Source organism: Streptomyces sp. NPDC090088 (assembly GCF_044747345.1).
Classification (GTDB): domain Bacteria; phylum Actinomycetota; class Actinomycetes; order Streptomycetales; family Streptomycetaceae; genus Streptomyces.
The window spans coordinates 1,456,611-1,682,618 of sequence record NZ_JBIVDZ010000001.1 but is presented as its reverse complement, the minus strand read 5'-3'; the positions used below and the strand labels follow the sequence as shown (position 1 = coordinate 1,682,618).

Genomic DNA, 226,008 nt, shown 5'->3' with positions numbered 1-226,008 from the left:
GTCGTGCGGCTTGCGGCCGATGAAGAAGTCGACCGCGACGAGGGCGGCCAACCCCACGATGGTGAGGACCCACAGGGTCACGGATACATCCACTACTGCCTCCGGTTAGTGAACGGCAAAGTTTCGGCGTTGCGCTACCGGAGGTCTCTTCCACCCGAGATGGGCCGACGCCCCGGGATCCGGTCGGATCCGTATTGACGGGGTCGCCGCAGCAGACAGGGAGTACTCCCCTCCGTGAGGAAAACAGTACCCCAATCACCAAGGAAAGGTAAAGTGATTGGCAAAGAAAGGATCAAAACACCTGGTCAAGAGACTTTACATGCGCTTGGTACGGGCGGCCGCGACCTGGGTGAGCACCTGCTGGAGCACCTGGCTGCCCCCCGGCACGAGGCAGGGCTCGTACGTCCAGGCGTGCCCCACCCACGGATCGGCCAGATGATCGTCCGGCACCGGCGTGAGTCGCATCAGTGAACGCCAGAGCGGGTCGAGCAAGGGGCCGTAGGCGGCGGCGTCCTCCAGGTCGGCGACCAGCAGGAGATGGACGCCGACGCCCGGGCCCTCGTCCGCGAGATAGCGCAGCTGGGTGACGGCACGGTCGTCGAAGCCGTGCGGGAAGTCATTGACGATCAGCAGCTGCCGTGAGGTGTCCAGACCGGGCGGCAGGGCGTCGGGCGCGCCGCCCCGCACCGCCATCTGCACCAGATCGACGCGCTCGGTCAGCCGCCCCAGCACGTCCGCCACACCGGCCGCGCCCGCCGCCGGCGGCCCGGCCAGCACACCGGTGCCCGTCAGCGGGGCCAGCGCGGAGGCGGCGGCACCGGCGGGATCGATGACCTGTACGCCGAACTCGTCCACCGGATGAGCGGCGAGCAGCCGGGCCGCGAGCTCCACCGCCGTCCGCAGGGCGAGGTGCCGCAGCTCGCCGGAGTCGGAGAAGTCGTCGTCCAAGGTCGCGGTGCGGCCGCTGTCGATCCACAGGCCTCGCTCCAGGGGCAGCCGGACCAGCATCGGGATGCGCAGCGGGACGCTCTCGGGTAGGTGGAGGTCGCCCAGTCGTACGGCCATCGGCGGCTCGGTCGGCACCTGGTAGCCGTGCCAGACGGGGTTGTCCCAGCGGGCGTACGCCGGTGGCAGGGCGGGCTCGACCACCTCGGACTCGGCGGTGAGCTGGGCGAGGTCACGGTCGAGGACCGCCCGGGCCTGGTCGACGAGCTGGGCCTGCCGGGCATGGGCGGCCTCGCGCGCGGTGTCGCCCACGGAGCCCAGACGGCTGCGCGGGTCGGAGAGGACCTGGTCGAGTTCCTTCTCCATGCGCGACTCGGCGAAGTCGACGGCGCTGCGGTAGGCGGCGGTGGTGCGGGCCAGGTCCTCGAACATGCCCCAGACCTGGTTGTACAGCCGCTCGTCCAGGGACCAGCCGACCGCGTCCCCCGCGACGGGCGGGGCGGGCCCGTCGGCCGGAGCGGAGGCCGCCTGGGCCGGCGGAGCCGGGGGCGGCGATGTCCGGCGGCGCTTCGGGTGTGTGTAGTCGACGGGGCCGCCGGTAGGTGTGGCGGCCCCGGTGGCGGCGGGCGCGTCGGGGGCCGGGGGCCGGACACCGCCGGGTGCCGGCGTCGCTTCGCCGAGTCCGTCGGAGGAACCCGACCGGGCGCTGCCGGTGTCGGGTGCCTGCAGGTCGTACGGGGACCCGGCAGCGGTGCCGGGGTGCTCGCCGGCGACGGACGCTGCCGCACGGCGGGAGCGGTCGGTGTCCGTCGTACGCGCCGGGACCGAGCGGGCCATTCCGCGGGCCACCGCGTCCTCGATCGCGCGGGCGAGTTCGGCGGCCTGGGGCAGCCCCTGGTCGGTGAGGAGCGCGGTGAGGCCCGCAGCGTAGCCCTGGCCGACCGCGCGCATCTTCCAGGCGCCTTGGCGCCGGTAGAGCTCCAGGGCGACGACCGCCGACTCGGCGTCCAGGCCGGCGAGGGTGTAGCCGGCGACCTCGGTGCCGTCGAGGCCGGTGACGGCGGCGCGAGGGGCGGCGACGGCGCCGAAGCGGGACGGGCCGCCGGGCGCGGCGGGCAGGGCGATCAGAACGCTGACCCGGTGCACGGTGTCGGGCAGGGCGTCGAGGTCGACGGCGAGGCGGTGTTCGGCGGCCGCCTGCCGGGAGACCTCGATCCCGGGCAGGGTGGGCGCACCCGGGTGGGCCACCCGGTCGGCGCCGTCCACCCGGCCGTTCTCGTCGGCGAGGGTGGCCCCGGCGACGACCGGCGCCTGGGCCGAGATCCGGATCTCGATCCGGTTCCGCGGGAGCGGATGGTTCTGCCCGCGCACCAACTCGGCCGCCATAGCCCATGTCCCCCTGTGTGTCGTGCTCGTCGTACCCCGCGAGGCCCTCTGAAGGGCCGTCAGGCTAGAGGACCGGCAGGATGGTGGGCACCAGGTCCTGGAAGGTGCGGCCCCTGGCGGGAACGCCCAGGGCCGTCAGCGTCCAGCCCGGGCCCGAGCGGTGCACCTTCGCCATGATCTGGGCGGTGTACTCGCCGCCGCCGTCGAGCGTGTAGCGGGCGAGTTCCTGGCCGTTGGTCTCGTCGACCAGCCGGCAGAAGGCGTTCTGCACCTCCTGGAAGGTCTGGCCGGTGAAGGAGTTGACCGTGAAGACGATCTGGTCGATGTGGACCGGGACGCGCGCGAGGTCGACGAGGATGGCCTCGTCGTCACCGCCCTGGCCCGCGCCGCCGACGAGGTTGTCGCCCGTGTGGCGGACGGAGCCGTCGTCGCTCACCAGGTGGCGGAAGAACACGACGTCGACGGGCTGCTTGTCGGCGAAGAGCACCGCCGAGGCGTCCAGGTCGATCTCACGGGTGCGCGAGCCGAACAGCCCGCGCCGGGGCGCCGCCTTCCAACCAAGACCCATCCGGACGGCGCTGAGGGAGCCTCCGTCCTTCTTCTCCAGGCTGATGGCCTGACCCTTGGTCATGTTGACGGTCACGGCTGCTTCCCCTCGTCGGATGTCCCCGGTTGCCGCGCAGTGCGCGGTTGACCGAAACCCTATGCAGCGCCACTGACAGTGCCGAACCCCGGCCCGCGCTTTGTGTCGGTCTTGCAACACTTCGCGCCGTTGCCGGGGTCCGGCCGCGGCCCAGGGGTCAGGCCAGGCCCGCTTCCCTCATCTGGCGCAGTTCCTTCTTCATCTCGGAGACCTCGTCCCGCAGCCGGGCCGCGATCTCGAACTGCAGGTCGGCGGCGGCGGCACGCATCCGCTCCGTCATCTCCTCGATCTGCTCGGCGAGTTCGGCGGCGGGGCGGTCGGTGGGCACCGTTTCCCTGGCCTTGCCCTTGGCGGCCTTGCCGGCCTTCGCGCCCTTGGCCGCCTTGTCACCCAGGGACGGAACGGGTGCCTTGGCGCCCTTGCCGTCCTTGAGGTTGCGGTAGCCCGAGCCGAGCAGTTGTTCGGTGTCGACCTCTTCGCGGGCGATCTGCGCGACGATGTCGTTGATCTTCTTGCGCAGCGGCTGCGGGTCGATGCCCCTGGCCTTGTTGTAGGCGACCTGCTTCTCCCGGCGCCGGTTGGTCTCGTCGATGGCCTTCTCCATCGCCGGGGTGATCTTGTCTGCGTACATGTGGACCTGGCCGGAGACGTTGCGCGCCGCGCGGCCGATGGTCTGGATCAGCGAGGTCCCGGAGCGCAGGAAGCCCTCCTTGTCGGCGTCCAGGATCGCCACCAGGGACACCTCGGGCAGGTCGAGGCCCTCACGGAGGAGGTTGATGCCGACCAGGACGTCGTACTCGCCGGCGCGCAGCTCGCGCAGCAGCTCCACACGGCGCAGGGTGTCGACGTCGCTGTGCAGATAGCGCACCTGGATGCCGAGTTCCAGGAAGTAATCGGTGAGGTCCTCGGCCATCTTCTTGGTGAGCGTGGTGACCAGGACCCGCTCGTCCTTCTCGGTGCGCTTGCGGATCTCGTGCACCAGGTCGTCGATCTGGCCCTCGGTGGGCTTGACGACGACCTCGGGGTCGACGAGGCCGGTGGGGCGGATGATCTGCTCGACGACGCCGTCCCCGCGGGACAGCTCGTACGCGCCGGGGGTCGCCGACAGGTACACGGCCTGCCCGATCCGCTCCTGGAACTCCTCCCACTTCAGGGGGCGGTTGTCCAGGGCTGAGGGCAGCCGGAAGCCGTGGTCCACGAGGGTGCGCTTGCGGGAGGCGTCGCCCTCGTACATGGCGCCGATCTGCGGCACGGTGACATGCGACTCGTCGATGACGAGGAGGAAGTCGTCCGGGAAGTAGTCGAGCAGGGTGTTGGGCGGGGAGCCGGGCAGGCGGCCGTCGAAGTGCATCGAGTAGTTCTCCACGCCGGAGCAGGTGCCGATCTGGCGGAGCATCTCCAGGTCGTACGTGGTGCGCATGCGCAGGCGCTGGGCCTCCAGCAGCTTGCCCTGCTTCTCCAGCTCGGCCAGGCGCTCCCCCAGCTCCTTCTCGATGTCGTTGGCAGCCCGCTCCAGGCGCTCGGGGCCCGCGACGTAGTGGGAGGCCGGGAAGACGTACAGCTGCTGGTCGTCGCTAATGATCTCGCCGGTGAGCGGGTGCAGCGTGGACAGCGCCTCGATCTCGTCGCCGAACATCTCGATGCGGACCGCGAGCTCCTCGTAGACCGGGAAGATCTCGATGGTGTCGCCGCGGACGCGGAAGGTGCCGCGGGTGAAGGCCAGGTCGTTGCGCGTGTACTGGATGTCGACGAAGCGGCGCAGCAGGTCGTCGCGGTCGATCTCGTCGCCGACCCGCAGCGGGACCATGCGGTCGACGTACTCCTGGGGCGTGCCGAGGCCGTAGATGCAGGAGACCGAGGCGACCACGATGACGTCGCGGCGGGTGAGGAGGGAGTTGGTGGCGGAGTGGCGCAGCCGCTCGACCTCCTCGTTGATCGAGGAGTCCTTCTCGATGTAGGTGTCCGACTGCGGGACGTACGCCTCGGGCTGGTAGTAGTCGTAGTACGAGACGAAGTACTCGACCGCGTTGTTCGGGAGGAGCTCGCGGAACTCGTTGGCCAGCTGGGCGGCCAGCGTCTTGTTCGGCGCCATCACCAGGGTGGGGCGCTGGAGCTTCTCGATCATCCACGCGGTGGTGGCGGACTTGCCGGTGCCGGTCGCGCCGAGGAGGACGACGTCCTTCTCGCCGCCTTCGATGCGCTTGGCCAGGTCGGCGATGGCCGTCGGCTGGTCGCCGCTGGGCTGGTACGGGCTGACGACCTCGAAGGGCGCCACCGTGCGTTCGATGTGGGAAACGGGCCGCATGGACTCCACCGTACGACCCCGCACTGACAACCGGTTCTGATCAGCGGTTCTGCGGGGTGCGCGAGCTGTGGTGGCTCTGCTGGCGGCCGACGCGCGGCGACGGGCGGCGGCTCGGGTGGTGGGTGACATCGGCGGCCGGGACGCCCGCCTTGTGCTCCACGCGGAGCCGGTCGGGCTTGCCCGTGACCATCAGCGGATCGAAGATCACGACGACGGCGGCGAGGCAGAGGAAGGCCAGCGGGCCGATCAGCATGGGGGCGAGCAGGGAGGCGGGCGAGTCGCCGGGGCCCGTCACGTCGGAGCCGTGGAGGTGGACGCTGAGGGCGGCCATCCCGGTGTAGTGCATACCGCTGACGGCGAGTCCCATGACGAGGCTCGCGCCGACGCTCCACAGGAAGCCGCGGATCTGCCCGGCCGCCCACAGGGCCGAGGTGGCGGCCACGACCCCTATCACGACCGACGCGGCCACGGTGAGCGTGTTGTACTCCAGCGTCCCGTTGAGGCGCAGGCCGGCCATGCCGAGGTAGTGCATCGAGGCGATGCCGAGGCCGGTGATCGTGCCGCCGGTGAAGAGTGCGGTTCCGGTAGCGCCCCGGTAGCCGACTATGAAGATCCCGACGCCCACCATGACGATGGCGAGGCCGAGACTCGCGTACGTGAGCGGCTTGTCGTAGTGGATCGGTGTCTCCTTGACGCTGAACCCCATCATGGCGACGAAGTGCATGGTCCAGATGCCGGAGCCGATCGCCGCCGAGCCGAGGGCCAGCCAGGCGGGCCGCCAGGAGTGCGCCACGAGCATCGCTCTGGTCGTGCAGCGCAGCCCGAGAGCACCGCCGAGGCAGGCCATCAGATAGGCCACCAGCGGGGTGACCACCCCATAGCTGAATCCGTCGACCGTGCCCTGCATACGCGGCTGCCCTTCACCCTTTGCGTCCCGGAATATTGGAATTGCGCCCCCGTCCCAGGACCGCCCGAGCGGTCAGGGTTGACGCAGAGAGTATGACCCGCACCGGAATGGTCGAACGATTTTCCGGCAAAGAAACACGGCCTTGCCGCAGTTGTGCGGCACCAGTGAGTGGACTTGGGCAACTCCATTCAATCTGTGGCCATCCCGTACCCAGCCGCTGTTGACTCCCTGCTGTCACTCTTGTGCTGTCCGTATTCGTTCGACGTGAGGACGACGCATGCACGCGCGCGCCGTTGCCGCCGTGACCGCCGCGCTCCTGGGCACGGCGGCCCTGCTGAGCCCGGGCCCCACCGCCCGGGCCGGCGATGCCGCCGAGCCCACCGTGCTCGCTCATCGGGGGGCCTCCGCCTACGCGCCCGAGAACACGCTGGCCGCCATCGACAAGGCGGCCGCGCTCGGCTTCACCTGGGTCGAGAACGACGTCCAGCGCACCAAGGACGGCCGTCTGGTGGTGATCCATGACGACAGCCTCCGGCGCACCACCGACGCCGCGCGGGTCTTCCCCGGCCGGGCCCCCTGGAAGGTGAAGGACTTCACCGCCGCCGAGATCGCCCGGCTGGACGCGGGCAGCTGGTTCTCCCCCTCGTGCGCGGGCACGCGCGTGCCGACACTGGCGCAGTACATGCGCCGGGTCGAGCACAATCACGAGAAGCTGCTCCTGGAGATCAAGAACCCGGAGCTGTACCCGGGGATCGAGCGGCAGATCCTCAAGCAGCTGGGCGACGAGCACTGGCTGGACCGGGGGCACCTCGACCGGATCATCGTGCAGAGCTTCAGCGCGGACAGCCTGCGCATCGTGCACGATCTCCGGCCGGCCGTGACGACCGGCTACCTCGGCACACCGTCCGTGTCGTCCCTGCGCCGGTACGCGGGCTTCACGGATCTGATCAACCCCTCGGTGGACTCGATCTCCGCCGATTATGTGAATACCGTTCATTCGTTCGATGGTCCGCACGGCAGGCCGCTGCGTGTCTTCACCTGGACGGTGAACGACGCGCTCACCACGTGGAAGGCCGTGGGCTACGGCGTGGACGGGATCATCACCAACAAGCCGGACGTGGTGCGGGCCGCGCTGCGCGCGAGCTGAGCCCGGCCGGACGGCGGGCGTTGTCAGTGGCGGGCCGTACGGTGGGGCGCATGGACAGCGAAGGGCAGTACGAGCAGCGGGTGGTGTGGGCCGTCATCGGCACCGACATCGGCCCGCTGCTGCTGGCGGCGACCCGCGACGGCCTGGTCAACGTGGTGTTCCACGCCACCGACGCGGTGCGGGAGCGGGCTCTGGAGCGACTGGGTGCCCGGCTGGGCACCGAGCCCGTCGAGGATCCCGCGGCCCCGGTCCTGGCCGAGGCGATACGCCAGCTGCGGGCGTACTTCGCGGGCGAGCGGCAGGACTTCGACCTGCCGCTGGACTGGTCACTGATCTCCGGCTTCAACCGCCAGGTCCTGCGTGAACTGGCCGCCGGTGTTCCGTACGGCGCGGTGGTCGGGTACGGCGATCTGGCCGGGCGGGTCGGGCAGCCCGGCGGGGCGCAGGCGGTCGGCGCGGCGATGGGCGCCAATCCGCTGCCGGTCGTGGTGCCCTGTCACCGGGTGGTGGAGAGCGACGGCGGCCTGGGCGGGTTCGGGGGCGGTCTGGAGACCAAGCGGAAGCTGCTCGCCCTGGAGGGGGTCCTGCCCGAGCCGCTGTTCTGAGCCGCCCAGGCGGCGGGAGCGGCGGTCAGCCGTAGTGCCGGGCCTCGACGATGTTGCCGTCGGGGTCCCGGAAGTAGAAGTTGCGCGGCGCCTTCCCGCGGGCGCCGAAGGAGTCGTGGCCGATGTCGGTCATGGGGACCGTGTGGTCGGCGAGGCGGGCGCGCAGGGCGTCGAAGGCGTCGGGCGGCAGGGCCAGACAGATGTGGTTGACGGGGTGGCCCGCGCTGCCCGTGGCGCCGGGAAGCGCGGGCATGCGCTCGGCGAGGGTGTGCGGCGCCAGGTCGATGATGGTCCCCTCGTCGACCCGTACGGAGGGGAAGGGCACCTCTCCGGCCACGAACTCGGCGACCCGCAGCGGCTCCAGGCCGAGCATCCGCCCGTAGAAGCCGGCCGCCGCGACCGGGTCGGTGACCCAGAGGACGACATGGTCCAGACGTACCGTGGGATTCGTCATGCGGCCCAGGCTGGTGGCGTCCCCCACAGGCCGCAAGCGTTTGGGCGGGTGTGCCACCCGCCAGAGATGAGGGAAGACCGACAGACAGGAGGCGGGCGCGTGGTGCTGGTGGTGTCGGAAGAGGTACGGGAAGCGTTCGACGCGGGTCGCGCGGTGGTCGCCCTGGAGTCCACGATCATCGCGCACGGGCTGCCGCGCCCGCGCAACCTTCAGGTGGCGGTGGAGCTGGAGGACGCGGTACGGCGGGAGGGCGCCGTGCCCGCGACCATCGCGGTGCTGGACGGCCGGCCCCATGTCGGCCTGGACAAGGACCAGTTGGAGCGGGTCGCCAACGAGGACGGGATCCGCAAGCTGGGCCACCGCGACCTGCCGCTCGCCGTGGCGGCAGGGGCGAGCGGGGCCACCACCGTGTCGGCGACGGCGCAGCTGGCCGCGCTGGCCGGCATCCGGGTGTTCGCGACGGGCGGTCTCGGCGGGGTGCACCGGGAGTGGACGGTGGTCCAGGACGAGTCAGCCGACCTGGGTCTGCTGGCCCGCACGCGGATCACGGTGGTGTGCGCGGGCGTGAAGTCGATCCTGGACGTGCCGGCGACCCTTCAGCGCCTGGAGACCCTGGGTGTGGCCGTGGCCGGATTCGGCACGGATCGTTTCCCCGGCTTCTACCTGTCCGACTCGGGACATCCGGTCGACTGGACGCTGGAGACCCCCGAGCGGGTCGCGGACGTCATGCGGGCGCAGGACGCGCTCGACGCGGCGGACACGGCACTGATCGTCGCCAACCCCGTCCCGGAGGCGGAGCAGCTCGATCCCGAACTGCACGCGCGCGTGCTCGCCGACGCGCTGCAGGCGTGCGACGCGGAAGGGATCACCGGTCAGGCGGTCACCCCGTTCCTGCTCTCCTATCTGGTGCGGCACACGGACGGCGCCTCGCTGGAGGCCAATCTGGCGGCCGTGCGGGGCAACGTCCGGCTCGCGGCGCGGATCGCGTCGGCGTGGGCGACGGGGTGACGGCGGGCCGCGCGGCGGCGCCGGGCGGGAAGGCGGCACTGTCGGGCGGAACGGGGGCGTCGTCGGGCGAGGAGGGGGCGTCGGGCCCGGGCGGGGCGTTGCTGGTCGTCGGTGACGTCGTCACCGACGTCGTCGCGCGGCATCGGGAGCCGCTCGCGGCCGGTACCGACACCGCCGCCGTCATCCGGACCCTGCCTGGCGGGGCCGGCGCCAACGTGGCCTGCTGGGCCGCCCGCACGGGCTGCGCGGACGTCCGGCTGCTGGGGCGGGTCGGCGCGGACGCGGCCCAGTGGCACGAGCGGGAGCTGGCCGCCGCCGGGGTGCGGCCACGGCTCGTGGTGGATCCCGAGGCCGCGACGGGGACGGTGATCTGCCTGGTCGACGGCGGCGCCGCGGCCGAGCGCACCTTCCTCACGGACAGCGGGGCGGCCCTGCGGCTGGAACCCGACGACTGGTCGGACGCGCTGCTCGACGGGGTGGCCCGGCTGCACCTCTCCGGCTATCTGCTGTTCTCCGGGCCGAGCCGGGCGCTGGCGGCGGTGGCGGTGGCGTCGGCCCGCGCGCGGGGCGTTCCGGTGAGCCTGGATCCGGCGTCGGCCGGGTTCCTGGCGGCGCTGGGCGTGGACCGCTTCCTCGCGCTCGTCGAGGGCGTGGACGTCCTGCTGCCGAGCCGGGACGAGGCCTGTCTGCTGACGGGACTGCCCGACCCGGCGGACGCGGCGGCCAAGCTGAGCCTCCAGGTGCCGCTGGTGGTGGCCAAGGCGGGGGCGGACGGTGCGCTGATCGCCAGGGCGGGCGAGATCCTCGCCCGGATCCCCGCCGTGCCGGCGACGCCACGGGACACCACGGGTGCGGGTGACGCCTTCACCGGGGCGTTCCTCGCCGCGTCGGTCGCCGGCGCGACTCCCGAGGAGGCGGCGGCGCGGGGCTGCCGAGCAGGCGCACGAGCGGTGGAACAGGTGGGCGCAAGACCGCCCACGCGCGCCTGACACGACGCCGTGACCGGACGCGACGGAACGGTGGCGGGCCAACGCCCGCCCGGCGGGTCCAGGTCCGCGGCGGTTCTGCATCCGCCCGGCGGGCCAACGTCCGCCCGGGGGGTCCACGCCCGCCCGGCGGGTCCACGTCAGACCGGCGGGTCCACGTCAGACCGGCGGGTCCACGTCGGACCAGACAGGGCCGTGTCGGACCCGGCAGGGCTACGCCTTGTGTCCCCATGCCGAGATCATCGGGGCCGTGGCCAGGTCCATGCTGCCTGCCGCCACGTTGGCCAGGTGCTGGTCGATGTCCGCGTCGGTGGCCAGGCCGGCCGTGACGAGCCGGTCGCGGATCTGCCGGACCGTGGCCGACTCCAGGGCGGTGCAGGCGGGCGAGGCGACGGGGAAGTAGGCGTCGGCCTCCACGCTGTGCAGCCCGGACTCGCGGAGCAGCCGCGGAAGCTTGCGGCCGTACGACAGGTCGGCGCCACGTTCGGCGAGGAGCTTGCGGAAGCCCTGGCGCAGGCGGTTGGCGAGCTGCTGCTCGGAACCGTACTCGTAGGGGCAGGTGAGCGGCTGGAGGGCGGGGTCGGCGTCCTCGATCAGCAGCCGTCCGCCCGGGCGCAGCGCCTTGATCATGGACCGCAACGCCCGCTCCCGGTCCGGTACATGGACCAGCACGAGCCGCGCGTGCACCAGGTCGAAGTCCTCCCCCGGCGGTTCCTCGGCGCCGACGTCGTGGGTACGGACCTCGACGGGTGCGTGGGCGACCGCGGCGAGCAGCGAGGTGTCGATGTCGGTGGCGACGACCTGTCCGGCCGGCCCCACCTTCTCGGCCAGCCAGGACACCACGGAGGTACCGCCCGCGCCGACCTCCCAGCAGCGCCCGCCGGGGCCGAGACCGAGCGCCTCCAAGTGCCGGAAGGTGGTGGGGTCGAACAGGGTGGCGAAGGCGTCGAAGCGCTGTCCGGCCTCGCTCTGCCGGTTGTCGAGGAGGTAGCCGTCGGCTTGTGTCATGAAGCGATGATCCCAGTTGCCCTGCTTGTCCGGGACGGCCGACGCTCCGGTTGTCCACAGGGCGGAACCAACCGGAATCCTCCGCTCCCACAGGCTTACCCGCGTCTCACACCGGGCTGGCAGACTTGCCCAGCAGGGCGCGGAAGCGTTGCGCGAGGGGATGCACGCAAGGAGATCCGGATGACGATGGCAGGGAATCTGCGGAAGGTCACGGGGCTGGGCAGGGCCGGCGGCCTGCGCAAGGTGGCGCGGCTGGCCCGGCGGCGGCCCCGCGTCGACCTGAACCATCACGCGCGGTCCCCGCTGGGCTCCTCGGTGGTCAACTGCGTGACGTACGAGGACGGGGTGCGGGTGCCGGAGTGCGCCGACCTGTTCTCCGCCGTGGAGCGGGTGCGCAAGAAGGGCGAGGGGTTCGTCTGGCTGGGGCTGCACGAGCCCACGGACAGCGAGTTCGCGGGCATCGCCGAGTTGTTCGACCTGCATCCGCTGGCCGTGGAGGACGCGGTCGAGGCCCATCAGCGCCCGAAGGTGGAGCGGTACGGCGAGACGCTGTTCGCGGTGTTCAAGACAGTCTGCTACGTCGAGCACGAGAAGCTGACGGCGACCAGCGAGGTGGTGAACACCGGCGAGATCATGGTGTTCGTCGGCGAGGAGTTCGTGATCACGGTGCGGCACGGCCGGCACGGCTCGCTGGGGCCGCTGCGCGAGGAGTTGGAGGCCACGCCGAGCCAGCTCGCCAAGGGACCGGCGGCGGTGCTGCACGCGATCGCGGACCATGTGGTGGACGACTATCTGAACGTCACGGACTCGGTGCAGGCCGACATCGACCAGGTCGAGGCGGACGTGTTCGCGGAGAACGGCGCGCGGGCCGACCCGGGGCGGATCTACCAGATGAAGCGGGAACTCCTGGAGCTGAAGCGGGCTGTGGTCCCGCTCGGCAGGCCGATGGAGGAGCTGACCGCCCGTCCGATACGGGTGATCCCCCCGGAGATACAGACGTACTTCCGGGATGTGCTCGACCATCTGATGCGGGCCAAGGAGCAGATCGCGGCCTTCGACGAACTGCTCAACTCCATCCTCCAGGCACATCTGGCCCAGGTGACGGTCGCGCAGAACGAGGACATGCGGAAGATCACGGCCTGGGCCGCGGTGATCGCCGTGCCGACGATGGTGTGCGGGGTCTACGGCATGAACTTCGATCACATGCCGGAGCTGCACTGGCGGTTCGGCTATCCGCTGGTCATCGGCGTCATATCCGTGGCGTGCCTGACGCTGTACCGGGGCTTCCGGCGCAACGGCTGGCTCTGAGCCCGACGTCGGATCCCCGGGTCGCCTCAGGCCGAGAAGGTGACGACCCTCCGCGGGACGATCCTGATGATCACGCGGGTCTCGTCGTCCTTCTCCGCGGGCGGGTCGATGCCGAGGTACTTGTGGGAGAGCTCGTACGGGAGCCGCTTGGAGTCGTCCGGGAGGATCTCGGCGGTGCCGCGGATCTCGGCCGAGTGGTAGGGGTTGGCCAGGTCGAAGACCGTGAGGCTGACCCGGGGGTCACGGCGGAGGTTGCGCACCTTCTGACGGCCGTCGGTGGAGGAGAACAGCACGGTGTCGCCCTCGCGCCGGAACCAGACCACCGAGTTCTGCGGGGAGCCGTCGGGGCCGAGGGTGGCGACGCTGGCGAAGTTCTTGCCGTCGAGAAGGGCCAGGACCGAGTCGTCGAAGGTGACGGGAGCGTTCGAGGAGGTCGTCATACGGTCAGACTAGTTACATGCATACGCATATAAAAAAGGTTCGGTGGATCAGCCTCCGAGGACGGTCCCACCGGCCGGTCACTGACGCTCAGCCGCTCCACGCCGGATGCCGCGGGTCGTCGGCGCGGACCAGGACATCGGCCGTGCCGGCGGGGTCGGTCTCGGCCGCGTAGCGCTCGAAGGCGGGCAGGGTCCAGTGGTCGCCCTCGGGGGTACGGCGGCGCAGAGCGCCGGGAGTCAGCAGGAGGTGGACGGTCAGATCGAACGGGAACCAGTGCCGCAGCAGAAGCGGTCCGTGCAGCAACAGCAGTCCACCGGGCGGTAGTTGGACATAGGGGCTGCGGGTGGCGCGGTCGGTGGCCGGGTCCCACAGGTCGGGCAGGACACGGCCGGTCCCGCCGGGGTCGAGAGGGCCGAAGACCTCTCGCCACAGGGCGTTGGTGTCGAACCAGCCGCCGTAGTACGACTCCGCGTCCCGGTGGCCGTGCTCCAGGCGCAGCGAGGCGGGGCGCAGGAAGCCCTCGGTGCCCGCGACGAGCGAGGGCCGGCCCCGTACGCGCAGCGCCTCCGCGACGCGCTCCGCGAGGTCCCCGGGCCTGGCGGCCGGGGCGCCGTCGAAGGCGACGCGTGGCCAGGCGCCCCCGTCGGCGGGCTTCAGTTCGGCCAGCCGCTCGGCGAGACGCTCGGCGAGCCGGTCCCAGGTGATCGCTTCGAGTCGCACGGGATCATGATGCCGGGTCGACCGCCCGCACACGTCCGGGTGGTTCCGGTGCCGCCGGGCGGGCCGGTCCAACACCGCACGCGGGGCTCGGCGCCGGTCTCGGAGTCGGTGTCGGTGCAGATGCCGGTGTCGGTGTCGGTGTCGGTCTCAGAGTCAATGGCGATGTCGATGGCCGCCTTCCGCAAGGAGGCGGGGACGGCGTGGGATCAGTGCGGGTAAAGGGGAAGGAACCACCTATGACGCGTCTCGCAACTCCCCGTCACCACAGTGGACTTCTGGTTGTGCAGCCCGTTCGGCGCGACAAGCGGTGTGCGGCCTGCCGGCGGGGGCCGTTGTCGTTGCTGGTGCTGGAGGACGGGGCGCCGCGGTGTCTGGAGTGTGCCGATCTCGCGCATCTGGTGTTCCTGCCGCGTGGGGACACGGCGCTGACCAGGCGGTCGCGGGAGGAGAGCGCGCTGTCGGCGGTGGTGGTGCGGTTCAACCGGCGCAAGGCCCGGTACGAGCGGCAGGGCGTGCTGGTCGAGGAGGCCGCGCTGGCCCGGGCCGAGGCGCGGTGTCTGGCGGACGCCGAGGCGCGGCGGCGCCGCAGAGCGCGGGACGCGAAGCGGCGGGCGGCCGCGGACGTCCGGTTCACGGAGGCGTTCGCGGCGGAGATCCGGCGGCTGTTTCCGGGGTGTCCGGCGGAGCGGGCCCGGGCGATAGCGGCCCATGCGTCGGTGCGGGGCAGCGGGCGGGTGGGGCGGACCGCGGCCGGGCGGGCGTTGACGGAGGGGGCGGTGATCTCGGCGGTGGTGGCAGGGGTGCGGCATGTGGACACGCCGTACGACCAGCTGCTGATGAGCGGGGTGCCACGGTACGAGGCGCGGCGGCGGATCGCGGGGACGGTGGAGGCGGTGCTGCGGGAGTGGGAGGCCGGGGCGGCGGTCCGCTTGACCGGGTGACGCCGGGCGCCGCCGGGTGACGCCGGGCGATGCGACCGAGGCATCGATGGCGTGGGGGGTGTTTTTGGACGGATGCGTATGTGGACGCGCTTCACAGCCATGGGACGGGGGCGCGGATGGGCATTGACTTCAGTGGCGGAGGTGTCCAGGGCGAGAGTGGGTGTGGTGGTCGTGATCGACGGGCCGTATTACGTATTGGTGCTGATGGGAGTGGTGGGGACCGGGCTGGTGGCAGGGGTCTTCTGCGGGTTCTCGACCTTTGTGATGCGCGGTCTGGCCTCGTTGCCGGCGGCGCAGGGGGTCGCCGCGATGAACGCGGTCAACCGGGCCGCCCTGACGCCGGCGTTCATGCTGGTGTTCGCCGGGTCGGCGGTGGTGTGCGCGATGATCGCGGTGGTGACGTTCGTGGTGTGGCCGGACGAGGGGAAGGCGGAGCTGCTGCTGGGCAGCGTGCTGTATCTGTTCGGCTCGTTCGGGCTCACTCTGGTGGCCAACGTGCCCAGGAACGAGGCACTGGCCAGGCTGGAGCCGGGCACCGCGGAGGCCGCGACCTACTGGCCGGTGTACGTGCGGGAGTGGACCCAGTGGAACCACGTGCGCACCCTCCTGTCGGCCGTGGCGGCCGTCGTGTACGTACTCGCGCTGTCCTGAGGGGGACGTGGGAGAAAACTGGCTGCCTACTGACCGGCCACTGGCCGCCGGCTGGCCTGTGACTGGCTTCCGGCTGAGGAAGCCCCGGTGGAAAGGGCGGTCAGCCACTCTGCGGGCGTCACCGAGGCGACGTATCGTGGCCGAAAGAGTGCCGCCCGATGGCGCACGGCCTGTGGTAATCGCACGCGAGGAAGACGACCATGGCCGATCCCAAGGGTTTCATGACCACGCCGCGCCAGGAGTGGCCGCGGCGGCCGGTCGAGGAGCGGGTGCGGGACTGGGACGAGGTGTACGTCCCCGGGGCGCTGCTGCCCATCATCAGCAAGCAGGCCGACCGCTGCATGGACTGCGGGGTGCCGTTCTGCCATGACGCGTGTCCGCTGGGCAACCTGATCCCCGAGTGGAACGACCTGGTCTCCCGGGAGGACTGGCGGGCGGCGAGCGACCGGCTGCACGCGACGAACAACTTCCCCGAGTTCACCGGACGGTTGTGTCCGGCGCCGTGCGAGGCGGGGTGTGTGCTCGCGATCAACCAGCCGGCCGTCACGATCAAGAACGTGGAGTGTGCCATCGCCGACCGGGCCTGGGCGGAGGGGTTCGCTCCGCCGATGCCGCCGGAGCGGCTGTCCGGGCGGACCGTGGCGGTGATCGGTTCGGGGCCGACCGGGCTCGCGGCGGCACAGCAGCTGACCCGGGCCGGTCACACGGTCGCCGTGTACGAGCGGGACGACCGGCTCGGCGGGCTGATGCGGTACGGCATCCCCGAGTTCAAGATGGAGAAGGCGCATCTGGAGCGGCGGCTGCGGCAGATGCGGGCCGAGGGGACGAAGTTCCGTACGTCGGTGGTGGTCGGGCGGGACGTCCGGGCGGCGGAGCTGCGGGCGCGGTACGACGCGGTGGTGATCGCGACCGGGGCGACGGCGTGGCGGGAACTTCCGGTGACGGGTCGGGAGTTGGACGGGATACACCAGGCGATGGAGTACCTGCCGCTGGCCAACCGGGTGTGCGAGGGGGATCTGGCGCAGTCGCCGATGTCGGCGGCGGGGAAGCACGTGGTGATCGTGGGCGGGGGTGACACGGGGGCGGACTGCCTGGGGACGGCGCTGCGGGAGCGGGCCGCGTCGGTGACCCAGCTGGACATCTACGCGCAGCCGGGAGAGGAGCGGGACGAGGACCTCGAGCCGTGGCCGACGTATCCGAAGCTCTATCGGCTGTCCGCGGCGCACGAGGAGGCGCGGGACCTGGAGACGGCGCCCGCGGCGGACGCGGACGCCCGGTTGTTCGCGGCGTCGACGCTCCGCTTCGAGGGCGACGGCAGCGGGCATGTGCGGTCGCTGCACCTGGTGGCGGTGGACGCGGCACGGCAGCCGATGCCGGGGACCGGGCGGACACTGCCCGCCGACATGGTGCTGCTGGCGCTGGGCTTCTCCGGGCCCGACCGGGAGGACGGGCTCATCGACCAGCTGGGGCTCGCGATGCAGCCGCGCGGGACGATCAGCAGGGACCCCGGCTTCGCGACCAACGTGCCCGGGGTGTTCGCGGCCGGGGACGCCGCACGCGGGCAGTCGCTGATCGTGTGGGCGATCGCGGAGGGACGGGCGGTGGCGGCGGCCGTCGACCGCTATCTGACGGGGAGTTCGCGGCTGCCGTCGCCGATAGCGCCGCACGACCGGCCGATGACCGTGTAGGAGGCCGTGCAGTAGGGCGGGTGCGGGGTCGCGGGGTGCAACGGCGGTGGATGCCGGGCGTAGGAGGCGTGTCCCGGTCGGCCCGGAACGGCCGCCGCGTGGGTCAGCACGATCGGGTCGTTGTCGCCGTGCACGACCGGGGAGCAGGAACTGCCGTACGCCCTGCTCCGCCGGTCACCGGCACCCGGGGTCAGTCGTAGATCCGCGCCGGGTGCGGCTTGCCGGTGTCGGTCACGGGGCACTCCGTAAGCGTCGGACTCGGCCGATGATCAATTCAGCACCATTATCAAGAAGTTGAATAAGAGGAAAGAAAAGGGGACAAAGCAGTTTCAGGAGAGCAGGAAGTCGGCCTCCCCCGCCTTGGCGCCCTCGATGAAGGCGGTCATCTCGTCCGTGGTGTAGATCAGCGCCGGCCCGTCGGGGTCGGTCGACTGACGGACGGCTATCCGGCCGTCGGCCAGCTTCATGGCCTCCAGGCAGTTGCCCCCGTTGCCGCCGCTCCACGGCTTGTGCCAGCCCTCGCTGCCCAGTTCCCTGGCGGGCATGCCGTTGTAGATCCGCTCGGTGCGGTTGCGCGGCCCGGACTGGGGCTTGATGCGATCCATTCACAGCTCCTTGCGGAGATCCCGGAGGATCTCCTTCGTGCGTTGTGCCGTAGCGGCCTGCGCCGCCATGCGGTCCATGACCTCCAGGTGGGTCGCCACCTCGGTGCGCGCGTCCAGGTAGACGGCGCCGGTCAGGTACTCGCTGTAGACCATGTCCGGCAGTTCGGGCATGGCGAATCGGAACAGCACGAAGGGCCCGTACGTCCCCGGGTGCGGCCCGCTGGAGAACGGGGCGACCTGGAGCGTCACATTGGGCAGCTTCGTGACCTCTAGCAGTCGGTCGATCTGCGCGCGCATCACCTCCGGACCCCCGACCGGGCGGCGCAGGGCGGTCTCGTCCATCACCGCCCAGAACCGGGGGGCGTCGGTACGGGTGAGCAGTTGCTGGCGTTCCATGCGCAGGTCGACATGGCGCTCGATCTCCTCCGGCTCGGTCTGGCCGATGGCGCCCGACCTCAGCACCCCGCGCGCGTAGTCCTCGGTCTGCAGCAGCCCGGGCACGAAGTGCGGCTCGTAGGAGCGGATCAGGGCCGCCGCGCCCTCCAGGCTGACGTACATGGAGAACCAGCTCGGCAGGATGTCGTGGAACCGCTGCCACCAGCCGGGCCTGTTGGCCTCTTCGGCGAGCCGGACGAAGAGGTCGGCCTCGTCGTCGCTCACCCCGTAGGCCTTCAGCAGCAGTTGGAGGTAGGGGATCTTGAGGGCGACCTCGGCCATCTCCATACGACGGACGGTGGCGGGTGCCACGCGGAGCACCCGGGCGGCCTCCTCGCGCTTGAGGCCGGCGCGTTCCCGCAGGTCAAGGAGGCGCCGACCGAGGACCACCTGGCCCACCGTCGGCGCGGACCGCGGCTCGCTCACGCTCCACCTCCACGAAAGTTCCCCGGCCGCGCCACCACTTGGGCTCGCCGGCGTCACGGCCGTCCGCACATACAGGTGTCACCCGGCATGCTGACAGCCCAGCGGCGCCGTTCGAAGACTCATTCGAAGATCTGACGGAACGACCGGGCCGGCCAAGGCAACCGAGCGCGCCCGGAACGACCGTTCATCGGACGGTTCGGCCACTTCGGTCACTTTGGTCGGATCGGCCCGCCGGATCCTCACTGATCCCAACTGGCGCCGCTCGACATGCTGTTGCGAGCAGTGTGCCACGGCCCTTCACCGCGTCACACAGCACTCTGCATTTTTCAGAGTGACACTTGCCAAGTGTTCACGGCGGGGCGATAGTGGCAAGCGTGATTCCGTCCGCGCCCTTAGGAACAGACGCCGCCGCAGACCGTCTCGGTCTCGGTGCCGCCACGGGAGTTGCCCCAGGTGAGGGCACTGCCGAGCGCCGGTTCCGGTTCGAGCTGGCCGCTCATCCGGGTTCCCCCGCCCAGGCGAGACGCCTGGTGCGTGCCCGGCTGACCGGCTGGTCGGTCTGCGCGGACACCTGTGACACCGCCGTGCTCGTCATATCCGAACTGGTCACCAACGCGATCGTGCACACCGCGAGCAGTCGCGTCGTGTGCGAGCTGCACGACCACGACGACACGGTGCGCATCGCCGTGCACGACGAGGGCTGCACCCCCGACGAGCCCCACCCGTCCCCGCAGCGGCCGGAGGAGGAGCACGGGAGGGGATTGCTCCTCGTCGACGCGCTGTGCCAGGCCTGGGGGGCTCAGGAGCACGGGCCGGGGCTGCTGGTCTGGGCGGAGCTGCCGCGCCAGACCGACGCCGCCCGGGACACCGCGGAACCCCGCAACGACCTGGGCTGGGGCGCTCGCCCCGAACCAGGGCCGCCGCACGGGCCCGCGCACCGCCCGGTACACCGTCCCTCTCCCGGTTCCGGGGAGGAGGGGCAGTCGGAGGCGGCGCTGCGCCAGGTGCCCCGGCGGAGGCAGGCGTGAACGGCGTCCGCGGCCCCGGCCGGTCGCTGGGGCTCGAAACACTGGTCCGGCTCAAGCGCGGCCACCGGTCCATGGCGGGCGAGGGTGGCACGGCTGCCCGCGGGCTGCCGCTGCCCGAGGGCATGACGGCACCGCTGGGCTGCGACGCCGTCGCCGTACCGGCGCGTCTGGGACCGCTGGTCGTGCCCCGGCTGCCGCGCGTGGGATGCGTGTACGCCGATGGCACGCACTGGTGGTGGATCGTCCCGTCGGACTCCGACTACGCCCTGCCCTGGCCCGCGCCGGCCCACTACAGCCCGGGCGCCCCGCTCCCCGGCACCGCCCGCCTGATCCACCGCCCCGACGGGACGGTGCCGTACACCCCGCCGATACCGCTGTACCTCGCACTGTGCCGGGTCACGGGGACGACGCCGGAATGGAGCCGTCCGCTGTCCGCCTGATCGCCGTGCGATCGCTGCCTGATCACCGCGCAACAGCCGCCCGATCGGCGTGTGATCGCCGCGCGGCCGGGCGGACGCTCGGCGGACAGAGCCACCTCTCCCCCTCCTCCTCGGCCCGCACCCCCGGCGCACTCCCCCGCGCCCCGCGAGCCCCGTCACGCGCCCTGCCCGGGGACCGTCGTACCCCGCGATAGTGGCCGTTCGTCGACGGCCCCGGGGAGGAACGCGGTGACGAAGAGGCGGGATGCGGCAGCGCCCGAGGTGTCGGAGTCGGAACGGCTGCTGTTCGGGGGGCCGCTCCGCTACGACATGGGGTGGAACCAGCACCGGAACGCCTTCCTGGAGCTCGACTTCCGCGCCATGATGACCCGCCTGCCCGGCATGCTCGCGTCGAGTCTGCGGCTGGCCCGGCAGGCGGACGCCCGGGCGGCGCGGACCGTACTGGCCGCCCAGGTGGGCGTCGGTGTGGCCCAGGCCGTGAGCCTGCTGGCGGTGAACAGCGTGCTGGGCCGGCTGATCGGTACCGGCACCATCGAGGAGCGGCTGCGCAGCGCCGCCCCCGCCCTGGTGATCATGGCCGCCGTGATGTTCGTGGCGGCCCTGCTGCGGGCCGCGTCGACGTATGCCACGGGCCGCCTGGAACCGAAGGTCGAGCGGGTGGCGACCGAGCAGTACCTGGAGCGGGCGGCGGCCGTCGAGCTGTCCGCGATCGAGGACCACGCCTTCCACAAACTGCTGGACACCGCGCAGTACGGCGCCTCCTCCGCCCGCCGCATGATCAGCTACGGCACCCGCGTGGTGAACGCGCTGATCTCGCTGGCCGCGGCGGCCGGTGTGCTGACCGTGCTGCACCCGGCGCTGCTCCCGCTGCTGATCACGATGACGATCCCGAGCGCGTGGGGCGCGCTGACCAACGCCCGGCGCCACTACGAGTCGTTCCACATCTGGGTGCAGCACGCGCGCGCGGGGCGGCTGATCGGCAACCTGCTCACCGAGCCGGAGGCGGCGCCCGAGATCCGGGTGCACGGGGTCGGCCCGTTCCTGCTGCGGCACTTCCGTTCGATGGCGGAGACGGCGGAGGAGGAGCAGGCCCGGTTGGCCCGGCTGGCCGCCCGCACCGGCCTGATCGCGGCGGCCTGGACCGGCCTCGCGACGGTCGCCACGTACGCGACGCTCGGCGCGCTGCTGCTGAGCGGGGCGATGGCCCTCTCGGTGGCCGGTACGGCGGTGATCGCGATCCGCACCGGTTCGTCGAGCCTGAACACGCTCGTGCTGGAGATCAACGCGTTGCACGAGGAGGCGCTGTTCGTGGGCGATCTGGAGCGGCTGTACGTCGAGGCCGCCGAGCGGGAGATCCCGCTGGGCGGCGACCCGCTCCCGGACGACCCCCGGGAGATCCGGTTCGAGAACGTCACGTTCACCTATCCGGGTGACAGCACCCGTCCCGCCCTCGACGACGTGAGCCTCACCCTCCCGCTCGGCCGGATCGTCGCCCTGGTCGGCGAGAACGGCTCCGGCAAGACCACCCTGGTCAAACTGCTGGCCGGGCTGTACCAGCCGGACCGGGGCCACATCCGGTGGGACGGGGTCGACGCGGCGAAGGCCGACCGGCACCGGCTCGCCGAGCGCATCGCGATGGTCGCCCAGGACTTCAAGCGCTGGCCGTTCACCGCCAAGGTCAACGTGGCCGTCGGCCGCTCGTCGGCGCCGCTCACCGAGGAGCGGCTGGAGAAGTCGGTCGCGGAGGCGGGCGCGCAGGAGGTGGTCGAGGATCTGCCGCGCGGTCTGGACACCCTGCTGGCCCGCAACTTCAGCGGCGGGCACGAGCTGTCCGGCGGCCAGTGGCAGCGGCTCGGCATCGCGCGGGCCGCCTACCGGCGCGGGCACATCCTCATCGTGGACGAGCCGACGGCCGCCCTGGACGCGCGGGCCGAGCTGGAGGTCTTCGAGAAGATCCGCGCCCTCGCGGGCAGCGGCCAGACCGTCGTACTGATCACCCACCGCCTGGCGTCGGTCCGCCACGCCGATCTGGTGCATGTCCTCGACCAGGGCCGGGTCGTGGAGTCGGGAACCCCCGACGAACTCATTGCCAGCGGCGGCGTCTACGCCGAGCTGTACGCGCTCCAGGCCGACCAGTTCACGGCCAAGGTGCCCGCCCGGAAGGCCGCCGGGCAGGTGGGCTAGCTCTCGGCCCCGTCGCGCACGATCACCAGGAACGTGTCCGTGGTCAGGTCCATCACGACCTCCGCGGGCAGGCCCTCGAGTCGCCGCGCGTGCGCGAACTCCTCCGCCGGCCATGATCCTCGCGGTCCGCCTGCGGAAAAGCGTTCGAGCACGGTTCGCCCGTTCACCATCCTGCACCTCCAGAAAGCGTCTTACTTGTAGGAGTTAACGCTCTGGAGAACACCGATGGCTCGCCCGGTGACGGTACTGAGACATAGCCGACACGCCACCGGCGCGGAGGGTGAGGATCCGTTGACTTTCGGCCACTTCTGTGACCGTCCGCGTCAGTCCTCGTACTCGTCGTGATAACGGACCCGGTCGCTGCCCTCGGGCACCCGGCCCAGTGCCGTCAGGTCGAGCAGGGAGGTGGTCGAACCGAGTCCGTCGAGGCCGCGGTCGTAGGCGGAGTAGGTGTGGAAGACCCGGTCGTGCTCCCGCAGGAAGCAGCTGATGCCCGGCCGTTCGACCGGTTCGTCGTCCACCACCAGGGTCGCCTCGAAGTCGCGGTTGAAGTCGCTGTGGTACGACGAGTACCAGGGCAGGGTCCAGCCCATCCGCGCCTTGAACGGCAGGATCCTGGTGAACGGCGCCCGGGAGACCGCCGCGAACGAGGTGCCGCGTGCCCGCAGATGGGCGAGGTGGCCGATCTGGTCCAGGAACGCGGAGCAGTTGGGGCAGCCGCTCTCCCACTCCGGCGCGAACATGAAGTGGTGGACGATCAGTTGGGCCCGCCCGTCGAAGAGGTCCCGCAGGGTCGCCTTGCCGTCCCCGCCCTCGAAGACGTACTCGGCGTCCACCTCGACCATGGGCAGCCGGCGCCGCTCGGCACCCAGCGCGTTCCGCGCACGCGTGAGCGCCTCCTCCTTGAGCAGTAACTCCGCGCGCGCGGCATGCCACCGCTCACGCGAGACGATCTCCGGAAGCGACATGGGCCCTCCTGTCCGACGGTCGGTTCCGGGTGGTGACCGCCGGAGGAGAGAGAACTCATCGGCGCGACCGAAGTTTTTTTCCGCGTCTTCCCTTCCCGCCTCTTCGTCAGGTGTCGTACCGCTGGACGCGCCGTCCGTGCCCCCGGTCGACGAGGCCCGGCAGGCGCTCCCCCAGCTCCCGTACGACGGCGGGCACATCGAGGGTGAGCAGCTCGCGGTCGCGCATCAGGACGCGGCCGTCGACGATCGTCGTGCGGACGTCGGCGGAACGGGCGCTGTGCACGAGCGTGGCGGCGAGGTCGTGGACGGGCTGGGTGTGCGGCCCGGTGAGGTCGACGAGGACGATGTCGGCGCGGCGGCCCGGGGCGAGGCTGCCGACGCTCGCGCCGAGGCCGACGGCCCGCGCGCTCTGGAGCGTGGCGTGGTGCAGGGCCTGCCGCGCGGTCAGCCAACGCGGGTCGCCCTCGGTGGACTTCTGGACGAGCGCGGTGAGCGCCATCGACTCCCAGACGTCGAGGGAGTTGTTGGAGGCGGCGCCGTCGGTGGCGAGGCCGACCGGGACGCCGGCCGCGCGCAGGGCCCGTACCGGAGTGGTGGTGGGCCAGCCGAACTTGAGGTAGCCGCGGGGCGCGGTCGCCACGGCGGTACGGCCGCCGGTCCGCTCCAGCAGGGGCAGGTCGCGGTCGAGGATGCCGGTGCCGTGGGCGATGAGCAGGTCGGTGTCGAGCAGCCCGGCGCGGTCCAGGATCTCGATGGGGGTGGCGCCGTGCCGGGCGAGGCTGGTGTCGGTCTGGTCGCGGTTCTCGGCGGCGTGCAGATGCACGGGCAGGCCGTGGGCGCGGGCCAGTTCGGCGGTGGCGGCGAGGTCCGCGTCGGTGACGGTGTAGGGGGCGTGCGGGGCGAGGGCTGTGGTGATACGGCCGTCCGCGCCGCCCCGCTGCCGTAGCGCGAACTCCAGTGACCGCTCGCGGCCTTCGGGCCCCTGCGAGGAGAAGTAGGCCTCCCCCAGATGGGCCCGCAGTCCGCACTCGGCGACGACGGCGGCGACCGTGTCCATGTGGAAGTAGTGGTCGGCGAAACAGGTCACGCCGCCCCGGATCAGCTCGGCGCAGGCGAGCCGCGCCCCCAACTCCACGTCCTTCTCGGTGAGGTTGGACTCGACGGGCCAGACGACGTCGTTGAACCACGCCTCGGTCGGCAGGTCCTCGGCGAGGCCGCGCAGCGCGACCATGGGCGCGTGCGTATGGCAGTTGATCAGCCCGGGCATCGCGACCTGCCCCCGCCCGTCGATCCGCTCGACGGCGTCGACATCGGGGTCGGCGTCGGCGTCGCCCCGTACCTCGACGGCCTCGATGACCCCTTCCCGTACGACGATCGAGGCGTCCGCCAGGAACCCGATCCCTTCCCGTTCGTCGTGGGTGAGCACGGTGCAGCCGGTGATGACGAGGTCGGCGGGAGCGGAGCCACGGCCGGCGGGAGCGGAGCTCATCGCCCCAACGTAGGGCACGGTCCTCGGCCCGCGTGAGCCGAACCGCGCATCCTGCCCCGGCCCTGTCGCCCGGCGCCTGGGGCGAGCACGCTGGCCGCACCACCTCCTGGAAGGAGCCGGGCATGCTCCTCGGCACCTGGAACCTCGAGAACCTCTACCGACCCGGCAGCCCCTACGGCCCCAAGGACAAGTCCGCGTACGAGGCGAAGCTCGCCGCCCTCTCGACCGTGATCACCGGACTCGACCCGACCCTGCTCGGCGTCCAGGAGGTCGGCGACCCCGACGCCCTGGCGGACCTCACCGAACTGCTCGGCGCGAACTGGCGGTTCACGCTCTCCGGGCACCCCGACGGCCGGGGCATCCGGGTCGGTTTCCTGGCCCGCGCCGAGCTGACGACGGTGTCCGACACGGCGGCACTGCCGGCCCGGCTGCGCCCGGTGCAGACCGACGATGCCGGGGAGACCACCGTCGAGGCCGGCCGCGGCTTCCTGGCGGTGACGGTCGTGACCCCGGGCGGGCCGCTCACGGCGGCGGTGGCCCACCTCAAGTCCAAGCTGCTCAGCTATCCCGGCGACCGCTTCTACCCGCACGACGAGGGGGAACGGGCGCGCTACGGGGCGTACGCCCTGTACCGGCGGGCCGCCGAGGCGACGGCCCTGCGGGCGCTGGCCGACCGACTGCTCGCCGGACAGGGCACGACCAAGGACGTGGCGGTCCTCGGCGACCTCAACGACGAGGTGCGGGCGGCCACCACCCAGATCCTCCTCGGCCCGCCCGGCTCCGAACTGGGCACCACCGGCTACGACCATGCCGACAAGGGCGACGCCGTACGGCTGTGGGACATCGCCCCGCGCATCCCGGCCGACCAGCGTTACTCCCGCATCGACTCCGGCCGCCGTGAACTCATCGACCACCTCCTCCTCAGCCACCACCTCGTCCACCGCCTGACGGAGGCCGGCACCGGCCTGCCCGGCACCACCGCGCCACCGAAGCTGCCGTCGGTGGGCACGGACCCAGCGGCGCGACGCGGGGCCGCGGCCTCGGACCACGCCCCGGTATGGGCCCGCTTCACCGACTGAGAAGCCCGACGGAGACCACCACCCTCAGCCACCACCCACAGCCACCACCCGCAGCAGCCACCGGCGCCGGGCACCGGCGCCCGACCGGCGGAGCTACGCGGCGACCGGCATCCGTGGTACCGCGAGCCCGAGCCGCTGCCCGCCTTGCTCCAATTCGGCGGCGAGGGCTTCGAGTTGGCGGGTGTGGCGGGGGGTGAGCCGTCCGGTCTCGTCGAGGTGGACGGCACATGCCGTGGTCGTGTCCACGAGCCGTTCGAGTACGGCGGCCACCGCGTCCGTGCCCTCGGTGTGCCGGGCGAGGGCGGGAAGTTCGGCGGCGGCGAGGGCGATGGCGGTGCGGGCCTCGGCGAGGGTGCGGTAGGCCTCCCGGCGCAGAGCCCAGCGTTCGCCCCGGTCGCCGGACTCGCTCAGCACGTGGTCCAGATAGAGGTGCGCGGCCCGCCCGGCGGCGGCGAGCCGGGCCCGCACTCCACCGCCCCGCCTCCCCGCCATCGGCAGATGCCCGACGAGCAGGACGATCGCGCAGGCCAGCAAGGTCTCGCCGATCCGGCTGACGGAGGCCTGCGGTTCGCCGCCGACCATGACCAGGGCCAGCACCAGGACGGTGACGACGGCGGTCTGGGCGCCGAAGTGCCGGGTGGACACCGGGATGACCGCCCCGCAGACGGCCACCAGCACGATGAGCCCCTCGGGCCGGGGCAGCACGGCCGCGAGGCCCGCGAAGACGAGGGCGCCGAGCACCGTGCCCGCGGCCCGGCACAGCACCCGGGAGGCGAGCGGCCCGAGGTCGGGCTTGACGAGGAAGACGGCGGTGGCGGGCAGCCAGTACCAGTGCTGGTGCTCGCCGTACCAGCGGGCGTGGTGCAGGGCCTGCGCGATGCCGGCGCTGGCGCCGAAGCAGAGGGCGACCCGCAGCCCGTACTCCCGTCCGCCGCTGCCGAGCGCGGCCCGCAGCACCTCCTTCGGGCTGCGCCGCCGGGCGGGCGGCCGGTGCTCCCGGCCCGCGCCGCGGTCGAAGGCCTCGGCGGCGCGCAGCAGCGCATCGTCGAGTGCGCGCAGCGCGGGCGCCGACCGGGACGGGGCGGGCAGCGGCCCGGTGCCGTCGTTGCCCCGGACCGCGACGGCGAGCCGCCGGGGCCCCTCGGCCGCCCGCGCGGAGACCGGTTCCCCGGCCCAGGCCAGGGCGGTGGCCGCCTCGGCGAGGGGCAGGGCGGCGGCGTACTGCGTGTGCAGCCGGCGCTCGGCGGCGGAGCTGGCGTACCGCCGCAGCCGGGGACCGGTGAGGGCGTCCTGGGCGTGGTCGAGGGCGGCGGTCAGGGCGGCCCGCCTGCGGGAGGCGGCCTCGGTCCCGACGGCGTCCAGCAGGCCGGCGACCGCGTCGTACACGGCGGCGACGGCGTCCCGTTCCCCGTCGAAGCGGTAGTCGCCGGCGAGGGCGCCCGGGGTGGGCAGGGCGAGCCGCAGCACCACCAGCCATCCGGCCCCGGCCAGGAACGCGAGGGCCCGCTGCCAGCCTGCCTCGGCGACCGGCATCCCGGCGCCGATGGCGGCGGCGACCAGCAGCTGCGTCCCGGCGCCGGACGCCACGGGCCCGACGGCGCTCATGCCGCCGGCGACCAGGCCGAGCGCGGTGAGCAGCAGGGTGAGGGGTACGGCGGTGAGGTGCTCCCCGCCGTACGTCCCGACGAGCAGCCCGACCGCGCCGGCCGCCGCGGGCACCCCGAGCCGCCGTACGGCCGACCGCCTGCTGCCGGGCCGGTCGTTGATCCCGGCGAGCATGGCGGCGATGGCGGCGACGACCCCGAGGGAGGTGTGCCGCGCCAGGACCGCGGCGAGCAGCAGCGGCCCGGCGGCCAGCGCCCCTCGTGTCACCGCGCTCCAGGACACGGGTCCGCGCTGGGCGCGCAGGGCGTGGGCGAGCCAGGGCGGCAGGGCGATACGACGGGACACGGGGCTCCTGTCCGGACGAGGGCGGGGTGTGCCTTCGGGCGACGGTGGCCGGGCTGTTGGCTTCGTCGTCCACGGTAGATCGCGTTCCCGTACGGAAAGGTCCGTTCGCATTTCGCGGATGTGACAAGTGTCCCGAATGACCGCGTTCTTTATGAACGCAATTCTCCGCACCCCCTGTTCGGGGCCGGAAACGGGAGCGGGCCCGAGGGCGTAGCCTGCCCCCGGGCCCTGGAAAGCCGCCCATCGTCACACGCCGGCACACTTGAGAACCCGGGTCAGTCGTGAGGTCGCCGCGTCCTTCCTTTGGACCACCACGCATCGAGCTGCGCGGGCAGGACTTGAACCTGCATTTCGACGTGCTGGGGCCCGGGCCCGTTCGATCCGGCGATCGGCGGCGAATGCTGAGTCTGGAGCGAGAGTCTGAGATTCAACGCGGCCCGCCCCGTGTTCTGTGGGGTACGGCCGCTCGTCACGACAAGCCTCAGCTTCAGCTTGCGCTCCTCGCGCACCCCGGCCTCAAGGGACCGGGGGTCCTTGGAGGCTACCCGAACAGGTAGCCGAACACCGCGTCCCCGACCCGCTGGTCGACGACGTCGGCACCGTTCGCCTCCTCACGGGCGAACTTGACGGCCTGCTGCAACTTCTCGACCCGGTCGAGGAGTTCGTTGACCCGCCGGGCCGGGAGGGCTCCCGAGAACTTCACGGTGGTCCAGTACCCCACCGGAATGTCCTCGTAGTAGACCTCGACCTGGGCCGGATGCTTCTCGGTCGCCTCGGCCTTCACATGGTTGCGGGGCACCTTCTTGGTCCGCAGGGTCCGCACCGGTTCGGTCTTCCAGGCGTCGGTGGACGGGTCCTGCACCCACGACTCGGAGGCGTCGAGCACGGGCAGCTTGCGCACGAAGGTATTGAGGTCGACGAGCTGCTTCTCCAGGAACAGCAGATAGGACACGGGCACACCGGCGACCAGCACCCGCCCGTCCACCTGCACATCGGCTCTGGCCTCGCAGTTCGCCCAGTCCTTGGTGGCGGTCACGTCGAAGAGCCGTGTCAGCGTCGCCGAGGTCTCCCGCAGCACGTCCTCGGCCTTGACCTGGACCCGCGTGGACTCGGGCGGCAACTGCTCGCCCTCCTCGTCCTTCGGCTGGTACGTCCGCGAGATACCGGCCAGCAACGCGGGCTTCTGCAGCCCGTGATGCGCCGACGTCAGGTCCTGATGAGCCTTGGACTTGATGCCCTTCTCGACCGCGATGATCTGATTGAGTTTCGCCACGTGAAGGACGGTAGCAGCGCCAACTGACGCATTCCCAAGCATTTTTCGCGCGGGACGAGGAACAGGGGAACCGGAAAATTCAGATGCGGACCACCGGTGCGAGGGCGGACGATCGGTCGGTTGTCCGTCGTTGAATTCAGGAGCCCTTGTGATACAGCGCGTCACCGCCCCGGCTCTCTTTCCACCGCCCGGTTACTCCCACGCCTCCGTCGTCGAGGCCGGCACGAGGCTCGCGTTTCTGGCGGGGGCCGTTCCGTTGGACGGCGAGGGGAAGCTCGTCGGTGAGGGGGATCCGCCGCGCCAGGCCGAGCAGGTGATCGCCAATCTGCGGGAGCAACTGCGGGCGGTCGGGAGCGACCTGGAGCATGTGCTGTCGACCGATGTGTACGTCGTGAGCGGTGAGCCCGCGGTGCTCTCCGGGGTGTGGGAGGTCGTCGAGGCCTCCGGGCTCAGCGCCGGGCCGCACTCGTCGACGCTGATCGGGGTCGCCTGCCTCGGGTACACCGGGCAGCTGGTGGAGATCACGGCCACGGCCGTCGTACCCGACGAGGGGGCGGGGGCGTGAGCGCCGGCGTCGTGCTGCGCCGGGCCGGCGGGCCGGACGCCGACGCGGTCGCCGAGGTCTGGCTGCGGTCGTACTCCGCGGCCCTGCCCACCGTCGTGCGGGCGCACTCGGACGACGAGGTGCGCGCCTACTTCCGGGATGTCGTGGTGCCGTCGCGGGAGACCTGGCTCGCGGAGGCGGGCGGGCGCGTGGTGGGGATGATGGTGCTCGCGGACCGGCTGGTGTCGCAGTTGTATCTGGACCCCGAATGGCGGGGACGGGGGGTCGGGGACCTGTTCGTCGCGCTGGCCAAGGAGCGCTTCCCGCAGGGGCTCACGCTCTGGACGTTCCAGGTGAACACGCCCGCCCACCGGTTCTACGAGCGGCACGGCTTCGTCGCCGTCGAGTACACGGACGGCAGCGCCAACGAGGAGCGCGAGCCCGATGTGCGCTACGTGTGGCGGCCGCTGCCGTAGGTCACGCGTGCACCCCGGCGACCGGGCCGCGTTTCAGGCACTCCCGGCACGACCCCCTACTCCTGGCCCGCCCCCCACACCCGCCGCTTCGCCAGCGGTTTGCCGTAGCTCCCCGCCCGGCTGGTCGTGAGCCCCAGGGCCACCAGCGACTCCGCCAGCTTCACCGCCGCGCCGACCCCGTCGACCACGGGAACGCCGAGCTTCTCCCCCACCGCCCGCTGCAGTCCCGTCATCCCGGCGCAGCCGAGGACCAGGACCTCGGCGCCGGCGTCCCGGACCCGTTCGGCCGCCGCGAGGAACGCCGCCTCCGTGCGCCCCGGGTCCTCGGCGAGGTCGAGGACGCCCAGTCCCGTGCCCGCCACCGCCACGCAGTTGCGGGCCACCCCCGCGGTCTCCAGGCTGTCCTCGATCTGCCCGCGCGAGCGGTCCAGCGTGGTGACGACGCCGTAGCGGCGGCCCAGCAGGCAGGCGAGATGGGCGGCGGCCTCGGTGATGTCGACGACGGGTACGTCCACCAACTCCCGTACGCCCTCCCGCCCGTGCTCGCCGAAACCGGCCATGACCACCGCGTCGTACGGCGGACCGTCGTATGTCCGCAGCGCGTCGAGGACCGCCGCGGCCGAGAGGTAGCTGTCCAGCCAGCCCTCCGCCGACTCGGGCCCCCAGGCCGGGGTCAGTCCGGTCACGGCGGTGCCCGGGCCTGCGGCGGCCCGGGCACCTCGTACGATTTCCTCGGTCATCTCCTGCGTGGTGTTGCAGTTGGTGACGACGATCCGCACGTCCGTCAGACCTCCTCGGTCACGGGGGCTCGGTCGCGGCGGCACAGCGCCAGGTACAGGCCCGCGGCCAGCGCCGTGCCGATGAACCAGGAGTACGGCGCCACGTCGCTGAACGTCTTCACCAGCGCGAGCACGGCCGCGACCGCCGCCGAGGGCAGGAATGCCCACAGGGCCTTGGGGTTGACGCCCTTGCGGTAGTGGTACGGCGAGCCGGGCGCCGCGTTGAAGAGCTGCTGGACGTCCACCCGGCCGCGTTTGATCGCGTAGTAGTCGACCATGATCACGCCGAACAACGGTCCCAGGAAGGCGCCGAGGCCGCCGAGGAAGTAGTTGACGACGGTCGGGTTGGAGAAGAGGTTCCAGGGCGTGACGACCAGGGCCGCGACCGTGCTGATCATCCCGCCGACCTTGAAACTGATCTTCTGCGGCCAGACGTTGGCCAGGTCGTACGCCGGTGAGACGAAGTTGGCGACGATGTTGACGCCCATGGTGGCGACCGCGAAGGTCAGCGCGGCCACGACCAGGACCCAGGTGTTGCCGACCTTGGCGACCAGTTCGGCCGGGTCGGTGATGGCCTCGCCGAAGACCTCCAGGGAGCCGGCCGTGACGATCACCGAGACGACCACGAACGCCGTGGAGTTGATGGGCAGGCCCCAGAAGTTGCCGCGGCGCACGGTGCGGTAATCGGGCGCGAAGCGGGAGAAGTCGCAGAAGTTGAGCATCAGCGTGCCGTAGGTGGCGAGGATCAGGCCGATCGCGCCGAACCACTGCCGCCACTGCTCGCCGGTGGAGACCGGGTGCGGGGTGGAGGTGAGCGAGATGGTCCAGTGGGCCTTGGCGAGGATCCAGACGGCGAGGGCGATCATGACCAGCCAGATCGCGGGCCCGCAGAAGTCCTGGAACTTGCGGATCGTCTCCATGCCGCGGCTGATGATCGCCGCCTGGACCAGCCAGAGCGAGACGAAGGAGATCCAGCCCAGCGCGTCCAGGCCCAGGAAGGAGCTCTCGGTGAGGGACTTCAGGTCCGGCCAGGCCGCCAGCAGCATCACGTTGACGGCGACGGAGGCCAGATAGGTCTGGATGCCGTACCACATGATGGCGATCACGGCCCTGATCAGCGCCGGGATGTTGGCGCCCCAGACGCCGAAGCTGATCCGGCTGACCACCGGGAACGGCACGCCGTGGCGCTGGCCGATCTTCCCCATCCAGTTCATGCCGACGTAGATGAGCACGAAGCCGACGAGGAGGGAGGTGAAGACCTGCCAGACGTTCATGCCGAGGACCAGCAGGCCCGCGGCGAAGGTGTAGTTGCCGAGGTTGTGGACGTCGGACATCCACATGGCGAAGAGGTCGAAGACCTTCCAGTTCCGCTTCTCGGCGGGGGCGAGGTCTTCATTGGTGAGCCGGGGATCGGGGACGAACGCGGCTGCGCCGATGACGTCGGCGCGGTCGGCCAGGGACACGGGGCCTCCAGGGAACCAACCGGTGTACCAACTTTTGGTATACCAAACTCCCGTCATGGTGCTCCCGTCAAGCGTTCCGACCGATGTCCGTCCCGTTACGGCTCCGTAAAAGGCCCCCGGGTCGGCGAAAATGACCTCATGGGCTCCCCCACCACGAAGATCGAACCCCTGGGCGCGGTGCGCGAACGCGTCCTGGCGACACTGCGGCAGGACATCATCGAGGGCCGCCTCGGCCCGGGCGACCGGCTGGTCGAACGCGAGCTGGCCGAGCGGTTCGGGGTGTCCCGGGTACCGGTCAGAGAGGCGATCCGGGCCCTGGTCGCCGAGGGCTTCGTCCTCTTCGAATCGGCCCGCCGCACGGTCGTGCGCCGGCTGACCCCGACCGACGTCAAGGAACTCTTCGAGCTGCGCGAGGCGTTGGAGGTGTACGCGGCCGGGCTTGCGGCGGCCCGGGCGACCCCCGAGGCACTGGCGGAGCTGCGGGAGCTGCTCGACCGGGCGGCCACCGCCACCGAGGCGGACGACGCCGAGACGATCACCGACATCAACACCCGCTTCCACGACCGGATCCTGGCCCTGGCCGGCAACAGCCTGCTCATCTCGGTGATGGAACCGGTCGACGGGCGACTGCGCTGGCTCACCCGGCGCAACGAGGAGTGGCCCCAACTCCTCACCGAACACCGCGAGCTGTACGACGCGATCGCCTCCGGCGACCCGGACCGGGCCCGCGCCCGCTCCCTGGGCCACGTCCAGGCCAACTACCGGTCGACCGTGCGGCACCTCTTCGGGGACTTCGAGGAATTCGGCGACTCCGGAGGCTCCAGGGGCTCCAGGGGCTCCAGGGGCTCCAGGGGCTCCGGGGACCAGGAGGCCGGCCGCTAGCCAAGGGTCCGGCCGGCCAGGGGAACGCCTGTTCCCACAGGAATCTCCTAGAGTTCTCGTCGCCGGTGAAGACCGGATCACCGGCGAGGATCGGAACGGGGAGGGCATGACCATGGTGAGCAGACGGGGGCTGTTGAGCGGAGCCGCACTCGTGGGGGTGGGCGCGATGGCGGGGATGGCGGCCGGCACCGGGACCGCCGCGGCCGACACCCCGCTGGACACGCCGTTCACCCCGGTCGCCGCGCCGCATCTGGCCGAGGCCGAGCGGATGGTGCAGTACCAGCGGATGCTGGCCGCCGGCCACCTGCCGACCGGGCTCGCCGGACACTGGCCGCTGGACGGCTCCGGCACCGACCGCTCCGGCCTGGACCACCCCGTCACCCTGGGCTCCGGGGCGAGCTGGACCGGTCTGCGGGCGGGCGGCGAACTGAGCCTCGACGGCACCTCCGGGGCCTACGCCGCCACCGCCTCCGTCCTGGACACCACGGCCCCCTTCACGGTCTCGGCCTGGGTCCGGCTGGCCGACGACGCCGCCCTGACGAACATGTACACGGCCGTCAGCCAGGACGGCGGCAGCGCCAGCCGCTTCCTGCTCCAGTACGACGACACGGCCGGGACCTGGGCCTTCAAGGTGCGCAGCGAGGACCAGACCACCAAGGTCTCGGCGCTCGCGACCACGCCGGTGACCAAGACAGGCGTGTGGACCCATCTGGCGGGCGTCTGGGACGGCACCAGCCTCAAGCTGTACGTGAACGGCGTACAGGAGGGCAGCGCCGACACCACCCTCTCCTGGGCCGCCACCCAGGGCTTCAACATCGGCCGGGCCCGCTGGGACGGCGGTTACGTGAACCGCTTCAAGGGCGCGGTCGACGACGTCCGCGCCTACGGCCGCGCCCTCACCGCCGATGAGATCGCCCTGGTCAGCGGGCGTACGGCACGCGCCAACAACGTCTACCTGATGAACACCGCGGCGACCGTGACCTGGGGCCGGCCGGACGACCTCGCCAGCTGGGTGGCCCGGGCCCGCTGCTCGTCCTTCGTCACGGCGGTGCTCAGGCACACCTACGGCTGGGCGACCGACGACTACTTCCTCCAGTACTTCCAGGAGAAGGGCCCGGAGGCCGCCGACTACTGCTCGGCCTTCCTCGGCGGCACGGCGGGCCCGCGTTTCCGCCGCATCCGCAAGGTCACCGACCTGCGTCCCGGAGACCTCGTCGCCGTCGACTACAGCGGGCAGGACGCCGACAACACCGGGCACATCGTGATGGTCCGCGAGGTCAAGGGCGTCTTCAGCGGCGTCGCCGACTTCACCGGCGAGACCCAGTACGCCGTCGAGATCGTCGACTGCACCTCCGACCCGCACGGCGTGTACGGCCTCTCCCGCTACCCGCAGTACCCCGACACCCGCATGATCGGCAGCGTGGACGGCGAGAACCTCCAGGGCGTCGGCATCGGCCACATGATGTTCTACGCCTCCGACGCCACCGGCGAGTTCTCCCGCTACCGCTGGAGCGTCAACTCGTCCGCGTCCACCGGCACCCACACGGTCGCCGACCGCCCGGTGGCGGCGGCCCGACTCGTCTGACCCCGCCCCCCCTCAGGGCAGCCCCGCCACATCCGCCGCCGTCCGCAGCACCTCGCGGAGCATCCCCGGGGTGAGGCGGCCGGTGAAGGTGTTGCGCTGGCTGACGTGGAAGCAGCCGAAGACGTCCAGGCCACCCAGGTCGACGCGGGCCCCGTGGGCGAAGGCCGGGCGGGGCCGGGGCACGGTCCAGCCCGCCTGGGCGAACGCCGGCAGCGCGGCCTGCCAGCCGAAGGCACCGAGCACGACGGCGGCACGCACCGTCGGCCGCAGCAGCGCCAGCTCCTCGACCAGCCAGGATCGGCAGGTGTCACGCTCCTCGGGGGTCGGCTTGTTGGCGGGCGGAGCACAGTGCACGGGCGCGGTGATCCGCACGCCGTACAGTTCCAGCCCGTCGTCGGCGCTCACCGACGTCGGCTGCGAGGCGAGCCCGACGTCGTACAGCGCCTGGTACAGGACGTCACCGGAGCGATCGCCGGTGAACATCCGGCCCGTGCGGTTGCCGCCGTGCGCGGCCGGGGCGAGGCCGATGATCAGCAACCGGGCGTCGGCCGGCCCGAAGCCGGGTACGGGCCGGCCCCAGTACGTCCAGTCGGCGAACGCCGCCCGCTTGCTACGGGCCACGTCCTCCCGCCAGGCGACCAGCCGGGGACAGGCCCGGCAGGCGCTGACGCGCTGGTCGAGACGGGCGAGGGGGCTGCTGGTCATGGCTCCACGGTAGGCCCAGGAAATCGGCTCCGTTTCTCTCGGCCCTGGGGGCTAAGGTCAGGGCATGGCTTCTGAGGACGCGGTCGAGCGCGACGAGAGCGGGGAGCGGGCGAGCGGTGGGACCGGAACCCCCACTCCGGCCGAGCCCGCCGAAGGCACCGAGGCCGCCGCCGCCCAGGCACCCGATCCCGCCGCCCAGGTCCTCGACCCCGCCGCCCTGGCCGCGGCCGTCGCCGCCGCCGAGGCCGCCGGGCCCGCCCCCGGTGAGAACGTGCGGATCGACAGCTGGATCTGGGCCGTGCGCCTGATCAAGACCCGCTCCATGGGGGCCACCGCCTGCCGGGGCGGGCATGTCCAGGTGAACGGCGAGCGGGTCAAGCCCGCCCACTCCGTGCGCGTCGGTGACGAGGTGCGGCTGCGTCACGAGGGGCGGGAACGGGTCGTCATCGTGAAGCGGCTGATCCGCAAGCGGGTCGGCGCCCCCGTGGCCGCCCAGTGCTTCATCGACAACTCCCCGCCGCCCCCGCCCCGCGAGGCCGTCGCCCCCATCGGCATCCGCGACCGCGGCACGGGCCGCCCCACCAAGCGCGACCGCCGCGAGCTGGAACGACTGCGCGGATTCGGCGGGATGGGCGGAACGGGAGGCTTGGGCGGAGCCGGAGGCATGGGCGGAGCCGGAGGCATGGGCGGAGCCGGAGGCATGGGCGGAGCCGGAGGCATGGGCGGAGCCGGAGGCATGGGAGGCGGGGGCACGGGAGGCGGGGGCACGGGAGGCGGAACGGGTCGGCCGCGCGGTGGGCGCCCCGGCGGTCGGTGATCGGACCTCGGACGACCGCGTCCGGATGACTGCCTTCGGGCGAACGCCACCGAACAACTGCCGCGGAACAACCGCCCAGGACAAACGCCCAGGACGAACGCCACCGAACGGCCGCCTCTGGACGACCAGCCCCGGACGACCGGCCCCGGCTACGCCGTCGGTACCGCCCTCACCCATATCCCGTCCTCGGTCAGATACTCGGCCACCTCCAGTCCTCCTTCCGCGAGTGCGTCCTCGAACTGTTCCCGGGTGAGCGGTCGGGCCAGGAACGTCTGGGTCCAGGCCGCGTCCGGGAACTCGTACTCCGCGCGCACCGAGTTCACCCCGTCCCCGACCGGTTCGACCGACGCGATCCGCACGGTGTAGCCGCTGGGATCGACCCGTTCTCGTGGCACGTTGGTGTGGTAGTCCGCGCCCTCGCGCTGGATGAGCACACAGCCGCCGCTCCCCACGTGCGCCGCGCAGGTCCGCAGCATGCCCCGGCGTATCTCCGTGTCCCCGGTGTTCACCAGGAACGACGCGAGCATCACCACGTCGAACTTCTCGCGCAGGTCGAGCCCTTCGATGGTGCTGCGTATCGTGCGTGCCCCGCGCACCTTCGCCAGCATCTCCGCCGACTCGTCCACCGCCGTGACCCGGAAACCACGCTCCAGCAGCGGGTGCGTCATCCGCCCCACACCGCAGCCCAGTTCCAGGATGTGGGCGCCGGCCGGGACCGCCGCCTCGATGATGTCCGGTTCGCCGCCCGCGGCCAGGCGGGTGTAGAGCTCCACCGCGCAGCCGTCCGGGGTGATCGCACCGGGCCCTGTTCCCTCGTGCCCCTCACGCATTTCAACCGTCATGCCCGAACAACGGTCCGCCGCCGCACGGCCGTTCCCGTCCCTCGATGGTTCACTCGTTCGAGTAGTTCGAGGGCCGACGGGAACTTCGATCACCTCACCGCGGCCACGGGACCCAGCCGTGGCCGACGTACCAGTGGCCGCCCGCCCTCAGATGGTCGCCGACCGTCCGCTCCAGCGAGGTACGCCGGGGCAGGTCCGCCACCGGAAGGTCCGGGTCGCCGAAGACGAAGCCGACCGGTGTGGTGTCGGCCGGTTCCGGGTCCTCCCACCCGGGCCGGAACCGCTCCTGGAAACGGACGATGTTGGAGTGCGCCGGGAGGAGGCGGCGCAGCTGCGGATCGAGCAGCCAGGAGTGGCAGGTCGCGACGGCCGGGGACTCCTCGGGGAAGTACCGGGTGAAGAAGTCCCTGGCGCGCGCCAGGGAGTGGTCGCAGGCGGCCGGGGTGAGCGGTCCGAGGAAGTCGGGGATGTGCAGGTCCAGGCAGGGCTCGCCCGCGGTCACGCCGGTGCCGGCCGCAGTGACGGCCCGTGCCGTGCGCTCGCCGAGTCCCGTCCGCTCGTACTGCAGTCGTCCCAGCTGGTAGAGGCGGCCGCCGAAGTGGCGGGTGAGCCAGTGCGCCTGGCGGGTGCCCAGCCCTCCGCCGCCGTACCGCCTGCGGTGCAGTGCCATGCCGCGGCCGAGGTCGGCGAGCGTGTGCCGGGAGATGTCGTCGGGGATGCCGAGTGCCCGGTGCCGGGCGCGGGTGTCCGGCACCGCGGCGAGGAAGACGTACACGAGGAAGTAGTCGCCCAGCGCGGCCGGGGCCTGGGCGGCCCGGGCGCCGAGACCGTCGGGGTCGTCGACCTCCCGTACGGCACCGGCCGCGTCCTCGGCGCACTCCGCCAGCAGCCGCCGCAGGCCGGGGTCGGCGGTCACGGCGCGCCGCAGCGCCACCACCTCGTTGATGTCCTCGTGCGGAACGGCCAGGTCGAGCAGCAGGCCGGGCAGGTCGTCGGCGTCGGGCAGCACGGTGGGTCCCCCCTCGGTGGACGTCCTGCTGAACGTCCTGCTTGGTGAACGTCCTGGTCGAAGAGTACGTTGCAAGGAGGAGCGGTGATCCGGGATGCGTACGGGCAGTGAGCCGGCGACCGCCCGCAGTGCGCTGCGGGCGCGGCTGTGGCTGAGCCTGTGGGGTCTGTTCTGGGCGATCTTCGGCACGGCGGCGTTCGCGCTGGTGGGGCGTCCCGGCTGGGCGGCCGCCTGCGGGGTGCTGTGGCTGGTGGCCACCGTCGACCTGATGATGATCCTCCGGCACATCAGGCAGGGCCCGCACTACCAGCCGGGCCGCGATGTGCCGCCGTACCCGCCGGCCGACGGCGGCCCGCCGCCGTTCAGACGGCCGCCCCGGCACGGGCACCCGTGAGCGAGCGGCCGCTCACGCACCGCTCTCGAAGCGGGCCGCCTTCAGGTACTCCGGGTTCGGGTCCAGGGCGGCCGCCAGCCGGAAGTGGCGTATCGCGAGGTCGGCACGGCCCTGGCGCTCATAGGTGCGGGCGAGCGCGAAGTGGGCGAAGGCGTTGTCCGGTTCGCGCTCCAGGACGATGGTGAACTCCAGTTCGGCGGGGCGTAGTTGCGCGGCCGCGAAGAAGGCACGCGCGCGCAGCAGCCGGGCGGCGGTGTTCTCGGGGTGCGCGGCGATCACTCCGTCGAGCAGTTTCACCGCGCCTCGCGGGTCCCGTGCGTTGAGCAGTTGCTCGGCGGCACGGAAATCGATCACATGCGTCTCCGGAGTACGTCCGGTCGAACCGCTGGTCTCGGGCACGGCAAAGTCCTTCCCTCACTGAAGCGGTTCAACGCCCGGACGGCTGCCCGCTATTTCGAAGACGGCTTCCCGCTAGTTCGAGCCCGACTCCCGCGCCCGGCGCACGAGGTCGGCCCACACCTCCGCGACCCGCTGTTCGAGCACGTCGAGGGGTACGTCGTTGTCGATGACGATGTCGGCGATCTCCCGGCGCTTCTCGCGCGTCGCCTGCGCGGCCATGCGCGCGCGTGCGTCCTCCTCCGTCATCCCGCGCAGCCGGGTCAGCCGGTCGAGCTGGGTCTCGGGGGCGGCGTCCACGACGACCACGACGTCGTAGAGCGCGGCGAGGCCGTTCTCCGCGAGCAGCGGGACGTCGTTGACCACCACGGCGTCGGCGGCCGCCGCGCTCTCCAGTTCGCGGGATCGGGTGCCGACCAGGGGGTGCACGATCGAGTTCAGCACGGCCAGTTTCGCGGGGTCGGCGAAGACGATCGAGCCCAGCTTCGGCCGGTCCAGGCCGCCGTCGGCGGCGAGCACCTCCGGGCCGAAGGCCTCGACGACCGCCGCGAGGCCCGGGGTGCCGGGCGCGACGACCTCCCGTGCGATCCGGTCCGCGTCGATCAGCACGGCGCCGTGCCCGACGAGCAGCCGTGACACCGCGCTCTTGCCGGCGCCGATCCCGCCGGTGAGGCCCACTTTCAGCATGCCCCGAAGCTTAGGGCCTGGGACCGACACCGGCCCGGACGGGGCTCGTTCTCCCCGTCCGGGCCGGTACCCGCCGCTCGCGCGGACCTCTGCGGTCGTTCTCGCGGACCCCTGCCGTCGCTCGCGCGGCCTTCCGACGTCGCTCGCGCGAACCTCTGCCGTCGCCCGCGCGGCCTTCCGACGTCGCTCGCGCGAACCTCTGCCGTCGCCCGCGCGGCCTTCCGACGTCGCTCGCGCGGCCTTCCGGCGTCGGCTGTGCGGACCCGTCGTCGCCCGCGCGGGCCTCAGTTGTCGCCCTCGCGCTCGGCGAGGAAGCGTTCGAACTCCAGGCCGATCTCGTCCGCCGACGGGATCTCCACCGGCTCGGCGAGCATGTTGCCCCGGGTCTCGGCGCCCGCGGCCGCGTCGTACTGGTGCTCAAGACCCTGGACGAGGGCGGTGAGCTCCTCGTCGCCCTCCTGGATCTGGCTGTCGATCTCCGTCTGGGTGCGGTGGGCGTCCGTGCGCAGGGCGTGCGCGATACCGGGGAGCACCAGGCCGGTGGCGCCCGTGATGGCCTCCAGGACGGTCAGGGCGGCGTCCGGGTAGGGCGAGCGGGCGATGTAGTGCGGGACGTGCGCGGCGACGCCCAGGACGTCGTGGCCGGCCTCCATGAGGCGGTATTCCAGCAGCGACTCGGCGCTGCCGGGCACCTGGGCCTCGTCGAAGGGGCTGCGGTGGCCCGGGACGAGGTCGGTGCGGTTTCCGTGCGGGGTGAGGCCGACGGGCCGGGTGTGCGGGACGCCCATGGGGATGCCGTGGAAGTTCACGGACAGGCGGACGCCGAGCCGCTCCACGACCTGCTGGACGGCCGCGGCGAAGCGCTCCCACTCGACGTCCGGCTCGGGGCCGGACAGCAGCAGGAAGGGCGCGCCCGTGGCGTCCTGGACCAGCCGGACCTCGATGCTGGGCTCCTCGTACTCGGTCCAGCGGTCCCGCTTGAAGGTGAGCAGCGGGCGGCGGGCCCGGTAGTCCACGAGCCGGTCGTGGTCGAAGCGGGCCACGACCTGGTGGGGCAGCGAGTCGAGGAGCCGGTCGACGATCTGGTCGCCGGTCTCACCCGCGTCGATGTATCCGTCGAAGTGGTAGAGCATGACAAGACCGGCCGACTCCTGGGCGAGCGCCATGTCCACCACGGCGAGGCCCTTCGGCTCCCATGCGTACAAACCCTGCGGATCAAGCACTGTGACCGCTCCTCCTCGTGTTCGTACGGCTCAACGCGGCACAGTCCACAGGCATTCCCGCCGGAGGCCCTGAACAGGCGGGCTCTCACCGCCTTCTCATGCCGGGAGGGCGGCACGCGCGCGTGCGTCCGCGACGGACCCGCCCACGCGCGCGTGCGGCACTCAGAGGATCAGGGGCTCAGGACGACAGCACGCGCGCGTGCAGCGCCGTGACCGCCTTGCGCGCGGAGCTGAACGCGCCGTGCTGCCAGGCGTCCGTGTAGCTGAGCCAGTCACCGGCGAAGTAGACCCGGCCGGTGGGCTGGTTCAGGGGCTTGTAGCGCACGTCGTCCGGGCCGCCGGGGGTGTCGTGCCAGGCGGCCTCCAGGTGGGGTGTCTGGCGCCAGTGGTGGGAGAAGGAGGAGACCAGCTCGGTGCGGTACTTGTCACCGTAGATCTTCACTCCGGCGGCCACCGCGCGCTGTTCCCGCGCGGCGGGGCTCAGCTCGGCGTACGAGTCCGCGTCGTCGCCGTAGTTGTAGTAGCCGATGAGGACGCCCCGTTCGCCGTGGAAGCCGTACGAGGGGTGCCAGATGTGGGTGACGTCCTGGTCGGTCTCGGTGATGCCGCCGTAGATGCGGTGGTCCAGCTCCCACCAGCGGGAGCGGTACTCGAGGCCGATCTTGGCCGCGGACGACGGCGTGACGGCCTCCAGGGCGCTCTGTACGCCGGAGCCGAGGTTGTGCGGCACCTTGGCGAGGATGTTGGGCGGCATGGCGGCCACGCAGTAGTCGGCGTCGACGGTCCTGGTACGGCCGCCCTGGGTGTACGTCACGGTGACGCCGTTCCCGGTGTCGGTGATCTTGGAGACGGCGGCTCCGGTGCGGACGCGGTGGGCTCCGATCGCCCGGGTGAGCGCGCGCGGTATCTGATCCATGCCGCCGACCGGCTGGAACATCAGCATGGCCTGGTCGAAGCCGAACTCGAAGGAGAAGTAGCGCCCGACACCGCTCGCGAACACCTCGGAGGCGGTCGGAACGTCGCCGAGCAGCACCCCGGGGGTGCCGGCGGCGGCCGGTACGGTCGTGTATCCGCGCCGCTCGCCTCCCTCGTAGGTCAGCTTGTCGCCGAGTTCGCCCCAGTCCTTGAGGAACTCGACGAGCCGCTCCCGGTCGGTGGCCGTCAGCGCCTCGTCCAGCGCGCCCTTGTCGCTCGCCTTGGCGAGCAGCTCCGAGACATGGCCGTACACGTCCGCCTTGGCGGTGCGGTAGCGCTCGGGCTTCGTCATGCTGGCCGACTCGTTGTAGAGGTACGCGTCGGCGTTGACGTTCGTGAAGACCTGGATGGGAACGCCGAGTTCGCGACAGTAGTCGAGGGTGATCATCCACTGCGGAATCCGGGCGGGCCCGGCGTTCATGTAGTGGCCGTCGGCGAACCGCGCGGTCTGCGTGTTGCCGTAGAGGTCGGTGGTCGTGTCGCCGCCGCGCACGGTGAAGTTGCGTCCGCCGGTACGGTCCCGGGCCTCCAGGATCGTACAGTCGTAGCCGGCCTTGCCCAGTTCGTACGCGGTCGCCAGGCCGGCGATTCCGCCGCCGAGGACGACCACCCGGGCCGCGGCGCGTCCGGTGAGGGTGAAGTCGCCGGTGCGGGGAGCCTGGAAGGGCTCCGCCCGGGCGGTGGGAGCGAGGCCGAGGGCCCCCATGGTGGCGAACATGGCGCCGGCGCCGCCGGTGACACCGACGTTCCGCAGGAACGCCCGCCGACTCGTCCCTGACCTGTCCTGAGGCTGTGCCATGACGGGACTCCCCTTCCGATCTTGAACGAAGACCGGGGAAGCGTCCCAGCGCCGCGTTACGGCGCCACGGTGACTCGTGTATCCCACACATTTCCGCGAACGCGAAGGGGAGCAACTCCCCACAAGGCGCTCGGAGCCGCCGGGCCGACGGCGGCGAGGACTCCCCGAGGGGCGCGGGGAACTGCGCGCTCGGCCCCCACCAGCCGTCGGCCGAAGGAGAGCCCAGGACGGACGCACAGCACTGAGGGCCCGCACCTCGAAAGGTGCGGGCCCTCAGTCATCGGCTAAGCCGAGTGGCGAGCGGTCAGCTCTGGCCACCCGCGAGCTTCTCGCGAAGCGCGGCCAGCGCCTCGTCCGAAGCCAGCGCACCGGAGGTGTCGGCACCCTCGGAGGAGTACGAACCGCCACCGGCGGCCGGAGCGGCACCCGCGGCGTCGCCACCCTCCTCGGCAGCGGCAGCGTCGGCCTCGCGGCTCTTGATGACCTGCTGCTGGTGCTGCTCGAAGCGCTGCTGCGCCTCGGCGTACTGGTGCTCCCACGCCTCGCGCTGGGTCTCGTAGCCCTCGAGCCAGTCGTTGGTCTCGGGGTCGAAGCCCTCGGGGTAGATGTAGTTGCCCTGGTCGTCGTAGGACGCGGCCATGCCGTACAGGGTCGGGTCGAACTCGACCGTGGCCGGGTCGGCACCGAAGGCCTCGTTGGCCTGCTTCAGCGAGAGGCTGATGCGGCGGCGCTCGAGGTCGATGTCGATGACCTTGACGAAGATCTCGTCGTTGACCTGGACGACCTGCTCCGGGATCTCCACGTGGCGCTCGGCCAGCTCGGAGATGTGGACCAGACCCTCGATGCCCTCGTCCACGCGGACGAACGCACCGAACGGAACGAGCTTGGTGACCTTACCCGGGACGACCTGACCGATCTGGTGCGTACGGGCGAACTGCTGCCACGGGTCTTCCTGGGTCGCCTTCAGCGACAGGGAGACACGCTCGCGGTCCATGTCGACGTCGAGGACCTCGACGGTGACTTCCTGGCCGACCTCGACAACCTCGGACGGGTGGTCGATGTGCTTCCAGGACAGCTCGGAGACGTGGACCAGACCGTCGACGCCACCCAGGTCCACGAAGGCACCGAAGTTGACGATCGAGGAGACCACACCGGAGCGGACCTGACCCTTCTGGAGGGTCGTGAGGAACGTCTGGCGGACCTCGGACTGGGTCTGCTCCAGCCAGGCACGGCGGGACAGGACCACGTTGTTGCGGTTCTTGTCCAGCTCGATGATCTTCGCCTCGAGCTCCTTGCCCACGTAGGGCTGGAGGTCGCGGACGCGGCGCATCTCGACCAGGGAGGCCGGGAGGAAGCCGCGGAGGCCGATGTCGAGGATGAGACCACCCTTGACGACCTCGATGACGGTACCGGTGACGATGCCGTCCTCTTCCTTGATCTTCTCGATGGTGCCCCAGGCACGCTCGTACTGGGCGCGCTTCTTCGAGAGGATCAGGCGGCCTTCCTTGTCCTCCTTCTGGAGAACAAGGGCTTCGATCTCGTCACCGACGGCGACGACCTCGTTGGGGTCGACGTCGTGCTTGATCGAGAGCTCGCGGCTCGGGATGACACCTTCGGTCTTGTAACCGATGTCGAGCAGGACCTCGTCCCGGTCGACCTTCACGATGACGCCGTCGACGATGTCGCCGTCGTTGAAGTACTTGATCGTCTCGTCGATCGCGGCGAGGAAGGCTTCCTCGTTACCGATGTCGTTGACCGCTACCTGCGGGGTGGTGGCGGTGGTCTCGGTGCTGCTCGTCATGTGAGAAAGGGCTCCGGTACGGACATTGAAGTCGTAGGTACTGCTTACGCCGGGAGCCTGTTTCGCTCTGCAGAAGCCGGACAGCCTGGGAAGCGTCACCCGAACCACTGGTGACGCCTCGACAACCGAGGGGACATACATACAGATGCGAGCGCAGCCTGCTACGTCTGAGGTGCGCAGGCCCGCAGCGCAACTTGTAGCATACGGGGGCAGCCGGGCAGGGTCAATGCGCGAAGGCGCACACCCGGGGCGGATCGCCGCATACCCGGCACAAGAACCGTCCCACGAGGCCACGTAAGCCTGAAAGACCTCGTCCGTGACCCCCCTCCGAACGGGTTGCACGGAAGAGTACGACGAGGGAGCCGATCATCCAAGAGCCCGTTTCGTTCGACCTCGCAGAGGCCGGGACAGCCACCGGAGCCGAGGCCGAACCGGAAGCCACCCGGCGTGACGCCGGTACCACCGAGAGCAGCCGGGCCAACCGGGGCTGGTGGGACCGCAACGCCGACGAGTACCAGATCGAACACGGCACCTTCCTCGGCGACGACCGTTTCGTGTGGGGCCCCGAGGGGCTCGACGAGGTGGAGGCGGAGCTGCTGGGCCCGGCGGAGGAGCTCAAGGGCAGGGACGTCCTGGAGATCGGCGCGGGCGCGGCCCAGTGCTCGCGCTGGCTGGCCGCCCAGGGGGCCCGTCCGGTCGCCCTGGACCTCTCGCACCGCCAGCTCCAGCACGCGCTGCGCATCGGCGGATCGTTTCCCCTGATCTGTGCGGACGCCGGCGCGCTGCCCTTCGCCGACGCCTCCTTCGACCTGGTGTGCTCGGCGTACGGCGCGCTGCCCTTCGTGGCCGACCCGCGTCTGGTGCTGCGCGAGGCGCGCCGCGTCCTGCGCCCCGGCGGCCGTCTCGTCTTCTCCGTCACGCATCCCGTGCGCTGGGCGTTCCCCGACGAGCCCGGCCCCGAGGGCCTCACGGTCTCGGCCTCCTACTTCGACCGCACGCCGTACGTCGAGCAGGGCGAGGACGGCCACGCGGTGTACGTGGAGCACCACCGCACGATCGGCGACCGGGTCCGCGACATCGTCTCGTCCGGCTTCCGCCTGGTCGACCTGGTGGAGCCGGAGTGGCCGGCCTGGAACACCGCCGAGTGGGGCGGCTGGTCCCCGCTGCGGGGCAGCCTCCTGCCGGGCACGGCGATCTTCGTGTGCGAGAGGGACTGCGAGAGGGACTGAGCGCGCGCGTGACGGGCGCTCGCCGGTCCATACGACACTGAGAGCGTGATCCGCTACGACGCCCTGGAGGCGCTGCCCGTACGGCAGGCCCTGCCCGGTCTGGACGACGCCCTGGAGGGGCACGGCACCGCCGTCCTGGTGGCACCGCCCGGCACCGGCAAGACGACTTTGGTGCCGCTGGTGCTGGCCGGGCTGGTGGGCGAGGGTCCCGCGCGGCGGGTGGTGGTGGCGGAGCCGCGCCGGATCGCCGCCCGCGCGGCGGCCCGCCGGATGGCCTGGCTGCTGGGCGAGCAGGTCGGGCGGAGCGTCGGCTACACGGTGCGCGGCGAGCGGGTCGTGGGGCCACGCGCGCGCGTGGAGGTCGTCACGACCGGTGTGCTGCTGCAGCGCCTGCAACGCGACCAGGAGCTGTCCGGTGTCGACGTCGTCGTCCTCGACGAGTGCCACGAGCGCCATCTCGACGCCGACACCGTGGCGGCGTTCCTCTGGGACGTGCGCGAGACCCTGCGGCCGGAGCTGCGGCTGGTGGCCGCGTCGGCGACCACGGACGCGCAGGGCTGGGCACGGCTGCTGGGCGGGGCTCCGGTGGTCGAGGCGGACGGCGTCTCGTACCCCGTCGAGGTGGTGTGGGCGCCGCCCGCGCGGCCGGTGCGGCCGCCGCACGGGATGCGCGTCGATCCGGCGCTGCTGACGCATGTGGCGTCGCTGGTGCGGCGGGCGCTGGCCGAGCGGCCGGGGGACGTGCTGTGCTTCCTGCCGGGCGTGGGCGAGATCGCGCGCGTGGCGGGGCAGCTGGGCGGCCTGGGGGACGTGGAGGTGCTCCAGGTGCACGGCAGGGCGCCGGCGACGGTCCAGGACGCGGTGCTGGCACCCGGGGCGCGGCGCCGGGTGGTGCTGGCGACGGCGGTCGCCGAGTCGTCGCTCACCGTTCCCGGGGTGCGGGTGGTCGTCGACTCGGGGCTGGCCCGGGAGCCGCGGGTCGACCACGCGCGCGGGCTGAGCGCGCTGACGACGGTACGGGCGTCCCGCGCGGCCGGCCGGCAGCGGTCGGGGCGGGCCGGGCGGGAGGCGCCGGGGGCGGTGTACCGATGCTGGTCCGAGGCGGAGGACGCCCGCCTCACGGCGTTTCCGGCACCGGAGATCAAAGTGGCCGACCTGACCGCGTTCGCCCTCCAGGCAGCCTGTTGGGGCGATCCCGGGGCGACGGGGCTGGCGCTGCTGGATCCGCCGCCGGGCGGGGCGATGGCGGCGGCCCGGGAGGTGCTGACGGCGATCGGAGCGGTCGACTCCGCCGGGCGGGCGACGGAACGCGGGCTGCGGCTGGCCCGGCTGGGGGTGCATCCGCGGCTGGGGCGGGCGCTGCTGGACACCCCCGGCGGGGGTGCCGAGGTGGTCGCGCTGCTGAGCGAGGAGGCTCCGCGCGAGTACGGCGACGATCTGGCGGCCGCCCTGCGCACGGTCCGGCGCGGCGGTGACGCCTACGCCGGGCGGTGGCTCGCGGAGGTACGGAGGCTGCGGACGGGCGGCGAGGGCGGGTCGGCACCCGGCGTGGACGACCGCACCGTGGGACGCGTCGCCGCCCTCGCCTTCCCCGAGCGCGTCGCCAAGGCCGACGGAGGGTCGTACCTCATGGCCTCCGGCACCCGGGCCGAGCTCCGTGAGGGCAGCCCGCTGCGGGGTGCCCCGTGGCTCGCCGTGGCCGTCGCGGACCGTCCCGTCGGCAAGGGCCACGCGCGCGTGCAGCTCGCGGCGGCGGTGGACGAGGACATGGCCAGGTCTGCGGCGGCTTCCCTGTACACCGAGGGCCAGGAGGTGCACTGGGCCGACGGGGACGTCGTCGCGCGGCGGGTGGAACGGCTCGGGGCGATCGAGCTGGCGGTGCGGCCGTTGCGGGACGCCGACCCGGCCCTCGTACGCGAGGCGCTCCTGGACGGGCTGCGCCGCGAGGGGCTCGGTCTGCTGCGGTGGACTCCCGACGCGGCCGGGCTGCGGCAGCGGCTCGCCTTTCTGCGGCTGCGTCTCGGGGAACCCTGGCCGGACGTCTGCGACGACGCGCTGCACGCGCGCGTGGACGACTGGCTGGAGCCGGAGCTCGGCAGGGCGCGGCGGCGGGCCGATCTCGGGCGGATCGACGCCGGGGAGGGGCTGCGGCGGCTGCTGCCGTGGGCGGGCGGGGAGGCGGGGAGGCTGGACGAGCTGGCGCCCGAGCGGATCGTCGTGCCCAGCGGGTCGCGGATCCGGGTCGACTACGGGAATCCCGAACAGCCGGTCCTCGCCGTGAAGCTGCAGGAGATGTTCGGGCTGCAGGAGTCGCCCGCGGTGGCGGGGGTGCCGGTGCTCGTGCATCTGCTGTCGCCGGCCGGGCGGCCCGCCGCGGTCACCGCCGACCTCGCCTCGTTCTGGCGGGACGGGTACAAGGGCGTGCGGGCCGAACTGCGCGGGCGCTATCCGAAGCATCCCTGGCCCGAGGACCCGGCCGGCGCCGAGCCCACCCGGCACACCACCGCACGCCTCAGGCGCTGACCGGTTCCCGGACCGCGCGGCTCAGGCGCTGACCGGTTCCGGGACCTCGGACCGTGCGGGCTCCGGGTCGGCGGGGCGGCGGGCGCGCGCCTCCAGCCAGAGGGAGAGGGCGAGCAGCACGATGCCGAGCGAGAGGAAGCCCCAGGGGAGGTAGGAGGTCAGCAGCAGGACGATGGTGCGGTTGTGCTTGACCAGGGCGACCGTGTGCTCGATGTAGTCCTCGCGCATCTTCACGTCGCCGGCGAAGGCCGTCACCTTGGCCCGGCCGCCCAGCAGGGTGCCGCCGCGCAGCTCCTCCTTGTGGATCTCCTCGCCGTAGACGGGCGCCCCGGTGACCGGCTCGACCCAGAACTTGCGGACCGTGGTGTACCAGCGGGTGGTGCCGGTCTTGGCGACGGTCTCCGGGGTGATGCCCTGCACCGGCATCTTCTTGGGCATGGAGACCTTGGTCCACGGGATGGTCTGCTCGAAGTAGTAGACCTTGACACCCCGGAAGGTCTGCGTCCCCTTGTAATGGATGGGGTTGGTGGTGCGGGTCTGCGCGTCGAAGTACTCGTAGTCGCGCTTCTCGGTCAGGAACGGCCACTTGAACTCGATGCCGTCCCGTTTCACCGGGTCGCCGTCGACCATCTCGCCGGTGGCGTGGACGGGTTCCTGGCTGTGGGCGTCGAAGATGTAGCGCTCGGGGATCTCGGAGACCATCTTGCCGTCGGGGCCCTGGACGTACGACAGGCCGTCCCAGACGACGACGTCCCGGCCCGCCGTCTTCTCGACCTTCTTCGCCGCCTCCACGTTCCCCTTGAGGGTCTGCACGATGGTGACCTGGGGGACCTTCTTGGCCCGCATGGTGCCGTAGTCGAGGAGGGTGGCGTTCTTCGCGACCAGGACCATGTCCTGGTACTGGTCGGCCGGGATCTTGGCGAGGCGCGGGAAGGCGTACCAGCGCAGCAGCGGGGACAGGGCCGCGAAGAACACGGCGCAGGCGAGCAGGACCAGACTGGCCTTGCGGCGCATCTCGGCCTCCCGGGGCGGCGGTTACGGGTGTGAGGGCACCGTCGTGAGCAGCGGCTTCGGGGACGTCTTCCCGTTCGGCGACCCCAGGGCGCTGATGGTCACGACCAGGACGAGCGCGAGGGCGAGACCGGTCGCGGCGGCGATCAGGGCACGCATGCGGGGCCTCCCTGCGGACGATTTCCTGATGGATCGTCAGGTCGGGGCACCGTAGCAACGGGAGGGTGAGATGAGAACAGCTCTCACACACGAGGGCGCCCTCCCGCTGTCGCGGAAGGGCGCCCCGGTGGCCGTACGGCCGTGGATCAGGAGGAGGCGGAGGCGGACGGGCTCTCCGAAGCCGACGCCGAAGGGGAGGCGGAAGCGGACTCGGAGGCGGTCGGCGACGGGCTCGGTGAGCTGTCCGCGGTGACCGTCAGCTCGACGGTGAGCGTGGCGCCGCCGGTGGTCGTGATGCGGAGCAGGAACGTGCCGGTGGTGTCGTCCGCGTACAGCTTGGGCAGCGTCAGCAGGCCGTCCGCGTCCGTCTGGAGGTCCGTGAGGGTGCGCACGGCGTTGCCGTTCGCGTCCTTGAAGTACGGGCCCTTGTCGTTCTCGCTCGTGTCGTCCGCCGACTTGACGAGCGTGGCGGTGGCGGCGACCTTGTCGGCGACGGCGCCCTGGTAGGTGGCCTTCGCCTGCACCTGGTCGGCGAACTCGCCGCCCGCCACGCAGGTCGGCGCCGTGGTGTTGACGAGGGCGAGGGTGTCGGCGGCACGCGCGGTGACCGTCGCGTCGTAGTCGACGCCCTTCGCCGTACGGCCGACCACGCTGGCGTGGATCGTGAAGTCGCCGGTCTTCTCGCCCGCCTGGAGCGTGGGGGCGACGGCGACGCCCTTGCTGTCGGTGGCGACCGTGGCGACGCTCTCGCCGCCGGTGAAGGTCGTGTCCGTGTCCCCGACGATGGTGAAGCGGACGCGGACCTTGGCGACGGTCCGGCCGGCCTTGGTCTCCGCGCGCGTGCTGATCCTCTTGGCGAACGCGTCGCCGGCCGTCGCCGTGAGCTTGGCGGTGCCCGCGTCCTCCAGGTGGTCCACGGTGTCGGTGGCCGTGGGCGGCAGGGTCGGGTCCGTGCTCGGGGTGCTCGGCGTGGGCTCGGTCGGCTTCGGCGTGCTCGTGGTGGGCTTGCCCGTGGAGCCGTCGGAGCCGGAACCGGATCCGGTCTTGCCGTCGCTGCGGTGCGTGGGCAGGGTGCCGGTGCCGTTCGGGACCGAGTGCGTGCCCTTGCGGTAGAACTCGTACCAGGACAGGACCAGGTTCAGGTAGTCCTGCGAGTTGTTGTAGCTGAGGATCGCGCTGTTCATGTCGGCCTGGACGGACAGGTCCCAGCCGTAGCGGCACAGGTAGTGGCCGGCCGCGAGCGCCGCGTCGTAGACGTTGTTGGGGTCCTTGACGCCGTCGCCGTTGCCGTCGCGGCCCGCCCACGCCCAGGTCGACGGGATGAACTGCATGGGGCCCACGGCCTGGTCGTACTGGCTGTTGCCGTCGTACTTGCCGCCGTCGGTGTCCTTGATGAGCGCGAAGCCGTTGCCGTCGAGCTCGGGGCCGAGGATGCGGTGCAGGGTGTTGCCCTCGGCGTCGACGTCACCGCCGCGGGCCTGGCCGGACTCCACCTTGCCGATGGCGGCGAGCAGTTGCCAGGGCAGGTTGCAGCCGGGCTTGGAGCCGCGCAGTTCCGCCTCCGCCTTCTTGTAGGCGTCGAGGACGGTGGCCGGTATGCCGGCCTCGGCCGCGCCCCGGGAGACGGCGGTGCCGATGCTGGACGAGGAGGCGGTGGGGCTGGAACTGGGGTTCGGGCTGTTGAGCGGCGGCAGGTCCGTGTAGTACGGCGAGTTGCCGGTGGCGCCGTCGGCCGCACCGCCCCCGTCGGGCACGGAGGTGCTGGCGCCGGCGTTGGCCTGCCGGCCCGCGTCGCCGGCCGTTCCGCCGGGTGCCTGGGACGCGGACAGAGCCGCTACCGCCAACGCGGCGGCGGCGGTCGTCGCCGCTCCCTTGCGCAGCCGCTTGCCGATGTGCGCCGCCATAAGGTGAACCCCTCCCATGGGCGCCTTCTGAGCGCCCGTCTCCGTCTGTCTGCTCGCCCTGGTGGACGGTTGACCCGGTGCTGTGGTTGCCCCCTGTTGCCTCTGTTATCTCTTTCGAGTGGTGAGGTGGTGCATCCCGCGGTGCACGCCGGGGCGGCGACCCAGGCGACCCTACGACAACTTCCCTTCCACGGACACCCGGCGGTGCCCGATTTTCACCAGTTGGCCATCCCCCGTTGAACGATGGTGGCGTCCCGGATACTTGCCGTACGCGATCACTTGTTCGGCGCTTCGGCCGACGACCGTTCCAGGGGGAGCCCGAGTGCCGTTCACTCTCAGCCATGCCGCCGCCGTGCTGCCCGCCGTACGCGGTGACGGGACCGGGCGCGGACGGCTGGTGCCGGCGGTGCTCGTGGCCGGGTCCTTCGCGCCCGACCTCACCTACTACGCGGCGAGCGCGGAGCCGGACGCGATGGAGTTCGGCGGGTTCACGCACTCCTTCACCGGTGTCCTCACGGTCGATGTGCTGTTCGCCTGGGCGCTGGTGGCGTTGTGGGTGCTGGTGCGCGAACCCCTGGTGGCGCTCGCGCCGCGGGCCCGGCAGGGGCGGCTGTCCGCGCTGCTGCGCTGCGGGACGCCCCGCGCGCGTGCCGGTCTCTCCCTGACGGGCCGCTGGTACGTCTCCGCCGTGCTCGGCGGGCTCACGCATGTCGTCTGGGACGCGTTCACGCACCACGACCGCTGGGGGACGCGGCTGGTCCCGGCGATCGGCCGGAGCCTCGCGGGCGTGCCGCTGTACACCCTGCTCCAGTACGGCAGTTCGGCGGTGGCCGCGGCCGTGCTCGCCGTGTTCCTGGTCCGCGCGGTACGGCGGGCGCCGGCCGGGGAGCCACTGGGGGTGCCGGCGCTGTCGGTACGGGACCGGTGGTGGGCCGGGGCCGGGATCGGCGGCTGCGCGCTGGCCCTGGCGGTGCGGCGGGCGACCCGGTGGTGGGAGTACTGGGGGGCTGTGGCGAAGCCGTGGGAGCTGCTGCCCACGGTGCTCTTCGGGGCGGGCGCCGGGCTGCTGCTCGGGGTGCTGGGGTACGCCGTCGCCGTCAGGGTGTGGCGTCCGGCTCCGGTGGCCGACGACGTGCGGCCGAGCCCTTCGGCCGTTCGGTGAGGCTCGCCACGAACACGGTCATGGTGCGGGGGCGGCGGGGGCCGGGGAGCGCGGTGAGGAGCAGCGCGAGGTAGCTGCGGGCGAGGTCGAGCCACTGGCGCAGGCCGGGCCGGGCGCGCAGTCGCCATCGGAGGCGGGTGACCGCCCGGCGCACGGCGACGGTGAGGTCGGAGGGGATGCGGGCGGAACTGGCGTCGGCCGCCACGGCCGGTCCCGACGAGTCCGTCGTGACCTGGGCGGAGGCGGAACGGGCCTTGGCCGGGGGCCTGCTCTGGGGCGTCCGGCGGTGAACCATGCGTATACCCATGGCCGCATCCTTGCCGGTGGCGGGGGCGGGGGCGTTCTGGCGGGGTCCAGGTGAGTGATGCGGCCGGAAGGGGCCGGAAGCGCTGCTCCCCTGGGCCGGAGGCGCGCCGTACCGCCTGGGCCGCAGGGCACCCCTCCACCAGGGCCGGAGGGCGTCGCCCCACCGAGGTCGGGGAGCGGCGCCCTCTGCCGGTCTCTCCGGCACGTGCCCTCTGCCACGTGCCCTCTGCCGGCCCGCGCCGCGGGCTAGTGCGCCGCCGACTCCCAGTCCGGGCCCACACCCACCGAGACGTCCAGCGGGGCCCGGAGCCGGACCGCGTCGGACATCTGCTCGCGCAGGACGGACTCGACCCGGTCGCGCTCGCCGGGGGCGATCTCCAGGACGATTTCGTCGTGGACCTGGAGCAGCATGCGGGACTTCAGCTCCGCCTCGCGCAGCGCGCCGTCCACCCGCAGCATGGCGATCTTCACGATGTCCGCCGCCGTGCCCTGGATGGGCGCGTTGAGCGCCATCCGCTCGGCCGCCTCGCGGCGCTGGCGGTTGTCGCTGTTGAGGTCCGGGAGGTAGCGGCGGCGGCCGAAGAGCGTCGCCGTGTAGCCCGTGGCGCGGGCCTCGTCGACGACCCGGCGCAGATAGTCGCGGACCCCGCCGAAGCGCTCGAAGTACGTGTCCATCAGCGCCCGGGCCTCGCCCGCGTCGATGTTCAGCTGCTGGGACAGGCCGAAGGCCGACAGCCCGTAGGCGAGGCCGTACGACATCGCCTTGATCTTGCGGCGCATCTCCGGCTCGACGGCCGAGCGGTCGACGTCGAACACCTGGGAGGCGACCGTGTTGTGCAGGTCCTCGCCGGAGGTGAACGCCTCGATGAGGCCCTCGTCCTCGGAGAGGTGGGCCATCACGCGCAGTTCGATCTGGCTGTAGTCGGCCGTCATCAGCGACTCGAAACCCTCGCCGACGACGAAGCCCCGGCGGATCGCCCGGCCCTCGTCCGTGCGGACCGGGATGTTCTGCAGGTTCGGGTCGGTGGAGGAGAGCCGGCCGGTCGCGGCGACGGTCTGGTTGAACGTGGTGTGGATGCGGCTGTCGGCGGCGACGGTCTTGATCAGGCCCTCGACCGTCACCCGCAGCTTGGCCTGCTCGCGGTGGCGGAGCATGATCACCGGCAGTTCGTTCTCGGTCTGGCCCGCGAGCCAGGCGAGTGCGTCGGCGTCGGTGGTGTAACCGGTCTTCGTCTTCTTGGTCTTGGGGAGGGCCAGCTCGCCGAAGAGGACCTCCTGGAGCTGCTTGGGCGAGCCCAGGTTGAACTCGTGGCCGGCGGCCGCGTGCGCCTCCTTCACGGCCTGCTGCACCGCGCCCGCGAACATCTGCTCCATCGCCTCCAGGTGGGCGTGGTCGGCCGCGATGCCGTGCCGCTCCATCCGGGCGAGCAGGGCCGAGGTGGGCAGCTCCATGTCGCGGAGCAGCTCGGCCGCGCCGACCTCCTCGAGGCGGCTCTCGAAGGCCTGCCCGAGGTCGAGGATCGCGCGGGCCTGGATCATCAGGGCCTCGGCCTCGGCGCCGTCGTCCGCGCCGAAGGCCAGCTGCCCGTCGGCCGCCGCCGCGGGGGCCAGCTCGCGGCCCAGGTACTCCAGGGACAGCGCGTCCAGGTCGAAGGAGCGGCGGCCGGGCTTGACCAGGTAGGCGGCGAGCGCGGTGTCCATGCCGACGCCCTCGATGCGCCAGCCGTGCTCGGCGAAGACCCGCATGGCGCCCTTGGCGTTGTGGAAGACCTTGGGCCGCGCGGTGTCGGCGAGCCAGGCCGACCACGCGTTCTCGTCGGCCTCGTCGAGCTCCGCGGGGTCGAACCAGGCCGCCGCTCCCCCGGCCGCGGCCAGCGCGACCTCGGCGACCGAGCCGGTGCCGAGCGCCCAGGTGTCGACGGTGGCGACGCCCAGCGGCTCCGTGCCGTGCCCGGCGAGCCAGCCGGCCAGCTCGCCGGTGCCGAGGACGGTGCCGTCGACCTCCACGCCCGCCTCGGCGACCGGGGTGGACTCGGCCTCCTCGGCGCCGGGGTCGACGGCGTAGAGACGCTCGCGCAGTGACGGGTTGCGGATCTCCAGGGCGTCCAGGATCATCGCGACGTTCTTGCGGTCGTACGGGGCGCGCTCCAGGTCGGTGACCGTCTTGGGCAGCTCCACGGCCCGCTCCAGCTCGGTGAGCCGGCGGTTGAGCTTGACGGACTCCAGGTGGTCGCGGAGGTTCTGGCCGGCCTTGCCCTTCACCTCGTCGACGCGCTCCACCAGTTCGGCGAAGGAACCGAACTGGTTGATCCACTTCGCGGCGGTCTTCTCGCCGACGCCGGGGATGCCGGGGAGGTTGTCGGACGGGTCGCCGCGCAGGGCCGCGAAGTCGGGGTACTGGGCGGGCGTCAATCCGTACTTCTCGAAAACCTTCTCCGGGGTGAACCGGGTCAGCTCGGAGACGCCCTTGGTGGGATAGAGGACCGTGGTGTGGTCGGTGACCAGCTGGAAGGAGTCGCGGTCGCCGGTGACGATCAGGACCTCGAAGCCCTCGGCCTCGGCCTGGGTGGCGAGGGTGGCGATGATGTCGTCGGCCTCGAAGCCTTCGACGGCGAAGCGCTGCGCGTGCATCGCGTCGAGCAGCTCGCCGATCAGCTCGACCTGGCCCTTGAACTCGTCCGGGGTCTTGGAGCGGTTCGCCTTGTACTCGGTGAACTCCTCCGAGCGCCAGGTCTTGCGGGAGACGTCGAACGCCACCGCGAAGTGCGTGGGCGCCTCGTCACGCAGGGTGTTGGCCAGCATCGACGCGAAGCCGTAGATCGCGTTCGTCGGCTGCCCCGTCGCGGTCGTGAAGTTCTCCGCGGGCAGCGCGAAGAACGCGCGGTACGCCAGCGAGTGCCCGTCCATGAGCATCAGCCGGGGACGGGGGCCGCCGGGGGTCTTGTCGGTCTGCTTCGCTGCTGTCTCTGCCACGCCCCCGATCCTGCCACGCCGCACTGACAGTCAGGGCCGACGGTTCGCGGACGCAGCCGTGGCAGGCATGGACGCGGGCACCGGTGCGGGCATCGCCACAGGCACCGAGGCGGGCATTGTTTCCGTTCTGTCCGGGAACCCGGCCTCGTTCGCTGTCGGTGGCGCGTGCGAGGATCGGTGGCTCAGGGCAGTGGTGTTGGCGTAGAGGGAGATCGTGCGATGGCGACTAAGCCGCCCAAGGGCGACCCGGTCCAGGACGCGCCGCGGGTCGCGGAGCCCAAGCACGCGGCGGCGGGACTGCCGGCCATCGGGCACACGCTGCGCATCGCCCAGCAGCAGATGGGCGTGAAGCGCACCGCGCTGACGCTGCTGCGGGTCAACCAGAAGGACGGCTTCGACTGCCCCGGCTGCGCCTGGCCGGAGCCGGACCACCGGCACGCGGCCGAGTTCTGCGAGAACGGCGCCAAGGCGGTGGCCGAGGAGGCCACCCTGCGCCGGGTGACCCCCGAGTTCTTCGCCGCGCACTCCGTCGCCGATCTGCACCACCGCAGCGGTTACTGGCTCGGCCAGCAGGGGCGGCTCACCCACCCCATGTACCTCGCCGAGGGCGCCGAGCACTACGAGCCGGTCGACTGGGAGCGCGCCTTCGACATCATCGGCGAGGAGATCGCCGCCCTCGCCTCCCCCGACGAGGCCGTCTTCTACACCTCGGGCCGCACCAGCAACGAGGCCGCGTTCCTGTACCAGCTGTTCGCGCGCGAGCTGGGCACCAACAACCTGCCGGACTGCTCCAACATGTGCCACGAGTCCTCGGGCTCGGCGCTCAGCGAGACGATCGGCATCGGCAAGGGCAGCGTCCACCTGGAGGACCTCTACCAGGCCGACCTGATCGTCGTCGCCGGCCAGAACCCGGGGACCAACCACCCCCGGATGCTCTCCGCGCTGGAGAAGGCCAAGGCCAACGGCGCGAGGATCATCAGTGTCAACCCGCTCCCCGAGGCCGGTCTGGAGCGGTTCAAGAACCCGCAGACCCCCCAGGGCATGCTCAAGGGCGCCGCCCTCACCGACCTGTTCCTGCAGATCCGCATCGGCGGCGACCAGGCCCTGTTCCGGCTCCTCAACAAGCTGGTCCTGGAGACCGAGGGAGCCGTCGACGAGGAGTTCGTGCGCGAGCACACCCACGGCTACGAGGAGTTCGCGGCGGCCGCCCGGGCCGCCGACTGGGACGAGACGCTCGCGGCGACCGGTCTCACCCGCGCGGAGATAGAGGAAGCCCTCGGCATGGTGCTCGCCTCGGAGCGGACCATCGTCTGCTGGGCGATGGGCCTCACCCAGCACAAGCACTCGGTGCCGACGATCCGGGAGGTGGTCAACTTCCTGCTGCTGCGCGGCAACATCGGCCGCACCGGCGCCGGCGTGTGCCCGGTCCGCGGCCACTCGAACGTACAGGGCGACCGCACGATGGGCATTTTCGAGCGCCCGGCCCCGGCCTTCCTGAACGCCCTGGAGAAGGAGTTCGGCTTCGCGCCCCCGCGCGAGCACGGCTTCGACGTGGTCCGGGCGATCCGCGCGCTGCGCGACGGCGAGGCGAAGGTCTTCTTCGCGATGGGCGGCAACTTCGTCTCCGCCACCCCCGACACGGAGGTCACCGAGGCGGCCGTGCGGCGGGCGCGGCTGACCGTGCACGTGTCGACGAAGCTCAACCGGTCGCATGTCGTCACGGGCGCGCGGGCGCTGATCCTGCCGACGCTCGGCCGGACCGAGCGCGATCTCCAGGTCGGCCCGAACGGGAAAAGCACAGAGCAGTTCGTCACCGTCGAGGACTCCATGGGCATGGTGCACGCCTCGCGCGGCCGGCTGCGGCCGGCGAGCGCGCACCTGCTGTCGGAGCCCGCGATCGTGTGCCGGCTGGCCCGCCGGGTGCTGGGCTCGGGGTCCCGGACGCCGTGGGAGGAGTTCGAGAAGGACTACGCGACCGTCCGGGACCGGATCGCCCGCGTGATCCCGGGCTTCGAGGACTTCAACACGCGCGTGGCGCACCCGGGCGGGTTCGCGCTCCCGCACGCCCCGCGCGACGAGCGCCGCTTCCCGACCGCCACCGGCAAGGCGAACTTCACGGCGGCCCCGGTGGAGTTCCCCGAGCTGCCCGAGGGCCGGCTGCTGCTGCAGACGCTGCGCTCGCACGACCAGTACAACACCACGATCTACGGCCTGGACGACCGCTACCGGGGTATCACCAACGGCCGCCGGGTGGTCCTGGTGAACCCGGAGGACGCGCGGCGGCTGGGGGTCGGCGACGGGTCGTACGTCGACCTGGTGAGCGAGTGGAAGGACGGCGTGGAGCGCCGGGCCCCCGGTTTCCGGGTGGTGCACTACCCGACGGCGCTGGGCTGCGCGGCGGCCTACTACCCGGAGACCAATGTACTGGTCCCGCTCGACCACACCGCGGACACCAGCAACACCCCGGCCAGCAAGTCCGTCGTGGTCCGGCTGGAGAGCGCGGTGCCGCACCCGAGGAGCGCGGTCTGAGCGCCCGCTCAGCGCATCTGGAAGAATCGGCAGCCGACTGAGCGTTTGCTCAGGGAGAGACAGCTGTACGACGAACGGAGTCGGCCCATGGGCGAGCAGCAGCACGTGAAGTTCCCGCAGGAGGTCATCGACGAGTACGCCTCGCTCGGCGTCGACCTGCCGGCCCTGTTCTCGGCGGGCCACCTCGGCACCCGGATGGGCGTGCAGATCCTGGAGGCCTCGGCGGACCGGGTCGTCGGCACCATGCCGGTGGAGGGCAACACCCAGCCGTACGGGCTGCTGCACGGCGGGGCCAGCGCGGTGCTGGCGGAGACCCTGGGGTCGGTCGGGTCGATGCTGCACGGCGGCAGCTCGAAGATCGCGGTCGGCGTCGACCTGAACTGCACGCACCACCGCGGGGCCCGCTCCGGCCTGGTCACCGGCGTGGCCACGCCCGTGCACCGGGGCCGCTCGACCGCGACGTACGAGATCGTGATCAGCGACGAGGAGGGCCGCCGGGTGTGCACGGCCCGCCTCACCTGCCTGCTGCGGGACGTGACCAAGGCCGACGAGGCCCGCGTCCGGGGCTGACACCCGGCGTGACGCGTCCATTGCCCCACGCCGTCCGCGCCCGTAGCTTCGGCGCATGGGACGGCGAGGAGGCCCCCGGCCGGGGACGACCGCACTGGGGCTGGGGCTGGGGCTCGGACTCGCCCTGCTGACCGCCTGCGCAGGCCCGGACGGCCCCGGCCGCCCCGATCCCGCCCCCGCGAGCCCCGCGCCCTCAGCGGCCCCGTCGGCCTCGCCCTCAGCCTCCCGGGCGGTCCCCTCGACCGTCTCCGACGCCGAGCTGTGCGCCACGATCGTCGCGCACTGGTCGCGCGAGGTGCTCGACAGCGGCACCTACGGCGACTACCAGTCGATGGGGCTGTCCAACGGGCAGTACGAGATCCTGCGGGACGTCGTGGACGCCGCGCGGGCCGTGCGGCGCGACCAAGGGGCCGCTGCCGCCGACGAGTTGATCGACCGTCGGGCGCGGATCGCCTGCGCCGAGCGGTACCGCGACGGCACACCGACAGGAGGCCCCTGGCAGTGAGCGGCACGAGCGGCATCGGCCCCGTCGAGGCGGGCGAGGGCACCAGCGCGTGGGACGTCCCGGAGACGGTCGCCCCCGCTCCCCCGCGCTCCGCCCGCCACCGCGCCGCCGTGGCCCTCGCCGCGTCGGCCGCGCTGCTCGCGGGTGGCGGCTACCTCGTCGCGACCCGCCCGCACAGCCCGCCGCCGCCCGAAGCGCCGTACCCCGCGCAGACGGTGGCGTTCGCGTTCCTCGGCGGCCGCGCCACCTCCCCCTGGGCGGAGCCCCGCAGTTTCAGCTTCGCGGTGCGCATGACCGTCATGGACGGGCCGCCGGTCACCGTGCCCCGGATGACCCAGCCCTATGCCGGCCTCGCCCTGACCGTGTCGCCACGCGCACCGTTCCGGACAAAATCGGGCTCACCCCGCGAGATCACGATCACGATGCATGTGACCGATTGTGGGGCAGTTCCGAAGGATGCCGGACTTCCTTTCCTGGACGTAACTCTGCGTAATGCCCGTGCAATACAAGTACAGAGTTTCATCCTGGGATCCCGCTACGCACAGCACCTCTCTCACGCCCTGAAAGTCGCCTGTAGCAACAGTTAGCGACCATCCCGAGTAATCACCAAAACGTCCGAGACACCTGATCCGACGACGGCGGGTCCTGCGGGTTCTCAGCATGCGGACGGGGCGAATCGGCCGGAATTCCGCTCTTCTCCGCACGGTGTACCGCTCTGCATTACCTCGTGTCATAACAAGAGCGTCACAGCATGGGTCAGACCCTCCTCCGCGTTCCCCACACCCGCCTAGAGTCACGGCCAGTCACGGCACCGTCGGAATCTCTCTTCGACCGGGGGGCGCGACTCGACCGTTTCCACGGGGATGCGGTTGTTCAGGGGAAAGGACTGATCGTGCGTCAACGTTCGCTCATCGCCATCACCGCCGCGCTGGCAGCGGGAGCACTCACCCTCACCGCCTGCGGTTCGCGAGACAGCGGCGACAAGGGCTCCGACTCCGGCAGCGGTGGCACCACCGTCACCATCGGCGTCGACGCCCCGCTGACCGGCGACCTGTCCGCGCTCGGCCTGGGTATCAAGAACTCGGTGGACCTGGCGGTCAAGCAGGCCAACAAGAAGAAGTACGTCGACGGCGTCACCTTCAAGATCGAGGCCAAGGACGACCAGGCCCAGCCCTCCTCCGGCCAGGCCAACGCGTCCGCCTTCGTCAGCGACAACAGCGTCTACGGCGTGGTCGGCCCGCTGAACTCCTCCGTCGCGCAGTCGATGCAGAAGGTGTTCGACGACGCGAAGCTGGTCGAGGTCTCCCCGGCCAACACCAACCCGGCGCTGACCCAGGGCGACAACTGGCAGACGACGAAGGCCCGCCCGTACAAGTCGTACTTCCGTACCGCGACCACGGACGCCATCCAGGGCCCGTACGCCGCGCAGTACGTGTACAACACGGCGAAGCTGACCAAGGCCTTCATCATCGACGACAAGAAGACCTACGGCGCCGGTCTCGCCGCGACCTTCACCGAGGAGTTCAAGAAGCTCGGCGGCAAGGTGGTCGGCACCGAGCACATCAACCCGGACTCCAAGGACTACTCCGCGGTCGTCACCAAGGTGAAGAACTCGGGCGCCACCGTGGTCTACTACGGCGGCGAGTACCCGCAGGCCGGTCCGCTGAGCAAGCAGCTCAAGGCCGCCGGCGCCAAGATCCCGCTGGTCGGCGGTGACGGCATCTACGCCGACGACTTCATCAAGCTGGCGGGCACCGCCGCGACCGGCGACATGGCCACCTCGGTCGGCGCCCCGGTCGAGACCCTCGACTCCGCCAAGGAGTTCGTCGCCAACTACAAGGCGGGCGGCTACAGCGAGGCGTACGGCGCCTACGGCGGTTACTCCTACGACTCGGCCTGGGCGATCATCGAGGCCGTGAAGAAGGTCGTCGACGACAACGGCGGCAAGCTGCCGTCCGACGCCCGCGCGAAGATCACCGCCGCGGTGCAGAACGTCTCCTTCGACGGTGTGACCGGCAAGGTCTCCTTCGACGAGTACGGTGACGCGACCAACAAGCAGCTCACCGTCTACAAGGTCGACGGCGGTGCGTGGAAGGCGGCCACCTCGGGCACGTACACGCCGAGCAGCTGACCCACACCCGCACGCATCACCGAGCCGCGCGGGGCGCTGTTCCACTGGCGCCCCGCGCGGACTCGCATCCGGCCTCATCCGTCGAACATTCCGAACGTCTCGGAGGACATGCGGTGAACGAACTGCCGCAGCAGCTGGTCAACGGCCTGCTACTGGGATCCATGTACGGGCTGGTCGCCATTGGCTACACGATGGTCTATGGCATCGTCCAGCTCATCAACTTCGCCCACGGCGAGATCTTCATGACCGGCGCCTTCGGCGCGCTCACGGTCTACGCGTACGTACTGCCCGACGGCACCTCGATCTGGATAGCGCTCCCGCTGATGCTGGTGGGCGCGATCATCGTCGCCGTCCTGGTCGCCGTCGGGGCGGAACGCTTCGCCTACCGCCCCCTGCGCACCGCGCCGCGTCTCGCCCCCCTCATCACCGCCATCGGCCTCTCGCTGGCCCTGCAGCAGGCGGTGTGGGCCTGGTACCCCGAGGCCAAGTCCGCCCGTACCTTCCCCACCATCCCGGGCGGCCCCTTCAACATCGGCAACGTCACGATCCAGACCGGTGACATCTTCCTGGTGATCGTGGCCCCGCTCAGCATGGCCTTCCTCGCCTACTTCGTGATGCGCACCCGCACCGGGCGCGGCATGCAGGCCACCGCCCAGGATCCGGACACCGCGAAGCTGATGGGCGTCAACACCGACCGCATCATCGTGATCGCGTTCGCCCTCGGTGCCGCCTTCGCCGCAGTCGGCGGTGTCGCCTACGGCCTCAAGTACGGCCAGATCGACTTCAAGATGGGCTTCCTGCTCGGTCTGAAGGCCTTCACCGCGGCCGTCCTCGGCGGTATCGGCAACATCTACGGCGCCATGCTCGGCGGCCTCGTCCTCGGCGTCGCCGAGGCCCTGTCAACCGCATACATCTCGGACATCCCCGGCATGAGCCAGTTCGGCAGCCAGTCCTGGGCCGACGTCTGGGCGTTCGTACTCCTCATCCTCGTACTGCTGTTCAGGCCCCAGGGTCTGCTCGGCGAACGCGTCGCGGACAGGGCGTGACACCGATGACCACACAGACCACCGCATCCGAGACCCCCGAGTCCCCGGAGACCCCGGCCGCTCCCGCGGCCCCGCAGAGCGGCCTGATCGGCCTGCCGGCCCCGCTCGGCCGCGCCCTCGCCACCGGCGGCGGCGTCCTTGCCGTCATCTCCACGTTCATGTCGTGGACCTGGACCTCCGAGTTCCCCGGTGACCTCACCGTCTACGGCTACCCGGGCGGCCTGCAGGTCCTGGTGCTGATCGGCGGCATCCTCACCACCCTGTTCGGTCTGGCCTCCTACGGCGTGAAGGGGCTGTCCTGGCTGACCCCGGGCAGCGCCGACAGCGCACTGAAGATGGCCGCGCTCGGCACCTTCGCCACCGCCTGGTACACGGTGATCGCCATCAGCGTGAAGCTCGGTGGCGTGGTGAACCTGGACCCCGGCGGCTTCGTCGTCGCGATCGCCACCCTGCTCGCCGTGGTCGGCGCGCTGGCCCTGCCGTTCGAGCGGCCGGAGCCCGACCCGATCGACCCGGACGACACCGGCTGGGAGCTGTTCCGGCACAACACCCGCCACAAGTGGAACGTCTTCAGGTCGGCCTTCGCCGGCAAGACCCCGGCCCCGGCGGCCCCGCTGCTCCCCTGGGTCGAGATCCTCGTCATCGTCGCGGCCATGGCCGTGGGCCTGATCGTCTTCAGCTACGGCATCGGCACCTCGTACGACCAGCTGTTCATCGGCTTCCTGATCACCGCCGGCTTCGGTTTCGCCTCGCTCTCCAAGGCCGGGATCGTGGCCCGCGTCTCGGCGATCACCGCGAAGCACCGGAACATCACCATGACCGGCGCCTTCCTGGCCGCCGCGGCGTTCCCGTTCACGCAGTCCAACGACCAGTACGCGACGATCGGCGTCTACATCCTGATCTTCGCGACCGTCGCCCTCGGCCTGAACATCGTCGTCGGCCTCGCCGGTCTCCTCGACCTCGGTTACGTCGCCTTCCTCGGTGTCGGCGCCTACACCGCGGCCCTGGTCTCCGGCTCGCCGTCCTCGCCGCTGCACGTGCAGTGGCCGTTCTGGGCGTCGGCGCTGCTCGGCGCGGTCGTCGCGATGATCTTCGGTGTCGTCATCGGCGCCCCGACCCTGCGACTGCGCGGCGACTACCTGGCCATCGTCACGCTCGGCTTCGGTGAGATCTTCCGGATCACCGTCCTCAACCTGGACGGCACCTCGGGCCCGGACGTCACCAACGGCTCCAACGGCATCTCCTCGATCCCGAACCTGGACATCCTCGGCTTCGACTTCGGTGCCGAGCACCAGATCCTCGGTTCCACCATCGGACGGTTCGCCAACTACCTGCTGCTGATGCTGATCATCACGTTCATCGTGGTCATCGTCTTCCGCCGCAGCAGCGACTCCCGTATCGGCCGCGCCTGGGTCGCCATCCGCGAGGACGAGACCGCCGCGCTCGCCATGGGCATCAACGGCTTCCGGGTCAAGCTGATCGCGTTCGCCCTGGGTGCCTGCCTGGCCGGTCTGTCCGGCTCGGTCCAGGCGCACGTCACCTACACGGTGACCCCGGAGCAGTACCAGTTCGCCTACGTGGTGCCGCCCAACTCGGCGTTCCTGCTGGCCGCGGTGGTCCTCGGCGGCATGGGCACCATCTCCGGCCCGCTGGTCGGCGCGTCCCTGCTGTACCTGATCCCGGCCAAGCTGCAGTTCCTCGGCGACTACCAGCTCTTCGCCTTCGGCGTCACGCTCATCCTGCTGATGCGCTTCCGCCCGGAGGGCCTCATCCCCAACCGGCGCCGCCAGCTCGAGTTCCACGAAGAGGCCGAAGCGCCCGCCGTCCTCACCAAGGCAGGGGCCTGACCACGATGACCACGGAAACAACCGTCAAGGACGCCGCGGCCGGCGAAGTCGTACTCGACGCGCGCGGTGTGACCATGCGCTTCGGCGGCCTCACCGCCGTCCGCAATGTCGACTTCACCGTCAAGAGCGGCGAGATCGTCGGTCTGATCGGCCCCAACGGCGCCGGCAAGACCACCTTCTTCAACTGCCTCACCGGCCTCTACATCCCCACCGAGGGCGAGGTCCGGTACAAGGGCGAGGTCCTGCCGCCGAAGTCCTTCAAGGTGACGGCGGCCGGCATCGCCCGGACCTTCCAGAACATCCGGCTGTTCGCCAACATGACGGTCCTGGAGAACGTGCTGGTCGGCCGCCACACCCGCACCAAGGAGGGCCTCTGGTCCGCCCTGCTGCGGGGCCCCGGCTTCCACCGCGCCGAGTCGGCCTCCCGCGCCCGGGCCATGGAACTCCTGGAGTTCGTGGGCCTGGAGAAGAAGGCCGAGCACCTCGCCCGGAACCTGCCCTACGGCGAGCAGCGCAAGCTGGAGATCGCGCGGGCGCTGGCCAGCGAGCCGGGCCTGCTGCTGCTCGACGAGCCGACGGCCGGCATGAACCCGCAGGAGACCAGGGCCACCGAGGAACTGGTCTTCGCGATCCGGGACAAGGGCATCGCCGTGCTCGTCATCGAGCACGACATGCGGTTCATCTTCAACCTCTGCGACCGCGTCGCCGTCCTGGTGCAGGGCGAGAAGCTCATCGAGGGCGACAGCGCGACCGTGCAGGGCGACGAGCGGGTCATCGCCGCGTACCTCGGCGAGCCGTTCGAGAACGCGCCCGGTGACGAGGAGGCCGCCGAGGTCGAGGCGGCGGAAGCCGCAGCCGAGGCCGACACCCCGACCGACGCCGCGCCCGGCAAGGAGAACGACCGATGACCGCACTGCTCGAAGTGGAGGACCTGCGGGTCGCCTACGGCAAGATCGAGGCCGTCAAGGGCATCTCGTTCAAGGTCGAGGCCGGCGAGGTCGTCACCCTGATCGGCACCAACGGCGCCGGCAAGACGACGACCCTGCGCACGCTGTCCGGGCTGCTCAAGCCGGTCGGCGGGCAGATCCGGTTCAACGGCAAGTCGCTGAAGAAGGTCCCGGCCCACCAGGTGGTCTCGCTGGGCCTCGCCCACTCCCCCGAGGGGCGGCACATCTTCCCGCGCATGACCATCGAGGACAACCTGCGCCTCGGGGCGTTCCTGCGCAACGACAAGCCGGGCGTCGAGAAGGACATCAAGCGGTCCTACGACCTCTTCCCGATCCTCGGTGAGCGGCGCAAGCAGGCCGCGGGTACCCTCTCGGGCGGCGAGCAGCAGATGCTGGCGATGGGGCGGGCGCTGATGTCCCAGCCGAAGCTGCTGATGCTGGACGAGCCGTCCATGGGCCTGTCGCCGATCATGATGCAGAAGATCATGGCGACGATCGCGGAGCTGAAGTCCCAGGGGACGACGATCCTGCTGGTCGAGCAGAACGCGCAGGCCGCGCTGTCGCTGGCCGACCAGGGGCATGTGATGGAGGTCGGCAACATCGTCCTGTCGGGCACGGGTCAGGATCTGCTGCACGACGAGTCGGTTCGTAAGGCCTATTTGGGCGAGGACTAGGTCGTGGGATCACTGCGGGCCGGTTGTGGCTGGTCGCGCAGTTCCCCGCGCCCCTGACGGGGCGCTGACCCTCGGCGGCACCACGAAGGCCCGCGTCCCCTTCTCCGGGGCGCGGGCCTTGGCGTTCGTACGACGGGCGGTCAGCCCTTGCTGGACTTCTTCTCGTCGCTGTCCGCGATGACCGCCTCGGCGACCTGCTGCATCGACATGCGGCGGTCCATGGACGTCTTCTGGATCCAGCGGAAGGCGGCCGGCTCGGTCAGGCCGTACTCGGTCTGGAGGATGGACTTGGCGCGGTCGACGAGCTTGCGGGTCTCCAGGCGCTGGGAGAGGTCGGCGACCTCGGCCTCCAGCTGCTTCAGCTCGCTGAACCGGGAGACGGCCATCTCGATCGCCGGGACGACGTCGCTCTTGCTGAACGGCTTGACCAGGTAGGCCATCGCGCCGGCGTCGCGGGCCCGCTCGACCAGGTCGCGCTGGGAGAAGGCGGTCAGCATCAGGACCGGGGCGATGGACTCCTCGGCGATCTTCTCGGCCGCGGAGATGCCGTCCAGCTTGGGCATCTTGACGTCGAGGATGACCAGGTCGGGGCGGTGCTCGCGGGCGAGTTCCACGGCCTGCTCGCCGTCACCGGCCTCACCGACGACCGTGTAGCCCTCCTCCTCCAGCATCTCCTTGAGGTCGAGCCGGATCAGGGCCTCGTCCTCGGCGATGACGACCCGGGTCGTCATCGGAGGCACGTGCGACTTGTCGTCGTCGGGTGCGTCGACTGGCTGGGGCGACTCGGCGGCGGTCACAGGGGCTCCTCGTTCAGGGCATGGGTACTGCTGACAAGAGCCTACCTAGCTACGGTATGGTGGACGCGCGGAGGGTCGGGGATCACCTTGGATTCTTCGAGCCCCGGTAGCCCAATTGGCAGCAGGCAACGGATTCAAAACCCGTACAGTGTCGGTTCGAGTCCGACCCGGGGCACTTTTCCTTGGATTCCAAGGTCGCGATAAGAAGACAATAAAAAGACGTGAATAAGGGCCCCTCCGCCGGACGGAGGGGCCCTCGTTCGTCATTTGGGGCTGTCGTCCTCGCCGATGTGGTGCACGCGGACCATGTTGGTCGAGCCGGAGACACCGGGCGGGGAGCCCGCCGTGATGACCACGATGTCGCCCTTCTGGCAGCGGCCGTACTTCAGCAGCAGTTCGTCGACCTGGTCGACCATCTTGTCCGTCGAGTCGACGTGCGGGCCGAGGAGGGTCTCGACGCCCCAGGTGAGGTTCAGCTGGGAGCGGGTGGCCGGCTCCGGGGTGAAGGCCAGCAGCGGGATCGGCGAGCGGTAGCGGGAGAGCCGGCGGACGGTGTCTCCGGACTGGGTGAACGCGACCAGGAACTTCGCGGCCAGGAAGTCGCCGATCTCGGCGGCGGCCCGGGCGACCGCGCCGCCCTGGGTGCGGGGCTTGTTGCTCTCGGTCAGCTCCGGCAGGCCCTTGGCGAGGATGTCCTCCTCGGCGGCCTCGACGATCTTCGCCATCGTCCGGACGGTCTCGATCGGGTACTTGCCGACGCTGGTCTCGCCGGAGAGCATCACCGCGTCCGTGCCGTCGATCACCGCGTTGGCGACGTCGGAGGCCTCGGCGCGGGTGGGGCGGGAGTTCTCGATCATCGAGTCGAGCATCTGGGTGGCGACGATGACCGGCTTGGCGTTGCGCTTGGCCAGCTTGACGGCGCGCTTCTGGACGATCGGCACCTGCTCCAGCGGCATCTCCACGCCCAGGTCGCCGCGCGCGACCATGATGCCGTCGAAGGCGGCCACGATGGAGTCGATGTTCTCGACGGCCTGCGGCTTCTCGACCTTGGCGATCACCGGGAGGCGGCGGCCCTCCTCGTCCATGATCCGGTGGACGTCCTCGATGTCCTTGCCGCTGCGCACGAAGGACAGGGCGATCACGTCGACGCCGGTGCGCAGCGCCCACCGCAGGTCCGCCTCGTCCTTCTCGGACAGGGCCGGGACGGAGACGGCGACGCCCGGGAGGTTGAGGCCCTTGTGGTCGGAGATCATGCCGCCCTCGACCACGGTGGTGTGCACCCGGGGGCCGTCCACGTGGGTGACTTCGAGGCAGACCTTGCCGTCGTCGACGAGGACGCGCTCACCGGGGGTGACGTCACCGGCGAGGCCGGAGTACGTCGTTCCGCACTGCCGGCGGTCGCCCTCGGCGCCCTCCTCCACCGTGATGGTGAAGGTGTCGCCGCGTTCGAGGAGTACGGGTCCCTCGGTGAAGCGGCCGAGCCGGATCTTCGGACCTTGAAGGTCGGCGAGGATCCCGACGCTGCGACCGGTCTCGTCGGAGGCCTTGCGCACCCGCTGGTAGCGCTCCTCGTGCTCGGCGTAACCGCCGTGGCTGAGGTTGAGTCGGGCGACGTCCATTCCGGCCTCGACCAGGCCCTTGATCTGGTCGTACGAGTCGGTGGCGGGCCCCAGAGTACAAACGATCTTTGCTCGGCGCATGCTTCGAGCCTAGGCCTTACCGGCGGGTAGAGAATTGGTCGTACATGACGACCCAACAACCTTTGTGTGAAGGCCTATTGACAAGTGTTGAATTGTGCGACAGGCCGCTCCGATGAGCATCTCGCATGTGTTGAATACGGCATTCCCACGGCATTCCCGGTAACGGGATCACAGCTCCGGCGGTGCCATCGTGAAGTGCGCACTGACCTGAGCGGTCACGCGCAGTTGCGGAGGTTCGAGATCCAGCGGTTCGGCGGGCTCCCGCATTTCGGCGGCCGCCCTGCTGCGGACTCCGGCGGCGAAGGCCGCCCGGTGCGGTCGCGGGCCCTCGACACCGGTGTCGGCCAGCTCGATCAGGGCGGCGAGGGAGGTGCCGAGGGCGCTCGCGTACTCCCGGGCCCGCTGCACCGCTTCGGCGACCGCCCGCCGCCGGGCCTCGCCGTGCACGGGTGAGTCGGGGCGCAGCGACCACCAGGGGCCGTCGACCCGGGTCAGCTCCAGGTCGGCGAGCCGGGTGACCAGTTCGCCGAGCACGGTGAAGTCGGCGAACTCGGCGGTGAGCTGCACCCGGCCGTGATAACTGCGCACCCGCTCGCCCCGGCCTCGCTCGGTGAACTCGGGGGCGATGGAGAAGGCACCCGTCGACAGCCGTTCCACCACGTCGCCGTACGACTTGATGAGGTCGAGGGCGGTGGTGTTGCGGCGGGTGAGGTCGTCCAGGGTCGAACGGCGGTCGCGGCCCCGGGCGCTGACCAGGACGCCGATCCGGGCCAGTTCCGGCTCGACCTCCAGCTCGGCCTCGCCGCGCACGACGAGGAGCGGGGCGTCGGGGGTGCCGGCCGAGGGGCGCGCCTCTGAGGTCATACGCCCCACTCTGTCACGCCATCCCCGCTTGTGCGCACCGGAGTTAACACTCCGGGTCACCAGATCGCAACCTCCCGGACCTGTTGCCGTCAGCCATGCCCAGGCCAGAATCTACGCGCGTCGTTGACCGAATCCCGAGGAGATCAAGACATGCCGTTGAACCGCCGGAAGTTCCTGAAGAAGTCCGCGGCGACCGGAGCGGGAGTGGCGGTCGCCGGCGCGGCGGCCGCTCCGGCGCAGGCCGCCCAGGCTTCGGCGAAGCCCGCGAAGCAGCCCAAGCGGTACGCGCTGACCGTCATGGGCACCACCGACCTGCACGGGCACGTCTTCAACTGGGACTACTTCAAGGACGCGGAGTACTCCGACAAGGCCGGCAACGCGATGGGCCTGGCCCGCATCTCGACCCTGGTGAACCAGGTGCGCGAGGCGAAGGGCCGCTGCAACACCCTGCTCCTGGACGCCGGTGACACCATCCAGGGCACCCCGCTGACGTACTACTACGCCAAGGTCGACCCGATCACCGCCAAGGGCGGCCCGGTGCACCCGATGGCGCAGGCCATGAACGCGATCGGGTACGACGCGGCGGCGCTCGGCAACCACGAGTTCAACTACGGCATCGAGACCCTCCGCAAGTTCGAGGACCAGCTGCACTTCCCGCTGCTGGGCGCCAACGCGGTCGACGCGACGACCCTCAAGCCCGCCTTCCCGCCCTACTTCATGAAGAAGTTCCACGTCCCGGGCGCCCCGCCGGTCAAGGTCGCCGTCCTCGGTCTGACCAACCCGGGCATCGCGATCTGGGACAAGGCCTATGTCCAGGGCAAGCTGGCGTTCCCCGGTCTTGAGGAGCAGGCCGCGAAGTGGGTGCCCAAGCTGAAGGCGATGGGCGCCGACGTGGTCGTGGTCTCGGCGCACTCCGGCTCCTCCGGCACCTCCTCCTACGGCGACCAGGTGCCGTACGTCGAGAACGCCGCCGCGAACGTCGCCAGGCAGGTGCCGGGCATCGACGCGATCCTGGTCGGCCACGCCCATGTGGAGATCCCGGAGCTGAAGGTCACCAACGAGGCGACCGGCAAGACGGTCGTCCTCTCCGAGCCGCTGTGCTACGCCGAGCGCCTCACGCTCTTCGACATCGAGCTGGTGTTCGGCAAGGGCAGGTGGGAGGTCGAGTCGGTCTCCGCCTCGCTGCTGAACTCCAACAGCGTGGCCGACGACCCGAGGATCACCAAGCTGCTCTCCGACGAGCACGCCGAGGTCGTCGCGTACGTCAACCAGGTCGTCGGCAGCGCCACCGAGACCCTCACCACGGTCGACGCCCGCTACCAGGACGCCCCGATCATCGACCTGATCACCAGGGTCCAGGAGGACGTGGTCAAGGCGGCCCTGGCGGGCACCGAGTACGCCGCGCTGCCGGTGATCGCGCAGGCCTCGCCGTTCTCCCGCACCTCGGAGATCCCGGCCGGCGACGTGACCATCCGGGACCTGTCGAGCCTGTACGTGTACGACAACACCCTGGTCGCCAAGCTGATGACGGGCGCCCAGGTCCGGTCGTACCTGGAGTACTCGGCGGAGTACTTCGTCCAGACGGCCGCCGACGCCGTCGTCGACGTCGAGAAGCTGACCAACGCCAACAGCCGTCCGGACTACAACTACGACTACGTCTCGGGCCTCCGCTACGAGATCGACATCGCCCAGGCGGCCGGGTCGCGCATCAAGAACCTCACCTACGACGGCGCCGCCCTGGACGACACCCGGCAGTTCGTGCTGGCGGTGAACAACTACCGGGCCAACGGCGGCGGCGCGTTCCCGTACGTCGCCTCGGCCAAGGAGCTGTGGTCCGAGTCGACGGAGATCCGCACCCGGATCGCGGAGTGGGTGACCGCCAAGGGCGTCCTCGACCCGAAGGACTTCGCGTCGGTGGACTGGCGGCTGACGCGGAACGGCACTCCGGTGTTCTAGGACGCTCGCGTGTTCTGAGGCGTTCGCCTGCTCTGAGGCGTGCGGAGGGCGCCGGTCCGCGGGGCCGGCGCGCTTCGCTCAGTCGACCAGGGGGGTGAGCTGCCTCGGCTGCTGCTGCGCCGGGACCCGCTCCTCCGGCCGCTCCAGCCCGAAGCTGGTGAAGGCCGTACGGGCGGGCAGCGGGTAGGGGTCCTTGCCGGTCAGGGAGTTGAGGATGGTGGCGCTGCGCCAGGCGGCCAGCCCCAGGTCGGGAGCGCCGACGCCATGGGTGTGGAGTTCGGCGTTCTGGACGTACGCGGAGCCGGTCACCGACGGGTCGAGGACCAGCCGGAACCCCTCGTCCACGCGCGGGCGTTCGCTGCTGTCGCGGCGCAGATAGGGGTCGAGTCCGGCGAGCAGCCGGCCGAGCGGGCGCTCGCGGTAGCCGGTGGCCAGCACGACGGCGTCGGTGGCGAGCCGGGAGCGGGTGCCCTGCTGGACGTGTTCCAGGTGGAGTTCGACCTTGGTGGTGGCGATGCGTCCGGCCGTACGGACCTGGACGCCCGGGGTGAGAACGGCGTCGGGCCAGCCGCCGTGCAGGGTGCGGCGGTACAGCTCGTCGTGGATGGCGGCCATGGTGTCGGCGTCGATGCCCTTGTGCAGCTGCCACTGGGAGCCGACGAGCCGGTCCCGGACGGGCTCGCCGAGGGCGTGGAAGTAGCGGGTGTAGTCGGGGGTGAAGTGCTCCAGGCCGAGCTTGGAGTACTCCATGGGCGCGAACGCCTCGCTGCGGCCGATCCAGTGCAGCTTCTCGCGGCCCGCGGGTCGGTGGCGGAGCAGGTCGAGGAAGACCTCGGCGCCGGACTGCCCGGAGCCGACGACGGTGACGTGCTCGGCGGCCAGGAAGGCCTCGCGGTGGTCGAGGTAGTCGGCCGCGTGGACGACCGGGACGCCCGGGGACTCCACCAGGGGTCTGAGCGGATCGGGCACGTAGGGGACGGTCCCGACGCCGAGCACGACGTTCCTCGTGTAGGTACGGCCGAGGGCCTCGGCCTCCCCCTCGGCGTCGAGCTGGGTGAAGTCGACCTCGAACAGGTCCCGTTCGGAGTTCCAGCGGACGGCGTCGACCTGGTGGGAGAAGCCCAGTCCGGGCAGGTTCTCGGCGACCCAGCGGCAGTAGGCGTCGTACTCGGCGCGCTGGATGTGGAAGCGCTCGGCGAAGTAGAAGGGGAAGAGCCGCTCGCGGGCCTTGAGGTAGTTGAGGAACGACCAGGGGCTGGCGGGGTCGGCGAGGGTCACCAGGTCGGCGAGGAACGGGACCTGGATGGTGGCGCCGTCGATCAGCAGTCCGGGGTGCCAGTCGAAGCCGGGGCGCTGCTCGTAGAAGACGGCGTCGAGTTCGGCGAGCGGGTGGGCGAGGGCGGCGAGGGAGAGGTTGAACGGTCCGATGCCGATGCCGACCAGGTCGCGGGGTGCTTCCGGCTCGTGGTGTGGGGGGTGGGTCATCTGGGGGTGGTTCCTTCGACGAGTTTGAGGAGGACGGCCAGTTCGTCCGGCCGGGTGTGGGGGTTGAGCAGGGTGGCCTTGAGCCAGAGCCGCCCGTCGAGCCGGGCCCGGCCGAGCACCGCCCGCCCGTCGTGCAGCAGCCTGCGGCGTACGTCGGCCACCTCGTCGTCGGTGGCTCCGGTGGGGCGGAACAGCACCGTGCTGATGTCCGGGCGGTCGTAGAGCTCGAAGCCGGGGTGCTCGCGGACGAGCGACGCGAACTCCCGGGCCCGCGCGCACACCTGGTCGACGAGGGAGCCCAGTCCGCTGCGGCCCAGGGTCTTGAGGGTGACCGCGATCTTGAGGACGTCGGGGCGGCGGGTGGTGCGCAGGGAGCGGCCGAGCAGGTCGGGGTAGCCGGCCTCGGTGTCGTCGTCCGCGTTGAGGTAGTCGGCGTGGTGGTGGAGGACGCCGAGCTCGGCCGGGCGGGCGACGGCGAGCAGACCGGCGGCGACCGGCTGCCAGCCGAGCTTGTGCAGGTCGAGGGTGACGGTGTGGGCGCGCTCCAGGCCCGCGAGTTTCTCCCGGTGCCGGTCGCTGAAGGCGAGGCCGCCCCCGTAGGCGGCGTCGACGTGCAGCCGGGCGCCGTGGGCCGCGCACAGGCCGGCGATCTCCGGGAGCGGGTCGATGAGCCCGGCGTCGGTGGTGCCGGCGGTGGCGGCGACCACCAGCGGCCGGGGCAGGCGGGTGAGGGCGTCGTGCAGGGCGGCCGGGTCGAGGGTGCCGTTCGGTGCCGGGACCACGACGGGGTCGGGCAGGCCGAGCAGCCAGGCGGCGCGCGGCAGCGAGTGGTGGGCGTTGGCGCCGCAGACCAGCCGGGGGCCGCCGCCGAGGGCCTCGCGGGCGAGCAGCAGGGCGAGCTGGTTCGACTCGGTGCCGCCGGAGGTGACCACGGCGTCGGAGAGGCCGATGGTGTGGGCGAGGGTACGGGTGACCATGGCCTCCAGGGCCGAGGCGGCCGGGGCCTGGTCCCAGGAGTCCAGCGAGGGGTTGAGGGCGCTCGCGGCGAGGTCGGCGGCGGTGGCGACGGCGAGCGGCGGGCAGTGCAGATGCGCGGCGCACAGCGGGTCGGCCGGGTCGGCGGCGCCCTCGGCGAGCGCGGCCACCAGGGCGCGCAGGGCATCGGGTTCGCCGTCGTCCGGGAGGACGTCCCCCACCGCGTCCGCGACCCGCTCGGCCACCGCCTCGGGTCCGCCGGCGGGCAGCGGTCCGCCGCGCGCCCTGGCGCCCTCGCGCAGCGCGTCGAGCACGGTGTCCAGCAGGGGACGCAGGGCGTCGGGTCCCTGGGGTCCGGATGCGAGGGGCGGCGTGCTCATGGGCTCTCCTCGGGGCGCTGGCCGAAAGGGGTTGTCCGCAGGGTGAGTTCCAGCTTGTACGGGATTGGGTCCGCGCGCCCATAAAGCCCAACGATCGGAACCCGAAAGTGGGTACTGCCGTGCGGGGAAATCCTGTCGGGGCGGTGTGCTCCGGGGAGCCGCCGGGGCGCTCGGGCGAAGTGCCGACAGGGCGTTGAGGCGCGGGCTGACCGGGATTAACGTCGATCGGGTGATGGACGCGTGGACGATCGACGTGCCCGGTGAACGGGTGGTGGTGCGGGAGCCGCTGCCCTCGGACGAGGCACCGCTCCTGGAGCTGTTCGAGGCGTGCGAGGACTGGTTCGTGGCGGCGACCGGGCTGCCGTCGGGACCGGGCGATGTGCAGAGCCTGTTCTACGGGCTGCCCGAGGGCGCCGACCCGGAGGACAAGGTGCTGCTGGTGCTGGAGCGGGACGGGGTCGTCTCCGGCCTGGTGGACGCCGTACGGAACCATCCGGCGCCCGGCGCGGTCGCGGTGGGCCTGTTCCTGCTGGCGCCCTGGGCGCGGGGCCGGGGTCTGGGGCGGGCGCTGGCCGAGTCGCTGCTCGCGCATGCCGAGGGGGTGTCGCTGGTGACGGCGAGCGTGCCGCCGGGGTGGCGCTCCGGGGAGTGCTTCCTGGAGCGCCTGGGCTTCACGCTGGGCACGGCGGCACCGACCGCGGCCGAGGTGGGGAACCGGCGCACGGGACCGCGGGAGGGCGGGGTGCGCCGGGCGGAACTGCGGCCGGCCCGCTGACGGTCAGGGGCGGAAGTCGGCCGCGTGGTCCTCGGCCCACCGCGCGAAGGTGCGGGCCGGCCTGCCGGTGATCTCCTCGACCGTGGTGGTGATCTCGGGCAGCACGCCGACCGTGGCCTCGAACGCCTTCAGCAGGCCCCGGACCAGCTCCGGCGGGGTCTGCGGGAACAGCAGCGGCCCCGCCTCCTGAGGGGTCACCTCGACGAAGGTCAGCTCGCGGCCGACGGCCCGGGCGATCGCGGCGATCTGGTCGGTGTTGGTGGTGGCGGCGGGCCCGGTGAGGCGGTGCGCGGCGCCCTCGTGGCCGTCGTCCAGGAGGGCGCGTTCGGCCACGGCGGCGATGTCGTCCTCGTGGATGGGGGCCGTGAGCATGCCGGCGAAGACACCGCGGACGGTGTTCCCGGCGCGGATCTGGGGCGCCCACTGGAAGGCGTTGGTGGCGAACGCGTTGGGGCGCAGGAACGTCCAGGCGAGGCCGCTGTCGCGGATCTGCCGCTCGGCCGTGGCGTGCATGACGTGGATGGGGTGCGTCTCGTCGGCGCCCTCCTGGATGATCCCGGAGGAGAGCAGGACGACGTGCCGCACCCCGGCCGTGCGGGCCGCGTCCAGGAGTTCGGGCATCCGGCCGCCGGCGCCCTGGACGTACAGGAAGAGCCTGGTCACCCCCGCGAAGAGGGCGGCCTGGTCGTCCGCCTGGAACTTCACCACCTCGGCCTTGTCGGGCAGCCCGGCCCGCTCCGGGTCACGGGTGAGCGCCCGCACGGGCTGCCCGCCGGCGACCAGCCGCTCGACGAGGGCACGGCCGACGTTGCCGGTGGCACCGGTCACTGCGATCACGGATCTCTCCCTCAGCTCAGTGCTCTTGGGCACCGAGCCTAGGAGCGGCGGCGGGTCGCCGGGACCCACCGCGCCCGAGTCGTCCGGAAACCGTCCTCCTACGCCTCGCGGACCCGCAACGCCCTTTCCAGGTCGTCGAGTTCGTCGATCAGACGGCGGCGCAGGGCCGTCACCGGCTCGGCGTCGCGCAGACAGGCCAGGCCCAGGGCGAGGTTCTCCGCGTCGACGGCGTGGGCCGGGAAGGCCTGCCGGCCGGTGACCGTGGCGATGCGCGGGCCGCGCCGGGCGGCGACGGCGACCGCGTCCTGGTAGTAGCGCGGCACGTAGTCGCGGACCAGGTCGGCCTGTTCGGGGTGCCAGAAGCCCTCGGCGGTGGCCGTGAACAGGTAGTTGGACAGCTCGTCGCCGGCGAACATCGCCTCCCAGGCCTTGCGCTTGGCCTCCGGGTCGGGCAGCGCGGCCCGGCAGCGGGCCGCGCCCTCCTGGCCACTGGCGCTGGGGTCGCGGGCCAGCTCGGCGGCGATCCGGTCCTCGTCGGCCGCGCCGAGCACGGCCAGCCGGCCCAGGATGCGCCAGCGCAGCTCGGGGTCGAGCTCGGGCCCGCCGGGCACGGTGCCCTCGGCCAGCCAGGCGGCGATCGTGTCGGGCTGGGCGGCGGCGCGGATGAAGTGCCGTACGGCGATCAGGCGCAGGCCGGGGTTGTCGCCGTCCTCGGTGCGCCGGATGAAGTCGCGGCACAGGGCGGAGACGGTGGCGAGCGCGGCCGGGCGCTCCTCCGGCCGGAGGTACCGGTCGACGACGTGCACCGCGGTGAAGGCCAGCACCCCCTGGACCAGGGCGAGGTCGGTCTCGTGCGGGAGGTGGGCGCGGGCCGTCTCCAGGTAGGCGGCGGGCGGGAGTTCGCCGTCGCGGACCGCGTCCCGCAGGGCGTTCCACACCACCGCGCGGGTGAGCGGGTCCGGCAGGCCGGAGAGGCCGGCCCGGATCGCCTCGGCCGACTCGGGGTCGAAGCGGACCTTCGCGTAGGTCAGGTCGCCGTCGTTGGGCAGGAGCAGCGCGGGGCGCTTGCCGAGGGGCTGCGGGGCACTCTGCGGGATGTCGAGGTCGATGCGCTCGCGCAGGGTGAGCCGGCCCTCGTCGGCGAGGTCCTGGTCGTAGACGCCGACGCGGATGTGGTGCGGGCGGCTGCCGGTGCGCTCGACGGTGAGGGTGCGGGTGCCGTCAGGGGCGGTGGCCAGGACTGGGGTGAGGGTGTCGACGCCGGTGGTGCGCAGCCAGCTGTCGGCCCAGGCGTGCACATCGCGTTCGGTGGCGGCGGCGAGGGAGTCGATGAAGTCGGCGAGGCTGGCGTTGCCGAAGCGGTGCCGCTGGAAGTGGATGTTGATGCCGGCCAGGAAGTCCTTCTCGCCCATCCAGGCGACCAGCTGACGCAGGGCGGAGGCGCCCTTGGCGTAGGAGATGCCGTCGAAGTTGAGCAGGGCGGCGGCGGTGTCGTCGACGGCCTCGGGGGCCACCGGGTGGGTGGAGGGGCGCTGGTCGGCGTCGTAGCCCCAGGCCTTGCGGGAGACCCCGAAGTCGACCCAGGTGTCGGTGAAGCGGGTGGCCTCGGTGAGGGTCTGGTAGCCCATGTACTCGGCGAAGGACTCGTTCAGCCAGATGTCGTCCCACCAGCGCAGGGTGACCAGGTCGCCGAACCACATGTGGGCCATCTCGTGGGCGATGACCATCGCGCGGGTCTGCCGCTCGGTGTCGGTGACGGCGGAGCGGTAGACGAACTCGTCGCGGAAGGTGACCAGGCCCGGGTTCTCCATGGCGCCGGCGTTGAACTCGGGGACGAACGCCTGGTCGTAGGAGTCGAAGGGGTAGGGCTCCTCGAACTTCTCGTGGTAGCGGTCGTAGCACGCGCGCGTGATGTCGAGGATCTCCTCGGCGTCGGCGTCGAGGTGGGGTGCGAGGGAGCGGCGGCAGTGGATGCCGAAGGGCAGTCCGCGGTGCTCGGTGCGCACGGAGTGCCAGGGACCGGCGGCGACGGCGACCAGGTAGGTGGAGACCAGCGGGGTGGCGGCGGCCCGCCAGCGGCCCTCGCCGAGGTGCTCGGTGATCCCGTTGGCGAGGACGCTCCAGCCCTCGGGAGCGGTGACGGTGAGCTCGAAGACGGCCTTCAGGTCGGGCTGGTCGAAGGCGGCGAAGACCCGCTGCACGTCGTCCATGAAGAGCTGGGTGTAGACGTACGTCGCGTCGTCCGTGGGGTCGGTGAAGCGGTGCATGCCCTCGCCGGTGCGGGAGTAGCGCATGGTGGCGTCCACGCGCAGCTCGTGCTCCCCGGCGGTGAGGTTCTTCAGGGGCAGCCGGTCCTGGTCCAGCGCCTCCGGGTCGAGGGGCTGTCCGTCCAGGGTGACGGCGCGGAGCTCGACGGGCTTCATCTCGACGAAGGTGTCGCCGTCGGACCGGGCCGTGAACCTGATCACGGTACGGGAGTCGAAGGTCTCGTCCCCGGTGGTCAGGTCGAGGTCGATCGTGTAGCGGTGGACGTCGAGGAGCTCGGCGCGGCTCTGCGCTTCGTCGCGAGTCAGTACGGACATGCGGGCCATGCTGCCCGATGACACTGACAACGCACAGGGGTGGGAGTGGTACGCGGCTTATGTCCGGCTGGTAGACGCGGGTCGGGACGGGACCGCGCTGGTGGACGCCCCGCTGCGCCGTGAGCACCTGTTCGAGCGCCTGGTCACCGCGCGGGGGTCGCCCGGCGGTGCCGGACGCTCTGCGAGGCGTACGGCGGGTGCCCCGGATCAGTGTCCGCCGGTCTCCCGGCTGTTGACGGTGTCCTCGGCGATGGACTCGTGGTGCCTGATCACCTCGGCGATGATGAAGTTCAGGAACTTCTCGGCGAAGGCCGGGTCGAGCTTGGCGTTCTCCGCCAGGGCGCGCAGCCGGGCGATCTGCCGGGCCTCGCGGGCGGGATCGGCCGGGGGCAGCCGGTGGACCGCCTTGAGGCGGCCGACCTGCTGGGTGGCCTTGAAGCGTTCGGCGAGCATGTGGACGACGGCCGCGTCGATGTTGTCGATGCTGTCGCGCAGCCGGCCGAGCTGCTCGCGGACGGCGGGGTCGACGTCACCGGTACCGGTGTTGCTGGTGGTCATGGGCGTCAACCCTAAGGGGGCGGCGATGCGATCCCTAAGGGCCGTCCACGGGTTCGGCCACCGGCGGACCCGGAGTGCCGTCCTCCTGGAGGCCGTCGTTCCAGTCGTCGGGGACGGCCCGGCCCTGCTGGGCACGGAAGCGGACGGGGGCCGTGCCGACCCGGCGGGTGAACAGGCGGGAGAAGTAGGCCGGATCGTCGTAGCCGACGCGGCGGGCGACGGCGGCCACGGAGAGTTCGGTGGTGGCGAGGAGTTCCTGGGCGCGGCCGAGCCGGATGCCGATCAGATAGTCCTTGGGGCTGCACCCGGCGACCCGGCGGACGGCGGTGCGCAGCTCGGCGGGGGTCATGCCGTGCCGGGCCGCGTGGTCGGCGACGGTCATGCCGGTGCAGGCGTCGCGGGCGAGGGCGTGCAGCACCGGGTCGCCGTCGGGGGCGAGGTCGGCACGCGCGCGGCGCAGGGCGACGAGCAGCTCGTGCACGGCGGCGCCGGTCTCGACCTCCAGGAGGGGGTTGCCCTGCCGGGCGGCCCGGGCGATCCGGGCGATGACGTCCCGGGGGCCTGTGGCGTCCGCGAGGGGCACCACGGGCCGCTCGGGCTCGATGTAGCCGAGTTCCGTGTAGGTCGCGGTGTCGGGCCCGGTGAACGTCACGAAGGCCTCGTCCCAGCCGCTGTCCGGATCGGGCCCGTAGTGGTGCGGGACGCCCGGCGTGAGCCACACCAGGGCGGGCGCGACGACGGCGGTGCTGCGCCCGTCGGGCGTGCGGTACCAGCCCCGGCCCGAGCTGATCACCACGGCGACGTGATGGTCGAGCAGACGCGGGCCGACGGCGGGCACCGCGCCGTACTGGAGGCCGACGCCCCAGCAGACCAGGCCGAGCCGCTGATGGACGGCGCCGGGTGTGAAGAACCGCATCCAGGTGCGGAAGATCGGCGCCCCTCCCGGCACTGCGTGCTCCTTCTCGTCGGCTCTTTCGTCCAAGTGCTGCCGATCTTTGTCCATGGTGTCGGCACATGCCAGCAGGCCAAAGTGAGCGTATGAGCGACTTCACGGTGGGCGAAACGGATTTCCTGCTGGACGGCCGGCCGGTGCGGCTGCTGTCCGGCGCGCTGCACTACTTCCGGGTGCACGAGGAGCAGTGGCGCCACCGGCTGGCGCTGCTGCGCGCCATGGGGCTGAACTGCGTGGAGACGTACGTCCCGTGGAACCTGCACGAGCCGCACGCGGGTTCCTTCCGGGACGTCGAGGCGCTCGGCCGCTTCCTGGACGCCGCGCGGGAGGCGGGCCTGTGGGCGATCGTGCGGCCGGGGCCGTACATCTGCGCGGAGTGGGAGAACGGCGGCCTGCCGCACTGGGTGACGGGCGAGCTGGGCGCACGCGCGCGCACGCGTGACGAGGATTTCCTGCGCTACGTGGACCGCTGGTTCGGCCGTCTGCTGCCGGAGATCGTCTCCCGGCAGCTGGACCGGGGCGGCCCGGTGATCATGGTGCAGGTCGAGAACGAGTACGGCAGCTACGGCTCCGACGCCGTCTACCTGGCCCACCTCACCGACCTGCTGCGCGCGGAGGGCGTCACGGTGCCGCTGGTCACCTCGGACGGCCCCGAGGACCACATGCTCACCGGCGGCTCGGTCCCCGGCCTGCTCGCCACGGCGAACTTCGGCTCGCACGCGCGCGAGGCCTTCGCGACCCTGCGCCGCCACCAGCCGCGGGGCCCGCTGATGTGCATGGAGTTCTGGTGCGGCTGGTTCGACCACTGGGGCGGCGAGCACGTCGTGCGGGACGCCGAGGACGCGGCGGCGGCCCTGCGGGAGATCCTGGAGTGCGGGGCGTCGGTCAACGTCTACATGGCGCACGGCGGCACCAACTTCGCCGGCTGGGCGGGCGCCAACCGCCCCGGCGGCGAACTGCACGAGGGCCCGCTGGAGGCGGACGTGACGTCGTACGACTACGACGCCCCGATCGACGAGTACGGCCGCCCCACCGAGAAGTTCTGGCGCTTCCGCGAGGTGCTCGCCGAGTACCAGGACGGCCCCCTGCCCGAACCGCCGCCCGCACCGGCCGCGCTGGCGGCGGCGACGGACGTCACGGCGACCGGCTGGGCCCCCCTGACCGCCGTCCTGGAGACCCTCGGCACCCCGGAACGCGTGCACGCCGTCCCGCCCACCTTCGAGGAACTGGACATCGCCCGGGGCCTGGTCCGCTACGAGGTGGACGTCCCGGGCCCGCGCCAGCCGTACCCGCTCACCGCGCGGGGGCTACGCGACCTCGCGGTCGTCGACGTCGACGGAGAGCGGGCCGGGATCCTCACCGAGGAGGAACCCCAGCTCAAGAAGCCGATCGCGGGCCCCGCGCGCGTGACGCTCTGGGTGGAGTCCCTGGGCCGCGTCAACTACGGCCCCCGCTCCGGCGAGCCCAAGGGCATCACCGGCGGCCTCCTCCACGAACGCCAGTTCCTGCACGGGGTACGCGCCCGCGGCCTGGACCTGGACGCCTTCGAGAGCGGTGTGGACGCGGTGCCCTTCGGCGCCCTCCCGGACGACGGCGCCCCGGGCCTCTACCGGGGCACGGTGACGGTGAGCGACGCGGGCGACGCGCGCCTGGAACTCCCCGGCTGGACGAGGGGCTTCGCCTGGATCAACGGCTTCAACCTGGGCCGCTACTGGTCTACGGGCCCCCAGGAGTCCCTGTACATCCCCGGCCCGGTCCTCAAGGAGGGCGAGAACGAGATCTGGATCCTGGAACTCCAGGACACTGAGCAGCGAACGGTCCGCATAGCGCCCCTTCAGGGGCGCGGGGAACTGCGCGACAAGCCCCCACTGGCCCGCGGCTGACGAACCACCTCCCTACCCCCGAATTCCCCCGCTCCCACCTACAGTGGAAACAAGTTCCGGGCGTCTTTGGGGGTAGGACGTGGCAAACGGCGGCCCCGTAGAGCACGGCTACCCGCACCTGGACACCGTGCGGGCCGCCATCACCGCCCTGTACCGCCGCCTGTCGTACGACACCGTCCAGACCTTCGCCACCAGCGTCGCCCCCGCCGACGTCGCCTTCTGCGACGCCGACGACCTCCACCTCGGCTCCCAGCGCGTCGCCCGCGAGATCGTCCGGCACTTCCGCCTGCCCGACGCCCGCATGATCGTCGGCTTCAAGGACATGACCCACGCGGCGAACGTCGAACTCACCGCGGGCCCCGAGTACTTCGTCGAACTGAACGACCGTTTCCGCACCCACCGCAGGGACATCGGCGCGGCCCTCGCCCACGAGGTGATGCACGTCTATCTGCACCGCCTGGACCTGTCCTTCCCGAGCACCCGGGAGAACGAGATCCTCACGGACACGGCGACCACCTACCTGGGCGCCGGCTGGCTGCTCCTGGACGCCTACCGGGAGCACGGGGAGGCCTCCCAGAAGCTCGGCTATCTCACCCCGGAGGAGTTCGGCTACGTCCTGGCCAAGCGCTCCCTCGTCTTCCACGAGGACCCCTCCGTGTGGTTCACCAGCCCGCAGGCCTACACGGCGTACGAGAAGGGCCTGGCCCGGGCCCGCCAGGACGAGGAGCAGCCGCCGCTGAGCGCGGCCGGGTGGGCGGGCCGCCGCCGCTACGCCCGCGACCGCCGGCACGCCCCGACCGCGCCGTCCCCGCAGCCCGGCTCCCCGTACGCCTTCAGCCCCGACAGCGGCGGCCGGCTGCGCGTCTCGTTCCCGTGCCCGACCTGCCACCAGCGGATCAGGGTGCCGGTGCGGGGCCGGGTCCGCGCCCGGTGCTCGCTGTGCCGGACGGTACTGGAGTGCGACACCTAGGCACCCTCCCCCAGGCCCCGCCCCGGCCTCACGCCCCGTACACCGCCCCCGGCGTCTCCGCCTCGGCCAGCAGCTTCAGTGCCGTCTCCCCGGCCTCCGCCGGGGTCCACCGGGCCCCCTTGTCGGCGGTCGGTCCGGGCCGCCACCCCTCCATGACGGTGATCCGGCCGCCCTCCGTCTCGAACACCCGCCCGGTGACCCCGGCGCTCGCGGCGGAGCCCAGCCAGACCACGAGCGGGGAGACGTTGTCCGGCGCCATGGCGTCGAAGCCGGTGTCGGGAGCGGCCATGGTCCCGGCGAAGGCACGCTCGGTCATCCGGGTGCGGGCGGCCGGGGCGATCGCGTTGACCTGGACGCCGTAGCGGGCCAGTTCGGCCGCCGCGACCAGGGTGAGGCCGACGATGCCGGCCTTGGCGGCGCTGTAGTTGCCCTGTCCGACGGAGCCCAGCAGGCCCGCCCCGCTGCTGGTGTTGACGATCCGGGCCACCGGGGTGCGGCCCGCCTTGGCCTCGGCCCGCCAGTGCGCGGCCGCGTGCCGCAGCGGCAGGAAGTGGCCCTTGAGGTGGACCCGCATGACCGCGTCCCAGTCGTCCTCGCCGAGGTTGACGAGCATGCGGTCGCGCAGGAAGCCCGCGTTGTTGACGAGGGTGTCGAGGCGGCCGTACGCGTCCAGGGCCGCCGCCACCAGGGACTCGGCACCGGCGTCCGTCGCGATGTCGCCGCCGTGCGCCACCGCCTCGCCGCCCGCCGCCCGGATCTCGTCGACGACGGCCCCGGCCGGGCTGTCCGGTCCCGGCCCGCCGTCGAGGCCGACACCGAGGTCGTTGACGACGACCCGGGCGCCCTCGGCGGCGAAGGCGAGCGCGTGGGCCCGGCCGAGCCCGCGCCCGGCGCCGGTGACGACGACGACCCGGCCCGCGCAGATTCCGCTCATCTCAGTCCTCCTGGTCGGACGGCTTGTTGGCAGTTGCGGCGTCGAGGAAGGCGGGCCGCTCCCCGCCGCCGTGCACGAGCAGGCTCGCCCCGCTGATGTAGGCGGCCGCGTCGGAGGCGAGGAAGACGGCGGCGGCGCCGATGTCGGACGGGGCGGCGAGGCGGCCGAGCGGGACGGTGCGGGAGACGGCGTCGATGCCGTCCTGACCGCCGTAGTGGAGATCGGCCAGTTCGGTGCGGACCATGCCGACGACGAGGGTGTTGACCCGGACGTCCGGCGCCCATTCCACCGCCATGGACCGGGCCAGGTTCTCCAGCCCAGCCTTGGCCGCGCCGTAGGCGGCGGAGCCCGGCGAGGGGCGGGCGCCGCTGACGCTGCCGATCATCAGCACCGCTCCGCGGGTCCGCCGCAGGTGTTCGTACGCGGCGAGGGAGGCGGTCAGCGGGGTGAGGAGGTTCAGCTCGATCACCCGGGCGTGCCGCTCGGCGTCCGCGTCGGCGAGCGGCCGGTAGGGGGTGCCGCCCGCGTTGTTGACGAGCACGTCGACCCGGGGCAGGGCGCCGAAGAAGGCACGTACGGCGGGCGGGTCGCGCAGGTCGAGGGGGCTGAACTCGACGCCGTCCAGGTGCTGTCCGGGCGGCCGGCGGGCACAGGCCACGACCTGGGCCCCGGCCTCGGCGAAGGCCCGGGCGATCCCGGCGCCCACCCCCCTGGTACCGCCGGTGACGACGACCGTTCTGCCGCTCAGCGAGTTATCCACAGGGCCTCCCGCTCGTCCGTACCGGCTGCTAGCTTCGAAGCCTCACACCTAACAAATGTTTGGTGGAAAGGCAGCTGAGTGCGAAGGTAGCTGATGCGTCCATGGGTGTCTCCACCTCGTGTCCGGAAAAGGGAATCGCGCTCGTCACCGTCGACCACCCACCGGTGAACGCGCTGCCGGTGCGCGGCTGGTTCGCGCTGGCCGAGGCGGTGCGCGCGGCGGGCCGCGACCCCGGCAACCGGTGTGTCGTGCTGGCCGCGCGGGGCCGCGGTTTCAACGCGGGTGTGGACATCAAGGAGATACAGGCGGAGGGGCACGACGCGCTGCTCGGCGCCAACCGGGGCTGCGCGGCGGCCTTCGCCGCGGTGTACGAGTGCGAGACCCCGGTGGTGGCCGCGGTGCACGGCTTCTGCCTGGGCGGCGGGATAGGCCTGGTGGGCAACGCGGACGCGATCGTGGCGAGCGAGGACGCCGTCTTCGGGCTGCCCGAGCTGGACCGGGGCGCCCTGGGCGCGGCCACGCATCTGGCCCGGCTGGTCCCGCCGCATCTGATGCGGACGCTGTACTACACCTCGCGCACGGCGACCGCGGCCGAGCTGCACACGCACGGCTCGGTGTGGCGGGTCGTACCGGGCGAGGAACTGCTGTCGGCCGCGCTGGAGCTGGCGCGGGAGATCGCCGCGAAGGACGGCCGGCTGCTGCGGCTGGCCAAGGCCGCGATCAACGGCATCGACCCCGTCGACGTACGGCGCAGCTACCGCTTCGAACAGGGCTTCACCTTCGAGGCCGCCCTCAGCGGGGTGGCCGACCGGGTCCGCGACACCTTCGGGAAGGAGGCCGCGACAGATGACTGACAAGACGATGACCGCCGACGAGGTCGTCGCCCGGCTGACCAGCGGCATGACCCTCGGCATCGGCGGCTGGGGCTCCCGGCGCAAACCGATGTCCCTGGTCAGAGCGCTGCTCCGGAGCGACATCGACGATCTCACGCTGGTCTCGTACGGCGGCCCCGACGTCGGGATGCTGGTCGCGGCCGGCCGGGTGCGCAAGCTGGTGACGGCGTTCGTCACCCTCGACTCGGTGCCGCTGGAGCCGCACTACCGGGCGGGGCGCGAGCGCGGGGCGTTCGAGCTGATGGAGGTCGACGAGGGCATGTTCATGTGGGGCCTGCGCGCGGCCGCGGGCCGGCTGCCCTTCCTGCCGGTGCGGGCCGGGATCGGCTCGGACGTGATGCGGGTCAACCCGGGCCTGCGGACCGTCACTTCGCCGTACGACGACGGGGAGACGTTCGTGGCGATGCCCGCCCTGCGGCTGGACGCGGCGCTGGTCCACGTCAACCGCGCCGACCGGCTGGGCAACGGGCAGTACCTGGGCCCCGACCCGTACTTCGACGACCTGTTCTGCCAGGCGGCCGACGCGGCCTACGTCTCCTGCGAACGGATCGTGGACACCGCCGAGCTGACGAAGGAGGCCCCGCCGCAGTCGTTGCTCGTCCGGCGGCTCGATGTGACCGGGGTCGTGGAGGCTCCCGGCGGCGCGCACTTCACCTCCTGCGCGCCCGACTATGGCCGTGACGAGGAGTTCCAGCGGCTGTACGCGACGACCCCGTGGGCGGAGTTCGCCGAACGGTTCCTGGCGGGGGACGAGCAGGCCTACCGCTCGGCGGTGCGCAACCGGCAGGAGGAGCAGGGCTGATGGACGTACTGCGCTCCGAGTACTGCGTGATCGCCTGCGCCGAGGCCTGGCGCGGCTCCGGTGAGATCCTGGCGAGCCCGATGGGCCTGATCCCCTCCCTGGGCGCCCGGCTGGCCCGGCTCACCTTCGCGCCGGACCTGCTGCTGACCGACGGCGAGGCGATGCTGGTCCGCCCGGACGGCACCCCGGAGGGCTGGCTCCCCTACCGGCAGCACCTCGCCCTGGTGTCCGGCGGGCGCCGGCACGTGATGATGGGCGCGAGCCAGCTCGACCGGTACGGCAACCAGAACATCTCCTGCATCGGCGACTGGGCGCGGCCCCGCCGCCAGCTGCTGGGGGTGCGCGGAGCCCCGCTCAACACCCTCAACAACCCCACGAGTTACTGGGTCCCGAAGCACTCCCGGCGGGTGTTCGTGACGAAGGTCGACATGGTGTGCGGGGTGGGGTACGACCGGGTCGCGGCGCACCCGGGCACGGAACGCTTCCACCGTATCCCGAGGGTCGTCACCGACCTGGGCGTCCTCGACTTCGAGACCCCCGACCGATCGATGCGGCTGGCCGCGCTGCATCCCGGGGTGAGCGTCGAGCAGGTGCGGGAGGCCACGGAGTTCGAACTGGCCGTCCCGGACGAGGTGCCGTACACCCGCGAACCGGGCGAGGAGGAGCTGCGGCTGATCCGCGAGGTGCTGGATCCGGCCGGGGCGCGGACGAAGGAGGTCGCGGGCTGATGGAGACCGCGCTCACCCGGCTGGCCGGGGTCCGGCATCCGATCGTGCAGACCGGCATGGGCTGGGTGGCGGGACCCCGGCTGGTCTCGGCCACGGCCAACGCGGGAGCCCTCGGCATCCTGGCCTCCGCCACGATGACCCTGGACCAGTTGCGGACCGCGATAGCCGAGGTTCGGTGCCGTACGGACGCCCCGTTCGGGGTGAACCTGCGGGCGGACGCGGCCGACGCCGGCGACCGGGTCCGGCTGATCATCGACGGCGGTGTGCGGGTGGCGTCCTTCGCCCTCGCCCCCTCCGCCGAGCTGATCGCCGAGCTGAAGGAGGCGGGGGTGGTGGTGATCCCGTCCGTCGGGGCGCGACGGCACGCCGAGAAGGTGGCGGCCTGGGGCGCGGACGCGGTGATCGTGCAGGGCGGTGAGGGCGGCGGGCACACCGGCGAGGTGGCCACGAGCGTGCTGCTGCCGCAGGTGGTGGACGCGGTGCGGATACCGGTGGTGGCCGCCGGGGGGTTCTTCGACGGCCGGGGACTGGTGGCGGCGCTGGCGTACGGCGCGGCGGGGGTCGCGATGGGCACCCGGTTCCTGCTCACCTCGGACTCGACGGTGCCGGACGCGGTGAAGGCGAGATACCTGGCGGCCACGGTCAAGGACGTCACCGTCACCAGGGCGGTCGACGGGCTGCCGCACCGGATGCTGCGGACCGATCTGGTGGCCGCGCTGGAGCGTTCGGGCCGGGCCCGGAGTCTGCTGCACGCGATACGGCGGGCGGCGGGGTTCCGGAAGCTGTCCGGGCTCACCTGGCGGCAGATGGTCCAGGACGGGCTGGCCCTGCGGCACGGGAAGGAACTGTCCTGGAGTCAGGTCCTGCTGGCCGCCAACACCCCGATGCTGCTCAGATCGGCGATGGTGGACGGCCGTACGGATCTGGGCGTGATGGCGTCCGGGCAGGTCGCCGGAGTGATCGACGACCTGCCGTCGTGCGCCGAGCTACTGGAACGGATCATGAAGGAGGCAGAGGAGACCACAGCACGACTCACAACCGCACGCTGACCGTCACCTTCACAACCGCTCGATGACCGTCACGTTCGCCTGTCCCCCGCCCTCGCACATCGTCTGGAGGCCGAAGCGGCCGTCGGTGCGTTCCAGTTCGTGGAGGAGGGTGGTCATGAGTTTGACGCCGGTGGCGCCGAGGGGGTGGCCGAGGGCGATGGCGCCGCCGTTGACGTTGACCCGGGCGGGGTCGGCGCCGGTCTCCTTGAGCCAGGCGAGGACGACGGGGGCGAAGGCCTCGTTGATCTCGACGAGGTCGATGGCGTCGATGGTGAGGCCGGTCTTCTTCAGGGCGTGCGCGGTGGCCGGGATCGGGGCGGAGAGCATCCGGATGGGGTCCTCGCCGCGGACGGAGAGATGGTGGACGCGGGCGCGGGGGCGCAGTCCGTGTTCGCGGACGGCGCGTTCGGAGGCGAGGAGCAGCGCGGCGGCGCCGTCGGAGACCTGGGAGGAGCAGGCGGCGGTGATGGTGCCGCCGTCGACGACCGGCTTGAGGGCAGCCATCTTCTCCAGGGAGGTCTCCCGGCGCGGCCCCTCGTCCACGGCGACCGGGCCGTAGGGGACCGTCTCGCGCTCGAAGCGGCCCTCGTCGATGGCGCTCAGCGCCCGCCGGTGGGAGCGCAGGGCGAACTCCTCCTGGTCCTGGCGGCTGATGCCCCACTTGGCGGCGATCATCTCGGCGCCGGCGAACTGGTTGACGGGCTGCCGGCCGTACCGGGCCCGCCAGCCCTCGCTGCCGAGGAAGGGGCCCTCGGTCAGCCCGAGGGGCTCGGCGGCCTGGCGGGAGGCGAAGGCGATGGGGATCTGGGACATGTTCTGGACACCGCCGGCGACCACCAGGTCCTGGGTGCCGGAGAGCACCGCCTGCGCGGCGAAGTGCACGGCCTGCTGCGAGGAGCCGCACTGCCGGTCGACGGTCACGCCCGGCACCTCCTCGGGCAGTCCGGCCGCCAGCCAGCTGGTCCGGGCGATGTCACCGGCCTGCGGTCCCACCGCGTCGAGGCAGCCGAAGACGACGTCCTCGACGGCGGCCGGGTCCACACCGGCCCGGGCGACCAGTTCCTTCAGCACATGCGCGCCCAGGTCGGCCGGGTGGACCGCGCTGAGCCCTCCCCCGCGCCGCCCGACGGGCGTACGCACCGCTTCGACTATGTAGGCCTCGGCCATGTCAACTCCCCAGTGGTCACGTGCGTACGGCGATCCCGTCCAGCACCATCGACAGGTACTGCCGGGCGATCTCCTCCGGGCTGTGCTGTCCGCCAGGCCGGTACCAGGAGGCGGCGACCCACACGGTGTCGCGGACGAACCGGTAGGTGAGGCGGACGTCGAGGTCGGCGCGGAAGACACGCGCGGCGACGCCGCGTTCCAGCGTGGACAGCCACGCCTTCTCGAATCTGCGCTGCGACTCGGCGAGAAAGCCGAACCTCTCCTGCGCGACCAGCTGCTTGCTCTCCTTCTGGTAGATCGCGACGGCGGCGCGGTGCCGGTCGATCTCCCGGAAGGACTCGGTGACCAGGGCTTCGAGGGTCTCGCGGGGCCCGAGTTCGGCGTCCAGGACGGTGTCGTAGCCGCCCCAGAGCTCGTCGAGGAAGGTCCGCAGGATCTCCTCCAGCATCGATTCCTTGGAGTCGAAGTGGTAGTAGAGGCTGCCCGCGAGCATGCCCGCGTGGTCCGCGATCTTGCGTACGGTGGTGGCGTTGTAGCCCTGTTCGGCGAAGACCTCGGCGGCGGTCTCGAGGAGTTCGCGGCGCCGGGCGGGGGCGGCGGTCACCTGGGGCTTCTTCTTGGTCGGCACGGGTCCATTGTGGTCCTAGGGATGCTGGCTGCTGACGGAGACGACCTCCCCCGTGAGGTACGAGGAGTAGCCGGACGCGAGGAAGACGATCGCGTTGGCCACCTCCCAGGGCTCGGCGTACCGCCCGAAGGCCTCGCGGGCGGTGAGTTCCGCCAGCAGTTCGGCCGAGGTCACCTTCACCAGGTGCGGATGCATGGCGAGGCTCGGCGCCACGGCGTTGACCCGCACGCCGTACGCGGCGGCCTCGATCGCCGCGCACCGGGTCAGGGCCATCACCCCGGCCTTGGCGGCGGCGTAGTGCGCCTGTCCGGCCTGGGCCCGCCAGCCGACGACGGAGGAGTTGTTGACGATCACCCCGCCGTCCGCGCTGTCGCGGAAGTGCCGCAGGGCGGCGCGGACGCAGCGGAAGGTGCCGTTGAGGGTGACGTCGAGCACCCGGGCCCACTGCTCGTCGCCCATCTCGACCAGGGTCGAAGTGCCGCCCAGTCCGGCGTTGTTGACGACGATGTCCAGCCGGCCGTGCGTCCGCACGGCGGTGTCGAAAAGCTCCCGCACCTGGGCCTCGTCGGTCACGTCACAGGGCAGGGCGGTCACGGCGCCCGGGTGGCGGCCGGCCAGCTCGGCCTCGTACTCCTTCAGCCGCCGCGCGTGCGCGTCGCTGATCAGTACGCGCGCGCCCTCCTCCAGGAAGCGGCGCGCGGTGGCGCCGCCGATGCCCGCCCCGGCCGCGGCCGTGACGACGGCGGTACGCCCTTCGAGCAGCCCGTGCCCGGGCACGTACTCCGGACTCTCGACGCCTGTCATGGACCCACGCTAACCTACCAAACACTTGTTAGGGAAGGACGGTGACGGCGACCGTGGACCTGACCCACACCCCGGCCGACGAGGAGTTCCGCGCCGAGGCCCGCGCCTGGCTGGCGGACCACGTGCCCGCCCCCCCGCTGCCCTCCCTGGAGACCGCCGAGGGCTTCGCGGCACACCGCGCCTGGGAGGCCGAACTGGCCGCGGACCGCTGGTCGGTGGTGTCCTGGCCACAGCGGTACGGCGGCCGGGACGCGGGGCTGATCCGCTGGCTGGTCTTCGAGGAGGAGTACCACGCGGCGGGCGCGCCGGGCCGGGTCGGCCAGAACGGCGTCAGCCTGCTCGCGCCCACCCTCTTCGAGCACGGCACGGAGGAACAGCGGGCGCGGGTGCTGCCGCCGATGGCCACCGGGGAGGTGGTCTGGGCGCAGGCCTGGTCGGAGCCCGAGGCCGGCTCGGACCTGGCCTCCCTGACCTCCCGGGCCGTGCGGACCACCGGCGGCTGGCTGCTCACCGGACAGAAGACCTGGTCGTCACGGGCGGCCTTCGCCGACCGCGCGTTCGGCCTGTTCCGCAGCGATCCGGACGCCCCGAAACCGCATCAGGGGCTCACCTACCTGATGTTCGACCTGCGCGCACCGGGCGTGACCGTCCGCCCGATCGGCCGGCTCGACGGGAAACCGGCGTTCGCGGAGCTGTTCCTGGACGAGGTGTTCGTGCCCGACGAGGACGTGATCGGGGAGCCGGGCCGGGGCTGGCGGATCGCGATGTCGACGGCGGGCAACGAGCGGGGGCTGACGCTGCGCTCGCCGGGCCGCTTCCTGGCCGCCGCCGACCGGCTGCTGCGCCTCTGGCGGGCGCGGGGCGCCCCGGAGTCCGCCGCGGCCCGGGTGGCCGACGCCGTCGTCGGCGCCCGCGCGTACCAGCTGTTCACCTATGCGGCGGCCGCCCGGGTCCTGGACGGCGAGTCGCTGGGCCCGGAGTCCAGCCTCAACAAGGTGTTCTGGTCCGAGCTGGACCTCGCGCTGCACGAGACGGCGCTCGACCTGCTGGGCGCGGAGGGCGAGTCGGCCGACTCGCCCTGGTCCGAGGGGTACGTCTTCTCGCTCGCCGGCCCGATCTACGCGGGCACCAACGAGATCCAGCGCGACATCATCGCCGAGCGCCTGCTCGGCCTGCCGAAGGGGCGCCGCTGACATGCGTTTCCTCCTCGACCCCGAGCAGCGCGACTTCGCGGCCGCCCTGCGGGGGCTGCTGACGGCCGCGGACACACCGGCGGTGGTACGGGACTGGAGCCGCGGCGAGCAGGCGAGCGGACGGGCCTTGTGGGGCCGTATCGGCGCGGCGGGGGTGTTCGGGCTCGCCGTGCCGGAGGAGTACGGCGGGGCGGGCCGCCGCCCTGTCGAACTCGCCGTCGCGTTCGTCGAGTTGGGGCGGTACGCGGTACCGGGGCCGTTGGCGGAGACGGTGGCGGCGGCGGTGCTGCTCGATGACGGCGAGGGCCTCGCCAAGCGGTTCCTGCCGGGGATCGCGTCGGGCGAGTCGGTGGCGACGGTGGCGTTCGAGAAGCACGGTTACGGGTTCGCGCTGGACGGGGACGCCGCCGATGTACGGCTTGCGGCCGCCCCGGAGGGCTTGCTGCTGTCCTCCGGTGCCGGGGCCGTGCACCGGTCCCTGGACCCCGCCCGCCGGCTCACCCCGCTGGTTCCGGTCGGCGAACTGCTCCGCCCGGAGCCGCCGTGGGCGCGGGCGCTGACCTGGGCCCGGCTGGCCACGGCCGCGCAGGCGCTGGGGGTGGGGCTGGCCCTGCTCGACAGAACGGTGGCGTATGTCAAGCAGCGGACCCAGTTCGGGGTGCCGATCGGGTCGTTCCAGGCGGTCGGGCACCGGCTGGCCGACGCGAAGATCGCGCTGGAGTTCGCGCGCCCACTGGTCTTCGGCGCGGCCGTGACGACGGCCCCGGCGGACGTGGCCGCGGCGAAGCTCAGTGCGTGCGAGGCGGCCTGCGCCGGGGCACGGGCCGCACTGCAACTGCACGGGGCGATCGGCTACACGGCGGAGTACGACTTGTCGCTCTGGCTGACCAAGGCGCGGGCGCTGCGGGGAGCCTGGGGAACACCGGAGGAATGCCGCGCCGAGGTCCTCAGTGGTGGTGATCCCCGCTCGTGATCTCCCGGTACTCCTGCTCCGTCGGCTTCGGGATGTGGGTGTCCGGGCCGAACATGCCCTTGGCCAGGCTCGCCCGCACCCGCTGGGTGACGGTGACCTTGCGCCGCACCCCGTTCGCGTCCTCCAGCGGGCCGATCTCGTACGGCGGCCGCTGCTCGTGCTGGGTCAGGACGAACAGGCTCTCCTGGTTGAGCGGTTCGTGGACCTCGACGTACTCGCCGTGCGGAAGCATCTTGATGAGGCCGGTCTCCCGGCCGTGCAGGACCTTGTCGCGGTCCCGGCGCTGCAGTCCGAGGCAGATCCGTTTGGTGATGACGAAGGCGAGGACCGGGACGACGAAGACGGAGATCCGTACGAACCAGGTGATCGAGTTGATGGAGAGATGGAGATGGGTGGCGACCACGTCGTTGCCGCCGCCGATCAGCAGGACGGCGTAGATGCTCAGCCAGGCCACGCCGAGGGCGGTGCGCACGGGGGTGTTGCGCGGCCGGTCGAGGATGTGGTGCTCGCGCTTGTCGCCGGTGATCCACGCCTCGATGAACGGGTAGACGCCGATGGCCAGCAGGAAGAGCGGGAACAGCGAGAAGGGGATGAAGACGCCGAGTTCCAGGGTGTGGCCCCAGGCGTTGATCTCCCAGCCGGGCATGACCCGGATCAGGCCTTCGGAGAAGCCCAGGTACCAGTCGGGCTGGGCGCCGGTGGTCACCAGGTCCGGCCGGTAGGGGCCGAAGGCCCACACCGGGTTGATGGTGGCGATGCCGCCGATGATCGCGAGGACGCCGAAGACGAGGAAGAAGAAGCCGCCGGCCTTGGCCATGTAGACCGGCAGGAAGGGCATCCCGACCACGCTCTTCTGGTCGCGTCCGGGCCCCGGGTACTGGGTGTGCTTGTGGTAGAAGACCAGGATCAGATGGGCGACGACCAGGCCCAGCATGATCCCGGGCAGCAGCAGGACGTGGATCGGGAAGAACCGGGAGATGATGTCGTGCCCCGGGAACTCCCCGCCGAACAGGAACATCGAGATGTACGACCCGACGATCGGGATCGACAGGATCGCGCCGTCGGCGAACCGGACGCCGGTGCCGGAGAGCAGGTCGTCGGGGAGCGAGTAGCCGGTGAGACCGGTGAGGATGGCCAGGAACAGCAGGGTCCAGCCGAACAGCCAGTTGACCTCGCGCGGCTTGCGGAAGGCGCCGGTGAAGAACACCCGCATCATGTGCACGAACATGCCGGCCACGAAGATCAGCGCCGCCCAGTGGTGGATCTGCCGGATCAGCAGTCCGCCGCGTACGTCGAAGCTGATGTGCAGCGTCGACTCGTACGCCTTGGTCATGACGATGCCGTTCAGCGGTTCATAGGTGCCGTGGTACACGACCTCGGCGCCGCTGGGCTCGAAGAACAGGGTCAGGTAGATGCCCGTGAGGATCAGGATGAGGAAGCTGTAGAGGCAGATCTCCCCCAGCATGAAGGACCAGTGGTCCGGGAACACCTTGCGCATGTTGGCCTTGGCCAGGGAGTACAGCCCCAGTCGGCTGTCCGCCCAGTCCGCGACCTTCTCACCCTTGCCTGGCGGCTCCGCTCGATTCGCGGAACTCCCCACCCGTGCCTGGCCGTTCACCGTTCGTGCCGCGTCGTCCATACGTCGCGTCGCCTCCCCGCCGGATCACCCCTCAGGGTGGCACGCCGGAGCGCTACAGCCAACGGTGCCGCGTAAAGTCGGCGGAGTCCGCCGGGTCAGCCGGCCCGTACGATGCCCGCCGCCCGCGCCGCCGCCAGCCACTGCGGGAACTCGCCGACGATACGGTCGTACAGCTCGCCGTCCGGCACCTGCCCCGGGGCCGAACCGGCGTGGAAGAAGCCCGCGTTGTCCACCGCCCGCTTCCCCGGCACCGCCAGCTCGTCGAGCTTGCGCAGGAAGTCGAACTGCTTGCTGTCCGGGTCGCCGAAGCCGACGAACTGCCAGAACAGCGGCAGCTTGGCCGCCTTGCACAGATAGCGTTCGGCGGCGAGTTTGTTGATGGGGCCGCCGTCGGTCTGGAAGACGACCAGGGCGGGCACGGTGGAGCCGCTGTCGAGGTAGTGGTCGATGACCGCATCCATCGCCAGGTGGTAGCTGGTCTTGCCCATGTGCCCGAGCCCGGCCGCGATCTTCTCGATCCGGCCCTCGTGCTCGGCGAGTTCGATGTCGGTGACCGCGTCGATGTCCGTGGAGAAGAAGACGACGGGCACCCGGCCGTCGTCGTCCAGGTGCGCGGAGAGACCGAGGACCCGGTCGGCGAGCGCCTGCACACTGCCGTCCGCGTAGTACGGCTTCATCGAGCCGGAGTAGTCGACGACCAGGTAGACGGCGGCGCGCAGGCCGTCGAGTCCGTGCTTGGTGAGGGAGATCCCGGCCGACCGGTACGGGCCGACCAGCGCGGGCGCGGTCCGCTCCACCTTGCTGAGACTGATCGCGGCCATCCTGCTCCCCCTTCAACTGCTGGTCAGGAGGCAGAGGTTACTTGATCGGCGGACATGCGGCGGCGCCTGCCCGGTCGTCCGGTCGGGGACTGTGGGGCAGGCGCCGTCAGTGTTCCGTACGCCTTTGTACGGGACGTCTTTGGGGGGCGGGTCAGACCATCAGTGAGCGGTCCGTCGGGCGGATCGGGGCCGGGAGGTCGCTCACGCCGGTGAGGAAGCGGTCGACGCCCTTGGCGGCCGAGCGGCCCTCGGCGATCGCCCAGACGATCAGGGACTGGCCGCGGCCCGCGTCACCGGCGACGAAGACACCGGGGACGTTGGTCTGGAAGTCGGCGTCGCGGGCGACGTTGCCGCGCTCGTCGAGTTCGAGGCCGAACTGGTCGACGACACCGTTCACCCGGTCGGTGCCGGTGAAGCCCATGGCCAGGGTGACCAGCTGGGCCGGGATCTTGCGCTCGGTGCCCGGCTTCGGGGTCAGCCTGCCCTCGATGAACTCCACCTCGGTGAGGTGCAGCCACTGGACGTTGCCGTCCTCGTCGCCCTCGAAGTGGGTGGTGGAGACGGAGTAGACCCGCTCGCCGCCCTCCTCGTGCGCGCTGGTGACCTTGTAGAGCATCGGGAAGGTCGGCCACGGCTGGTTCGGCGCGCGGTCCTCGCCCGGGCGGGGCATGATCTCCAGCTGGGTGACGGAGGCCGCGCCCTGGCGGTGGGCGGTGCCCACGCAGTCCGCGCCGGTGTCGCCGCCGCCGATCACGACCACGTGCTTGCCCTCGGCCGAGATGGGCGACACCACGTAGTCGCCCTCCTGGACCTTGTTGGCGAGCGGCAGGTACTCCATCGCCTGGTACACGCCCTTCAACTCCCGCCCGGGGACGGGGAGATCACGGGCGGTGGTGGCGCCGGCGGCGATGACGACCGCGTCGTACCGCTTCTTCAGGTCGGTCGCCTTGAGGTCGACGCCGATCTCTATACCGGTACGGAAGCGGGTGCCCTCCGCGCGCATCTGCTCGATACGGCGGTTGATGTGCCGCTTCTCCATCTTGAACTCGGGGATGCCGTAGCGGAGCAGGCCGCCGATGCGGTCGGCGCGCTCGTAGACGGCGACCGTGTGGCCGGCCCGGGTCAGCTGCTGGGCGGCGGCGAGGCCCGCCGGGCCCGAGCCGATGACGGCGACGGTCTTGCCGGACAGGCGCTCGGGGGCCTGCGGGGCGACGGTGCCCGCGTCCCACGCCTTGTCGATGATCGAGACCTCGACGTTCTTGATGGTCACGGCCGGCTGGTTGATGCCGAGCACGCAGGCCGACTCGCAGGGGGCCGGGCAGAGGCGACCGGTGAACTCCGGGAAGTTGTTGGTCGCGTGCAGGCGCTCGGAAGCCGCCGTCCAGTCCTCGCGGTAGGCGAAGTCGTTCCACTCGGGGATCAGGTTCCCGAGCGGACAGCCGTTGTGGCAGAACGGGATGCCGCAGTCCATGCAGCGGCTGGCCTGCTTGCTGATGATCGGCAGCAGGGAGCCGGGGACGTAGACCTCGTTCCAGTCCCGGACGCGGTCGGTGACGGGGCGGGTCTTGGCGACCTCACGGCCGTGGTTCAGGAAGCCCTTCGGGTCAGCCATTGATCGCCGCCTCCATCATCTTCTCGTGGGTCTCGGTCTCGGAGAGACCCGCTCGCTCGGCGGCGTCCTTGGCGGCGAGCACTGCCTTGTAAGTGCCAGGAATGATCTTGCTGAACCGCTGCACGGCCGCGTCCCAGTCGGCGAGCAGCTTCTCGGCGACCGTGGAGCCGGTCTCCTCGGCGTGCCGGCGCACCACGTCGTGCAGCCACTGCCTGTCGGCGTCGTCGAGGGCCTCTACGGCGTCGACGTTGCCCACGTTGACGTGGTCGATGTTCAGGTCGATCACGTACGCGACGCCACCGGACATACCGGCCGCGAAGTTGCGGCCCGTCTCGCCGAGGACGACCGCGTGGCCGCCGGTCATGTACTCGCAGCCGTGGTCGCCCACGCCCTCCGAGACCACCAGCGCACCGGAGTTGCGGACGCAGAACCGCTCGCCGGTACGACCGCGCAGGAACAGCTCGCCGCCGGTCGCGCCGTACGCGATGGTGTTGCCCGCGATGGTGGAGTACTCGGCGAGGTGGTCGGCCGCCCGGTCCGGGCGGACGATGACCCGGCCGCCGGAGAGGCCCTTGCCGACGTAGTCGTTGGCGTCGCCCTCCAGGCGGAGCGTGACACCGCGCGGCAGGAAGGCGCCGAAGGACTGGCCGGCCGAGCCGGTGAAGGTGATGTCGATGGTGTCGTCGGGCAGGCCCGCGCCGCCGAACTTCTTCGTCACCTCGTGGCCGAGCATGGTGCCGACCGTGCGGTTGATGTTGCGCACCTTGATCTGGGCGCGCACCGGCTGGGCGTCGGTGGCGCTGGAGGCGGCCAGGGCGTCGGAGGCGAGCTTGATCAGCTCGTTGTCCAGGGCCTTCTCCAGGCCGTGGTCCTGCGCGACGGTCTGGTGCAGGGAGGCGCCCTCGGGGAGCTCGGGCACGTAGAAGAGCGGGGCCAGGTCGAGGCCCTGCGCCTTCCAGTGGTTCACGGCACGGGTGACGTCGAGCGCCTCCGCGTGGCCGACGGCCTCCTCGATGGTGCGGAAGCCCAGCTCGGCGAGGATCTCGCGGACCTCCTGCGCGATGAACTGGAAGAAGTTCACCACGTACTCGGCCTTGCCGGAGAAGCGGTCGCGCAGCACCGGGTTCTGGGTGGCGACGCCGACCGGGCAGGTGTCCAGGTGGCAGACGCGCATCATGATGCAGCCGGAGACGACGAGCGGCGCGGTCGCGAAACCGAACTCCTCGGCGCCGAGCAGCGCGGCGATGACCACGTCACGGCCGGTCTTCAGCTGGCCGTCGGTCTGCACGACGATGCGGTCGCGCAGGCCGTTGAGCAGCAGCGTCTGCTGGGTCTCGGCGAGGCCGAGCTCCCAGGGACCGCCCGCGTGCTTCAGCGAGGTCAGCGGGGAGGCACCCGTACCGCCGTCGTGGCCCGAGATGAGCACGACGTCCGCGTGCGCCTTGGACACACCGGCCGCGACCGTGCCGACGCCGACCTCCGAGACCAGCTTGACGTGAATCCGCGCCTGCGGGTTCGCGTTCTTCAGGTCGTGGATCAGCTGGGCCAGGTCCTCGATGGAGTAGATGTCGTGGTGCGGCGGCGGGGAGATCAGACCGACACCCGGGGTGGAGTGCCGGGTCTTGGCGACCCACGGGTAGACCTTGTGGCCGGGCAGCTGGCCGCCCTCGCCGGGCTTGGCGCCCTGGGCCATCTTGATCTGGATGTCGTCCGCGTTGACCAGGTACTCGCTCGTCACACCGAAGCGGCCGGAGGCGACCTGCTTGATGGCGGACCGGCGGGCCGGGTCGTAGAGACGGTCCGGGTCCTCGCCGCCCTCACCGGTGTTGGACTTGCCGCCCAGCTGGTTCATGGCGATGGCGAGGGTCTCGTGGGCCTCGCGCGAGATGGAGCCGTACGACATGGCGCCGGTCGAGAACCGCTTGACGATCTCGGAGACCGGCTCGACCTCGTCGATGGAGATCGACGGACGGTCCGACGTGAAGCCGAACAGGCCGCGGAGCGTCATGAGCCGCTCGGACTGCTCGTTCACGCGGTCCGTGTACTTCTTGAAGATGTCGTAGCGGTTAGCGCGCGTGGAGTGCTGGAGGCGGAAGACCGTCTCGGGGTCGAACAGGTGCGGCTCGCCCTCGCGGCGCCACTGGTACTCGCCCCCTATCTCCAGGGCGCGGTGGGCCGGCGCGATGCCGGAGGCCGGGTAGGCCTTGGCGTGCCGGGCGGCGACCTCCTGGGCGACGACGTCGAGGCCGACGCCGCCGATCTTGGAGGCGGTGCCGTTGAAGTACTTGTCGACGAAGCCCGCTTCGAGACCGACGGCCTCGAAGACCTGGGCGCCGCGGTACGAGGCGACCGTGGAGATGCCCATCTTGGACATGACCTTCAGGACGCCCTTGCCGAGGGCGTAGATCAGGTTGCGGATGGCCTGCTCGGCCTCCATGCCCGGCAGGAAGGTGCCCGCGCGGGTCAGGTCCTCGACGGACTCCATGGCCAGGTACGGGTTGACGGCGGCGGCGCCGAACCCGATCAGCAGGGCCACGTGGTGGACCTCGCGGACGTCACCGGCCTCGACCAGCAGGCCCACGTGGGTGCGCTGCTTGGTGCGGATGAGGTGGTGGTGGACGGCCGCGGTGAGCAGCAGCGACGGGATCGGCGCGTGCTCGGCGTCCGAGTGCCGGTCCGACAGGACGATCAGCCGGGCGCCGTTCTCGATGGCCGCGTCGGCCTCGGCGCAGATCTCGTCGATCCGCGCGGCGAGCGAGTCGCCGCCGCCGGAGACCCGGTACAGGCCGGACAGGGTCGCGGCCTTGAAGCCGGGCATGTCGCCGTCGGCGTTGATGTGGATGAGCTTCGCCAGCTCGTCGTTGTCGATCACCGGGAAGGGCAGCACGACGGACCGGCAGGACGCGGCGGTCGGGTCGAGCAGGTTGCCCGCGGGGCCGAGGGACGAGCGCAGCGAGGTGACGAGCTCTTCGCGGATCGCGTCCAGCGGCGGGTTGGTGACCTGCGCGAACAGCTGGGTGAAGTAGTCGAAGAGCAGGCGCGGGCGCTCGCTCAGCGCGGCGATCGGCGAGTCGGTGCCCATGGAGCCGATCGGCTCGGCGCCGGCCTTGGCCATCGGCGCGAGGATGACGCGCAGCTCTTCCTCGGTGTAGCCGAAGGTCTGCTGGCGACGGGTGACCGAGGCGTGGGTGTGCACGATGTGCTCGCGCTCGGGCAGGTCGCCCAGCTCGATCTCGCCGGCCTCCAGCCACTCCGCGTACGGCTGCGCGGCGGCGAGGCCTGCCTTGATCTCGTCGTCCTCGATGATGCGGTGCTCGACGGTGTCGACGAGGAACATCCTGCCGGGCTGCAGCCGGCCCTTGCGGACGACCTTGGCGGGGTCGATGTCGAGGACTCCGACCTCGGAGCCGAGGACGACCAGGCCCTCGTCGGTGACCCAGTAGCGGCCGGGGCGCAGACCGTTGCGGTCGAGAACGGCGCCGACCTGGGAGCCGTCGGTGAAGGTGACGCAGGCGGGGCCGTCCCAGGGCTCCATCATCGTGGAGTGGTAGCCGTAGAAGGCGCGGCGGGCCGCGTCCATGGAGTCGTGGTTCTCCCACGCCTCCGGGATCATCATCAGCACGGAGTGCGGCAGCGAACGCCCGCCCAGGTGCAGGAGCTCCAGCACCTCGTCGAAGGAGGCCGAGTCCGAGGCGTCGGGCGTACAGATCGGGAAGACCCGGTCCAGCTTCTCCTGCGGGCCGAACAGGTCGGAGACCAGCTGCGACTCGCGGGCCCGCATCCAGTTGCGGTTGCCCTTGACGGTGTTGATCTCACCGTTGTGGGCGACGAACCGGTAGGGGTGGGCGAGCGGCCACGACGGGAAGGTGTTCGTGGAGAACCGGGAGTGCACGAGCGCGATCGCGGACGCGAAGCGGCGGTCGGACAGGTCCGGGAAGAAGGGCTCCAGCTGGCCGGTGGTCAGCATGCCCTTGTAGACGATGGTCCGCGCGGACAGCGACGGGAAGTAGACGCCCACCTCGCGCTCGGCGCGCTTGCGCAGCACGAACGCCTTGCGGTCCAGCGCGATGCCCTCGCTGGCGTGGTCGGTGACGAAGACCTGCCGGAAGACCGGCATGGTGGAGCGGGCGGTGGCGCCGAGCAGCTGCGGGGCGACCGGGACCTCGCGCCAGCCGAGGACGGTGAGGCCCTCCTCCGCCGCGATCGTCTCGATCCGCGAGACGGCGTCCTGCGTGCCGTCCTCGGGCAGGAAGGCGATGCCCACGGCGTACGAACCGGCCGCCGGCAGCTCGAATCCGGCCACCTCGCGGAAGAAGGCGTCGGGCACCTGGGAGAGCAGGCCCGCACCGTCGCCGGAGTCGGGCTCGGAGCCGGTCGCGCCGCGGTGCTCCAGGTTGCGCAGAACCGTGAGCGCCTGCTCGACCAGCGCATGGCTCGCCTCGCCGGTGAGGGTGGCCACGAAGCCGACGCCACAGGCGTCGCGCTCGTTGCGGGGGTCGTACATACCCTGCGCAGCAGGGCGAGCATCCATGAAGGACCAGTTTCGGCCGTTCGTGGAGTGCTGGGACGGCTGGCGCGGCGTACGCATCGGCTCTCCCGTCGTCGTCAGTGGCGTATAGCGGGTGCCGAGGGACGACGCTGGCCCTCTGCGTTTTTTGTTGCGAAATTTCACGCAGGTTACATGATGAAGCGGTTCTCGGGAACTGGATACACCGTTCCAACATGCGGACGCCGTAGGGGTTTACGGCGGGGTACCGCGCAAAGCGGTGAAGGTGGTGGGGGACCGATCCGGACAGATCCGTGTCCATCGGTCCGCAGGGGCGGGGGTGAGCGTCGCGCCACCCCACAGGTGCAAGGCAGGCTTCATTGCCTGCGGCGCTTACGGCTCATGCCCAGTGGTTAAGCATTCGAAACCAGCGAGTAACGGGTACTTATGCGGCCCAACGCATAGCTACCAGTCGCCCTATCCTACGGCCGTCCCGAACAGGGTGCCCAGGGCGTACGTCACACCGGCCGCCGCACCGCCCAGCGCGAGCTGTCGCAGACCGCTGAACCACCAGCTCCGCGCGGTCACCTTGGCCACCACGGCACCACAGCCGAACAGCCCGGCGAGCGCCAGCAGCAGGGCGGGCCAGAGCGCGGTCGCGCCGAGCAGGAACGGCAGCACGGGCAGCAGCGCGCCCAGCGCGAACGACCCGAAGGACGAGACGGCGGCGACCAGCGGCGAGGGCAGGTCGCCGGGATCGATGCCCAGCTCTTCCCTGGCATGTATCTCCAGCGCCTGCTCGGGGTCGGCGGACAGCTGCCGGGCGACCTCCCGGGCCAGCGCCGGCTCGACGCCCCTCGCCTCGTACAGCGCGGCCAGCTCGGCCTCCTCGTCCTGCGGGTGCTTGCGCAGCTCCCGCCGCTCGACGTCCAGCTCGGCCTCGACCAGCTCGCGCTGCGAGGCGACGGAGGTGTACTCGCCGGCGGCCATCGAGAAGGCGCCGGCGGCAAGACCCGCGAGCCCGGTGATCACGACGGTCTGATGACCGACGGCCCCGCCGGCCACACCGGTCATCAGGGCGAGGTTGGAGACCAGTCCGTCCATGGCGCCGAAGACGGCGGGCCGCAGCCAGCCCCCGTTCACATCCCGGTGGGTGTGGTTGTCGCGGTGGGCTTCGTGCAGTGTCGCCTGGGTCTCGATGACGGCCATGAAGGGTCCCCCAAAAGGTCTCGCGTACGCCTCGAATAAGCTGAGGCAAAGCTAAGTTTGGACAAGTTCTATCTTTCGACAACGCTGACGTTACGCCCCGACATTCCCCTCCGCCAGCAAGGAAAGGCTCGGCTAACCTGCGGTTTTGCCGCTTTCCGCTCACACGTGCGAGGGGCTGCACATATGTCGACCGGGTGATGTGGAGGCCGGTCAGGCTGCGGTCAACCGCCGTTGGTGGGACACATCCGCAAACGGTTCCGCGCCTCGCGCGAAGCCCCTCCCGGAGAGGCCCGCCCATGTCATCGATCGTCTGCACCCCGCCGGTCCCCACCCCCGACGAGCGCGCCCCCGAGCTGCACGACCGGGCGCGGGGCGCGCTGCTGGGCCTGGCCGTGGGGGACGCGCTCGGGGCGCCGGCGGAGAACATGAAGCCCTCCGAGATCCGCGCCCGCTGGGGCCGCATCACGGGATACGTCACCGACACCCCCGCCGGTACGGACGACACCGAGTACGCGATCTTCTCCGGCCTCCTCCTCGCCCGGCACGGCTCGGCCCTCACCCCGGCCCATGTCGAGGCGGCCTGGCACGAGTGGATCGCCGACCGTGCCGAGGGCCCCTTCAAGGGCGCCGGCTTCAGCGAACGCGGCACCCTGGAGAACCTCCGCCGGGGCCTGGCCGCCCCCATCTCCGCCCAGCACCGGCACGCCTGGAGCGACGGCCTGGCCATGCGGGCGGCCCCCTTCGGTGTCTTCGCCGCCGGCCGCCCCGCCGAGGCGGCCCGGCTCGTCGCCGTCGACGGCTCGGTGAGCCACGAGGGCGAGGGCATCTACGGCGGCCAGGCGGTGGCGGCGGGGGTCGCGGCGGCGATGGCGGGGGCGCCGCCCACGTCGGTGGTCGCGGCCGCCCTCGCGGTGATCCCGGACGACTCCTGGACGGCCCGCTCCCTGCGCCGGGCCGTCTCGGTCGCCCACCGCGGCGAACGGGCGGTCCGCTCCGCCGTCGTCATCGGCGGCTACCCCTGGACCGACCTGGCCCCCGAGGCGGTAGCCCTGGCCTTCGGCGCGTACGCGGCGGCGGACGGCGACTTCCGCGACGCGGTGCTGACGGCCGTCAACATGGGGCGCGACGCGGACACCACGGCCGCGGTGGCCGGCGCCCTGGCCGGTGCGACCCGGGGAGCGGCGGCGATCCCGGAGGAGTGGGGAGCGGCGATCGGCCCGGTCCGCGGAAGCTGCCTGCCGTCAATGGCCGGACACCACGTCCTGGAGGTGGCCGACCTGCTGAGAGCAACAGCTTCGGGCCAGACCGACGCACGCTCCACGACACCGACGGTTCTGCCGACCGAGCCCCCCATCGCCATCCCTACGGAGCCGAACCCCACCACGTCAGCAGCACTCCTGCCGACCGAACCACACCCCCAACCGCCCCTCCCCCTCCCGACCGAGCCGCGCCCTGCCACGTCAGCAGCATGTCTGCCGACCGAGCCGCACCCCGCCACACCGGCACTCCCGCCAACCGAACCTCATCCCCAGCCACCCACCCTCATCCCGACCGAACCACACCCCCAACCACCCACCCTCATCCCGACCGAACCACACCCCCAACCACCCACCCTCATCCCGACCGAACCACACCCCCAACCACCCGTCCCCATCCCCGTCGAACCGCGCCCTGCCACGCCGGCCCTTCTGCCGACCGAGGCACCTGCCGCACCCGTCCCCGCCGAACCGCAACCCCTGGCGCCCGCCTTGCTGCCGACCGAGTCGGGTGGTGGGCGGACGAGGGGTCGGGGGTCCAGGGGGCGGAGTCCGCTGGGGGTCGGCTGTGGCGAGGGGCTTCGGTGAACCGGCGTCGTATCGAGGGGCTGCTGCTCGGCCTCGCCGCGGGGGACGCCGCCGGCTGGCCCTCCGCCCGGCACCGCGCGTCCCGGATGCCCGAGTGGACCCGCCGCCTCACCCGCGAACTCGACACCTTCGCGGAGCACAACGCGACCACCACCCTCCCCGTCCCCATCGCCCTCAACCAGCCCCCCGAGCCCCTCCGCCTCGGCCCCTCCGACGACGCCGAGTGGGCGGCCTTCGCCGCGGAAGCGGTGCTGCGCGCCGGCGACGACACCGTCCTCGGCGACCTCAGCCGTGAACTCCGTACCCGCGCCGCCATCGACCTCACCTGGACCGCCGTGGCCTCCGAGGTCGCCGCCGCGGCCGAACGCGCCCCGGAGATCGAGTCGGCCGTGCTCCCCCTGCGCGCCCGCATCTCCGTCCGCGCCGGCCTCGGCAACCTCGCCACCGGCCTGCGCCCGCCCGCCACCGGCCACGACAACCCGCACTACTTCGACGACGCCGCCTGCGTCCGCGCCTGCGCCCTCGCCGTCGCCCACCCCGGCGACCCCCAACGCGCCGCCGACCTCGCCGAGTTCGACGCCCGCTACACCCAGGACGGCGACGGAGTCCACGGCGCCCGCGCCATGGCGGCGGCCATCGCCCTCGCCCTGGTCGGCGCCGAGGTCGAGACCTGCGTGGCCGCGGCCCTCGCCGAACTCCCCGAGTCCACCGAGATCGGCCGCAACGCCCGGCACGCCCTGACCCTCACCGGCGCGGCGGACACCGCGTTCGCCGTCATCCCCCTGCTCGAACACCAAATCGTCGACCACGTCTACAGCTACGGCATCGCCGCCGCCGAGACCGTCCCGGTCGCCCTCGCCCTCGCCACGGCCTCCCGAGGCCGGATCGCCGAGGCCGTACCCGCCGCCGCGTGCCTGTCGAGGGTCGCCGACTCGGCCCCCGCCCTGGCCGGCGCCCTCACCGGCGCCCTCGGCGGCGGCGCGGCCGTCCCCGCGCCCTGGCGGGACGCCTGCCGCACCCTCTCCGGCTGCGCCCTCCCCCGCCTCACCGGTACCGACCTCGTGGAACTCGCCGAACTCCTGGAAGCCACACAACCGGCCCGTCCAGGTGGATGATTCGGTGCATGACGCCCAAAGGAGAAGAAAGCGCCGGAGCTTCGCTCGACGAACGGATCACCGGAGCGCTCGTCGGAGCCGCCGTCGGGGACGCCCTCGGCGGACCCGTCGAGGGCTACTCCCCCGACCAGATCCTCGAACGCCACGGCGGCCGCGTGCACGGCGTCGTCGGCCCCTGGAACGGCGACGCCTGGCGCACCGCCCGCCCGATCGCGCCGTACCACAAGGGCGACGGCCACGTCACCGACGACACCTTGATGACCCATGCGCTGGTACGGGTGTACGACCGCGTCCGCGACCACCTCGACGCGTACGCCGTCGCCGACCACCTGGTCCCCGACCTGATGACCAACCCCCGCTGGATCCCGGAGCTGGAGACGGAGACCATCCCCCTGCACCGGATCTTCCTCGCGGAGAAGTGGCTCGCGGCCCGTCTCCACTACGGCCACGTCGATCCCCGCGAGGCCGGCGTCGGCAACATCGTCAACTGCGGTGCGGCGATGTACATGGCCCCGGTCGGCCTGGTCAACGCGGCGAACCCGCGGGCCGCGTACGCCGAGGCGCTGGATGTCGCGGGCGCCCACCAGTCGTCGTACGGCAGGGAGGCGGCGGGCGTCTTCGCGGCGGCGGTGGCGGCGGCCGCGGCACCGGGCGCGACCCCGGACTCGGTCGTGGCCGCGGCCCTGTCGCTGGCGAAGGACGGCACCCGGACCGCGATCGAACAGGTCTGTGAAGTGGCCTCGTGCCACGGCGACTTCGAGTCGGCGCTCACGCCCCTGCGCGAGGCGGTCGCCCCCTACGACACGGTCGGCCCCGACTACCGGTCCCCCTCCCTCGGCGCCCGCCGCCCGTCCCGCCTGCACGCCATCGAGGAACTCCCCGTCGCCCTGGGCATGTTGCTGGTGGCCGACGGCGACTACCGGCAGGCGGTGCTCGGTTCCGTCAACTACGGCCGGGACTGCGACTCGATCGCGACGATGGCGGGCGCGATCGCCGGTGCGCTCGGCTCCGCCGTACCGGAGGAGTGGTCGAAGCGGGTGGCCGAGGCGAGCCGCCTCGACCTCTGGGAACCGCCGCGCGCGCTGGCCGCGGTGACCCGGGAGATCCACGCCCGCGACGTCGGGCGCCGGCGCGCCCACGAGGAGTCCTTCGCCCGCCTCGGAGGCCCGAGTTGCTCCGACTGACCTGGGTCCAGCCGGAGGACCTGCTCGGCCACGAGCTGCGGCAGGCACGGCAGGACGGACGGGAGCCGGCGGCGATCGCTGCGCGCTGGCGGGCGGCGGGCGGCGCGGACGCGCCGAGCCGCGCGGGCGCGTCACCGGACCGGGCGTCCCGCTATCTCCGCCGCCTCGCGGAAGACCTCCTCGACGAACTCGCGGACCTGCCGAGCAGGTTGGACGAGCCGACGGATCTGGCCGAGATCAAGGCGCTGTGTCCCGACTGGCCGTCGTACGGCTGCGCCCCGGTGGGGGCTGATCGCGCAGTTCCCCGCGCCCCTGACGGGGCGCTGCCCAGCCGCGTCCTGTATACCCAGCTGCGGGCAGGCGTGCCGCAGGGCGGCACGGGTGGGCGCAGCGACACCCTGCCAGCGCCGGTAAGCGTCCCCACCTCCGCCCCCACCCCCCGCGCATACCAGGCCGCCTGGCTCGGCCGAGCCGTCGGGTGTCTGCTCGGCAAACCCGTCGAGAAGCTTCCGCTGCACGCGATCCGCGAACTCGCCCGCGCCACCGGCAACTGGCCGCTGAACCACTACTTCACCGCCCACGGAGTCCCCGCCGAACTCCTCTCCGCCCATCCCTGGAACCGCCGCTCGGCCCCCACCTCCCTCGCCGAGAACATCGACGGCATGCCCGAGGACGACGATCTCAACTACCCCCTCCTCAACGTCCTCCTGCTCCAACGCCACGGCCGCGCCTTCACCACCGCCGACGTGGCACGGCTCTGGCTCGACGAGCTGCCCGCCGGCCGTACCTTCACCGCGGAGCGCGTCGCCTACCGCAATCTGCTCTCCGGCATCGAGCCCCCGCACACCGCCCGCCACCGCAACCCCTTCCGCGAATGGATCGGCGCGCTGATCCGTGCCGACGTGCACGGCTGGACCAATCCCGGTGATCCGGCGGCGGCGGCCGGGCAGGCACACCGCGACGCGACCCTCACGCACACCGCCAACGGCGTCTACGCGGCGATGTTCACGGCGGCCGTCATCGCCACCGCCGCCACGGGAACCCACGACGTGCACGCCTGTCTGCGCGCCGGCCGTTCCGTCGTGCCGCCCCGCTCGCGCCTCGCCGCCGCGCTCGACCACGCGATCCGGCTCGCGGAGACCCACGAGGACTTCGAGACGGTCGTGGACGAACTCCACCGCGCCCACTCCGCCACCCACCACTGGGTGCACGCCATCCCCAACACCGCCCTGATCGCCGCCGCCCTCACCCACGCGGACGGCGACTTCACCGGCTCCGTCTGCCGTGCGGTGAGCGGCGGTTGGGACACCGACTCGAACGGCGCGACGGCCGGTTCCGTCGCCGGGCTGCTCGCGGGCGACCCCGCCGCCCTGCCCGACCGCTGGACCGTCCCGCTCAAGAACCGGCTCGCCACCTCGGTCGCCGGCTTCGACGGCACCGGCTTCGACACCCTCGCCCATCTCACCCACCTGGAGGCGACCCGCCCATGACCCATATCGCCGTACTGGGCAGCACGAACATGGACCTCGTCGCCTACGCCGAGCGGGCCCCACACCTCGGCGAGACCGTGACCGGACGGGACTTCCGTACGATCCCCGGCGGCAAGGGCGCCAACCAGGCGATCGCCGCCGCCCGCGCCGGCGCCACCGTCTCGATGATCGGCGCGGTCGGCCACGACTCCTACGGCGCCCGGCTGCGCGAGACCCTCGAACACTCCGGCGTGGACACCGACTCGCTGCGCACGATCGAGTGCGCCTCCGGCACCGCGCACATCGTCGTCGACGACCAGGGCGGCAACGCGATCGTGGTGGTCCCCGGCGCCAACGGCACCGTCGACCACCTCGCCCCCGGCGACGAGGGGGTCATCGCCTCCGCCGACCGGCTCCTCCTCCAGCTGGAGATCCCGCTGCCGGCGGTCGTGGCCGGCGCGCAGGCCGCCCGCCGGCACGGCGTGCACACCATCCTCACCCCGTCGCCCGTCCGCCCCCTGCCGCCCGAACTCCTCGACAACATCGACCTGATGGTGGCCAACGAGCGCGAGGCCGCCGCCCTCACCGACCGCGCCGACCCGCGCGACGCGGCCGCCGCCCTGCTCGACCTGGTGCCCCAGGTCGTCGTCACCCTCGGCGCGGCCGGCAGCCTCTACCTCACCCGCGACGCCCAGCCCCTCGTCATCCCCGCGCCCCGGGTGACCACCGTCGACTCGACGGGCGCGGGCGACACCTTCGTCGGCGCCCTCGCGGTGGCCCTGTCCGAGGAGAAACCGGTCCGGGAGGCCCTGTCCTGGGCGGCCGCCGCGGCCGCGCTGGCCGTACAGCGGGAGGGCGCGTCGACCTCGATGCCGTACCGCCCGGAGATCGAGGCGCAGTACACGGCATGAGGACGACAACCATGAGGACGACGACCATGAGTACGAACCCCCAGCCCCAGCCTCTCGCCGGACTGCGCGTCCTCGATCTCGCCACGCTCTTCGCGGGGCCGCTCGCCGCCACCCTGCTCGGCGACTTCGGTGCCGAGGTCATCAAGGTCGAGCACCCGGGCAAGCCCGATCCCTCCCGGGGCCACGGCCCGGCCAAGCAGGGCGTCGGCCTGTGGTGGAAGCTGCTCGGCCGCAACAAGCGCGCCATCACCCTCGACCTGTCCAAACGCGGCGGCCGTGCCACCCTGCTCCGGCTCGCCGCCACCGCGGACGTCATCATCGAGAACTTCCGCCCGGGCACCCTGGAGAAGTGGGACCTCGGCTGGGCGGAGCTCTCCGCCGCCAACCCCCGCCTGGTCCTGACCCGGGTCACCGCCTTCGGCCAGTTCGGGCCCTACGCCCACCGCCCCGGCTTCGGCACCCTCGCCGAGGCGATGAGCGGCTTCGCGGCGATCACCGGCGAACCGGACGCGCCCCCGGTGCTGCCGCCGTTCGGTCTCGCCGACTCCATCGCGGCGCTCGCGACCGCGTACGCCGTCATGACCGCGCTCGCCGCCCGGGACCGCACCGGCGAGGGCCAGGTCGTCGACATGGCGATCATCGAGCCGATCCTGACCGTCCTCGGCCCCCAGCCCATCTGGTACGACCAGCTCGGCTACGTCCAGGAGCGCACCGGCAACCGGTCCGCCAACAACGCCCCGCGCAACACCTACCGCACGGCGGACGGGGACTGGGTCGCCGTCTCCACCTCGGCCCAGTCGATCGCGGAACGCGTGCTGCGGCTGGTCGGGCGTCCGGAGCTGATCGACGAGCCGTGGTTCGCGACCGGCGCCGGCCGGGCCGCGCACGCCGACGTCCTCGACGCGGCCGTCGGCGACTGGGTGGCCGTCCGCTCCCGTGCCGAGGTGCTGGCCGAGTTCGAGAAGGCGGAGGCGGCGGTGGCCCCCATCCAGGACGTCCGGGACGTCATGGAGGACCCGCAGTACCAGGCGCTGGACACGATCACCACGGTCGCCGACCCCGAACTGGGCCCCCTGCGCATGCAGAACGTCCTCTTCCGGCTCTCGGCCACTCCCGGCGCGATCCGCTGGACCGGCCGCCCGCACGGCGCCGACACGGACGAGGTCCTCACCGAACTGGGCCTGACCGAGGCCCAGCGGCAGGCGCTGCGCGCGGAGGGCGCCGTATGACCACCTGCCGCAAGACCACCGCCCCCTTCCCGCTGACCTGGCTGTACGTCCCCGGTGACCGGCCGCATGTGGTCGCCAAGGCGCTGGTCTCCGGCGCGGACGTGGTGGTGATCGACCTGGAGGACGCGGTCGCCCCCGACCGCAAGGACTGCGCCCGCGCCGCCACCGCCGACCTCCTCGCCCACCCGCAGCCGGTCCCGGTCCACGTCCGGATCAACGGTCTCGACACCCCCTGGGCACAGACCGACATCCAGGCCCTGCTCGGCCTCCCCGGCCTCGACGGGCTGCGCCTGCCCAAGGTGACCAGCCCCGACGGCATCCGCCGCCTCGCCGACCGGACCGCCGCCCTGCCCCTCTACGCCCTCCTCGAATCGGCCCTCGGCATCGAGCACGCCTACGCCATCGCCACCGCCCACCCCGCCCTGCGCGGCATCTCCCTCGGCGAGGCGGACCTCCGGGCCGACCTGGGCGTACGGGACGACCTCGGCCTCGACTGGTGCCGCTCCCGGATCGTGGTCGCCGCCCGGGCGGCGGGGCTCGCCCCGCCGCCCCAGTCGGTCCACCCCGACACCCGTGACCTGGGCGGCCTGGCCGCCTCCTGCGCCCACGGCCGCGCCCTGGGCTTCCTGGGCCGCGCCGCCATCCACCCCCGCCAGCTCCCGATCATCGAACGGGCCTACCTCCCCACCGAGGCGGAAGTGGAGCAAGCCGAGACCATCATCAAGGCAGCCACCACGGAACAGGGCGCCCAGGCCCTCCCCGACGGCAGCTTCATCGACGCGGCAGTGGTCGCCACGGCCCGCAGAACCCTCTCCCTGCTCAACCGCAGGTGATCTCGCGGTGCCGGACTCGCCGAGGCCGGCGGCCCGCATGCGAAGAGGGCGCCCGGTCAGTTCCGGGCGCCCTCTTCGTCGTATCGCGGCAGGTCAGCTCTTCTTGGTCCCCGACCCGGCCTCGTCCTTGATCTCGTCCTTGACCTCGTCGGTCTCGTCGGTCTCGTCGGTCTTGGCCACGGGTTCGTCCTCGGAAGGCTCCGCCTCGGGAGCCTTCTCGGCCTCGACGGCCTCGGTCTCACCGTCGGCCGCACTGTCACCGTCGGTCTCACCGTCGGCGGCGGCCGGCTCGACCACCGTCTCCCGGCCCGGCCGCTTCTTCGCGGAGAGCACCATGTACAGCACGGCGAGCAGGAACACGATCATCGCGGTCCAGTCGTTGAGCCGCAGACCGAGGATGTGGTGGGCGTCGTCGACGCGCATGTACTCGATCCAGCCCCGGCCCACGCAGTACGCGGCGACGTACAGCGCGAACGCCCGCCCGTGGCCCAGCGTGAAGCGCCGGTCGGCCCAGATGACGAGGAAGGCGACCCCGATGCACCACAGCGACTCGTACAGGAAGGTCGGGTGGTAGTAGCCCGGGACCCGGCCGCCCTCGGAGGAGGTGATGTGCAGAGCCCACGGAAGGTGGGTCTCGCGGCCGTACAGCTCCTGGTTGAACCAGTTCCCCCAGCGGCCGCAGGCCTGGGCCAGGGCGATGCCGGGGGCGATGGCGTCGGCGTACGCCGGGAGCGGGATGCCCCGGCGCCGGCAGCCGATCCAGGCGCCCACCGCGCCGAGCGCGATCGCGCCCCAGATACCGAGGCCGCCCTGCCAGACCTTGAACGCGTCGACCCAGTCACGGCCCTCGCTGAAGTACAGCTCGTAGTCCGTGATCACGTGGTAGAGACGCCCGCCGACCAGGCCGAACGGTACGGCCCAGACGGCGATGTCGGCCACGGTGCCGGCTCGCCCGCCCCGGGCGATCCAGCGCTTGTTTCCGAGCCAGACGGCTACGAAGACACCGATGATGATGCAGAACGCGTAGCCGCGCAGCGGGATGGGTCCGAGGTGGATCACTCCGCGCGAAGGGCTGGGAATGTAGGCAAGATATTCCATGGCAGGGTCGACGCTACCGTGCCGGACCGGGCCGACGGCAACCAGCCCGGCTACGGCTCCATAACAGGGGCGTGAGAAACGCTTACCGCCGCCTACCCCTTGTTCGCGTCCTCGACCAGCTGCTTCAGCTTGGCCGGGGTCATCGTCTGGTCCTGGTAGATGTTCTTGCCGTCGAGCAGGACGGTCGGGGTGCCACCGAACTTGCCGGCCTGGAAGGCCTGGTTGGACTTGACGACCCAGGCGTTGTGCGTGCCGTCGTTGACACACTTCTCGAAGGCCGGGGTGACCAGGCCGTCGACCTTGCCGGCCAGCTCGATCAGCTTGGCGTCGCCGGCGAACGCGTCGTCGGTCTCCTTGGGCTGGTTCTCGTACAGCACGTCGTGGAAGTCGCGGAACTTGCCCGCGTCCTGGGCGCAGGCCGCCGCGTTGGCCGCGTGCCGGGAGCCGCTGCCGCCGAGGTTGCCGTCGATCAGCGTGGCCAGGTGGTACTCGATTCTGAGCTTGCCGGAGTCGACCAGTTCGTGGAGCGTCGGACGGTACGCCGTCTCGAAGGCCTGGCAGGCCGGGCAGCGGAAGTCCTCCCAGATGGTGAGCGTCGCCTTGGCGTCGTCCTTGCCGACCGGGATCGCGAGGCTGTCCTTGCCCTGCGCGCCCGAGGGCGCCACGACCGGGCCGGAGCTCTCGCTGTTCTTGTCCTTGCCCGCGTTCGCGGCGATGATGCCGATCACCGCGGCCAGGCCCAGGACGCAGACGACGCTCGCGCCGACGATCAGCGCGCGCCGTCGCCGCTCCGCGGCCTTCTGCTTCTCGCGCTCGGCCGCCAGCCGCTCGCGGGCCATCCGCTTTCCGTCACGATTCTTCTCGCTCACACCCCCAGAACGAACCGGGGAGGCGCACCGCGCCTCCCCGGTCCCAGGTCCACCCGTTCGAGTGACCGAATGTTCTGTCATGCCTGACGTGCCCGAGGGTCACGCCTGTCCGCGCACGCCCTTCGCCAGGTCCCCGGCCAGCTCGCGCACGGCCGCCACACCGGCCGCGTGGTCCGGCGCGTCCAGCATCCGCTTCACGAAGGCCGACCCGACGATCACCCCGTCGGCGAACCCGGCGACCTCGGCGGCCTGGGTCGCGTCGGAGACGCCGAGGCCGACGCAGACGGGCAGCCCGGTGCCGGTGCCCCGGGTGCGCTCGACCAGGTTCTGGGCCTGCGTGCCGACCGATTCACGCGTACCGGTGACCCCCATCAGCGAGGCCGCGTAGACGAAGCCGCTGCCCGCCGCCGTGATCGTGGCGAGCCGCTCGTCCTTGCTGCTCGGCGCCACGACGAAGACCGTCGCGAGGCCGTGCTTCTCGGCGTGCTCCCGCCACAGCGCCGACTCCTGGACCGGCAGGTCGGGCAGGATGCAGCCCGCGCCGCCCGCCTCGGCCAGCTCGGCGGTGAAGCGCTCGACGCCGTAGCGGTCGATGGGGTTCCAGTACGTCATGACGAGGATCGGCCTGCCGGTGGCCTCGTAGGCCTCCCTGACCGTGCGCATGACGTCCGCGATCCTGACGCCGCCGCGCAGGGCGATGTCGTCGGCGGTCTGGATGACCGGGCCGTCCAGGACCGGGTCGCTGTGCGGCAGCCCGACCTCGACGACGTCGGCGCCGCCGTCCAGGACGGCCTTGATCGCCTCGATGCCGCCGTCCACGGTCGGGAACCCGGCCGGGAGGTAGGCGATGAGCGCGGCCCGGCCCTCGGCCTTGGCACCGGCGAGGGTGTCGTTCAGCAGTTGGATGTTCCCGCTCACTTGGCGTCCCCCTCGATCTCGGCGGTGGCGGTGGCGTCGGCGGCCACCTCGGCGTCGGTGTCGTACAGCCCGAAGTAGCGCGCGGCGGTGTCCATGTCCTTGTCGCCGCGGCCGGACAGGTTGACGACGATCAGCCCGTCCTTGCCCAGCTCCCTGCCGACCTCCAGGGCGCCGGCGAGGGCGTGGGCGCTCTCGATGGCCGGGATGATGCCCTCGGTGCGGGAGAGCAGGCGCAGGGCCTGCATCGCCGCGTCGTCGGTGACCGCGCGGTACTCGCCGCGGCCGGAGTCCTTGAGGTAGGAGTGCTCCGGGCCGATGCCGGGGTAGTCCAGACCGGCGGAGATCGAGTACGGCTCGGTGATCTGGCCCTCGTCGTCCTGGAGGACGTAGGACCGGGAGCCGTGCAGGATGCCGGGCTCGCCGGCGGTGAGGGTGGCCGCGTGCTCGCCGGTCTCGATGCCGTGCCCCGCGGGTTCGCAGCCGATGAGGCGGACGTCCGCGTCGGGGATGAAGGCGTGGAAGAGGCCGATGGCGTTGGAGCCGCCGCCGACGCAGGCGATCGCCGCGTCGGGCAGGCGCCCCGCGCGCTCCAGGATCTGGCGGCGGGCCTCGACGCCGATCACCCGGTGGAAGTCGCGGACCATGGCCGGGAAGGGGTGCGGTCCGGCGACCGTACCGAAGAGGTAGTGGGTGTGGTCGACGTTCGCCACCCAGTCGCGGAACGCCTCGTTGATGGCGTCCTTGAGGGTGCGGCTGCCGGACTTCACGGCGATGACCTCGGCGCCGAGCATCCGCATCCGGGCCACGTTGAGGGCCTGGCGCTGGGTGTCGATCTCGCCCATGTAGATGGTGCAGTCGAGGCCGAACAGCGCGCAGGCGGTGGCGGTGGCGACGCCGTGCTGGCCGGCGCCGGTCTCCGCGATCACCCGGGTCTTGCCCATGCGCTTGGTGAGCAGGGCCTGGCCGAGCACGTTGTTGATCTTGTGCGAGCCGGTGTGGTTCAGGTCCTCGCGCTTGAGGAAGATCCGGGCGCCGCCCGCGTGTTCCGCGAAGCGGGGAACCTCGGTGAGGGAGCTGGGGCGGCCGGTGTAGTGGACCATCAGGTCGTCGAGCTCGCGGGCGAACTCGGGGTCGTGCTTGGCCTTGTCGTACTCGACGGCGACCTCGTCCACGGCGGCGACGAGGGCCTCCGGGATGAACTTGCCGCCGAATGCGCCGAAGTAGCCCTCGGCGCTGGGCACCTGGCCGGTGGGGTCAGGGAAGAAGAAATCGCTGGGCATGCCGATACCTCACGGTGAGTGCCGATGAAAAACACTGTTCGCCGTGGGAGCGGGGGTGTGTTCGTGACTGCGGGCCGTCAGTGGCTTGTCACGCAGTTCCCCGCGCCCCTGAAGGGGCGCTGCCATCGGCGGCCGTTCACCTGTCCCGGTTCGTCGCCGATGACGTAGCGGACCCGGCGGCCGTGCACACGGCGGGCCGGGGCGCGGCAACCGCGGGGACGGCAGCCGCGCGCCAGGCGGGCGTACCGGTCCACTGCTGTCGTCACCGTGAGAGTCATCGGGTTCAGCCTAGCGGGTGATCAGGGGCGGCCGTGCCGGAGTGCCGGGTGTTCGCCCGCCGCCACCAGGTCGGCCACGGCGGACTTGGGGTCGCGGCCGGTGACCAGGGACTCGCCGACCAGGACGGCGTCGGCGCCGGCGTTGGCGTAGGCGATCAGGTCGTGCGGGCCGCGGACGCCGGACTCGGCGATCTTGACGATGTGGTCGGGGATCTCCGGGGCGACCCGCTCGAAGGTGGTGCGGTCGACCTCCAGGGTCTTCAGGTTGCGCGCGTTGACGCCGATCACCTTGGCGCCCGCGTCCACCGCGCGCTCGACCTCGTCCTCGTCGTGGACCTCCACGAGCGGGGTGAGGCCGATGGACTCGGCACGCTCGATCAGCGACTCCAGGGCCGGCTGGTCGAGGGCGGCGACGATCAGCAGCGCGAGGTCGGCGCCGTACGCGCGGGCCTCCCACAGCTGGTACGACGTGACGATGAAGTCCTTGCGCAGCACCGGGATGTCCACCCGGGCCCGGACCGCCTCCAGGTCGGCCAGCGAGCCGCCGAAGCGGCGCTGCTCGGTCAGGACCGAGATGACGGCCGCGCCGCCCGCCTCGTAGTCCGCGGCCAGCCCGGCCGGGTCGGCGATCGCGGCCAGCGCGCCCTTGGACGGGCTGGAGCGCTTGACCTCACAGATGACCTTGACGCCCTCACCGCGCAGCGCGGCCACACCGTCCTTGGCGGCGGGCGCCTTCGCCGCGCGCTCCTTGAGCTCGTCGAGGCTGACGCGCGCCTGCCGTTCCGCGAGGTCGGCACGGACTCCGTCGATGATCTCGTCGAGCACACTCACGCGAGCGGCCCCCTTCCGGACGGTTCTTTCCAGCGGTCACATCCCATGGGTCCGAAAACTCATGGTCACCTGCGATGGTATCCGCAGGACGGCACTGGCCTCGCATCGAGTTGACGCCGGTCCCACTACCTGGACGTTCGCCAGTCGATCAAGGATGCAACCAGCCACCGAACGGCAGGTTCCGGACAACGGTGAAGACCAGCACCAACGCGCCCAGCGTCCACATCTGCACCGGCCTGAGCACGATCCGGGCGGGCCGGCCGCGCACCGCGCGCACCACCCAGACGGTCCACACGACGGCGAAGGCCAGATAGGCGACCACACCGGCCGCGTTGTCCCGCAGCGCGGCCAGGAGATCCCCGTGGACGAACGCGTGCGCGCTGCGCAGGCCGCCGCAGCCGGGGCAGTACAGGCCGGTGAACCGGTACAGCGGGCAGACCGGGTAGTGGCCGGGCTGGTTGGGGTCGACGGTCCCGACGTAGGCGAAGGCACCGACGACCGCGCCGAGCACGGAGACGGGCACGGCGAGCCGGCCCCGCAGGGAGGGCATGGCCGGCGGGACGGCTGCGCGCTGGATGTCGGCGTTCACGCCTCGCATTGTGCCCCGTACCGTCGGCACACGCGCGTGAGGGGCGCCCCCGATCTCTCGGGAGCGCCCCTCAGGAAGCCTCGCGGGTCAGCTCTCGGCGCCGACCGGCTCGCGGGTGGCGGCGGCCGGCGTGGTGTAGGAGAGCGCGGCGGCCTGCTTCGGCTGGCCGAGACCCATGGAGCGCATGATCATGCCGACCACACCGCCGAGGACCACGATCACCATGCCGGCCCAGAAGCCGAGCGGCTGGGCCATCACCATGAAGGCGCCCGCGACGCAGAAACCGATGAAGGCGATGGTGACGCCGGTCCAGGCGGCCGGGGTGTGACCGTGGCTGCTGCCCGCCATGACTTGCTCCTCGTTGCTCGTACGTGTCCTTCCGGACGCTCGTCCTCCATTGTCCCGTACGCGTACCCGTGCCGGACGCGGGGGTGGCGTCTGATTCGCCACATCGACTGAACCGCCCCGTCAGCTGGAGCGCCCCGATAGGGGCGCGGGGCTGTGTTCGATATGCGGCTCCGCCGCGTGGGCGCGACCAGCCCCCACGCACCCGCAGCCGACCGACAACCCGTTCTCGGTCTCACGCCCCCGTAGGGTCCTCGCCCCGGTCCAGCGCCTTCCAGATGTCCTCGGGCCGGTCCGGATCCACCGGCTTCGGCGCCCGGCGCGGCCGCTCCGCCCCCGTACCCCGCTCGTAACGCCCGGACATCGCGGGCCACAGCCGTCCGTAGCGCAGCGCCAGCAACCCCGCGACCAGGATCAGCGCACCGCCCGCCGCGGCGACGTACGGCCAGCCGGTGTGGCTGAGCGCGGCGACCGTCGCGGAGGTGTCACCGCTGGCCTGCGCGGCCTTCTCGTCGAGCGCGGAGTCGTCGGAGGCGCCCAGCAGGGCCGCGGCGAGGATGCCGGCGCCGGAGAGCGCGAGCAGCCCGGAGACCACGAAGCGGCCGGCCCTGCGGACGGCGAAGACGGCGACGAGCGCGGCGAGGCCCACTATGGCGAGGGCCGCGGGGACGCCCGTGACGTCGCTGCCCTTGGCGGTCAGCGGGAAGTCGCCGCCGGCCACCGTCGCGGTGCCCTCGGCCCAGCGCTGCCGGGTGGACAGCAGGGCCACGGCCGCGCCGAGCGCGCCGAACAGCAGCGCCACGGCAAGGCTGCGGCGGCCGGAGCGCTCGGGTGCGGCGGCTTCGGATGTGGGGTGAGGAACAGCAGTCACGTACTCCACTATCGCCTGAACCCCGGGCGAACGGTCACCCGGGGTCGCGTGAGAAGCGCCCCACTCGCCCCTACTCGCCCTGCGCGCCCAGTCTGTTGGCCGTGTGCACGGCCCGCAGCACCGCCGCCGCCTTGTTGCGGCACTCCTGGTCCTCGGCGACCGGGTCGGAGTCGGCGACGATACCGGCGCCGGCCTGCACATACGCCGTGCCGTCCCGCAGCAGGGCGGTGCGGATGGCGATGGCGGTGTCGGAGTCGCCGGCGAAGTCGAGGTAGCCGACGCAGCCGCCGTACAGCCCCCTTCGGGAGGGCTCCAGTTCGTCGATGATCTGCATGGCCCGGGGCTTGGGGGCGCCGGAGAGGGTGCCGGCCGGGAAGCAGGCGGTGAGGACGTCGAAGGCGGTGCGGCCCTCGGCGACCTTCCCGGTGACCGTCGAGACGATGTGCATGACGTGCGAGTACCGCTCGACGGACATGAAGTCGACGACCTCGACGGAGCCGGGCTCGCAGACCCGGCCCAGGTCGTTGCGCCCGAGGTCGACGAGCATCAGGTGCTCGGCGCGCTCCTTGGGGTCGGCCATCAGCTCGTCGGCGAGGGCCTGGTCCTCCTGCGGGGTGGCCCCGCGCGGGCGGGTGCCGGCGATGGGGTGCACCATGGCCTGCCCCGCCTCGACCTTGACGAGCGCCTCCGGGCTGGACCCCACGACGTCGAAGCCGTCGAAGCGGAAGAGGTACATGTACGGCGACGGGTTGGTGGCCCGCAGGACGCGGTAGACGTCCAGCGCGCTCGCCGTGCACGGCGTCTCGAAGCGCTGGGAGGGGACGACCTGGAAGGCCTCGCCCGCGCGGATGCGCTCCTTGATGTCCTCGACGGCCACCTGGAAGTCGGGGCCGCCCCACAGGGCGGTGTACTCGGGGAGTTCGGAGGGCGGCAGGACGGCGGGCGGCTGGGCGACCGCGCGGGAGAGGTCCCGCTCCATCGCGTCCAGCCGGGCCACGGCGTCGGCGTGGGCCTCGTCGACGCCCGTGTCGAGGTCGTTGTGGTTGATCGCGTTGGCGATCAGGAGGACCGAGCCCTCCCAGTGGTCCATGACGGCCAGGTCGCTGGTGAGCAGCATGGTGAGCTCGGGCAGTGCGAGGTCGTCCCGCTCGCCCGGGCCGATCTTCTCCAGGCGGCGCACGATGTCGTAGCCGAGGTAGCCGACCATGCCGCCGGTGAAGGGCGGGAGGTCCTGGTCGTGCGGGGTGTGCAGGGCCTCGATGGTGGCGCGCAGGGCGGCCAGCGGATCGCCCTCGGCCGGGACGCCGACGGGCGGGGCGCCGAGCCAGTGGGCCTGGCCGTCCCGGGCGGTGAGGGTGGCCGAGGAGCGGACGCCCACGAAGGAGTACCGGGACCAGGAGCGGCCGTTCTCGGCGGACTCCAGCAGGAAGGTGCCGGGGCGCTCGGCGGCGAGCTTGCGGTAGAGCGCGACCGGGGTGTCGCCGTCGGCGAGGAGCTTGCGGGTGACCGGGATGACGCGCCGGTCGGTCGCCAGCTTGCGGAAGGTCTCGAGGTCCATGGCGGCAGACCTTACTGATCCGAGGCGGGTGTGCCGGAACCGGCGCCCTCGTGGGCGTGCTCGACGTCCTTGAGGAGCACGTCGGCGTCGAAGCAGGTGCGGTCGCCGGTGTGGCAGGCGGCGCCCACCTGGTCGACCTTGACCAGCAGGGTGTCGGCGTCGCAGTCGAGCGCGACCGACTTGACCCACTGGAAGTGACCGGAGGTGTCGCCCTTGACCCAGTACTCCCGGCGGCTGCGCGACCAGTAGGTGCAGCGGCCGGTGGTGAGGGTCCGGTGCAGCGCCTCGTCGTCCATCCAGCCGAGCATCAGCACCTCGCCGGTGTCGTACTGCTGGGCGATGGCGGGCAGGAGGCCGTCGGCGCTGCGCTTGAGGCGGGCGGCGATCTCCGGGGCGAGGCCACTGGACGGGGGTGTACCCGTCGTACCGGTCGTACTGGTCATGGGTGCCATTGTGCCGCGCCGCACCGACAGTCACGGTCCGTGTCCACTGTCCGGACGCTGGGTGTGGCCGTAGGCTGGCGGTATGTCGACCTTCGCCAAGCGTGAACGGCTTCTGCTCGCCGACCTCTTGGAGACCGCCGGTCCCGAGGCGCCGACCCTCTGCGAGGGCTGGCTGACCCGTGATCTGGCCGCGCACGTGGTGGTGCGCGAGCGCCGGCCGGACGCGGCCGGGGGCACCCTGATCAAGCAGCTCGCGCCGCGCCTGGAGAAGGTGATGGCGGAGTTCGCCGCGAAGCCGTACGAGGAGCTGATCCAGCTGATCCGTACCGGCCCGCCGCGGTTCTCGCCCTTCCAGCTCAAGCAGGTGGACGAGGCCGCCAACACGGTGGAGTTCTACGTCCACACGGAGGACGTCCGCCGGGCCCAGCCGGACTGGTCGGCGCGCGAGCTGGACCCCGTCTTCCAGGACGCCCTGTGGGCTCGGCTGGAGCGCACCGCGCGGCTGCTGGGCCGGGGGGTGCCGACCGGTCTCGTCCTGCGCCGCCCGGACGGCCAGACGGCGGTCGCGCACCGGGGAGCCCCCGTGGTGACGGTGACGGGCGAGCCCTCCGAGCTGCTGATGTTCGCCTTCGGCCGGCAGAACGCGGCGAAGGTCGAGGTGGACGGCGACGAGAACGCGATCGCCAAGCTGCACGACTCCAGGCAGCTGGGCATCTGAGGAGCGCGCGGTGATCAAGGTCGCGATGACGAGTGTCTACGTCGACGACGTGACCAGGGCGCACGCCTTCTACACCGACGTCCTCGGCTTCGAGACCCGCACCCGCCTCGACCTGGGCGGCGGCACCCTGTTCGTCACGGTCGGCGCGCCGGGCGGCGCCCAGCAGGACCTCCAGCTGCTCCTGGAGCCGGGCCAGGGCCCCATCGCGGAGCCGTACCGCAAGGCCGTCTACGAGGCGGGGCTCCCGGCGATCGTCTTCTCGGTGGACGACATCCACACGGAGTACGAGCGGCTGCGCGCCCTCGGTGTCCGGTTCGCGCACGAGCCGCAGGAGCAGGGCCCGGTGATCGCGGCCGTCCTGGACGACACGGTCGGCAACCTGATCCAGCTGGCCCAGCCCAAGGGCTGACCGGCTAGCGCACGGGGTGCCCGGCCTCCCGCAGCGCCTGCTTCACCTCGCCGATGCGCAGGTCGCCGAAGTGGAAGACGGAGGCGGCGAGGACCGCGTCCGCGCCCGCGCCGACGGCCGGGGCGAAGTCGGCCAGCTTGCCGGCGCCGCCGGAGGCGATGACCGGGACCGTGACGTGCTTGCGGACGGCCGTGATCATCTCCAGGTCGTAGCCGTCCTTGGTGCCGTCCGCGTCCATGGAGTTGAGCAGGATCTCGCCGGCGCCGAGTTCGGCGGCCCGGTGGGCCCACTCGACCGCGTCGATGCCGGTGCCGCGGCGGCCGCCGTGGGTGGTGACCTCGAAGGAGCCCGCCTCGGTGCGGCGGGCGTCGACGGAGAGGACCAGTACCTGGCGGCCGAAGCGCTCCGCGATCTCACGGATGAGGTCGGGGCGGGCGATCGCCGCCGTGTTGACGCCCACCTTGTCGGCGCCGGCCCGCAGCAGCTTGTCGACGTCCTCGGCGGTGCGCACACCGCCGCCCACCGTCAGCGGGATGAACACCTGCTCGGCGGTGCGGCGCACCACGTCGTAGGTGGTCTCCCGGTTGCCGGAGGACGCGGTGATGTCCAGGAAGGTCAGCTCGTCGGCGCCTTCCGCGTCGTACACCTTGGCCATCTCGACCGGGTCGCCCGCGTCGCGCAGGTTCTGGAAGTTGACACCCTTGACGACCCGGCCGTTGTCCACGTCCAGGCAGGGGATGACTCGGACCGCCAGGGTCATGAATCCACGGCTCCTCTGTATGCCTCTAGCCTCGGAAGGCTTCCAGTTCGACTTCCACCAGGATGCGCGGGTCGACGAAACCCTCCACCACCAGCAGGGTGGACACCGGGCGCACCCCGTCGAAGATCTCCTTGTGGGCCCGGCCCACCGCGTCCACGTCCCGGACGTGGGTCAGGTACATCCGTGTGCGGATCACCGACTCGGGTCCGAGCCCGAACTCGGCGATCGCCTCCAGGGCCGCGGTGAAGGCCACCTTGGCCTGCTCGTACGGGTCGCCCTCCCCGTACAGCACCGTGCCCTTGAAGGACGTCGTACCGCCCACCACGACCCGGTCGCCCGCCGCCACGGCGCGGGCGAAACCGAAGGACTCTTCCCAGGGACTTCCGCTCTGCGCGCGCCGCACGGCATCGGACGTCATCGCACTGTGTCCTTTTTCAAGATGTAGCCTCCAGTGCTTCTTCCAAGGTGAACGCCTTGGCGTACAGCGCCTTTCCGACGATGGCGCCCTCGACTCCGAGGGGTACCAGTTCGGCCAGCGCACGGAGGTCGTCGAGCGACGACACGCCGCCGGAGGCCACGACCGGCCGGTCCGTCGCCGCGCAGACGTTGCGCAGCAGTTCCAGGTTCGGGCCCTGGAGGGTGCCGTCCTTGGCGATGTCGGTGACGACGTAGCGCGCGCAGCCCTCCTGGTCGAGGCGGGCCAGCGTCTCGTAGAGGTCGCCGCCGTCCCGGGTCCAGCCGCGGCCGCGGAGGGTGGTGCCCTTGACGTCCAGGCCGACCGCGATCTTGTCGCCGTGCTCGGCGATGACCTTGGCGACCCACTCCGGGGTCTCCAGGGCGGCCGTGCCGAGGTTGACCCGGGTGCAGCCGGTGGCGAGGGCGGCGGCCAGGGTGGCGTCGTCGCGGATGCCGCCGGAGAGCTCGACCTTGATGTCCATGGCGTGGGTGACCTCGGCGACCAGCGCGCGGTTGTCGCCGGTGCCGAACGCCGCGTCCAGGTCGACCAGGTGGAGCCACTCGGCGCCCGACGCCTGCCAGGAGAGGGCGGCTTCGAGGGGGGAGCCGTAGGAGGTCTCGGTTCCCGACTCGCCGTGCACGAGGCGGACGGCCTGGCCGTCGCGGACGTCGACGGCGGGGAGGAGTTCGAGCTTGCTCACAGTGTTCCGATCCAGTTGGTGAGGAGCTGGGCGCCGGCGTCGCCGGACTTCTCGGGGTGGAACTGCGTGGCCCACAGGGCGCCGTTCTCGACGGCGGCCACGAACGGCTTGCCGTGCGTGGACCAGGTGACGAGCGGGGCCCGCATCGAGGCGTTGTGGGTCTCCAGCGACCAGTCGTGGACGGCGTAGGAGTGCACGAAGTAGAACCGCGCGTCGGTGTCCAGGCCGGCGAACAGGGCCGAGCCGGGCGCCGCGTCCACGGTGTTCCAGCCCATGTGGGGCACGATCTCGGCCTGGAGCGGCTCGACCGAGCCGGGCCACTCGTCGAGGCCCTCGGTCTCCACGCCGTGCTCGATGCCGCGCGCGAACAGGATCTGCATACCGACGCAGATGCCCATGACCGGCCGCCCGCCGGACAGCCGGCGGTCGATGATCCAGTCCCCGCGGGCTTCCTTGAGGCCCTGCATGCAGGCGGCGAAGGCGCCGACACCCGGCACCAGCAGCCCGTCCGCGTTCATGGCCTTGTCGAAGTCACGGGTGATCTCGACGTCGGCCCCGGTGCGGGCGAGGGCGCGCTCGGCGGACCGGACGTTGCCGAAGCCGTAGTCGAAGACGACGACCTTCTTGGAGGATCCGCTCAATTCCACACCTCCAGCCTCACGACACCCGCCACCAGGCACATCGCGGCGCCGATCGAGAGCAGCACGATCAGGCTGGTGGGCATCTTCTGCTTGACGAAGGAGATGATTCCGCCGACCAGGAAGAGGCCGACGACGATCAGTACGGTGGACAGACCGGTCATGGCTTTACAGCGCGCCCTTCGTCGAGGGGAGGATGCCGGCCGCGCGCGGGTCGCGCTCGGAGGCGTAGCGCAGCGCCCGTGCCAGCGCCTTGAACTGGCACTCCACGATGTGGTGCGCGTTGCGTCCGTAGGGCACGTGCACGTGCAGGGCGATCTGCGCCTGGGCCACGAAGGACTCCAGGATGTGCCGGGTCATGGTGGTGTCGTACTCGCCGATCATCGGCGCCATCTTCTCGGGCTCGGTGTGCACGAGGTACGGGCGGCCGCTCAGGTCCACGGTCACCTGGGCGAGGGACTCGTCGAGCGGGACCGTGCAGTTGCCGAACCGGTAGATCCCCACCTTGTCGCCGAGGGCCTGCTTGAAGGCGGCGCCCAGGGCGAGGGCGGTGTCCTCGATGGTGTGGTGCGAGTCGATGTGCAGGTCGCCGTCGGTCTTCACGGTGAGGTCGAACAGACCGTGCCGGCCGAGCTGGTCGAGCATGTGGTCGTAGAAGCCGACGCCGGTCTTGATGTCGGTCTTGCCGGTGCCGTCGAGGTCGATCTCGACGAGGACCGAGGTCTCCTTGGTGGTGCGCTCCACGCGCCCTACGCGGGTCATGCGTCCAGCTCCTTCTTGACTTCACGTACCGCGTCGAGGAACGCGTCGTTCTCTTCGGGGGTTCCGGCGGACACCCGCAGGAAGCCGGGCACGCCGTTGTCCCGGACGAGGACTCCCCGGTCGAGGATCTTCTGCCAGGCGGCGTGCGGCTCCTCGAACCGGCCGAACTGCACGAAGTTCGCGTCGGACTCGGTGACCTCGAACCCGGCCGCCCGCAGCTCGGCGACCAGCCGGTCCCGCTCGGCCTTCAGCTGCTCCACGTACTTCAGCAGCGTGTCGGTGTGCTCCAGGGCGGCCAGCGCGGTCGCCTGGGTGATCGCCGACAGGTGGTACGGCAGCCGTACGAGCTGGACGGCGTCCACCACCGCGGGGTGCGCGGCGAGGTAGCCGAGGCGCAGGCCGGCCGCGCCGAAGGCCTTCGACATGGTCCGGGAGACGACGAGATTCGGCCGTCCTTCGAGCAGCGGCAGCAGCGAGGCGCCGTGGCTGAACTCGATGTAGGCCTCGTCGACGACGACCATCGCCCCGGCCGTCGCGGCCTTGGCGGCCTGGGCGGCCTCGTAGAGCGCGAGGACCGTCTCGGGCGGCACCGCGTTGCCGGTGGGGTTGTTGGGGGTGGTGATGAAGACGACGTCCGGCTTGTGCTCGGCGATGGCCGCCGAGGCCGCCTCGACGTCGAGGGTGAAGTCCTCGCCGCGCGGGCCGGAGATCCAGCGCGTGCCGGTGCCGCGCGAGATGAGCGCGTGCATCGAGTACGACGGCTCGAAACCGATCGCGCTGCGGCCCGGTCCGCCGAAGGTCTGGAGCAGCTGCTGGATGACCTCGTTGGAGCCGTTGGCCGCCCAGACGTTCTCGATGGAGAGCGGGTGGTTGCCGGTCTTCGTCAGGTACCTGGCCAGCTCGGTGCGGAGCTGGACCGCGTCCCGGTCGGGGTAGCGGTTCAGGTCGCGGGCGGCCTCGCGCACCCGCTCCGTGATCCGCTCGACCAGCGGCTCGGGCAGCGGGTAGGGGTTCTCGTTGGTGTTCAGCCGTACGGGGACGTCCAACTGGGGCGCGCCATAAGGGGACTTGCCGCGCAGCTCGTCCCGTACGGGGAGATCGTCGATGCCTGTCACTTGCCCTCGGGTACCTTCCAACCGAACCTTGCCTTGATCGCCGCGCCGTGCGCGGGCAGGTCCTCCGCCTCCGCCAGCGTGACCACGTGGTGCGCGACGTCGGCCAGCGCGTCCCTGGTGTAGTCGACGATGTGGATGCCGCGCAGGAAGGACTGCACGGACAGGCCGGAGGAGTGGCAGGCGCAGCCGCCGGTGGGCAGCACGTGGTTGGACCCGGCCGCGTAGTCGCCCAGCGACACCGGCGCCCAGGGGCCGATGAAGATCGCGCCCGCGTTCCTGACCCGGTCGGCCACGGCGGCGGCGTCGGCCGTCTGGATCTCCAGGTGCTCGGCGCCGTACGCGTCGACGACCCGGAGGCCCTCCTCGACGCCGTCGACCAGGACGATCGCGGACTGCCGGCCGTTCAGGGCGGGGACGATCCGGTCGTCGATGTGCTTGGTGGCCGCGACCTGCGGCGCCAGCTCCTTCTCGACCGCGTCCGCGAGGTCCACCGAGTCGGTGACCAGGACGGCGGCGGCCAGCGGGTCGTGCTCGGCCTGGCTGATCAGGTCGGCGGCGACGTGCACCGGGTCGGCGGTGGCGTCCGCCAGGACCGCGATCTCGGTCGGGCCGGCCTCGGCGTCGATGCCGATCTTCCCGGTGAAGTAGCGCTTGGCGGCGGCGACCCAGATGTTGCCGGGGCCGGTGACCATGTCGGCGGGCGGGCAGGACTCGGTGCCGTACGCGAACATCGCGACGGCGGTGGCGCCGCCGGCCGCGTACACCTCGTCGACGCCGAGCAGGGCGCAGGCGGCGAGGATCGTCGGGTGCGGCAGTCCGCCGAACTCGGCCTGCGCCGGGGAGGCGAGCGCGATCGACTCGACGCCGGCCTCCTGCGCGGGCACCACGTTCATGATCACGGAGGACGGGTAGACCGACCGGCCGCCGGGCGCGTAAAGGCCGACCCGGTCGACGGGCACCCACTTCTCGGTCACGGACCCGCCGGGCACGACCTGGGTCGTGTGGGTCGTACGACGCTGCTCGCGGTGGACGAGACGGGCGCGCCGGATGGACTCCTCCAGGGCCGCGCGCACCGCCGGGTCGAGTTCCACCAGGGCCTTTTCGAGCGCCTGGGCGGGCACCCGCACCTGCTCCAGGGTGACCCCGTCGAACCTCTCGGCGAAGTCGATCAGCGCCGCGTCGCCCCGATGATGCACGGCCTCGCAGATCGGACGCACCTTCTCCAGGGCGGCCGAGACGTCGAAGTCGGCTCGGGGCAGCAGGTCGCGCAGTGCGGGGCCCTCGGGGAGGGCGTCGCCGCGCAGATCGATTCGGGAGATCACGGAATCAATTCTCTCAGACGGCACTCGGGGCCCGTCCGCGCGTATCAATGGCTGATACAGAACCTGGGCCAACGGCCGGTACATAGCCTGGCCGGAACCCGGAAGATCGTGTTCACCATCTGTGTTCGGGATCTCACCCACCGGGCATCACCGGTTGTACCGAAACATGACTCACGAGTAGTTGAGGAAGAAGGAAGAGCCGTGACCGAGGGGGACGGCGTCCGGGACGGCGACCTGCCGGACGATCTGACCGCGGCCGAGGCCGGTATGTGGCAGGCGTTCCGCAACGGCACTGTGTACGACCTGAGCAGCGGCGACGCGCACGTGGACGATCCGCACGGCGGCCATCCATGGGGGCCCGAGCGGACCGTGCGGGCGCGGATCGTGTGCTGGCTGCTGCTGGACGGGCCGCCGGCGCTCGCGGGCCGGGTGTCCTCGCTGAAGCTGGCCGGGGTGCGGATCAGCGGCACGCTGGACCTGGCGGGCGGCACCGTCACCCCGTACCTGGAACTGCGCGGCTGCCGGTTCGACGACGAGATCCTGCTCCCGGAGGCGCACTTCACGACCGCGCGGTTCGTGGACTGCGCGGCGCCCCGGCTGGAGGCGGCCCGGGTGCACACCGAGGGCGATCTGCATCTGCCGCGCTGCCGGTTCCTCGGCGGGCTCCGGCTGACCGACGCGCGCATCGGCACCGACCTGCTGCTGAACCAGGCGGTGGTGTACCGGGACCGCAGCGGACGGTCGATCGCGGCGGACGGCATGACCGTCGGCCAGGACCTCCAGGCGGAACTCCTTGAGTCGCACGGGGAGCTGAGCCTGCGCAGCGCCAAGGTGGGCGTCTCGCTGAGCCTGCGCGGCGCCCGGCTGCGCAACCCGGACGGGCGGTTCGCGCTGAACGCGCCCCAGCTGACCGTCGGCCGCACCCTCTACCTGACCCCGGCCGGGGTGGGCGGCCCCTGGCAGAGCGGCACGACCCCGGCGCGCGGGACCCGGATCCAGCGGTTCGAGTGCCAGGGCGGGATACGGCTGGACGACGGGCGGTTCGGGGACGCCATCGACCTGGAGCGGGCACGGTTCACCTTCACGGACAGCCAGCAGCTGTCGCTGCGCCGGGTGCAGGCACCGGAGCTGCGGTTCCTCGGTGAGGAGCCGCAGCGCGGCGGGGTGCTGCTGTCCGGCGCCCGGGTGGTCAACCTGGTCGACCACGCGACCAGCTGGCCGGGCCCGGGGCGGCTGCACATGGGCGGCTTCGCCTACGAGAACCTGGTGCCGCAGGGCCCGTTCCCGCTGACCCGGCGGCTCGACTGGGTGGCGGCGGCCACCGCCGAGTACAACCCGGAGCCGTACGAGCGCCTCGCGACCGTGCTGCGGGCCGCCGGCGAGGACGAGGACGCCCGCGAGGTGCTGCTCGCCAAGCAGCGCCGGCGCCGCGAGACGCTGCCGCTGGCCGCCAAGCTCTGGGGGTACGCGCAGGACCTGACGGTGGCCTACGGCTACCGGCCGGGCCGGGCGGCGGTGTGGATGGCGGTGCTGTGGGCGGCGGGCACGCTCGCCTTCGCGCACGCCCCGCATCCGCCGATGGGCTCCGGCGGCCACCCGGTCTGGGATCCGGCGCTGTTCGTCCTCGACCTGCTGCTGCCGGTGATCGACCTGGGCCAGGCCGGCCAGTGGCGGCTCAGCGGCGGCTGGCAGTGGGCGGCGGCCGTGATGATCCTGCTGGGCTGGATCCTGGCGACCACGGTGGCGGCGGGGGCGACGCGGCTGCTGCGGCGGGGATAGCGCCTTTCCGGAGGCGGGGACAGCGCCTTTCCGAGCCCGGGAGTGTGCCTTTTCTGACAGGTGCCCAACAGGTGAGCAACAGTCACCTTTTACCTGTCCTTGACCTGCGATCGTACAACTTTCGTGGAGATGGCCGGGCGGTCTGGCGCAGGCCCGACCAGCGGACTTTCAATGGCGGAACCATGGCTTCGCTGCGCGCGCTGTTCCGTTCCGCACGGACGGCAAGAACCACCTCGCGCCCCGCCCTCGGCCCGCTGCCGGCCGACGACGAGGTACTCCTCGACGCGCCCGACGAGCAGCTCGCCCCGGTGCTGGTCGCGGCCGGCCAGGGCGCGTACGAACCCGCCGCGGCCCTGCTGGCCGGCACCCGGGCCGCGGCCGAGTGGGAGGCACGGGACCGGTACGTACACCGGCTGGCCCTCTTCGCCCGCTCCCGCGCCGAGTGGCTCGACGACTGGTACCGGGCCGCCCCGCACGACCCCGACCTGCTGCTGCTCCGCGCCCAGCTGGCGGTGGACCACGCCTGGGACTCCCCCGCCCGGACCGAGTTGCTACGCGCGGTGAGTCCCGTGATCACGGCCGCCGCCCGGGGCGACGACCGCGACCCGGTGCCGTGGCGGATCGCCCTGGACCACGCCCGCGGCTCGAACGCCGGCCACAAGTACTTCGAGGAACTCTGGGAGGCCGCGGTCCGCCGCGCCCCGCACCACTACGGCTGCCATGTGGCCGCCCTGCGCTACCTGGGCACGTACTGGCACGGCTCGCACGGCGAGTGCTTCGACTTCGCCGACACGGCCGCGCAGGACGCCCCGCCGGACTCGCTCGTCCAGGCGCTGCCGGCCCGCGCGGCCTTCGCCTATCTCACCGACGGCTGCGGCCCCGAGGTGCCGCGCGCCCGCCTGGACGCGGCGGCCGACCGCGCGATCACGCTCTCCGCGCGGTTCCCGGCGGCCGACCTCTGGCCGGCCGAGGTCCGCAACAACCTGATGTACCTCCTGGTCCGGCTGGAACGCCGGGAGGACGCCCGCGCCCAGCTGCGCCTGATCGGCCCGTACGTCACGTCGTTCCCCTGGGCCCGGCTGTCCGACGACCCGCTGGGCCATTTCGTACGGCTGCGGACCCCGCTGCTGGCCGGTACCGAGCCCCTTCCCGAGGCCGGCCCGACCCCCTCGCCGAGGGCCGCGGGACGCCCACGGGCCGAGCACGGCGGACATGTTCCCGCCGATGACCACTAGGCTGTGGCGCCGTGACCACCGTCCGTCTCCCCCTCTTTCCGCTGAACTCGGTGCTGTTCCCGGGGCTCGTGCTGCCGTTGAACGTCTTCGAGGAGCGCTATCGCGCCATGATGCGCGACCTGCTGAAGACCCCCGAGGAAGAACCGCGCCGGTTCGCCGTCGTGGCGATCCGCGACGGCCACGAGGTGGCACCGAGCGCGCCGGGCATGCCGGACCCGACGGCCCAGCCGGACCGGGGCCCGGCGGCCGGCTTCGGACCCGACCCCCTCGCGTCCTTCCACCGGGTCGGCTGTGTGGCGGACGCGGCGACGATCCGGGAGCGGGCGAACGGCACGTTCGAGGTGCTGGCGACGGGGACGAGCCGGGTCCGGCTGCTCTCCGTCGACGCGTCGGGGCCGTTCCTGACCGCTGAGCTGGAGGAGCTGGAGGAGGACCCCGGCGACGAGGCGGGCGCGCTGGCCGAAGGGGTGCTGCGGGCCTTCCGCCAGTACCAGAAGCGGCTGGCGGGAGCCCGGGAGCGGTCGCTGTCCAGCGGGGTCGACCTGCCCGACGAGCCCTCCGTCGTCTCCTACCTGGTCGCCGCCGCGATGATGCACGACACCCCCACCAAGCAGCGCCTGCTACAGGCCCCCGACACGGCCTCCCGCCTCCGCGACGAGCTGAAACTCCTTCGCTCCGAGACGGCGATCATCCGTAATCTGCCGTCATTGCCCGCGTCGGAGCTGACGCGGTCGCCGACGAGCCTGAACTGAGCCGGGGTCTCCTGACATGCCGAAGAAGCCGAAGAAACAGCAGCAGTCGGGGGGCGGCACCCCGGCGACGGTGGCCCTGACCGCGGCGGGGGTGGACTTCACCGTCCACTCCTACGAGCACGACCCCTCCCACCCGTCCTACGGCGAGGAGGCGGCGGAGGCGATGGGGGTCTCCCCGGACCGTGTCTTCAAGACCCTGGTCGCGGACGTGGACGGCGCGCTCACGGTCGCGGTCGTGCCCGTGGCGGGCAGCCTGGACCTCAAGGCCCTCGCCACGGCGGTGGGCGGCAAGCGCGCGGCGATGGCGGACCCGGCCCTCGCCGAACGCACCACCGGCTATGTCCGCGGCGGCATCTCCCCGCTCGGCCAGCGCAAGAAACTCCCCACCGTCCTGGACGCCTCGGCCTCGGCCCACCCCACCATCTGCGTCTCGGCCGGCCGCCGCGGCCTGGAGGTCGAACTGACCCCCACGGCCCTCGCCGACCTCACCCGAGCCACCCTCGCCCCCATCGGACGCGCGTAACCCCTCGACGAAGCCCCCATCCTGGGTTAAGTACAAAGGGCATGTCGAAGAAGACCCGGAAAAGAAAGTGGCGCGTGAAGAAGGGCCGCTCGAACCACGGCCGCCGTCCGGCATAAAGGGTGATGGAGGACGGGGGTGCGGCCACCTGCCGCCTGAGGGCCGCACCGGGCCGATGGCGCAGCTCCCCGCGCCCCCGACTCCGGCCGCCGTCCGGCATAGCGGGTGGAGGGTACGGCCGCCTGCCGCCTGCGGGCCGCATCGGGTTGATCGCGCAGTTCCCCGCGCCCCTGAGTCTTCTGCCGACACCGGCATCGAAAAGCTCGCCCGGCGCTCGACAACCACGCCCGCGCAGCCGCATCTTCAGGCCACCCGGCCACGTCTTCAGCCCGTCCGGCGTTTGAGGACAAGGCCGTTCGGGCCGGAGGGGGGTCTGGGGGCGGAGCCCCCAGGGGCGGGGGTCGAAGGGGGCTTGGCCCCCTGGGGATGGGACGGGTAGGGGCGGCGGGGGCGAGAAGACTATGCCGGGGGTGCGGCGTACGGTCCGTCCGCGTACGGCGGCTCGGGATCCCGGGGACCGAACAGCGCCATCAACCCCAGGTGCACCAGCAACGCCGACAACGACCACGCCAGCAACGCCCCCCTCGCCCCGAGCTTCAACGGCGCGGAGAACGTCACCCCCTTCCCCACCTCCTTGGCATGGGCGATCACATCCTGCTCCGGCCCCAGCCACACCCCCAGCCGCCACGCGAGCAGCGACCCCAGCAGCCCGCCCACCCCCAGCGCCACCACCAGCGGCACACCCCCACGCCGCCGCCACAGGAACACCACGACCGCGCTCACCACCCCGAAGGCCAGCGCCAGCAGCGTGAACGTTCCGTCCACGCCCGCCGCCTGCTCACCCTCGGTGTCCTTGAGGTACACCGCCCAGTTCTTCCCGGACTGGTCCGCCACCAGCGGCACATGCGGCGCCAGCCACAGCCACAGCAGCCCCAGCAGCGCCCCGCTCACGGCCACCACGAGGACGATCACCGCGGCCTCCCGCAGCTCGGTCTTCATCCCGGGACCGTCCTGTCCGTACTCTGCTCCGAACCCCGCCTCGACAGGCGGCGGCGCCTGCCAGGCCTGGTGCGAGGACTGGTCGTGCGGCGGCGGAGGCGGCGTCAACGGTGCGGTCACCCTGACATCGTGCCAGGTCGGCCTGTGGGGTGCGTCACCGGACGGCGGCCCTGCGGTACGCCCACGTGGCGACGGCCAGCGACACGACCCCCACTCCCGCGCACACACCCAGGTCAGCGAGGACGACGGCCCAGTCGGGCGCCGCCCCGAAGGTCCGTGCGTAGGCCTCCACACCGTACGTCGACGGCAGCAGATCACGGGCGAACCGGATGATCCCCGGCATCCGGTCCGGCGGCAGCACACCGAGCAGCAGGGCCGCGGACATGCCCAGCTGCCCGAGCAGCGTCGCGAGCTCGGGGCGCGGCGCGAGCAGCCCGCAGGCCGCGCCCAGCCCCGCCAGGGCGGCCCCGGCGAGCGGGATCACGGCGACGAGGATCCACAGGTTCCCCAGCGGCAGCCCGAAGAGCACACACCCGAAGACGGCCGTGACCAGCGTCCCGGGCACGGTGAAGGAGGCGTACGCCGCGGCCGCCCCGAGCACCACCGAGGCCGGCGGCACCGGCAGCGTGGCGTAGTGGTCGAGACCGCCGCTCGCCCGCAGCTGCCCGAAGTACTGGGCCAGCAGGTTCAGCGCCACATAGGCGACGACGACCACCGACGAGCCCGCCACCACGGACTGCGCCTCGCCCCGCGAGTCCACCACCCCACGCATCATGATCATGATTCCGACGGACTGGAAGGTCGCGACGAACAGCAGCGGGATCCGTGCCACCCGGGCCCGGGACAGCTGCGCCCGGTAGACGGCCACCAGCGACGGCCACAGCCGCGCGCGCGGACCCAGCTCGGCCGCCGCGCCCGGCGCCGTCTCCTCCACGGCCAGGGCACCGCCCGGCAGAACCTCCGCGGGTACGACACTCACGTCGCGCTGCTCCTCTTCCCTGCGGCATCCACGGCACGTACGGCCGCCGCGCCTTCCCGTACGGGCCCGGTCGCCCCGGCGTTCACGTACACGCTCACGTTCACGCCTTCACCAGCCCCTGCCGTGCGGCGCCGCCCAGCGCCAGATAGACGTCCTCCAGGCTGGGCGTGGCGAGGGTGAAGTCGTCGAGGGCGGCGAAGGCGGCCCCGCCGGTCACGGTCGCGACGACGGCCCGCGCCTCCTCGGGCGCGAGCCTGAGCGTCCAGCGCCGGCCGGACTCGGTGGCCCGCTCCCGCAGGACGGCCACCTCGGGCACCTCCAGCGGGGCCCGTTCCCGCCACACCAGCTCGACCCGCACCTCGCCGGCGACGCGCTCCTTGAGCCCGGCCGGGGTGTCACAGGCGATGACCCGCCCCTGGTCGAGCACGGCGACCCGGTCCAGCACGGTCTCCGCCTCGATCACGTTGTGGGTGACCAGGACGACGGTCGCCTCCTGCTCGGCGCGCCGCCGGTCGACGGCGGCCCACACGGCCCGCCGGGCGACGGGGTCCATCCCGGTCGTCGGTTCGTCCAGCACCAGCAGCGACCGCCGTCCGACCAGCGCGGCGGCGAAGCAGGCCAGCCGCCGCTGTCCCCCGGAGAGCTTCTTGAGCGCCCGCCCGGCGATCGGGGTCAGGCCCAGTTCCTCCAGTACGGCGTCGCGCTCGCTCCGCGCCTGCCGTACGTCCAGTCCGCGCAGCCGCCCGGTGGTCTCGGCGGCGAGGGACACGGTCAGCTCGTCCAGGGCGGTGGACTCCTGTCCGAGATAGGCGAGGAGCCGCGCGGCCCGCTCCGGGTGCCGCACGATGTCGTGCCCGAGGATCTCGACACTGCCGGCGTCGGGCCGCAGCAGCCCCGTGAGCTGCCGCACCAGCGTCGACTTGCCGGCCCCGTTCGGCCCCAGCAGCCCGAAGATCTCACCCCGCCGGACGTCCAGCTCCACCCCGTCGGTGGCCCGCACCTCGGGCACCCCGGGAGCCCCGCGCCGCCCCTTGACCGCGGCGTAGGTCTTGGTCAGCCCACGCACGGCACACACGACATCACCCTGCCGCCGAAGTGCCCGACCCACGCCCGTACTCACAAGGGACGAGACTACGGGGTCGACCCCGTTTACTCACCGTTGGGGCAGTTAGCGCCCCATAGGGGCGCGGGGCTGCATCAAGTATGCGGCTCCGCCGCGTGGGCGCGACCAGCCCTCACCGACCCGCACCCGCCGACGCACCGCCCCACCCCGCCCCTTCCGCCACTCACTCCGCCGACGCATGCTCCCCGGCCCCCGCCGGCACATCGAACTCTCTCCAGAACCCCGCCCGAATGGCGTACCGGTCGTGCTCGTCGATCTGGTCGTCCTTGTGCGCCAGCAACCCGAACCGGGCCGCGTACCGCAGCAGCTCCCCGTCGATCCGGTGCGGAATCCGCGGATACATCCCGGACAGCCGCTGCAGGTGCCCCTGGTCGCCGAGCCGCGAGATCCACCGCCGCGCGAACACCTGCCCGACCTCGTACGGATCCCCGCCGACCGTCGTGATGTCCTCCTCCCGGTCGGCCCACCGCTGCTCCGCCGTGGTCAGCTGCGCCAGCGTCGGCATGGAGGCGGCCTCCGCCGACTCCGTGGCGGCCCCCGGCCGGTCCACCCACCCCTTGTCGGAGGACCACCGCAGGGTGGCCGTGGTCGCCGGATGCTGGACCGGCTGCGCGCCCGGCGCCCGCAGCGCGGCGAGGTCCTTCGGCGTCGGCACCCCCTTCGGCGCCGGCACCCGCTCCACCGCCCCGTTCTCCACCGCGGCGACCGGCGCCCGGTCCACCTCCTCGGCCCCCGGGCCTGCCGCGGGGGCCAGCGAGGACTCGGGCAGCGGCGCCGACAGGATCGCGGCGATCTCCGGCCGCGGCACCGGCGGCGGCGCGCACACGGCCGTCAGCTCCTTCGCCCGTACCGCCTGGGTGATCCACGCCCGGTCCAGGACCCTCCGCTCGTCGGCCTCGGCGACCAGGTCCTCGGACTGGTTGTAGTCCCCGTCGGCCGCCTGCACGGCCCACAGGTGTACGGCGACCCCGTGCTCCTTCGCGGCCATCATGCCCGGCAGCAGATCCCCGTCGCCGGTCACCAGCACCACGTCGGAGCAGGCGCGGTTGCGGGCCAGCTCGGTCAGCTCGGCGTGCATGGCCGCGTCCACGCCCTTCTGGGCCCAGCGTCCGTCGCTGCGGGTCAGCGCGCCGAGCCGGACGGTCACCCGGGGCATCACACGCAGGCGACGGTGTTCCGGCTGGGGGACGCGGTCGGGGGCGCCGTCGAACCAGTAGATGCGCAGCAGTGGACGCTCGGTGTCCGATTCCGCACGGTCGCGCAGCGCCTGGATCAGTGCGGCGTGATCGACGGTGATCCGGGATCGGGAGGGCTCACCGGCGAGGAGACTGGCGGCGGCACCCAGCAGATACCCGGCGTCCACCAGGACGATGCAGCGGTCCACGCGACTCACCCTCTTTCCGGGAGGTTTGCTTTCGGGGCTTCCTTCGAGTCTGCCCGACCACACGGGGGTTAACGGCCCGAACTCGATCTTCGGCGTGGCGTTTCGGGACCTTGCTCTCCGACAAGCCCTGTTACAGACGGTAATTATCCGAAATGCGTCTGTTGTCAGCCTATGTGAGTCTGAATTCGGCCCCTAGATCCCCCACAGGAGGCAGATCACCATGGCCAAGAACAAGAACCGCAAGGGTGGCTCCCAGAGCCGTACCGCGCAGCAGCAGACCGAGCAGACCCACGAGCACGGGCAGCGTACGTCGGGCGAGTCCCAGGACTCGCCGGTGTCGCACATCCAGGGCAGCCCGGCGGACGTCGCGCGGAAGAAGCAGAAGAGCTTCGGCCACAACTGAGCGGACCACCGGGTCCCACAGGGCTGTTGAAGCCCAGGCACACAGAAGGGGCGCACCCGATGCGGGTGCGCCCCTTCCGCGCGCTCAGGGGCCGGCCGGGCCCCGGCACCGGCCCTATCCGGCCAGGCAGGACGGGCCGAGCAGGACCTTCAGGTCGCCGAACAGGGCCGGGTCCGGCTTCACCCGGTGCCGGTCCAGGCGCAGCACGGTCGTCTTGGTCGGCCCCTGGAGCTTGATCCGGACCTCGCTGTCGCCCTTGTGGTGGCTGAGGATCTCGCCGAGGCGGCTGACCATCGGCGGGGTGACCCGGGTGGCGGGGATGGTGAGGATCACGGGCGCGTTGGTCCCGGCGTTGGACAGGTCCGGGATCGCCAGCTCCATGGCGACCAGCCGGGGCACATCCTCGCGCTTGTCCAGGCGGCCCTTGACGAACACCACCGCGTCCTCGACGAGTTGGGTCGAGATCAGCTGGTAGGTCGCCGGGAAGAACATGCACTCGATGGAGCCCGCGAGGTCCTCCACGGTGGCGATCGCCCAGGCGTTGCCCTGCTTGGTCATCTTGCGCTGAAGGCCGGAGATGATGCCGCCGATGGTGACCACCGCGCCGTCGGCGTGCTCGCCGCCGGTGAGCTGGGCGATGCCGGCGTCGGCCTTGTCGGAGAGCACGTGCTCCAGGCCGAAGAGCGGGTGGTCGGAGACGTACAGACCGAGCATCTCCCGCTCCTGGGCGAGCAGATAGGTCTTCTCCCACTCGTCGGTGGTGAACTCGACGTCCAGTCCGAAGCCGGGCTCGCTGTTGTCCTCCTCGCCCATCCCGCCGAAGAGGTCGAACTGCCCCTCGGCCTCCTTGCGCTTGACCGCGACCACGTTGTCGATCATCGGTTCGTACTGCGCGGTGAGGCCCTTGCGGGTGTGCCCCATGGTGTCGAAGGCGCCGGCCTTGATCAGCGATTCCGTGGTGCGCTTGTTGCAGGCGACCGCCTCGACCTTGTCGAGGTAGTCGGGGAAGGACGCGTACTTGCCCTTGGCCTTGCGGCTCCTGATGATCGACTCGACCACGTTGGTACCGACGTTGCGGACGGCCTCCAGGCCGAACAGGATCACGTCGTCGCCCTGGGCCGCGAAGTTGTGCACCGACTCGTTGACGTTCGGCGGGAGCACCTTGATGCCCATGCGGCGGCACTCGTTGAGGTAGACGGCCGACTTGTCCTTGTCGTCCTTGACCGAGGTGAGCAGTCCGGCCATGTACTCGGCGGGGTGGTTCGCCTTCAGGTAGGCGGTCCAGTACGAGACCAGGCCGTACGCGGCGGAGTGCGCCTTGTTGAAGGCGTAGCCGGCGAAGGGGACCAGCACGTCCCACAGGGCCTGGATGGCCTCGTCGCTGTAGCCGTTCTTCTGGGCGCCGGCCTGGAAGATGGTGAAGTTCTTGGCCAGTTCGTCGGGCTTCTTCTTGCCCATCACGCGGCGCAGGATGTCGGCCTCGCCGAGCGAGTACCCGGCGATGATCTGGGCGGCCTTCTGGACCTGCTCCTGGTAGACGATCAGGCCGTAGGTGACGGCCAGGACCTCTTCCAGGGGCTCCTCCAGCTCCTTGTGGATCGGGGTGATCTCCTGGAGCTTGTTCTTGCGCAGCGCGTAGTTGGTGTGCGAGTCCATGCCCATCGGGCCGGGACGGTAGAGCGCGGAGACGGCGGAGATGTCTTCGAAGTTGTCGGGCTTCATCAGGCGCAGCAGGGAGCGCATGGGTCCGCCGTCGAACTGGAAGACGCCCAGGGTGTCGCCGCGCTGGAGGAGTTCGAAGGTCTTCGGGTCGTCGAGCGGCAGGGCCAGCAGGTCGAGGTCGATGCCCTTGTTGGACTTCACCATCTTGACGGCGTCGTCCATGATCGTCAGGTTGCGCAGGCCGAGGAAGTCCATCTTCAGCAGGCCGAGCGACTCGCACTGCGGGTAGTCCCACTGCGTGATGGTCACGCCGTCGGTGTGCCGCACCCAGATCGGGGCGTGGTCGACGATGGGCTCGCTGGACATGATCACGCCGGCCGCGTGCACACCCATCTGCCGGACCAGGCCCTCGACGCCCTTCGCGGTGTCGATGACCTTCTTGACGTCCGGCTCGTTCTCGTACATCCCGCGGATCTCGCCGGCCTCGTTGTACCGGGGGTGCGAGGGGTTGGTGATGCCGTCGAGGTCGATGCCCTTGCCGAGGACGTCGGCGGGCATGGCCTTGGTGAGGCGGTCGCCCATCGCGTACGGGTAGCCCAGCACGCGCGCGGAGTCCTTGATCGCGTTCTTGGCCTTGATCTTGCCGTAGGTGCCGATCATGGCGACCTTGTCGGCGCCGTACTTCTCGGTCACGTACCTGATCACCTCGACGCGCCGACGCTCGTCGAAGTCGATGTCGACATCGGGCATGGAGACGCGCTCGGGGTTGAGGAACCGCTCGAAGATCAGGCCGTGCGGGATCGGGTCGAGGTCGGTGATGCCCATGGCGTAGGCGACGATCGAGCCGGCCGCGGAGCCTCGGCCGGGGCCGACCGCGATGCCGTTGTTCTTGGCCCACATGATGAAGTCGGCGACCACGAGGAAGTAGCCCGGGAACCCCATCTGGATGATGACGTCCAGCTCGTACTCGACCTGCTTCTGGCGGTCGTCCGGGATGCCGCCGGGGAAGCGGCGCTCCATGCCCCGGCGGACCTCCTCCTTGAACCAGGTGACCTCGGTGAAGCCGTCGGGGATGTCGAACTTCGGCATGAGGTTCTTGGCCTCGAACATGCCGGTGGTGTCGACCATCTCGGCGACCAGGAGCGTGTTGGCGCAGCCCTCCTGCCAGGCGTCCGAGGAGTCGACGGCGTACATCTCGTCCGTGGACTTCAGGTAGTAGCCGGTGCCGTCGAACTTGAAGCGGTCCGGGTCGGAGAGGTTCTTGCCGGTCTGGATGCACAGCAGGGCGTCGTGGGCGGTCGCCTCGTGCGCGTACGTGTAGTGCGAGTCGTTCGTCACCAGCGGCGGGATGCCGAGCTTCTTGCCGATCTCCAGGAGGCCGTCGCGGACCCGGTGCTCGATCTCGATCCCGTGGTCCATCAGCTCCAGGAAGTAGCGGTCCTTGCCGAAGATGTCCTGGTAGTCGGCGGCGGCCTTCAGGGCCTCGTCGTACTGGCCGAGGCGCAGCCGGGTCTGGAGCTCGCCGGAGGGGCAGCCGGTGGAGGCCACGATCCCCTCGGACCACTGGGAGATCGTCTCCTTGTCCATCCGGGGCCACTTCTGCAGCCAGCCCTCGGCGTAGGCGTCCGAGGAGAGCCGGAAGAGGTTGTGCAGGCCGGTGCTGTTCACGGCCCACATCGTCTTGTGGGTGTAACCGCCGGAACCGGAGACGTCGTCCCGCTTCTGGTGCGGCTGGCCCCACTGGATCTTGCGCTTGTTGCGCCGGGACTCGGGGGCGACGTACGCCTCGATCCCGATGATCGGGGTGACCCCGGCCTTCTTCGCCGTATGGAAGAAGTCGTACGCCCCGTGCAGGTTGCCGTGGTCGGACATGGCGATGTGTGTCATGCCCATCTCGTTGCAGGCGTTGAACATGTCCTTGAGCCGCGCGGCACCGTCCAGCAGCGAGTACTGGGTGTGGACGTGCAGGTGCGTGAAGGGCGGCTTTGACACGGTTTCGGCCTCCAAAGGAAACAGGCGTCGACGATCTTCCGACCGGCTGCGGACAGTCTGGGGGGACAGCGCCGAAGTCTATGCCCCGGGACTGACACGGTCCGGGCACTCCCACGTACCTTCGTGCGTTGAGTACGACGGAAACGCTGTCGTACACGTCATGCACCAGGAGGCACCCAGCGATGTCGGTCCACCGGCTCAACGACGAGCAGCGCGGCGAGGAGATCCTCGCCGTCTTCGACACCGCCTTCGGCGAGCTGCTGGCCGCCGACCCCGCCGCGTTCCGCGTGAAGTTCCGGAAGATGGCGGCCTCGGCCTTCGCCTTCTACCGGGGCACGGCGGCGCTGTTCTGCCATGACATAGACGCGGAGAACGCCGGGCGGGCGGGAGGGAGGACGAACAGCGGGCCGTTCCTTGACGAGCGCACCTCGCGCGTGTGGATCCACGGCGATCTGCACGCGGAGAACTTCGGCACGTACATGGACTCCAACGGCCGCCTGGTCTTCAACGTCAACGACTTCGACGAGGCCTACGTCGGCCCCTTCACCTGGGACCTGAAGCGCTTCGCCGCCTCCATCGCGCTGATCGGGTACGCGAAGGCGCTCAGTGACGAGCAGATCACCGAGCTGGTCGAGGTGTACGCGGGCGCCTACCGGGAGCGGATCCACGCGCTGGCGACCGGAGCCAAGAGCGACGAGGTGCCGCCGTTCACCCTGGACACCGCCGAGGGCCCGCTGCTCGGCGCGCTGCGCGCGGCCCGCTCGCTGACCCGCTTCGAGCTGCTGGACTCGATGACGGAGATCCGCGACTTCGAGCGCCGCTTCGCCTCCGGCGGCGGCTCCATCGAGCTGGACGCCGCCACCCGCTACAAGGTCCTGGCGGCCTTCGACGGCTACCTGGAGACCCTCCCGGAGTCGTCCCTCTCCCGCCCGGACTCCTACCGCGTGAAGGACGTCGTCGGGCGCCGGGGCATCGGCATCGGCTCGGCCGGGCTGCCGTCGTACAACATTCTCCTGGAGGGCTCCACGGACGCCCTGGAGAACGACGTCGTGATCTACATCAAGCAGGCCCAGACCCCGGCGGTCTCCCGGCACATCACGGATCCGGCGATCCGGGGCTACTTCCAGCACGAGGGCCACCGCACGGTGATCTCGCAGCGCGCGCTGCAGGCCCACGCCGACCCGTGGCTGGGCTGGACCGAGCTGGACGGCGCGGGGCAGCTGGTCGCCGAGGTCTCGCCGTACGCGGTGGACCTGGACTGGGGCGACATAGACGACCCGGAGGAGATCGCGGCGGTCGTCGCGGACCTCGGCCGGGCCACGGCGTCCATGCACTCGGCGGCCGACGACCAGTCCGGCGAGTCCCTGGTGCCGTTCTCCACCGAGCGGGCCATCGACGCGGCGATCGCCGCCGACGAGGACGGCTTCGCGCCGCTGCTGACCGACTTCGCGCACAGCTACGGCGCACGCGCGCGTGCCGACCACCAGATCTTCGTGGACCTCTTCCGCAACGGCCGCATTCCAGGGCTGTAACCTTCGCGGATTCACAGGGCCCTTTTAGGGGTCTCCTACATGGGTACGTGACAGACTCTCCACCGCTATGGACATATCCGGGACCCAGCTCAGAGCCGTGCGCGCGGCGCTGTTCACGGCCTTCGTCGTGACGCTCAGCACCGCGTCGCACGTGCTGCTGTCCCGGGCCCCGCTGCCGTTCACCACGGTGGCCGCGGTCGCCGCCGGCGTGTTCGCCACGGCGTACGCGCTGGCGGGCCGCGAGCGCGGCTTCGGCCGGATCGCGGCCCTGCTGATCCCGCTGGAGCTGGCCGCCGACACGGTCTTCACCACCGGCCAGCACGCCTGCTACGGCCGGGCGGGCGGCCCCATCGCGGGCCCGTTGCGCGCGGTCGGCTTCGACGTGCTCTGCCACGGCGGCGCCGTCGGTACCCCGCTGGCGCGGATGGCCGACGGCTCCCGCGCCTCCGCGGTCCTCGCGCACGCCGACCCGGGCGCCGCCTGGCTGCTGCTCGCCGCGCACATCGGCGTGGGCCTGCTCGCCGCCGCCTGGCTGCGCCGCGGCGAGCGCGCCCTGACCCAGCTGCTGCGCGCGATCGCCGCCACCACCTTCCGCCCGCTGCTCCTCGCGGTCGCCGCGGGCGCGGTCCGGCCGGTTCCGGTACGACGGCTGCCCCGCCCGGCGCCGCGGGCGGCCGCCGCCCGCGACCTGGTCCTCGTGCACTCCCTGGGACGGCGTGGACCGCCGTGCTCCCCGGCGCTCGCCCACGGCTGAGCGCCCCTCCCGCCCGAGTACGACGAGTCCCCCACACGTATCCCGCGTACGACATGTGCGCGTCCCCTATGGAGATCACCAACATGAGCAAGCGGAACAGCGCGGCGGCCAAGACCGCGGCCCGGGAGCGGCTGCGCGTCGAGCGCGAGAAGCAGGCCAAGCGCGCCAAGGTCAAGCGGCAGGTCGTCGTGGCCGCCTCGGTCGTGGCCGTGCTGGCCGCGGCGGGCGGCATAGGCTACGCCGTCGTCCAGGCGAACAAGCCCAGCCACTGGGAGGCCGTGAAGGACGAGAAGGTCGTCGCCCCGGCCAACACCACCGGCACCAACGGCACCACGGTCGTCATCGGCAAGTCCACCGCCAAGAAGACCCTCAAGGTCTACGAGGACCCGCGCTGCCCGATCTGCGCCCAGTTCGAGCAGACCGTCGGTACGACCGTGAAGAAGGACATCGACGACGGCAAGTTCAAGATCCAGTACATCGGCGGCACCTTCCTCGACGGCGACTCGCTCGGCAAGGGCCAGATCGGCTCGCGCGGCGAGGGCTCCAAGAGCGCCATGGCCGCCATGGGCGCCGCGCTGAACGTCAGCGACGAGGCCTTCCTGGAGTACAAGACCGCGCTGTACTCGAAGAAGTGGCACCCGGACGAGTCCACCGACAAGTTCAAGAACGACAGCTACCTCATCGAGGTCGCCGACACCGTCCCGGCGCTGAAGAACAACAAGTCCTTCCAGGCCGACGTGAAGTCCGGCAAGTACGACGCCTGGGCGCTGGCCATGTCGAAGACCTTCGACACCAACAAGGACGGCGTGACGGGCACCCCGAGCTTCGTCATGAACGGCAAGATGCTGACGGCCGACTCCAACGGCAACCCGCCGATGACGGTCGAGTCCTTCACCTCCCTGGTGGACGCGGCCCTCAAGGCCTGACCGGCCAGGAGCGGAGCGGAATCCCCAGCTCCGGGTGAAGAGCAGGCGAACTTTCACCGGTTCGCCTGCTCTTGGTCATACCGGTCAGTAACCTGAGCGCCCGTGACCAGTCGAAACAGATCAACACAGTCTTCCGAGGGTGCCAACTCCCTCTCCCCCCGCCGCCGTACGGTCGTCAAGGCCGCGGCGGCGACCGCTGTCCTGGCCGCGCCGCTGGCCGCCGCGCTGCCGGCCCGGGCCGCCTCGGACGCCCCCGCGTTCCTGCACGGCGTCGCCTCCGGCGACCCGCTGCCCGACGGCATCCTGCTGTGGACCCGGGTGACGCCGACCGCCGACGCCGTCCCCGGCTCCGGTCTCGGCCCGGACACCCAGGTCAGCTGGGTGGTCGCCACCGACAAGGCGCTGACGAACGTCGTCTCGCAGGGCTCCGTCACCGCGACCGCCGACTCCGACCACACCGTCAAGGCGGACATCCGCGGTCTGGCCCCGGCCACCGACTACTGGTTCCGCTTCTCGGCGGGCGGCACGGACTCCCCGGTGGCCCGCACCCGCACCGCCCCGGCGAACGACGCCGCCGTCTCCGGCCTGCGCTTCGGCGTGGTCTCCTGCGCCAACTGGGAGGCCGGCTACTTCGCCTCCTACCGCCACCTGGCCGCCCGTAACGACCTGGACGCCTGGCTGCACCTCGGCGACTACATCTACGAGTACAGCACCGGCGAGTACGGCACCCGCGACACCGTCGTCCGCCAGCACGCGCCCACCCACGAGATCATCACCCTCGCCGACTACCGCACCCGGCACGGCAAGTACAAGACCGACACCGACCTGCAGGCCCTGCACGCCAAGGCCCCGGTCGTCGCGATCTGGGACGACCACGAGTTCGCCAACGACTCCTGGTCCGGCGGCGCCGAGAACCACACCGAGGGCGCCGAAGGCACCTGGACGGCCCGTCAGGCCGCCGCCAAGCAGGCCTACTTCGAGTGGATGCCGGTCCGCCCCGCCATCGCCGGCACCACCTACCGCCGGCTGCGCTTCGGCAAGCTCGCCGACCTCTCCCTGCTCGACCTGCGCTCCTTCCGCTCGCAGCAGGTCTCCACCGGCAGCGGCTCGGTCGACGACCCGGACCGCACCATCACCGGCCGCGCCCAGCTCGACTGGCTCAAGGCCGGGCTGAAGGCCTCCGACACCACCTGGCGGCTGGTCGGCAACTCGGTGATGATCTCGCCGTTCGCCATCGGCTCGCTCTCCGCCGACCTGCTCAAGCCGCTCGCCAAGCTGCTCGGCCTGCCCCAGGACGGCCTCGCCCTCAACACCGACCAGTGGGACGGCTACACCGACGACCGCCGCGAGCTGCTGGCCCACCTGCGCTCCAACGCGATCGGCAACACGGTGTTCCTGACCGGCGACATCCACATGGCCTGGGCCAACGACGTGCCGGTCGACGCCGGGACCTACCCGCTCTCCGCCTCGGCCGCCACGGAGTTCGTGGTCACCTCGGTGACCTCCGACAACCTGGACGACATCCTCAAGGTCTCCCCGGGCGTCGTCTCCACCGTCGCCGCGCCGATCATCCAGCTGGCCAACCGGCACGTCCACTGGGTCGACACCGACCGGCACGGCTACGGCATCCTGGACATCACCGCCGCGCGGGCACAGATGGACTACTACGTCCTCTCCGACAAGACGAAGGCCGACGCCACCTCGTCCTGGGAGCGGTCGTACCGCACCCGCAGCGGCACCCAGAAGGTCGAGCGCACCTACGACCCGGTGTAACCCCCGTCCACCCCGGCTACAGCGAGTCGAGGAAGCCGAGCGCCACCCGCCAGGTGGCCTCGGCGGCCTCCTCGTCGTAGTCCGGCAGGCCGGGGTCGGTGTAGAGATGCCCGGCACCCGCGTACCGGTAGATCTCCACCTCGGCGCCGGCCCGGCCCATCTGCAGATACCAGGCGCTCAGCCAGTCGTCCGTCTCGAAGGCGTCCGGCTCGGCCACGTGCAGCTGCACCGGAAGGTCGTCCACCGCGGCGTTCGGCGCGATGTCCGACGTGCCGTGCAGAAGCAGCAGGCCCCGCGCCCGCTCGTCGCCCAGCGCCAGCGTCTGCGCGATCGAGGCGCCCAGCGAGAACCCCGCGTACACCAGCCCGCGCTCCGAGTACGGCGCCGCCGCCAGCACGGCCCGCTTCAGCAGCTCGTCCTTGCCGATCGACTCGTTGAACTCCATGCCCTCCTCGACCGTGTCGAACGTGCGCCCCTCGAAGAGGTCCGGCGTCCACACCTCGTGCCCCGCGGCACGCAGCCGGTCCGCGGCCTCGCGCACCGCGGGCCTGAGCCCATAGGTCGAATGAAAGAGCATGATGTTCATGCCCCCATGGTGCCAGCCGCCTGAGACGGCACCGTGACGGCCTTCTCACCGATCAGCATGTTCAGGACCCCGCGGATCCGGTTACGTTCGACCTCATGGAGATGGAGAACGTACTCCGCCCGCTGATCGTGGTCGGCGGCGCCGTCGTCCTCACCCTGCTGATCGGCTGGGCGACCGACCTGCTGCTGCGCAAGGCCGACACACGGCACACCGAGACCCCGCTGTGGGGCCTGCTGCGCCGCGCCCGCGTCCCCTACCAGCTGGTGCTCTGCGCGGCCCTGCTCAGAGGCTCCTACGACCAGGCCGCGCTGCTCCTGGAGCACCGGGTCGCCGTCGGCCAGCTGCTGACCCTGGTGCTGATCGGGTCCGCCGCCTGGCTGGTGGTGCGGATCGCGGCGGCCGTCGTCGAGTCCTCGTTCAGCCGCTACGCCCGCGGCCACACCGACGCGGCCCGGGTCCGCCGGGTGCGCACCCAGGTGTCGCTGATCATGCGGGTGGTGGCGGCGGTCGTCGGCGTGATGGCCGTGGCGGCGATGCTGCTGACGTTCCCGGCGATGCGCGCGGCCGGCGCCTCACTGCTGGCCTCCGCCGGTGTCCTCGGCATCGTCGCCGGTGTGGCCGCCCAGTCCACCCTGGCGAACATGTTCGCGGGTCTGCAGATCGCCTTCGGCGACATGGTGCGCCTCGGCGACACCGTCGTGGTCGACGGCGAATGGGGCACGGTCGAGGAGATCACCCTGACCTTTCTGACGGTACGGACCTGGGACGAGCGCCGGATCACCATGCCGGTGTCGTACTTCACCTCCAAACCCTTCGAGAACTGGTCGCGGGGCACAGCGCAGATGACCGGGATCGTCTTCTGGCATCTCGACCACTCGGCGCCGATCGAGGCGATGCGCGAGCGGCTCCGGGACATCCTGCGCGAGTGCGCCGCCTGGGACGGCCGGGACTACAGCCTCGTGGTCACCGACGCCACGCCGAACACCATCCAGGTGCGGGCGCTGGTGACGGCCAAGGACTCGGACGACGTCTGGAAGGTGCGGGTCGCCGTCCGGGAGCAGATGATCACCTGGCTGGCCGCCGAGCACCCGTACGCCCTGCCCCGGGTCAACACGGCCGACGCGGTCCTGCCGCCCGGCGGGATCATCCCCTCCCAGGACGGCACGGCGGCCGGCCGCCGCCTCCACGAGCCGCCCCGCACCGGCCGCGCCTGAGCCCTCGCTTCAGTGGCCGCGTTCGGCACCCCCGTTGACCTGGACGATCTGCGAGGTGATGTGCCCGGCCACCGGGGAGGCCAGCCAGTGCAGGGTGGCGGCGACGTCACCGGGTGTCCCGGCCCGCCCGGTCGACGTCTCGGCGACGAGCCGATCCCGCCGCCCCTCCTCGACCGGGCCGCCGAAGAACTCCGTGTCCTCGATGTACCCCGGCGCGACCACGTTCACGGTGACCCCGCGCGGCCCCAGCTGCCGGGCCAGATCGTGGGCGTACGGGTGCAGGGCCGCCTTCGCGGCGGCGTAGGACCCGGTCCCCGAGCCCCGGAAGGCGGCGATGGAGCCGATGAACAGCACCCGCCCTCCCGGATCGGCCAGCCGGTCCTTGAGCGCCTCCGTGAGCAGGACGGCGGTCAGCGTGTTCTGCCGGAAGTTCCCGCTCCAGACGCGGGCGACGGCGTCCAGCGGATCACCGGCCTCGGCGCCGTCCGCGAACGCCGCGTTCGCCCCGGCACTGTGGATCAGCACGTCCACGGTCCCGAACTCCTCCGCGACGAACCGTGCGACGTCCCGCACATCGGCCGGCTCGGCCAGATCGGCGGCACGCACCACCGCCCCCGGCACCCCGGCCCTCTCCAGCACCTCTCTGCGCCGCCCGAGCAGCAGCACCCGGTCCCCGTCCGCCGCGAACACCCGCGCCGCGGCCAGTCCGATCCCTGTTCCCCCACCACTGATCACAATGTTCCGAGCCATGATCCGAGACTACGAGCGCACCGCCGACCCTGCCTTCGGATATCCACAGCCGCCATACGTTTGTATGACCGCCGTTGCACAGCGCCCCGTAAGGGGCGCGGGGAACTGCGCGACCAGCCACGACGAGGCCGCGGACGAACGACGGCACATCACGGCACTTCCAGCGGAGCGCTAGCGCAGACTACGGACGTCCAGATGCCGCAGCACCCGGTCCACGATCTCCGGATCCGCCCCCGGCTCGCTCCGCGCCGCCAGCACCTCGTGCCGCGCCGCGCTCAGCATCTCCTGCTGGATCCGCCGCACCCGCTTCAGCCGCCGCACCCGCTTCTCGTGTCCCTCGCGCCGCTCGTCCTCCGCCACGTCGGGACTGATCCGGAAACCGATCTCGAAGGCCCGCCGCAGCATCTGCTCGGTCACGTCCTCCGGCAACTCCTCGACCTGCTCGATCTCCTTCAGCCGCCGCCGGGCCGCCTTCGCCGCCCGCACCGCCAGCTCCTTCTCGACCTCCTTCTCCCGGTCGGTGTCGGCCCGTACCCCCAGCCGTTTCACCAGCCACGGCAGGGTCAGTCCCTGGAGCACCAGCGTCGCCATGATCACGCCGAACGCGATGAAGACGATCTCGTCCCGGTCCGGAAAGGGCGAGCCGTCGTCGGTCTTCAGGGGGATCGCCAGCGCCAGCGCCACCGACGCCACCCCGCGCATCCCGGACCACCACATCACGATGGTCTCCCGCCAGCTCGTCGGGATCTCCTCGTCGTAGTCCCGCCGGGCGTGCAGCCGCTTGGTCAGCCAGGTCGCCGGCAGCAGCCACACCAGCCGGACCACGACGACCACGCCCACGACCGCCGCCGCCCAGCCGAGCAGCTCGCCCCAGCGGCCGGACGCCGTACGCAGGGCGTTGTGCAGCTCCAGCCCGATCAGCCCGAACGCCACCCCGGTGACGAGGGTGTCGACGATGTCCCAGAAGGTGTACCCGGCGAGCCGGGTCATCACGTCGTCGGCGTCGGTGGCGTACTCGGCGATGAACAGCGCGGTGGTGAGCACCGCGAGCACCCCGGAGCCGTGCAGTTCCTCGGCGAGGACGTAGGACGCGTACGGGACGAGCAGGGTCAGGCCGATCTGGAGGGTGGCGTCGCCGAGCACGTCCATCAGCTTGTTGGCGCCCCAGCCGAGCGCCAGCCCCACGGCGAGGGCGACCACCGCGGAGAGCAGGAAGTCCAGCCCGGCCCGCCAGGGCGAGAAGCTGCCGCTGACCACGGCGGCGATCGCCACGTGGTACAGCACGATGGCAGTGACGTCGTTGAAGAGGCCCTCGCCCTCCAGGATCGACACCAGCCGGCGCGGCAGCCCGAGCTGCCCGGCGACGGCGGTCGCGGCGACCGGGTCGGGCGGGGCCACCAGCGCGCCCAGCGCGACCGCGGCGGCGATCGACAGCCCGGGCACGATCGCGTTGGCGACGAAGGCCACGCAGACCGTGGTGACGAACACCAGGGCCACCGCGAGCAGGAAGATCGGCCGGATGTTGGCCGCGAACTGCCGCCAGGAGGTCCGCCGTACGGCGGCGTAGAGCAGCGGCGGCAGCAGGCCGGGCAGGATCAGCTCGGGCGGGATGTTCACGTTGGGCACGAAGTCGGCCACCGCGAGGACGATCCCGAACAGGGTCATCAGCACGGGCGCCGGCAGTCCGAACCGGTCCCCCACCGGGACGCTCACCAGGGCCCCGAGCAGCAGCACGAACAACAGGGCCAACTGATCCACGGCCAGCGCTCCGGGTGTCGACGATCACACAGCGGGCCTCAAGCGTGCCATGCCGGCTACAGAACCCGGCGCATGCCCCGGTGCGGGATCCCCGCCTCCTCGTACTCCGCTCCGTACGGCTCGTATCCCAGCCGCTCGTAGAAGCCCAGCGCATGGGTCTGCGCGTGCAGGTCGACGGCGGCCAGCCCACGCGCGCGTGCGGCCTCCTCGATGGCCCGCACCAGGGCGACGCCGACGCCGAGGCCGCGGGCCTCCTGGGAGACCGCGAGCCGGCCCAGGGAGCCGAGGGAGAGGTCGCCGCCGGTCTTCTCCGCGGCCACCTCGCCGTACAGCAGCCGGCCGGTGCCGAGCGGTACGCCGTCCTCGCGGACCGCGAGGACGTGCACGGCGACGGGGTCGTACGCGTCGTACTCCAGGTCCTCGGGGACGCCCTGCTCGACGACGAAGACCTGCTTGCGGACCGCGAAGCACGCCTCCAGGTCGGCCGGGTCCCCGGCGACCCGCACCGCGTACGCGCGCGTGCTCATCCGTAGGTCTCCTCGCGGACCTGGTCCAGCGCCTTTTGCAGGTCGGCCGGGTACTCGCTGGCGAACTCGACCCACTCGCCGTCCGCGGGGTGCTCGAAGCCGAGGCGGACCGCGTGCAGCCACTGGCGGGTCAGGTGCAGCCGCTTGGCGAGCGTCGGGTCGGCGCCGTAGGTCAGGTCGCCGACGCAGGGGTGGCGGTGGGCGGCCATGTGGACGCGGATCTGGTGGGTGCGGCCGGTCTCCAGCTTCACGTCGAGCAGGGAGGCCGCGCGGAACGCCTCGATGAGGTCGTAGTGGGTCACCGAGGGCTTGCCGTCGGCGGTGACCGCCCACTTGTAGTCGTGCTGGGGGTGACGGCCGATGGGGGCGTCGATGGTGCCGCTGGTCGGGTCGGGGTGGCCCTGCACCAGCGTGTGGTAGCGCTTGTCGACCGTGCGCTCCTTGAACTGGCGCTTGAGCGAGGTGTACGCGCGCTCCGACTTGGCGACCGCCATCAGGCCGGAGGTGCCGACGTCGAGGCGGTGCACGATGCCCTGGCGCTCGGCGGCGCCGGAGGTGGAGATCCGGTAGCCGGCGGCGGCAAGACCGCCGATGACGGTCGGGCCGGTCCAGCCCGGGGAGGGGTGCGCGGCCACGCCGACCGGCTTGACGATCACGACCACGTCGTCGTCGTCGTGCACGATCTCCATGCCCTCGACGGGCTCCGCGACGATCTGCACGGGCGCGGGCGCCCCCGGCATCTCGACCTCCAGCCAGGCCCCGCCGCGCACCCGCTCGGACTTGCCCACCACCGAGCCGTCCACCTGGACCTTGCCCGCCGCGGCCAGCTCGGCCGCCTTGGTGCGGGAGAAGCCGAACATGCGGGAGATGGCGGCGTCGACGCGCTCGCCCTCCAGGCCGTCGGGCACGGGCAGGGTGCGGATCTCGGGAAGCGTACTCACCCGTCGAGTATGCCGGACACCTCGGACAGCCCCGTACGCGCGCCCTCGCGGCCCCTCAGTCCTTGTGGACGGTCCCGTCGGGGTCCAGGCCCCGGAAGGAGAGCAGCACGATCAGGATGCCGCCGCAGACGATCGCCGAGTCGGCCAGGTTGAACACCGCGAAACCCTTGGGCGCGATGAAGTCGACGACCTGGCCCTCGAAGATCCCCGGCGAGCGGAAGATCCGGTCGGTGAGGTTGCCGAGGGCGCCGCCGAGCAGCAGGCCGAGGGCGACCGCCCAGGGGAAGCTGTAGAGCTTGCGCGCCAGGCGGAAGATCACGACGATCACGGCCGCGGCGATCACCGTGAAGATGATCGTGAAGGCGCCGCCGAAGCCGAAGGCCGCGCCGGGGTTGCGGATCGCGTGGAACTCGAGCCAGTCGCCGATGACCTCGATCGGCGCGTGGTGCTCCAGCTTCGCGACCACGATCATCTTGCTGACCAGGTCGAGGGCGTACGCGAAGGCGGCCACCGCGAACAGCACGGCGATCCGGCGCCCGCGCCCGGGCCGCCGCTCGTCCGTGACCGGCCGCTGCTCCGCGGCGGACGCACCGGGCGTCGCCGTCTGCTCGCCGCCGTCGTCCGGGGTGCCCGGCGTACCGATGATGCGCTCCGCCTCTGCCACGTGAGTCCCTCAACCTAGGTGCCTGCCTCGGGACGAGACTACGGCACGCCCCAGGCGACACCGATGCTCAGTAGCGGCGTTCCTGTTTCTGCTTGCACTCCACGCACAGCGTCGCCCTCGGGAAGGCCTGCATCCGGGCCTTGCCGATGGGATTACCGCAGTTCTCGCAGAGGCCGTAGGTGCCCGCGTCCAGCTTCTCCAGGGCGCGCTCGGTCTGTTCCAGCATCTCGCGCGCGTTGGCGGCCAGCGCCAGTTCGTGCTCGCGCGTGATGTTCTTCGTGCCGGTGTCGGCCTGGTCGTCACCCGCGCCGTCCCCGGAGTCCCGCATCAGACCGACCAGGGCGCTGTCGGAGGCCTCCAGCTCGGCACGGAGCCGCATCGCCTCGGCCATCAGCTCGGTGCGCGCCTCCTCGACCTCCTCCGACGTCCACGGGTCCTCGCCCGGACGCACCGCGAGCTCGCCCGGAGCCGCCGTGGCGACCCGCGCCTTGGGGACGGCGGTCTCCGCCGCCGCAGTGGCCCTGCCAGGGGTCTTCTTCGCAACCACCGTCGTGGCTCCCGTCTGCTTCGCGGCCCGCGCCGCGCCCGCTTTCTTGGCCGTGCTCTTCTTGGCCGTGCTCTTCGCCGCCGCGGTCGCCTTCTTCACCGGCGTCTTCTTTGCGGCCGCTTTCTTGGCGGCACCCTTCTCACCTGGCGTTTTCTCGGGAGCATCCGCCGCTCTCGCGTGCGAGTCCTTCTTTCCGCCGACCCCCTGGGTGGCCCCGTCGGAGGCGGCCGCGCCCCTGGTCCGGCCGGACGCCGACTGCTGTACGGCGGTCTTCTTCGCCACCATGGCCGCGGCCCCTTCACATATTGTGATCTTGCACGCGAATCGTGCTGGGACGATAAATCGACTCCAGTCCCGCGGCAACGGGGCACGCCGCCCGATCCGCCTGCCCCGCACCCCCCACGCAGCAGGTATGCATGCGTTGTGCCCAGCTCCCCGCGCGGTAATCCGTCGAGCCGGACATCCCAGGATGCGAACACGCGTACCTCGCCATTCGGGTCATCTCGGCAGGTGGACGGCCCGGCGCCGCGGGGGCCGGGAAAACGGGTCGGCCGCTGTCCGTGCGGAGCCGTACACTGGGCGGAGCGAGAAGCGTGGATGGGGACGAGTAGCGGCGTACGCAGCCCAGAGCGACCCGGGGACGGTGGGAGCCCGGGGGCGAGCGCGACGCGAAGATCACCCCGGAGCCGCCGGAGGAACGCCCCGCGAGGGTCAGTAGAGCCGGCTTCGCGACCCCAATGAGGGGGCTCACCGGCGCGTACGGCGTCCGGGGGGCCAAGGAGGGTGGTACCGCGGGAGCGCGCCGCACACGGCGTACGCAAGACAGAGCTCTCGTCCCTCCGACGGAAGGCAGCAAGTCCGTTGGAGGAAGCTCGCAGATGACAGCGCCGACGTACCGCCAGGTGCCCGCACAGGTCGACCTGCCCGCCCTCGAGCACGCCGTGCTCGACTTCTGGCGCGACCAGAAGATCTTCGCCAAGACCCTGGAGCAGTCCGAGGGCCGCCCCGAGTGGGTGTTCTACGAGGGCCCGCCCACCGCCAACGGCATGCCCGGCGCCCACCACATCGAGGCGCGGGTCTTCAAGGACGTCTTCCCCCGCTTCCGCACCATGCGCGGCTACCACGTCGGCCGCAAGGCCGGCTGGGACTGCCACGGCCTGCCCGTGGAGCTCGCGGTCGAGAAGGAGCTGGGCTTCAGCGGCAAGCCGGAGATCGAGGCGTACGGCATCGCCGAGTTCAACGAGAAGTGCCGCGCGTCCGTCCTGCGGCACACCGACGCGTTCTCCGCGCTGACGACCCGCATGGGCTACTGGGTCGACCTGGACGACGCCTACGTCACCATGGACCCCGAGTACATCGAGTCGGTCTGGTGGTCGCTCAAGGAGATCTTCGGCAAGGGGCTGCTGGTCCAGGACCACCGCGTCGCCCCCTGGTGTCCGCGCTGCGGCACCGGCCTGTCCGACCACGAGCTGGCGCAGGGCTACGAGACGGTCGTCGACCCCTCCGTGTACGTCCGTTTCCCGCTCACCTCCGGTCCGCTCGCCGGCCAGGCCGCGCTCCTGGTGTGGACGACCACGCCGTGGACCCTGGTGTCCAACACGGCGGTCGCCGCGCACCCCGAGGTCACCTACGTCGTCGCCACCGACGGCCAGGAGCGGCTCGTCGTCGCCGAGCCGCTTCTCGCCAAGGCGCTCGGCGAGGGCTGGGAGAGCACGGGCCAGACCTTCACCGGCGCCGAAATGGAGCGCTGGACCTATCAACGTCCGTTCGAGCTGGTGGAGTTCCCGGAACCGGCTCATTACGTCGTGAACGCCGAATACGTCACGACCGAGGACGGTACGGGTCTGGTCCACCAGTCCCCCGCCTTCGGTGAGGACGACCTCAAGGTCTGCCGCGCCTACGGCCTGCCGGTGGTGAACCCGGTCCGCCCGGACGGCACCTTCGAGGAGGGCGTGCCGCTGGTCGGCGGCGTCTTCTTCAAGAAGGCCGACGAACGGCTCACCGAGGACCTGGCGCAGCGCGGCCTCCTCTTCAAGCACCTGCCGTACGAACACAGCTACCCGCACTGCTGGCGTTGCCACACCGCGCTGCTGTACTACGCGCAGCCGTCCTGGTACATCCGCACCACGGCGATCAAGGACCGCCTCCTCGCGGAGAACGAGAAGACGAACTGGTTCCCTGAGACGGTCAAGCACGGCCGCTACGGGGACTGGCTCGACAACAACATCGACTGGGCGCTGTCCCGCAACCGCTACTGGGGCACCCCGCTGCCGATCTGGCGCTGCGAGGACGACCACCTCACCGTGATCGGCTCCCGCGCGGAGCTCACCGAGCTGACCGGCACCGACCAGTCGGGCCTGGACCCGCACCGCCCGTTCATCGACGACGTCACCTTCGAGTGCCCCGAGTGCGCGAAGACGGCCACACGCGTGCCGGAGGTCATCGACGCCTGGTACGACTCGGGTTCGATGCCGTTCGCGCAGTGGGGCTACCCGCACAAGAACAAGGAGCTGTTCGAGAGCCGCTACCCGGCGCAGTTCATCTCCGAGGCCATCGACCAGACCCGCGGCTGGTTCTACACGCTGATGGCGGTCGGCACGCTGGTCTTCGACAAGTCCTCGTACGAGAACGTGGTCTGCCTCGGCCACATCCTCGCCGAGGACGGCCGCAAGATGTCCAAGCACCTGGGCAACACCCTGGAGCCGATCCCGCTGATGGACCGTCACGGGGCGGACGCGGTGCGGTGGTTCATGGCGGCCGGCGGCTCGCCTTGGGCGGCCCGCCGGGTGGGCCACGGCACCATCCAGGAGGTGGTCCGCAAGACCCTGCTGACGTACTGGAACACGGTCGCCTTCCAGGCGCTGTACGCCCGTACGTCGAACTGGGCGCCGTCCGCGGCGGACCCGGCCCCGGCCGACCGCCCGGTCCTGGACCGCTGGCTGCTCTCCGAACTGCACGCGCTCACCGACCAGGTGACGCAGTCCCTGGAGGCGTACGACACCCAGCGGGCCGGCAAGCTGCTGTCCGCGTTCGTCGACGACCTGTCCAACTGGTACGTCCGCCGCTCGCGCCGCCGTTTCTGGCAGGGCGACAAGGCCGCGCTGCGCACGCTGCACGAGGTCGTGGAGACCGTCACCCGGCTGATGGCCCCGCTGACCCCGTTCATCACCGAGCGGGTCTGGCAGGACCTGGTCGTGCCGGTGACCCCGGGCGCCCCGGAGTCGGTGCACCTGTCGTCCTGGCCGGAGGCGGACCTGTCCGCGATCGACCCGGAGCTGTCCAAGCAGATGGTCCTGGTACGACGGCTCGTGGAGCTCGGCCGCGCCACCCGCGCGGAGTCGGGTGTCAAGACCCGGCAGCCGCTGTCCCGGGCGCTGGTCGCGGCGGTCGGTTTCGACGCGCTCGACCGGGAGCTGCACGCGCAGATCACCGACGAGCTGAACGTCTCGTCGCTGGCGTCGCTGTCCGAGGTGGGCGGTTCGCTGGTGGACACCACGGCCAAGGCGAACTTCCGGGCGCTGGGCAAGCGGTTCGGCAAGCGGGTGCAGGACGTGGCGAAGGCGGTCGCCGCGGCGGACGCGGCCGCGCTGTCGCTGGCGCTGCGCGAGGGCACGGCGACGGTGGAGGTCGACGGCGAGACGGTGGCGCTGGCGCCGGACGAGGTGATCATCACGGAGACGCCTCGTGAGGGCTGGTCGGTGGCGTCCGACTCGGGTGCCACGGTCGCCCTCGACCTGGAGATCACCGAGGAGCTGCGGCAGGCGGGTCTCGCCCGGGACGCGATCCGGCTGATCCAGGAGGCGCGCAAGAACAGCGGGCTGGATGTGGCCGACCGGATCGCGCTCAGGTGGGTGTCGACGGACCCGGCGGTGATCGCGGCGCTGGCGGAGCACGCTTCGCTGATCGCCGACGAGGTGCTGGCGACCGACTTCTCCCAGGGCGAGGGGGATGACGCCTACGGGTCTCCCTTCGCCGACGAAGGGCTCTCGCTGACGTTCCGCCTGCGCAAGGCGTAAGCGCCGGCCTGTTCGAGAAGGGGCCCGGTCTCCATGGTGGAGATCGGGCCCCTTCTCGTAGGTGCGGGTCGCAGCGTCACCGTGCGCGGTTCCCCGCGCCCCCCAAAAAAGCGAAGCGGGGCGCAACCCGCGTAAACAGGGCGGGGCCCCGGATCGGAATCCGGGGCCCCGCCCTGTGGTGCTCTGCCGACGGCTACGCGCGCTACGCGCCCGCCGTCAGTTGTCGTCCTCGTCGATGAGGAAGCCGCGCATCGGGGACGGCGCCTGGCCCATCGGAGAGGGGCCCTGCGGGCGTACCGGCGCCATCGGCTGGGTCATCGCCGGCGTCATCTGCTGCTGGCCGCCGTAGGACGGGGCAGCGGGGGACGGGGCGCCCATCGACGGACCGCCCATGGACGGGTTGCCGCCGTAGGACGGGGCGCTCGCGCCGGCCGGGGCCATGGAGGGCGCCGGGGACGGCGGGAGGGAGGCCGCGGCCGGGGTGCGCGGCGGGGCCAGGGAGTCGTCGGCCTGGGTCTCCAGCTGACGCAGCTGGGACTCGAGGTACGACTTCAGACGCGTGCGGTACTCGCGCTCGAAGCCGCGCAGGTCCTCGACCTTGCGCTCCAGCGTGGCGCGCGCGGACTCCAGGGAGCCCATGGCGACGCGGTGCTTCTCCTGCGCGTCCCGCTCCAGCGCGTCCGCCTTGGCACGGGCGTCACGCTCCAGACCCTCGGCGCGGCTGCGGGCCTCGCCGACGATCTTGTTGGCCTCGGAGCGGGCCTCGGCGATCGCCTGGTCGGCGGTCTGCTGGGCCAGCGAGAGGACGCGGGCGGCGCTGTCGCCACCGGGACCCTGACCGGGGCCGCCCATCGGACCGCCCATGGGGCCGCCCATCTGCTGCTGCATGGGGGGCTGGCCGCCCATCGGACCCGGGCCCATGCCCTGGCCCATCGGGCCGGGACCCTGTCCCATGCCCTGACCCATGGGGCCCTGACCCATCGGGCCCTGACCCATCGGACCCTGGCCCATGGGGCCCTGACCCATCGGACCGGGACCCTGCGGACCGCCCTGGCCACTGGGACCGGCCGGCAGCTGCGGGGCGCCGCTCGGCAGCTGCGGGGGACCGCCCATGGGGCCACCCATCTGCTGCTGCGGCGGGCCCGATATGCCGGCGGGCACCGGAGCGCCGGGGCCTCGCATGCCCTGCTGCGGCATCCCCTGCGGAGGCATACCGCCCTGCTGCGGCATCCCCTGCGGAGGCATGCCACCCTGCTGTGGCATCCCCTGCTGGGGCATGCCACCCTGCTGGTCCTGCGGCTCCGGAGGCTTGCGCATGTTCTGCTGGTTCTGGGCAGCAGCGCGCGTGGCCGCGGCCAGCTTGGCGCGCAGGTCCTCGTTCTCGCGGAGCAGGCGCGTCAGTTCGGCTTCGACCTCATCGAGGAAGGCATCGACCTCGTCCTCGTCATAGCCTTCTCGGAGGCGGACGGTCGTGAACTGCTTGTTCCGCACGTCCTCGGGGGTCAACGGCATCTCTTCACCTCAACGTAGTCGTCGGCGTTCGGCAAGACGGTAGGTCACATCGCTCATCACAGCCGACCAACGATCGCGATCAGGATGTAGACGATGATCATCAGTACGAAGAAGGACAGGTCGAGCGCCACGCCCCCGAGACGCAGCGGCGGGATGAACCGCCGCAGAAGCTTGAGCGGTGGATCGGTGACAGTGTAGGTGGCCTCAAGTACGACCACCATCGCCTTGCCGGGTTGCCATGAGCGGGCGAACTGGAACACGTAGTCCATGACCAACCGGAACAGCAGCACGATGAGGAAGCACATCAGCGCGATGCGAATCACATCCAGGAACACGCTCATGATCCGTGCTTCCCTCTCCCCTGTTCCATGCCCTGTACCGGTGTTGTGTCTCAGCTCTGGTTGAAGAACCCGCCCTCTGCGATGCGGGCCTTGTCCTCCGCCGTGACATCGACGTTAGCAGGAGACAACAGGAACACCTTCTGCGTCACCCGCTCGATGCTGCCGTGAAGACCAAACACCAAACCGGCCGCAAAGTCGACAAGTCGCTTCGCGTCTGTGTCATCCATCTCAGTCAGATTCATGATCACCGGGGTGCCCTCGCGGAAGTGTTCCCCGATGGTACGGGCCTCGTTGTAGGTCCGCGGGTGGAGCGTGGTGATCCGGTAAGGCTCTCGTTCCGACACGACCTTGGGCATGATCACCGGTGCGTTCTTCTCCAGGCTTGCGCGTTCTTGTGTGATGGACGCCACGGGAGCGATGCGCGCCGGGCGGCCGGATTCCGCGGGTAGCGAAGCGGAATGCGACACCGGTTCGCGCGGTGGCGACGGTTGTACCACTCGCACCGAATCGTCCCTTTGGGACTGATGTGCGCCGTGAGACTGGTGTGACGGCTCGTGCCGTCGGTGGTCCCGCTCCGGCTCCGGGTCCAGTTCGGGCTCGAAGTCGTCGTCGGGGTCGAATCCGCGGCCGTCGTACCCATCGTCCTCCACGAGGCCGAGGTAGACCGCCATCTTGCGCATCGCGCCGGCCATGCTCTGAGTCCTCCGCTCTGTGGTGGATCCGTGACGACTGCCAAGTCCCGCGATCCACGTGGCCGTTGCGCCCGCCTTGGGCCGCATTGACCATATTTTCTGCTGTGGTCCGACTTCCTGGCGACGTTACCCGAGCCTGGGGCGGACTCCGAGTACCGCAGTGCCGACGCGTACATGTGTCGCCCCGGCCGCCACTGCCTCCTCGAGGTCCGCACTCATCCCTGCGGAGACCATGTTCGCAGCCGGATGGGCCCGGCGCAGGTCAGTCGACAAATCCATCAACCGATCGAACGCCGCACGTTGGCGCCCCGCGTACTCCCCGGTGAGCGGAGCGACGGTCATCAGTCCGTCGAGCCGCAGCCCCGGCGAGCCGGCGACGAGGTCGCCCAACTCTTCGATTCCGCCCGGCGCCACGCCACCGCGCTCGCCCCGTTCGCTCGCACCCGCGTCGAGCGCGACCTGGAGGAGGCACCCCACCTCGCGCCCGGCCCGCACCGCCTCCCTGGACAGTGCCTCGACGAGCCTGGAACGGTCGACGGACTGCACGAGGTCCGCGTAACCCACCACGGATCGCACCTTGTTGGTCTGCAATTGACCAACAAAATGCCAGCTGAGGGGCAGATCCACACATTCGGCGGCCTTCGGGGCCGCGTCCTGGTCCCGGTTCTCTGCGACCTGGCGCACACCGAGTCCGGACAGGATCCGCACATCGCTCGCCGGGTAGGTCTTGGTGACCACGATCAGGGTCACCTCTTCACGCTTGCGCCCGGCCGCCGCACAGGCGGCGGCGATGCGCTCCTCCACTTTCGCCAGGTTCGCGGCGAGTTCGGTCTTACGGTCCGTCATGCCCCATCAGTCCAGCCACACATAGCCCGCGAGCCGCCCGGTGGTGCGGTCGCGGCGGTACGAGAAGTGATCAGCCGACTCCCGCGTGCACACCGGCGACTGCACTCGGTCGTGCACCCCGGCGCGCGCCAGCTGTGCGTGCACTCCGGCGCTCACGTCGACCGCCGGTGTGCCCCAGCTGGTCTCGGCGTGCGCCGCCGGCTCGACGGCGGCCACCTCGGCGCGCATCGCCTCCGGCACCTCGTAGCACCGGCCGCAGACGGCGGGACCGGTGCGGGCGACGATCCGGGCCGGGTCGGCGCCGAGTTCCGTCATGGCGCGTACGGCGGCGGGAACGACTCCGGCGACCATGCCGGGCCGGCCCGCGTGGGCGGCGGCCACCACCCCGGCGACCGGGTCGGCGAGCAGGACCGGGGTGCAGTCGGCGGTGAGTACCGCGAGGGCGAGCCCCCGCCGCGCGGTGACGACCGCGTCCACCTCCGGCACCGGCCGCTCTCCCCAGGGAGCGTCCACGACGGCCACCTCGGCGGAGTGCACCTGGTTCATCCAGACCACGTCCGCCGGATCGAGGCCGAACGACTTGGCGGCGACGTCCCGATTGGTCCGTACCGCCTCGGGGTCGTCGCCGACCGCCCCGCCCAGATTGAGCTGCTCGTACGGAGCGGCGCTCACCCCGCCCCACCGGTCGGTGAAAGCGAAGTGCGCGCCGCTCACGGTCTCGCGCTGTCCTATCACGTCGTAAGGATCACTTGAGGAAGTCCGGTACGTCCAGTTCCTCGGCCGCGCTGTCCGAGTAGGAACGCGACGGCGGGACCGGCGGGGCGACCGGGATGTCGGCGACCGGCTCGGGCGCCGGCTCCGGCTCCTCCTTGGGGGTCACGCTGCCGAGCGAGCCGAAGGACGGGCGGGACTCGGGCTGCCGTACCGGAGTCGGCTCGTCGCGGCGGGCGGAGGCCGAGGAGGAGCCGAGCACGTTGTCCCGGCGGGCCGGGGGCTGGCCCCCGTCGAAGCCGGCCGCGATGACCGTGACCCGGACCTCGTCGCCCAGGGCGTCGTCGATGACCGCGCCGAAGATGATGTTGGCCTCGGGGTGGGCGGCCTCGCTCACCAGCTGGGCGGCCTCGTTGATCTCGAACAGGCCGAGGTCGGAGCCGCCGGAGATGGAGAGCAGCACGCCCCGGGCGCCGTCGATGGAGGCCTCCAGGAGCGGCGAGGAGATCGCCATCTCGGCGGCGGCCACCGCGCGGTCGTCGCCGCGGGCCGAGCCGATGCCCATGAGGGCCGAACCGGCCTCGGACATGACCGACTTCACGTCGGCGAAGTCGAGGTTGATGAGACCGGGCGTGGTGATGAGGTCGGTGATGCCCTGGACACCGGAGAGCAGGACCTGGTCGGCCGACTTGAAGGCGTCGAGCACCGAGACCTGGCGGTCCGAGATGGACAGCAGCCGGTCGTTCGGGATGACGATGAGGGTGTCGACCTCTTCGCGGAGCTCGGCGATGCCGTCCTCGGCCTGGTTGGCCCGGCGCCGTCCCTCGAAGGTGAACGGGCGGGTGACCACGCCGATGGTGAGGGCGCCCAGCGAGCGCGCGATGTTGGCCACGACGGGCGCGCCGCCGGTGCCGGTGCCGCCGCCCTCGCCGGCCGTCACGAAGACCATGTCGGCCCCCTTGAGGACCTCCTCGATCTCCTCGCGGTGGTCCTCGGCGGCCTTGCGGCCGACGGCCGGGTTGGCGCCGGCGCCGAGCCCGCGGGTGAGTTCACGGCCGACGTCGAGCTTGACGTCGGCGTCGCTCATCAACAGCGCCTGCGCGTCGGTGTTGATGGCGATGAACTCGACGCCCTTGAGGCCGACCTCGATCATCCGGTTGATGGCATTGACACCACCGCCGCCGACACCGATGACCTTGATGACTGCGAGGTAGTTCTGCGGTGCTGCCACGTCGAAGGCCTCTCGCCTCGAATTAACGTCGCCGTCCACGAGCGGTGCCCCGCGCGGGGACGGCAGATGCCGAATGGGACGGTCCGTAGCGCCGACCCGAACCCTAAGCCTGAAGTTTAGGGTTACCAGTGTGTCTGTTCCCTGGAGTCTTCTGAACAGGACACTAAGTCGACAAGTGGCGCCCGTTCAACGAACACGCCGAACCTCCCGTTTTTCTTTTCACCCTATGTGATCAGCCATAGCGGTGCCCAACCAGGGTGCTGGCCTGCGCTGATGTGCGTCAACTCGCCGATGACGCGGGGGCGGTGGGAACGCTCACGTCGAAGTGCCGGGCACCGGAAGCGGCTTTCATGAGTGCGCTGAGAGTACGCGCCTTGGCGGCGCCGTTCTCGGCACTCCCCCACTCGACGGTGCGCCCGCCGCTCAACTCCAGCGAGATGTCGTCGTAGGAACGGACCTTGAGGGTCGCGGTGTCCCGGCGGACGGCGGCCGGAATGGCACCCGCGACCTGGACCGCCTCCCGCACCAGCCGGTCGGTGCCGAAGCGGCGCAGGCTCGCGGTGGCCGAACCCGATCGGGACAGAGTCAATTCCAGCGCCGGAACGCCTTTCGGCGCCTGCGAAACCGTCGCGAACCGGACGCCTTCCTTGTCCACTTCGGCGAAGTTTCCGCCCTTTCCGATGAGCAGAACCGGGGTGCGCTCGGTGATTTTCAGCCCGATTCCACGAGGCCAGGAACGGACGACGTCGACCACGTCGATCCGGGGCAGTCTCCGGCGCAGCCGGGCCTCGATGCCGTCCGTGTCCACGGAGATCATCGGAGCCCCGACCGGGACGTCGGCGGCCTCCAGCACCTGCTCCGGCGTCAGAACGGCCGTACCGGACACGGAGACGTGCCGAACGCGCAGCCACGGAGAGCCGTACAACAGCCAGACGGAACCGGATCCGAGGAGCACCACGGCGAGGGCCAGAATGACGATCATACGAAAGCGGCGGTTGCGCAGCCGCCGAAGGAGCGGCGGGCCGGACGACTCCCGCTGGCGTTCACCGCGTTCGGCGGTGGTGGTCGGTCCGGCCACGCTGCTCACTTGCCTTTCGTCATACAGTCCTAGCGGCTTGAGGCGATCGCCTCGTACACCATGCCGACGAGCAGGTCGTCGGCGTCCCGGCGGCCGAACTCGCTTGCCGCGCGGGACATCTCGTACAGCCGGTGGGGGTCGGCGAGCACGGGCAGGACGTTCTGCTGCACCCACTCCGGGGTGAGCTCCGCGTCGTCGACCAGGAGGCCGCCGCCGGCCTTGACCACCGGCTGGGCGTTCAGACGCTGTTCGCCGTTGCCGATGGGCAGCGGGACGTAGGCGGCCGGGAGCCCGACGGCGGAGAGTTCGGCGACGGTCATCGCGCCCGCGCGGCAGAGCATCATGTCGGCGGCGGCGTACGCGAGGTCCATCCGGTCCAGGTAACTTACCGGGATGTAGGGGGGCATCCCCGGCATCTGGTGCACCTGCGGCAGTTCGTTCTTCGGGCCGACCGCGTGCAGGATCTGGATGCCGGCCTGCTGGAGCCAGGGAGCGACCTGCTGGACGACCTCGTTGAGCCGGCGGGCGCCCTGGGAGCCGCCGGAGACCAGCAGCGTGGGCAGGTTGGGGTCCAGGCCGAAGCGGTGCCGGGCCTCGGGACGGGCGGCGGCCCGGTCCAGGAGGGAGATGGAGCGGCGCAGCGGGATGCCGATGTAACGGGCGTCGCGCAGCTTGCTGTCCGGGGTGGAGACGGCGACGGCGGCCGCGTACCGGGAGCCGATCTTGTTGGCGAGGCCGGGGCGGGCGTTGGCCTCGTGGATCACGATCGGCACGCCGAGGCGCTTGGCGGCGAGGTAGCCGGGCAGGGCGACATAGCCGCCGAAGCCGACGACGCAGTCCGCCTTGGTGCGCTCCAGGATCTGCTCGGCGGCCTTGATGGTGCCGCGCAGCCGGCCGGGGACGGTGATCAGCTCGGGGGTGGGCCTCCGGGGCAGCGGCACCGCCGGGATCAGCGCCAGCTCATAGCCCCGCTGCGGGACGAGCGTGGTCTCCAGGCCGCGTTCCGTGCCCAGGGCCGTGATCCCCACGGTGGGGTCCTGCCTGCGCAGGGCGTCCGCGAGGGCGAGCGCGGGCTCGATGTGGCCGGCGGTCCCCCCACCAGCGAGTACGACATGCACCGAAATTCACCGCTCTCCGGACGGGCGCGCCGCCGGGGCGCGCCGTCGCATCGTGTTCCATCTCCGAGGTCCGCGAGGACCCCCGGCTCCCCGCTTTCTACCAAAGCGAGGTTGCCGCATCGCAAGCGCCGCCCGCGCAGCGGGCTCGTCGCGTGCGAAGGCGATCAGCAGCCCGATGGCGAACATGGTCGGCAGCAGGGCGGAGCCTCCGTAGGAGAACAGCGGGAGGGGGACGCCGGCGATCGGCAGCAGGCCGAGCACCGCACCGATGTTGATCACCGCCTGGGCGGTGATCCAGGTGGTCACGCCTCCCGCGGCGTACCTCACGAAGGGGTCCTCCGTGCATCCGGCCACGCGGATACCCGCATAGCCTAGAGCCGCGAAGAGGGCCAGTACCGACAGCGTCCCCGCCAGGCCCAGTTCCTCACCGGTGACGGCGAAGATGAAGTCGGTGTGGGCTTCGGGGAGTTGCCCCCATTTTTCCACACTCGCGCCGAGCCCGGATCCGAAGAGCCCGCCGCTGGCCAGGGCGTAGATGCCGTGCACCGCCTGCCAGCAGTCGGCGACGCCGGTCTTGGGCTCGGTGGCGCCGATGCAGGCGAGCCGGGCCATGCGGTTGGGGCTGGTCTTGATGAGGATCACCCCGAGCACGCCCGCGATGGACAGCACCCCGGCGAACAGCCGGGTCGGCGCCCCCGCCAGCCACAGCAGGCCGAACAGGATCGCCGTCAGGATGATCGCCGTGCCCATGTCGCCGCCGAGCATGATCAGCCCGAGCAGCAGGAAGCTGACCGGGACCAGCGGCACCAGCATGTGCTTCCACTGGGTCAGCAGCCGCTTCTCCTGTTTGCGCGCCATCAGGTCCGCGCCCCAGAGCACCAGGGCCAGCTTGCCGAACTCGCTGGGCTGGATCTGGAAGGAGCCGCCCAGGGAGATCCAGTTCTGGTTGCCGTTGACCGACATCCCTATCCCCGGCACCTGCACCAGCGCCATCATGAAGACGGCTCCGGCGAGGATCGGGTAGGCGAGCGCCCGGTGCAGTTTCACCGGCATCCGGGAGGCGACGAGCAGCAGCACACCGCCGATGCACGCGGCCAGGAACTGTTTGCGGAAGAAGAACGAGCCCGGCAGCGACATCTGCAGCGCGGTGATCTGGGAGGCCGAGTAGACCATCACCAGACCCAGCACGATGACCAGCAGGCTGCCGCCGAGGATCAGGTAGTAGGCGGTCAGCGGCCGGTCCCAGGCCCGCTGGGCGCGCGTGTAGAGCCGCCGCAACGGGTTGTCCCGCCGTGAGCGGGAGGCGGCGGGCCTGCGGACCGCTCGCTGTACGGGCGGGCGGCCGGTGCGGCTACCGGGCATCAACGCCTCCGCTGAACGTCGACCGTCCCACGCGTCCCTCCCATGGTCGCCCGGCAGGCGGCCGGGTCAGGCTCCGAGTCCGCGAACAGCCTGGGCGAACGCGTCACCGCGCTTGTTGTAGTTGGCGAACATGTCCATGGAGGCACAGGCGGGGGCGAGGAGCACCGTGTCGCCCTCGACCGCCAGCCGCCGGGCCTCCTGGACCGCCGCGAGCATCGCCCCAGTGTCGGTCCGGTCGAGGTCGACGACGGGTACCTCCGGCGCGTGTCGCGCGAGGGCGTCCCGGATGAGGGCGCGATCGGCGCCGATGAGCACCACCCCGCGAAGTCGCTTCGCCGACTTGGCGACCAGCTCGTCGAAGGTCGCGCCCTTCGCCAGCCCGCCCGCGATCCATACGATCGACTCGTACGACGCCAACGAGGCCTCCGCCGCGTGGGTGTTGGTGGCCTTGGAGTCGTCGATGTAGGCGACCCCGTCCACGTCGGCGACGTGCGCGATGCGGTGGGCGTCCGGGGTGAAGGCGCGCAGCCCGTCCCGTACGGCCGTCGAGGGCACCCCGAAGGCCCGCGCGAGGGCCGCCGCCGCCAGGGCGTTGGCGATGTTGTGCGGGGCCGGCGGGTTGACGTCGGAGACCTCGGCCAGCTCCTGGGCGTTCTGGTGCCGGTTCTCGACGAAGGCCCGGTCGACCAGGATGCCGTCCACGACACCGAGTTGGGACGGCCCCGGGGTGCCGAGGGTGAAGCCGATGGCCCGGCACCCCTCCTCCACGTCGGCCTCCCGGACCAGCTCCTCGGTGAGCTTGTCGGCGACGTTGTAGACGCAGGCGACCCGGTTGCCCTCGTAGATACGGCCCTTGTCCCTGGCGTACGCCTCCATGGAGCCGTGCCAGTCCAGGTGGTCCGGGGCGAGGTTGAGCACGGCCGCCGAGTGGGCGCGCAGCGAGGGCGCCCAGTGCAGCTGGTAGCTCGACAGCTCCACCGCCAGGACGTCGTACTCCTCGTCGCCGAGGACCGCGTCGAGCAGCGAGACGCCGATGTTGCCGACGGCGGCCGTGCGCAGGCCCGCGGCCTTCAGGATCGACGCCAGCATCTGGACGGTGGTGGTCTTGCCGTTGGTGCCGGTGACGGCCAGCCAGGGGGCAGCGTCGGGGCCGCGGAGCCGCCAGGCCAGCTCGACATCCCCCCAGATGTCGACGCCGGCCGCGCGGGCCGCCGTGAACAGCGGCTTGTCCGGCTTCCAGCCGGGTGCGGTGACGATCAGTTCGGTGCCCTCGGGCAGGGTGGCGCCGTCGCCGAGGCGCACGGTGATGCCGAGCGCCTCCAGCTCCGCGGCCTGTTCACGCGCGCGTGCGTCGTCGCCGTCGTTGACGACCGTGACGATCGCGCCGCGCGCGTGCAGCACCTTCGCGGCCGGGACGCCGGAGACGCCCAGCCCGGCGACGGTGACGTGCTTGCCCTGGAGTTCCGGGGACACCGAGGAGGTCACTTGTCCGCTGCCCATCCCGCGTAGAAGAGGCCAAGTCCGACAATCACACAGATACCTTGAATGATCCAGAAGCGGACCACCACAAGTACCTCGGACCAGCCCTTGAGTTCGAAGTGGTGCTGGAGTGGTGCCATCCGGAAGACGCGCTTGCCGGTGAGCTTGAAGGAGCCGACCTGGATGACGACCGACATGGTGATGAGGACGAACAGACCGCCCATGATGGCCACGAGGATTTCCGTACGGGACAGGATCGCCAGGCCGGTGAGGACACCGCCGAGCGCCAGCGAACCGGTGTCGCCCATGAAGATCTTGGCCGGCGAGGTGTTCCACCACAGGAAGCCGAGGCAGGAACCCATCAGCGCGGAGGCGATGACCGCGAGGTCCAGCGGGTCGCGCACCTCGTAGCAGGCGTTGGGGTTGGTCAGGGTCGTCGCGTTGGCGCAGGACTCCTGGAACTGCCAGACGCCGATGAACGTGTAGGCGCCGAAGACGAGCACGGAGGCGCCGGTGGCGAGGCCGTCCAGACCGTCCGTCAGGTTCACGCCGTTGGACATCGCCAGGATCATGAACAGCGCCCAGACCACGAACAGCACCGGGCCGATGGACCAGCCGAAGTCCGTGATGAACGACAGCTTGGTGGAGGCCGGGGTGTTGCCGCGGGCGTCGGCGAACTGCAGCGAGAGCACCGCGAAGGAGATGCCGACGATCAGCTGGCCGGCCATCTTCGCCTTGGCCCTGAGGCCCAGCGAACGCCGCTTGACGATCTTGATGTAGTCGTCGAGGAAGCCGACCAGGCCCATCCCGCACATCAGGCCCAGCACCAGCACACCCGAGTACGTCGGGGTGTAGCCGGTGATCACCTTGGACAGGAAGTAGGCGGCGACCGTCGACAGGATGAAGGCGATACCGCCCATCGTCGGCGTACCGCGCTTGCTGGCGTGCTCACGCGGGCCGTCGTCACGGATGTACTGCCCGTAGCCCTTGCGGGCGAGGAGCTTGATCAGCAGCGGGGTGCCGATCAGCGTCAGGAAGAGACCGATGACACCCGAGAACAGGATCTGCTTCATCATCGGGCATCAACACCCTCGGCACCGGCCTCCAGGAGCGCCTGCGCAACGCTCTCCAGGCCCACCGAACGTGACGCCTTCACGAGGACGACATCCCCCGGGCGCAACTCGCTGCGCAACAGGTCGACCGCCGCCTGTGCGTCGGACACGTGCACCGACTCCTCACCCCACGAACCCTCGTTATATGCGCCCAGTTGCAGCCAGGAGGCTTCCACTCCCCCGACGGCGACGAGCTTGCCGACATTGAGCCGGACGGCGAGCCGTCCGACCGCGTCGTGCTCGGCGAGCGCCTCGTCCCCGAGCTCGGCCATCTTGCCGAGCACCGCCCACGTGCGTCCCCCCTTGGCCTGTGAGGCTGTGCCCATGGCCGCGAGCGCGCGCAGCGCGGCTCGCATGGACTCGGGGTTGGCGTTGTAGGCGTCGTTGACGATGGTCACGCCGTCCGGGCGCTCGGTGACCTCCATACGCCAGCGGGAGAGGGAGCCAGCCTCGGAGAGCGCGGTGGCGATCTCTTCCGCGGACATGCCCAGCTCATGGGCGACGGCGGCCGCGGCGAGCGCGTTCGACACGTGGTGCTCACCGTACAGGCGCATGGTCACATCGCTTGCACCGGAGGGTGTGTGAAGGCTGAACGCGGGCTGTCCCGTGTCCGTGAGTCGTACGTTCTCGGCCCGTACGTCCGCTTCGGCCGACTCTCCGAAAAGGACCACCTTCGCCTGGGTACGGGAGGCCATGGCCCGCACCAACGGGTCGTCGGCGTTGAGGATCGCGACCCCGCCGTCCTCGGCGGCCGGCAGTGCCTCCACCAACTCGCCCTTCGCCTGGGCGATCTGCTCCCGGCCGCCGAACTCGCCGATGTGGGCGGTGCCCACGTTGAGGACCAGGCCGATCTTCGGGGGCGTCAGATCCGTCAGGTACCGGATGTGGCCGATGCCGCGGGCCCCCATCTCCAGCACCAGGAACTTCGTCTCCTCGGTGGCGGACAGGGCGGTCAGCGGCAGCCCGATCTCGTTGTTGAGCGAGCCGGGCGTGAACACGGTCGGCGCCTTGGTGCGCAGCACCTGGGCGACGAGGTCCTTGGTGCTGGTCTTGCCGGCCGAGCCGGTGAGGGCGACGAGGGTCGCGCCGAGCCGTCGTACGACATGACGGGCCAGGGCGCCGAGGGCCCGCTGGACGTCGTCCACGACGATCGCGGGCACGCCGACGGGGCGCGACGCCAGTACGGCGACCGCGCCCTGCCCGACGACCTGGGCCGCGAAGTCGTGGCCATCGACCCGCTCGCCCACGAAGGCGGCGAACAGGCTGCCCGGTCCCGCCTCGCGGGAGTCCCGGACGACCTCCCCGGTGACCTGGACGGACGGATCCGGTATGTCGTGCGTCTGCCCGCCGACGACTTCTGCGATCTCGGCGAGAGAGAGGGCGATCACAAGTTCATCCCCTGGGTCTTCTGGATTTTCATCCCTGGGTCTTCTGGATGGCTTCGCGAAGGACCTGGCGGTCGTCGAAGGGACGGATCACGCCGGCGATGTCCTGGCCCTGCTCATGGCCCTTGCCGGCGACCAGCACCGTGTCGCCGGGGTGCGCGCGGGCGACTGCGGCCTGGATCGCGGCGGCCCGGTCCTCGAAGAGGAGCACCTCGCCGCGCTCGTGGGCGGGCACCGAGGCGGCGCCTTCCAGCATGGTCGCGAGGATGGCGAGGGGGTCCTCGGAGCGGGGGTTGTCGGAGGTGAGTACGGCCGTGTCGGCGAGCCGGGCCGCCGCGGCGCCCATCGGGGCCCGCTTGGTGCGGTCGCGGTCGCCGCCGCAGCCGAGGACGATCAGCAGCCGGCCCTTGGTGACCTTGCGCAGGGCCCGCAGGACCGACTCGACGGCGTCCGTCTTGTGGGCGTAGTCGACGACCGCGAGGTAGGGCTGTCCGGCGTCCACGCGCTCCAGGCGGCCCGGCACGCCCGGCACGGCGGCGATGCCGTCGGCGGCGGTCTGCGGGTCGAGGCCGGCGGCGGCGAGGGCGACGATCGCGGCGAGGGTGTTCGCCACGTTGAAGGGGCCCGGCAGCGGCGACTTGGCGGCGATCCGGACGTCCTCGGGCCCGACGACGGTGAACGTCGAGTCCATCGGGCCGATGTGGACGTCGGTGGCGCGCCAGTCGGCGTCGGGGTGGCCCTCGGCGGAGTAGGTGACGACCGGGACGGAGGCCTCCCGGGCGAGCCGGCGGCCGTACTCGTCGTCGACGTTGACCACGCCCCGTCTGCTGCGTTTCGGGGTGAACAGCTGTGCCTTGGCCCGGTAGTAGTCCTCCATGTCGGAGTGGAACTCCATGTGTTCCGGGCTGAGGTTGGTGAAGACGGCGATGTCGAAGACACAGCCGTCGACCCGGCCGAGGACCAGGGCGTGGCTGGAGACCTCCATGGCGACCGCCTCGACGCCGCGCTCGCGCATGACGGCGAACAGCGCCTGGAGGTCGGTGGCCTCGGGGGTGGTGCGCTCGGACTTGATGCGCTCGTCGCCGATGCGCGTCTCGACCGTGCCGATGAGTCCCGTGTTGCGGGTCGACTTCAGGCCACCCTCGACCAGGTAGGCCGTGGTGGTCTTGCCGGACGTGCCGGTGATGCCGATCTGGAGCAGGTCGCTGCCGGGACGGCCGTAGATGGTGGCCGCGAGTTCGCCCATCCGCGCCCGCGGGTCGTCCACGACCAGGACCGGCAGGCCGGTCGCGGCGGCGCGCTCGGCGCCCGTCGGGTCGGTCAGCACGGCGACCGCGCCGAGGCCGGCGGCCTGGGCGACGAAGTCGGCGCCGTGCAGCCGGGCGCCCGGCAGGGCGGCGTACAGGTCGCCGGGGCGGACCGCGCGCGAGTCATGGGTGATGCCCGTGACCTCGGCGGTGTCGCCCGCGGTGGCCGGCTCGGCGGCACCCAGCTGGTCGGCGAGCTCCGCGAGGGGTGTGGCGGAGATCTGAACCGGCCTGGGCGGCCCCGGATATGTCACGGAAGCGCCCTCCTGGGTGGTTTGGGACTGATCAGCATGTGGCACGGCGGTGAGCGTACCGGGCGCACCCGCCGGGGAGCGAAGTGAGGGGCGCGGGACGCCGTGGTTCCCGGGATCGGGGGTGATCGTTGTCACGAGCTCGTTCCTGGTGGTCTGTGCGAGAGCGCTGCGGTGCTGATCAGGGCTTGTGTCAGGGCTTGTAGTCGACGGGCAGGTTCGCCGCCTTGGCACCGGTCGGCGGGACCTGGAGGGTCTTGAGGGCGAACTCCATCACCTGCTTGTAGATCGGGCCGCAGATCTGGCCGCCGAAGTAGCTGCCGGAGGTGGCGTTCTGGATGGCGCAGTAGACGGTGATGCGGGGGTTGTCCGCGGGCGCGAAGCCGGCGAACGACGAGGTGTAGCCGCGGTACTTGCCGGTGGCCGGATCCACTCGGTTGGCAGTGCCGGTCTTGCCCGCGACGTTGTAGCCGGGGATGGCCGCCTTGGCGCCGGTGCCCTGTTCGTCGTCCACCACGGACTCCAGCATCTCGGCCAGGGTCTTGGCCGTCTTCGCGCTGATCACGCGGGTCTTCTTGGGCTGTGCGGCCGGGGTGAAGTTGCCGTCGGCGCCCTTGGTGCCGCGCACCAGGGTCGGGTCGACGCGGACCCCGCCGTTGGCGATCGTCGAGTAGACGGAGGCCGCCTGCATGGCGTTGATGGAGAAGCCCTGGCCGAAAGGAATCGTGTACTGCTGCGAGGTCGACCACTTGTTCGGCGCGGCCAGGATGCCCCTGGTCTCACCGGGGAAGTCGAGCCCGGAGTAGCTGCCGATGCCGAACTTGCGCAGATACGAGTAGAGGGCCTGGTTGGCCTGTTCCTGGGTCTTGCCGAGCTGGCCGGTGGCGAGGATGGTGCCGATGTTGCTGGACTTGGCGAGCACGCCGTTGAGCGTGAGGTACCAGGTCGCGTGGTCGACGTCGTCCTTGAAGAGCCGGTCGCCGCGGTGCAGCCGGTTGGGCACCACCACATGGGTGAGCGGGGTGGCGGCGTTCTCCTCCAGTACGGCCGCCATGGACATCACCTTGGCCGTGGAGCCGGGCTCGTAGGCGTCCTGGAGGGCCGCGTTGCCCATGTCGGCGGAGTCGGCCGTCGACAGGTCGTTCGGGTCGAAGCCGGGCGAGTTGGCCATCGCCAGGATCTGCCCGGTCCTGGTGTCCTGGACGACCACGTAGCCGCGGTCCGCCTTGGACTTCTTGACCTGCTCGGTGATGGCGTTCTGCGCGGCCCACTGGATGTCGCGGTCAATGGTGAGCTCGACGTCGGAGCCGGGCACGGCCGGGGTCTCGGTGGAGCCCGCGGTGGGCACCTCGCGGCCGCCGGACTGGGCGTAGCGGATCTTGCCGTCCTTGCCGGTCAGCTGCTTGTCGAGCTGCTGCTCGATCCCGCCGCCGCCCTTGCCCTCGGCGTTGACCCAGCCCAGTATCCCGGCGGCCAGGTCGCCGTTCGGGTACACGCGCTGGCTGCTGGGGTCGGCGAAGACGCCGGCCAGCGCGTTGACGGTGTTGTCGTCGGTCCCGGCCTTGGCGGTGAGCGCGGCCTTCAGGTCCTTGATCTGCTTCCAGACCTGCGGGGTCTGCCGGGTCGCGAGCCGGACGTAGCGCAGGTCCTTGTTCGCGGGCCGCAGCAGCTTGACGAGGCTGGCCTGGTCCTTGCCGAGGATGGGGGCGAGCAGCGCGGCGGCCTGCTCGGGGCCGTCGTCCACCTTGAGCTGCTTGCTGGTGAACATCGTGGGGTCGGCCGTGATGTCGTACGCGTCCTCGCTGATCGCCAGCGCCACGCCGTTGCGGTCGGTGATCCCGCCGCGCTCGGCGGCCAGGGTGTGCACGACGTACCGGTTCAGCTCGGCCTTCGCCGCGTAGGCACTGGCGTCGACGGCCTGGACCTGGAGAAGGCGTCCGACGAAGACCAGGAGGACGAGGGTCAGGGCGAGGCCGACCATGCGCAGCCGGGGGCGGGGGCTGCCGAGCCGCAGGGCGGGGGCTGCCGGGGAGCGCGGGGTGCTCGGGCGGCGGACCGGGCGGGCGCCGGGCCCGGGGCCGGAGCGGCTGCGGACGGTACCCCTGGGGTCCCGGGGCCGGGGCGGCTTGGCGGGGCCGGGCACGCGGCGGCGCGGCGGCTGCCTGTCTCCAGAAGTGTCGGGCACTTCCGTCACCTGCCGGGGGTCGGGGTCGGGGATGTCACGGGCGTGAGGGCCGGGGTGGGCGTCGGCGCGGGGACCGACACCGGCGTCACCGGCGCGGAGGCGGTGGGCGTCGGGGTGGGTGCGGCCGTGGACCGCGTGCCGATGACCTCGGGGGCGGGCGGCACGGTGGTCTGCCGGAGGGCGGCCGGGCTGGGGACGCCCTTCACGGTGCCGTCGGGGCCGAGGAAGGCCGGGTCGCCGCCGGGGACCATGCCGAGCTCACGGGCCCGGCGCTGGAGGGCGTCGGGGGCGGAGTAGGCGTCGATGTCCCGCTGCAGGGCCTGCTCCTCGTCGGTGAGGTTCTTGGTCTGCTTCTGCAGGTCGTCGAGTCTGAACGAGCCCTCGCTGAGCGCCGAGTTCAGCACCAGCAGGCCGATCAGGCCGCCGCCGAGGAGCAGCACGACGAGCAGGACGAACGGGGTGCGGGCGGCCTGGCGGGCACGGCCGGCCGGAAAGAGCCGGGCGAGCCGGGCGGCCCGTCCCTTCAGCTCGGGTTTCCTACTCACGTGTCCTCCGGTGGGTGCCCAGCGTCCTCTCGCTCACACGGCTCATTCAATGGACTCCCTGATCCGCTGGGCCCCACGAAGACGCGCCGGAGCGGCGCGTCGGTTCTCGGCGACCTCTTCCTCGGTGGGAAGTTCGGCACCGCGCGTGAGCAGCTTGAGCCGCGGCTGGTACTGCTCGGGCACGACCGGCAGCCCGGGCGGCGCGGTGGTGGCGGCGCCGGCCGCGAACACCTGCTTCACCAGACGGTCTTCGAGCGAGTGGTACGACAGCACCGCGATCCGTCCACCGACCGCGAGGGCCTGCACGGCGGCCGGGATCGCCCTTTCCAGGACCGAGAGTTCGCCGTTGACCTCGATGCGCAGGGCCTGGAAGGTGCGCTTGGCGGGGTTGCCGCCGGTGCGCTTGGCGGCCTGCGGCAGCGAGTCCCGGATCAGCTCGACGAGCCGGGCGCTGTTGGTGAACGGCTCCTTGGCGCGCTCCCGGACGATCGCCGAGACGATCCGCTTGGCCTGCTTCTCCTCGCCGTACGCGTACAGGATGCGGACGAGGTCACCGGCCGGGTAGGTGTTGAGTACATCGGCGGCGCTGATGCCGGTCGTCTGGTCCATGCGCATGTCCAGGGGCGCGTCCTGGGCGTAGGCGAAGCCGCGGTCGGCCTCGTCGAGCTGCATGGAGGAGACCCCGAGGTCGAACAACACGCCCTGCACGCGCGCGATGCCGAGGCGTTCGAGTACGTCGGGGAGTTCGTCGTAGACCGCGTGCACCAGGGTGGCGCGGTCACCGAAGGGGGCGAGCCGCTCGCCGGACAGGCGCAGGGCCTCCTTGTCGCGGTCCAGGGCGACCAGGCGGGCCTCGGGGAAGCGGGTCAGCAGCGCCTCGCTGTGGCCGCCGAGACCGAGGGTGCAGTCGACGACCACGCTTCCGGGCGCCTCCAGGGCGGGCGCCAGCAGATCCAGGCACCGCTGGAGCATCACCGGGACGTGTCGACTCTGGCTCAAGGGGGCCTCTCAGTTCCGGCACGGGGGGACGCACCGCCGGGTCCCCGCCCGCTCGGTACGCGCGCCGCGCACGTGGGGAGACGGCCCGGGCGCCGTGCCGGGGTCTCCAGGGGATTTCACCAGCGGGGAGAGCCTCGCCTCCCGCTTCGCGTCACTTTAGTCCACCGTGTCGCGCGGTCAATCAACCGGCCTGCGCGTCGCGTACGGCATCGCGTCGGGGGTGGCAATTGGAAAGGAATCATCCTTACAGCCCCGCTTTGCCCTCCGTGTGGGTTAGCTCACAACAAGCCACGATGACGTTCTTTGTCCCCTCTCACAGGAGGCCGTGACCAGCCGTGACCAGTAACGTCATGACTATGACGACTTCCGCAGCAGTTCCCACTGGATCCGAAGGCGCCATAACCACGGACGGCACCGTGACGGATCGCCTGGTCGACGCCAACCGCACCTATGCCGATGCCTTCACCGACCCCGGAATGGACGCCCGGCCCGTGCTGCACGTGGCCGTGGTGGCCTGCATGGACGCACGTCTGGACCTGCACAAGGCGCTGGGCCTGCAGCTCGGCGACTGCCACACCATCCGCAACGCGGGCGGCGTGGTCACCGACGACGTGATCCGCTCCCTGACCATCAGCCAGCGCAAGCTCGGCACCCGCAGCATCGTCCTCATCCACCACACCGGCTGCGGCCTGGAGGCCCTCACCGAGGACTTCCGCACCGAGCTGGAGATGGAGGTCGGCCAGCGCCCGGCCTGGGCGGTGGAGTCCTTCCGCGACGTCGACCAGGACGTACGGCAGTCGATGCAGCGGGTGCGCACCTCGCCGTTCCTGCTCCACGCCGACGACGTCCGCGGTTTCGTCTTCGACGTCCGCACCGGCCTGCTGCGCGAGGTCGACCCGGTCTGACCCGCCACCCGTCCCGCCCCCTCCCCCGACCGCGCGCAGCAGGACGCGCACCCCGGATCCCCCACGCGGAAAGCTGTCGGCCCGCTGTCGAATAGGCCACCGAAAGGCCGTAAGACCGACATACTGCGGGCAGTTGTCCACAGGCGAGTGACACGAATCGGTAACGGCAGCAAGAATGCGGTGTGAGACGTCGCGCGGAACCATTCACGCGCGGTGTCCGTGATTCGGGGTGGGCCGGTTGTGCGAGACGATGCGCCGGTCCGGGCAATAACGGGCCGAGGAGGGCCGGGTGACGACCTATGACGATCGAGCGAGCCTCACTGATCTGACTGCCACTGTGGAGCGGGTCCGCAGTTCGGTGGAGGGTGTGATCGAGGGCAAGCCCGAGGTCGTACGGCTTTCGCTGACCGTGCTGCTCGCCGAGGGACATCTTCTGATCGAGGACGTCCCGGGCGTGGGCAAGACGATGCTGGCGAAGGCGCTGGCACGGTCCATCGACTGCACCGTGCGGCGGATCCAGTTCACCCCCGACCTGCTGCCGTCGGACATCACCGGCGTGTCCATCTGGGACCAGCAGCGTCGGGACTTCGAGTTCAAACCGGGTGCCATCTTCGCCCAGATCGTGATCGGCGACGAGATCAACCGCGCCTCGCCGAAGACCCAGTCCGCGCTGCTGGAGTCGATGGAGGAGCGGCAGGTCACCATCGACGGGCAGACCTATGAACTGCCCAGCCCCTTCATGGTGGTGGCGACCCAGAACCCGGTCGAGATGGAGGGCACCTACCCGCTGCCCGAGGCCCAGCGCGACCGCTTCATGGCCCGGGTCTCGGTCGGCTACCCCAGCGTGGAGGCCGAGTTGCAGATGCTCGACATCCACGGCGCGGTCAACCCCCTGGACGACCTCCAGCCGGTGGCCCACGCCCATGACGTGGTGAAGCTGATCGACGCCGTGCGCGGTGTCCACGTGGCCGAGCCGGTCCGGCGGTACGCGGTGGACCTGGTCTCCGCCACCCGCACCCACCCCGACCTCAGACTCGGCGCCTCCCCGCGCGCGACGCTGCACCTGCTGCGCGCGGCGAAGGCGTCCGCCGCCCTGAGCGGCCGGGAGTACGCGCTGCCGGACGACGTGCAGGCGCTCGCCGTGGCGGTCCTCGCCCACCGGCTGCTGCCCACCGCCCAGGCCCAGCTCAACCGGCGCACCTCCGAGCAGGTCGTCCAGGAGATCCTGCAGTCCACCCCGGTGCCGGCGGCCACCCAGCAGCAGACCGGCTTCGGCGGTCTGGGCCGGGGCGTGCCGGCGTATCCCCAGCAGCCCCCGCGGAGTCTGTGATGGGCACCCCGGCGGAGGCGGACCGCGGGGAGACCGGCGGGATCCGCACGGCCCTGGCCGGGCTGACCACCCGTGGCCGCTCCTTCCTGGCGGCCGGTGTCGCGGCGGTGATCTGCGCGTACATACTCGGCCAGCAGGATCTGCGCCCGGTCGGGCTGCTGCTCGCCGTGCTGCCGCTGATCTGCGCGGCCGTGCTCTACCGCACCCGCTACCGGGTGGCCGGCAGCCGCCGGCTCTCCCCCGCGCGGGTGCCGGCCGGCAGCGAGGCCCGGGTGCATCTGCGGATGGACAACGTCTCGCGGCTGCCCACCGGCCTGCTGATGCTCCAGGACCGGGTGCCCTACGTCCTCGGCCCGCGCCCCCGCTTCGTCCTGGACCGGGTGGAGCCCGGCGGCCGTCGCGAGGTGTCCTACCGGGTCCGCTCGGACCTGCGCGGCCGCTATCCGCTGGGACCGCTCCAGCTGCGCCTGACCGACCCGTTCGGCATGTGCGAACTGACGCGTTCCTTCTCGACGTTCGACACCCTGACCGTCATCCCGAAGGTCGAGCCGCTGCCGCCGATCCGGCTCAGCGGCGAGGCGAGGGGGTACGGCGACGGGCGGCAGCGCTCGCTGGCCCTGGCCGGCGAGGACGACGTGATCCCGCGCGGCTACCGCTACGGCGACGACCTGCGCCGGGTGCACTGGCGCTCCACCGCCCGCTACGGCGAGCTGATGGTGCGCCGCGAGGAGCAGCCGCAGCGCGCCCGCTGCACGGTGCTCCTCGACACCCGGGGCGGCGCCTACGAGGGCGCGGGTCCCGACTCGGCGTTCGAGTGGGCGGTGTCCGGCGCCGCCTCGGTCCTGGTCCACATGCTCGAACGCAGCTTCTCGGTCCGGCTGCTGACGGACTCCGGCAGTTCGGTGCCCGGCGAGGGCGCCGACGGTTTCACCGGCTCCGGCCAGGAGTCGGCGGACGCGGCCGGGCTGATGATGGACACCCTCGCCGTGATCGACCACTCGGACGGCACCGGCCTGTCCCGGGCCTACGACGTGCTGCGCGGCGGGAACGAGGGGCTGCTGGTGGCCTTCCTGGGCGACCTCGACGACGAACAGGCGGCGGTGGCCGCGAAGATGCGCCAGCGCAGCGGCGGTGCCGTGGCGTTCGTGCTGGACCCGGACACCTGGGTGCGGGAGCCCACCGACGTGCCCCCGCCGGGCAACCCGCACGAGGAGCGGCTGCGGATGCTGCGCGAGGCCGGCTGGACGGTGCTCGGCGTGGAACGCGGCGCCTCGCTGACCGAGCTGTGGCGGCAGGCCGACCGGGAGCGCACCTCGATGGCCGCGGCGGCCGGGGAGACACGGCGATGAGCGGACGAGCCCGGCTGGCCCTCACCGCGGCGGCGGCGACGCTGCTGGCGTCCTGCGCCCTGCTGCCCCTGGTCGCCCCGTGGACCTGGATGTTCCAGGCGATCTTCCTGGTGGCGATCCAGACCGGTGTGGGCGCGGCGGCCCGCCGGGTGCCGCTGGCCCGGTCGCTGACCGTGGCCGCGCAGGCCCTGGTCACGCTGCTGATGCTGACCCTGGTCTTCGCCCGGGAGCACGCCGTCCTCGGGCTGATCCCGGGCCCGGACGCCTTCCGGTACTTCGCCGACCTGCTCCAGCAGGGCTCCGAGGACGTCAGCCAGTACGCGATACCCGCACCGGTGACGGACGGCATCCGCCTGATGCTGCTCGGCGGGGTGCTGATCGTCGGGCTGCTGGTGGACACCCTCGCGGTGACCTTCCGCAGCGCGGCCCCGGCCGGGCTGCCGCTGCTCGCGCTGTACTCGGTGGCGGCCGGACTGACCGACAACTCCGCCGAATGGCTGCTGTTCCTGATCGCGGCGGCCGGTTACCTGATGCTGCTGCTCGCCGAGGGCCGGGACCGGCTCTCGCAGTGGGGCCGGGTGTTCGGCGGGGTGTCACGGACCCCCGGCGGACCGGACAGCGGCGCGGCCCCGGCGCGCTACGGCGGCCGCATCAGCGTCGCCGTGCTCGGCATCGCCGTGCTGGTCCCGTCCTTCGCGATGCCGTCGATCCAGGGCGGCCTGCTGGACGGCACCGGGGCCGGGGTCGGGGTGGGCAACGGGAACGGCGGCACGATCTCCGCGGTCAACCCGCTGGTGTCGCTGCGGGACAGCCTCAACGTGGACGAGGACCGCCAGGTGCTGTCCGTGCGGACCTCCACCGACGACGTCTCCGACCTGTATCTGCGGATCGTCTCCCTGGACGACTTCGACGGCACCACCTGGAAGCCGGCCCAGCGGCACATCACGAACGTGCCGGACAAGTTCCCGACCCCGGCGGGCCTCGGCGGCGACATCAAGCGGACCGCGGTGCGCACGACGATCTCGGCCGCCGACTGGTACGCCCAGGACTGGCTGCCGATGCCGTACCCGCCGAGCGGGGTGAAGGTGGCCGGCACCTGGCGGTACGAGCCGGTCGGGATGACCCTGGTCGGCGACCACGGGCAGAACACGCGCGGTGAGACCTACCAGGTCACCAGCCTGGACGTGCAGCCGACGGCGGAGCAGCTGGCCGCGGCGCCGGAGCCGACGGCGGCCATGAAGCGGGACTACACCAAGGTGCCCTCCTCGCTGCCCTCGGTGGTGGCGCAGACGGCGAAGGAGGTCACCGCGGGCTCGGCGAACCACTACGAGGAGGCGGTCAAGCTCCAGGACTACTTCGCGGTGACCGGCGGCTTCCAGTACGACACCCAGGTGCAGGTGGGCCGGGGCGAGGGCGCGATCGCGAACTTCCTGAAGCAGAAGCGCGGCTTCTGTGTGCACTTCTCCTTCGCGATGGCCGCGATGGCCCGCACGCTGGGCATCCCGGCCCGGGTCGCGGTGGGCTTCGCGCCCGGCACCCCGCAGGCCGACGGCACGGTCTCGGTGGGCCTGAAGGACGCGCACGCCTGGCCGGAGCTGTACTTCGAGGGCGTGGGCTGGACCCGCTTCGAGCCGACCCCCACCCGGGGCACGACCCCGTCGTACACGGTGTCGGACACCCCCGGCTCCTCCGTGCCGAACGAGGCCCTGCCGTCCAAGGGCGCCTCGGCGGCGCCGTCGGCCTCGGCCTCGGAGAGCGCGAGCTGCACGCCCCAGCTGCGCAGGCAGAACGCCTGCGAGAGCCCGTCGTCGGCCGCCGCGGCGGCACGCGATGACGACAACTGGTGGGGGCGGCTGCAGGGGTCGCTGACATGGCCGTTGCTGGTGCTCGCCGCCCTCGCCGTGCTGGCGCTGCCCCTGTCGCCGATGCTGTGGCGGCGCGTGCTGCGCGCGAGACGGCTCGGCGGGTACGCCCGTACCCCGGAGGGCGTGGTGGCGCACACGCTGGCGGTCTGGCAGGAACTGATCGACACGGCCTGGGACTTCGGCATCCTGCCGGACGAGTCGCTGACCCCGCGCAACGCGGCCGCGCGGATCGTCCGGCTCGGGCACCTCGACCCGGTCACGGAGGCCTCGGTGCACCGGGTGGCGGACGCGGTCGAGCAGGTGCTGTACGCGCCGCGGCCACAGCCGACGGCCGGGCTCGCCGAGGACGTCCGCCGGGTGGTGACCACCCTGGGGGCCACGGTCGGCACCCCGGTCCGTCTCAGGGCGACGCTCGCCCCGCGGTCGCTGGTGCGCGTGGTGTGGGCGGCCTCGGCGGGATGGGCACGGCTGCGGGAGCGCACGGCGGCGGCCCGGCCGGCCTCGCGCAGGCCGTCGGGGCAGCGAGGCTGACGAAGGAGGGCTGCCGTCGGACCGACCGGACCGACGGCAGCCACCGCCACAGCCACAGCCGATCATCACGCATCGTGCATCACGCGTTGGGCAACGGCTGAGGGGTGACCGCCCGGTGGCGGTCACCCCTCAGTCACGCTCTGTTCGGCGGAGCCGTCAGTGGCCCTGTTCGTCGCGGCGGCGCTGCCAGCGCTCCTCGATGCGGTCCATCATGGAGCGCTTCGGCCGGCTCTGACGACGGGCCTGCGGGCCTCCCGCGGGCTGCTCGCCGGGCTTGGGGGCCTTGCGCCAGCCGGTGACGGCGAGTACCGCGCAGCCCAGCATGACGAGGAAGCCCACCACGCTGACCCAGATCTGCAGCGTGACCATTCCGGCGATGAGGAGCGCGATACCCACGAGGAAGCCGGCCGCCGCCTGGTAGACCCGTCGCCGGGTGTACGTCCGCAGGCCGCTTCCCTCAAGCGCTGTCGCGAACTTGGGGTCTTCGGCGTACAGCGCTCGCTCCATCTGCTCAAGCATTCGCTGCTCGTGCTCCGAGAGCGGCACGGCGTCCTCCTCATCGTGCAGTCGCCGGGGCGACCCGGGGGGTCCCTTCAGGATAGGCAGGGAATCGCCCCCGTGAAACCCGCCCCTCTAGGCCAATTGGCCAACCGGAACCCGCCATGGCCGTTCCGACTCGCTGAAGCTTCCATTCCCCAGCGGCCGGTCCGTCATGCCGGGCGGTCTCCCTCGATCATACGGCGCAAACCCCTCGATCGGGGGGCCTGTGGCGTACTCCATCCGCTGTCGAGCCGCTGATCAGCGGGCTCGTCCCAGGAGGATCTCAGGCCCCGGCGGCACCCGCGGTCTCGCCGAGCACATGCAACTGGGTGGCCACGGCATGGAACGCCGGCAGCTCGGCCGCGGCGGCCTCCAGCTTGAGCAGGGCGTCGAGGGCGCCGGGTTCGGTGTCCACGAGGACGCCGGGGACCAGGTCGGCGAAGACCCGGACTCCGTGCACGGCGGCTACGGCCAGGCCCGCGCCCTCGACCAGGCCGGTGAGCTGCTCGGCGGTGAAGCGGCGGGGCATGGGGTCGCCGGTGCCCCAGCGGCCGTCGGGATCGGCGAGGGCCTGCCGGGCCTCCGTGAAGTGCCCGGCGAGGGCGCGGGCGATCACGGCGCCGCCGAGCCCGGCGGCGAGCAGGCTGAGGACGCCCTCGGGGCGCAGGGCGGCCACCGTGTTGCGTACCCCCTCGGCCGGGTCGTCGACGTACTCCAGGACGCCGTGGCACAGCACCGCGTCGTGGCTGCCGCGCTCGACCACGTCGAACAGGCCGAGGACGTCGCCCTGGACGCCCTTGACCCGGTCGGCGACGCCGGCCTCGGCGGCGCGGCGCTCCAGCGCGAACAGCGCGTTCGGGCTGGGGTCGACGACGGTGACGCGGTGGCCGAGTCGGGCGAGCGGGACGGCGAAGTTGCCGCTGCCGCCGCCGGTGTCGAGGACGTCCAGCGCGTCCCTGCCGGTGGCCTTGACCCGGCGGTCCAGAGCGTCCTGGAGGACCTCCCAGACCACGGCGGTACGGAGAGAGGCGCGGGGTCGTGTGGGGTCCGGCACGGCAGTTGACTCCTCGGCGCGGCACCGCCTGTTGCCCGGCGGCGCGAACTCGGTGCCTCCCCGGCCCGGGTGCGGGAGGAGGGGAGGCTTCAGGCGTTCTCCACCCTATTGCCTCCGCCGCCTCACCCGGTCCTCGCCCGTCCGGGATCTCCCCTCCCGGTCCCCGCACATCCGGGATCCCCCTTCCCGGCCCCCGCCGCACGTCCAGGACTCCCCTCCCCGGCCCCCGCAGGTCCCGGGATCCCTCTTCCCGGCCCCCGCAGGTCCAGGACCTCTCTCCCCGGTCATCCCGTCTCCCCGGTCATCCCGCGTCGGGCAGCCCTCTCCCCGGGTCGCCGTCCGGCTGCCGGTCGGCGTCCTGGCGGCGTGGCTGCGGCAGGACCGGCTGGAGGACGAGCATCCGCTCGACGATGCGCAGGAACATCGCGACGTCGCGTATCAGGTCGTCGGCGTCGCGGCGGGTGGCCGCGCCCTGGATGCCCGCCACGGCGCGGGCCCGGCGGCCGGCGCCGGAGGCGAACAGGGCGCTCCACTCGGTCAGCTCGGGTGTGACCTCGGGGAGCACCTCCCAGGCGCTGCGGATCCGCGCCCGGCGCCGGGGCGAGGTCTCGGGGCGGGCACGGGCGGCGAGCACGGCGGCCGCGGTGCGCAGGGCGGCCAGGTGGGCGGTCGCATAGCGCTCGTTCGGAGTGTCCAGCAGCTCGGCCTCGTCGAGGGCGGCACGGGCCTGGGTGAGCAGGTCGAGGGCGGCGGGCGGGGCCGTGACCCGGCGGAGCACGGGGTGCACATCGCTCGCCGGGCCGGTCAGTGAGGGGGCAGGGCCGGTGGCGCGGCGCCGGTGGGCGGCGGCCGCTGACGAGTTGGCCATGACGAACCTCCTGTCGTCTGGGTGACGGCTCCCTCACACGGGGTGCCGTATGTGCCCATCGTGCGGTATGCCACTGACAATCCGTTCTGACCTGGGCTTTTGCTTCGATCGGGAGTTCGGGCTAGTTTTTGCACTGACTAGTCAGTTCAAAAACGGGGCGGACGTGGAAGAGGGGGACCAGTGCACGGCGTACCTGTCACGGCCGAGGGCCTCGGGCTCAGGGGCCCGCGGGGCTGGGCGTTCCGGGGGATCTCCCTGGACGCAGGGCCCGGCGCGCTGATCGCGGTGGAGGGGCCGTCCGGCTCCGGCCGCACCTGTCTGCTGCTCGCGCTCACCGGCCGGATGAAGGCCACCGAGGGCACCGCGAGCGTCGGCACCGCCCGGCTGCCCAAGCAGCCGGCGGCCGTGCGCCGGATCAGCGCGGTGGCCAACGTCGCCGGGGTCACCGACCTCGAACCCGCCCTGACCGTCGGCGAGCATCTGCGTGAACGGGCCCTGCTGCAGCGCCGGTTCGGCGACTCCGTGCGGGATCTGGTGCGGCCGCGGGTCCAGCGGAAGGCGCGGGCACAGCACCGGATCGACGACGCCCTGGCCGCCGCCGGGCTCGACCCGGAGTCGCTGCCGAAGGGCGCCCGGACCGCCGTACGGGATCTGGAGCGGATCAAGGCACTGCGGCTGTCCGTGGCGCTGGCCATGGTCGGAAAGCCCCGGCTGCTGGCCGTGGACGACGCGGACCTGAAGCTGTCGGAGGCCGAACGGGCCGAGGTACGGGCGCTGTTGGCGTCGATCGCCGCGTCCGGGACGACGGTGGTGGCGGTGTGCGGGGAGGCGATGGCGGGGGCCGTCGTCGTACACACCGGCAGCACCGAGGCACCCGACGCATCGGAGGCACCCGAGGCATCGGAGACAGCCGAGGGATCGGAGACAGCCGAAGCACCGGAGGTAACCGAGACACCCGAAGCACCCGAAGCACCGCAGAAGAAGGAGGCCCGCGATGCGTTCGTCGCGACTGGCCGCGCTTGAGCTCAGGCGCTTCGGACGGGGGAAGCTGCCGCGGGCGGCCCTGGTGGCCCTGCTGGTGCTGCCGCTGCTGTACGGAGCGCTGTACCTGTGGTCGTTCTGGGATCCGTACGGCCGGCTGGACCGCATCCCGGTGGCGCTCGTCAACGACGACCAGGGGGCGACCGCGAGCGGCCGGAGGATCAGCGCCGGCGCCGACATCGTCACCGGGCTGCGCGACAGCGACACCTTCGACTGGCACGAGGTGAGCGCCGCCGAGGCCCGGCGGGGCGTCGAGAACGGCACCTACTACCTGTCGCTGACCATGCCCGCCGACTTCAGTGAGCGCATCGCCTCCAGCGCGGGCGACTCCCCGGAGACCGGCGCCCTCCAGGTGCGTACGAACGACGCGAACAACTACATCGTCGGGCAGATCTCCCGGACGGTCTTCAACGAGGTGCGGTCGGCCGCGTCCACCAAGGCGTCCCGGTCCTTCCTGGACCGGATCTTCATCTCGTTCTCCGGCATCCACGGGCAGACCGTGAAGGCCGCCGAGGGTGCCGACACCCTCACCGGTGGCATCGGGAAGGCCGAGAAGGGGTCGAAGGACCTCGCGGACGGGCTGAAGGACGCCAAGACCGGCAGCGCGAAGCTCGCCAAGGGCGTCAAGAAGCTGGACGCGGGCGCCGGGACGCTCGCGGACGGTTCGCGGCAGGTCGCGGACGGCACCCAGGAACTCGCGGACAAGGTCGACGCCGTCTACGGCGAGGTCGGCCCGTATCTGGCGAAGAACGAGAAGACCATCGGCGACACGGCGCGGCTGGTCGCCGACTCGGCGCGGACCGTCCGCGACAACCTGGGCGTGCTGGTGAAGACCGCCCCGGCGGCGGCGAAGACCGCCCGCACCGCGGCCGACACGCTGGACGAGGTCTACCGCGCGCGCTGCTCGGCGGACCTGCTGGCCGACCCGGTCTGCCCCGATCTGAAGAAGGCCAGGGACGCGGCCGACGACGTGGCGGCCGTCGCCGACGACCTCGACACGCTGATCGCCGACCAGAACGGCGACCTGAAGACGCTCGACGGCAACCTCGCCACCCTCCAGCAGCAGGCCCAGGCCCTCGCCGACCGCGCCCCGCACCTCTCCGAGGACGTCGCCGACGCCGTCAAGAAGATCGACAGGCTGAACGACGGCGCGGCCCGGGTCGCCGCGGGCGCCGAGAAGCTGCACACCGGCCTCGGTACGGCCGCCACCGGCGCGACCGGCCTCGACACGGGCGTCGGGAAGCTCAGGACCGGCGCCTACGACCTCAGCGGCGGGATGTACAAGCTCGTCGACGGCTCGGGCCGGCTGGCGGGCGGTCTGCACGACGGCGCCGACAAGATCCCCGACTACGGCACGAAGGACCGCGAGCAGCGCACCGGGGTCATGGCCGACCCGGTCCAGCTGGCCTCCCAGGACTTGCACAAGGCGCCCAACTACGGCACCGGGTTCGCCCCGTACTTCATCCCGCTGTCCCTGTGGGTCGGCGCGATGGTGGCCTACATGCTGATCCAGCCGCTCAACCGGCGCGCCCTGGCGGCCGGTTCCGCGGCCTGGCGGATCGCGCTGGCGGGCTGGCTGCCGGTGGTCGCGGTCGGGGTGCTGCAGACGGCGGCCCTGATGGCCGTACTGCACTGGGCGATCGGGCTGCAGATGGCCCGCGCGGCCGGCACGGTCGGGTTCCTGTTCCTGGTGACGGCGTGCTTCGCGGCGCTCGTGCAGTGGCTGAACGCGCGCTTCGGGGCGGCGGGGCGGATCCTCGTCCTCGCCCTGCTGATGCTCCAGCTGACCTCGGCGGGCGGCACCTATCCCGTGCAGACCAGTCCGGGCTTCTTCAACGCGATCCACCCGTTCCTGCCGATGAGCTACGTCGTGTCGGCGCTCAGGAGGCTGATCACGGGCGGCGGCCTGGGCCCGGTGTGGCAGGCCTGCGCGGTCATGACGGCGTTCACGGCGGGCGCCCTGGCGCTCACCGCGCTGTCGGCCCGGCGCCGCCAGGTGTGGACGCTGGACCGGCTGCATCCTGAACTGAGCCTGTGAGGCCCGCATGACCTCCCCTTCCGTGCCCGCGCGGGCCACGGTTCCTGTGAGAATCAGGACCATGGAAAGCAGCAGCACCACGGGCGGCAGCACGCGCCGAGAGGCCACCCGGCAGAAGCTCTACGAGGCGGCCGTCACCCTCATCGCCGAGCAGGGGTTCTCCGCCACCACGGTGGACGAGATCGCCGAACGGGCCGGGGTCGCGAAGGGCACGGTCTACTACAACTTCGCGAGCAAGTCGGTCCTCTTCGAGGAGCTGCTGCGGCACGGCGTGGGCCTCCTCACCGCCTCCCTGCGGGAGGCCGCCGAGCGGACCGCGCGGGAGGGCGGCAGCCGGGTCGACGCCCTGGACGCGATGGTCCGCGCGGGCCTCGTCTTCATCGACCGCTACCCGGCCTTCACCCAGCTCTACGTGGCCGAGCTGTGGCGCACCAACCGGGCCTGGCAGTCCACGCTCATGGTGGTCCGGCAGCAGGCCGTCGCGGTCGTCGAGGGCGTGCTGCGCGAGGGCGTGGAGAACGGCGAGTTCAGCGACGAGATCGACGTCCAGCTGACGGCGGCCGCGCTGGTGGGGATGGTGCTGGTGGCGGCCCTGGACTGGAAGTCCTTCCAGCCGGAGCGCTCCCTGGACGACGTCCACGCGGCCCTGTCGCGGCTGCTGCAGGGACGGGTGAGCGGGAAGGGCTGAGCACCGGATGTGCGAAGGCGCCGGTCCTCCGGTGGCCGCGTCCCCCGCGGGCCACCGGAGGACCGGCGCCTTCCGTGCTCCCCCGTACTCCCCCGGTTTCCGGTCGTTCCCCCGGGTCCCCTCTCCCCCGTGTCTCGCTTCCGCCGACGTGCATCGGCGGAAGGAGCGGTCGAGGGCGCCTCGGCCGTTCCGCCGCCCCGTGTCGGCGGTGCCGGGCCGCGCGCCCCTTCCCGTGTCTCCACTCTCTCGTTCACGCAGGTCGCGGCCCATCCGCGCGCGTACTCAACTCGTCCCCTAGGTACACGTACTCAGGTCTGCGCACGCACGCCCAGCACGCGCGGCCGCCGACTGGTTACGATCGCGTCCGTGTCGGTACTCCCCTTGGTCTTCACCAGCGGCTGGGCCAGCGGAATCAACGCCTACGCGGTGGTGCTGCTGCTCGGCTTCTTCGGCGCCACCGGTCTGAGCGACGACGTCCCCGAGACGCTGCAGCGCCCCGAGGTGCTGATCGTCGCGGGCGTGCTGTTCCTGTGCGAGGCGGTCGCGGACAAGATCCCGTACGTCGACTCGGTGTGGGACTCCGTGCACACCGTGGTCCGCCCGCTCGCGGGCGCCTGGGTCGGCGCGCTGCTCGCCGGGCAGAGCGGCTCGCTCAACGACGTGGTGGCCGGGCTGGTCGGCGGTTCGACGGCGCTGGCCAGCCACAGCGTCAAGGCCGGGACCCGGATGGCGGTCAACACCTCCCCGGAGCCGTTCAGCAACATCGTGCTGAGCTTCGCGGAGGATCTCGGGGTCGCCGGGATCGTGTCGTTCGCCATGTTCCATCCGCTGGCGGCGGCGATCATCGCGGCGGTGCTGCTGGCCGGCGGACTGGTCGTGCTGGTGTTCCTGGTCTCCCGGATCCGGCGGTTCTGGCGCCGCCGCGCCCAGCGCCGGGAGGAACGGCGGCTGGCCGCGCACCCGGGTGGGCCACCGGGCTGACGGCCCGCCGGACGGGCCTGTCGGTGGCGGTCGATAAAGTCGCGGGCATGGGACGGATTGCGGTGATCGGCGCCGGGCTGGGCGCCATGGCGGCGGCCGCCCGGCTGGCCGTCGCGGGCCACCGGGTGACGGTGTACGAGCGTACGGAGACGTACGGCGGTGCGCTGCGCCGCTTCGAGCGCGACGGGTTCGCCTTCGACACCGGCCCGGGGCTGCTGCCGCTGCCCGCCGTGTACCGCGACCTGTTCGTCAAGACCGGCAAGGAGCCGCTGGAGGACCGCGTCGAGCTGGTCCAGGTCGACCCGTCGGCCCGGCATGTCTTCGCGGACGGCACCGAGGTCTCCTTGCCGAACGCGTCCCGCGCGGGCGTCGTCACCGCCCTGGACGAGGCCCTCGGGTCGGGCGCCGGGCAGCGCTGGGGCGACTTCCTGGTGCGGGCCCGCGAGGCCTGGGACCGCACCCGGCGGCCCCTCCTGGAGGAGCCGCTGTGGCCGAACTGGCAGGTGCTGGCCGAGCGCGAGCCGTACCCGTCCGTCCCGCACAAGAAGCTGCTGCGCACCCGCCGGGCCGGCACGCTCGCCGAGGTCGGCGCCTGGGAGCTGCGCGACGAGCGCCTCGCCGCGCTCCTGGAGAGCCATGCGCTCGCCTACGGCCTCGACCCGCGCACCGCACCGGCGAGCGCGGCCGTGCTGCCGTATCTGGAGCACGCCTTCGGCACCTGGTACGTGCGCGGCGGCCTACGGGAGTTGGCGCGCGCGGTGTACGAGCGGTGTGTGAAGCGGCGGGTCGCGTTCGTGTTCGGCGCCGAGGTCACCGGGGTCGTGGAGAAGGACGGCCGGGCGGCGGGCGTGGAGCTGGCCGGCGGTGCGGTGGCCGACGCGGACTTCGTGGTGGCGGGCGTGGCGCCGGACGCGCTGGGCCGTCCCGCGGTGGAGGGCGGGCCGGCGCCCCGGCGGGGGCTGCCGAGCCGGCTGACGGTGCTGCTGGCGCTGCGCGGCGGGCGGCCCGAGGGGACCGCGCACCGGACCGTGGTGCACGCCCCGGACCGGTCCGCGGAGCTGGACGCCCTGTTCGGCTCCGGCCCGGCCGCGCCGGGGACCGTCACCGTCCTGCGGCCCGACGACCCCGCCCTGACCCCCGACAACGACCACGAAGCCGTCGCACTGGTCTCGACGGTGCCCGCCGGAACCGCCGACGGTCCCGTCCGCACCGAGCAGATGATCACCGCCGCCGAGCGGGCCGTCCCCGGACTGCGGGACCGGATCCTCTGGCAGGAGGTGCGCACCCCGGCGGACATCGCCGAGGAGACCGGCGCGGCAGGCGGCGCGGTACCGCCCCCGGCGCTCGCGGCGGCGGCCGGAGACCTGCTGTACCCGTCCAACGCCACCGGCCTGCCGGGCCTGTTCACCGCCGGAGGCTGGTCCCACCCGGGCGGCGGGCTGCCGCACGCGGGCATGTCGGGGGCGCTGGTGGCCGGACTGATCGTGGAGGGACCGGAGTTCCGCGGCTCGCAGTGAGCCGGCGGGCCAGGCGCAAGAGCTTCGCGGAAGCTTCAGAAACGGTACTGCTCGTCGTACCCGTTGCCCTGGTGGCCCTGACCCTGACCCTGCTGCTGCCCGTCGCCCTGGTAGGGGTACGGCTGCTCCTGCGGGAGTTCGCCGCCGTAGGTCTCGTCGGCGCGCTGCTGCGGGACCCAGACGCCGTCGGCCGGGGTCTCGTAGCCGCCGGTGCCGTACTGCCCCTGGGCGTAGCCCTGCTGGTCGTACTGCTGGGTGCCGTACGACTGGTCGTACCCGGTGGAGCCGTAGGTCTGGTTGCCGATGTACGGGTCGGAGTAGTTGGCGTACTGCTGCTGGCCGTTCGCGTCGTAGCCGTACTGCTGCTGGCCGTAGCCGGAGTAGTCGTAGGCGTAGTTCTGGTCGGTGCCCTGGGTGGCGTACGACGGGTCCTGGCCGGCGGCGGCGTAGGCGGCCTGCTGGTCGCCGGTGGCCGCGTAGCCGGAGCCGTCGCGGTAGACGCCGTAGGAGCCGGTGTCGTCGGGCATCGGCTGCGGCTCGTACACCGTCGTGGACTCGGCGGCGGTGGGCTGCTCGCCGGGCCGGGCGGCGTTCGGGGTGAAGACGTCGTCGCGGTCGTAGTCGTCGTCACCGCCGTAGACGGGGGTACTGCCCGTGGAGTACGCGGCCTGCTGGCCGGCGTAGGCGGCGTCGGCCGCGTCCGGGTCGGCGGCCTCCAGGCCCGGGTCCTCGTCCGGCTCGCCGCGACGGCGCTTGATCAGGCCGCCTTCGTCACCCTCCGTACCCGGACGCTTGACCGCCCAGCCGGCCTCGAAGCCGCGGCGGAAGGAGAGCGTGACGTAGGTCTGGCCGACCGCGAAGGCGATCGCGCCCACGCCGATGACGATCACGGACGGGATCAGGACACCGAAGACGACCCCGAGGAAGCCGCCGAAGGCGAGCAGCCGCCAGCGCAGACGCGCCTTGTACTGCAGCAGTACCTCGCCGAGCAACCACAGCGCGACGATGCCGAACGCTACGTAGAGGACCGTCCAGCCCATGTACGCCCCTCTCCCAGTGACCGCTACGCAGTGTGTCGTACTCCGGTGCGGCCGGTCTAGGCCCGCGGGGGATGGTGCAGGCCCAGGTTTTCGTAGATTTCCAGCGTCGCCGTGGAGTTGTTGAGCGTGATGAAGTGCAGTCCGGGCACTCCCTCGGCCAGCAGCCGCGCGCAGAACTCCGTGGCGAATTCGATGCCAATGGAGCGTACCGCCGCCGGATCGTCTTTCGCTGTGAGGATCCGCTCTTTCAGGACGTCCGGGAAGACCGCGTTGCTGAGTTTGGGCAGCCGTTCCAGCATCTTCACACTGGTGACCGGAAGAATTTCCGGAATCACCGGCGTCTCGCAGCCGGCCGCCGCGACCGAGTCGCGAAGGCGAAGGTACGACTCGGGCTGGAAGAACATCTGCGTGATGGCGTAGTCGGCGCCCGCGCGGCACTTGTCGACGAAGTGCCGTACATCGGTGTCCCAGTCGCCGGAGCGCGGGTGCATCTCCGGGAAGGCGGCGACGCCCACGCAGAAGTCGCCCGACTCCTTGATCAGCCGGACGAGTTCGGCCGCGTAGGTCAGGCCCTGCGGATGCGCCACCCAGTCGCCCATCGGGTCGCCGGGCGGGTCGCCGCGCACCGCGAGCATGTTGCGGATCCCGGCGTCCGCGTACTGGCCGATGATGTTGCGCAGCTCGGCCAGCGAGTGGTCGACCGCGGTGAGGTGGGCGACCGGGGTGAGGGTGGTGTCGGCGACGATCTGCTCGGTCTCCTTGACCGTGCCCGCGCGGGTGGAACCGCCGGCGCCGTAGGTCACGGAGACGAAGTCGGGGGCGACCGCCTCGACCCGCCGGAGCGCGCTCCACAGGTTCCGCTCACCCTTGGGGGTCTTCGGCGCCGAGAACTCGAAGGAGTACGTGGTCTTGCCGGAGGCGAGCATGTCACGCACGGTGCGTGCGCGGTCAGTCCTGGTGGATGCGGTTCCTAGGGCCATACTCGCAGGTTAGCCAGGGGCGGACGGCGACCCAACCGCGCTCGGGAAATTCGCCCGGTTTGTCGGCCTCCTGTCCGGATACTGGACATGTTTCCGGACAGCCGGTACGGACGGTGCGGACGGTGCGTCACGCCGACCGCAGCCGCTTCGCGAACTCGGCCGCCGCCGCGCCCGGGTCGTCGGCGTCGGTGAGCGCGCGGACGACGACCGCCCGGCGGGCGCCCGCCTCCAGGACCTGGTCGAGGTTGCCCAGGTCGATGCCGCCGATGGCGAACCAGGGGCGGTCGGTGCCCAGAGCGGCGGTGTACCGCACCAGGTCGAGGCCGGGGGCGTGGCGGCCGGGCTTGGTGGGGGTGGGCCAGCAGGGGCCGGTGCAGAAGTAGTCCACCCCGTCCTGGACGGCGGCCGCGGCGGCCTCGGACCCGGCGTGCGTCGAGCGGCCGATCAGGACGTCCGGGCCGAGGATCGCGCGGGCGGCGGGTACCGGCAGGTCGCCCTGGCCGAGGTGGAGCACGTCGGCGCCGGCCGCGTGGGCCACGTCCGCGCGGTCGTTGACCGCGAGCAGCTTGCCGTGCCGGGCACAGGCGTCGGCGAACACGGCGAGGTGCTCCAGCTCCTCGCCCGCCTCCATGCCCTTGTCGCGCAGCTGCACGATGTCGACACCGCCCGCCAGGACCGCGTCCAGGAACTCCGCGAGGTCGCCCTGCTCCTTTCGGGCGCCCGTGCAAAGGTAGAGACGGGCGTCGGCCAGCTGGGCGCGGGCGGTGTCGGTCATCGTCTTGGTCCCCCGTTGAGTCGGTACTGGCTGCCTCAGACGGCGAGCGCCTGGGCGCGGCGCTTCACCTCCGTACCGCGATTCTCACTCAGCGCCTGCGCGGGGGTGCCGGGCAGGGACTCGTCGGGGGTGAAGAGCCATTCCAGCATCTCTTCGTCACTGAAGCCGTCGTCCCGCAGGAGCGTCAGGGTCCCGGACAGGCCCTTGACGACCTTGTCGCCGTCGATGAAGGCGGCGGGGACGTGCAGCGCGCGGTTCTCGCCACGCCGTACGGCGATGAGCTGGCCCTCCTTGACCAGCTGCCGCACGCGCGTCACCTCGACGTCGAGCATCTCTGCGATGTCGGGGAGGTTGAGCCATGCGGGGACGAGAGCATCGATGTTTGCGTCAATCTCGGTCACGAGGTCAAGGGTAGGCGTTGTCGTGGTTCGGGCGCGATGGGTGGGTGTTCGGGTGCGGCGGGGTGGGGGCTGGTGGCGCCCACGCGGCGGAGCCGCATATGCCACAGCCCCGCACCCCTAACGGGGCGCCGCAGTCGCGTTCTTCAAGGGGCGGGCCGGATCCGCGAGGGCGTCCGCGTCCATTTCCTGCCCCGCCTCGATCAGTCGTCGTCCCTGTGCCAGATCACGCGGGCGACCGACCGCCAGGAGGGCTACCAGGCGGCCCTCGCGCAGCCAGCACACGCTCCAGGACGGGCCGGACGGGTCGCCGCGCCACACCATGCGGTCGGCCGCCGCGTGGTGGCCCGCGTACTGGACGAAGCGGCCGAACTGCTCCGACCAGAAGTACGGCACCGGATCGTAGACGGCGTCGGTCTCGCCGAGGATGTTGGCGGCGACGGTGCGCGGGCCCTGGAGGGCGTTGTCCCAGTGGTGGATCAGCAGGCGCTCGCCGTAACGGCCGGACGGGAAGGAGGCGCAGTCGCCGACCGCGTAGACGTCCGGGACGCTGGTGCGCAGCCGGTCGTCGGCGAGCACCTCGCCATGGGGGCCGAGCTCGATGCCGGAGCCGGTCAGCCAAGCGGTGGCGGGGCGGGCGCCGATGCCGACCACGACGGCGCCCGCGGGCACCTGCGAGCCGTCGTCGAGCACCACCGCGCCGGGCTCGACCCGGGCCACGCGCGCGTGGGTGCGCAGGTCGGCGCCGCTGCCGGCGTACCAGGCGGCCATCGGCACGGCCACCTCGGCGGGCAGCGCCCCGGCGAGCGGACGGTCGGCGGCCTCCACGACGGTGACCGCGCAGCCGGCCTCGCGGGCCGCGGTGGCGAACTCGGCGCCGATCCAGCCCGCGCCGACGACCACGACGTCGTGCTGCCGGACGAGCACGGGCCGCAGCCGTTCGGCGTCGTCGAGGGTGCGCAGCAGATGGACGCCGGGCACGCCCTCGGTGCCGGGCAGCGTGATCGGCTCGGCACCGGTGGCGAGGACCAGGACGTCGTACGGCACCGGTCCGGTCTCGGTGTCCAGCTCGCGGTCGGCGGGGCGCACGCCCAGCGCCTCGCGGCCGAGCGCCAGCTCGATGTCGAGGGCCTCGAAGTCGACCTCGAAGGCGGAGTTCTCGGCCTTGCCGAGCAGCACGGCCTTGGAGAGCGGCGGCCGGTCGTACGGCTGGTGCGGTTCGGCGCCGATCAGCGTGACGGGGCCGGTGAACCCCTGTTCGCGCAGGGCCACGGCGGTCTGCACCCCGGCCATGCCCGCGCCGACGACGACCACGCGTCGCGTCTGTGACGTGCCCTGCTGCTGCGTCTGCTCGCTCACCTGATCACCATAGACGCGAACGATAGACAACTGACAGACAGTCAGTCAGGGGGCGTGCTGGGTGACCTCTTCCACAGGACCTTGCAGAGGACCTTGCCCAGGACCTTCCGCGGCACCGGCCCAGGCCGTCTTACCCGGGCGGAGCCCCGCGGGCTAGGGTGGCGGGCAAGCACACGCGGGAGCCCGGACGCACCGGGCTGAGAGGGAGGCTGGCGGCCTCCGACCGTACGAACCTGATCCGGGTCATGCCGGCGAAGGGAGGGGCTGGACGCCCATGTCCTCACATACGTCCGACGTCCTCGTCATCGGGGGCGGAGTCATCGGCCTGGTCACGGCCTGGCGGGCGGCTCAGCGCGGGCTGGCCACCGCCGTGGTCGATCCCGATCCCGGCGGCGGGGCCGCGCAGGTGGCGGCCGGGATGCTGGCCGCGGTCACCGAACTGCACTACGGCGAGCAGACCCTGCTGGGGCTCAACCTGGCCTCCGCCCGCCGCTATCCCGACTTCGCCGCCGAGCTGACCGAGCTCACCGGCCACGACCTCGGCTACCGGCGCTGCGGCACCCTCGCGGTCGCCCTGGACGCCGACGACCGGGCCCATCTGCGGGAGCTGCACACCCTCCAGCGGCAGTCGGGCCTGGAGTCGGAGTGGCTGTCGGGGCGGGAGTGCCGGCGCCTGGAGCCGATGCTCGCGCCGGGCGTGCGCGGCGGGCTGCGGGTCGACGGCGACCACCAGATCGATCCGCGCCGGCTGGCGGCCGCCCTGGTGACCGCGTGCGAGCGGGCCGGGGTGGTGTTCCACCGGGACTGGGCGGAGCGCCTGGAGGTGCTACGGGAGCGCGCCACCGGCGTCCTCACCCGCGCGGGTGACACCTGCGGCGCGCGGCAGGTGGTGCTCGCCGGCGGGAGCCTGAGCGGCCGGCTCGCGGGCGTGCCCGACGACGTGCTGCCGCCGGTGCGGCCGGTGAAGGGGCAGGTGCTGCGGCTGACCGTGCCGAAGCGGTACGCGCCGTTCCTCAGCCGGACCGTACGGGCCGTGGTGCGCGGCAGCCAGGTCTACCTGGTGCCGCGGGAGAACGGCGAGCTGGTGGTCGGGGCGACCAGCGAGGAGCTGGGCTGGGACACGACGGTCACCGCCGGGGGCGTGTACGAGCTGCTGCGCGACGCCCACGAACTGGTCCCCGGGATCACCGAGCTGCCGCTCACCGAGACCCGGGCCGGGCTGCGCCCCGGCTCCCCCGACAACGCGCCGCTGCTCGGGCCGACCCGCCTCGACGGCCTGCTGCTGGCCACCGGGCACTACCGCAACGGGGTGCTGCTCACGCCGGTCACGGGAGACGTGATGGCGGAGCTGCTGGCCTGCGGGGAGCTGCCCGAGGAGGCCCGTCCGTTCACGCCGAGGCGATTCGGCACCGTACTCGTGGAGCAGACCGCATGAACCTCTCCGTCACCATCTCCGTCAACGGCGAGCGCCGGGAGATCGCCCCGGGCACCGCGCTCGACACGCTCGTACGGTCCCTCACGCCCGCGCCCTCCGGGGTGGCAGCGGCGGTCAACGAGACCGTCGTACCGCGCGGCGAGTGGCCGGGCACGGCGCTCGCCGAGGGCGACCGCGTGGAAGTCCTCACCGCCGTGCAGGGGGGCTGAGCCGTGGCCGACGATCCGTTCGTGCTCGGGGGTACGGCCTTCTCCTCCCGGCTGATCATGGGGACCGGGGGCGCGCCGAGCCTGGAGGTGCTGGAGCGGGCGCTGGTCGCGTCCGGGACCGAGCTGACCACGGTCGCGATGCGACGGGTGGACCCGGGGGTACGGGGTTCCGTGCTGTCGGTCCTCGAACGGCTGGGGATCCGGGTGCTGCCGAACACCGCCGGCTGTTTCACGGCGGGGGAGGCGGTGCTGACGGCCCGGCTGGCGCGGGAGGCGCTGGGGACCTCGCTGGTCAAGCTGGAGGTCATCGCCGACGAGCGCACCCTGCTGCCGGATCCGGTCGAGCTGCTGGACGCGGCGGAGACGCTGGTCGACGACGGGTTCACGGTGCTGCCGTACACCAACGACGACCCCGTGCTGGCCAGGAAGCTGGAGGACGTCGGGTGCGCGGCGGTGATGCCGCTGGGGTCGCCGATCGGGTCGGGGCTCGGGATCCGCAACCCGCACAACTTCCAGCTGATCGTCGAGCACGCGCGCGTGCCGGTGATTCTGGACGCGGGGGCCGGTACGGCGTCGGACGTGGCGCTGGCGATGGAGCTGGGGTGTGCGGGGGTGATGCTGGCGTCGGCGGTGACGCGGGCGCAGGATCCCGAACGGATGGCTCACGCCATGCGGGCCGGGGTGGAGGCGGGGCGGTTGGCCCGGCTGGCGGGGCGGATCCCCCGTCGGTACCTCGCCGAGGCGTCGTCTCCTGCGGAGGGCCTGGCCGTGCTGGACCCCGAGCGCCCCGCCTTCTGACCGCCGGTCCGGTCCCGACTTCCTCTCCCATCCCACCCACGCACCGCCCGAGACGGTTCGCCGAAGAGGTGAGCTCTCCCGCGGGGGTCGAGCGCCGTCTGCGGCCTCGGGTCGCGGGCGGTGTGGGGGGCGTCTCAGGCGTCGGCCAGTTCCGTGTTGGCGCGCTGGGTGATCAGGGTCAGTACGCGGCCGGCGACGGCGAGGTCCTCGGGCGGGATGCCGGCGTACAGGCGGGCGGCTATCGCGCCGCTCTCGGCGGCGACGCGCTCGTGCAGGTCCCGTCCGGTGTCGGTGGGGCGCAGCCGGGACGGGTCGGCAGGGTCCGCTTCCAGCAGCTTCGCGGCCAGCAGTTCCTCGATCACGCCGTGCACGAACGAGTCGTCGGTCTTCAGCGCGCCGGTGACCTCGCCGACGAGTTCGTCGCGGCCGACGGGCTCGGCGGCGATCGCGACGAGCCGGAGCGTCACGTTCTGGTGGAACGTGACGCCGTGGCGGTCGAGCACGCGCTCCAGGAGGGCGCGCGGGGCGTGGTGGGCCAGGCCGATGATCCGGGCGTTGACGGCGGGTGCGGTGGTGGTGGCGGTGACCGTGGTCATGACTGCTCCTTCTCGTTCTCGGTGTACGGATCAAGAGGTGCGTCGAGCAGGATCGCGAGCTCGCGGGTGAACTCGCGGGCGCGGGGACCGCGCTGTCCCCCGAGGGGCGCCAGCAGCTGGTCCAGCAGGCCCTGGACCACCCCGATCGCCCGACGGGTGATGTCGCGGCCCTGGTCGGTGAGTGTCAGCCGGATGGCGCGCGGGTCGACCGGGTCGCGGGTGCGGGCGACGAGCCCGGCGGTCTCCAGGGCGCGGGCGAGCTTGGAGACGTAGAGCGGTTCGAGGCCGGTGTGGTCGGCGAGCTCGCGCTGGCTGGGCCGCAGTCCGGTGCGTCCCATGCCGTACAGCGACGCCATCACCGCGTACTGGGCGTGGGTCAGGCCCAGCGGTGCGACCGCCCGGTCGACGGCCACCCGCCACTTCGTCGACAGGCGCCAGACCAGGTATCCCGCCGTCGCGTTCTCAGCTGCTTCGCTCACGAGAAATACAGTACATGGATACTATGTACATGGCTACTACTTTCTGGTGTCGAGCGTCACAGCTCCGCTGCAGTCCGGGGAGTGAGCGGTCTTACCTGTGGGACTGTCGGTCCGGGCTCGTACACTCGCCTGCGTGGATATGACCCTTCAGGACCCTCTCGTCGGGCAGGTGCTCGACGGCCGTTATCGCGTCGACGCGCGGATCGCCGTCGGCGGGATGGCCACGGTGTACCGGGCCCTGGACGTCCGGCTGGACCGTGTGCTCGCCCTGAAGGTGATGCACCCGGCCCTCGCCGTGGACGGGTCCTTCGTCGAGCGGTTCATCCGGGAGGCCAAGTCCGTCGCCCGGCTGGCCCACCCGAACGTGGTCCAGGTCTTCGACCAGGGGACCGACGGGACGTACGTCTACCTCGCGATGGAGTACATCGCCGGGTGCACCCTGCGTGACGTGGTGCGCGAGCGCGGTGCGCTGCAGCCGCGGGCCGCGCTGGACATCCTGGAGCCGGTGCTGGCCGCGCTGGGCGCCGCGCACCGCGCCGGGTTCGTGCACCGGGACATGAAGCCCGAGAACGTGCTGATAGGGGACGACGGGCGGGTCAAGGTCGCCGACTTCGGTCTGGTGCGCTCCGTGGACAGCGTCACCAGCACCACGGGGGCCGTCCTCGGGACCGTGTCGTATCTCGCGCCAGAGCAGGTCGAGAACGGGGCCGCCGATCCGCGCGTCGACGTGTACGCGTGCGGTGTCGTGCTCTACGAGATGCTCACCGGGCAGAAGCCGCACGACAGCGACTCGCCCGCGGTGATCCTCTACAAACACCTCCACGAGGACGTGCCGCCGCCGTCCGCCGCCGTGCCGGGGCTCGCCTACGAGCTGGACGAACTGGTCGCCCTCGGCACCGCCCGCAACCCCGAGGTCCGGCCCTACGACGCCGTCGCGCTGCTGGCCCGGGTGCGGGAGGCCCGGGCCGCGCTCCGCGACGAGCAGCTGGACGCCGTACCGCCGCAGGCGCTCGCGGCGACGGGGCACGAGACGGCCGAAAACCGGACGAGCGTTCTTCCGCGGTCGCTGACGGTGCCCCGGCCGCTGCCCGTCAACGAGGCGGACGAGGGTGTCCTGCGGACCAGCCGGTTCGAGGCGGCCCCGGTCCCGGAGCGGCGGCGCCGGTCCGGCTCCCGGCGGGGGCTCATCACCCTGCTGGCGGCGCTGCTCGTGGTCCTCGGCGTCGGCACCGGGGTCTGGTACATCAACTCCGGGCAGTTCACCAAGGTCCCGCCGCTGCTGGCGAAGACGGAGGCCCAGGCCACGGCACGGCTGAAGGAGGCCGGGCTCGACGTCAAGACGGTCGAGCACGCCTACAGCGACACGGTGAAGCGGGGCACGGTGATCAGCACCGACCCGGCGGCCGGCCGGCGCATCCGCAGCAACGACTCGGTGACGCTCACGATCTCGGACGGCCCCGAGACCGTGAACGTGCCGGATGTGCAGGGGCGGACGCTGGCCAGGGCCAGGGCGCTGCTCAAGGCCGACGGGCTCGCACCGGGCATGGTGACCCGGGAGTTCAGCGACAGCGTGCCCAAGGGCTCGGTGATCAGCACCGACCCGGGCATCGGGACGAAGCGGCACACCGGCAGCGCGATCGCGCTCGTCGTCAGCAAGGGCTCGCCGGTCGACGTCCCGGACGTCACCGGTGAGGACCTGGACGACGCCCGGCAGGAGCTCCAGGAGGCCGGGCTGAAGGTGACGGTCTCCGCCACCGAGGTCAACTCCGAGTACGACCAGGGGCAGGTCGCCCAGCAGACCCCGGCGGGCGACGGCCGGGCCGCCGAGGGCGACACGGTGACGCTGACGCTCTCCAAGGGCCCCGAGATGGTCGAGGTGCCCGACGTGGTCGGGGCCACGGTCGACGACGCGACCAAACTGCTGGAGCAGTCGGGCTTCCAGGTCAAGGAGGACCGCGGGCTGCTCGGGCTGTTCGGCAACACGGTGAAGCAGCAGTCGGTGGACGCCGGGGAACAGGCGCCCAAGGGGTCGACGATCACGATCACCATCCGGTGACCGGGGCCCGGCCCCGGCGTGACACCCTTGACGGGTGAAGAGTCAGCGCACCGGTCCCCTCCGCAACCCCGTCGGCGGGCATGTCCCCGTGGCCGGCGGCCTGCACTCCGTGGGGCTGTCGTACGCCCGTGAGCTGCGGGCCGAGACCGTGCAGGTCTTCGTCGCCAACCCGCGCGGCTGGGCCACCCCGGCGGGCAACCCGAAGCAGGACGAGGACTTCCGCGCGGCCTGCGCGCAGGGGTCGATCCCGGCGTATGTGCACGCGCCCTACCTGATCAACTTCGGCTCGCACACCGAGGCGACCGTGGAGAAGTCGGTGGAGTCGCTGCGGCACTCGCTGCGGCGCGGGCGGGAGATCGGGGCGCTGGGTGTGGTCGTGCACACCGGGAGCGCGACCGGCGGCCGGGCCCGGGAGGTCGCCCTGAAGCAGGTGCGGGCGCACCTGCTGCCGCTGCTGGACGAGCTGACCCATGACGACGACCCGTTCCTGCTCCTGGAGTCCACCGCCGGTCAGGGCTTCTCGCTCTGCTCCCGGACCTGGGACTTCGGGCCGTACTTCGAGGCGCTGGACGCCCATCCGAAGCTGGGCGTCTGCCTGGACACCTGCCACATCTTCGCCGCCGGGCACGACCTGACCGGGCCGAGCGGGATGCACCAGACGCTGGACCTGCTGGTGGACACCGTCGGCGAGGGGCGGCTGAAGCTGATCCACGCCAACGACTCCAAGGACGTCGTCGGCGCGCACAAGGACCGGCACGAGAACATCGGCGCCGGGCACATCGGCGAGGATCCGTTCCGCGCGCTGATGACCCACCCGGCGACCGCGGGCGTACCGCTGATCATCGAGACGCCCGGCGGCAAGGAGGGGCACGCGGCCGACGTCGAGCGGCTCAAGCGGCTGCGGGAGAGCTGATCAGCCGGCCGCCAGCGGCACCGCAGCCAGCAGCAGCCCCGCCGCCAGCAGCGCCATCGACCGGCGCAGCCAGCGGTACTTGGCCGACAGGATCACGCTGACGTCCTGGAACTGGGTCAGCAGCCAGCCCACCGGATCCGCCCCGGCCTCCGCGGCGGCGCGGCGCAGCGTCTCCGGGTCGCCGGCGGTGAGGGCGTCGGCGTAGAAGGTCGGGCCGGGTGCCAAGCGGACCGTGCGGGTGCGGGGCACGATCACCGCGAGCAGCAGCAGGGTGCCGGCCGCCCACAGCGCCCCGCCGACCACGAGGAAGGCCAGGGCGACGCCGGAGGCGCCGGACGGCGCCCCTCGGCCGAGGGCCAGCGCCGGCACCGCGACCGCCCCCGAGAGCAGGACCGACGCCTTGACGTCCGCCCTGCCCAGGTCCTCCCGCACGGTCAGCAGCAGCCGTTCGGCCACGTAGTGCGCGGCGGCGTCCGGGTCGCCTGCGGTCATCGGCGTGCCTCGGGGCTGGAGTCGTCCTCCACCCCCGTCCCCTCTCCGGGGATGGCGTCCGCCGGCGGGGCCGGCGGAATGGGCGGGGGCGCGTCGGCCGGGAGCAGCGGGGGCGCGGGCGGCATCGGCGGTATCGGCAGCGAGGTCGGGGCCTGCGGCAGGCCGTTGGGAAAGACCCCGGTGGAGACCGTACGGCTGAAGTCGATGAGGGCCTGGACCTGGTCGTCGATCTGGTGGCGCTGCACCACGCCCTGGTTGATCAGGTTGGTCAGGTAGTCCAGGGCGCCCTGGCGCTGTTCGCGGGCCTGCTGCTGGAGCACACCGAGGATCTCGTGGGCGCGGCTCGGGTCGGCGGCCAGCATGTGGGCGTACTGGGCGGTCTCGCCCGCGCCGATCAGCTTCTGCGCGTCGTCGAGGTTGGCGGCGATCCGCACCTTGTTGGCGGTGTCGATGGCCTCCTGGACCATGCTGCCCTTCTCCACCGCGACCATCTGGGCCTGGTGGTCGGCGGCCGCCTGGCCGAGGTCGATGCGGACGAACACCTGGGTGGCCAGGCCCAGTTCGGCGCCGAAGTCGCCCCACCGGCCGCTGGCCAGCTCGTCCTGGATGGCCTCGTCGACCTGCTGGGCCGAGTCCAGGCTGTAGCGGCGGCTGAGCCCGCGCAGCCGGGCCTCCAGCGAGGGCCGCAGCATCCGTTCCACGTCGACCACCCGCTTCTCGGCGGCCTGGTAGAAGTCCTGCACCTCCCAGTTGACGTCGGCACCGGCCCGGAACTGGGCCCGGTCGCCGTGGGTGGGCAGCTCCAGCTGGAAGGAGACCTGGTGCTGGCCGCGGGCGATCCAGCACACCGAGGTGGGCTTGCCCATCAGCGGCTTGTTGACGTGCTCGGCGCCGCGCACGGTGATGATGCTGTGCCCGCCGTTCTTGTAGTAGAGCACCGAGGCCACCTGGCTGTTGCGGTGCCGGTACGCCGCCTGCGGGGCGAACTCGCGGACGAAGGGGCCTCTGAGGTCGTGCGGAAGGACGAACTCCTGGTCCTGGGGCGGCCACGGCTGCCCCCACTGGTTGTTGCTCATCGTGTACTCGCTCCCTGGACCGCCCCCCACAGGCGGCGGACCTGCTGTTCGTTCAGTGGTTGGTCGGGGTCTTCGGTCAGTTCCTTGATCAGGCCCAGCAGTCGGTTGCGGTCGTCGTGGCTGTGGACGAGGAACGGCAGGAACCGCTCCAGCGCGCCGGCCCAGGGCTGGTCGGCCGAGCCGCGCAGCCAGTCGGTCAGGGTCTCGACCGCCGCCTCGTACGACCGCGGGGTCTGCAGCGCCGTCCACAGGAGGCCGGCGAGTTCCGGGGCGAGGGCGGGCCGGACGGCGGCCAGGGCCAGCATCAGCGGCCAGTCGCCGTAGCCCTCTAGGTCCTCGTGCTGGTTCCAGAGGTCGGTGACGGGGACGGCGGCGAGATAGACGGTGCTCTGCAGGCCGAGGTCCTGCTGGGGCCGGCGTTCGTCGGAGAGCCAGGCGCGGATCCGGCGCAGGGTCTGGGCCTCGGGGTGGGCGCCGGCGAAGTGGGCGACCTGGACGGAGGCGTCGGCCCGCAGCCTGCCCTCGTCCCAGACGCCGATCCCGCCGAGCAGGTCGAGGGACTCGCGGACGGTGTCGGTGGCCCGGCCCCGGCCGAGCACCGCGCCCGCGGTCCAGCGGCGCTGCTCGTCGCCGTGCCGGGCCCAGGAGGTGACCAGGGCGCGGACGGCGGTGCCGACCTCCGGGGAGCGCAGGGCCACGTCGAGGACGGTCGCGGCGAACAGCCGGCGGCGCGCCTGCTCGGCCTGGGCCATGGGCTGGACCAGTTCGTGCACGGTGTGGGAGAGGTCGAGCCGGCACAGCTGTCCGGCGGCGACGGCGGCCCGCACCCAGACCTGGGGCCGGGTGTCCTCGCTCAGTCCGGCGAGCCAGCGCAGTACGGGCCCGCGCGCGTTGTGCCGGTGCTGCCAGAGGTGGCCGAGGACGGCCGGGGCGAGGGCCTCGCCGCCGAACCGCACGGTGCGCACCGGCACCTCCTCGCTGCCGACGACCTCCTCGGTGCCGAGTTCGGCGACCGCGCGGGCGGAGACCAGCCGGGCGTCGACGCCGTCGCTGAAGAGCGGGCGGCCGGGGGTGGCCTCCGGGTCGACGGTGACGGCCAGTTCCCAGGCGAGCACCTCGGCGGCCTCGGCGACGGAGCTCAGCGAGGCCCCTTCCAGGACGGCGACGGCGATCCGGTAGGCGGCGTCCCGCAGCCGCTCCGGGGTCTCGGAGCGGACCCCGCCGGCGAACCACTCGGCGGCCTGGTTCTCGGCGAACTCACGGCATTTGTCGAGGAGTCCGTCGTGGGTGAGCTCGTCCCGGGTGTGCTGGGCCAGCAGTGTCGCGAAGAGGGCCGCCTCGGCCGGCCGCAGTTCGTCCAGGCCCCGTGCCTCCAGGACGTCGGGGTCCAGGGCGGTGGCCCGGGCCCGCTCGTACAGCTCGGGGGCCTGGTCCTCCAGTTCGACGGCGAGATGGCCTTCGAGTACGGAGGTCTGGGCGGCCGGGGTGTGGGCGCGGTAGTAGCGGCCGCCGCGGGAGAGCACGTCACCGGGTTCCGGGGTGGCGAGCAGGACCGCGAACGCCTCCTTGGTGCGCAGCAGTTCGCAGAGCCGGTCGAGGCCGGTCTCGTCCGGTAACCCGGTGGCGCTGGGTTCCAGGGCGTAGCCGTGGCCGTCGTCGATCTGCTGGTCGTCCAGGTCGTCCAGGTCGGTGCGCGGGTCGAGGCGGGAGACCTGGCCGCGGGTCAGGTCGTCGAGGAGGGACAGGGCGGTGTAGGCGCGGCCGGTGCCGGGCTGGCCGTACAGGACCAGGAGGCGTCCGCCGCTCAGTTGCTCGCGGTAGTCGTCGTAGTCCGCGGGCTCCTGGAAGACCCGGCGCAGTCTGCGCAGTTCGTCGGCCGGGAGCGGGCCGGCGAGCAGGCGTTCGGTCGTCTGCCGGCCGAAGAAGTTCATCGTGCCGACGGATCCGGAGCTGATCAGGGTGCCGGTGCCGTGCTGGCTGACGGTGGAGCGGTAGATCCGGGAGGCGGCGGCCGCCGCTCCGGGGAGCGCCTCCTCGCCGAGCGGGTCGGCGGCGGAACCGCCGATGAGGTCGGACTTCTCCGGTTCGGGCGCGCCGCCGGACTCGGCGCCCTGCGGTTTGTCCGGCTCGGCCTTCTGCTGGGGCTGGGGCTGGGGCTGCGGTTTCGGGTTGCCCTGGGGCGGCGGGGGGTTCTGCGCGTTCACCGGTCACCCCCGCGGGACTTGATGTTGATGGTGCCGATGTGCTGGGCGGCGATGAGGTCGCCGCTGCCGTTCTGGGTGTTGTTCTGGACGTAGGTGTCCCTGGGCCCCTGGGGCGCCGGTGGCCCGGGCGGGGTGCCGCCGCCGGGTCCGCCGGAGCCGCCCGGCCCGGACGGGCCGTCCCCTCCGTCCGGGTCCGACTCCTCGGGCAGTTCGGGGGGCTGGGGCAGGCCCGGGACCATGAACCAGGCGGTCCTGCGGCCTTCCTTGAGCTCCACGTCGTGCCGGCGGTAGTGCCGGGGTTCCACCCAGCGGCCGCCGGGGCGGACGACGTCCTCGTAGAGCTGGTCGGAGGCGGCCACCACCAGGGGCGCGTCGGTCGCGGCCTTGAGGAGCGCCTTGGCGATGTCGCAGTCGCCCAGCCGGCAGGCGAGGTCGACGGCGCGTCCGGAGCGGCCGTGCGCGTCGGCCGTGACCGGGCCGATGTGCAGTCCGGCGCGCAGGCGCAGCGGGGTGCGCAGGCTTCGGTTGGTCTCGCGGAGGTTCTGGTGGAGGTACTCCAGCCACTCCCCCATCACCCGCCGGGGCGGCACGTCCGGCGCCAGCACGCTGAGGATGCCGTCGCCGCGGTCCTCCTGGTAGAGCCGTGGCGGGCGGATGCCGGCCTGTTGGAAGGCGGTGCCCGTGACCTCGTAGAGTCTGCGCCGCATCTCGGGTTTCTCGGTGTCGGACAGCAGGCCCGAGCCCATCGCGTCCACGTTGACGATGAAGCCGTACGCGGCTTCCCCCTCCATCGCTTTCTCCTCCCTGCCGTCCCGCCGGGCCACCGGCGCCTGAGGTGCGATGCTCGCGGAGCCGGCCGGTCGCCGCTGTAGCCGTTTACACAGCACGGGACTCGGTTCTTCTAGGTCTCGTGCGGTTGTCCGGCGGCGAGCAGGCGGAGCGGGTCCAGATCGGCCACGGCCAGCGTGCCGGGACCGGTGCGGACCAGCCCTTGTTCGCGTAACAGGCGCAGGGCCTTGGCGACGGCCTCGCGGGTGGAGCCCACGGACGCGGCCAGTTCGTGCTGTGCGAGGGGCAGCCGTATCGTCACGGCCTCGTTCTCCAGCCGGCCGGTGCGGTCGGCCAGTTCGACCAGGCGCTCGGCGAGCCGCTGCAGCACGGTCATGGAGGCCAGGGCCCGGCGCTCGTGGTCCGCGCTGCGCAGCCGCTCGGCGAGCTGGCTCATCATCAGCGCGTTGGCGTGCGGCCGCGAGGCCAAAAACCGGCGGAACCGCTCACCGGACACGACCAGGCCGGTCACCGGGCCCAGGGTGCTCACCGAGGCGCTGCGCGGGCGGCCGTCGAGCGCCGCCATGTCGCCGACGACCTCGCCGGCCCGGCGCAGGGCCAGGATCAGCCGGCCGCCGCGCTCGGTCGGGGTCCACACCGTGCACCAGCCGCTGAGCAGGACCACCGCGAACGTGGTGCGATCACCCTCCGCGACGACCGTGTCGTACGGCGGGTACTCGTGCCGGGTACCCAAACCCGCCAGCGCTTCCCGGTCCCCCGGACCGAGGCCCCCCATGAAGGTATGCCGCTCTCCGAACAGCCCCACCGTCGTCCCCCGACCGCTCGCCCCCGAACCGGACCACAAGCGGAACCCCAAGGGCCCCTTGGATCCGTCTTTGCCCGGCATGTCTCCCGCCAGGCAAGGATCTCAGCGTAGCGCTCTGGGCACGGAAAGTGCCGTCCGTTACCGGAACGAGCCCCAACCCTTCACGGGAATACCCCAGGGGGGTATATATGTTGGCGCTACAGAAGGATCCGCACCTGACACCGGGGATCAGCCATGGACCACGAGCACACCGCCCATACGCATGAACAACACGCGGCACACGAGACGCACGGGCCGTCGCACGGCGGCACCGGCGCCTCCTGGACCATGGCCGCCCAGGCCACCCTGCACTGCCTCACCGGCTGCGCCATCGGCGAGGTGCTCGGCATGGTGGTCGGCACGGCCTTCGGCTGGGGGAACCTGCCGACCACCCTGCTGGCGATCGTGCTGGCGTTCTTCTTCGGCTACGCGCTCACCATGCGCGGGGTCCTGAAGGCGGGCGTCGACCTGCGCACCGCGCTGCGGGTGGCGCTGGCCGCGGACACCCTGTCGATCGCGGTGATGGAGCTGATCGACAACGGCACGATCCTGGTCTGGCCGGCCGCGATGGACGCCCAGCTGGGCGACGCGCTGTTCTGGATCTCGCTGGCCATCTCGCTGGTGCTCGCGTTCATCGTGACCACGCCGGTCAACAAGTGGACGATCGGGCGGGGCAAGGGGCACGCGGTGGTGCACCAGTACCACCACTGAGCCCGCCGGGCCTCAGAGCTCCGGACCGTCCCCCGGCCCCTCCTGGTAGGAGTAGCGCTGCTCCCGCCAGGGGTCGCCGATGTTGTGGTAGCCGCGCTCCTCCCAGAAGCCCCGGCGGTCGGCGGTCATGTACTCGATGCCGCGGACCCACTTGGGGCCCTTCCAGGCGTACAGATGGGGCACGACCAGGCGCACCGGGAAGCCGTGCTCGGCGGTGAGGAGTTCACCGTCCTTGTGGGTGGCGAAGATCGTGCGCTCGGCGGCGAAGTCCATGAGGCGCAGATTGGAGCTGAAGCCGTACTCGGCCCAGACCATCACATGGGTGACATCGGGGGCGGGCGGCGCGAGCTCCAGGACGGTCCACGCGGGGATCCCGCCCCACTCCGCGCCGAGCATGCTGAACTTCGTCACGCAGTGCAGATCGGCGACCACGGTGGTGTACGGCAGGGCGGTGAACTGCTCATGGTTCCAGGTGCGCACACCCCCGTCGGCGGTGGCGCCGAAGACCCTGAACTCCCAGCGCTCGGGCCGGAACTTGGGTACCGGACCGTAGTGGGTGACCGGCCAGCCGCGCTGCAGTCGCTGCCCCGGCGGAAGCTCGGACCCCGCGGCTTCTCGAGACGCACGCTCCACCGGATGACCCATGCCTTCCATCCTGACAGACCGCGGGCGGTGCACCTGACCAGGCAGACCGCCCACCGGTCATCAAATCGGTCAACTGCCACCAAGCATGGACTTACTTACTAAGTCCGCACTTACTGGACGATCTTCTACGCCAGTGCAATCATGCGCCGCAAACACCCCCGTGCGTGGAAGGAGCCTCTGCGATGCAGGGCGACCCCGAGGTCATCGAATTCCTCAACGAGCAGCTCACCGGTGAGCTCACGGCGATCAACCAGTACTTCCTGCACGCGAAGATGCAGGAGAACTTCGGCTGGTTCAAGCTCGCGAAGTACACCCGGCACGAGTCGTTCGACGAGATGAAGCACGCCGAGGTGCTCACCGACCGGATCCTGTTCCTGGAGGGGCTGCCCAACTACCAGCGGCTGTTCCACGTCCGCGTGGGACAGACCGTGAAGGAGATGTTCGAGGCCGACCGGCAGATCGAGGTGGAGGCGATCGACCGGCTCAAGCGCGGGATCAAGGTGATGCGCGAGAAGGGCGACATCACGTCCGCGAACATCTTCGAGGACATCCTCAAGGACGAGGAGCACCACATCGACTACCTCGACACCCAGCTGGAGCTGGTGGAGAAGCTCGGCGAGGCGCTCTACATCGCCCAGCTGATCGAGCAGCCGGAGAGCTGACCCGGGCGACTCGGCCTAGGCGGCTTCGCCCAGTCCGTCGAGCCCGCCGTCGATCTCGGAGAGCACCGGGCGGCCCTGGTCGGCCAGCTCACGGCGGGGGCAGGCGCCCCGGCCCAGGATCGCCTGGATGCGGCGGACGCACGAACCGCAGTCCGTGCCCGCCTTGCAGGCGGACGCTATCTGGCGAGGGGTGCAGGCGCCGTCCTCCGCGTGCTTTTTGACCTGCGCCTCGGTCACCCCGAAACAGCTGCAGACGTACACGCGGATTCACCTCCCGCCGGGATCGATAAGGTCAACCTAACCTTACCCGGCGCGCCCGGCCCGCAAAAGTGCGGTGGGGCGCGGATCGTATGTGATCCGCGCCCCACCCCATGGTCGACCGGTCACTGGTCCCGGTACATCTCCGCGACGAGGAACGCCAGGTCCAGGGACTGGCTGCGGTTCAGGCGGGGGTCGCAGGCCGTCTCGTAGCGCTGGTGCAGGTCGTCGACGAAGATCTCGTCGCCGCCGCCCACGCACTCGGTGACGTCGTCACCGGTGAGCTCGACATGGATGCCGCCCGGGTGGGTGCCGAGGGTCTTGTGGACCTCGAAGAAGCCCTTGACCTCGTCGAGCACGTCGTCGAAGCGGCGGGTCTTGTGGCCCGAGGCCGCCTCGAAGGTGTTGCCGTGCATCGGGTCGGTCACCCAGGCCACGGTGGCACCCGACGCGGTGACCTTCTCGACCAGCTCGGGAAGCTTGTCCCGGACCTTGTCCGCGCCCATCCGGACGACGAAGGTCAGCCGGCCCGGCTCGCGGTCCGGGTCGAGGCGGTCGATGTAGCGCAGCGCCTCCTCGGCCGTCGTGGTCGGGCCGAGCTTGAGGCCGAGCGGGTTGCGGATCTTCGAGGCGAACTCGATGTGCGCCCCGTCCAGCTGCCGGGTGCGCTCACCGATCCACACCATGTGCGCCGAGACGTCGTACAGCTTGCCGGTACGGGAGTCGACCCTGGTCAGGGCGGACTCGTAGTCGAGGAGCAGCGCCTCGTGCGAGGAGAAGAACTCGACCGTCTTGAACTCCTCGGGCTCCGCGCCGCAGGCCCGCATGAAGTTCAGCGCGTTGTCGATCTCGCGTGCGAGCTGCTCGTAGCGCTGGCCCGACGGGGAGGACTTCACGAAGTCCTGGTTCCAGGCGTGCACCTGGCGCAGGTCGGCGTAGCCGCCGGTGGTGAAGGCACGCACCAGGTTCAGCGTGGAGGCGGACGCGTTGTACATCCGCTTCAGCCGCTCGGGGTCCGGGATACGGGCCTTCTCGTCGAAGTCGAAGCCGTTGACCGAGTCGCCGCGGTACGTCGGCAGGGTCACGCCGTCGCGGGTCTCGGTCCCCTTGGAGCGCGGCTTGGAGTACTGGCCGGCGATCCGGCCCACCTTCACCACGGGCACCGACGCCGCGTACGTCAGCACGGCACCCATCTGGAGGAGGGTCTTGAGCTTGTTGCGGATGTGGTCGGCCGACACGGCGTCGAAGGCCTCGGCGCAGTCGCCGCCCTGGAGGAGGAACGCCTCTCCCTTGGCGACGGCCGCCATCCGGGCGCGCAGCTGGTCGCACTCGCCCGCGAAGACGAGCGGCGGATACGACTCCAGCTCCGCAACGACTGCGCGCAGAGCCTCGGGGTCGGGGTACTCGGGCTGCTGCGCCGCGGGCAGGTTTCGCCAGGTGTTGCCAGCACCGAGGCTGGTCTTAGCGTTCACGGTCACCTCGTAAACATTACGGGGTCGTGTCGCCATGTATTCCTCCCGCTCGACTGGTGAGACAGAGCGATTGTCCTGTGGACAGGGCGTGGAGTGGGGTAGGGTTTTTCGCATGTTCGCGCATTCGACCCAGAACTGGTGGTGGACCGCTTCTCCGGCGGCCCACTGACTGCGCGTACGCAAGACTTCGCGAAGGCCGCCCGAGGGGCGGCCTTCGGTGTTTTCCGGGGTCGTTCCTCTCACCTACCAGCCCCACCGGGCAGAGGAACCATGGACCTGACCCAGTTGCTCCACGACGACCGCCCCTTCGCCCTGCTCCGCCGGCGCACGCCCGGCCACGACGAGAACACGGTGGAGGTCCTGGTCGGCCCGGTCACCGCCCACGACCGGCTCGCCGACCTGCCCGAGGAGGGGCTCGCCCTCGTGCCGTACCGGCAGATCCGGGAGCGGGGGTTCGATGTGCGGGACGACGGGACGCCGCTGCTGATGCTGTCGCCTTCGGTGGTATGTCACATTCCACTCGACGAGGCCCTCGCGGCCCTCCCCGCCCACGACGTCCACGTCGCGGCCGGCGCCTTCGACGTCGACGACGACGCGTACGCCGAGATCGTCGGCCGGGTGCTACGCGAGGAGATCGGCCGGGGCGAGGGCGCGAACTTCGTGATCCGGCGGACGTACCAGGGCCAGATCCCCGGCTTCGGCCGCGCCGACGCGCTGGCGCTGTTCCGGCGGCTCCTGGAGGGCGAGCGGGGCGCGTACTGGACGTTCGTCGTGCACACCGGGGACCGCACGCTGGTCGGGGCCAGCCCGGAGGTGCATGTCCGGATGTCCGGCGGCACGGTCGTCATGAACCCGATCAGCGGCACCTACCGCTATCCCGCCGAGGGCCCCACCCCCGAGCACCTGCTCGATTTCCTCGCCGACGGCAAGGAGATCGAGGAGCTGTCGATGGTCGTCGACGAGGAGCTGAAGATGATGTGCACCGTCGGCGACATGGGCGGGGTCGTCGTCGGGCCCCGGCTGAAGGAGATGGCGCACCTCGCGCACACCGAGTACGAGCTGCGCGGCAGGTCCTCGCTGGATGTGCGGGAGGTCCTGAAAGAGACCATGTTCGCGGCGACCGTCACCGGCTCGCCGGTGCAGAACGCCTGCCGGGTGATCGAGCGCCACGAGGTCGGGGGGCGCGGCTACTACGCCGGTGCGCTGGCCCTGCTCGGCCGGTACGCGGGTGACGGGCGGGACGAGTCTGTCGGCGCCCAGACCCTGGACTCCCCCATCCTCATCCGTACCGCCGACATCGACGCGCGGGGGCGGCTGCGGGTGCCCGTCGGCGCCACGCTGGTGCGCGGCTCGGACCCGGCGGGCGAGGTCGCGGAGACCCACGCGAAGGCCGCGGGGGTGCTGGCCGCCCTGGGTGTACGACCGGCCCGGCCGCGTGCGGAGGGTGCGCGCCCCCGGCTGGCCGACGATCCCCGGGTGCGGGCCGCGCTGGACGGGCGCCGGGCCGCGCTGGCGCCGTTCTGGCTGCGGATGCGGGAGCGGACGGAGGAGCTGGCCGGGCACGCGCTCGTGGTGGACGCGGAGGACACGTTCACGGCGATGCTCGCGCATGTGCTGCGGGCCGGGGGGCTGGACGTCACCGTCCGGCGGTACGACGAGCCCGGGCTGCGGGAGGCGGTGCGCGCGCACGAGGGTCCGGTGGTGCTGGGCCCGGGCCCCGGTGACCCGTCCGACCTGGACGATCCGAAGATGCGGTTCCTGCGGAAGCTGACGGCGACGGTGCTCCGCGAGCACCGGCACGGGGTGCTGGGCGTCTGCCTCGGGCACGAGCTGATCGCGGCCGAGCTGGGCCTGGAGATCGTCCGCAAGGAGGTGCCGTACCAGGGGGCGCAGACGACCGTGGACCTGTTCGGGCGGCCGGAGACCGTCGGCTTCTACAACAGCTTCGTGGCCCGCTGCGACGAGGAGGCGGCACGGGAGCTGGCGGCGCACGGGGTGGAGGTGAGCCGGGCGGCGAACGGGGAGGTGCACGCGCTGCGCGCCGCCCGCTTCACCTCGGTCCAGTTCCACCCGGAGTCGATCCTGACGCTGAACGGCCAGGCGATCGTGGCGGAGCTGCTGAGCGGAGCTCTTCTCCGCCAGCCGTGACCGGGCGGCTGCGCCGGGCCGTGGGCGGGATCCGGCCCACAGCCCGGCGCGCCGGTCAGCCGAAGAACACCCCGACCTCTTCGTAGAGCTTCAGGTCGACGGTCTTCAGTTTGGCCGTGGCCTCGGCGATCGGCACCCGGACGATGTCGGTGCCGCGCAGGGCGACCATCTTGCCGAAGTCGCCGTCGCGGACGGCCTCGATGGCGTGCAGGCCGAAGCGGGTGGCGAGCCAGCGGTCGAAGGCGCTCGGGGTGCCGCCGCGCTGGATGTGCCCGAGGACCGTGGTGCGGGCCTCCTTGCCGGTGCGCTTCTCGATCTCCTTGGCGAGCCACTCGCCGACCCCGGAGAGGCGGACGTGGCCGAAGGAGTCGAGGGTGCCGTCCTTGAGGACGGCGTCGCCGTCCTTGGGCATGGCGCCCTCGGCGACGACCACGATCGGGGCGTAGGACGCCTTGAAGCGGGAGGTCACCCAGGCGCAGACCTGGTCGACGTCGAAGCGCTGCTCGGGGATGAGGATGACGTTGGCGCCGCCGGCGAGACCGGAGTGGATGGCGATCCAGCCGGCGTGCCGGCCCATCACCTCGCAGACCAGGACCCGCATGTGCGATTCGGCGGTGGTGTGCAGGCGGTCGATCGCCTCGGTGGCGATGCCGACGGCGGTGTCGAAGCCGAAGGTGTAGTCGGTGGCGGACAGGTCGTTGTCGATGGTCTTCGGGACGCCGACGACGGGCACGCCGTACTCGTCGGTGAGGCGCGCGGCCACGCCCAGGGTGTCCTCGCCGCCGATCGCGATGAGCGCCTCGACCTCCAGCTTGGCGAGGTTGTCCTTGATCCGGCGGATGCCGTTCTCCTGCTTGAGGGGGTTGGTGCGCGAGGAGCCGAGGATGGTGCCGCCGCGGGGCAGGATGCCGCGCACGGCGGGGATGTCGAGGCGGACGGTGTCGCCTTCGAGGGGTCCGCGCCAGCCGTCCCGGAAACCGACGAAGTCGTAGCCGTACTCCTGCACGCCCTTGCGGACGACGCCCCGGATGACGGCGTTGAGCCCGGGGCAGTCGCCGCCTCCGGTCAGTACTCCGACCCGCATGGAAATGTCCCTTCGCCGCGGTTGCCTGGTGAGGGTCACGCTAGTGGTGATCCAGGTCACACAGGGATGGGCGGGAAGGGCAATTCCGGTGAATCGGTGGGCGGTTGGTTTACTTGCCGTCAAGCGCGAAGATCACATCAGCTGTGGATCATTCGTCGTCGAGGCCGCGCTCTATCGCATAACGGACCAGCTCCACCCTGTTGTGCAGCTGGAGTTTGCCGAGGGTGTTCTGGACGTGGTTCTGCACCGTGCGGTGCGAGATGACCAGGCGCTCGGCGATCTGCTTGTAGCTCAGGCCCTTGGCGACCAGCCGCAGCACCTCGGTCTCGCGGTCGGTGAGCCGGGGCGCGTCGGGCCGCTCGGCGTCCGCGGCCGGGGCCGGTTCGGAGGCGAGCCGGCGGTACTCGCCGAGGACCAGCCCGGCGAGGCCGGGCGTGAACACCGGGTCGCCGACGGCGGTACGGCGCACCGCGTCCAGGAGTTCCTCGGTCGAGGCCGACTTCAGCAGATAGCCGGTCGCGCCGGACTTCACCGCCTCCAGGACGTCGGCGTGCTCCCCGCTGGCCGAGAGGACCAGGACCCGCAACGCCGGGTTGTGGCCGACGAGTTCCTTGCAGACCTGGACGCCGGGCTTGGCGGGCAGGTTGAGGTCCAGCACGAGGACGTCGGGCGCGGCGGCCTTGGCCCGGCGCACCGCCTGGTCGCCGTCACCGGCGGTGGCGACCACCTCGAACCCGGACTCGGCCAGGTCCCGGGCGACCGCGTCGCGCCACATCGGGTGGTCGTCGACCACCATCACCTTGATGCTCATCGCCGCTCCGCCTTCCCCGGGGAGACCTTCGGTACCTTCAGCTCCACTTCCGTGCCCTGCCCGGGAGTCGAGAACAGTTCGGCGCTGCCGCCGAGGTCGCGCAGCCGTCCGCGGATCGACTGGGCCACCCCGAGCCGCCCCTCCCCCTCGGCCTGGGCGAGCCGGCCCTCCGGGATGCCGGGGCCGTCGTCCCGTACGGTCACCACGATCCCGTCCGGCTCGTCCTCGACCAGGATCCAGGCCCGGGCCGTCTCCCCCGCGTGCCGGCGCACGTTCTCCAGGGCGGCGCCGACGGCGGCGGCCAGTTCACGGGCCGCGTGCGGCGCCAGCGTCACCGGAGCGCCGGGCTCGGCGAGGCTCACCCGGGACCCGGCGTAGGGCGCGAGCAGCGCCCGCAGATCGACGGGACCGGAGTCGTCCGGTTCCTCGACGAGGCGTACGACCGCCCCGTCGGCGGCGTCCTCGGAGGCCCGCGAGAGCGGCACCAGGCCGCCGGAGACGAGCGTGCGCAGGGCCACCTCCTGCTCCCCGGCCAGCCGCCCGAGTTCGGACGCCTCGCCGCCGAGGACCGCCCCGCGCCGCTGCACCATGGCGAGCACCTGGAGCACGCTGTCGTGGATGTCCCGGGCCAGCCGCTCGCGTTCCCGGGTGGCGGCCTCGATCTCCAGGGCGCGGGCGAGGGTGCGCTCGGAGGCGCGGGCGACCTCGACGACGTACCCGATGGCGATGGACGCGACCCAGACCAGGACCACGCTGTGGACGGTGTCGCGGGCCGGGTGGCCGCGCTCGATCAGGTTGGCGGCGGCGACCGGGGTGGAGGCGAACGCGGCCCAGCGCCAGCCGCCCTTGATGGCGAAGGCGAGGACCGAGCCCGCGGTCCATATCGACGGCAGGGTCGGGCCGCCGCGGTCGATATGGCCTTGGGTGACCACCCAGGGGGTCAGCACGATGCCGGTGATCGCGATCGCGAGGTCGACGGCGAGGAAGCGCCTGGTGCAGGCCGCCGCGCTCTGCACGCGGGGCAGGGTCGCCAGGGTCCAGACGGTCAGGACGGCGTAGTAGCCGATGGCGACGCCCGCACGGTCGTAGTCCTCGTAGGCGGAGGCGAACAGGCCTATCGCGTACAGCAGGGTCAGCACGCGGTAGCCGGTGAGCGCACGCCACAGCGGCTGCTCGACCGACATCCGTACGACCCGTTCCCGCTTGGTCATCTCCCCCAGCCCCCCTCACCGGCCCCCTGCTAGGACTCGGCGGCCTTCTTCTCGGCCTTCGCCGCGTCCTTCTCGGCCTTGGCGGCCTCGGCGATCTGCCGCTTGGCGGCGGTCGCGTAGATGTCGACGTACTCCTGGCCGGAGAGCTTCATGATCTCGTACATGACCTCGTCGGTCACCGCGCGCAGCACGAACCGGTCGTGCTCCATGCCCTGGTAGCGGCTGAAGTCCAGCGGCCTGCCGATCCGGATGCCCGGGCGCATCAGCTTGGGCATCACCTGCCCCGGCGGCTGGATCTTCTCGGTGTCGATCATGGCGACCGGGATCACCGGGGCGCCGCTCGCGAGCGCCACGCGCGCGAGGCCGCCGGGCTTGCCCCGGTAGAGACGGCCGTCGGGCGAGCGGGTGCCCTCCGGGTAGATGCCGAACAACTCGCCGCGCTCCAGCACCTCCAGGCCGCTCCTGATCGCCGCCTCGCCGGCGCCGCGCGCGCCGGAACGGTCCACCGGGAGCTGGCCGACACCCTTGAAGAAGGCGGCCGTCAGCCGGCCCTTCACCCCGGGTGTGGTGAAGTACTCGGCCTTCGCGATGAAGGTGACCTTGCGGTCCAGCACCGCGGGCAGGAAGAACGAGTCCGAGAAGGACAGGTGGTTACTGGCCAGGATGGCCGCGCCCTCGGCCGGGATGTTCTCCAGGCCCTCCACCCAGGGCCTGAAGGTGACCTTCAGCGGTCCCCCGATGGCGACCTTCATCGCGCCGTACAACAACCCAGTGCCTCCTGTTTCCGTCGATGAGACCTTAACCCGGAGCGCCGGGAATGGGCCCGACGACCCTGGTCGGTGTCAGTGCCGTCGCGTACGGTGAAGCACATCCGAAGTCGTCGTTCGGGCCCCGCGCAGTTCCCGCCCCCACTCATGAATTGGAGACCGAAGGTGCCGGTTCTCCCCGGAGCCGAGCCGTACCGCCATGACGGCGGGGAGGTCGGTGTCCTCCTGTGTCATGGTTTCACCGGCTCGCCCCAGTCGCTGCGCCCCTGGGCGGAGCACCACGCGGCACACGGCCTGACCGTGTCCCTGCCCCTGCTGCCCGGGCACGGCACCCGCTGGGAGGACATGCAGGTCACCGGCTGGCAGGACTGGTACGCGGAGGTGGACCGCGAGCTGCGGCTGCTGCGCGAGCGCTGCTCCCAGGTGTTCGTGGCGGGCCTGTCGATGGGCGGCACGCTGGCGCTGCGGCTGGCCGCCAAGAACGGGACGGGTGTGGACGGCGTGGTGATCGTCAACCCGGCGAACAAGGTGCACGGCCTGTCGGCGTACGCCCTTCCGGTGGCCCGGCATCTCGTGCGGACGACCCCGGGCATCGCCAGCGACATCGCCAAGCCGGGCGCGGCGGAGGTGGGGTACGACCGGGTGCCGCTGCACAGCGCGCACTCGCTGCGGAACTTCTTCCGCCGGGTGGACGGTGAGCTTCCGCAGGTGACCCAGCCGCTGCTGCTTCTGCACAGCACCCAGGACCATGTGGTGCCGCCGGCCGATTCCGCCCGGATCCTGAGCCGGGTGTCCTCCACGGACGTAACCGAGGTCGTGCTGGAACAGAGTTACCACGTGGCGACGTTGGACCACGATGCGGACCGGATCTTCGAGGAGAGCCTCGCCTTCATCGGCCGGCTCGCACCCAGTGTCGGCAAGGAAGGGACGGCCGCAGTTGGCTGAGCACGACTCCGACCGCGAGGACCGCGAGCCGGACGAGAAAGGGGTGCCCTTCGACGAGGCGGCCGCCTGGGCGGCGATCGTCGCGGGGTACGGCGACGAACCACCGGACCCGCCGGGCTCGAAGCCCTTCAAGCCGGTGGAGGATCTCGCGCTGCCGGCGATGGAGGGGGACGAGACAGAGCCGGACTCCGGGGCGGCCGAGGAGCAGGTGCCCGCGAAGCCGCTGGGCAGTTCCGTCTCCTTCGCGCCCGGGGTGGGCCCGCGTGACTACACGGCGCCGGAGGCGTCCGAGGACGATTTCGACGAGGACGACGAGGGCCACTTCGTGCCGCCCGAGCCGCCGCCGCTGCCGTCCGCCGACACGACGGCCAGGTTCGCCTGGCTGGGCGTGGTCGGCGGGCCGATCCTGCTGCTGCTCGCGGTGCTGCTCGGCTGGGACATGACCTGGTGGCTGGCGACCCTGGGCATCGGCGGCTTCCTCGGCGGCTTCGTCACCCTGGTGACCCGCATGAAGACGGACGACGACGAGGACGGCGACCCCGGGCGGGGTGCCGTCGTCTGACCGATCAGCTCCCGCCCGAGGGCCCGTCCGGAGTCGCTCCGGACGGGCCCTCGCGTTTCCGGGCGCGGCCCCGTCCCGAAAGGGAACTCGATTCCGCCGAGCGGCGAAGGAGAGGTGAACCAACAAGCCCAAGCCTTCGAGGCGTTCGGACGAACGAGAGGAGCCCCGATGACCGTCGAACCGGGCGTCGGTACCCGCGCGGAGGATCGCGGGGGGAGTGACGCCTGCGTGATCGAGCGGTCCCGGGATGAGCCCGAAGCATTCGCCGCGCTCTACGACCGCCATGCCGACGCCGTGCACCGTTACGCGGCGAGACGGCTCGGTCCGGAGGCCGCGGAGGATCTGATGGCGGAGACCTTCGTCACCGCTTTCCAGAGACGCAAGACCTACGACCTCACGCGTGCCGATGCCCGTCCGTGGCTGTTCGGCATCGCGACCAACCTCGTGGGCCGGCACCGCCGGGCCGAGGCACGCCGCTTCAAGGCGCTCGCCAAGGTCCCGACGCCGGTCGAGCACGAGGAACCGGTCGCGGACCGCGCGGTCGCCAGGGCCGGTGCCACGGGGGTGCGCCGGGACCTGGCGGCCGCGCTGGCCGGGCTGTCCGCCCGGCATCGCGATGTGGTGCTCCTGGTGGCCTGGGGTGACCTCGACTACGAGGAGGTGGCCCTGGCGCTGGGAGTGCCGGTCGGCACGGTCAGATCGCGGCTGCACCGGGCCCGCAGCAGATTGCGCGAAGCACTGGGCGGCACCGATCCGACGGCTTTCCGGGAGGCAGACGCCCATGCGTGACATCGATGAACTGCGCGAGCTGAGAGACTTCGACACGGGGGCTCCCCCGCTCGACGACGGGACCAGGCGCCGGGCGCGGGCCCGCCTGCTCACGGCGATCAACGGCCCTGCCGTGCGCGTACGGGCCCAGCGCCCCGTCCTGCGCATCGCCCTGTCCGGCGCGCTCGCCGCCGCGGTCGCCGTCGGCGTACTGGTCGCCGTACAGGACGACGGCACCCGCACGCACCGCACGGCGAATCCGCCGGCCACCAGTGCTCCCGCCATGCGGAACATGAGCGCGCAGATGGTGCTCAAGGGGGCTGCCGCGTACGCGCGCGAGCACGAGCGGACGGTCAGTCCGCGGGACGACCAGTTCATCTACACCAAGGAGATCATCAAGGAGACCGACCAGAAGACGGGTGTCACGAAGAGCCATGTCGACGAGAACTGGCGCTCGGTGGACGGCTCCAAGCGGTCCTGGACCATGGAGATCGGCCACGGCTGGTGGTCGCCGCCGCTGAAGGCGAACGAGACCGTGTGGCCGCCGCAGGACTGGAGCACGTTGCGGAAGCTGCCGACCGACCCGGAAAAGCTGATCCTCGTGCTCGCCGACGAGCACAGCAGCAGGACCAAGTCCCTGGACGACCTGACCGACGAGGACTGGTGGTCGATCCACTTCAGCCTCGCCGGGTTGCTCAAGCTGGTCCCGGTGATGCCGGAGGGGTTGCGACCGGCGGCCTACGAGGCGCTCGGCATGGTGCCGGGTGTGAAGCTCGTGCCGAACCAGAAGGACGCGAAGGGGCGTACCGGCGTGGCCATCACGTACGACGACCCGACGCTCCCGAAGGGCTCGGTGGGCTTCGGCGGCTACTTCATCTTCGACCCCGTGACATACGAGTTCCTCGGCTTCCGCGACGTACGCACCTCGGGCGACGGCGCGGCCATGAAGACGTACACCCAGCTCTCGTATCTCGACAGCTGGGCCATCGTGGACAGGGTGAAGGAGCGGCCGTAGAGCGCTAGGAGGCGGCGGGGACCCTGAGGGCGGCCAGGACCGGGAGATGGTCGGTGGCCGCCCTCAGGTCTGCGTCGGTGATACCGGGGAGGCCCGTCGGTACACCGCAGCCGAGTACCTCGATGCCCTTCGTCGCGAAGATGGCGTCGATGCGCTGGTGCGGGTCGGTGGAGTCGGAGGTGAACTCGCCGCCCCAGGGGGCGGTGGTGCGGCAGTCCTGGAGGGTGTCGGCCAGGCGGCGGAAGGTGCGGCCGTCGGGGCGGTCGTTGAGGTCGCCGCCCGCGATGGCGTGCTCCACGCCCAGGCCGGCGAGGCGGTCGAGGAGCATGCCGCCCTGCTCGTGGCGCTCGTCCTGCTGGAGGCCGAGGTGGAAGCTGGCGACGCCCAGACGGACGGCACCGAAGCGGACGACCGCGGTCGCCAGGCCGCGGCGGTGCAGGCCGGGGGTGAGCGGGAGCAGGACGTCCTCGGTCCGCTCGACGGTGGCGCGCAGGTCGCAGAGGATCGCCGGGCCCGCCGCGGTCGCCCCGCCGGTGAGGATCACCAGGTCGGCGGCGGAGGCCAGCCGGGCGAGCTTCTTGCGCCAGCGGAAGAAGCGGGGCGCTTCCTGGACGAGGACCAGGTCGGGGGCGCAGGCCTTGATGACGCGGGCGAGGGCGTCGGCGTCGTCCCGCATGGAGCGGATGTTGTAGCTGAGGACGCGGATGACGGCGGAACCGTCGGGCTCTGTGTGGGAGTTGGGGAGCGGCGCCATGTGATCAATCTACGCCGGGTGCGGGAGCTGTGCCCCCAATGGGGTGGGGCGCGAGGTGTGTGCGCGACTGCCGGTGCGTCGTGGCTTGTCGCGCCCACGCGGCGGCAGCCGCACATCAAACACAGCCCCGCGCCCCTTGGGGAAGTGCAGTTGCCGCACCTCAAAGGGTCCGGGGCATCACATGATCGGGTCCGGCTCTCTCGCCAGGTCGGCGGCGCCGACCAGGCCTGCCTCGTTGCCCAGTTGGGCGGCGATGACCTCGGCGACCGGGCGCCAGTTGCCGCCTACCAGCCAGCGCTTGTAGGACTTGCGGATCGGGTCGAGGACCAGTTCGCCCTCGTCCGAGAGGCCGCCGCCGACGATGAAGGCGGAGGGGTCGAAGAGGGAGGCGAGGTCGGCGAGGCCGGCGCCGGCCCAGCGGGCGAGCTCGCGGTAGGAGTCGACGGCGACCAGGTCGCCCTGGCGGGCGGCCATGGAGATGTGCTTGCCCTCGATGCCCTCGGGGGTGCCGTCACCGAGGCCGAGCAGGATCTCGGCGGCTTCCGGGGTGGCGTTGGCGCGCTGCTTGGCGTAGCGGACGAGGGCGCGGCCGGAGGCGTACTGCTCCCAGCAGCCCTGCGAGCCGCAGCCGCAGAGCAGGCCGTCCGGGACCATGCGGATGTGACCGAATTCGGCGGCGACCCCGAAGTGGCCGCGGCGCAGCTTGTTGCCGATGATGATGCCGCCACCGAGGCCGGTGCCGAGGGTGATGCAGATGACGTTGCGGTGGCCCTTGCCGGCGCCGAACTTGTACTCGCCCCAGGCGGCCGCGTTGGCGTCGTTCTCCACGACCACGGGGAGGCCGACGCGGGCCTCGACCTTCTCCTTCAGCGGCTCCTGGCGCCAGTCGATGTTGGGCGCGAAGTAGACCGTGGAGCGCTGCCGGTTCACGTAACCGGCCGCCCCGATGCCCACGCCGACGATCTCGTGCCCGGCACGGGCGCCCTCTACGGCGGAAGCAATGGCGTCCACGATGCCCTCGGGCGTACCCGGGGTCGGCACCTTGTGGGTCGAGAGGATGTTGCCTTCCTCATCGACCACGCCGGCCGCGATCTTCGTGCCGCCGATGTCGACGCCGATGGTGAGTCCCATGAATCCCTCAGTTTCGGTCGAGCCCCGCTACGGCCAACCGTACCCGAGGGGGCTGTCAGTCGAGATCGATGCGCTCGCCCGGGCCGGTGCCCTCGCCCTTGTCGGGGTTGCCGGAGGTCCAGCGGGTCTCCTGGGCCTGGACCGCGGAGCGGTAGGCGGCGAGGAGCTCGCTGCCGGCGGCGGCCAGGTGGTCGAAGACGTCCGGGTTGCGCTCTATGACGGGCTCGACGGCGTTCTTCGCCTGCTGGACGACCTGCCGGACCACCTGCTGGGCGGCGGGTCCGGCGACCGCGCCGAGGAGCGGGGTCTGCAGGCCGGAGAGCTTGTCGGCGACGGTGTCGACGAGCTTGCGCAGTTCCTCGGCGGCCGAGCCCGGGGGCGGGCCGTACTGGGTGCGGCGGCGGGCCTTCTCCGCGGCGAGGTCCTCGGCACAGGCCGTGGCCCAGGCGTCGTCGTCCGTCGCCCGTACCTCGTCCGCGGCCTCGGAGGCGTCAGCTGTGGGGCGCTCTTCGCTCATGACGGACTCCTGACTACGGTTCGTCTCTACGACGTTACCCGAACGGGCGTACCGGTTTCACCGTCAGCGCGGCCACAGATCCGGGTCCGGCGCGAAGCGCAGCCTCAGCTCGCCGTCGCGCAGCGCCGCCCCGGCGACCGTGCAGCGGCGCAGGGCCGAGGGCAGCGAGACGATACGGCGGAAGCCGCCCACCGTGATCACCACCTCGTCGCCGCGCCGGACGAGGTCGAGGTCGTCCCGTATCGCGCCGGGCAGCGGGATGTGCCAGACCAGGACGCCGTCCCCCTCGACCAGGTCGGCGACGGGCCACTCGACCGGGTCGGGCGCGGTGTTGACGCCGGGTGCCTCGGGCACGGCGAGCGCGGCGAGGTCGTCGGTGCCGCGCGGGTCGTGGCCGAGATGGGCGACGGCCGTGACGTCCTGCTCCTCGCCCCACTCGGCGAGGGTCTTGCGCTGCTGGGCGACGAGACCGTGCAGGGGGGTGGCCTCGGGCAGCACCCGGTTGGCGACCACGGTCTCGGTGCGCAGTCCGCGCAGGGCGAGGCCGAGCCGGGCGGTGCGCACGGCGTCGGCGCCGGCCGGACCGGGTTCGGCGACCAGGCGTACGACGGTGCGGCGGTCGGCGAGGACGGCCTCGACGGCGGCCAGCTCCACGTCCCAGCGGGCGGCCGTCTCGTAGAGCCAGTCGGCGGGCATGGGCACGCCGGCGAGCCTGCCGAGGACGGGGCGCAGGGCGCGGGCCGCCTGCCGCTCGGGCGGGAGCAGCCGGCGCAGATAGCGGCGGAGCTCCTCGGGGAGGGCGAGCAGGGCGAGGGCCTGGGAGACCGGCGGGAGGTCCACGACGAGCAGCTCGTAGCGCTCGGAGAGGGCGGCGTCGCGCAGCGCGCGGAGCAGGGAGAGTTCCTCGGCGCCGGGGAGGGGGGTGAGCTCCTCCGCGTCCAGGCGGGAGGCGCCGAGGAGGTCGAGGACGTTCGCGGCACGGGACTGGAAGGCGGTGAGGTCCTCGCGGAAGCGGGCGGCCGCGTCGGGGCGCCAGGCCGTGAGGGTGCCGGTCACCCGGGCCGGCACCGGTCCTGTCGCCGTACCCAGGGCCGCGCCGAGGGTGTCCGTGCGGTCGGCGCTCAGCACGAGGGTCGGAATACCCTCGCCCGCGGCGCGCAGTGCGGTCGCCGCGGCGACGGTCGTACGACCGCTGCCGCCGGGGCCGGTGATCAGGAGGGTGCGCATGAGGGTGAACCGTAACGGACGTCCAGGTGAGCCCTCGCCCAGCCGCGGCCGACCGAACTACGCGCCCGCCTCGACCCGCTTCTTCAGTCCCGCGAGCGCCCGGTCGATGATGACCTTCTCGGCCTTGCGCTTGATCATGCCGAGCATGGGGATCTTGACGTCGACCGTCAGCGAGTAGGTGACCTCGGTCGCCCCGGCCCCCGCCGGCTTCAGCAGGTACGAGCCGTCCAGGGAGCGCAGCATCTGGGACTTCACGAGCGTCCAGGAGACCTCGTTGTCGCCGGTCCAGGTGTACCCCAGCGTCTGGTCGTCCTTGATCGCACCGGCGTCCATGACCAGCCGGACCTGCTCGGCGCGGCCCTGGGCGTCGGCCTTCAGGACCTCCGCCTCCTTCACCTCACCGGTCCAGTCCGGGTAGCGGGCGAAGTCGGCGATGACCGCCATGACGTCGGCCGGGGCCGCCTCGATCGTGATGCTCGAGCTGGTGTGTTCCGCCATCGCCGTGGCTCCTCCAGATGCGGGCCGGTGAGACCATTTGAAAGGGGTCGCCGCACGCGTGCGCACGCGTGTGCAGCGTGAAGGCTACCGCGCGTCCGACCAGCCGACTTCACCGCCGTCCGCGGTCGTCACCATTCCAGCGCCCAGGGCCGTCCCGTACCGGCGAAGTGCCCGACGTTCACGCACTCGGTGACGCCGATCCGCATCCGCTTCACCAGCGGCTGGTGGACATGTCCGAAGAGCGAATAGCGGGGGCGGGTGCGGCGGATGGCGTCCAGCAGCGCCCGGCTGCCCCGTTCGAAACGGCGCGCGACGGTGTCGTACACCAACTCCGGCACCTCCGGCGGGATGTGCGTGCAGAGCACGTCGACCTCGCCGACCGCCTCGATCTTCGCCGCGTACTCCTCGTCGGAGATCTCGTAGGGGGTGCGCATCGGCGTCCGCAGTCCCCCGCCGACGAAGCCGAACACCCACCCGCCGATCTCGACCCGCTGCCCGTCCAGGACCGTGGTGCCCGGTGCGGCGTACTCCGGCCACAGCGGCGGCATGTCGACATTGCCGTAGGTCGCGTACGTCGGTGCCGGGAAGGCCGCGAACATCTCGGCGTACTGCTTGCGCACCGCCTTCTCGATGGCGGTCGCGCGGTCCGTGCCGATGCCGCCCCAGAGCCGGGCGCCCAGTTCCCGTGCCTCCTCGAAGCGGCGGGCGGTGCGGAGTTCTACGAGGCGGTCGGCGTTCTCGACGCCGAACAGGTCGGGGAAGATGCCACGGGAGTGGTCGGCGTAGTCGAGGAAGAGGACGAGGTCGCCGAGACAGATCAGGGCGTCGGCGCCGTCGCCGGCTCTGGCCAGGTCACGGACGTTGCCGTGCACGTCGCTGACCACGTGGACGCGGGTCCTTCGGGGGCCGGTGGGTGTGGCTGCCATGGTGATCAAGGGTAGGCCTGTGCGGCATACGTGAACAGGCGGTGGGCGGAGCTGCGGTTACTGGTCAGTCACTAAAGGGGTGGACTACCGTACGCGAAGGAACACCAACCTGTGTGACGCACCGAACATCTCGCCGGGACCCCCTGTCGAAGAAGCCATACCGGCGGGTAACGTCCGGGCAGTCCAGTCGTGCTCAGGATTTCAACCAACGGATCAAGTGGCCCGTGGGTGAGCCCTGAGCACCTGCCCGAGCCTTGGACCGCACCGTCGCATCGCACAACGTCGTGGCGTCGGCGCCCTATGAGGAGCAGCAGTCTTGCGCGAGTTCAGCCTTCCGGCTTTGTACGAGGTCCCCGCGGACGGCAATCTGACCGACATCGTCCGCAGAAACGCCGCGCAGCATCCCGACGTAGCCGTCATGGCCCGCAAGGTCGGGGGTGTGTGGACGGACGTGACCGCCACCACCTTCCTGGCCGAGGTGCACGCGGCCGCCAAGGGCCTCATCGCCTCCGGCATCCAGCCGGGCGACCGGGTCGGCCTGATGTCCCGCACCCGCTACGAGTGGACGCTCCTCGACTTCGCGATCTGGAGCGCCGGCGCGGTCACCGTGCCGGTGTACGAGACCAGCTCGCCGGAGCAGGTGCAGTGGATCCTCAGCGACTCCGGCGCCACCGCCTGCATCGTGGAGCTCGACGGGCACACGGCCGCCGTCGAGTCGGTGCGCGAGACGCTGCCCGCCCTCAAGCACGTCTGGCAGATCGAGGCCGGCGCCCTGGAGGAGCTCGGCAGACTCGGCCAGGGTGTCACCGACGCCACCGTCGACGAGCGCAGCTCGCAGGCGAAGGCGGACGACCCGGCGACCATCGTCTACACCAGCGGCACCACCGGGCGTCCCAAGGGCTGTGTGCTCACCCACCGCAGCTTCTTCGCCGAGTGCGGCAACATCGTGGAGCGGCTGCGTCCGCTGTTCCGCACCGGCGAGTGTTCGGTCCTGCTCTTCCTCCCGCTCGCGCACGTCTTCGGCCGGCTGGTCCAGATCGCCCCGATGATGGCGCCGATCAAGCTGGGCTGCGTCCCGGACATCAAGAACCTCACCGACGAACTGGCCGCCTTCCGGCCGACGCTGGTCCTCGGCGTCCCGCGCGTCTTCGAGAAGGTCTACAACTCGGCGCGCGCCAAGGCGCAGGCGGACGGCAAGGGCAAGATCTTCGACAAGGCCGCGGACACCGCGATCGTGTACAGCAAGGCGCTGGACACCCCGTCCGGCCCGTCGCTCGGCCTGAAGATCAAACACAAGACCTTCGACAAGCTCGTCTACAGCAAGCTGCGCGCGGTGCTCGGCGGCAAGGGCGAGTACGCGATCTCCGGCGGCGCCCCGCTCGGTGAGCGCCTCGGCCACTTCTTCCGCGGTATCGGCTTCACGGTCCTGGAGGGCTACGGCCTCACCGAGTCCTGCGCGGCGACCGCGTTCAACCCCTGGGACCGCCAGAAGATCGGCACGGTCGGCCAGCCGCTGCCCGGCTCGGTCATCCGCATCGCGGACGACGGCGAGGTGCTGCTGCACGGCGAGCACCTGTTCAAGGGCTACTGGAACAACGAGGCCGCGACCGCCGAGGCGCTTGCCGACGGCTGGTTCCACACCGGGGACATCGGCACCCTGGACGAGGACGGCTACCTCAGGATCACCGGCCGCAAGAAGGAGATCATCGTCACCGCGGGCGGCAAGAACGTCGCCCCGGCCGTGATCGAGGACCGGATCCGCGCGCACGCGCTGGTCGCGGAGTGCATGGTGGTGGGCGACGGGCGGCCGTTCGTGGGCGCGCTGGTCACCATCGACGAGGAGTTCCTGGGCCGCTGGGCGGCCGACCACGGCAAGCCGGCGGGTGCCACCGCGGCGTCGCTGCGTGACGACCCGGATCTGATCGCTGCGATCCAGGCCGCTGTCGACGACGGCAACGCCGCGGTGTCGAAGGCGGAATCGGTGCGGAAGTTCCGCATTCTGTCCTCCCAGTTCTCGGAGGAGTCGGGCCACCTGACGCCGTCCCTGAAGCTCAAGCGCAATGTGGTGGCGAAGGACTACGCGGACGAGATCGAGGCCATCTACCAGAAGTAGCGGGCCCCTTGAGGTACTTGGCGGCTCAGAAGTCCTCGGCGAGGACCCGTTCCATCGTCCGCTCGGCGAGCGCGGTGATGGTGACGAACGGGTTCACGCCGATGTTCCCGGGCACCAGCGAGCCGTCCGTGACGTACAGCTTCGAATACCCCTTCACCCGGCCGTAGTTGTCGGTCGCCTGGCCCAGTACGCAGCCGCCCAGCGGGTGGTAGCAGAAGTCGTCGGCGAACACCTTGCTGCTCGACCCGAACAGGTCGTACCGGTAGATCGTCGCGTTGGCCGCGTTGATCCGGTCGAACAGCTTCTTGGCCATGGCGACCGAGACCGCGCTCTGCGCCGCGGTCCAGCCGAGCTTCACCCCGCCGCTCGCCGAGTCGTAGGTGAAGGAGGCCCGTTGGGGGTTCTTGGTGATCGCCAGGTACAGGCTCACCCAGGTCTCGAAGCCGATGGGCAGCGGGGCGATCTCCGCGAAGACCGGGTTGTCGGTGTTGGCCCAGTCGTCGATGCCCATGACCGGCATGGTGGCCTGGTTGGCGCCGGTGGTGTCCCAGATGTGGTTGGCGCGCCCGACCATGGTGTTGCCGTTGGTGCTCCAGCCGCCCCCCACGCTGGAGTTGAGCGCGGGCAGCGCACCGGTGTCCCGGGCCCGGACGAGCAGCTCGGTGGTCCCGAGGCTGCCACCGCCCAGGAACAGATAGGTGCAGCTGTACTGCTTGCTCTCGACGACGTTCC

Annotated in this window: 208 protein-coding genes, 1 tRNA gene, 1 pseudogene and 1 riboswitch (2 of these 211 running past the window's edge); of the genes and pseudogenes, 84 read left to right on the top strand and 126 right to left on the bottom strand. The window is 71.7% G+C overall.

Translation table 11 applies throughout. The annotated features are described in order from the left end of the window. The 5 genes from ACIPSJ_RS07450 to ACIPSJ_RS07430 form a co-directional block, all read right to left on the bottom strand. Positions 1-93, bottom strand: the beginning of a protein-coding gene (locus ACIPSJ_RS07450) for a TerC/Alx family metal homeostasis membrane protein (protein ID WP_401344238.1). 909 nt of this gene lie to the left of the window's left edge; the window shows 93 of its 1,002 coding nt (coding positions 1-93); it begins with the start codon at positions 91-93; its stop codon lies beyond the left edge, outside the window. A 222-nt stretch (positions 94-315) separates the two neighbouring features. After that, the gene (locus tag ACIPSJ_RS07445; RefSeq protein ID WP_401344236.1) at positions 316-2,331 is read right to left on the bottom strand and encodes a TerD family protein; all 2,016 of its coding nucleotides are present in this window, start codon (positions 2,329-2,331) and stop codon (positions 316-318) included. A gap of 64 nt (positions 2,332-2,395) precedes the next feature. Next, positions 2,396-2,974 carry a TerD family protein gene (locus ACIPSJ_RS07440; RefSeq protein WP_355718919.1) on the bottom strand — a complete coding sequence of 193 codons (579 nt, stop codon included), beginning with the start codon at positions 2,972-2,974 and terminating at the stop codon, positions 2,396-2,398. Between the two features lie 157 nt (positions 2,975-3,131). Then, complete coding sequence (gene uvrB / locus ACIPSJ_RS07435) at positions 3,132-5,279, bottom strand: excinuclease ABC subunit UvrB (protein ID WP_401344234.1); 2,148 nt, start codon at positions 5,277-5,279, stop codon at positions 3,132-3,134. A gap of 40 nt (positions 5,280-5,319) precedes the next feature. Then, a complete protein-coding gene (locus ACIPSJ_RS07430; RefSeq protein ID WP_359222146.1) occupies positions 5,320-6,186 on the bottom strand; it encodes an MHYT domain-containing protein in 867 nt (288 codons plus the stop codon). Between the two features lie 277 nt (positions 6,187-6,463). On the opposite strand from ACIPSJ_RS07430, the gene ACIPSJ_RS07425 reads away from it, so the two are divergent. Then, positions 6,464-7,333, top strand: a complete 870-nt coding sequence (locus tag ACIPSJ_RS07425) for a glycerophosphodiester phosphodiesterase (RefSeq protein ID WP_401344232.1) — start codon at positions 6,464-6,466, stop codon at positions 7,331-7,333. A 50-nt stretch (positions 7,334-7,383) separates the two neighbouring features. Beyond that, positions 7,384-7,938: a methylated-DNA--[protein]-cysteine S-methyltransferase gene (locus ACIPSJ_RS07420; protein ID WP_359222148.1), complete on the top strand. Its 555-nt coding sequence runs from the start codon at positions 7,384-7,386 to the stop codon at positions 7,936-7,938. Between the two features lie 25 nt (positions 7,939-7,963). Here the strand turns inward: ACIPSJ_RS07420 and ACIPSJ_RS07415 are convergent, their stop codons facing one another. Beyond that, the gene (locus ACIPSJ_RS07415; protein WP_401344231.1) at positions 7,964-8,392 is read right to left on the bottom strand and encodes a VOC family protein; all 429 of its coding nucleotides are present in this window, start codon (positions 8,390-8,392) and stop codon (positions 7,964-7,966) included. 99 nt (positions 8,393-8,491) lie between these two features. Here ACIPSJ_RS07415 and ACIPSJ_RS07410 point away from each other — a divergent pair, with 99 nt between their 5' ends. Further along, positions 8,492-9,400 carry a pseudouridine-5'-phosphate glycosidase gene (locus tag ACIPSJ_RS07410; RefSeq protein WP_401344229.1) on the top strand — a complete coding sequence of 303 codons (909 nt, stop codon included), beginning with the start codon at positions 8,492-8,494 and terminating at the stop codon, positions 9,398-9,400. A gap of 38 nt (positions 9,401-9,438) precedes the next feature. Next, positions 9,439-10,389 carry a carbohydrate kinase family protein gene (locus ACIPSJ_RS07405; protein WP_401344611.1) on the top strand — a complete coding sequence of 317 codons (951 nt, stop codon included), beginning with the start codon at positions 9,439-9,441 and terminating at the stop codon, positions 10,387-10,389. 210 nt (positions 10,390-10,599) lie between these two features. Here the strand turns inward: ACIPSJ_RS07405 and ACIPSJ_RS07400 are convergent, their stop codons facing one another. After that, positions 10,600-11,394 carry a methyltransferase domain-containing protein gene (locus ACIPSJ_RS07400; protein WP_401344227.1) on the bottom strand — a complete coding sequence of 265 codons (795 nt, stop codon included), beginning with the start codon at positions 11,392-11,394 and terminating at the stop codon, positions 10,600-10,602. Positions 11,395-11,574: 180 nt separating this feature from the next. On the opposite strand from ACIPSJ_RS07400, the gene ACIPSJ_RS07395 reads away from it, so the two are divergent. Continuing rightward, positions 11,575-12,702, top strand: a complete 1,128-nt coding sequence (locus ACIPSJ_RS07395) for a magnesium and cobalt transport protein CorA (protein ID WP_355718938.1) — start codon at positions 11,575-11,577, stop codon at positions 12,700-12,702. A gap of 26 nt (positions 12,703-12,728) precedes the next feature. On the opposite strand, the gene ACIPSJ_RS07390 is transcribed toward ACIPSJ_RS07395, so the two are convergent. Together ACIPSJ_RS07390 and ACIPSJ_RS07385 are read right to left on the bottom strand one after the other, a co-directional pair. Next, positions 12,729-13,142 (bottom strand): PPOX class F420-dependent oxidoreductase, encoded by a 414-nt coding sequence (locus ACIPSJ_RS07390; protein WP_393537421.1) that lies wholly within the window; start codon positions 13,140-13,142, stop codon positions 12,729-12,731. Positions 13,143-13,230: 88 nt separating this feature from the next. Next, positions 13,231-13,863, bottom strand: a complete 633-nt coding sequence (locus ACIPSJ_RS07385) for a uridine kinase (protein ID WP_401344225.1) — start codon at positions 13,861-13,863, stop codon at positions 13,231-13,233. A 236-nt stretch (positions 13,864-14,099) separates the two neighbouring features. On the opposite strand from ACIPSJ_RS07385, the gene ACIPSJ_RS07380 reads away from it, so the two are divergent. The 3 genes from ACIPSJ_RS07380 (at position 14,100) to ACIPSJ_RS07370 (ending at position 17,143) form a co-directional block, all read left to right on the top strand. Continuing rightward, positions 14,100-14,804, top strand: coding sequence for a DUF2293 domain-containing protein (locus ACIPSJ_RS07380; protein ID WP_401344223.1), 705 nt, complete (start codon positions 14,100-14,102; stop codon positions 14,802-14,804). A 171-nt stretch (positions 14,805-14,975) separates the two neighbouring features. Further along, a complete protein-coding gene (locus ACIPSJ_RS07375; RefSeq protein ID WP_401344610.1) occupies positions 14,976-15,455 on the top strand; it encodes a DUF1772 domain-containing protein in 480 nt (159 codons plus the stop codon). A gap of 200 nt (positions 15,456-15,655) precedes the next feature. After that, positions 15,656-17,143, top strand: a complete 1,488-nt coding sequence (locus tag ACIPSJ_RS07370) for a glutamate synthase subunit beta (protein ID WP_401344222.1) — start codon at positions 15,656-15,658, stop codon at positions 17,141-17,143. 329 nt (positions 17,144-17,472) lie between these two features. On the opposite strand, the gene ACIPSJ_RS07365 is transcribed toward ACIPSJ_RS07370, so the two are convergent. Continuing rightward, positions 17,473-17,748, bottom strand: coding sequence for a DUF397 domain-containing protein (locus ACIPSJ_RS07365; RefSeq protein WP_089100964.1), 276 nt, complete (start codon positions 17,746-17,748; stop codon positions 17,473-17,475). Next, the gene (locus ACIPSJ_RS07360; protein WP_401344220.1) at positions 17,749-18,609 is read right to left on the bottom strand and encodes a helix-turn-helix transcriptional regulator; all 861 of its coding nucleotides are present in this window, start codon (positions 18,607-18,609) and stop codon (positions 17,749-17,751) included. Between the two features lie 488 nt (positions 18,610-19,097). Here ACIPSJ_RS07360 and ACIPSJ_RS07355 point away from each other — a divergent pair, with 488 nt between their 5' ends. The 3 genes from ACIPSJ_RS07355 to ACIPSJ_RS07345 all read left to right on the top strand — a co-directional run bounded on the left by ACIPSJ_RS07355 (position 19,098) and on the right by ACIPSJ_RS07345 (position 22,261). Next, positions 19,098-19,637: an ATP-binding protein gene (locus tag ACIPSJ_RS07355; protein ID WP_355719050.1), complete on the top strand. Its 540-nt coding sequence runs from the start codon at positions 19,098-19,100 to the stop codon at positions 19,635-19,637. A 71-nt stretch (positions 19,638-19,708) separates the two neighbouring features. Next, positions 19,709-20,077 carry a hypothetical protein gene (locus ACIPSJ_RS07350; RefSeq protein ID WP_401344607.1) on the top strand — a complete coding sequence of 123 codons (369 nt, stop codon included), beginning with the start codon at positions 19,709-19,711 and terminating at the stop codon, positions 20,075-20,077. A gap of 228 nt (positions 20,078-20,305) precedes the next feature. Then, positions 20,306-22,261 carry an ABC transporter ATP-binding protein gene (locus ACIPSJ_RS07345; RefSeq protein WP_401344218.1) on the top strand — a complete coding sequence of 652 codons (1,956 nt, stop codon included), beginning with the start codon at positions 20,306-20,308 and terminating at the stop codon, positions 22,259-22,261. Here ACIPSJ_RS07345 and ACIPSJ_RS07340 read toward each other — a convergent pair. The 3 genes from ACIPSJ_RS07340 to ACIPSJ_RS07330 all read right to left on the bottom strand — a co-directional run bounded on the left by ACIPSJ_RS07340 (position 22,258) and on the right by ACIPSJ_RS07330 (position 24,718). Beyond that, on the bottom strand, positions 22,258-22,431 hold the full coding sequence (locus tag ACIPSJ_RS07340) for a hypothetical protein (protein ID WP_355708130.1): 174 nt from the start codon (positions 22,429-22,431) through the stop codon (positions 22,258-22,260). The two genes, ACIPSJ_RS07345 and ACIPSJ_RS07340, sit on opposite strands and share 4 nt — an antisense overlap. A gap of 153 nt (positions 22,432-22,584) precedes the next feature. Continuing rightward, the gene (locus ACIPSJ_RS07335) at positions 22,585-23,229 is read right to left on the bottom strand and encodes a DUF899 domain-containing protein (RefSeq protein ID WP_401344216.1); all 645 of its coding nucleotides are present in this window, start codon (positions 23,227-23,229) and stop codon (positions 22,585-22,587) included. Positions 23,230-23,335: 106 nt separating this feature from the next. Next, positions 23,336-24,718 (bottom strand): amidohydrolase, encoded by a 1,383-nt coding sequence (locus ACIPSJ_RS07330; RefSeq protein ID WP_401344214.1) that lies wholly within the window; start codon positions 24,716-24,718, stop codon positions 23,336-23,338. A 122-nt stretch (positions 24,719-24,840) separates the two neighbouring features. Here ACIPSJ_RS07330 and ACIPSJ_RS07325 point away from each other — a divergent pair, with 122 nt between their 5' ends. Continuing rightward, the gene (locus ACIPSJ_RS07325) at positions 24,841-25,797 is read left to right on the top strand and encodes an endonuclease/exonuclease/phosphatase family protein (RefSeq protein WP_401344213.1); all 957 of its coding nucleotides are present in this window, start codon (positions 24,841-24,843) and stop codon (positions 25,795-25,797) included. Positions 25,798-25,890: 93 nt separating this feature from the next. On the opposite strand, the gene ACIPSJ_RS07320 is transcribed toward ACIPSJ_RS07325, so the two are convergent. Further along, positions 25,891-27,747 carry an FUSC family protein gene (locus tag ACIPSJ_RS07320; protein WP_359209931.1) on the bottom strand — a complete coding sequence of 619 codons (1,857 nt, stop codon included), beginning with the start codon at positions 27,745-27,747 and terminating at the stop codon, positions 25,891-25,893. A gap of 541 nt (positions 27,748-28,288) precedes the next feature. After that, positions 28,289-29,020, bottom strand: coding sequence for a hypothetical protein (locus tag ACIPSJ_RS07315; RefSeq protein ID WP_359209928.1), 732 nt, complete (start codon positions 29,018-29,020; stop codon positions 28,289-28,291). Between the two features lie 148 nt (positions 29,021-29,168). Between ACIPSJ_RS07315 and ACIPSJ_RS07310 the strand changes: the two genes are divergently transcribed. Together ACIPSJ_RS07310 and ACIPSJ_RS07305 are read left to right on the top strand one after the other, a co-directional pair. Beyond that, the gene (locus ACIPSJ_RS07310) at positions 29,169-29,585 is read left to right on the top strand and encodes a RidA family protein (protein ID WP_365680558.1); all 417 of its coding nucleotides are present in this window, start codon (positions 29,169-29,171) and stop codon (positions 29,583-29,585) included. Beyond that, a complete protein-coding gene (locus ACIPSJ_RS07305; RefSeq protein ID WP_401344210.1) occupies positions 29,582-30,040 on the top strand; it encodes a GNAT family N-acetyltransferase in 459 nt (152 codons plus the stop codon). The genes ACIPSJ_RS07310 and ACIPSJ_RS07305 overlap by 4 nt, the downstream gene beginning before the upstream one ends. A 56-nt stretch (positions 30,041-30,096) precedes the next feature. On the opposite strand, the gene ACIPSJ_RS07300 is transcribed toward ACIPSJ_RS07305, so the two are convergent. Both ACIPSJ_RS07300 and ACIPSJ_RS07295 read right to left on the bottom strand, forming a co-directional pair. Further along, the gene (locus ACIPSJ_RS07300; RefSeq protein ID WP_401344208.1) at positions 30,097-30,819 is read right to left on the bottom strand and encodes an aspartate/glutamate racemase family protein; all 723 of its coding nucleotides are present in this window, start codon (positions 30,817-30,819) and stop codon (positions 30,097-30,099) included. Between the two features lie 5 nt (positions 30,820-30,824). Next, the gene (locus ACIPSJ_RS07295) at positions 30,825-32,282 is read right to left on the bottom strand and encodes an NCS1 family nucleobase:cation symporter-1 (protein WP_359209916.1); all 1,458 of its coding nucleotides are present in this window, start codon (positions 32,280-32,282) and stop codon (positions 30,825-30,827) included. Between the two features lie 138 nt (positions 32,283-32,420). Between ACIPSJ_RS07295 and ACIPSJ_RS07290 the strand changes: the two genes are divergently transcribed. Both ACIPSJ_RS07290 and ACIPSJ_RS07285 read left to right on the top strand, forming a co-directional pair. Beyond that, complete coding sequence (locus tag ACIPSJ_RS07290; protein ID WP_401344206.1) at positions 32,421-33,164, top strand: GntR family transcriptional regulator; 744 nt, start codon at positions 32,421-32,423, stop codon at positions 33,162-33,164. A gap of 112 nt (positions 33,165-33,276) precedes the next feature. Continuing rightward, a complete protein-coding gene (locus ACIPSJ_RS07285; RefSeq protein WP_359209910.1) occupies positions 33,277-34,749 on the top strand; it encodes a LamG domain-containing protein in 1,473 nt (490 codons plus the stop codon). 12 nt (positions 34,750-34,761) lie between these two features. On the opposite strand, the gene ACIPSJ_RS07280 is transcribed toward ACIPSJ_RS07285, so the two are convergent. Beyond that, positions 34,762-35,454, bottom strand: coding sequence for a uracil-DNA glycosylase (locus tag ACIPSJ_RS07280; protein WP_401344204.1), 693 nt, complete (start codon positions 35,452-35,454; stop codon positions 34,762-34,764). Positions 35,455-35,518: 64 nt separating this feature from the next. Between ACIPSJ_RS07280 and ACIPSJ_RS07275 the strand changes: the two genes are divergently transcribed. Next, positions 35,519-36,271: an RNA-binding S4 domain-containing protein gene (locus ACIPSJ_RS07275; RefSeq protein WP_401344202.1), complete on the top strand. Its 753-nt coding sequence runs from the start codon at positions 35,519-35,521 to the stop codon at positions 36,269-36,271. A gap of 149 nt (positions 36,272-36,420) precedes the next feature. On the opposite strand, the gene ACIPSJ_RS07270 is transcribed toward ACIPSJ_RS07275, so the two are convergent. Together ACIPSJ_RS07270 and ACIPSJ_RS07265 are read right to left on the bottom strand one after the other, a co-directional pair. Then, positions 36,421-37,101 carry a class I SAM-dependent methyltransferase gene (locus tag ACIPSJ_RS07270; RefSeq protein WP_359209999.1) on the bottom strand — a complete coding sequence of 227 codons (681 nt, stop codon included), beginning with the start codon at positions 37,099-37,101 and terminating at the stop codon, positions 36,421-36,423. 106 nt (positions 37,102-37,207) lie between these two features. After that, positions 37,208-38,122 (bottom strand): acyltransferase domain-containing protein, encoded by a 915-nt coding sequence (locus ACIPSJ_RS07265; RefSeq protein WP_401344200.1) that lies wholly within the window; start codon positions 38,120-38,122, stop codon positions 37,208-37,210. Between the two features lie 94 nt (positions 38,123-38,216). Here ACIPSJ_RS07265 and ACIPSJ_RS07260 point away from each other — a divergent pair, with 94 nt between their 5' ends. Then, entirely contained in the window at positions 38,217-38,516 is a 300-nt protein-coding gene (locus ACIPSJ_RS07260) for a DUF6343 family protein (RefSeq protein ID WP_355708102.1), read from the top strand. Between the two features lie 12 nt (positions 38,517-38,528). On the opposite strand, the gene ACIPSJ_RS07255 is transcribed toward ACIPSJ_RS07260, so the two are convergent. The 5 genes from ACIPSJ_RS07255 to rpsA all read right to left on the bottom strand — a co-directional run bounded on the left by ACIPSJ_RS07255 (position 38,529) and on the right by rpsA (position 44,397). After that, a complete protein-coding gene (locus tag ACIPSJ_RS07255; RefSeq protein ID WP_359209897.1) occupies positions 38,529-38,915 on the bottom strand; it encodes a tetratricopeptide repeat protein in 387 nt (128 codons plus the stop codon). Between the two features lie 72 nt (positions 38,916-38,987). Then, entirely contained in the window at positions 38,988-39,599 is a 612-nt protein-coding gene (gene coaE / locus ACIPSJ_RS07250; protein ID WP_401344199.1) for a dephospho-CoA kinase, read from the bottom strand. A 284-nt stretch (positions 39,600-39,883) separates the two neighbouring features. Further along, on the bottom strand, positions 39,884-40,822 hold the full coding sequence (locus tag ACIPSJ_RS07245) for a PAC2 family protein (protein ID WP_359209891.1): 939 nt from the start codon (positions 40,820-40,822) through the stop codon (positions 39,884-39,886). Between the two features lie 178 nt (positions 40,823-41,000). Continuing rightward, positions 41,001-42,515, bottom strand: coding sequence for a flavin monoamine oxidase family protein (locus tag ACIPSJ_RS07240; RefSeq protein WP_401344605.1), 1,515 nt, complete (start codon positions 42,513-42,515; stop codon positions 41,001-41,003). Between the two features lie 385 nt (positions 42,516-42,900). Next, entirely contained in the window at positions 42,901-44,397 is a 1,497-nt protein-coding gene (gene rpsA, locus ACIPSJ_RS07235) for a 30S ribosomal protein S1 (protein WP_123977983.1), read from the bottom strand. A gap of 368 nt (positions 44,398-44,765) precedes the next feature. Between rpsA and ACIPSJ_RS07230 the strand changes: the two genes are divergently transcribed. Further along, entirely contained in the window at positions 44,766-45,626 is an 861-nt protein-coding gene (locus ACIPSJ_RS07230; RefSeq protein ID WP_401344603.1) for a class I SAM-dependent methyltransferase, read from the top strand. Positions 45,627-45,671: 45 nt separating this feature from the next. Then, entirely contained in the window at positions 45,672-48,149 is a 2,478-nt protein-coding gene (gene hrpB, locus ACIPSJ_RS07225) for an ATP-dependent helicase HrpB (protein ID WP_401344196.1), read from the top strand. 21 nt (positions 48,150-48,170) lie between these two features. On the opposite strand, the gene ACIPSJ_RS07220 is transcribed toward hrpB, so the two are convergent. The 3 genes from ACIPSJ_RS07220 to ACIPSJ_RS07210 all read right to left on the bottom strand — a co-directional run bounded on the left by ACIPSJ_RS07220 (position 48,171) and on the right by ACIPSJ_RS07210 (position 51,223). Next, the gene (locus tag ACIPSJ_RS07220) at positions 48,171-49,163 is read right to left on the bottom strand and encodes a DUF3068 domain-containing protein (RefSeq protein WP_401344194.1); all 993 of its coding nucleotides are present in this window, start codon (positions 49,161-49,163) and stop codon (positions 48,171-48,173) included. A 21-nt stretch (positions 49,164-49,184) separates the two neighbouring features. Beyond that, complete coding sequence (locus tag ACIPSJ_RS07215) at positions 49,185-49,319, bottom strand: SPW_0924 family protein (protein ID WP_123977979.1); 135 nt, start codon at positions 49,317-49,319, stop codon at positions 49,185-49,187. Between the two features lie 146 nt (positions 49,320-49,465). Further along, on the bottom strand, positions 49,466-51,223 hold the full coding sequence (locus ACIPSJ_RS07210) for a lytic murein transglycosylase (RefSeq protein WP_401344192.1): 1,758 nt from the start codon (positions 51,221-51,223) through the stop codon (positions 49,466-49,468). Positions 51,224-51,545: 322 nt separating this feature from the next. On the opposite strand from ACIPSJ_RS07210, the gene ACIPSJ_RS07205 reads away from it, so the two are divergent. Next, entirely contained in the window at positions 51,546-52,385 is an 840-nt protein-coding gene (locus ACIPSJ_RS07205) for a DUF4184 family protein (RefSeq protein WP_401344190.1), read from the top strand. Here the strand turns inward: ACIPSJ_RS07205 and ACIPSJ_RS07200 are convergent. Both ACIPSJ_RS07200 and polA read right to left on the bottom strand, forming a co-directional pair. After that, positions 52,321-52,692: a hypothetical protein gene (locus tag ACIPSJ_RS07200; RefSeq protein ID WP_359209873.1), complete on the bottom strand. Its 372-nt coding sequence runs from the start codon at positions 52,690-52,692 to the stop codon at positions 52,321-52,323. The two genes, ACIPSJ_RS07205 and ACIPSJ_RS07200, sit on opposite strands and share 65 nt — an antisense overlap. A gap of 245 nt (positions 52,693-52,937) precedes the next feature. Continuing rightward, complete coding sequence (gene polA / locus ACIPSJ_RS07195) at positions 52,938-55,664, bottom strand: DNA polymerase I (protein WP_401344188.1); 2,727 nt, start codon at positions 55,662-55,664, stop codon at positions 52,938-52,940. 219 nt (positions 55,665-55,883) lie between these two features. Between polA and ACIPSJ_RS07190 the strand changes: the two genes are divergently transcribed. The 9 genes from ACIPSJ_RS07190 to ACIPSJ_RS07150 all read left to right on the top strand — a co-directional run bounded on the left by ACIPSJ_RS07190 (position 55,884) and on the right by ACIPSJ_RS07150 (position 65,913). After that, positions 55,884-58,193 carry an FdhF/YdeP family oxidoreductase gene (locus ACIPSJ_RS07190; protein WP_401344186.1) on the top strand — a complete coding sequence of 770 codons (2,310 nt, stop codon included), beginning with the start codon at positions 55,884-55,886 and terminating at the stop codon, positions 58,191-58,193. A gap of 87 nt (positions 58,194-58,280) precedes the next feature. Then, the gene (locus tag ACIPSJ_RS07185; protein WP_355708081.1) at positions 58,281-58,763 is read left to right on the top strand and encodes a hotdog fold thioesterase; all 483 of its coding nucleotides are present in this window, start codon (positions 58,281-58,283) and stop codon (positions 58,761-58,763) included. Positions 58,764-58,818: 55 nt separating this feature from the next. After that, positions 58,819-59,268, top strand: a complete 450-nt coding sequence (locus ACIPSJ_RS07180) for a hypothetical protein (RefSeq protein ID WP_401344184.1) — start codon at positions 58,819-58,821, stop codon at positions 59,266-59,268. Beyond that, entirely contained in the window at positions 59,265-59,855 is a 591-nt protein-coding gene (locus ACIPSJ_RS07175; protein WP_359209861.1) for a Tat pathway signal sequence domain protein, read from the top strand. The genes ACIPSJ_RS07180 and ACIPSJ_RS07175 overlap by 4 nt, the downstream gene beginning before the upstream one ends. 305 nt (positions 59,856-60,160) lie before the next feature. Next, complete coding sequence (locus ACIPSJ_RS07170) at positions 60,161-61,399, top strand: branched-chain amino acid ABC transporter substrate-binding protein (RefSeq protein WP_359209858.1); 1,239 nt, start codon at positions 60,161-60,163, stop codon at positions 61,397-61,399. A 113-nt stretch (positions 61,400-61,512) separates the two neighbouring features. Further along, positions 61,513-62,445: a branched-chain amino acid ABC transporter permease gene (locus tag ACIPSJ_RS07165; protein ID WP_359209855.1), complete on the top strand. Its 933-nt coding sequence runs from the start codon at positions 61,513-61,515 to the stop codon at positions 62,443-62,445. A 5-nt stretch (positions 62,446-62,450) separates the two neighbouring features. After that, positions 62,451-64,292: a branched-chain amino acid ABC transporter permease gene (locus ACIPSJ_RS07160; protein WP_401344182.1), complete on the top strand. Its 1,842-nt coding sequence runs from the start codon at positions 62,451-62,453 to the stop codon at positions 64,290-64,292. 5 nt (positions 64,293-64,297) lie between these two features. Next, on the top strand, positions 64,298-65,200 hold the full coding sequence (locus tag ACIPSJ_RS07155) for an ABC transporter ATP-binding protein (protein WP_359209850.1): 903 nt from the start codon (positions 64,298-64,300) through the stop codon (positions 65,198-65,200). Next, positions 65,197-65,913: an ABC transporter ATP-binding protein gene (locus ACIPSJ_RS07150; RefSeq protein ID WP_401344180.1), complete on the top strand. Its 717-nt coding sequence runs from the start codon at positions 65,197-65,199 to the stop codon at positions 65,911-65,913. Before ACIPSJ_RS07155 ends, ACIPSJ_RS07150 begins: the two co-directional genes overlap by 4 nt. Positions 65,914-66,053: 140 nt before the next feature. Here ACIPSJ_RS07150 and ACIPSJ_RS07145 read toward each other — a convergent pair whose 3' ends face one another. Continuing rightward, positions 66,054-66,710 (bottom strand): response regulator, encoded by a 657-nt coding sequence (locus ACIPSJ_RS07145; RefSeq protein WP_359209843.1) that lies wholly within the window; start codon positions 66,708-66,710, stop codon positions 66,054-66,056. A 100-nt stretch (positions 66,711-66,810) separates the two neighbouring features. Between ACIPSJ_RS07145 and ACIPSJ_RS07140 the strand changes: the two genes are divergently transcribed. Then, positions 66,811-66,885: transfer RNA gene (locus ACIPSJ_RS07140), tRNA-Leu, on the top strand. A gap of 88 nt (positions 66,886-66,973) precedes the next feature. On the opposite strand, the gene pyk is transcribed toward ACIPSJ_RS07140, so the two are convergent. Together pyk and ACIPSJ_RS07130 are read right to left on the bottom strand one after the other, a co-directional pair. After that, a complete protein-coding gene (pyk, locus tag ACIPSJ_RS07135) occupies positions 66,974-68,410 on the bottom strand; it encodes a pyruvate kinase (RefSeq protein WP_401344179.1) in 1,437 nt (478 codons plus the stop codon). Positions 68,411-68,578: 168 nt separating this feature from the next. After that, positions 68,579-69,274: an SIMPL domain-containing protein gene (locus tag ACIPSJ_RS07130; protein ID WP_401344177.1), complete on the bottom strand. Its 696-nt coding sequence runs from the start codon at positions 69,272-69,274 to the stop codon at positions 68,579-68,581. 150 nt (positions 69,275-69,424) lie between these two features. Here ACIPSJ_RS07130 and ACIPSJ_RS07125 point away from each other — a divergent pair, with 150 nt between their 5' ends. Further along, positions 69,425-71,230, top strand: coding sequence for a bifunctional metallophosphatase/5'-nucleotidase (locus ACIPSJ_RS07125; protein WP_401344175.1), 1,806 nt, complete (start codon positions 69,425-69,427; stop codon positions 71,228-71,230). A gap of 78 nt (positions 71,231-71,308) precedes the next feature. Here the strand turns inward: ACIPSJ_RS07125 and ACIPSJ_RS07120 are convergent, their stop codons facing one another. Together ACIPSJ_RS07120 and ACIPSJ_RS07115 are read right to left on the bottom strand one after the other, a co-directional pair. After that, complete coding sequence (locus ACIPSJ_RS07120; protein WP_359209830.1) at positions 71,309-72,715, bottom strand: SidA/IucD/PvdA family monooxygenase; 1,407 nt, start codon at positions 72,713-72,715, stop codon at positions 71,309-71,311. Next, positions 72,712-74,070 carry an aminotransferase class V-fold PLP-dependent enzyme gene (locus ACIPSJ_RS07115; protein ID WP_359209827.1) on the bottom strand — a complete coding sequence of 453 codons (1,359 nt, stop codon included), beginning with the start codon at positions 74,068-74,070 and terminating at the stop codon, positions 72,712-72,714. Before ACIPSJ_RS07115 ends, ACIPSJ_RS07120 begins: the two co-directional genes overlap by 4 nt. Positions 74,071-74,302: 232 nt before the next feature. Between ACIPSJ_RS07115 and ACIPSJ_RS07110 the strand changes: the two genes are divergently transcribed. Next, positions 74,303-74,845: a GNAT family N-acetyltransferase gene (locus ACIPSJ_RS07110; protein ID WP_359209992.1), complete on the top strand. Its 543-nt coding sequence runs from the start codon at positions 74,303-74,305 to the stop codon at positions 74,843-74,845. A 3-nt stretch (positions 74,846-74,848) separates the two neighbouring features. Here ACIPSJ_RS07110 and ACIPSJ_RS07105 read toward each other — a convergent pair whose 3' ends face one another. The 4 genes from ACIPSJ_RS07105 to ACIPSJ_RS07090 all read right to left on the bottom strand — a co-directional run bounded on the left by ACIPSJ_RS07105 (position 74,849) and on the right by ACIPSJ_RS07090 (position 79,753). Beyond that, positions 74,849-75,682, bottom strand: a complete 834-nt coding sequence (locus ACIPSJ_RS07105; protein WP_401344172.1) for an NAD(P)H-binding protein — start codon at positions 75,680-75,682, stop codon at positions 74,849-74,851. A gap of 98 nt (positions 75,683-75,780) precedes the next feature. Continuing rightward, on the bottom strand, positions 75,781-78,264 hold the full coding sequence (pepN, locus tag ACIPSJ_RS07100) for an aminopeptidase N (protein ID WP_401344170.1): 2,484 nt from the start codon (positions 78,262-78,264) through the stop codon (positions 75,781-75,783). 207 nt (positions 78,265-78,471) lie between these two features. Continuing rightward, a complete protein-coding gene (locus ACIPSJ_RS07095; protein ID WP_390971152.1) occupies positions 78,472-78,822 on the bottom strand; it encodes a chorismate mutase in 351 nt (116 codons plus the stop codon). A gap of 34 nt (positions 78,823-78,856) precedes the next feature. After that, positions 78,857-79,753 (bottom strand): helix-turn-helix domain-containing protein, encoded by an 897-nt coding sequence (locus ACIPSJ_RS07090; RefSeq protein ID WP_401344601.1) that lies wholly within the window; start codon positions 79,751-79,753, stop codon positions 78,857-78,859. Between the two features lie 107 nt (positions 79,754-79,860). On the opposite strand from ACIPSJ_RS07090, the gene ACIPSJ_RS07085 reads away from it, so the two are divergent. After that, positions 79,861-81,657: a beta-galactosidase family protein gene (locus tag ACIPSJ_RS07085; RefSeq protein WP_401344168.1), complete on the top strand. Its 1,797-nt coding sequence runs from the start codon at positions 79,861-79,863 to the stop codon at positions 81,655-81,657. Between the two features lie 79 nt (positions 81,658-81,736). Then, complete coding sequence (locus ACIPSJ_RS07080; protein WP_401344166.1) at positions 81,737-82,627, top strand: hypothetical protein; 891 nt, start codon at positions 81,737-81,739, stop codon at positions 82,625-82,627. Positions 82,628-82,655: 28 nt separating this feature from the next. Here the strand turns inward: ACIPSJ_RS07080 and ACIPSJ_RS07075 are convergent, their stop codons facing one another. After that, positions 82,656-83,561 carry an SDR family oxidoreductase gene (locus ACIPSJ_RS07075; RefSeq protein WP_401344164.1) on the bottom strand — a complete coding sequence of 302 codons (906 nt, stop codon included), beginning with the start codon at positions 83,559-83,561 and terminating at the stop codon, positions 82,656-82,658. A gap of 1 nt (position 83,562) precedes the next feature. Continuing rightward, positions 83,563-84,321 (bottom strand): SDR family oxidoreductase, encoded by a 759-nt coding sequence (locus tag ACIPSJ_RS07070; RefSeq protein WP_401344162.1) that lies wholly within the window; start codon positions 84,319-84,321, stop codon positions 83,563-83,565. 101 nt (positions 84,322-84,422) lie between these two features. Between ACIPSJ_RS07070 and ACIPSJ_RS07065 the strand changes: the two genes are divergently transcribed. Genes ACIPSJ_RS07065 through ACIPSJ_RS07050 form a run of 4 tightly spaced genes read left to right on the top strand, consistent with a single transcriptional unit; the run spans position 84,423 to position 87,793 of the window. Beyond that, positions 84,423-85,175, top strand: coding sequence for an enoyl-CoA hydratase family protein (locus ACIPSJ_RS07065; RefSeq protein ID WP_365680486.1), 753 nt, complete (start codon positions 84,423-84,425; stop codon positions 85,173-85,175). Beyond that, positions 85,168-86,016 (top strand): CoA-transferase, encoded by an 849-nt coding sequence (locus ACIPSJ_RS07060; protein ID WP_359209803.1) that lies wholly within the window; start codon positions 85,168-85,170, stop codon positions 86,014-86,016. Before ACIPSJ_RS07065 ends, ACIPSJ_RS07060 begins: the two co-directional genes overlap by 8 nt. After that, the gene (locus tag ACIPSJ_RS07055) at positions 86,016-86,744 is read left to right on the top strand and encodes a CoA-transferase subunit beta (protein ID WP_401344160.1); all 729 of its coding nucleotides are present in this window, start codon (positions 86,016-86,018) and stop codon (positions 86,742-86,744) included. Before ACIPSJ_RS07060 ends, ACIPSJ_RS07055 begins: the two co-directional genes overlap by 1 nt. Continuing rightward, entirely contained in the window at positions 86,744-87,793 is a 1,050-nt protein-coding gene (locus ACIPSJ_RS07050; protein WP_401344158.1) for an NAD(P)H-dependent flavin oxidoreductase, read from the top strand. The genes ACIPSJ_RS07055 and ACIPSJ_RS07050 overlap by 1 nt, the downstream gene beginning before the upstream one ends. A 9-nt stretch (positions 87,794-87,802) precedes the next feature. Here ACIPSJ_RS07050 and ACIPSJ_RS07045 read toward each other — a convergent pair whose 3' ends face one another. From ACIPSJ_RS07045 to ACIPSJ_RS07035, 3 genes are read right to left on the bottom strand one after another with little or no spacing between them, the layout of a single operon-like run. Further along, positions 87,803-88,960, bottom strand: coding sequence for an acetyl-CoA C-acetyltransferase (locus ACIPSJ_RS07045; RefSeq protein WP_355708029.1), 1,158 nt, complete (start codon positions 88,958-88,960; stop codon positions 87,803-87,805). 16 nt (positions 88,961-88,976) lie between these two features. Next, positions 88,977-89,588, bottom strand: a complete 612-nt coding sequence (locus ACIPSJ_RS07040) for a TetR/AcrR family transcriptional regulator (protein ID WP_355708027.1) — start codon at positions 89,586-89,588, stop codon at positions 88,977-88,979. A 15-nt stretch (positions 89,589-89,603) separates the two neighbouring features. Continuing rightward, entirely contained in the window at positions 89,604-90,392 is a 789-nt protein-coding gene (locus ACIPSJ_RS07035) for an SDR family oxidoreductase (protein ID WP_359209793.1), read from the bottom strand. 53 nt (positions 90,393-90,445) lie between these two features. On the opposite strand from ACIPSJ_RS07035, the gene ACIPSJ_RS07030 reads away from it, so the two are divergent. Both ACIPSJ_RS07030 and ACIPSJ_RS07025 read left to right on the top strand, forming a co-directional pair. After that, positions 90,446-91,585 carry an acyl-CoA dehydrogenase family protein gene (locus ACIPSJ_RS07030; RefSeq protein ID WP_401344599.1) on the top strand — a complete coding sequence of 380 codons (1,140 nt, stop codon included), beginning with the start codon at positions 90,446-90,448 and terminating at the stop codon, positions 91,583-91,585. A gap of 1 nt (position 91,586) precedes the next feature. Then, positions 91,587-92,558, top strand: a complete 972-nt coding sequence (locus ACIPSJ_RS07025; RefSeq protein ID WP_401344155.1) for an acyl-CoA dehydrogenase family protein — start codon at positions 91,587-91,589, stop codon at positions 92,556-92,558. On the opposite strand, the gene ACIPSJ_RS07020 is transcribed toward ACIPSJ_RS07025, so the two are convergent. The 5 genes from ACIPSJ_RS07020 to ACIPSJ_RS07000 form a co-directional block, all read right to left on the bottom strand. Further along, positions 92,533-94,197 (bottom strand): cytochrome bc complex cytochrome b subunit, encoded by a 1,665-nt coding sequence (locus ACIPSJ_RS07020; RefSeq protein WP_401344154.1) that lies wholly within the window; start codon positions 94,195-94,197, stop codon positions 92,533-92,535. The genes ACIPSJ_RS07025 and ACIPSJ_RS07020 overlap by 26 nt on opposite strands. Positions 94,198-94,292: 95 nt before the next feature. Next, positions 94,293-95,018 (bottom strand): vWA domain-containing protein, encoded by a 726-nt coding sequence (locus ACIPSJ_RS07015; protein ID WP_401344152.1) that lies wholly within the window; start codon positions 95,016-95,018, stop codon positions 94,293-94,295. A 151-nt stretch (positions 95,019-95,169) separates the two neighbouring features. Further along, positions 95,170-96,630, bottom strand: a complete 1,461-nt coding sequence (locus ACIPSJ_RS07010) for a glutamate synthase subunit beta (RefSeq protein WP_401344151.1) — start codon at positions 96,628-96,630, stop codon at positions 95,170-95,172. Next, positions 96,623-101,161, bottom strand: a complete 4,539-nt coding sequence (gene gltB, locus ACIPSJ_RS07005) for a glutamate synthase large subunit (protein ID WP_401344149.1) — start codon at positions 101,159-101,161, stop codon at positions 96,623-96,625. The genes ACIPSJ_RS07010 and gltB overlap by 8 nt, the downstream gene beginning before the upstream one ends. Positions 101,162-101,593: 432 nt before the next feature. After that, complete coding sequence (locus ACIPSJ_RS07000) at positions 101,594-102,325, bottom strand: VIT1/CCC1 transporter family protein (protein WP_401344147.1); 732 nt, start codon at positions 102,323-102,325, stop codon at positions 101,594-101,596. Between the two features lie 296 nt (positions 102,326-102,621). Here ACIPSJ_RS07000 and ACIPSJ_RS06995 point away from each other — a divergent pair. From ACIPSJ_RS06995 to ACIPSJ_RS06965, 7 genes and pseudogenes are all read left to right on the top strand, one after another. Then, a pseudogene (locus tag ACIPSJ_RS06995) lies at positions 102,622-103,609 on the top strand (ADP-ribosylglycohydrolase family protein); the annotation flags it as partial. A gap of 184 nt (positions 103,610-103,793) precedes the next feature. Further along, the gene (locus ACIPSJ_RS06990) at positions 103,794-105,284 is read left to right on the top strand and encodes an ADP-ribosylglycohydrolase family protein (protein WP_401344145.1); all 1,491 of its coding nucleotides are present in this window, start codon (positions 103,794-103,796) and stop codon (positions 105,282-105,284) included. Positions 105,285-105,292: 8 nt separating this feature from the next. Next, positions 105,293-106,468, top strand: coding sequence for an ADP-ribosylglycohydrolase family protein (locus ACIPSJ_RS06985; protein ID WP_401344143.1), 1,176 nt, complete (start codon positions 105,293-105,295; stop codon positions 106,466-106,468). Next, positions 106,456-107,958 carry an ADP-ribosylglycohydrolase family protein gene (locus tag ACIPSJ_RS06980; RefSeq protein WP_401344141.1) on the top strand — a complete coding sequence of 501 codons (1,503 nt, stop codon included), beginning with the start codon at positions 106,456-106,458 and terminating at the stop codon, positions 107,956-107,958. Before ACIPSJ_RS06985 ends, ACIPSJ_RS06980 begins: the two co-directional genes overlap by 13 nt. Next, positions 107,955-108,848, top strand: coding sequence for a ribokinase (gene rbsK, locus ACIPSJ_RS06975; protein WP_401344139.1), 894 nt, complete (start codon positions 107,955-107,957; stop codon positions 108,846-108,848). The genes ACIPSJ_RS06980 and rbsK overlap by 4 nt, the downstream gene beginning before the upstream one ends. A gap of 26 nt (positions 108,849-108,874) precedes the next feature. Further along, positions 108,875-110,077: a CaiB/BaiF CoA transferase family protein gene (locus tag ACIPSJ_RS06970; protein ID WP_401344137.1), complete on the top strand. Its 1,203-nt coding sequence runs from the start codon at positions 108,875-108,877 to the stop codon at positions 110,075-110,077. Next, complete coding sequence (locus ACIPSJ_RS06965) at positions 110,074-110,910, top strand: HpcH/HpaI aldolase/citrate lyase family protein (protein ID WP_401344135.1); 837 nt, start codon at positions 110,074-110,076, stop codon at positions 110,908-110,910. Before ACIPSJ_RS06970 ends, ACIPSJ_RS06965 begins: the two co-directional genes overlap by 4 nt. 93 nt (positions 110,911-111,003) lie before the next feature. Here ACIPSJ_RS06965 and lgt read toward each other — a convergent pair whose 3' ends face one another. The 11 genes from lgt to hisI all read right to left on the bottom strand — a co-directional run bounded on the left by lgt (position 111,004) and on the right by hisI (position 119,999). Further along, positions 111,004-112,008, bottom strand: a complete 1,005-nt coding sequence (lgt, locus tag ACIPSJ_RS06960; RefSeq protein ID WP_401344133.1) for a prolipoprotein diacylglyceryl transferase — start codon at positions 112,006-112,008, stop codon at positions 111,004-111,006. Positions 112,009-112,100: 92 nt separating this feature from the next. Continuing rightward, positions 112,101-112,877, bottom strand: a complete 777-nt coding sequence (locus tag ACIPSJ_RS06955; RefSeq protein ID WP_401344131.1) for a DsbA family protein — start codon at positions 112,875-112,877, stop codon at positions 112,101-112,103. 99 nt (positions 112,878-112,976) lie between these two features. Then, positions 112,977-113,795 carry a tryptophan synthase subunit alpha gene (gene trpA / locus ACIPSJ_RS06950; RefSeq protein ID WP_401344129.1) on the bottom strand — a complete coding sequence of 273 codons (819 nt, stop codon included), beginning with the start codon at positions 113,793-113,795 and terminating at the stop codon, positions 112,977-112,979. Further along, entirely contained in the window at positions 113,792-115,075 is a 1,284-nt protein-coding gene (gene trpB, locus ACIPSJ_RS06945) for a tryptophan synthase subunit beta (protein ID WP_359209739.1), read from the bottom strand. The genes trpA and trpB overlap by 4 nt, the downstream gene beginning before the upstream one ends. A 77-nt stretch (positions 115,076-115,152) precedes the next feature. Further along, entirely contained in the window at positions 115,153-115,353 is a 201-nt protein-coding gene (trpM, locus tag ACIPSJ_RS06940) for a tryptophan biosynthesis modulator TrpM (RefSeq protein ID WP_401344127.1), read from the bottom strand. Positions 115,354-115,374: 21 nt separating this feature from the next. Beyond that, the gene (gene trpC / locus ACIPSJ_RS06935) at positions 115,375-116,184 is read right to left on the bottom strand and encodes an indole-3-glycerol phosphate synthase TrpC (RefSeq protein WP_401344125.1); all 810 of its coding nucleotides are present in this window, start codon (positions 116,182-116,184) and stop codon (positions 115,375-115,377) included. 148 nt (positions 116,185-116,332) lie between these two features. Then, a complete protein-coding gene (locus tag ACIPSJ_RS06930; protein WP_355707995.1) occupies positions 116,333-116,782 on the bottom strand; it encodes a DUF2752 domain-containing protein in 450 nt (149 codons plus the stop codon). A 78-nt stretch (positions 116,783-116,860) separates the two neighbouring features. Continuing rightward, positions 116,861-117,121: an HGxxPAAW family protein gene (locus ACIPSJ_RS06925; protein WP_355707993.1), complete on the bottom strand. Its 261-nt coding sequence runs from the start codon at positions 117,119-117,121 to the stop codon at positions 116,861-116,863. Between the two features lie 232 nt (positions 117,122-117,353). Further along, positions 117,354-117,998 (bottom strand): TIGR02234 family membrane protein, encoded by a 645-nt coding sequence (locus tag ACIPSJ_RS06920; protein ID WP_359209732.1) that lies wholly within the window; start codon positions 117,996-117,998, stop codon positions 117,354-117,356. Positions 117,999-118,059: 61 nt separating this feature from the next. Then, a complete protein-coding gene (locus tag ACIPSJ_RS06915; protein ID WP_401344123.1) occupies positions 118,060-119,547 on the bottom strand; it encodes an anthranilate synthase component I in 1,488 nt (495 codons plus the stop codon). Positions 119,548-119,558: 11 nt separating this feature from the next. Next, complete coding sequence (gene hisI / locus ACIPSJ_RS06910) at positions 119,559-119,999, bottom strand: phosphoribosyl-AMP cyclohydrolase (RefSeq protein WP_355707987.1); 441 nt, start codon at positions 119,997-119,999, stop codon at positions 119,559-119,561. 73 nt (positions 120,000-120,072) lie between these two features. Here hisI and ACIPSJ_RS06905 point away from each other — a divergent pair, with 73 nt between their 5' ends. Together ACIPSJ_RS06905 and ACIPSJ_RS06900 are read left to right on the top strand one after the other, a co-directional pair. After that, entirely contained in the window at positions 120,073-120,708 is a 636-nt protein-coding gene (locus ACIPSJ_RS06905) for a TIGR03085 family metal-binding protein (protein ID WP_355707985.1), read from the top strand. 10 nt (positions 120,709-120,718) lie between these two features. Continuing rightward, a complete protein-coding gene (locus ACIPSJ_RS06900) occupies positions 120,719-121,117 on the top strand; it encodes a VOC family protein (protein WP_401344121.1) in 399 nt (132 codons plus the stop codon). Between the two features lie 4 nt (positions 121,118-121,121). On the opposite strand, the gene hisF is transcribed toward ACIPSJ_RS06900, so the two are convergent. The 8 genes from hisF to hisD are packed head-to-tail and all read right to left on the bottom strand — an operon-like array spanning position 121,122 to position 126,871. Beyond that, positions 121,122-121,877 carry an imidazole glycerol phosphate synthase subunit HisF gene (gene hisF / locus ACIPSJ_RS06895; RefSeq protein WP_359209719.1) on the bottom strand — a complete coding sequence of 252 codons (756 nt, stop codon included), beginning with the start codon at positions 121,875-121,877 and terminating at the stop codon, positions 121,122-121,124. 25 nt (positions 121,878-121,902) lie between these two features. Next, entirely contained in the window at positions 121,903-122,295 is a 393-nt protein-coding gene (locus ACIPSJ_RS06890; protein ID WP_359209716.1) for a RidA family protein, read from the bottom strand. Between the two features lie 16 nt (positions 122,296-122,311). Continuing rightward, positions 122,312-123,034 (bottom strand): bifunctional 1-(5-phosphoribosyl)-5-((5-phosphoribosylamino)methylideneamino)imidazole-4-carboxamide isomerase/phosphoribosylanthranilate isomerase PriA, encoded by a 723-nt coding sequence (gene priA / locus ACIPSJ_RS06885; RefSeq protein WP_365680425.1) that lies wholly within the window; start codon positions 123,032-123,034, stop codon positions 122,312-122,314. Further along, complete coding sequence (hisH, locus tag ACIPSJ_RS06880; RefSeq protein WP_359209710.1) at positions 123,031-123,681, bottom strand: imidazole glycerol phosphate synthase subunit HisH; 651 nt, start codon at positions 123,679-123,681, stop codon at positions 123,031-123,033. The genes priA and hisH overlap by 4 nt, the downstream gene beginning before the upstream one ends. Beyond that, positions 123,672-123,836: a hypothetical protein gene (locus ACIPSJ_RS06875; protein WP_351325110.1), complete on the bottom strand. Its 165-nt coding sequence runs from the start codon at positions 123,834-123,836 to the stop codon at positions 123,672-123,674. Before ACIPSJ_RS06875 ends, hisH begins: the two co-directional genes overlap by 10 nt. Positions 123,837-123,840: 4 nt before the next feature. Next, complete coding sequence (hisB, locus tag ACIPSJ_RS06870) at positions 123,841-124,434, bottom strand: imidazoleglycerol-phosphate dehydratase HisB (protein WP_133028294.1); 594 nt, start codon at positions 124,432-124,434, stop codon at positions 123,841-123,843. After that, a complete protein-coding gene (locus ACIPSJ_RS06865; RefSeq protein ID WP_401344117.1) occupies positions 124,431-125,549 on the bottom strand; it encodes a histidinol-phosphate transaminase in 1,119 nt (372 codons plus the stop codon). Before ACIPSJ_RS06865 ends, hisB begins: the two co-directional genes overlap by 4 nt. Next, positions 125,546-126,871, bottom strand: a complete 1,326-nt coding sequence (hisD, locus tag ACIPSJ_RS06860; RefSeq protein WP_359209705.1) for a histidinol dehydrogenase — start codon at positions 126,869-126,871, stop codon at positions 125,546-125,548. The genes ACIPSJ_RS06865 and hisD overlap by 4 nt, the downstream gene beginning before the upstream one ends. A gap of 201 nt (positions 126,872-127,072) precedes the next feature. Here hisD and ACIPSJ_RS06855 point away from each other — a divergent pair, with 201 nt between their 5' ends. The 4 genes from ACIPSJ_RS06855 (at position 127,073) to ybaK (ending at position 131,160) form a co-directional block, all read left to right on the top strand. Next, positions 127,073-128,650, top strand: coding sequence for an oxidoreductase (locus ACIPSJ_RS06855; RefSeq protein WP_359209702.1), 1,578 nt, complete (start codon positions 127,073-127,075; stop codon positions 128,648-128,650). A gap of 182 nt (positions 128,651-128,832) precedes the next feature. Further along, positions 128,833-129,885 carry a hypothetical protein gene (locus ACIPSJ_RS06850; RefSeq protein ID WP_393793840.1) on the top strand — a complete coding sequence of 351 codons (1,053 nt, stop codon included), beginning with the start codon at positions 128,833-128,835 and terminating at the stop codon, positions 129,883-129,885. Positions 129,886-129,896: 11 nt separating this feature from the next. Beyond that, positions 129,897-130,637, top strand: a complete 741-nt coding sequence (locus ACIPSJ_RS06845; protein WP_359209696.1) for an LON peptidase substrate-binding domain-containing protein — start codon at positions 129,897-129,899, stop codon at positions 130,635-130,637. 16 nt (positions 130,638-130,653) lie between these two features. After that, positions 130,654-131,160 (top strand): Cys-tRNA(Pro) deacylase, encoded by a 507-nt coding sequence (gene ybaK / locus ACIPSJ_RS06840; protein WP_359209693.1) that lies wholly within the window; start codon positions 130,654-130,656, stop codon positions 131,158-131,160. A gap of 516 nt (positions 131,161-131,676) precedes the next feature. On the opposite strand, the gene ACIPSJ_RS06835 is transcribed toward ybaK, so the two are convergent. The 4 genes from ACIPSJ_RS06835 to ACIPSJ_RS06820 all read right to left on the bottom strand — a co-directional run bounded on the left by ACIPSJ_RS06835 (position 131,677) and on the right by ACIPSJ_RS06820 (position 135,702). After that, positions 131,677-132,336 (bottom strand): AAA family ATPase, encoded by a 660-nt coding sequence (locus ACIPSJ_RS06835; protein WP_359209690.1) that lies wholly within the window; start codon positions 132,334-132,336, stop codon positions 131,677-131,679. A gap of 34 nt (positions 132,337-132,370) precedes the next feature. Then, positions 132,371-133,195: an ABC transporter permease gene (locus ACIPSJ_RS06830; RefSeq protein ID WP_393537330.1), complete on the bottom strand. Its 825-nt coding sequence runs from the start codon at positions 133,193-133,195 to the stop codon at positions 132,371-132,373. A 100-nt stretch (positions 133,196-133,295) separates the two neighbouring features. Next, complete coding sequence (locus tag ACIPSJ_RS06825) at positions 133,296-134,270, bottom strand: ABC transporter ATP-binding protein (protein WP_401344113.1); 975 nt, start codon at positions 134,268-134,270, stop codon at positions 133,296-133,298. A gap of 211 nt (positions 134,271-134,481) precedes the next feature. Further along, positions 134,482-135,702, bottom strand: coding sequence for an NYN domain-containing protein (locus ACIPSJ_RS06820; protein ID WP_359209683.1), 1,221 nt, complete (start codon positions 135,700-135,702; stop codon positions 134,482-134,484). Between the two features lie 220 nt (positions 135,703-135,922). Between ACIPSJ_RS06820 and ACIPSJ_RS06815 the strand changes: the two genes are divergently transcribed. Beyond that, positions 135,923-136,105 (top strand): hypothetical protein, encoded by a 183-nt coding sequence (locus ACIPSJ_RS06815; protein WP_359209680.1) that lies wholly within the window; start codon positions 135,923-135,925, stop codon positions 136,103-136,105. A 114-nt stretch (positions 136,106-136,219) separates the two neighbouring features. On the opposite strand, the gene dnaE is transcribed toward ACIPSJ_RS06815, so the two are convergent. Further along, positions 136,220-139,759: a DNA polymerase III subunit alpha gene (gene dnaE, locus ACIPSJ_RS06810; RefSeq protein ID WP_359209677.1), complete on the bottom strand. Its 3,540-nt coding sequence runs from the start codon at positions 139,757-139,759 to the stop codon at positions 136,220-136,222. A gap of 182 nt (positions 139,760-139,941) precedes the next feature. Here dnaE and ACIPSJ_RS06805 point away from each other — a divergent pair, with 182 nt between their 5' ends. The 4 genes from ACIPSJ_RS06805 to ACIPSJ_RS06790 all read left to right on the top strand — a co-directional run bounded on the left by ACIPSJ_RS06805 (position 139,942) and on the right by ACIPSJ_RS06790 (position 144,744). After that, positions 139,942-141,291, top strand: coding sequence for a DUF2252 domain-containing protein (locus ACIPSJ_RS06805; RefSeq protein ID WP_401344110.1), 1,350 nt, complete (start codon positions 139,942-139,944; stop codon positions 141,289-141,291). Positions 141,292-141,358: 67 nt separating this feature from the next. After that, a complete protein-coding gene (locus tag ACIPSJ_RS06800) occupies positions 141,359-142,045 on the top strand; it encodes a hypothetical protein (protein ID WP_359209672.1) in 687 nt (228 codons plus the stop codon). Positions 142,046-142,128: 83 nt separating this feature from the next. After that, positions 142,129-142,971 carry a thioredoxin domain-containing protein gene (locus ACIPSJ_RS06795; protein ID WP_359209669.1) on the top strand — a complete coding sequence of 281 codons (843 nt, stop codon included), beginning with the start codon at positions 142,129-142,131 and terminating at the stop codon, positions 142,969-142,971. A 102-nt stretch (positions 142,972-143,073) separates the two neighbouring features. Beyond that, complete coding sequence (locus tag ACIPSJ_RS06790; protein WP_401344107.1) at positions 143,074-144,744, top strand: alkaline phosphatase D family protein; 1,671 nt, start codon at positions 143,074-143,076, stop codon at positions 144,742-144,744. 16 nt (positions 144,745-144,760) lie between these two features. Here ACIPSJ_RS06790 and ACIPSJ_RS06785 read toward each other — a convergent pair whose 3' ends face one another. Further along, positions 144,761-145,330: a dienelactone hydrolase family protein gene (locus tag ACIPSJ_RS06785; protein ID WP_401344106.1), complete on the bottom strand. Its 570-nt coding sequence runs from the start codon at positions 145,328-145,330 to the stop codon at positions 144,761-144,763. Between the two features lie 101 nt (positions 145,331-145,431). On the opposite strand from ACIPSJ_RS06785, the gene ACIPSJ_RS06780 reads away from it, so the two are divergent. Continuing rightward, positions 145,432-146,544, top strand: coding sequence for a mechanosensitive ion channel family protein (locus tag ACIPSJ_RS06780; RefSeq protein ID WP_401344598.1), 1,113 nt, complete (start codon positions 145,432-145,434; stop codon positions 146,542-146,544). Between the two features lie 9 nt (positions 146,545-146,553). On the opposite strand, the gene ACIPSJ_RS06775 is transcribed toward ACIPSJ_RS06780, so the two are convergent. The 6 genes from ACIPSJ_RS06775 to ACIPSJ_RS06750 form a co-directional block, all read right to left on the bottom strand. Beyond that, positions 146,554-147,294 carry an SDR family NAD(P)-dependent oxidoreductase gene (locus ACIPSJ_RS06775; protein WP_401344104.1) on the bottom strand — a complete coding sequence of 247 codons (741 nt, stop codon included), beginning with the start codon at positions 147,292-147,294 and terminating at the stop codon, positions 146,554-146,556. Between the two features lie 171 nt (positions 147,295-147,465). Beyond that, positions 147,466-149,052: a Na+/H+ antiporter gene (locus ACIPSJ_RS06770; RefSeq protein ID WP_359209659.1), complete on the bottom strand. Its 1,587-nt coding sequence runs from the start codon at positions 149,050-149,052 to the stop codon at positions 147,466-147,468. Positions 149,053-149,108: 56 nt separating this feature from the next. Next, positions 149,109-149,579 (bottom strand): GNAT family N-acetyltransferase, encoded by a 471-nt coding sequence (locus ACIPSJ_RS06765; RefSeq protein WP_359209656.1) that lies wholly within the window; start codon positions 149,577-149,579, stop codon positions 149,109-149,111. After that, a complete protein-coding gene (locus ACIPSJ_RS06760) occupies positions 149,576-150,520 on the bottom strand; it encodes an RluA family pseudouridine synthase (RefSeq protein ID WP_355707935.1) in 945 nt (314 codons plus the stop codon). Before ACIPSJ_RS06760 ends, ACIPSJ_RS06765 begins: the two co-directional genes overlap by 4 nt. A gap of 55 nt (positions 150,521-150,575) precedes the next feature. Beyond that, on the bottom strand, positions 150,576-151,184 hold the full coding sequence (gene lspA / locus ACIPSJ_RS06755; protein ID WP_355707933.1) for a signal peptidase II: 609 nt from the start codon (positions 151,182-151,184) through the stop codon (positions 150,576-150,578). Between the two features lie 67 nt (positions 151,185-151,251). Further along, positions 151,252-152,016 (bottom strand): TraR/DksA family transcriptional regulator, encoded by a 765-nt coding sequence (locus ACIPSJ_RS06750; RefSeq protein ID WP_401344101.1) that lies wholly within the window; start codon positions 152,014-152,016, stop codon positions 151,252-151,254. Positions 152,017-152,609: 593 nt separating this feature from the next. Between ACIPSJ_RS06750 and ileS the strand changes: the two genes are divergently transcribed. Then, on the top strand, positions 152,610-155,747 hold the full coding sequence (gene ileS, locus ACIPSJ_RS06745; protein WP_401344099.1) for an isoleucine--tRNA ligase: 3,138 nt from the start codon (positions 152,610-152,612) through the stop codon (positions 155,745-155,747). Between the two features lie 216 nt (positions 155,748-155,963). On the opposite strand, the gene ACIPSJ_RS06740 is transcribed toward ileS, so the two are convergent. The 16 genes from ACIPSJ_RS06740 to rsmH all read right to left on the bottom strand — a co-directional run bounded on the left by ACIPSJ_RS06740 (position 155,964) and on the right by rsmH (position 173,901). Continuing rightward, positions 155,964-157,259, bottom strand: coding sequence for a DivIVA domain-containing protein (locus ACIPSJ_RS06740; protein WP_401344097.1), 1,296 nt, complete (start codon positions 157,257-157,259; stop codon positions 155,964-155,966). Positions 157,260-157,315: 56 nt separating this feature from the next. Next, positions 157,316-157,600, bottom strand: coding sequence for a YggT family protein (locus ACIPSJ_RS06735; RefSeq protein ID WP_355707926.1), 285 nt, complete (start codon positions 157,598-157,600; stop codon positions 157,316-157,318). 50 nt (positions 157,601-157,650) lie between these two features. Continuing rightward, the gene (locus ACIPSJ_RS06730; protein WP_355707924.1) at positions 157,651-158,292 is read right to left on the bottom strand and encodes a cell division protein SepF; all 642 of its coding nucleotides are present in this window, start codon (positions 158,290-158,292) and stop codon (positions 157,651-157,653) included. Between the two features lie 126 nt (positions 158,293-158,418). Then, entirely contained in the window at positions 158,419-159,138 is a 720-nt protein-coding gene (locus ACIPSJ_RS06725) for a YggS family pyridoxal phosphate-dependent enzyme (protein ID WP_401344094.1), read from the bottom strand. Between the two features lie 6 nt (positions 159,139-159,144). Next, a complete protein-coding gene (gene pgeF, locus ACIPSJ_RS06720) occupies positions 159,145-159,873 on the bottom strand; it encodes a peptidoglycan editing factor PgeF (protein ID WP_401344092.1) in 729 nt (242 codons plus the stop codon). A gap of 10 nt (positions 159,874-159,883) precedes the next feature. Continuing rightward, positions 159,884-161,080, bottom strand: a complete 1,197-nt coding sequence (ftsZ, locus tag ACIPSJ_RS06715) for a cell division protein FtsZ (protein WP_359209637.1) — start codon at positions 161,078-161,080, stop codon at positions 159,884-159,886. 280 nt (positions 161,081-161,360) lie between these two features. Beyond that, positions 161,361-162,158, bottom strand: coding sequence for a cell division protein FtsQ/DivIB (locus ACIPSJ_RS06710; protein WP_401344596.1), 798 nt, complete (start codon positions 162,156-162,158; stop codon positions 161,361-161,363). 29 nt (positions 162,159-162,187) lie between these two features. Next, positions 162,188-163,276: an undecaprenyldiphospho-muramoylpentapeptide beta-N-acetylglucosaminyltransferase gene (murG, locus tag ACIPSJ_RS06705; protein ID WP_355707916.1), complete on the bottom strand. Its 1,089-nt coding sequence runs from the start codon at positions 163,274-163,276 to the stop codon at positions 162,188-162,190. A 6-nt stretch (positions 163,277-163,282) separates the two neighbouring features. Continuing rightward, entirely contained in the window at positions 163,283-164,638 is a 1,356-nt protein-coding gene (gene ftsW / locus ACIPSJ_RS06700) for a putative lipid II flippase FtsW (RefSeq protein WP_401344089.1), read from the bottom strand. 66 nt (positions 164,639-164,704) lie between these two features. Further along, positions 164,705-166,138 (bottom strand): UDP-N-acetylmuramoyl-L-alanine--D-glutamate ligase, encoded by a 1,434-nt coding sequence (gene murD / locus ACIPSJ_RS06695; RefSeq protein ID WP_401344087.1) that lies wholly within the window; start codon positions 166,136-166,138, stop codon positions 164,705-164,707. After that, a complete protein-coding gene (mraY, locus tag ACIPSJ_RS06690) occupies positions 166,120-167,190 on the bottom strand; it encodes a phospho-N-acetylmuramoyl-pentapeptide-transferase (RefSeq protein WP_355708256.1) in 1,071 nt (356 codons plus the stop codon). Before mraY ends, murD begins: the two co-directional genes overlap by 19 nt. Next, entirely contained in the window at positions 167,190-168,617 is a 1,428-nt protein-coding gene (gene murF, locus ACIPSJ_RS06685) for a UDP-N-acetylmuramoyl-tripeptide--D-alanyl-D-alanine ligase (RefSeq protein ID WP_359209629.1), read from the bottom strand. Before murF ends, mraY begins: the two co-directional genes overlap by 1 nt. Before the next feature lie 28 nt (positions 168,618-168,645). After that, positions 168,646-170,310: a UDP-N-acetylmuramoyl-L-alanyl-D-glutamate--2,6-diaminopimelate ligase gene (locus ACIPSJ_RS06680; RefSeq protein WP_359209626.1), complete on the bottom strand. Its 1,665-nt coding sequence runs from the start codon at positions 170,308-170,310 to the stop codon at positions 168,646-168,648. Between the two features lie 55 nt (positions 170,311-170,365). Then, a complete protein-coding gene (locus tag ACIPSJ_RS06675) occupies positions 170,366-172,357 on the bottom strand; it encodes a penicillin-binding transpeptidase domain-containing protein (RefSeq protein ID WP_401344085.1) in 1,992 nt (663 codons plus the stop codon). A 5-nt stretch (positions 172,358-172,362) separates the two neighbouring features. Further along, positions 172,363-172,902 carry a septum formation initiator family protein gene (locus ACIPSJ_RS06670; protein ID WP_401344083.1) on the bottom strand — a complete coding sequence of 180 codons (540 nt, stop codon included), beginning with the start codon at positions 172,900-172,902 and terminating at the stop codon, positions 172,363-172,365. A 42-nt stretch (positions 172,903-172,944) separates the two neighbouring features. Next, positions 172,945-173,901 (bottom strand): 16S rRNA (cytosine(1402)-N(4))-methyltransferase RsmH, encoded by a 957-nt coding sequence (gene rsmH, locus ACIPSJ_RS06665; protein WP_401344081.1) that lies wholly within the window; start codon positions 173,899-173,901, stop codon positions 172,945-172,947. A gap of 356 nt (positions 173,902-174,257) precedes the next feature. On the opposite strand from rsmH, the gene ACIPSJ_RS06660 reads away from it, so the two are divergent. The 4 genes from ACIPSJ_RS06660 (at position 174,258) to ACIPSJ_RS06645 (ending at position 179,881) form a co-directional block, all read left to right on the top strand. Beyond that, the gene (locus ACIPSJ_RS06660; RefSeq protein ID WP_359209614.1) at positions 174,258-174,806 is read left to right on the top strand and encodes a carbonic anhydrase; all 549 of its coding nucleotides are present in this window, start codon (positions 174,258-174,260) and stop codon (positions 174,804-174,806) included. Between the two features lie 289 nt (positions 174,807-175,095). Then, positions 175,096-176,136: a MoxR family ATPase gene (locus tag ACIPSJ_RS06655; protein WP_355707898.1), complete on the top strand. Its 1,041-nt coding sequence runs from the start codon at positions 175,096-175,098 to the stop codon at positions 176,134-176,136. Next, positions 176,136-177,485, top strand: a complete 1,350-nt coding sequence (locus ACIPSJ_RS06650) for a DUF58 domain-containing protein (RefSeq protein WP_401344079.1) — start codon at positions 176,136-176,138, stop codon at positions 177,483-177,485. The genes ACIPSJ_RS06655 and ACIPSJ_RS06650 overlap by 1 nt, the downstream gene beginning before the upstream one ends. After that, positions 177,482-179,881 (top strand): DUF3488 and DUF4129 domain-containing transglutaminase family protein, encoded by a 2,400-nt coding sequence (locus ACIPSJ_RS06645; RefSeq protein WP_401344077.1) that lies wholly within the window; start codon positions 177,482-177,484, stop codon positions 179,879-179,881. Before ACIPSJ_RS06650 ends, ACIPSJ_RS06645 begins: the two co-directional genes overlap by 4 nt. Before the next feature lie 156 nt (positions 179,882-180,037). Here the strand turns inward: ACIPSJ_RS06645 and ACIPSJ_RS06640 are convergent, their stop codons facing one another. From ACIPSJ_RS06640 to ACIPSJ_RS06630, 3 genes are all read right to left on the bottom strand, one after another. Next, on the bottom strand, positions 180,038-180,427 hold the full coding sequence (locus ACIPSJ_RS06640; protein ID WP_401344075.1) for a DUF3040 domain-containing protein: 390 nt from the start codon (positions 180,425-180,427) through the stop codon (positions 180,038-180,040). 277 nt (positions 180,428-180,704) lie between these two features. Then, a complete protein-coding gene (locus ACIPSJ_RS06635; protein WP_355707890.1) occupies positions 180,705-181,475 on the bottom strand; it encodes a methyltransferase in 771 nt (256 codons plus the stop codon). A gap of 301 nt (positions 181,476-181,776) precedes the next feature. Then, positions 181,777-182,343, bottom strand: a complete 567-nt coding sequence (locus ACIPSJ_RS06630) for an SAV_6107 family HEPN domain-containing protein (RefSeq protein ID WP_401344073.1) — start codon at positions 182,341-182,343, stop codon at positions 181,777-181,779. A gap of 180 nt (positions 182,344-182,523) precedes the next feature. Here ACIPSJ_RS06630 and ACIPSJ_RS06625 point away from each other — a divergent pair, with 180 nt between their 5' ends. The 5 genes from ACIPSJ_RS06625 to ACIPSJ_RS06605 all read left to right on the top strand — a co-directional run bounded on the left by ACIPSJ_RS06625 (position 182,524) and on the right by ACIPSJ_RS06605 (position 188,608). Further along, a complete protein-coding gene (locus ACIPSJ_RS06625; protein WP_401344071.1) occupies positions 182,524-183,366 on the top strand; it encodes an ATP-binding cassette domain-containing protein in 843 nt (280 codons plus the stop codon). After that, complete coding sequence (locus ACIPSJ_RS06620; RefSeq protein WP_401344069.1) at positions 183,338-185,422, top strand: YhgE/Pip family protein; 2,085 nt, start codon at positions 183,338-183,340, stop codon at positions 185,420-185,422. Before ACIPSJ_RS06625 ends, ACIPSJ_RS06620 begins: the two co-directional genes overlap by 29 nt. A gap of 61 nt (positions 185,423-185,483) precedes the next feature. Further along, positions 185,484-186,110, top strand: coding sequence for a TetR/AcrR family transcriptional regulator (locus ACIPSJ_RS06615; RefSeq protein WP_355707872.1), 627 nt, complete (start codon positions 185,484-185,486; stop codon positions 186,108-186,110). A gap of 366 nt (positions 186,111-186,476) precedes the next feature. Further along, positions 186,477-187,091 (top strand): DUF4126 domain-containing protein, encoded by a 615-nt coding sequence (locus ACIPSJ_RS06610; protein ID WP_401344065.1) that lies wholly within the window; start codon positions 186,477-186,479, stop codon positions 187,089-187,091. A 47-nt stretch (positions 187,092-187,138) separates the two neighbouring features. Beyond that, on the top strand, positions 187,139-188,608 hold the full coding sequence (locus ACIPSJ_RS06605; RefSeq protein ID WP_401344062.1) for a phytoene desaturase family protein: 1,470 nt from the start codon (positions 187,139-187,141) through the stop codon (positions 188,606-188,608). 35 nt (positions 188,609-188,643) lie between these two features. Here ACIPSJ_RS06605 and ACIPSJ_RS06600 read toward each other — a convergent pair whose 3' ends face one another. From ACIPSJ_RS06600 to ACIPSJ_RS06580, 5 genes are all read right to left on the bottom strand, one after another. After that, positions 188,644-189,648 carry a hypothetical protein gene (locus ACIPSJ_RS06600; RefSeq protein ID WP_401344059.1) on the bottom strand — a complete coding sequence of 335 codons (1,005 nt, stop codon included), beginning with the start codon at positions 189,646-189,648 and terminating at the stop codon, positions 188,644-188,646. Between the two features lie 56 nt (positions 189,649-189,704). Then, entirely contained in the window at positions 189,705-190,628 is a 924-nt protein-coding gene (gene metF / locus ACIPSJ_RS06595; RefSeq protein WP_365680325.1) for a methylenetetrahydrofolate reductase [NAD(P)H], read from the bottom strand. Positions 190,629-190,755: 127 nt separating this feature from the next. Then, positions 190,756-191,403: a thiamine phosphate synthase gene (thiE, locus tag ACIPSJ_RS06590; protein WP_355707863.1), complete on the bottom strand. Its 648-nt coding sequence runs from the start codon at positions 191,401-191,403 to the stop codon at positions 190,756-190,758. Between the two features lie 35 nt (positions 191,404-191,438). Beyond that, entirely contained in the window at positions 191,439-191,804 is a 366-nt protein-coding gene (locus ACIPSJ_RS06585; RefSeq protein ID WP_359209578.1) for an Rv2175c family DNA-binding protein, read from the bottom strand. Between the two features lie 117 nt (positions 191,805-191,921). Then, positions 191,922-193,160 carry an NAD(P)/FAD-dependent oxidoreductase gene (locus ACIPSJ_RS06580; protein ID WP_401344055.1) on the bottom strand — a complete coding sequence of 413 codons (1,239 nt, stop codon included), beginning with the start codon at positions 193,158-193,160 and terminating at the stop codon, positions 191,922-191,924. Positions 193,161-193,325: 165 nt separating this feature from the next. Then, positions 193,326-193,437: riboswitch (TPP riboswitch) on the top strand. Here ACIPSJ_RS06580 and thiO point away from each other — a divergent pair. The 3 genes from thiO (at position 193,435) to ACIPSJ_RS06565 (ending at position 195,602) form a co-directional block, all read left to right on the top strand. Next, positions 193,435-194,595: a glycine oxidase ThiO gene (gene thiO / locus ACIPSJ_RS06575; RefSeq protein ID WP_359209572.1), complete on the top strand. Its 1,161-nt coding sequence runs from the start codon at positions 193,435-193,437 to the stop codon at positions 194,593-194,595. (Overlaps the previous riboswitch by 3 nt.) Then, positions 194,592-194,804 (top strand): sulfur carrier protein ThiS, encoded by a 213-nt coding sequence (gene thiS, locus ACIPSJ_RS06570; RefSeq protein WP_355707857.1) that lies wholly within the window; start codon positions 194,592-194,594, stop codon positions 194,802-194,804. Before thiO ends, thiS begins: the two co-directional genes overlap by 4 nt. A 3-nt stretch (positions 194,805-194,807) precedes the next feature. Next, positions 194,808-195,602: a thiazole synthase gene (locus tag ACIPSJ_RS06565; RefSeq protein ID WP_359209568.1), complete on the top strand. Its 795-nt coding sequence runs from the start codon at positions 194,808-194,810 to the stop codon at positions 195,600-195,602. Between the two features lie 134 nt (positions 195,603-195,736). Here ACIPSJ_RS06565 and ACIPSJ_RS06560 read toward each other — a convergent pair whose 3' ends face one another. Both ACIPSJ_RS06560 and ACIPSJ_RS06555 read right to left on the bottom strand, forming a co-directional pair. Further along, a complete protein-coding gene (locus ACIPSJ_RS06560) occupies positions 195,737-196,198 on the bottom strand; it encodes a MarR family transcriptional regulator (protein ID WP_401344050.1) in 462 nt (153 codons plus the stop codon). Next, positions 196,195-196,677: a MarR family winged helix-turn-helix transcriptional regulator gene (locus ACIPSJ_RS06555; protein ID WP_401344047.1), complete on the bottom strand. Its 483-nt coding sequence runs from the start codon at positions 196,675-196,677 to the stop codon at positions 196,195-196,197. The genes ACIPSJ_RS06560 and ACIPSJ_RS06555 overlap by 4 nt, the downstream gene beginning before the upstream one ends. A gap of 133 nt (positions 196,678-196,810) precedes the next feature. Here ACIPSJ_RS06555 and pknB point away from each other — a divergent pair, with 133 nt between their 5' ends. Together pknB and ACIPSJ_RS06545 are read left to right on the top strand one after the other, a co-directional pair. Continuing rightward, complete coding sequence (gene pknB / locus ACIPSJ_RS06550) at positions 196,811-198,733, top strand: Stk1 family PASTA domain-containing Ser/Thr kinase (RefSeq protein WP_401344044.1); 1,923 nt, start codon at positions 196,811-196,813, stop codon at positions 198,731-198,733. Positions 198,734-198,767: 34 nt separating this feature from the next. Then, complete coding sequence (locus ACIPSJ_RS06545; RefSeq protein ID WP_401344041.1) at positions 198,768-199,646, top strand: deoxyribonuclease IV; 879 nt, start codon at positions 198,768-198,770, stop codon at positions 199,644-199,646. On the opposite strand, the gene ACIPSJ_RS06540 is transcribed toward ACIPSJ_RS06545, so the two are convergent. From ACIPSJ_RS06540 to ACIPSJ_RS06520, 5 genes are all read right to left on the bottom strand, one after another. Next, positions 199,647-200,138 carry a Pycsar system effector family protein gene (locus ACIPSJ_RS06540; protein WP_401344038.1) on the bottom strand — a complete coding sequence of 164 codons (492 nt, stop codon included), beginning with the start codon at positions 200,136-200,138 and terminating at the stop codon, positions 199,647-199,649. Beyond that, on the bottom strand, positions 200,135-201,214 hold the full coding sequence (locus ACIPSJ_RS06535; RefSeq protein ID WP_359209560.1) for a hypothetical protein: 1,080 nt from the start codon (positions 201,212-201,214) through the stop codon (positions 200,135-200,137). The genes ACIPSJ_RS06540 and ACIPSJ_RS06535 overlap by 4 nt, the downstream gene beginning before the upstream one ends. Next, positions 201,211-203,418, bottom strand: a complete 2,208-nt coding sequence (locus tag ACIPSJ_RS06530) for a hypothetical protein (RefSeq protein WP_401344035.1) — start codon at positions 203,416-203,418, stop codon at positions 201,211-201,213. The genes ACIPSJ_RS06535 and ACIPSJ_RS06530 overlap by 4 nt, the downstream gene beginning before the upstream one ends. Further along, positions 203,415-204,209 carry a hypothetical protein gene (locus tag ACIPSJ_RS06525; protein WP_401344032.1) on the bottom strand — a complete coding sequence of 265 codons (795 nt, stop codon included), beginning with the start codon at positions 204,207-204,209 and terminating at the stop codon, positions 203,415-203,417. The genes ACIPSJ_RS06530 and ACIPSJ_RS06525 overlap by 4 nt, the downstream gene beginning before the upstream one ends. A 110-nt stretch (positions 204,210-204,319) precedes the next feature. Then, positions 204,320-205,012 carry a Crp/Fnr family transcriptional regulator gene (locus tag ACIPSJ_RS06520; protein WP_393655277.1) on the bottom strand — a complete coding sequence of 231 codons (693 nt, stop codon included), beginning with the start codon at positions 205,010-205,012 and terminating at the stop codon, positions 204,320-204,322. Between the two features lie 234 nt (positions 205,013-205,246). Between ACIPSJ_RS06520 and ACIPSJ_RS06515 the strand changes: the two genes are divergently transcribed. After that, positions 205,247-205,762: a DUF4396 domain-containing protein gene (locus ACIPSJ_RS06515; protein ID WP_401344028.1), complete on the top strand. Its 516-nt coding sequence runs from the start codon at positions 205,247-205,249 to the stop codon at positions 205,760-205,762. A 12-nt stretch (positions 205,763-205,774) separates the two neighbouring features. On the opposite strand, the gene ACIPSJ_RS06510 is transcribed toward ACIPSJ_RS06515, so the two are convergent. Then, positions 205,775-206,407: a sulfite oxidase-like oxidoreductase gene (locus ACIPSJ_RS06510; protein WP_401344026.1), complete on the bottom strand. Its 633-nt coding sequence runs from the start codon at positions 206,405-206,407 to the stop codon at positions 205,775-205,777. A gap of 182 nt (positions 206,408-206,589) precedes the next feature. On the opposite strand from ACIPSJ_RS06510, the gene bfr reads away from it, so the two are divergent. Further along, positions 206,590-207,069 (top strand): bacterioferritin, encoded by a 480-nt coding sequence (bfr, locus tag ACIPSJ_RS06505; protein ID WP_355707834.1) that lies wholly within the window; start codon positions 206,590-206,592, stop codon positions 207,067-207,069. Positions 207,070-207,084: 15 nt separating this feature from the next. Here the strand turns inward: bfr and ACIPSJ_RS06500 are convergent, their stop codons facing one another. Both ACIPSJ_RS06500 and ACIPSJ_RS06495 read right to left on the bottom strand, forming a co-directional pair. Next, on the bottom strand, positions 207,085-207,330 hold the full coding sequence (locus tag ACIPSJ_RS06500) for a bacterioferritin-associated ferredoxin (RefSeq protein WP_401344023.1): 246 nt from the start codon (positions 207,328-207,330) through the stop codon (positions 207,085-207,087). A gap of 122 nt (positions 207,331-207,452) precedes the next feature. Further along, positions 207,453-208,805 (bottom strand): class II 3-deoxy-7-phosphoheptulonate synthase, encoded by a 1,353-nt coding sequence (locus tag ACIPSJ_RS06495; RefSeq protein ID WP_355723304.1) that lies wholly within the window; start codon positions 208,803-208,805, stop codon positions 207,453-207,455. A 28-nt stretch (positions 208,806-208,833) separates the two neighbouring features. Between ACIPSJ_RS06495 and ACIPSJ_RS06490 the strand changes: the two genes are divergently transcribed. Both ACIPSJ_RS06490 and ACIPSJ_RS06485 read left to right on the top strand, forming a co-directional pair. Beyond that, entirely contained in the window at positions 208,834-208,968 is a 135-nt protein-coding gene (locus tag ACIPSJ_RS06490; protein ID WP_401344019.1) for a trp operon leader peptide, read from the top strand. Between the two features lie 101 nt (positions 208,969-209,069). Then, on the top strand, positions 209,070-210,947 hold the full coding sequence (locus ACIPSJ_RS06485) for an anthranilate synthase family protein (RefSeq protein ID WP_401344016.1): 1,878 nt from the start codon (positions 209,070-209,072) through the stop codon (positions 210,945-210,947). A gap of 55 nt (positions 210,948-211,002) precedes the next feature. Here ACIPSJ_RS06485 and ACIPSJ_RS06480 read toward each other — a convergent pair whose 3' ends face one another. The 4 genes from ACIPSJ_RS06480 to ACIPSJ_RS06465 all read right to left on the bottom strand — a co-directional run bounded on the left by ACIPSJ_RS06480 (position 211,003) and on the right by ACIPSJ_RS06465 (position 214,817). Further along, positions 211,003-212,031, bottom strand: a complete 1,029-nt coding sequence (locus tag ACIPSJ_RS06480) for a 6-phosphofructokinase (protein ID WP_355723310.1) — start codon at positions 212,029-212,031, stop codon at positions 211,003-211,005. Between the two features lie 148 nt (positions 212,032-212,179). Beyond that, on the bottom strand, positions 212,180-212,842 hold the full coding sequence (locus ACIPSJ_RS06475) for a response regulator transcription factor (RefSeq protein WP_355723312.1): 663 nt from the start codon (positions 212,840-212,842) through the stop codon (positions 212,180-212,182). Further along, positions 212,839-214,053: a MacS family sensor histidine kinase gene (gene macS, locus ACIPSJ_RS06470; protein ID WP_359209536.1), complete on the bottom strand. Its 1,215-nt coding sequence runs from the start codon at positions 214,051-214,053 to the stop codon at positions 212,839-212,841. The genes ACIPSJ_RS06475 and macS overlap by 4 nt, the downstream gene beginning before the upstream one ends. Before the next feature lie 29 nt (positions 214,054-214,082). After that, positions 214,083-214,817 (bottom strand): lysophospholipid acyltransferase family protein, encoded by a 735-nt coding sequence (locus ACIPSJ_RS06465; RefSeq protein WP_359209533.1) that lies wholly within the window; start codon positions 214,815-214,817, stop codon positions 214,083-214,085. A gap of 168 nt (positions 214,818-214,985) precedes the next feature. On the opposite strand from ACIPSJ_RS06465, the gene ACIPSJ_RS06460 reads away from it, so the two are divergent. The 4 genes from ACIPSJ_RS06460 to ACIPSJ_RS06445 all read left to right on the top strand — a co-directional run bounded on the left by ACIPSJ_RS06460 (position 214,986) and on the right by ACIPSJ_RS06445 (position 218,110). Next, positions 214,986-215,765, top strand: coding sequence for an alpha/beta fold hydrolase (locus ACIPSJ_RS06460; RefSeq protein ID WP_359209530.1), 780 nt, complete (start codon positions 214,986-214,988; stop codon positions 215,763-215,765). Continuing rightward, the gene (locus tag ACIPSJ_RS06455; protein ID WP_359209528.1) at positions 215,758-216,327 is read left to right on the top strand and encodes a hypothetical protein; all 570 of its coding nucleotides are present in this window, start codon (positions 215,758-215,760) and stop codon (positions 216,325-216,327) included. The genes ACIPSJ_RS06460 and ACIPSJ_RS06455 overlap by 8 nt, the downstream gene beginning before the upstream one ends. A 168-nt stretch (positions 216,328-216,495) precedes the next feature. Next, the gene (locus ACIPSJ_RS06450) at positions 216,496-217,116 is read left to right on the top strand and encodes an RNA polymerase sigma factor (RefSeq protein ID WP_359209525.1); all 621 of its coding nucleotides are present in this window, start codon (positions 216,496-216,498) and stop codon (positions 217,114-217,116) included. Further along, entirely contained in the window at positions 217,109-218,110 is a 1,002-nt protein-coding gene (locus ACIPSJ_RS06445; protein ID WP_401344010.1) for a CU044_5270 family protein, read from the top strand. The genes ACIPSJ_RS06450 and ACIPSJ_RS06445 overlap by 8 nt, the downstream gene beginning before the upstream one ends. Before the next feature lie 4 nt (positions 218,111-218,114). Here the strand turns inward: ACIPSJ_RS06445 and ACIPSJ_RS06440 are convergent, their stop codons facing one another. The 6 genes from ACIPSJ_RS06440 to ACIPSJ_RS06415 form a co-directional block, all read right to left on the bottom strand. After that, on the bottom strand, positions 218,115-218,864 hold the full coding sequence (locus tag ACIPSJ_RS06440) for an endonuclease/exonuclease/phosphatase family protein (RefSeq protein WP_401344007.1): 750 nt from the start codon (positions 218,862-218,864) through the stop codon (positions 218,115-218,117). A 177-nt stretch (positions 218,865-219,041) separates the two neighbouring features. After that, positions 219,042-219,995 (bottom strand): ROK family glucokinase, encoded by a 954-nt coding sequence (locus tag ACIPSJ_RS06435; RefSeq protein WP_355723329.1) that lies wholly within the window; start codon positions 219,993-219,995, stop codon positions 219,042-219,044. Between the two features lie 55 nt (positions 219,996-220,050). After that, positions 220,051-220,512, bottom strand: a complete 462-nt coding sequence (locus ACIPSJ_RS06430; RefSeq protein WP_359209517.1) for a DUF5304 domain-containing protein — start codon at positions 220,510-220,512, stop codon at positions 220,051-220,053. 63 nt (positions 220,513-220,575) lie between these two features. Next, a complete protein-coding gene (locus ACIPSJ_RS06425) occupies positions 220,576-221,739 on the bottom strand; it encodes an ArsA-related P-loop ATPase (RefSeq protein ID WP_355723334.1) in 1,164 nt (387 codons plus the stop codon). 57 nt (positions 221,740-221,796) lie between these two features. Continuing rightward, positions 221,797-222,237 (bottom strand): SRPBCC family protein, encoded by a 441-nt coding sequence (locus ACIPSJ_RS06420; RefSeq protein WP_355723336.1) that lies wholly within the window; start codon positions 222,235-222,237, stop codon positions 221,797-221,799. Between the two features lie 128 nt (positions 222,238-222,365). Further along, positions 222,366-223,163, bottom strand: coding sequence for a metallophosphoesterase (locus ACIPSJ_RS06415; protein WP_359209510.1), 798 nt, complete (start codon positions 223,161-223,163; stop codon positions 222,366-222,368). Between the two features lie 316 nt (positions 223,164-223,479). Between ACIPSJ_RS06415 and ACIPSJ_RS06410 the strand changes: the two genes are divergently transcribed. After that, positions 223,480-225,276, top strand: coding sequence for an AMP-dependent synthetase/ligase (locus ACIPSJ_RS06410; protein WP_365680280.1), 1,797 nt, complete (start codon positions 223,480-223,482; stop codon positions 225,274-225,276). Between the two features lie 25 nt (positions 225,277-225,301). Here the strand turns inward: ACIPSJ_RS06410 and ACIPSJ_RS06405 are convergent, their stop codons facing one another. After that, positions 225,302-226,008, bottom strand: the 3' portion of a protein-coding gene (locus ACIPSJ_RS06405; RefSeq protein ID WP_365681021.1) for a GMC oxidoreductase. The gene runs 877 nt beyond the window's last position; the window shows 707 of its 1,584 coding nt (coding positions 878-1,584); its start codon lies beyond the right edge, outside the window; the stop codon is at positions 225,302-225,304.

What these genes read in the sequence shown, in the direction of transcription:
- ACIPSJ_RS06815 (WP_359209680.1), top strand. Translation starts at nt 135,923, where the DNA reads ATGGCCAAGAACAAGAACCGCAAGGGTGGCTCCCAGAGCCGTACCGCG.
- ACIPSJ_RS06930 (WP_355707995.1), bottom strand. Translation starts at nt 116,782, where the DNA reads ATGCGAGGCGTGAACGCCGACATCCAGCGCGCAGCCGTCCCGCCGGCC.
- ACIPSJ_RS06750 (WP_401344101.1), bottom strand. Translation starts at nt 152,016, where the DNA reads ATGGTGGCGAAGAAGACCGCCGTACAGCAGTCGGCGTCCGGCCGGACC.
- ACIPSJ_RS07330 (WP_401344214.1), bottom strand. Translation starts at nt 24,718, where the DNA reads ATGAGCTCCGCTCCCGCCGGCCGTGGCTCCGCTCCCGCCGACCTCGTC.
- ACIPSJ_RS07130 (WP_401344177.1), bottom strand. Translation starts at nt 69,274, where the DNA reads ATGACCTCAGAGGCGCGCCCCTCGGCCGGCACCCCCGACGCCCCGCTC.
- ACIPSJ_RS07060 (WP_359209803.1), top strand. Translation starts at nt 85,168, where the DNA reads ATGACTGACAAGACGATGACCGCCGACGAGGTCGTCGCCCGGCTGACC.
- pepN (WP_401344170.1), bottom strand. Translation starts at nt 78,264, where the DNA reads ATGTCCGTACTGACTCGCGACGAAGCGCAGAGCCGCGCCGAGCTCCTC.
- ACIPSJ_RS07275 (WP_401344202.1), top strand. Translation starts at nt 35,519, where the DNA reads ATGGCTTCTGAGGACGCGGTCGAGCGCGACGAGAGCGGGGAGCGGGCG.
- ACIPSJ_RS06775 (WP_401344104.1), bottom strand. Translation starts at nt 147,294, where the DNA reads ATGGCTCGGAACATTGTGATCAGTGGTGGGGGAACAGGGATCGGACTG.
- ACIPSJ_RS06875 (WP_351325110.1), bottom strand. Translation starts at nt 123,836, where the DNA reads ATGACCGGTCTGTCCACCGTACTGATCGTCGTCGGCCTCTTCCTGGTC.
- ACIPSJ_RS07000 (WP_401344147.1), bottom strand. Translation starts at nt 102,325, where the DNA reads ATGGCCGTCATCGAGACCCAGGCGACACTGCACGAAGCCCACCGCGAC.
- ACIPSJ_RS07050 (WP_401344158.1), top strand. Translation starts at nt 86,744, where the DNA reads ATGGAGACCGCGCTCACCCGGCTGGCCGGGGTCCGGCATCCGATCGTG.
- ACIPSJ_RS07150 (WP_401344180.1), top strand. Translation starts at nt 65,197, where the DNA reads ATGACCGCACTGCTCGAAGTGGAGGACCTGCGGGTCGCCTACGGCAAG.
- mraY (WP_355708256.1), bottom strand. Translation starts at nt 167,190, where the DNA reads ATGAAGCAGATCCTGTTCTCGGGTGTCATCGGTCTCTTCCTGACGCTG.
- ACIPSJ_RS06765 (WP_359209656.1), bottom strand. Translation starts at nt 149,579, where the DNA reads ATGAGCACGCGCGCGTACGCGGTGCGGGTCGCCGGGGACCCGGCCGAC.
- ACIPSJ_RS06620 (WP_401344069.1), top strand. Translation starts at nt 183,338, where the DNA reads ATGCGTTCGTCGCGACTGGCCGCGCTTGAGCTCAGGCGCTTCGGACGG.
- ACIPSJ_RS07430 (WP_359222146.1), bottom strand. Translation starts at nt 6,186, where the DNA reads ATGCAGGGCACGGTCGACGGATTCAGCTATGGGGTGGTCACCCCGCTG.
- ACIPSJ_RS07285 (WP_359209910.1), top strand. Translation starts at nt 33,277, where the DNA reads ATGGTGAGCAGACGGGGGCTGTTGAGCGGAGCCGCACTCGTGGGGGTG.
- ACIPSJ_RS07065 (WP_365680486.1), top strand. Translation starts at nt 84,423, where the DNA reads ATGGGTGTCTCCACCTCGTGTCCGGAAAAGGGAATCGCGCTCGTCACC.
- ACIPSJ_RS07190 (WP_401344186.1), top strand. Translation starts at nt 55,884, where the DNA reads ATGGCGACTAAGCCGCCCAAGGGCGACCCGGTCCAGGACGCGCCGCGG.
- ACIPSJ_RS07055 (WP_401344160.1), top strand. Translation starts at nt 86,016, where the DNA reads ATGGACGTACTGCGCTCCGAGTACTGCGTGATCGCCTGCGCCGAGGCC.
- ACIPSJ_RS06435 (WP_355723329.1), bottom strand. Translation starts at nt 219,995, where the DNA reads ATGGGACTCACCATCGGCGTCGACATCGGCGGCACGAAGATCGCGGCC.
- ACIPSJ_RS06805 (WP_401344110.1), top strand. Translation starts at nt 139,942, where the DNA reads ATGTCGGTCCACCGGCTCAACGACGAGCAGCGCGGCGAGGAGATCCTC.
- ACIPSJ_RS07415 (WP_401344231.1), bottom strand. Translation starts at nt 8,392, where the DNA reads ATGACGAATCCCACGGTACGTCTGGACCATGTCGTCCTCTGGGTCACC.
- ACIPSJ_RS06965 (WP_401344135.1), top strand. Translation starts at nt 110,074, where the DNA reads ATGACCACCTGCCGCAAGACCACCGCCCCCTTCCCGCTGACCTGGCTG.
- thiE (WP_355707863.1), bottom strand. Translation starts at nt 191,403, where the DNA reads ATGACCGACACCGCCCGCGCCCAGCTGGCCGACGCCCGTCTCTACCTT.
- ACIPSJ_RS07335 (WP_401344216.1), bottom strand. Translation starts at nt 23,229, where the DNA reads ATGTCGCTTCCGGAGATCGTCTCGCGTGAGCGGTGGCATGCCGCGCGC.
- ACIPSJ_RS06985 (WP_401344143.1), top strand. Translation starts at nt 105,293, where the DNA reads ATGACGCCCAAAGGAGAAGAAAGCGCCGGAGCTTCGCTCGACGAACGG.
- ACIPSJ_RS06780 (WP_401344598.1), top strand. Translation starts at nt 145,432, where the DNA reads ATGGAGAACGTACTCCGCCCGCTGATCGTGGTCGGCGGCGCCGTCGTC.
- hisB (WP_133028294.1), bottom strand. Translation starts at nt 124,434, where the DNA reads ATGACCCGCGTAGGGCGCGTGGAGCGCACCACCAAGGAGACCTCGGTC.
- ACIPSJ_RS07425 (WP_401344232.1), top strand. Translation starts at nt 6,464, where the DNA reads ATGCACGCGCGCGCCGTTGCCGCCGTGACCGCCGCGCTCCTGGGCACG.
- ACIPSJ_RS07395 (WP_355718938.1), top strand. Translation starts at nt 11,575, where the DNA reads ATGACGATGGCAGGGAATCTGCGGAAGGTCACGGGGCTGGGCAGGGCC.
- lgt (WP_401344133.1), bottom strand. Translation starts at nt 112,008, where the DNA reads ATGGAATATCTTGCCTACATTCCCAGCCCTTCGCGCGGAGTGATCCAC.
- ACIPSJ_RS06660 (WP_359209614.1), top strand. Translation starts at nt 174,258, where the DNA reads ATGACGACTTCCGCAGCAGTTCCCACTGGATCCGAAGGCGCCATAACC.
- ACIPSJ_RS07185 (WP_355708081.1), top strand. Translation starts at nt 58,281, where the DNA reads ATGGGCGAGCAGCAGCACGTGAAGTTCCCGCAGGAGGTCATCGACGAG.
- ACIPSJ_RS07025 (WP_401344155.1), top strand. Translation starts at nt 91,587, where the DNA reads ATGCGTTTCCTCCTCGACCCCGAGCAGCGCGACTTCGCGGCCGCCCTG.
- ACIPSJ_RS06420 (WP_355723336.1), bottom strand. Translation starts at nt 222,237, where the DNA reads ATGGCGGAACACACCAGCTCGAGCATCACGATCGAGGCGGCCCCGGCC.
- ACIPSJ_RS06515 (WP_401344028.1), top strand. Translation starts at nt 205,247, where the DNA reads ATGGACCACGAGCACACCGCCCATACGCATGAACAACACGCGGCACAC.
- ACIPSJ_RS07370 (WP_401344222.1), top strand. Translation starts at nt 15,656, where the DNA reads ATGGCCGATCCCAAGGGTTTCATGACCACGCCGCGCCAGGAGTGGCCG.
- ACIPSJ_RS06480 (WP_355723310.1), bottom strand. Translation starts at nt 212,031, where the DNA reads ATGCGGGTCGGAGTACTGACCGGAGGCGGCGACTGCCCCGGGCTCAAC.
- hisF (WP_359209719.1), bottom strand. Translation starts at nt 121,877, where the DNA reads ATGACCCTGGCGGTCCGAGTCATCCCCTGCCTGGACGTGGACAACGGC.
- ACIPSJ_RS07085 (WP_401344168.1), top strand. Translation starts at nt 79,861, where the DNA reads ATGAGCGACTTCACGGTGGGCGAAACGGATTTCCTGCTGGACGGCCGG.
- ybaK (WP_359209693.1), top strand. Translation starts at nt 130,654, where the DNA reads ATGCCGAAGAAGCCGAAGAAACAGCAGCAGTCGGGGGGCGGCACCCCG.
- ACIPSJ_RS06925 (WP_355707993.1), bottom strand. Translation starts at nt 117,121, where the DNA reads ATGGCGGGCAGCAGCCACGGTCACACCCCGGCCGCCTGGACCGGCGTC.
- ACIPSJ_RS06605 (WP_401344062.1), top strand. Translation starts at nt 187,139, where the DNA reads ATGGGACGGATTGCGGTGATCGGCGCCGGGCTGGGCGCCATGGCGGCG.
- trpM (WP_401344127.1), bottom strand. Translation starts at nt 115,353, where the DNA reads ATGACTCTCACGGTGACGACAGCAGTGGACCGGTACGCCCGCCTGGCG.
- gltB (WP_401344149.1), bottom strand. Translation starts at nt 101,161, where the DNA reads ATGGATGCTCGCCCTGCTGCGCAGGGTATGTACGACCCCCGCAACGAG.
- ACIPSJ_RS06475 (WP_355723312.1), bottom strand. Translation starts at nt 212,842, where the DNA reads ATGAGCATCAAGGTGATGGTGGTCGACGACCACCCGATGTGGCGCGAC.
- ACIPSJ_RS07280 (WP_401344204.1), bottom strand. Translation starts at nt 35,454, where the DNA reads ATGACCAGCAGCCCCCTCGCCCGTCTCGACCAGCGCGTCAGCGCCTGC.
- ACIPSJ_RS07270 (WP_359209999.1), bottom strand. Translation starts at nt 37,101, where the DNA reads ATGCGTGAGGGGCACGAGGGAACAGGGCCCGGTGCGATCACCCCGGAC.
- ACIPSJ_RS06915 (WP_401344123.1), bottom strand. Translation starts at nt 119,547, where the DNA reads ATGGACCTCGAGACCTTCCGCAAGCTGGCGACCGACCGGCGCGTCATC.
- ACIPSJ_RS07045 (WP_355708029.1), bottom strand. Translation starts at nt 88,960, where the DNA reads ATGGCCGAGGCCTACATAGTCGAAGCGGTGCGTACGCCCGTCGGGCGG.
- ACIPSJ_RS06535 (WP_359209560.1), bottom strand. Translation starts at nt 201,214, where the DNA reads ATGAGCAACAACCAGTGGGGGCAGCCGTGGCCGCCCCAGGACCAGGAG.
- ACIPSJ_RS06650 (WP_401344079.1), top strand. Translation starts at nt 176,136, where the DNA reads ATGGGCACCCCGGCGGAGGCGGACCGCGGGGAGACCGGCGGGATCCGC.
- rbsK (WP_401344139.1), top strand. Translation starts at nt 107,955, where the DNA reads ATGACCCATATCGCCGTACTGGGCAGCACGAACATGGACCTCGTCGCC.
- ACIPSJ_RS07095 (WP_390971152.1), bottom strand. Translation starts at nt 78,822, where the DNA reads ATGACCACCAGCAACACCGGTACCGGTGACGTCGACCCCGCCGTCCGC.
- ACIPSJ_RS07210 (WP_401344192.1), bottom strand. Translation starts at nt 51,223, where the DNA reads ATGGCGGCGCACATCGGCAAGCGGCTGCGCAAGGGAGCGGCGACGACC.
- ACIPSJ_RS07020 (WP_401344154.1), bottom strand. Translation starts at nt 94,197, where the DNA reads ATGGACGACGCGGCACGAACGGTGAACGGCCAGGCACGGGTGGGGAGT.
- uvrB (WP_401344234.1), bottom strand. Translation starts at nt 5,279, where the DNA reads ATGCGGCCCGTTTCCCACATCGAACGCACGGTGGCGCCCTTCGAGGTC.
- ACIPSJ_RS06990 (WP_401344145.1), top strand. Translation starts at nt 103,794, where the DNA reads ATGTCTGCCGACCGAGCCGCACCCCGCCACACCGGCACTCCCGCCAAC.
- rpsA (WP_123977983.1), bottom strand. Translation starts at nt 44,397, where the DNA reads ATGACGAGCAGCACCGAGACCACCGCCACCACCCCGCAGGTAGCGGTC.
- ileS (WP_401344099.1), top strand. Translation starts at nt 152,610, where the DNA reads ATGACAGCGCCGACGTACCGCCAGGTGCCCGCACAGGTCGACCTGCCC.
- ACIPSJ_RS06560 (WP_401344050.1), bottom strand. Translation starts at nt 196,198, where the DNA reads ATGACCACGGTCACCGCCACCACCACCGCACCCGCCGTCAACGCCCGG.
- ACIPSJ_RS06415 (WP_359209510.1), bottom strand. Translation starts at nt 223,163, where the DNA reads ATGGCAGCCACACCCACCGGCCCCCGAAGGACCCGCGTCCACGTGGTC.
- ACIPSJ_RS07180 (WP_401344184.1), top strand. Translation starts at nt 58,819, where the DNA reads ATGGGACGGCGAGGAGGCCCCCGGCCGGGGACGACCGCACTGGGGCTG.
- ACIPSJ_RS07115 (WP_359209827.1), bottom strand. Translation starts at nt 74,070, where the DNA reads ATGAGCACGCCGCCCCTCGCATCCGGACCCCAGGGACCCGACGCCCTG.
- ftsW (WP_401344089.1), bottom strand. Translation starts at nt 164,638, where the DNA reads ATGCCCGGTAGCCGCACCGGCCGCCCGCCCGTACAGCGAGCGGTCCGC.
- ACIPSJ_RS06600 (WP_401344059.1), bottom strand. Translation starts at nt 189,648, where the DNA reads ATGGGCTGGACGGTCCTCTACGTAGCGTTCGGCATCGTCGCGCTGTGG.
- ACIPSJ_RS06730 (WP_355707924.1), bottom strand. Translation starts at nt 158,292, where the DNA reads ATGGCCGGCGCGATGCGCAAGATGGCGGTCTACCTCGGCCTCGTGGAG.
- metF (WP_365680325.1), bottom strand. Translation starts at nt 190,628, where the DNA reads ATGGCCCTAGGAACCGCATCCACCAGGACTGACCGCGCACGCACCGTG.
- ACIPSJ_RS06970 (WP_401344137.1), top strand. Translation starts at nt 108,875, where the DNA reads ATGAGTACGAACCCCCAGCCCCAGCCTCTCGCCGGACTGCGCGTCCTC.
- pyk (WP_401344179.1), bottom strand. Translation starts at nt 68,410, where the DNA reads ATGCGCCGAGCAAAGATCGTTTGTACTCTGGGGCCCGCCACCGACTCG.
- ACIPSJ_RS06615 (WP_355707872.1), top strand. Translation starts at nt 185,484, where the DNA reads ATGGAAAGCAGCAGCACCACGGGCGGCAGCACGCGCCGAGAGGCCACC.
- ACIPSJ_RS07290 (WP_401344206.1), top strand. Translation starts at nt 32,421, where the DNA reads ATGGGCTCCCCCACCACGAAGATCGAACCCCTGGGCGCGGTGCGCGAA.
- ACIPSJ_RS06430 (WP_359209517.1), bottom strand. Translation starts at nt 220,512, where the DNA reads ATGAGCGAAGAGCGCCCCACAGCTGACGCCTCCGAGGCCGCGGACGAG.
- ACIPSJ_RS06735 (WP_355707926.1), bottom strand. Translation starts at nt 157,600, where the DNA reads ATGAGCGTGTTCCTGGATGTGATTCGCATCGCGCTGATGTGCTTCCTC.
- coaE (WP_401344199.1), bottom strand. Translation starts at nt 39,599, where the DNA reads ATGCTGAAAGTGGGCCTCACCGGCGGGATCGGCGCCGGCAAGAGCGCG.
- ACIPSJ_RS07155 (WP_359209850.1), top strand. Translation starts at nt 64,298, where the DNA reads ATGACCACGGAAACAACCGTCAAGGACGCCGCGGCCGGCGAAGTCGTA.
- ACIPSJ_RS07200 (WP_359209873.1), bottom strand. Translation starts at nt 52,692, where the DNA reads ATGGGTATACGCATGGTTCACCGCCGGACGCCCCAGAGCAGGCCCCCG.
- ACIPSJ_RS06485 (WP_401344016.1), top strand. Translation starts at nt 209,070, where the DNA reads ATGGACCTGACCCAGTTGCTCCACGACGACCGCCCCTTCGCCCTGCTC.
- ACIPSJ_RS07160 (WP_401344182.1), top strand. Translation starts at nt 62,451, where the DNA reads ATGACCACACAGACCACCGCATCCGAGACCCCCGAGTCCCCGGAGACC.
- ACIPSJ_RS06450 (WP_359209525.1), top strand. Translation starts at nt 216,496, where the DNA reads ATGACCGTCGAACCGGGCGTCGGTACCCGCGCGGAGGATCGCGGGGGG.
- thiO (WP_359209572.1), top strand. Translation starts at nt 193,435, where the DNA reads ATGTCCTCACATACGTCCGACGTCCTCGTCATCGGGGGCGGAGTCATC.
- ACIPSJ_RS06800 (WP_359209672.1), top strand. Translation starts at nt 141,359, where the DNA reads ATGGACATATCCGGGACCCAGCTCAGAGCCGTGCGCGCGGCGCTGTTC.
- ACIPSJ_RS06905 (WP_355707985.1), top strand. Translation starts at nt 120,073, where the DNA reads ATGTCGACCTTCGCCAAGCGTGAACGGCTTCTGCTCGCCGACCTCTTG.
- ACIPSJ_RS06795 (WP_359209669.1), top strand. Translation starts at nt 142,129, where the DNA reads ATGAGCAAGCGGAACAGCGCGGCGGCCAAGACCGCGGCCCGGGAGCGG.
- ACIPSJ_RS07390 (WP_393537421.1), bottom strand. Translation starts at nt 13,142, where the DNA reads ATGACGACCTCCTCGAACGCTCCCGTCACCTTCGACGACTCGGTCCTG.
- ACIPSJ_RS07240 (WP_401344605.1), bottom strand. Translation starts at nt 42,515, where the DNA reads ATGTTCGCCACCATGGGGGCCCTCGGCCTCGCTCCCACCGCCCGGGCG.
- hisI (WP_355707987.1), bottom strand. Translation starts at nt 119,999, where the DNA reads ATGGCACCCATGACCAGTACGACCGGTACGACGGGTACACCCCCGTCC.
- ACIPSJ_RS06510 (WP_401344026.1), bottom strand. Translation starts at nt 206,407, where the DNA reads ATGGGTCATCCGGTGGAGCGTGCGTCTCGAGAAGCCGCGGGGTCCGAG.
- ACIPSJ_RS07380 (WP_401344223.1), top strand. Translation starts at nt 14,100, where the DNA reads ATGACGCGTCTCGCAACTCCCCGTCACCACAGTGGACTTCTGGTTGTG.
- ACIPSJ_RS07110 (WP_359209992.1), top strand. Translation starts at nt 74,303, where the DNA reads ATGGACGCGTGGACGATCGACGTGCCCGGTGAACGGGTGGTGGTGCGG.
- ACIPSJ_RS07260 (WP_355708102.1), top strand. Translation starts at nt 38,217, where the DNA reads ATGCGTACGGGCAGTGAGCCGGCGACCGCCCGCAGTGCGCTGCGGGCG.
- ACIPSJ_RS07445 (WP_401344236.1), bottom strand. Translation starts at nt 2,331, where the DNA reads ATGGCGGCCGAGTTGGTGCGCGGGCAGAACCATCCGCTCCCGCGGAAC.
- ACIPSJ_RS06725 (WP_401344094.1), bottom strand. Translation starts at nt 159,138, where the DNA reads ATGACGGACCGTAAGACCGAACTCGCCGCGAACCTGGCGAAAGTGGAG.
- ACIPSJ_RS06440 (WP_401344007.1), bottom strand. Translation starts at nt 218,864, where the DNA reads ATGGCGCCGCTCCCCAACTCCCACACAGAGCCCGACGGTTCCGCCGTC.
- ACIPSJ_RS07035 (WP_359209793.1), bottom strand. Translation starts at nt 90,392, where the DNA reads ATGACAGGCGTCGAGAGTCCGGAGTACGTGCCCGGGCACGGGCTGCTC.
- ACIPSJ_RS06890 (WP_359209716.1), bottom strand. Translation starts at nt 122,295, where the DNA reads ATGACGTCCGATGCCGTGCGGCGCGCGCAGAGCGGAAGTCCCTGGGAA.
- ACIPSJ_RS06645 (WP_401344077.1), top strand. Translation starts at nt 177,482, where the DNA reads ATGAGCGGACGAGCCCGGCTGGCCCTCACCGCGGCGGCGGCGACGCTG.
- ACIPSJ_RS06425 (WP_355723334.1), bottom strand. Translation starts at nt 221,739, where the DNA reads ATGCGCACCCTCCTGATCACCGGCCCCGGCGGCAGCGGTCGTACGACC.
- ACIPSJ_RS07420 (WP_359222148.1), top strand. Translation starts at nt 7,384, where the DNA reads ATGGACAGCGAAGGGCAGTACGAGCAGCGGGTGGTGTGGGCCGTCATC.
- ACIPSJ_RS07075 (WP_401344164.1), bottom strand. Translation starts at nt 83,561, where the DNA reads ATGAGCGGAATCTGCGCGGGCCGGGTCGTCGTCGTCACCGGCGCCGGG.
- trpB (WP_359209739.1), bottom strand. Translation starts at nt 115,075, where the DNA reads ATGCCCAGCGATTTCTTCTTCCCTGACCCCACCGGCCAGGTGCCCAGC.
- murD (WP_401344087.1), bottom strand. Translation starts at nt 166,138, where the DNA reads ATGGGCAGCGGACAAGTGACCTCCTCGGTGTCCCCGGAACTCCAGGGC.
- ACIPSJ_RS06785 (WP_401344106.1), bottom strand. Translation starts at nt 145,330, where the DNA reads ATGAACATCATGCTCTTTCATTCGACCTATGGGCTCAGGCCCGCGGTG.
- bfr (WP_355707834.1), top strand. Translation starts at nt 206,590, where the DNA reads ATGCAGGGCGACCCCGAGGTCATCGAATTCCTCAACGAGCAGCTCACC.
- ACIPSJ_RS07365 (WP_089100964.1), bottom strand. Translation starts at nt 17,748, where the DNA reads ATGGATCGCATCAAGCCCCAGTCCGGGCCGCGCAACCGCACCGAGCGG.
- ACIPSJ_RS07125 (WP_401344175.1), top strand. Translation starts at nt 69,425, where the DNA reads ATGCCGTTGAACCGCCGGAAGTTCCTGAAGAAGTCCGCGGCGACCGGA.
- ACIPSJ_RS06445 (WP_401344010.1), top strand. Translation starts at nt 217,109, where the DNA reads ATGCGTGACATCGATGAACTGCGCGAGCTGAGAGACTTCGACACGGGG.
- ACIPSJ_RS06525 (WP_401344032.1), bottom strand. Translation starts at nt 204,209, where the DNA reads ATGGAGGGGGAAGCCGCGTACGGCTTCATCGTCAACGTGGACGCGATG.
- ACIPSJ_RS06740 (WP_401344097.1), bottom strand. Translation starts at nt 157,259, where the DNA reads ATGCCGTTGACCCCCGAGGACGTGCGGAACAAGCAGTTCACGACCGTC.
- thiS (WP_355707857.1), top strand. Translation starts at nt 194,592, where the DNA reads ATGAACCTCTCCGTCACCATCTCCGTCAACGGCGAGCGCCGGGAGATC.
- ACIPSJ_RS07350 (WP_401344607.1), top strand. Translation starts at nt 19,709, where the DNA reads ATGGCGGGCGAGGGTGGCACGGCTGCCCGCGGGCTGCCGCTGCCCGAG.
- ACIPSJ_RS07010 (WP_401344151.1), bottom strand. Translation starts at nt 96,630, where the DNA reads ATGGCTGACCCGAAGGGCTTCCTGAACCACGGCCGTGAGGTCGCCAAG.
- ACIPSJ_RS07340 (WP_355708130.1), bottom strand. Translation starts at nt 22,431, where the DNA reads ATGGTGAACGGGCGAACCGTGCTCGAACGCTTTTCCGCAGGCGGACCG.
- ACIPSJ_RS07215 (WP_123977979.1), bottom strand. Translation starts at nt 49,319, where the DNA reads ATGCGTGCCCTGATCGCCGCCGCGACCGGTCTCGCCCTCGCGCTCGTC.
- ACIPSJ_RS07400 (WP_401344227.1), bottom strand. Translation starts at nt 11,394, where the DNA reads ATGACACAAGCCGACGGCTACCTCCTCGACAACCGGCAGAGCGAGGCC.
- ACIPSJ_RS07120 (WP_359209830.1), bottom strand. Translation starts at nt 72,715, where the DNA reads ATGACCCACCCCCCACACCACGAGCCGGAAGCACCCCGCGACCTGGTC.
- ACIPSJ_RS07220 (WP_401344194.1), bottom strand. Translation starts at nt 49,163, where the DNA reads ATGCGCCGCAAGGCCAGTCTGGTCCTGCTCGCCTGCGCCGTGTTCTTC.
- ACIPSJ_RS07015 (WP_401344152.1), bottom strand. Translation starts at nt 95,018, where the DNA reads ATGGCCGCGATCAGTCTCAGCAAGGTGGAGCGGACCGCGCCCGCGCTG.
- ACIPSJ_RS06850 (WP_393793840.1), top strand. Translation starts at nt 128,833, where the DNA reads ATGGCTTCGCTGCGCGCGCTGTTCCGTTCCGCACGGACGGCAAGAACC.
- ACIPSJ_RS06490 (WP_401344019.1), top strand. Translation starts at nt 208,834, where the DNA reads ATGTATTCCTCCCGCTCGACTGGTGAGACAGAGCGATTGTCCTGTGGA.
- ACIPSJ_RS06630 (WP_401344073.1), bottom strand. Translation starts at nt 182,343, where the DNA reads ATGGCCAACTCGTCAGCGGCCGCCGCCCACCGGCGCCGCGCCACCGGC.
- macS (WP_359209536.1), bottom strand. Translation starts at nt 214,053, where the DNA reads ATGACCAAGCGGGAACGGGTCGTACGGATGTCGGTCGAGCAGCCGCTG.
- ACIPSJ_RS07325 (WP_401344213.1), top strand. Translation starts at nt 24,841, where the DNA reads ATGCTCCTCGGCACCTGGAACCTCGAGAACCTCTACCGACCCGGCAGC.
- ACIPSJ_RS06540 (WP_401344038.1), bottom strand. Translation starts at nt 200,138, where the DNA reads ATGACCGCAGGCGACCCGGACGCCGCCGCGCACTACGTGGCCGAACGG.